The following is a 229,055-nucleotide window of genomic DNA, read 5'->3' on the forward strand; positions in this document are numbered from 1 at the left end:
TGGGTGTCCGAGAAGGCGCTGCCGGAGATGGGGTTCACGCTCGGCGGGATCGACGAGGCGCGCGACCCGGACGTCGCGCTGCTGCTCGCCGTCGGCCCGGACGGGGTGCTGCAGGGGATCACCAGCTGGCTGCCCGTGCACCGCGACGGCCGGATCGTCGGCTGGACGCTCGACTTCATGCGCCGCTCGGACGAGGCGATGCCCGGGATCATGGAGTTCCTGATCGCGTCCGCCGCCCTCCGTGCGCAGGAGCAGGGCGCGGAGTTCGTCTCGCTGTCCGGCGCACCGCTCGCGACGGCGCCCGTGCCGGAGGGGGAGCAGCCGCCGGAGCCGACCGCGCTCTCGGGTCTGCTCGAGTTCCTGGCGCGGACCCTGGAGCCGGCCTACGGCTTCACCTCGCTGTTCCGCTTCAAGGCCAAGTTCCACCCGCGCTACGAGGGACTGTGGATGGCGTACCCAGACGCGCTGCAGCTGCCGCGGATCGGCGCGGCGATCGGGCGCGCCTACCTCCCGGACGTCTCCCCGCGCGAGGCGCTCGCCTTCGCCCGGGCGCTGGGAGCGCGCCCGGAGGAGAAGGCACCGCCCGCGGAGAAGCCGGGTGCGGAGAAGCCCGCTGCCGAGAAGCCGGGTGCGGAGAAGCCCGGTGCCGAGAAGTCCGGCGGCGACACGCCGGCGCAGGGGAGGCCGACGGCGCCGGCGCCCGAGAAGGCGCCGGCGGCCGGCTGACCGGGGCTCAGAGCGGGATGTTGCCGTGCTTCTTGGCCGGCAGGTTCGCGCGCTTGGTCCGCAGCGCGCGCAGCGCCTTGATCACCGACACCCGGGTCGCCGACGGCTCGATGACCCCGTCCAGCTCGCCGCGCTCGGCCGCGAGGAACGGGCTCGCCACGTTGTAGGTGTACTCGTTCGCCAGCCGGGTGCGGACGGCGGCGACGTCCTCGCCGGCCTCCTCGGCCTTGCGGATCTCGTTGCGGTAGAGGATGTTGACGGCGCCCTGGCCGCCCATCACCGCGATCTCGGCCGTCGGCCAGGCGAGGTTGATGTCGGCGCCGAGCTGCTTGGAGCCCATCACGATGTACGCGCCGCCGTAGGCCTTGCGCAGGATGACGGTGACCAGCGGCACGGTCGCCTCCGCGTAGGCGTAGAGCAGCTTCGCGCCGCGGCGGATGACGCCGGTCCACTCCTGGTCGGTCCCAGGCAGGTAGCCGGGGACGTCGACGAGCGTGAGGATCGGCAGCGAGAACGCGTCGCAGAACCGGACGAAGCGCGAGGCCTTCTCGCCGGCCTCGATGTTCAGGGTGCCGGCCATCGCGCTGGGCTGGTTGGCGATGATGCCGACCGAGCGGCCCTCGACCCGGCCGAAGCCGATCACGATGTTCGGCGCGAAGAGCGGCTGCACCTCGAGGAAGTCGCCCTCGTCGACGATGTGCTCGATCACGGCGCGCATGTCGTACGGCTGGTTCGGGCTGTCAGGGATGACGGTGTCGAGGAAGCGGTCGGAGTCCGTGGTCTCGAGGTCGACCTCGTTGTCGAACACCGGCGCGGGCGAGAGGTTGTTGTCGGGGAGGAAGGAGAGCAGGGTGCGCGCGTAGTCGAGCGCGTCGTTCTCGTCGCTGGCGAGGTAGTGCGAGACGCCCGAGATCTTGTTGTGGGTGAGCGCGCCGCCGAGCTCCTCCATGCCGACGTCCTCGCCGGTGACGGTCTTGATCACGTCAGGGCCGGTGACGAACATCTGGCTGGTCTTGTCGACCATGATCACGAAGTCGGTGAGGGCGGGGGAGTACACCGCGCCGCCGGCCGCCGGGCCGCAGATGATCGAGATCTGCGGGATGACGCCGCTCGCCGCGGTGTTGCGGCGGAAGATCTCGCCGTACTTGCCCAGGGCGACGACGCCCTCCTGGATCCGCGCTCCGCCGGAGTCGAGGATGCCGATGATCGGGACGCCGGTCTTCAGCGCCAGATCCATCACCTTGATGATCTTCTCGCCGGCCACCTCGCCGAGCGAGCCGCCGAAGATCGTGAAGTCCTGCGAGTAGACAGCGACCTGGCGGCCGTGGATCGTGCCGGTGCCGGTCACGACGGCGTCGCCGTAGGGCCGCTTCTTCTCCATGCCGAACGCGTGGGTGCGGTGGCGGACGAACTCGTCGAGCTCGACGAACGAGCCGGGGTCGAGGAGGGTGTCGATCCGCTCGCGGGCGGTCATCTTGCCCTTGGCGTGCTGCTTCTCGATCGCGGCCTCACCGCTGGCGGTGACCGCCTCGTGGTAGCGGGCCTTCAGGTCCGCGATCTTCCCCGCGGTCGTGAAGAGATCGGGCGCGGGACGTTCGATGTTCGCGGTCACTCGCCCACCTTATCGGCGCGGATGGACCCCTCCGTTGTCGCACCCGCACAGGGAGCGGCGGGTCCGATGGGAGGGTCCGCACAAGCCGCGGCGCCGGCGACCGGCTCCGGGGCTTCTCGCGGGGCCCGCCGGTAGCGTGGCCGCATGCAGCTCCCGCTCTCCCTCTCCGTCTCGCCGCAGGTCCTCTGGCTCGAGAGCGCGGGCTCGACCAACGACGAGCTGCGCGAGCGCGCGACGGCCGAGCCCGCAGCCTGGCCGCACCTCTCCGTCGTGGCGACCGACGACCAGCGCGCGGGCCGCGGACGCCTGGGGCGGGTCTGGCAGGCGCCCGCCGGGCGGACGCTGGCGGCCTCGACGCTGGTGGACGCGGCGGCCCTCCCCGCCGCGGCGGTCGGCTGGCTGCCGCTGCTGGCCGGCGCTGCCCTCGCGCGGGCGCTCGCCCCGCTGGTCGGCGCCGCGGTCGAGGTCAAGTGGCCCAACGACGTGCTGATCGACGGGGGGAAGACGGCGGGTGTCCTCGCCGAGCGCCTCGCCGACGGCCGCGTGATCGTCGGCACCGGGATCAACCTGCTGCTGAGCGAGGAGGAGCTGCCCGTGCCGACGGCGACCTCCCTCGCCCTGGCCGGCGCGGCGACGACCGGCGCCGACGCCGTGCTCGCCGCCTTCCTCACCGAGTTCTCGGCGCTGCTCGCGCCGCTCCTCGCGCTCGGCGACGCCGACTCCGCGGGGTCGGCCGCCGTCGTGCGCGCGCACCTCGGCACCCTCGGCCGCTCCGTCCGGGTGGAGCTGCCGGACGGCTCCGTCGAGGAGGGCACCGCGGTCGCGCTCGACGACGACGGCTCGCTCGTGCTCGAGCAGGACGGCGCCCGGCGCTCGTTCTCCGCGGGCGACGTCACCCACCTGCGCCAGTGAGCGCCGGCGGCCGGGACCGGCTCGCGGAGGGGGACCGGGAGCTCGCCCGGCTCACGCCGCGCGCCCGCCGCGCCGTCGCGCCGGTCGCCGGCTTCCTCCTGCTCACCTGGGCGGGCTTCTACTTCGCCGCGCAGTTCGAGCTGGAGCTGCAGCGCTGGATCATCGCCCTCGGCACGGCCGTGCTCGTGCTGCTGCTCTGCGTGCCCGGCGTCGCCGGCTGGGCGAGCATCCGCTACCGGATCACGCAGCGAGGGCTGCACGCCCGCCGCGGCGTCCTGTCGGTGCGCCGCGCCGACCTCGACTTCGACCCGCGGATGGCGGTCGGCGTCTCGCGGACCCTGAGTCAGCGCGTCGCTCGCTGCGGGGACGTGCGGATCACCCGCGACGGCGCCGAGGCGTTCGTGCTGCGCGACGTGGAGGACCCGGAGCTCGTCGCCGAGCTGCTGCGGGACGCGATCGCGGCGGTCCCGCTGCCGCTGCCCGACTGGCCCGCGCCCGACCCGCTCTGACCGCCGCGTCCGCGACGGGGCCCTCGCCGTGTCCGCGCCCCTCGCTACCATGGAGCCGCCCCGCGCCCGCGGGCGGAACCAGGAGGATCGTCATGCGCGTCGGTGTGATCGGAGGCGGCCAGCTCGCCCGGATGATGATCCCCGCGGCGGTCGAGCTCGGCCTCGAGATCGCCGTCCTCGCCGAGACCGAGGGCGCCCCGGCGGGCCTCGCCGCGACCCGCGTCGGCGACTACCGCGACGAGGAGACGGTGCTCGGATTCGCCCGCACCGTCGACGTCGTCACCTTCGACCACGAGCACGTGCCGCAGGCGATCCTGCGCCGGCTCGTCGCCGAGGGCGTGGCCGTGCACCCCGGCCCGGACGCCCTCCTCTACGCCCAGGACAAGCTGATGATGCGGCAGCGCCTCACCGAGCTCGGCGTCCCCGTGCCCGACTGGGCGGCGGTCTCCTCCGCCGACGAGCTGGCCGCGTTCCTCGACGAGCACGGCGGACGCGCTGTCGTGAAGACCGCGCGCGGTGGCTACGACGGCAAGGGCGTCCGCGTCGTCTACGGCGCGCACGAGGCCGACGACTGGTTCGCGGCGCTCGCCGAGGACGGCCGCGGCGGCGCGCTGCTCGTCGAGGAGCTGGTCGGCTTCCGCCGCGAGCTCGCGCAGCTCGTCGCCCGGCGCCCCTCGGGGGAAAGCGTCCTCTGGCCGGTGGTGGAGTCGATCCAGCGCGACGGCGTCTGCGCCGAGGTCCTCGCTCCCGCGCCCGCCTCGGCGGGCCGCCTCGCGGACGCCGCCGCCGACATCGCCGAGACGATCGCCGAGAGCCTCGGCGTCACCGGCGTGCTGGCGGTCGAGCTGTTCGAGACGACGGACGACCGCCTGCTCGTCAACGAGCTGGCGATGCGCCCGCACAACAGCGGGCACTGGACGATGGACGGCTCCACCACCTCGCAGTTCGAGCAGCACCTGCGCGCGGTGCTCGACCTGCCGCTCGGCGCGACCGGCTGCCGCGATCCGTGGACCGTGATGGTGAACGTCCTCGGCGGTCCGGTGGGGGAGTCGCTGACCGACCGCTACCCGCTCGTGCTCGCCGCGCACCCCGCGGTGAAGGTGCACAACTACGGCAAGGAGCCGCGTCCGGGACGCAAGGTCGGGCACGTGAACGCCACCGGCGACGAGCTCGAGCTCGTCGTCTACGAGGCGCGTGCCGCGGCGGCCGTTCTCACCGACTGAGACGTACCATGGTGGCCGTGACCCGCCCCACGCCCTCCGCCACCCCCGCCGGTACCGCCCCGTGAACGCCGACGCGCTCGTCAACGGTCCCTCCCCGCTCGTCGGCGTCGTGATGGGCTCGGACTCCGACTGGTCGGTCATGCAGGCCGCGTCGACGACCCTCTCGGAGTTCGGCGTGGCGCACGAGGTCCGCGTGGTCTCGGCCCACCGCACCCCGCAGGCGATGATCGACTACGGCCGCGGGGCGCGTGCACGGGGTCTGCGCGTCGTGATCGCGGGAGCCGGCGGAGCCGCCCACCTGCCCGGGATGCTGGCCGCGGTCACGTCCCTCCCCGTCGTCGGCGTCCCCGTGCCGCTCGCGCGGCTCGACGGCCTCGACTCCCTGCTCTCGATCGTGCAGATGCCGGCCGGCGTCCCCGTCGCCACCGTCTCGATCGGCGGCGCCCGCAACGCGGGACTGCTCGCGGTGAAGATGCTCGCGATCGGCGACGACGCGCTGTCCGAGCGCCTCGACGCCTTCGCGGCGGACCTGGAGGCGCAGGTCGCCGCCAAGAACGACGCTCTGGTGGCCGGCCTGTGACGGCGATGACGCTGCCGCTGCGGCATCCGGACGTCCGCTCGAGCTCGTTCATGACCCGGCGCGCCTGGTGGCTGCTGATCGGCAACCTGCTCGTTCCCGGCTCCGCGCAGGTGCTCGCGGGCAACCGCCGCCTCGGGCGGCTCGGCCTCGGCTTCACCCTGGCGCTCTGGACGGCGCTGCTGGTCGCCGTCCTCCTCTACTTCGTCTTCCCGACGGGCCTCTACACGCTCGCGACCTTCGATCTGTCGATGCTCGCTCTGCAGGCGGCCCTGGTCGTCTACGGCGTGGTCTGGCTCGTGCTCACCCTGGACACCCTCCGGCTGATCCGGCTGGTGCGGGCGCGGCCGCGGATGCGGGCCGTGCTCGCCTTCGCGACGATCGCGCTGATGGCCGTCTCGGTCGGCTCGACCGCCTACGGCACCTACCTGATCGGGATCACCCGCGGCACGCTGTCCTCGATCTTCGGCGGCGGGGCGATGGAGGCGCCGATCGACGGCCGCTACAACATCATGCTGCTGGGCGGCGACGCCGGCGAGGACCGCGACGGCCTGCGTCCGGACAGCATCTCGGTCGTCAGCATCGACGCGTCGACCGGCGCCGCGACCACGATCGGCGTCTCCCGAGAGTTCGTGAACATCCCGTTCCCCGAGGACAGCCCGATGCACGAGCTGTACCCGGACGGCTACACGACCGACAACTGCGCCGTCGACGTCTGCAAGCTCAACTCGATCTACACCGAGGTCGAGCTGAAGCACCCCGAGCTCTACCCGGATGCGGTCGCGGAGGGCAGCGAGCCCGGCATCGAGGCGACCCGCGACGCGGTCGAGGGCATGCTCGGCATCCCGATCCAGTACTACGCGCTGATCGACATGGAGGGCTTCGCTCAGCTGATCGACTCGCTCGGCGGCATCGACGTCGACTACCAGGGCACCGAGCCCCTGCCGCTCGGCGGCCTCCCCGACTCCGACGGCGTGATGCAGGGCGTGAACCAGTGGATCGACCCCGGTCCCTGGCACTTCAACGGCGAGCAGGCGCTCGCCTACGCCCGCTCGCGCTACACGACGAGCGACTACGACCGGATGGCACGGCAGCGCCAGGTGCAGACCGCGCTGCTCGAGCAGTTCGAGCCGGCCAATGTGCTCTCGAAGTTCCAGGACGTCGCCGCCGCCGGCTCCCAGGTGATCAAGACCGACGTCCCGCAGGGGATGCTCGGCTACTTCGTGCAGCTGGGCCTGAAGACGAAGTCCCAGCCGGTCGGCGTCGTCGAGCTCGTCCCGCCCGCGGTCGATGTCGACGGCGACCCCGACTACGACGTCGTCCGCTCGCTCGTGCACGAGGGCCTCTTCCCGGACGCCACGGCGCAGTAGCGTCGGCGTCCCGAGGGCCGCTGTGCCGGCGGGCGCGGGTCTCCTTCGTGCTGATCGAGTAGCCCGCGGAGCGGGCGTATCGAGATCCACCGGTGTCCGGAGTCGGGTCTGCAGGCCCGCCCTTTCGATGACGGTGGGTCTCGATACGCTCCTGCGGAGCTACTCGACCAGCATGAGCGCGGCCCCTGCGGGGCTGCTCGACCAGCATGGTCGGGCCCCGCGGGGTTGCGCGACCGGCCGATGCGATTGCTCGCCTTCATGCTGATCGAGTAGGCCGCGGAGCGGCCGTATCGAGCGGAGAGGGCGCCTTCGGCGCCAGCGCAAGGCGGGGAAGAGACCGACGTCCTTGGGTTGGGCGGGTCTCGATACGCCCCTTCGGGGCTACTCGACCAGCATGTTCTGCAGGCGTCTCTTCCAAGTAGATCCATTGGCACCAGGAGAAGGGTCTGCAGACCCCGCATGCCTCAGAGGTCGGCGTGCAGGGCCCAGACGCGCTCGGCGGAGTCGCGCCAGCTGAAGGCGCGGGAGCGGTCGCGGCCGGCGACCGAGAGGCGCTCGCGGAGGCCGGTGTCGGAGAGCACGCTGCTCATCGCGAGCGCGAGCCGCTCCGGGTAGTGCTTGGCGTCGGCGCGCTCGACGGCGACACCCGCGTCGGCCGCGACCTCGAGCAGCGCCGGGTCGTCCGAGTGCACGACCGGCACGCCGAAGTGCATGGCCTCGAGCACCGGCAGGCCGAAGCCCTCGGCGATGCTCGGGTAGACGAACAGGGTGGCCCGGCTGAGCACGAGCGCGAGGTCGGTGTCGCTGAGGACGCCGAGCGCCCGCACCCTCTCCTCGCCGAGGCCCTGCTCGTCCGCGACGGAGGCGATGTCGAGCTCGCCCCAGCCGGTCGGCCCGACGATCAGGAGCGGGAGCTCCGGGGCCGACGCCTCGCCGAACGCCGCGATCAGCGAGACCAGGCCCTTGCGCGGCTCGAGCGTGCCGACGCTGAGGACGTACTCGGCCGGCAGCCCGAGGGCCTCCGCGCGCTCGTCGGCGTCGTCGGGAAGGACGAGCCCGGAGCCGACGGCACCGCCGATCACGCGGATCCGGTCGCCGAAGTCGAGGACCTGGGAGAGCTGCTGAGCGACCGCGTGCGTCGGAACGACGACAGCATCGGCGAACTTCTGCGCGCGCTTCGCCATCGCGCGGTGCCACTTGGCGCCGTGCGGGGTGAGCGTCTCGGGGTGCGTCCACGGCACCGTGTCGTGGATGGTGACGGCGATCTGCTCGCCCTCGCGGCCCTCGTGACTGCGCAGCGGGGCGAACAGGCTCGGAGCGTGCATCATGCCGCCGCCCGAGGGGATGCCGATGCCGTACTGCCAGGCGCGGGACAGCTCGCGGCGGCCCAGGTGCAGGCGGTGCAGGCGGGCGAGGCCGGGCAGGCGCAGCCGCAGATCCTCCTCCTTCTCCGGCGGATGCGCGGAGAAGACGGCCTCGACCTCGCAGTCGCGCGGGGCGGTGCGGATCAGCTCGCGGGTGAGCTCCTCGGTGTAGCGGCCGATGCCGCCGGGGACGCGGGCGAGCATCTGGTCGACGACCACCCGGAGCGTGGTGGTCACGGCGTGACCGCCTCGAGCGGAGCGGCGGCCAGCGCATCCTGCCAGGAGCGCATCGGCGCGAGGCCCGCGGCGGCCCAGGCGTCGTGGCTGAGGACGGAGTAGGCGGGCCGCGGGGCCGGGCGGACGAAGCTGCCGCTGTCGGTCGGCCGGATCCGCTCCGGGTCGAGCCCGGCCTTCTCGAACACGGCGCGCGCGAAGCCGAACCAGGTCGTCTCGCCGGCGTTGGTGCCGTGGTAGATCCCGGCCGGAGCCGCGGCGTCGACGAGCGCGATCAGGCGGTCGGCGAGATCGCCCGTCCAGGTGGGCTGCCCGCGCTGGTCGTCGACGACGGTGAGCGTGGGGTGCGCGCCGGCGAGTCGGACCATCGTCTTGGCGAAGTTGCCGCCGTGCGCGCCGTAGAGCCAGGCCGTCCGGACGACGTAGCCCCGTTCGGGGTTCGCGGCGAGCACGAGCTCCTCACCCTCGGCCTTCGTGCGGCCGTACGCCGAGATCGGGCCGCGGGGGTGCGACTCGGCGTAGGGGCTGGTCGCCGAGCCGTCGAAGACGTAGTCGGTCGAGACCTGGACGATCGCGGCGCCGATCTCGGCGGTGGCGATCGCGAGGTTCTGCGGGCCGAGGGCGTTGACGCGGCGGGCCTCCTCCTCGTCGCTCTCCGCGTCGTCGACCCGGGTGTACGCCGCGCAGTTCAGCACCGCGTCGTGGCCGGCGACCGCGGCGCGGACCGCGTCGAGGTCGGTCACGTCGAGGTCGGCGCGGCCGAGCGCCGTGACGGCGCGATCGCCGAGGGAGGAGCGGAGGTCGGTGCCGAGCATGCCGGAGGCGCCCGTGAGGAGGAAGGTCACCCGCTCATCATGCCGGAGGCCTCCGACGTGCGGACCCCCGGCGCACCGGCGGCGACGGTCCACCGGGGCGTCGGCGGGCCGCCGAGCGCTCAGTACACTCGTGACCGTGCAGATCAGAGAGCTCGAGATCCCCGACGCCTACGAGGTCACACCGCGGCAGTTCCCCGACGACCGGGGGGTGTTCTACGAGTTCTACCGCTTCGACCGCCTCGCGGAGAAGGTCGGGCACCCGCTGTCGCTGCAGCAGGGCAACACCTCGGTCTCCAAGCGCGGCACCGTCCGCGGCATCCACTTCGCGCAGATCCCGCCGTCGCAGGCCAAGTACGTCTCCTGCTTCTCGGGCGCGGTGCTCGACTACATCATCGACGTCCGCGTCGGCTCGCCGACCTTCGGGCAGTGGGACTCGGTCCTGCTCGACGACGTCGACCGCCGCTCGGTCTACCTCGGCGAGGGCCTCGCCCACGCGTTCGTCGCGCTGACGGAGGGGGCGGTCGTCTCCTACCTCGTCTCCTCGACCTACGACCCGGTCCGCGAGAAGGGCATCGACCCGCTCGACGAGCGGATCGGCCTGCGCTTCCCGCCGGAGGCGGGCGAGCCGCTGCTCTCGCCGAAGGACACCGACGCGCCGACTCTGGCCGAGGCCGAGGCTCAGGGCATCCTGCCGACCTGGGCCGAGGCGAAGGCGCTCTACGCCCAGCTGGACGGAGCGCACTCGTGAAGGGCATCATCCTCGCCGGCGGCTCCGGCTCGCGGCTCTGGCCGATCACCAAGGGCATCTCGAAGCAGCTGATGCCGATCTACGACAAGCCGATGGTCTACTACCCGCTGTCGACGCTGATGATGGCCGGGATCGACGAGGTCCTGATCATCACCACCCCGGAGTACAACGACCAGTTCCGCGCGCTGCTCGGCGACGGCTCGAGCCTGGGCATGACCCTCTCCTACGCGGTGCAGGAGTCGCCGGACGGCCTCGCGCAGGCGTTCCTGATCGGCGAGGACTTCATCGGCGAGGACTCCGTCGCGCTGGTGCTCGGCGACAACATCTTCCACGGCACGGCGCTCGGCACGGCGCTCGCGGCGAACACCGAGATCGAGGGCGCGGTGATCTTCGCCTACCAGGTGGCGGATCCGCGGGCCTACGGCGTCGTCGAGTTCGACGACGCGTTCCACGCGCTCTCCATCGAGGAGAAGCCGGCGAAGCCCAAGAGCAACTACGCCGTGCCGGGTCTGTACTTCTACGACAACTCCGTCGTCGGCATCGCCAAGACGATCGAGCCCTCCGCCCGCGGCGAGCTCGAGATCTCGACGGTCAACGAGCGCTACCTCGAGGCCGGCACCCTGAACGTGCAGGTGCTGGACCGCGGCACCGCCTGGCTCGACACCGGGACGTTCGACTCGATGATCGAGGCCACGGAGTTCGTCCGCGTGATCGAGCAGCGCCAGGGCTTCAAGATCGGCTGCATCGAGGAGATCGCCTGGCGTCACGGCTGGATCGACGACGCGGCGCTGGCCGACCTCGCCGCCCCGCTGGTGAAGAGCGGCTACGGCGCCTACCTGCAGCGCCTGCTCGAGCTCGGTCGCTGACGCGGCGGGCCTCGATGCGCCGCTGCGCGGCTGCTCGACCGGCATGGCTCTCATGCTGATCGAGCAGCCCGCGGAGCGGGCGTATCGAGATCCTGCCGTCAGCGGCTGGGCCGCAGGCGCATCAGCGCGACGCGCACGCCGAGGCCGAGGCGGACCGCCAGGCGGACGGGCGCCTGGTACCAGGCGTCGTACTTCTGCGCGAGGTAGAGGTAGGCGCTGCGGTGGTGCACCGCGAGCATCCGCGCCGAGGCCAGTCGCGTCGAGTGCCCGCCCAGATGCGACACGACCGCGTCGGCGAGGTAGACGTTCGACCAGCCGCGCTGCCCGAGCGAGTCGCCGAGCTGCACGTCCTCGAAGTACATGAAGTAGCGCTCGTCGAAGCCGCCGATCTGCTCGAACGCGGTGCGCCGCACCATCACGCAGGCGCCCGACAGCCAGCCGGCCGTCATGCTGCCGTGCTGCATCGTCTCGACCGCGCGCGAGCGGCGGTACCGGCGAGACCAGGGGTTGCCCGGCCAGACGTGCGCGAGCAGCGCGTGGCCGACGCCCGTGCCGAGCGAGGGCAGTGCGCGGGCCGAGGGGTAGATCGTGCCGTCCGAGTCCAGGATGCGCGGGCCGATCGAGCCGATCCCGGGGTCGGCGGTCGCCGCCGCGTAGAGGGCGTCGATCGAGCCGGGGAGGAAGACCGTGTCCGGGTTCGTGACCAGGATCCACTCGATCTCCGGGCCGAGCCGGTCGACCGCGTAGTTGATCGCCCTGCCGTAGCCGAGGTTCTCGCCGGTCTCGTGGAAGAGCACCTCGGGGCGGCGCTCGACGACGCGGCGGACGGAGTCGTCGGTGGTCGCGTTGTCGACGACGACGACGCGCACGTCGTGCTCGGTCGCCTCCGGGATCGACTCCAGGCAGGCGCGGAGGACCTCACCCGAGAAGTGGGTGACGACGACGACCGCGATGGGCAACGTCGAGCGGGCGATGAGAGCCTCCGGGGGAGCGGCGTCGACGGGCGGGGGCACCGTCGGAAGAACTCGACGAGGCTAGCACGGGCCCCGAGCGGGGCTCCGGCGCTCAGCGCGCGGCGGACTCCACCTCGTCGACGACCTCGCCCAGCTCGGGGGCGACGGCCGCGGACGGCGCGCGGAACACGACGAACTTGTAGAGGCAGAAGTTCCAGACCAGGCCGACCATCACCGCGACGGCCTTCGCGACGTTGATCGCGAGGAAGGCCTTCTCGCCCGCGCTGGGCAGGAAGAGGAGCGAGGTGCCGAACCGGGTGTCGAAGAAGACCTCGAAGCCGTAGATGATCAGCGACTGGAGCACGAGCGAGCTGAAGCCGGTGACCAGGAAGAACTGCGCGAAGGTGCGCACGGTCGGCCGGTCGGGGTGCCGGAAGACGAAGAAGTGGTTGAGGAAGTACGAGATCGAGATGCCGACGGTCACCGAGGCGACGTTCGCGACCAGGGTCGGCAGGCCGACCAGCAGCGCGAGCGCGTTGAGGATGAGGAAGTCGAGGGCGGTGTTGAGCGAGCCGGCGACGAGGAATCGCACCTTCTGCGATTCCAGCAGGCGCGCCGCTCTCCCCGCAGACGGACTCGACTGACGCGACACGGTGCTCCTCGGGGTCCTCGCGACCCGGGCGGGAGCGATGAGGGCGAGAGTACGCGGCCGATCTGTACTGGAACCCTCCATCGGGGGAACTGAACCTGAGAACCGCGACGCGACGTCCTGCTTCCTCTCACACAGGACGGCATGGTGCACGCTGATACTGTTCCACCGCCTCCGCCCCGGCGGACCGTCCACGTCCCCGCCCGAATCGGAACCAGATGCTCTCGCTCACCATCGTCACCCCCACGTACAACGAAGCGGACAACATCGCCGAGCTGCTGCGCCGGGTCGCCGCCGCTGTGGCCCGCGAGACCGACGTCGTCGTCCGCTCGGTCGTCGTCGACGACTCCTCGCCGGACGGGACGGCGGAGAAGGCGCGTGCCCTGGCGGCCGAGCTCGAGACCCCGTCGTACTCGGTGCAGGTGCTCGAGCGCGCGACCAAGGAGGGGCTCGGCGCGGCCTACCTCTGGGCGTTCGAGCGGATCCTCGAGGCCGACGACGCCCCGGACTGCATCCTGCAGATGGACGCCGACCTCTCGCACGACCCGAAGTACCTCGCCGACTTCCTCCGTGAGGTGCGCGCGGGCGCCGACCTCGTCGTCGCGTCCCGCTACATCCCCGGCGGCGGCACCCCGGACTGGACGCTCGACCGCAAGATCCTCAGCCGCGGCGGCAACATCTACGCCCGCGCGATCCTGGGCTCCCGCCTCACCGACTGGACCGGCGGCTTCAACCTCTTCAGCCGCGAGCTGCTCGAGCGGATCCACTTCGAGACCGTCGACGCCACCGGCTACGGCTTCCAGATCGCGCTCAAGCACCGCGCGCTCACCGCCGCGCGGCGGGTGCGCGAGATCCCCATCGTCTTCCTCGATCGCACGGAGGGGACCTCGAAGATCCCCGGCAACACCCTGCTCCGCAGCCTCCTGCTCGTCCTGCGCATCCGCCTCGGACGCGACGGGTCGCGATGACGGCGGTCGCCACCGCTCCCTCCCGCCGCTGGGCCGTCGTCCTCGAGGCGGCCGGCCTGCTCCTCGTCCTCGCGGCGACGCTGCTCGTGCTCGGCCGCCTGTCGTCGACGCCGTGGTGGGAGTACCTGCTGTCGGACGGCGACTCGCTGGCGCTTCCGCTCCTGGTGCGCTCGGTCGCCGAGGGCGAGCCGTTCCAGTGGGTGATGACGAGTCAGCTCCTGCTGTTCCCGGAGCTGCCGCTCTACCTGGTGAGCCTCGCGCTCGCCGGCGGATCGGTCGTCGGCGCGCTCGTGGTGAACGCCTTCGTCAACGCCGCCGCGCTCTACGGCTGCGTGCGCTGGCTGGCCGCGCGGGTGCTGGCCGGGCGCACCCGGCCGTGGCGGGTGAGCGCCGCCGCGCTGGCGACCGGGACCGTCGTCGTGCTCGCCGCCACCGAGGGCCGGGGGCTGATCAACTCGGGCGCCTTCGCGAGCGGCATCCTGCTGACCACCTACTACTCCGGGGTCGCGCTGGCCGCCGTGCTCGCCCTCGCCCTGATGGCCGAGGCGAGCGGCGGCTTCGATCCCGCGCGGCCGCCGTCGCGGGTCCGCACGACGTGGGCGCTGATCGGGGCGGTCCTGGTGTCCGCGGCGACGACGCTCTCGAATCCGCTCTTCGCCCTCCAGTTCACCGCGCCGGCCGTCGTCTCGCTGCTGGCGGTGCTCGTGCTCCGGCGGATGTCGTGGCGGCGCGCGCTGCTGATCTCCGCCGCGCTGGTCGCGGGCGCGGGGATCGGCTACGCGGCCCGGGACGCGGTCGCCCGGTTCGTCGCCGTCGACGCCGGGACGTACGTGCACCTCGAGCGCGCGGGTGCCGCGGTCGACGGCTTCCTCCTGCAGCTGCGCGACGTGGGGTCGGCTCCCACCGGGAAGCTCGAGATCCTGATCGTCGGCGTGCTGCTGCTGGCCGCGCTGGTCACCCTGGTCCTCGCCGTCGCGACCCAGGTGCGGCCCGAGACGCCGTGGGCGGTCGCGGACTCGAGCGTGGTCCTGGCGACCTTCGTGCTCGTCGCCTCCGCCTCCCTCGTCCTCGGGCAGATCGTCACCGGCAGCCTGGTCAGCCGCTATCTGCTGCCGCTCGCGGTCTTCCCCGCGCTGATGCTGCTGCCCGCCTCCCAGGACTGGATCCCGCGCCGTCTCGCCGCGCGCGTCCCGCTGCTCCGGCCGCGCAGCTTCTCCACCGGCGTGCGCGCGGCGCTCGCCGGTGCCGTGGCGCTCGTGGTCGTCGCAGCGGGCGTCGTCGCCGGGCCCGCGGTCCGGGCGGCGGCGGAGCAGGCCGGCAGCACGCCGGAGCGCGCCTGCCTCGAGCAGTGGCTCGACGGCCGCGAGCTCTCCGGCGTCGGCTCGTTCTGGAGCACGCGTCCGCTGGAGCTCTACGGGGACGCGTCGGTCGACGTGCAGCAGGTGAACTTCGACTTCACGGCGCAGCTCTGGATGAACAACGCCGCGTCCTACCGCGGCAAGGACTTCAGCTACGTCCTCGCCGACCGGGAGCCGGACTGGGCGGAGCTCGCGCTCGGCCACCTGGGCGAGCCCGCTGCCATCACCGCCTGCCCGACGTTCGACGTCTACGACTACGCGGGCACCCCCGGGGAGACCGCGCTGAACGCGATCGTCGGCGCCAGCATCGAGAAGGCGAGCGCCGAGCGTGGCTTCTGAGACGCGGGCCGCCCCCCGCCCCCGCCTGCGGCGGATCGGGCGCGAGCTCGGCTGGGCCGCCGCCGCCGCGCTGGTGAGCGTGCTGGCGGCGATGATCGCCCTCGGCGCGACCCCGGGCTCGCTCGCCGAGCGCTGGCGGGCGGGCGGCGACGACCAGATCCTGCACTACCTGCTGTTCCGCAGCGCCACCCAGGCCTTCCCGTTCGCCGAGAACGGCGCGCTCGCCTTCCCCTCGGGCTACAACTCGTTCTACACGGCGCAGTTCGACGTCGCGTCCGCGCTGACCGCCTCGGCCCTCGCGCTGGTGATCCACGACGGCTTCCTGCTGCTCAACGTCTTCTACCTGCTCACCTTCGCCTTCGTCGCGCTGACCGGCTACGCCTTCTTCCGCTGCCTGCGCGTGCCGGCCTGGTCGAGCGCGCTCGTCGCCGTCGTCTTCAGCCTCGCGCCGTACCACTTCCAGCGGATCGGGGCGGGGCACGCCTTCCTCGCCAACTACTGGGCGATCCCGCTGCTGGGCATCCTGATCCTGGTGGTGGCGGGGGAGCGCACCGATCCGTTCCGGGCCTGGCGGCTGCGCGGGGCGACCCGCCGGGCGCGGCTGCTGCGCGGCGCCGTCCCGGTGGTGGTGCTGCCGCTGCTCATCGCGACGACGGGCGGCTACTACTACGTCTTCAGCGTGCTGGTGCTCGGCGGCATCTGGCTGCTCGGCGCACTGGCCGGGCTCGCGACCCGGGTGCCGCTGCGCGCGGTGCTGGCGCGGGTCCTGCCGCTGGGCGTGCTCGGCGTCCTGGTGGCGATCGAGCTGGTGCTGCTCGGCGGCGACTGGGGGGAGCGCTACGCGCCGTACTTCGAGAGCCGCGGGGTGGGGGAGTCGGAGGACTTCGCCGGCAAGATCCTCTCGCTCTTCCTGCCGTGGCAGGGCACCGAGGTGCCCAAGATCGGCGCGCTGACGAACATCTACCAGGTGACCACGGCGGTCGCGGTCAACACCGAGCCGCCCGGGCTGCCGCTGATCGCGATCGCGGGACTGAGCCTCCTGCTGGTCAGCCTGCCGCTGCTCGGGCTGGTCGGCGGGCGAGCGCTCCGGGTCACCGCCTTCGGCCGCTTCGTCTCGGACGAGCACGTGCGGGTGCTCGCCGTGGCGGCGCTCTGGACGTTGCTGTTCTACGTGGTGACCGGCTTCGGGATGGCGGTCGCGCTGATCGCGGGGTCGACCATCCGGGCCTGGTCGCGGCTCTCGATCGTGCTGGCGCTGCTGGCGCTCGGCGTCGTGGCGATCGGACTCGCGCGGATCGGCCGGCGCTGGATCCGGATCGCGGTGGTCGCGCTCGTCGTGGTCGTCGGCGTGCTCGACCAGCTCGCCGGGGTCGCCCGGATGGTGCCGATCGCGCCGACCGAGGACGCCGAGATGACCGACTTCGTCGCGCAGGCCGATGCGGCGCTGCCGGACGGCTGCGGCGTCGTGCAGCTGCCGATCAAGAGCTTCCCCGACAGCGGCTCCGTCGGGCGGATGGCCGACTACGACGAGGCGCTGCCCTACCTCTACACGGAGGGCGCGAACCTGGAGTGGAGCTACGGCGCGGTCCGCGGCACCACCGGGTTCGACGTCTTCGGCGGGGCGAGCACGCCCGAGGACTTCGCCGCCGCGGTCGAGGCGAGCGGCGCGTGCGCCGTGTACGTCGACACAGCGGCCTACGTCGGACGCGAGGGCGCCTGGTACGGCGACGTGCTCGCGGCGAGCGGCTCGCTCACTCCGATCGCGCAGTCCTCGTCCGGACGCTGGCTGGTCTTCCCCGTCGAGGGCTGACGGGGCGGGTCTCGATACGCCGCTGCGCGGCTACTCGACCAGCATGAAAGGTCGGGCCCTGCGGGGCTGCGCTGCCTTCGGGGAGCGGGCGCGCTCCATGCTGATCGAGTAGCCCGCGGAGCGGGCGTATCGAGATCCACCGTCGTCCGGTGGGTGGGTCTCGATACGCCGCTGCGCGGCTACTCGACCAGCATGAAGGCCCTGCGAGCCTCGACCGGCATGACCTGTCGCGTCAGTACAGGCCCCAGGGCTGCGAGGTGACGGCGAACGGCTCGTCGTAGAAGTAGACGGTGTAGCCGCCGCGGACGATCCGCTCGTGCGGGGGCAGCAGGGTGGAGGTCCGCAGCTCCTGGTCGTTGTAGTCGCCGGTCGTGACGACGATCACCGGCGGGCCGTCGGCCTGCGCCAGGGCGTCGTAGCCGGGGTAGCGGCGGGTGACGAGGGCGGCGACCGTGACCTCCTCGTTCGTGGACGCGGTCATCGCGTAGCTGAGCCAGTAGTCGCCCCAGACGTGCTCGGCGCCGCGGCGCTCGAGCAGCTCGACCACCGCGCGGTAGCCGCCGTCGAAGCGGTTCGACGTGTCGCTGCGGAACCCCTCCGAGCGGTCCCACACTCCCGAGACGGTCAGCGCCGCCGCGACGAGCACCGCGACCAGGGCGACCGGTCGCCAGCGCGCGAGCAGCCACGCGCCCGCCAGGGCGAACGCGGGCATCAGGAAGACGCTGTAGCGCACCGAGTCGTAGTCGAGGTCGAGCCCGGCGCCGAGGATCAGCACGGCGCAGAGCAGCAGCGTGCCGGTGCCGGCCAGCACCGGGGCGAGACGCCGCCGGACCGCGCCGACGAGGACCAGCCCGGCCAGCAGGACGACCGCGGTCCAGCCGACGATCGAGTCGGCCGGCTCGCCCGGGGCGACGGTGAACGCGACGGGGAGCATGTCGTGGAAGAGCGCGGTGACGCTGTCGATCGTCGGCTCCCAGTCGCTGGTGCCGGCGCCGAGCGGCGCGGTCGCGCTCGAGCTGCGCAGCGCCTCCAGGAGCCACGGCGAGCCGGCGACGACCGCCGTGCCGATGCCCAGCAGCCAGTGCAGCGGGCGCCGGATGTCGCGGATCACCAGCGCGAGGACGGCCGGGGCCGCCAGCGCGACGCTCATCGGCGAGGTCCAGAGCGCGAGACCGCTGAGCGCGCCCGCGGCGATCCAGGAGAGCAGCGGTCGCCGCAGCGACGCGGTGGCGACCGCGATCACGCCGAGCGCGACCACGATGCTCGGCCCGTAGAAGCCCGGGTCCCTGGTCGACACCTGGAGCAGGACGACGCCGGGGAACCAGAACAGCAGGCCGGCCGTCGCGCCCGCCACCGGACCGGCGAGGCGCCGGGCGATCACGCGCAGGAGGACGGCCGCCCCGAGGAACCAGAGCGAGGAGACGATCGCGAGCACCTCGATGTGCGCGCCGAAGACGAGCATCGCCAGCCCGGCCGTGGTCTGCAGCAGCGTGCCGCCGTAGGACTGGCCCCAGAAGAAGGCGGGGAGCTCGCCGTCCGCGACGTGCTTGGCCATCAGGTAGACGACCGCGTGATCGGCGTCGAAGGTGTGCGCGGGACTGACGATGAAGAGGACCCGCAGAGCCAGGCCGACGGCCGCGAGGATCCAGAACACGAGACCCGCGGAGTGGGCGCCGAGCCGGCGCAGCGTGCGGGTGCCGCGACCGGGAGCCGGCGCGTCCTCGGTCGTCATCGTCAGCTCCCTGGGCGCCCGGGCCGACGGATCGCAGCCGCAGAGAATCTAGTGCATGCGGGTGACAGGCACCGTCGTCGCGCGCCGGCCTCCGGGCCCTGGATCGGCCCCGTGCTAATCTCTCCGATTGCCCGTCCGACGGGCGACCCCTCCCTCCCCTCCATCGAAAGGCAGCCGTGACCGCATCGCGTCGCTTCCTCCTGGCCGGCGGGGCGGGCTTCCTCGGCTCGAACCTCGCCGCTGAGATCCTCCGCCGGGGGGACGAGGTCGTGGTCATCGACGACCTGATCACCGGCTCCACCCGCAACATCGGTCCGCTGCTGGCCCACCCGTGCTTCAGCTTCGTCCAGGACGACGCGGCGAACGCGCTGGCGGTGCCCGGTCCGTTCGACGTCGTGCTGCACTTCGCCTCGCCGGCGTCGCCGCCGCGATACCTGGCGCACCCGATCGAGACGCTGCACGCCGGCTCGACCGTGACCGAGGCGCTGCTCGAGGTCGCCAAGCGCGACGGCGCCCGCTTCGTCGTCTCCTCCACCTCGGAGGTCTACGGCGACCCGCACGTGCACCCGCAGCACGAGGAGTACTGGGGCAACGTCAACCCGAACGGTCCGCGCAGCGTCTACGACGAGGCGAAGCGCTACGCGGAGGCGATCACCTTCGCCTACCGCCGCTACTTCGACGTCGACACCGGCGTGGTGCGCATCTTCAACACGTACGGCCCGAACATGGACATCGACGACGGCCGCGCCGTCCCGGCGTTCGTGAAGGCGGCGCTGGCCGGCACCTCGATCCCGATGCACGGCGACGGCACCCAGACCCGCTCGCTGCTCTTCGTCGACGACCTCGTCGACGGGATCCTGCGGATGGCCGACTCGAAGGACGCGGGTCCGATCAACCTGGGCAGCGTCGACGAGCTGGAGCTGGGCGAGATCGCCCGCCGCATCGTCGCGCTCGTCGGCAGCGACTCGGAGATCCACTACGAGCCGCGCCCGATCGACGACCCGGAGCGCCGCAAGCCCGACATCACGAAGGCGCGCGAGATCCTCGGCTGGCAGCCGACGATCCCGCTCGAGGACGGACTGGCGCGGACCATCGCCTGGTTCCAGGCGACCGTCGTCGCCGCGCCGTAGGCCGCCGCACCCCGCCCTCCACCGCGCCACGAACCCCTCGCGCCCCGAACCCCTCGCGCCCTGACCCCACCGCGCGCCGCAGCCCGCCCGGCGCCGTACGAGAGAGAATCCCGACGTGAAGCTTTCCATCCTCATGCCCGTCTACAACGAGCAGGCGACCCTCCAGAAGGCCGTCGACCGCGTCCTCGCGATCCGGTTCCAGGACGGCGTCGAGATCGAGTTCGTCATCGTGAACGACGGCAGCCGCGACCGCACGAAGCAGATCCTCGACGCGCTCGACGATCCCCGCATCCGCGTCTTCCACCAGCCGATGAACCAGGGCAAGGGCGCGGCGATCAGCCGGGCCGTGCAGGAGGCGACCGGCGACTACGTCATCATCTGCGACGCCGACGAGGAGTACCGGCCCAGCGAGATCCCCTCGCTCCTGCAGCCGGTCCTCGACGGCGAGGCGCAGCTGGTCTACGGCAGCCGCACCTTCGGCAGCCACACCTCGTTCTCCTACTGGTACGTCATCGGCAACAAGGGCGTGAACCTGATCACGAACGTGCTCTTCAACGCCCACGTCTCCGACGTCGAGACCTGCTTCAAGCTGATGCCCCTGAGCCTGTACCGCTCGCTGGAGATCAAGGAGAAGGGCTTCGGCATGGAGGCGGAGGTCACCGCGAAGCTGCTCGCCCGCGGCTACCGCCCCTACGAGGTCGGCATCAGCTACAAGGCCCGCACTCGCGAGGAGGGCAAGAAGATCACCGTCAAGGACGGCTTCGAGGCGCTCTGGATCCTCCTCAAGATCCGCGTCCGCGAGGGCTCGCGCACCCGTCCGCCGCAGACCGCGGGGATCTGAGCCGATGGCCAGGAGGGGTCCCGTCGCGCTCGCGAAGGCGCTGTACAGCGGCCTGATCTCGTACGTGCTGAAGTTCGGCGTCGTCGGGATCCTCGGCCTCGTCGTCGACGTCACCGTCTTCAACCTGCTGCGCGTCGGCGGAATCGGTGGCGAGCACCTCCTCTCCGGGCCCATCGGTGCGAAGGTCGTCGCGGTGGCCGCCGCGACGGTCGTGACCTGGTTCGGCAACCGCTACTGGACCTTCCGTGAGCACCGCCGCGCCAACTACCTGCTCGAGCTCGCCGAGTTCAGCGTCGTCGCGGTCGCCGGCATGCTGGTGAACCTGCTGCCGCTCTACATCTCGCACTACGTGCTCGGCTTCGACAACCTCGTCGCCGACAACATCTCCGCGAACGTGATCGGCCTCCTGCTCGCGACCGCCTTCCGGTTCGTGCTCTACCGCTTCTGGGTCTTCGGCCACCACCGCTCCGGCGGCGTCGTCGAGAAGCGCGAGGCGCAGATGGCGGCGGCGGCGCTGTTCGAGGACGACGCCGCGGCGGCGAACGACACCGCGTCGATCAAGCTCCGCTGACGTGCCCGCCTACAATGGCGGGGTGCCTGAAGAGACGACTGCCCTCACGCCCGCCGGAGACGGCCCGGACGCCACGGCTCCGGACGCCTCGGTTCCGATGACCGCGGCTCCGACCGCCACGACTCCGGACGCTCCTGCGTCCCAGTCGCGGACGCCGGAGACCGTCGAGGAGCTCCGCGCCCGCCTCGACGAGCTGCTGAACGACCCGCTCGACGAGTGGGCCGCGAACATGCACTTCGGCGGTGGCGCCCACTACGTCGCCGACTTCGAGAGCACGCTCTCGTGGCGGGTCACCCGCCCGCTCCGCGCGGCGCGCACCTTCCAGATCCGGGTCGGCCAGCTCGGCCTGCCGGGAGCGGTGCAGCACTCGATCCGCTACGCGCAGCGCCGCTTCGGCGGTCGCAGCCGGTGAACGCCGCCGACCTCGCGGGCCGTGACGCCCGCCGCGCCTTCGTGGTGCAGCGACTCGAGCAGATCGCCCCCTTCGTCCTCGACGACCCCGAGCAGGCCGCCGACCTCGCGCTCCGCGGTCCCGGCCCGTTCCTCGACGAGATCGCGCGCACCGTCCAGCGGCGCGACGCCGACGACCTGACCTGGCTGTCGCTCACCGCGTTCCTCGGCGTCTACCCGGTGCCGCACCTGTTCAGCTGGTTCAAGCGCTCGCTGCAGCTCGCGAAGCCGCACGAGGCGATGCGGGTCTTCCTCGTCGCCGGCACGCGCGCCTCGACCGGCTACCACGACCTCTCGACCACGCTCTCCGTCGTCACCGGCGCCGTCGTCGTGGACGTCGACTTCTGCGCGCGGAACTCGCACGCCACCGGCATCCAGCGCGTCGTCCGTCAGACGATGAAGCGCTGGCACCGCGACCACGACCCGATCCTCACCGCCTGGGAGCACGGCTCGATGGCCCTGCGCCGCCTCGGCGAGGGCGAGCTCGAGCGCGTGATCGACTTCGAGACGAGCAGCACCCGGGAGTGGGATCCGGGCCGCCCGGAGAGCGTCGACTTCATCGTGCCGTTCCGCTCCACCCTCGTCCTGCCCGAGGTCCCGGTGATGGGGATCTGCGCGCCGCTCGCCGCGCTCGCTGAGTTCTCCGGCAACACGGTGAGCCTGATCGGCTACGACGCGATCCCGGTCGTGAGCGCCGACACCGTTCCGCCGCAGGAGAGCCTGCGCTTCGTCAACTACCTCACCGTCGTCAAGCACTCCAGCCGGGTGGCCGGCATCAGCGAGGCCGCGACCCAGGAGTTCGCGGGCTTCAACGCCGCGCTCCCCGCGCAGGGCCTCGAGGGCCCCGAGCTCTCCACGGTCTCCCTCCCGGTCGAGGCGCCGCCGCTGGACGGCGAGCACCTCGAGGAGGAGGACGACCTCCCGCTCGTGCTCTCGGTCGGCAGCCACGAGCCGCGGAAGAACCACCTCGCGATCCTGTTCGCCGCCGAGGTGCTCTGGCGCGAGGGCAAGCGGTTCCGCCTGCGCTTCATCGGCGGCGGCAACCCGTGGGCCACGCAGGTCTTCGACGTCCGGATCCGCGAGGCCCAGCGCCGCGGTCGCACCGTGGAGGTCGTCCGCGGGGCCGGCGACGACGTGCTGCTCTCGTCCTATCGCAACGCGCGCTTCTTCGTCTTCCCCTCCACCCACGAGGGCTACGGGCTCCCGGTCGCCGAGGCGCTCGCGCTCGGCATCCCCGCGATCACCTCGGACCGCGGCTCGCTCGCCGAGATCGCGGCCGACGGCGGCTGCATCACGGTCGACCCGTACGACGACGACCAGCTCACCGCCGCGATGCGCGAGCTGCTCGACTCCGACGAGCGGGTCGCCGAGCTCACCGCCGAGGCGCACGCGCGCCCGAAGCGGACCTGGAACGACTACTCCGCCGAGCTGTGGGCGGCCCTCGTGCCCTCCGCCTCGAGCGAGCAGGAGGAGAACGATGCGTGAGTCCACCGCCCTCGAGCGCCTGACGCTGCTGCTCGAGACCCTCGAGCCCACCACCGCGCCCTCGCGGGAGGTGCCCGCGCTCGTCCAGCAGGTCGCCGACGCGGTCGGCGAGCCGAGCTTCGAGCAGACCTGGCTCATGCTCGCGGTGGTGAACGCCGAGCTGCCCGTGCGCGAGCAGGTCGTCGAGTCGCGCCGCAGCGCCCGTCTCGACGGCGTCGCCGCGCTGCTGACCGGGCTGCTCCGGCCGACCCCGGCCTCCCGCGTGCTCGACGCCGTCCGCGCGCCGAGCACCGTCGTGATCGCCCGGCACGCCGTCCTGGTCGACGTGCACCACACCGCGCGCACGGGCCTCGCGACCGGGATCCAGCGGGTCGTCCGCACCACGATCGTCGAGTGGAACAGCCGGCACGACATCGGCCTGATCGTCTGGGACGACGCGATGACGGGCTTCCGCGAGGTCGGCAACGAGCTGCGGACGAACGCGCTCTACGGCTCCGCGCCGGACGCCAAGCTCGATGCGCACGCGCCCGTGGTCGTCCCGTGGGAGTCGCTCTACGTGCTCCCCGAGCTCGCGATCGAGGACGAGCGCAGCGGACGCCTCGCCGCCTTCACCGAGTTCAGTGGCAACGCGACGACGATGATCGGCCACGACTGCGTGCCGCTGACGACCGCGGAGACCGCGCACGGCGGGATCAGCGGCCAGTTCCCGCGGACGCTCGTCGCCGTCTCGCACATGGACCGGGTGACCACGGTCTCCCGTGCCTCCGAGACCGAGTACCGCGGCTGGCGCGGCATGCTCGAGGGCGAGAAGGGGCCGGAGATCGACGCGATCCCGCTGCCCGCCTCGGCCGGCGGCGACGACGACTTCGACGAGGCCGCGACCCGGCTGACCCTCGGGGCCGTGGGCGACGAGCCGCTGGTGGTCTGCATCGGCAGCCACGAGCCGCGAAAGAACCACCTCGCGGTGCTGCACGCGGCCGAGCTGGCCTGGCGCTCCGGCGTCGAGTTCACGCTGGCCTTCATCGGCGGCAACGCCTGGAGCAGCGAGGAGTTCCAGGGGCGGATGCACGCGCTCCAGGACGAGGGCCGTCACGTCGACTCCTTCTCGGCGATCACCGACGAGCTGCTCTGGAGTGCCTACCGCAGCGCGACCTGCACGATCTTCCCCTCGCTGAACGAGGGCTTCGGGCTGCCCGTGGCCGAGTCGCTCGCGGTCGGCACGCCGGTGATCACCTCGGGCTTCGGCAGCATGAGGGACATCGCGGAGCAGGGCGGTGCGCTGCTCGTCGATCCGCGCGACGACCACTCGATCCGCGACGCGCTCGTGACGCTGCTGACCGACGACGAGGTGCACGCCCGGCTCACCGCCGAGGCGCGCGCCCGGGTCAACCGCACCTGGACCGAGTACGCCGACGAGGTCTGGACCTACGTCACGGCCGTCGCACCGGCGGGCGTCTCGACGCTCTGAGGGCGGGCTCGCGGGCGCTCGCCGTCAACGGGCTCAGCGGTCCGCGAGCTCCCGCGCGGCCCGCACGAGCGCCTCGGCGGCGTCGCTCCACGGGGCGATCCGGCCGGGCTCGACCCGCCGGGGGCGTGCGAGAGCGGTCTCGATCGCGCTCCGCAGCGCGTCCTCGTCTTCGACCGGGACGAACGTCGCCGCCGCCTCGTGCCCGCGGAGCGCGTCGTGGATCCCCGGGATGTCGGAGACGATGACGGGCGTGCCGGTGGCGACCGCCTCCAGGGCGGGCAGGCCGAAGCCCTCGTGCAGCGAGACCAGCGCGAGCGCGTCGGCACCGGTCATCAGGGCGGGCATCTCCGCGTCCTCGACGAAGACCGGCGAGAGCCGGACGTCGGCGCCCGCCGCGGCGGCCCGGGCGACGGCCTCGCGGACGTCCTCGTCGTCCCAGGCCGTCGCGCCGACGATCAGCAGGGTGCAGCCGGCCGGGCGGTCGGCGGCCGCGAAGGCGCGGACGAGCGCCGCGACGTTCTTCCGCGGCTCGACGGCGCCCACGTAGAGCAGGTAGCGCTCGACGCCGACGCGCGCGGTGACGGCGGCGACCTCGTCGGCCTGTCGGGGACGGAAGTCCGCCGCGTCGACCGTCGTCGGCAGGATCCGCAGCCGCTCGCCCGCGACGCCGAGGTGCCGCTCGATCTCGCCGGCCGCGGACGCGGTGCCGGTGGCGACCAGGTCGGAGCGGGCCAGCCAGCCCGGCATCCGGGCCTGCAGGAGGGCGCGGCGGGCCGCCGGGACGAGCTCCGGCACGACGGCGAAGCAGGCGTCGTGCACGAAGGTGATCGCCCGTGAGCGGCGGCTGAGCGCCCAGTTGCGGTAGTTGGGGAAGAAGTAGACCCCGCGGCCGACCAGCGGGTCGATCGGCAGCGGCGTCCGGGTCAGCAGGCCGACCAGACGCCGGGGGAGCGGGATGCCGCGCACGCGGAAGCCGAGCCCGTGCCGGGTGATCGCGGCGGTCTCGGACGCGGGGGCGAAGAGGACCACCTCGACCTCGCGGCGGAAGCGCTCCTCGCCGAGGGCGCGCAGCGTCTCCAGCAGCACGTGCCCGACCCCGGTGAGCCGCTCGGCCGCGAGGGGGCTCGCGTCGACGAGCAGCCGCACCGGGCGTGCGGTCACGCCCGGGTGACGCCGTCGACGGTGGCCGAGGCGGCCACGCTCACGAGGCCGACGCGCTTGTCGCTGCGCTCGACCGTGAAGCGGGCTCCGACCGGCACGCGGACGAACTCGCCGTTGCCGAGTGTGGAGGCCGACGCGTGCACGGCGTAGGTGCCGCCGCCGAAGCGGATGTCCGGGAGGGAGAACGTGATGGTCGTCTGCTCCGTGAGCGGCGGGTGCTCGAAGCCGAGGCGCATGGTGTTGGTGCCGAAGACCACCTGGCCGAGCGGGGTGTCCACGCCCATGCCGACGAACCAGTTCTCGACCGGGGCGCCGCTGAGCGGGCGCAGGGTCACCGACACCGTCAGGTCGTCGCCGGGACGCAGGGTGCGGTTGCCCTCCTCGACCGTGCCGCCCTCGAGCTCGACGCTGACGATCTCGGCGGCGGGCAGCGGCTCGGGCTCCTCGCCGGCCTCCTCCGCCTCGACGATCGCCTCGGCGGTCTCGCGCTCGACGCGCTCCTGGCGGGAGTTCTCGAAGCCGTTGCGCAGGACCTCGAGGCCGCGGGCGGTCTCGCCGTCGTAGATGACGTTGCCGTGCTGCAGGACGACCGTGCGGTCGCAGAGCTCGCCGACCTGCTCGAGCGAGTGGGTGACCAGCACGATGGTCTTGCCCGCGCGCTGGAACGCGCGGATGCGGTCCATGCACTTGCGCTGGAACGGCTCGTCGCCGACCGCGAGGACCTCGTCGACCAGCAGGAGGTCGGGGTCGGTGTGGATGGCGATCGCGAAGGCGAGCCGCACGTACATGCCGGAGGAGTAAAACTTCACCTGCGTGTCGATGAAGTCGACGATCTCGGAGAACTCGACGATCGAGTCGAACTTCTCCTCGAGCTCCCGGCGGGAGAGCCCGAGGATCGCGCCGTTGAGGAAGACGTTCTCGCGGCCGGTGAGGTCGGGGTGGAAGCCCGCGCCGAGCTCGAGCAGCGCCGCGAGGCGCCCGCGGCGCTCGACGGTCCCGGTGGTGGGCTGGATGATGCCGCCGATGAGCTTGAGCAGCGTGCTCTTGCCGGAGCCGTTCGCGCCGATCAGGCCGACCGTGGAGCCGAGCGGGATCTCGAGGTCGATGTCGCGCAGCGCCCAGAAGTCGTCGCGGTGCTGCTTGCCGCGGCCGAAGTTGACGATGCGCTCCTTGACGCTCTTGTCCTTGCGGATCACGAAGCGCTTGGAGGCGTTCTGGACGCGGATGATGGTCGGCATCTCGGTCGACTCGGGAAGGGCGACCTCGGACTCGAGCGTCATGGGATCAGATCTCCTGTGCGAAGTTGCCCTCGAGGCGGCGGAAGACGCGGTGGGCGAGCCACACGAGCACGACCCCGACCAGGAAGACGATGAAGAGGTGGAGGGCCATGTCGGCCGGCCACGGCTGACCGGCGACGGTGTTGAAGCTGCCGTCGGCCTGCTCGACCTGGGTCTCCCGCGAGCCGGGGCCCCAGATCGCCCGCTGGAAGGCGAGCATCGCGTTGGTCATCGGGTTGAGCAGGTAGATCTGCTCGAGCCAGCCCGGCACGGTCTGGACGACGAAGGACCACGCGTAGGTGATCGGCGAGAGCCAGAAGAAGATCAGCAGGCCGACCTCGACGAGGAACTGGATGTCGCGGAGGTAGACGTTGAGCGCCGAGAGCGCGAGCGCGAGGGCCAGGCCGTAGACCAGGGTGACCGCGAGCGCCGGGATGATGAAGAGCAGCTGCCAGCTGACGTTGAGCGCCCCGAGCGCGATCGCGCCCACGATCAGCACCAGGAACTGCACGGCGAAGTTGAACAGCGCGGCGCCGATGGTGGCGACCGGGAAGATCTCGCGCGGCAGGTAGACCTTCTTGATCAGTCCCGCGTTCGCGAGGATCGAGGTCGTGCCGGTGGCGACGATCTCGCTGAACAGGTTCCACAGCGTCAGGCCGCAGAAGACGAAGATCGCGAAGACCGGGATGCCGCGGGCGGCGCCGAGGAACTGGCCGATCGCCACGTAGTAGATCATCAGCATCACGAGCGGGCGGATGAGCGTCCAGACGAAGCCGAGGCTCGAGTCCTTGTAGCGCGCCTTCAGCTCGCGGTTGACGAGCAGCTTGAGCAGCTCGCGGTGCCGGAAGATGTCGATCAGCGACGAGACGAAGCCGCCCGAGCGCTGACCCGGCTGGGTCCCGCTCTGATGGAACGGCTCCTGTGCGATCGCGTCGACGCGGTCGGCCGCGCGCGTGATCGTCGTTTTCCTGCTGCTCATCGGACTCCCAGCCCTAGCACTGCCGGGGCGGCAGCCAGATCATTGTACGTAACGCCTGCGCCGCCGCACGGCGACGGGCGCTGGACGGCGGCGGGTGCTCAGCCCGCGGCGCGGGCGAGCTCGAGGTCGTGCTCGACCATCCGGGCGACGATCTCCTCGAAGGCGACGGTCGGGGCCCAGCCGAGCTCGGCCCGGGCCTTGGAGGCGTCGCCGCGCATCTCCGGGGCGTCGACCGGGCGGGCGAAGCGCGGATCGATCCGGATCCGGTCCTCCCAGGCGTCGATGCCGGCGGCAGCGAAGGCCGCGCCGACGAACTCGCGGACGGAGTGCGCGACACCGGTCGCGACGACGTAGTCGCCGGCCTGCTCGGCGCGCGAGGCGCGGACGAGCGCGTCCACGTAGTCGGGCGCCCAGCCCCAGTCGCGGCGGGCGTCGAGGTTGCCGAGCGAGAGCTCGGTCGCGGTGCCCGCGGCGATCGCGGCGACGCCGGCCGTGATCTTCCGGGTGACGAAGCTCTCGGGGCGGCGGGGCGACTCGTGGTTGTAGAGGATCGCGGAGGACGCGTGCAGGCCGCGGCCGCGGTAGACCCCGACGAGGTGGTGCGCGAAGGCCTTCGCGGCGCCGTAGGGCGAGACGGGGCGGATCGGCGTCGACTCGGTCTGCGGGTTCTCGGTCGCCGCGCCGAAGATCTCCGAGGAGGAGGCCTGCACGAAGCGCACCTCGCGGCCGGCCGACTCCTGCAGGTCCAGCGCGGCCTCGAGCAGGGCGGCGACCGCCGTGCCGGTCACCTCGGCGGTCAGCACCGGCTCCTGCCAGGACTGCGCCACCGAGGAGATCCCGGCGAGGTGGAAGACCGTGTCGGGCCGCGCCTCGGCGATCACGCGGCCGAGGCCGGCGGCGTCACGGAGGTCGCCCTGGAAGGCGCGGACGGACGCGGGCAGGGAGGCGTCCTCGTCGCGCACGAGCGCGGAGACCTCCCAGCCGTCGGCGAGCAGACGCTCGACGAGGTAGCCCCCGTCCTGTCCGCTCGCCCCGGTGACGAACGCTGCGGGCACGGCGGCTACTTGATCAGCGCGGACTGCTCGGCGAGGTCGTTCTCGACCATCATCGAGACGAGCTCCGGGAAGGAGACCTTCGGCTGCCAGTCGAGCACGTCGCGCGCCTTCGCCGGGTCTCCGATGAGCAGGTCCACCTCGGCCGGGCGCATGAACGCGGGGTTCTGCGTGACGTAGGGGGTCCAGTCCTCGATGCCGACGTGGTTGAAGGCGATGTCGAGGTACTCGCGGATCTCGTGGGTCTCGCCGGTGGCGACCACGTAGTCGTCGCCCTCGGGCTGCTGCAGCATCCGCCACATCGCGTCGACGTAGTCGCCGGCGAAGCCCCAGTCGCGCTTGGCGTCGAGGTTGCCGAGCTCCAGCGTCTCCTGGAGGCCGAGCTTGATGCGGGCCACCGCGAGGCTGATCTTGCGGGTGACGAACTCCGGGCCGCGGCGGGGCGACTCGTGGTTGAAGAGGATGCCCGACGAGGCGTGCATGCCGTAGGACTCGCGGTAGTTGATGGTCATGTAGTGACCGAAGACCTTGGCGACGCCGTAGGGCGAGCGCGGCCAGAGGAGGGTCTCCTCGCTCTGGGGGACCTGCTGGACCTTGCCGAACATCTCGGACGAGGACGCCTGGTAGAACTTCACGCGCGACATGTCGTCGCCGGCGTAGAGGCGCACGGCCTCGAGGATGTTGAGCACTCCCTTGCCGGTCACGTCGGTCGTGAGCGACGCGTTCTCCCACGAGTAGGCGACGAACGAGATCGCGCCGAGGTTGTAGACCTCGTCGGGCTGCGAGGCGGCGAGCACGCGCACGAGGCTCGACACGTCGGTCAGGTCACCGGTGAGCAGCGTCACCTCGGGGACGGTGCGGCGGACGAGCTCGTACTTGGGGTTGTTCTGCCCTCGGACGAGCCCGAAGACCTCGTAGCCCTTCTCGAGCAGCAGCTCGGCGAGGTAGAGGCCGTCCTGGCCGGTGATTCCGGTGATCAAAGCGCGGGGCACGTGGTGGTCCGTTTCGTCGGGGTCGGTGACAGCGGGCTACATACTACCCACCGGCCTCCGCCGCGCCGGGGAGCACCCGCCGGGGGCGCTCCGCGGCGCCGAGGGCGGGCGCGGGTAGTCTGACCCGGCCCTCACCAGGAGGGTGCCTCGATCCGATCGGACGCCATGCCGGAACGCCTCGCCGTCACGCTCGCCGTGCTCACCGTCGACCCGGGCGGGATGGGCGGCGGCGAGACCTACGCCCGCGCGCTGACCCGGCTGCTCGTGACGCGGCCAGGGGAGGAGGGGCTGCGCGTGCAGGCGCTCGTCCCCGAGAACGCCCGCGGCTTCAGCGAGGGCGTGCCCGAGATCGTGGCCGAGGGCGTCGTCAGCGGGGCCGGCCACCGCCGCCGCGCGACGGGCATGCTCCAGGCGCTCGCCCGCACCCGCCGGCTCCGGCGGCTGCTCGGGCCGGACGAGATCCTCTACTTCCCCTTCACCGTCCCGCTGCCCTGGCCGTCGCGCCGGCAGGGGCACGTGCAGATGGTCTTCGACCTCCAGCACCGCGATCTGCCGCAGCTCTTCCCGCGCGTCGAGCGCGTCTTCCGGCGGATCGCCTACGAGGCGACCGCGCGCCGGGCCGACGCGATCATCACCATCAGCGCCTTCACCAAGGGGAGGATCGTCGAGCTGCTCGGCATCCCGGAGGAGCGGATCCACGTGTCCCACCTCGGCGTGGACACCGAGCGCTTCCGCCCGCACCTGGGCGCGCGCGAGGACTTCGTCTTCTACCCGGCGCGCGCCTGGCCGCACAAGAACCACGCGCGGCTGTTCGAGGCGATGCGCCTGCTCCGTGCCGAGGGCCACGACCTGCGGCTGGTGCTCACCGGAGGCGACCTGGAGAAGCTCGGCCCGCTGCCCGACTTCGTCGAGTGGCGCGGGCACGTGGGCGCAGAGGAGCTGGCGGAGATCTACCGGCGCGCCGCCGTCCTCGCCTTCCCGAGCCTCTACGAGGGCTTCGGCTTCCCGCCGATCGAGGCCATGGCCTCCGGCTGCCCCGTGGCGGCCGCGGACTCCGGATCGCTGCCCGAGATCTGCGGCGACGCCGCGGTGCTCGTCGATCCGCTCGAGCCGCGCTCGATCGCCGACGGGATCCTCGAGGCGATCGAGCGCTCCGCCGAGCTCGGTGCGAAGGGCGTCGAGCGCGCGGCCCGGTTCAGCTGGGAGCGCTGCCGGGAGGAGCACCTGGCGGTGCTGCGGGCTGTCGCGGCAGCCCGCCGGGCCGGTCGCCGGGGTGCAGGAGCCGCCGCCAGCTGAGCCCCTGCGCGGCGCGCATCGCGCAGATCACCAGCAGCAGCCAGCCGGCGTCGACCAGGAGCGAGCTCTCGGCGAGCGAGGTGACGACGAGGACGCTGAGCACCAGCACCGGCCAGACGTGCACGACCGCCTTGCGCTCGGAGGCGATGAGCCACGAGCGCCAGAGGGCGAGGCCGACCAGCACGAGGAAGAGCGCGACCCCGACGACGCCCACCTGCAGCGCCAGGTCGAACACCGCGTTCAGGCTGGAGGAGTGCGGCCGGCCGGAGAGGAAGTCGATCGCGTTGAACGGGTAGAGGTCGGTGCGCCAGTAGCCCACCCAGCCCCAGCCGATGATCGGCGCCAGGTCGGTGAAGCGCCAGACCTGCTGCCAGAGGGTGACCCGGAACTCGAACTCGCTGCCCGCGTTGAGCAGGTCGACGATCCGGAAGCGGAAGAGCCCTGCGGTGAGCGCGGACGCCACGAGCACCGCGAGTGTCGTGTACTGCCGCCGCCGACGCTGCTCGCCGGTGGCGCGGCGCACCCAGCGCAGGATCAGCGCGACGACCGCGGCGACGACGAGCACGCCGGCGCTGACCGCCGAGCGGGTGAGCACCAGGGTGACCACGGCGAGCGCGAGCGAGGCGAGGGCCGGGCCGCGCGCCACGGACCGGGTCATCAGCTCGACCGAGAAGGTGACGACCGCCAGCAGGCAGACCAGCCCCAGCTGGTTGCGGGTGCCGACCAGCCCCTGGATCGGGCCGCCGACAGCCAGGAGGCCCTCGACGCCGAGGAAGCGCAGCGGCCGGTCGATCAGGGCGCCGGAGAGCACCTCGACGGCCAGCGAGCCGATCAGCACGAACCGCATCACGTCGCCGACCGCGCGGATCACCTGGATGATGTCGCGGGTCAGGCCGATCGCGATCGCGAGGAAGGCGAGGGCGAGCTGGTAGAGCACGCTCGAGGCGGTCGCCCACTGGTAGCCGCTCCAGAGCGTGCTGAGGGCGATCCAGCCGAGGAAGACCAGGATGCTGGTCGGCAGCAGCCCCTCCCAGTCGAGCAGCTCGCGCCGCAGCACGAGCATGACGGCCGCGAGGGCGGTGAGCGTCGCGATCGCCGCGATGTAGCCGGGCCAGCCGATCATCCCGCGCACCGCCGGCGCGCAGAGCACGACGACGAGGGAGGTCTGCGCGAGGGCCGCCGCGAACTGCGGGGACGCCAGGGCGTCCGCGAGGGCGGCCGGCAGAGCCGACGGCCGACCGCCCCTCATCGGACGGCGCGCTGGCCGGCGAGGGGGATCGGCTCGGCGGTGAGCGCGTCCTCCTCCTCGTTCGCGGGCTGCTTGGTCAGGACCGCCAGGGCGGCCAGCAGGAGCCAGCCGCTCTCGATCAGGAGCCGGCTCTCGAACAGCGCCTGCGCGAGGAGGGCGGCGAGCAGCAGCAGCGGTGCGAGCGACACGGCCGAGTAGGGCAGCGCCGTCGTCGCACTGCGGCGCGGGCGGTCGACGGCGCGGAACCAGGCGCGCCAGAGGGTCGAGACCACGAGGGCGGTGAAGAGCACCAGCCCGACGATGCCGAGCTGGAACCAGACGTCGAGCCAGGCGTCGTGCGCCTGCAGGTAGAGGACGCCCTTGCGCTCGGCGAGCGTGTCGAACGGGGCGGCCCAGGGCGCCCAGTAGCTGACCCAGCCCCAGCCGAGGACGGGCCGCTCGGCGGCCAGCGCCCAGACCGAGCGCCAGATGTCGAGCCGGCCGGTCGCGTCCTCGCTCTTGCCGAGGAGGCCGAGCAGGGTGCCCCAGCCCGCGATCGCGCCGCTCGCGAGCACGACGGCGGTCGCCGCGGCCGTGACGTAGACGGGCCGCCGCTCCGACTCGCCACGGCGTCGCGCCCAGAGCGCGAAGGCCGCGGCCGCCGCGACGGCGACGACGCAGAGCAGCACGGTGGCGGAGCGGGTGAGCAGGAGCGTCGCGGCGAACAGGACGACCCAGACGACGCCCCAGCGGGGACGGAGGCTGCGCGCGGCCAGCTCGATCAGCACGACGATCAGGCCGAGCAGCGCGAGGAAGCCGAGCAGGTTGCGGTTGCCGACGAGCCCCTGGATCGGCTCGCCGGTGAACAGCGCGGCCTGCGACCAGTAGAAGGCGTCCGGGATGCGGCCGGCCGGCAGGTCGATGACGAACGGCAGCACGGGCGCGCGGACGACGACCGCCACGACGAGCTCGAAGACGAGCGAGGCGCCGACGGTGATCCGGAGCGCGCGGCCGAGGGCGGTGACGAACTGCGCCGTGCTGAGCGTCAGGGCGAGGGCGACCGCCCCGAGCGAGGTGGCGAGCTGCGCGACGACGCCGATCGCGCTCGCCCCGGGGTACGCCGACCAGAGCAGCGAGAGCACGGCGAGGGCGAGGAAGGCGACGAGCGCCTTGGGCGTCCGGCTCCAGCGCAGCCGAGGCCGCACCCGGACCAGCAGCACGACGACGCCGACCAGCAGCGCCGCGACGACGACCCCCCAGCCCCACCAGCCCGCGAGGTTCCGCAGCGCCTGGCCGCCCAGCATCACCGTGAGCACGGCCACCGCGAGCGCTCGGGGAGCGGCGGGCGCGGCGCGTCGGATCATGGCGAACAGTCTAGGGAGCGGGCGGCCGGCGAGCGGGCGGGCTGCGCCTCAGACGAACGCCGCGCTGCCCGTGATCGCGCGTCCGACGATCAGCGTGTTCATCTCCCGGGTGCCCTCGTAGGAGTAGAGAGCCTCGGCATCGGCGAAGAACCGGGCGACCCCGTAGTCGAGGACGATGCCGTTGCCGCCCATCACCTCGCGGCACCAGGCGACCGTCTCGCGCATCCGCGCCGTCGTGTAGGCCTTCGCGAGTGCGGAGTGCTCGTCGCGCTGCTCGCCCGCGTCGAGCATCTCGGAGACCCGGGTGGCCAGGGCGATGCTCGCGGTGATGTTGCCGATGCTCTTCACCAGCAGGTCCTGCACCAGCTGGTGCCCGACCAGAGGCTTGCCGAACTGGACGCGCTCGCGGGCATAGCGCAGGGCGGCGTCGTAGGCGCCGATCGCGACGCCGATCGCCTGCCAGGCGACCTCGGCGCGGGTCAGCCGGAGGACCTTCGCCGTGTCGCGGAACGAGTTCGCGCCCTGCAGGCGCAGCGACTCGGGCACGCGGACGCCCTCGAGCACGATGTCGGCGTTCTGCACGGTGCGCAGGCTCTGCTTGCGGGCGATGGCCGTGGCGCGGTAGCCCGGGGTCGAGGTCGGGACGAGGAAGCCCTTCACCTGGCCGTCGGCGACGTCCTTCGCCCAGATCACGGTGACGTCGCTGAAGGTCGCGTTCCCGATCCAGCGCTTCTCGCCGTCGAGGATCCAGGTGTCGCCCTCGCGGCGGGCGGTGGTGCGCAGGCCCTGCGCGGAGTCGGAGCCGGAGTGCGGCTCCGTCAGGCCGAAGGCGCCGATCACCTCGCCCGAGGCGAGCTTCGGCAGCCACTCGGCCCGCTGCTCCTCGGAGCCGGCGACGCCGACCGTCCCCATCACCAGGCCGTTCTGCACGCCGACGTAGGTGGCGATGCTCGCGTCGACCCGGCCGAACTCGAGGGCGACCCAGCCGCGGAACACCGACGAGTTCTCGATCGTGCGCGTCTCGGGCCAGGACAGGCCGATCACACCGGTGGCGTGGATCCCGGGGATGAGCTGGCGCGGGAACTCGGCGCGCTCCCAGTACTCGTCGGCGATCGGGCGGACCTGCTCCTCGAGGAACGCGCGGACGCCCACGAGGAGCTCCTTCTCGGCGGGGGTGAGCCGCGACTCGAAGCCGTAGAAGTCGGCGTTGAGCAGTTCGAAGGTCGTGCTGTCCATGGTTCATCGCTCCATCGCTCGGGCGCGCAGCGACTCGGCCCGCAGGAGCGGCGGCGGTGCGGCTCCCCCCAGCGTACGAAGGGGGTGCCCGGGCGGCGCGGACGCTGGCGATCGGCGCCAAGCGGCGGCCGCTCCTCCGGGGCCGCTCTTGTAGATCCTGCTAGCGTCGGGCCCGGCCCGCCCCGGCAGGATCCGGACGGTGCCGTCTCGCACACCGCTCCCGGAACGGAAGGCCCTCGCCGTGTTCATCCCGATCGGCAACTCCCCCCGCGACTACGCCTGGGGCTCGCTCACCGGCATCTCGGACGCCCTCGGCACCGCGCCGTCCGGCCGACCCGAGGCGGAGCTGTGGCTGGGGGCGCACCCGGGCTCGCCGGCCCGCATCCTCGACCCCGCCTCCGTCGGCGCGTCGACCCTCGCCGAGTGGATCGCCCGCGAGCCACAGACGGCGCTCGCCGGAGTCGCAGGCTCGGTCGACCCCGTGTCCGGTGCGCCGCGGCTGCCGTTCCTGCTGAAGATCCTCGCGGCGGGCGCACCGCTCTCGCTCCAGGCCCACCCGTCGTCAGCGACGGCGCAGCGCCGGTTCGTCGAGGAGGACGAGGCCGGCGTCCCGCGCGACGCGGCCGAGCGCAACTACAAGGACCCGTTCCACAAGCCCGAGCTGATCTACGCGCTCACCGAGAGCTTCGACGCGCTCTGCGGCTTCCGCGAGCTCGACGGCACCCGGGCGCTGCTGGCCGAGCTGGCCGGCCGCGCCGCGGGGGAGGGGGCAGCGGCGATCACGCGCTTCGCCGCCGAGCTCGAGGGCGAGCCGGCGGTCGTGCTCCGCCGGGCGGTCTCCTGGCTGCTCGCCGACGGCGACCGCGCGGAGGTCGCTGCGCTGATCGCCGCGGTGGTGGGAGCGTCGGACGGTGACGACCGCCTCGAGACCGCGACGGTGCGCTCGCTCGCCGAGGCCTACCCGGGCGACCCGGGCGTCGTGCTCTCGCTGCTGCTCAACCGCGTGCGGCTCGCCCGCGGCGAGGTGCTCTACCTGCCCGCCGGCAACATCCACGCGTATCTCGCGGGCACCGGGGTCGAGCTGATGGCCGCCTCCGACAACGTGCTGCGCGGCGGGCTCACGCCCAAGCACATCGACGTGCCCGAGCTGGTCAGCGTGCTCGAGTTCTCGCCGCTGCCGGTGCCGTACCTACCGGCCGAGGAGCCCGCGCCCGGGCTGCGGGTCTACCGGCCGGACGTGCCGGACTTCCTGCTCGCCGTCGTCGAGCCGACCTCGGACGAGCCGGTGCGCGTCGAGCTCGACGGACCGGCCATCGCGATCGCCACCGACGGCGCGTTCACCGTGCACGGCGCCGAGGGCTCCGTCGAGGTCGAGCGCGGCGGCAGCGTGTACGTGACGCCGTCGGAGCGCGCCCTCTCGGTCACCGGCCGCGGCACCCTCTTCGTCGCCACCGTCTGACGGCCTGCCTGCCGATCGAGCAGCCCGCGGGGCGCACCATGCTGGTCGAGCAGCCCGCAGGGCGCACCATGCTGGTCGAGTAGCGCGCAGCGCGTATCGAGACCCACCGCCATCGGGTCGGTGGGTCCCGGCGCCGGTCAGGAGGCGGCCGCGGCCGCCGACGCGAAGGTGCGGCGGTAGGCCGCCGGCGTCGTCTGCAGCACGCGGGCGAAGTGGTGGCGGAGGACGGCGGCGGTGCCGAAGCCGACGCGGGTGGCGATCGCCTCGAGGGTCAGGTCGGACTCCTCCAGCAGCTGCTGGGCGCGGAGGAGCCGCTGGCGGTTCAGCCAGGCCAGCGGCGTGGTGCCCAGGTCGGCGCGGAAGCGGCGGGCGAAGGTGCGCGGCGACATCAGCGCTCGCCGGGCGAGCAGGTCGACGCTGAGCTCCTCGTCGAGGTGGCGCAGCATCCACTCGGTGACGTCGGCGAGCGAGTCCGCGCGCGCCTCCGGGATCGGCGTCGGGATGAACTGCGCCTGGCCGCCGTGGCGCTGCGGCGGCACCACCATGCGGCGCGCGACGACGTTCGCGGCCGCGGCGCCGAGCTCCTCGCGGACGATGTGCAGGCACGCGTCGATCCCGGCCGCGGTCCCGGCGCCCGTGACGATCCGCCCCTCCTGCACGAACAGGACGTCCGGGTCGACCTCGACCGCCGGGTGGCGCCGGGCGAGCTCGTCGGCGTGCATCCAGTGCGTCGTCGCCCGCCGCCCGTCGAGCAGTCCCGCCTCGGCCAGCACGAAGGCGCCGCTGCAGACGCTCACGATCCACGCCCCGCGCTCGTGGGCGCGGCGCAGCAGGGCGAGCACGCGATCGTCGGCGGGGCCGATCGGGTGCGCCGGCACGGCGATCAGGTCGGCGTCCTCGGCCGCCTCGAGGCCGTCGGCGATCATCAGCTCGAAGCCGAGCGAGGTGCGCACCGGCCCCGGATCCGCGGTCGCGATGCGGAAGTCGAACACCGGCCCGCCGTGGTCGCGCCGGTCGATCCCGAACACCTCGCAGACCACGCCGAACTCGAACGGGGCGACCCCGGGCAGGGCGAGGACGGCGACGGAGTGGAGCACGGCGGCAGGATATCGCGACACCGCGAGATCCCGCCACCTGGCCCGCGCCACCCCGCCGCTAGGGTTGCGTCGGTGCGCGCGCGGCGCCCGTCATCGAGGAGGATCCACATGGCATGGCTGGTCACCGGGGGAGCCGGGTACATCGGAGCGCACGTGGTGCGCGCGTTCGCCGAGCAGGGCATCGACCCCGTCGTCCTCGACGATCTGTCGTCCGGCCACGAGGGCTTCGTCCCCGAGGGCGTGCCGTTTTACCGCGGCTCGATCCTCGACGAGGCGCTGCTGGACGAGGTCTTCGCGCAGCACGACATCCAGGGCGTCGTGCACGTCGCCGGCTTCAAGTACGCGGGAGTCTCGGTGCAGCGCCCGCTGCACACCTACGAGCAGAACGTCACCGGCACGATGCGCGTGCTCGCCGCGATGGACCGCGCCGGCGTCCGCTCGATCGTCTTCTCCTCCAGCGCCGCGGTGTACGGCGCGGTCGACGTCGAGCTCGTCACCGAGAGCACCCCCAAGAGCCCCGAGTCGCCCTACGGCGAGTCGAAGCTGATCGGCGAGTGGCTGCTGGCCGACGCCGGCCGCGCGCACGGGGTGCGCCACGCCTCGCTCCGCTACTTCAACGTGGTCGGCTCCGGCTACCCGGACGTCTACGACACCAGCCCGCACAACCTCTTCCCGCTGGTGTTCGAGGCGCTGCTGGCCGGCCGGACGCCGCGCATCAACGGCGACGACTACCCCACTCCGGACGGCACCTGCGTCCGCGACTACATCCACGTCGCCGATCTCGCGCTCGCGCACGTCGCGGCGGCGCAGCGCCTGGCCGCCGGCGAGCCGATCGAGCCCGTCTACAACCTCGGCAGCGGGTCCGGCGCCTCGGTCGGCGAGATCATGACCGCGATCGCCGACAGCACCGGCATCGCCTTCACCCCGGAGGTCGCCCCGCGCCGCCCGGGCGACCCGCCCCGCATCGTCGCCTCGGGCGAGACCGCGGCCCGCGACCTCGGCTGGGAGATGCGCCACACCGTCGCCGAGATGGTGGAGAGCGCCTGGCGCGCCCGGAGCGCCGCGGGGTCCTGACGCCGGCCGGGAGCTTCGACACGGTCGCGACACGCCGGTGTGTCGTGAACCCTCCACGGCGGGTTGAGGGTTTATGGTCCGCGACTTGACCTCAGCGAATGACACCGGTGTAATTACTGAGGCGGCCCACCCTCCGGGAGGAGCCGGTCGCCGATCATGTTCGCGGGCGGGGTAGGAGACGGTATGGCGATTCCCGACAGCGTCTCTGGCAGCGACAGAGGCTTCGGAAACGACAGAGGTCGCGGAAACGACAGAGCTCCGGGCGACGAACGGACCTCCGGCATGAGCGCGGTCCCCGAGGACTGGTTCGTCGATCCCGTCCGGCTCGGCGTCCCCGGCGTCCGCCAGGGCATCGACTCGGGCAGCGAGGCGCCCGGCGGCGCCCTCTCCTGGCAGGTCGACTCACTCTGCGCGCAGACCGACCCCGAGGCGTTCTTCCCCGAGAAGGGCGGATCCACGCGCGACGCGAAGAAGATCTGCACCTCCTGCGAGGTCCGGGCGCAGTGCCTCGAGTACGCGCTCGAGAACGACGAGCGCTTCGGCATCTGGGGCGGCCTCTCCGAGCGCGAGCGCCGCAAGCTGCGCCGCCGGGCGTGACGACCGCCGCTCACCGGAGGCGGCGAGCCGCCGCGGGGCGCCCCGCGCCCATCGCTTAGGGTGGTCCGCGATGTATCCCCGAGTAACCGCCGTCCTGGTCGCCCACAACGGCGCGGCCTACCTGGAACGCACCCTCGCGGCGCTGCGGGCCCAGACCCGACAGCCCGATGCGACCGTGTTCGTCGACGGCGGATCGAAGGATGCGACCGGGCAGCTCCTCTCCGGCTGGGGTCCGACCCAGTTCGTCCAGGTCGCCGAGAACCTCCCGTTCGGCCAGGCCGTCGCCCGCGCCGTGCGCGTCATGCAGGCGCCGTCGGGGGAGGACGAGTGGCTGTGGCTGCTCGCCGCCGACTCCGCTCCTGAGCCGGGTGCGCTCGCCGCGCTCCTCGGCGCGGTCGAGGTCGCACCCTCCGTCGCGGTCGCCGGACCGAAGGTCATGGACTGGACCCGCTCCGGCTACATCCGCAGCTACGGCGAGTCGATCACCAACTACGGCACCACCGTCCACCTCGTCGAGGATGAGCTCGACCAGGGCCAGCACGACGCCACGCCCGACGTGCTCGCCGTCGCCGCCGGCGGCATGCTCGTGCGGCACGCGCTCTGGGAGGAGCTGGGCGGCTTCGACCCCGGGCTGCCCGTGGTCGACGACGCCCTCGACTTCTCGATCCGCACCCGCCTCGCCGGACACCGGGTCAGCCGCGTCCCCGACGCGCGCGTCACCACCGCGCGCATCGGCCTCCAGCGCCCCGACGGCCGCCGGATCGACAGCGGGGAGCGCCGCCGCGCCCGCCAGCACCGCACCGCGCAGCTGCACCGCCGCCTCGCCTACGCCCCGGTGGCGCTGCTCGTCGTGCACTGGCTCTCGCTCGTGCCGCTCGCCGTCGGCCGCGCGGCCGTCCGGCTCCTGCGCAAGCAGCCCGGCCTCGTCGGCGGCGAGCTGCTCGCGGCCTTCGTCGTCGCGTTCGGCGGCACCAAGGTCTTCCACGCCAGGCGCGTCCTCCGCTCGTCGAAGAACGTCGGCTGGAAGGCCATCGCGCCGCTGCGCATCCCGCTCGACGTGGTCCGCCAGCTCCGCTCGGTCCGGCACGACGCCGTCCGGGTGCAGGCCAGCCGCGAGCGGCACCCGCTGCACTTCTTCCAGGGCGGCGGAGTCTGGATCGTCCTGGTCGCCGCGATCGCCGGGCTGATCGTCTACGCGCGCCTGCTCGCCGCCACCGCCATGGGCGGCGGCGGTCTGCTCACCCTCTCGCCGTCGGTCGGCGAGCTGTGGCGGAACGCCGCGTACGGCTGGCGCGACCTCGGCTCCGGCTTCATCGGCGCGGCGGACCCGTTCGCCGCGGTGCTCGCCGTGCTCGGCTCGCTCACCTTCTGGGCGCCGAGCTTCTCGATCGTCCTCCTCTACCTCACGGCTCTGCCGCTCGCGACGATGGGCGCGTGGATGATGATCGCCCGCCTCACCGCGCGGCCGATCGCCCGCGGCGCCGGAGCCTTCGTCTACCTGCTCGCGCCGGCCTTCTTCGCCGCCCAGTCCGACGGCCGCCCGGCCGCGATCCTGGTGCACGTCCTGCTGCCCTGGCTCTTCTTCGCCGGCTTCGGCGCCTACCGCTCGTGGTCGTCCTCGGCGACCGCGTCGATCCTCGCGGCGGCGGTCGTCGCCTGTGCGCCGGTGCTCGCCGTGCCGCTCGCGCTGATCTGGATCGTCGTGCTGGCCACCTCGGGGCGCCGGATCGGGCGCTTCGCCGGACTGCCGATCCCGGCACTCGCCCTGCTCTTCCCGATCATCGTCGCGCACGCCCAGCGCGGCGACTGGTTCGCGATCCTCGCCGACCCCGGTGTGCCGCTGCCCTCCGCCCAAGCGGACTTCTTCTCGCTCCTCGCAGGGTTCCCGTCCGGCTTCACGACCGGGTGGCTCGAGTTCCTCGGCGGTCTCGGCATCCCCGCGTCGGCGGCGGGTCTCGCGACCGCGGTGCTCGTGCTGCCCCTGGTGATCTCGGCGCTCGCGGCGCTGCTGCTCCCGAACAACCTGTCCGCCCTGGGCGGGGTGGGCGTGGCCGCCGCCGGCCTGCTGACCGCGGCGCTCGCTCAGGGTATCCAGGTCGTGACCACCGGGTCCGAGGCGGTCGCCGTCTGGAGCGGCACGGGCCTCAGCCTCTACTGGCTCGGCCTGGTCGTCGGCTTCTCGCTCTCGGTGGCCGCGCTGCCGTCCTACCGGGTCGTCCCCGCGCTGGTCGTGACCGCCGCCGCCGTCGTGGCGGTCGCTCCGCTGGCGGTGCTGTTCCCGACGGGCGGCGGGACCGTGACGACCGCCGGCTCCGACCGCTCGCTGCCGGCCTACGTCGCCGCCGAGGCGCAGAACGAACCGCGGGTGGGCACGATCGTGCTCGTCCCGCAGTCGGACGGCGGGATCCTCGCGCGCCTCGAGCGCGGCGCGGGAGCGACCCTCGACCAGCAGTCGACCCTCGCCGCGACCGGCACCGAGCAGACCGACGCCATCGACGAGCTGGCCGGCAACCTCGTCTCGCGCACCGGCTACGACATCGGCGCGGCCCTGCAGGACCTCGGCGTCCGCTTCGTCGTGCTCGCCCCGCCGACCAGCACCGACGCCGGTGACGCGGCCTCGGCCGTCAGCGCCCGCGCCGCGGTCTCGCTCGACGGCAACGCCGCGTTCTCCGCCGTCGGCGACACCCAGTACGGCCTGCTCTGGACCGCGGTCGACACCGAGGGCACCCGGATCGACGCGGCGCCGCAGGGCGTCGTCGGCCCCTTCGGCGTGGCTTACACGATCGCGCTGCTGATCGTGTTCCTGGTCGCCTTCCTGCTGGCCGTCCCGACCGGCCTCTCGCTCGAGCGCTCCCGCTCGGGAGCCGCCGTCGCGGGGATCGACGACGAGCCCGGCGAGGCCACCGGCCAGTTCGACGACGGGACCGACGATGCCTGACCGGTCGAACCCCGGATCCGCGACACCTGACCCCGCCGACCAGGAGAAGCGCATGTCGCAGTCCCCGTCCCGCCCCTCCCGCGCCGACCGGCGTGCCGAGCGCGGCGGCTCGAAGCCCGCTCCGGCGAAGCCGACGGGCGCCCGCGACCGGACCGTCTCGGCCGCCCGCCACCGCCGGACCGTGCTCCGCAGTGCCGCCGGCGCCGCCGGACTGGCCCTGGCCGTCGCCGCGGTCGTGCTGCCGCAGATCCTGCCGACACCGCTGGCGACCGTCGCCGCCGACGGCGTGGTCGTCACGCCGGTGGCGGCGGACGGCACCCTCGTCTGCGCGGGCAGCCTGATCGACGCGAGCGACCCCGAGGAGCTCCGCGCCCTCGACGACTCGGGCACGTCGCTCTGGCCGCGCGACGCGACCGGCGACCAGTCGGTCCTGGACGAGGCCGACGTGGCCGCCCCGGGCAGCGGCATCACCCGGCTCGCCGTCCCCGCCGAGTCCGACCCGACGCCCGGCGGCGTGACGACGCAGTCGATCGCCACCGAGCAGCTCTCCGGCCTCTCGGCGCTCGGCTGCGCGGAGCCCTCGGCCGACAGCTGGCTCGTCGCCGGATCGACCGACGTCGGCCGGACCTCGGTGCTCGTCCTCGCCAACGCCAGCGAGGTCGCGGCCACCGTGGACCTCTCGCTCTACGGCGAGAACGGCGTCGTCCCGGCGACCGGCGCCACCGGCATCGTCGTCCCCGCCGGCACCGTCCGCGCCCTCCCGCTCGCCGGGCTCGCTCCCGACGTGGTCCAGCCGGTCGTGCGGATGACCGCGCGCGGCGGCGAGATCGCGGCGAGCATCCAGAGCAGCGCCATCTCCGGCCTGACGCCGCAGGGCGTCGAGACGACCGGCCCCGCGGCGACGCCGGCCACCCTCACCGTGATCTCCGGCTTCACCGTCGCGACGCCCCCGGCGGACACGGCGGGCGACGACGGCACGGGCGGCGAGGGCACTCCCGTCCTGCGGATCCTCGCGCCCGGCGAGGCGGACAGCACCGTCTCGATCGAGGTCGCCAACGAGGACCCGAGCGGCATCGGCACCTCGACGCAGGTGGTGGTCCCGGCCGGCCGCGTCGGCGAGGTCCCCCTCTCCGGCCTGGCGGACGGCTCCTACCGCGTCACGCTCACCTCGGACCAGCCCGTCGTGGCGGCCGGGCGCACGACGTCGACCGGCGGCGCCGGGACGGACTTCGCCTGGTTCGTCTCCGGGACCGCGACCGACGTTCCCTTCGGCGTCGGCAACACCGGCGAGGCGGGGGCCGTGCTGCACCTCGCGAACGGCAGCGACACCTCGGCGTCGGTGCAGCTCGAGTCGGAGGCCGGCAGCCGCACGCTCGACATCGGTCCGTTCGCCTCGGTGTCGGCCGAGCTCGGCGTCGACGCCGTCGTCGTCACGAGCGATCAGCCGGTGCAGGCGTCGGTCTCGATCGCGAGCGAGGGGCGGATCGCGGGCTACGCGATCGTGCCGCCCGGGCCGCTGTCCTCGCCGGTCACCGTCTACTCGCACTGAGCGGTCGGCGTCTCGGAGGCGCCGCTCGGCTCAGTGGTGCCGGAAGCTGGTACCGGACGCTCAGTGGTGCCGGACGCTGGTGCCGGAGGCTCAGTGGTGCCGGACGCTCAGTGGTGCCGGAACCGGTCCGGGGAGATGTCCCACGGGTCGCGGCCGAGGAGCTCGGCGACGGCGCGGAAGACGTAGCTCTCGATCATCATCCGCTGGTGCCACTCGTCGCGGCGGTGCAGTTTCGCCAGCCGCTCGATCGGCACGCGGTACAGCGTGATGCGCCGCGCGGCGTGGTCGACCCGCCAGCGGGCGATGCCCGTGCCCTCGAGCCGGGCCGGGTCGACGTCGGGCGTGGAGGCGAGCTCCACCCGGATCCCTGCCAGCTCGTCCGGCCAGGCGTCGCGGAGGTAGTCGAAGGCCGAGCCGATGGTCGTCTCGAAGAAGTCCGCCCGGGTCTGCAGCGGCGGGAGGTGCGGGCCGGTGACGGCGCCGCGGATTCCCCGGCCGTGCCGGTCGCGCGAGCCGCCGCGCACCGAGCTCGACTGACGAGCGGTGGAACGGCGTGCGCGGGGCATTGGACCAGCTTATGGCCCCGCGGCCTCTTGCTACTGTGGCGCGATGGACCGACGGCAGTGCTCGCGCACCGGGTGCAGCCTCCCCGCGGTCGTGACGCTCACCTACGACTACCGGGACTCGCTCGTCGCGGTCGGGCCGCTCAGCCCGCAGCCCGATCCGCACGGCTACGACCTGTGCGCCGAGCACGACCGGCGGCTGCTGGTGCCCCGGGGCTGGGAGACCGTGCGCTACCTCGAGCCGCCGTCGGCCTGAGCGTCCTGGGGAGCCTGAGCGTCCTGGGGAGCCTGAGCGTCCTGCGGAGCCCGTGGGGCCTCGCGCACCGGGAAGCCGCGCGGCGCGTCCGCGAGCACCGGTGCGAGCCGGCTCATCCGCCTGTCGACGAGCTCCAGCGCCCGCTCCTCGCGGCGGCGGCGCAGCGCGGCGACGGCGAGCAGGAAGTCCTCGGCGGGCGCGGCCGGGAGCGGTGAGACGAACGCGGCGGCCTCCTGCGCCAGCGAGCGGGCGAGCTGCGAGCGCGAGGGCTCGGTCATCCCGGAGCGCTGGCGGAGGAACTGCGCGAGCCGGCGCGCCAGGGCGTCGGGCAGCCGGGCCACGTCGGCGGTCGCCGCCCAGCCGGTGAGCGGCGCCGGGATCTCGACGACGAGCGGGGGCGCGGCCGGTACCCGCTCGAGCTGGCTGTGCGTGCCGGCGAGCACGTCGCCGAGCCGGCGAGAACGGCGCGACAGCAGGCCCACCACCGCGGCCAGCCCACCTGCTGTCATCACGATCTCGAGCACGCCGGTGAGACCCCGGACGAGGGCGTGGCGGAAGCCGATCGCGCCTCCGTCGTCGCGGACGACCCGGGCGCCGACGGCGAGCTTGCCGAGCGAGCGCCCCCGCGTCGCGGTCTCGACGGCGACGGGCACCAGCACGATCGAGACCACCAGGGCGGCGATCGCGACGGCGGCCGAGGCGGCGGCGTCGAGCCCGCCGTCGCTCGCGAGGACGGCGACGAGGTAGAACAGACCGAAGGCGAGCAGGAACTCCGCGACGAGGTCGATGATCGCGCCGGCGGCCCGCAGGACGAACGAGGTGACGGGGATCTCGAGGGCGATCGCCTCGCCGGTGACCAGGCCCGCCGTGTCGAAGCCGGCGCTGTCGAGGCGGGCGTCGTCGCGGTCGTCGGACATGCAGCAGCTCCCTCGATCGTCGGCCCCGGCTATCATCTCAGCAGATGGACATCGATGCTCTCTCGGCCGCGCGCGGCGGCCAGTGGACCCGCCTGGACGAGCTCGCGCGCAAGCGCCGGCTGACCGGCGGCGAGGCCGACGAGCTCGTGGAGCGCTACCAGTCCGCCTCCGCCGATCTCGCCGCGATCTCCTCGACCGCGGGGTCGACCGCTGTGGGCACGCGCCTGGCCGTCTCGCTCTCGCGAGCGCGGGGCCGCCTGACCGGGACGCGCGAGGATCCGCTCGCCGCGGTCGCCCGCTTCGCCGTCGTCTCGTTCCCCGCCGCGCTGTACCGGATCCGCTGGCTGACCCTGGCCGTCGCGCTGGCGACCGTGCTGGTCGCCGGCCTCTTCGCGGTCTGGATCCTCGGCGACCCGCGCCTGCTCGCCGCGCTCGGCGACGACGAGCAGCTGCGCCGCTTCGCGCAGGAGGACTTCGTCGACTACTACTCGGAGAACCCGGCCGCGTCCTTCGCCGGTCAGGTGTGGACCAACAACGCCTGGATCGCGGCGCAGTGCGTCGCCTTCGGCATCGTCGGCGTCTACGTGCCGTACATCCTGCTGCAGAACGCGCAGAACCTCGGCACCTCGGTCGCCGTGATGTTCCACGTCGGCGAGGGCGACACCTTCTTCCTCTACATCCTCCCGCACGGCCTGCTCGAGCTGACGGCGGTCTTCGTCGCCGCGGCGGCCGGGCTGCGGATCTTCTGGGCCTGGATCGCGCCCGGGCCGCGCACCCGGGGGCAGGCGCTCGCGGAGGACGCGCGGAGCCTGTTCACGGTCGCGATCGGGCTGGTCTTCGTGCTGCTCGTCTCGGGCGTGATCGAGGGCTTCGTGACGCCGGCGCCGTGGCCGTGGTGGCTGAAGATCGGCATCGGCGCGCTCGCGCTCGGCGGCTTCATCGCCTACTTCCTGGTGCTCGGCGGCCGTGCCGTGCGCGCGGGGGAGACGGGCGACCTCGGCCGCTTCGACGCCGGTTCGCGGATCATCAGCGAGGGCTGAGCGCGAGGTCCGGGCTCAGAGCCGGCCGGTGGCCTTCAGCGCGAGGTAGCGGTCGGCGAGGGCGGGCGGCAGCTTCTCCGGCGAGGCGAGCACCACGTCGCCGCCGAGCCGCCGCACGGCGGCCGCCAGCCGGTCCGCGTCGGCGAGCGAGCGCTCCGCCGCCGCGGCCGCGTAGACCGCGCCGCGGTCGCCGCGGTCCGCGGCCATCCGGGCCAGCTCGGGGTCGATCGCGCAGGCGACGACCACGGTGTGCTGCCTCGTGAGCTGCGGGAGCACCGCGAGCAGCCCCTCCGATGCGCCGACGGAGTCGAGCGCGGTGAGCAGCACGACGAGCGAGCGCTGCGAGACCAGCGTGCGCACCTGGCCCGGCACAGCCGACCAGTCGGTCTCGATCAGCTGCGGCTGCACGGGGGCGAGCGCGTCGACGACGCGGCTCAGCACCTCCGTGCCGGTCGCGCCGTGCACGCGGGCGCGCCGGGCGCGGTCGAAGGCGAGGACGTCGATGCGGTCGCCGGCCGAGGCGGCCAGCGCCGACAGCAGCAGTGACGCCTCGATTGCCGTGTCCAGGCGCGGCTCGTCGTCGATGCGGGCGGCGGAGGTGCGGCCGGTGTCGAGCACGAGCACCACCCGCCGGTCGCGCTCGGGCCGCCAGGTGCGGACGACGGGCTCGCGGCGCCGGGCGGTGGCCCGCCAGTCGAGCGAGCGGACGTCGTCGCCGCGGACGTACTCGCGCAGGCTGTCGAACTCGGTGCCCTGACCGCGGATCATCACGCTGGTGCGCCCCTCCAGCTCGCGCAGGCGGGCGAGGCGGGAGGGCAGGTGGCGGCGGGAGCGGAACGGCGGCAGCACCCGGACGACCGCGGGCGCCGCGAGGGTCGCCTGCCGGCCGGCCAGCCCGAGGACGCCGTTCGAGCGGATCGTCGCGTGCAGCGCTCGGCGCTCTCCGCGGCGGCGCGGCTCGAGGACCGTGCGGACCGCGCGGCGCTCGCCCGGCGGCAGCCGCAGCGGCGAGCGGGTCGCGAGCGCCCCGGCGGAGGGCTCCCAGGCGTCGCGGACGACGCCGGTGATCCGGCGCCGTCCCGTGTTCGTGATCAGCAGCGTCGCCTCCGCGCGCTCGCCGAGGCGCACCCGGTCAGGGGTCCGCCGCTCGAGCACGACCGCGCGCGCGGAGCCGGCCACCGCGAGGTCGACGCCCACCAGGATCAGCCAGACCAGCAGCCAGAGCCCGAGCACGGCGAAGGCGACCTCGGCCCGGCGTCCGAGCAGGACGACCGGCACGAGGCCGACGAGGAGGACGAGGACGGAGCGTCCGGTGAGGTGCACGGCTCAGACCGGGACGCGGACCTGCTGCAGGATGCCGCCGAGGACGGCCTCCGTGCGCACGCCCTCGAGCTCCGCCTCGGGCTGGAGCTGCATCCGGTGCCGCAGCACGGGCAGGACCATCGCCTGGACGTGGTCCGGGGTGATCGAGCCGTAGCCGTTCAGCCAGGCCCAGGCGCGGCTCGCCGCGAGCAGCGCCGTCGATCCGCGGGGGCTGACGCCGAGCTTCACACTCGGGCTCTCGCGGGTCGCGCGGGCGAGGTCGACGATGTAGCCGAGCACGTCCGGGCCGGCGCCGACGCGGCGGACGGAGGCCTGGGCCGCCCGCAGCCGCCCTGCGTCCAGCACCGGGTGGACGCCCGCGGCGGCGAGGTCGCGCGGGTCGAAGCCGGCCGCGTGCCGCGAGAGCACCTCGACCTCGACGTCCCGCGGCGGCACGTCCAGCACCAGCTTGAGCAGGAAGCGGTCGAGCTGCGCCTCGGGGAGCAGATACGTCCCCTCGTACTCGACCGGGTTCTGCGTCGCCGCGACGAGGAACGGGTCGGGGAGGCGGAGCGTGCGGCCGTCGACGCTGACCTGGCGCTCCTCCATCGCCTCGAGCAGGGCGGCCTGCGTCTTCGGCGGCGTGCGGTTGATCTCGTCCGCGAGCAGCAGGTTCGTGAAGACCGGGCCCTCGCGGAAGGCGAAGCCCGAGGTGGAGGCGTCGTAGACGAGCGAGCCGGTGATGTCACCGGGCATCAGATCGGGCGTGAACTGCACGCGCCGGGTGTCCAGGCCCAGCGAGACCGAGAGCGCGCGGACGAGCAGCGTCTTCGCGACGCCCGGCACGCCCTCGAGCAGCACGTGCCCGCCCGCGAGCAGGGCGATCAGCAGCCCGGAGACGGCGCCGTCCTGGCCGACGACGGCGCGGCCGACCTCGGAGCGGACGCGGTCGAGTTCGCGGCGGAGCTCGTCGTCCGCGATCGGGGGGAGGGAGGAGTCGCTCATCGGAGGGGGCCTTCCGGTCGTTCGTGGTCGGGCTGATCGTGGTCGAGGCGGTCGCGCGCGGGGCGCCCGGTGCCGGGTCCTGCGGTGCCCGGTCCTGCGGTGCCGGCCGCGGCGGTGCCCGTGCGGGGTGCGCGGGCGGCGCGGAGCGCGCTCTCGAAGCGCAGGAGCTCGTCGGAGGCGGCCACGAGAGCGGTGTCGTCGGCCGGCTCGTCGTCGACGAGGAGCCGGCGCACGGCGCGCGGGTCGCGCTCGAGCAGGGCCGCGGCCGCCGCGACGACCTCGTCCACTCCGCTCGACGGGGGCAGGCCGAGCAGGGCGGCGGAGCGGTGCAGCGTGCCGATCCGCAGGGCGTCCAGCGCGCGCACCCGGGTGGCGCCGTGGGCGTAGAGGCGGGCCCGGCCGCGCGCGGTCTCGCTCGCGTGCACGACGACGGGCAGCGGCTCGACGGCGAGCGGGCCGAAGCGCCGCCCGCGCCAGACGGCGGAGGCGACGAACACCCCGACGAGCAGCAGCAGCGCCGGCGTGACCCAGCCCGGCGCGAGATCGGCCGGGTCGACGGCGGCGGAGGTCGCGTCGGCCGCGCCGGCGCGGTACCAGACCAGGCGGTCCTCGCCGCCGAGGAGGCCCAGCGCGAGGGCGGCGCGTCCCTCCTCGGCGACGGTGCCGTTGCGCAGGAGGTCGGCGTCGCCGACGGCGATCACGTCGGGGCCGCCGGCCGGGGAGTCGGCGACGAGCGCGAACGCGTCGTCACCGGACGGGAAGCAGCCCACGGCGCCGCCCTCGAGGACGCGGAAGGTGCTGCCGCCCGCGGGGATCCCCTCGGCGCGCTCCGCGGCGGGCAGCGCGCAGGAGGCGGCGAGCACGTCGTCCTCCTGCGGAGCGCCGGCGAAGGCGACGCCGGGGAGCAGCGCGTCGAGGGCCGCGCCGGACGGCTCGACGAGGACGACCGCGGCGGGGTCCTCGGCGAGCCGGGCGTACTGCTCCTCGTCCAGGGCCGAGCCCGGATCGTCGATCAGCAGCGTGCTGCCCGGGCCGACCGCGCGCAGGGCCTCGTCGAGCGAGTCGGCGCGGACGACGTCGACGCCCTGCTCGCGCAGGACCTGGGCGACCGCGCGGGCGCCGTCCGGTGCCGCACTGTCGACGTCGAGGTCGGCGGCGGGAACGGGGGAGCCGGTCGCCACGGTCAGCAGGACCGTGCCGACGGCGACGATCGCCGCGAGGAGCGCCCAGATGCGTCCCCGGCGCAGCAGCGCGCCGAGCGTGGGGGAGGAGACGGTGTCGACGGGAGCGTCCGACGCCGGCGGAGCAGCAGGCGCGGTCATCGCAGCGCCTCGAGCGGGACCGGCGCGGCCGCGAGCGCGCGGTCGAGCTCGGCGACCCGCTCGCAGTCCTCGCGCCCGCAGGGCAGGCCGAGGTAGCGGACCCGGTCGAAGGCGTCCGCCGAGCGCCGGAGCGCGTCGGCGGAGGCGGGGAAGACGGCGGCGGCCCGGCGGGAGAAGCCGTGCGCGGTGGTGCCGGGCGAGACGGTGAGGATCGTGCGCTCGTCCAGGGCACGCACCAGGGCGCGGAACCGCTCCACCAGCGCCTCGTCCCAGTCGCCCCGGGCGGCCGCCGCCTCGGCGAGGGCGCGCAGCTCCGCGGCCGAGCGGCCGTCGTCGTCCGCGAGGACCGCCCCGGTCACGCGACTGCGCTGCCGCAGTCGCGGCCGTCCCGCGAGGACGAGGGCGACCACGACGAGCGCCACCAGCACGAGCACGCCGATCAGCGCCGCGAGCGGCACGCCGACGCCGTCGCCCGGCAGGGTGAGCGAGGTGAACCAGTCGCGCACGGCCTGCACCAGGCGGTCGAACCAGTTCGGCTCGGCGGCGCGGTAGCGCGGGTCGGCGAGCTCCTCGAGGAGCAGGCGGCGGGCCTCCTGCGCATCGGGGTCGAGCGGCGCCGTGGCGAGCGCGAGGCGGATCACGGCGCGGTCCGCTCCGGAGCGGGGAAGGGATCGGGGGACTCGCGCCCGGCCGCGCGCTCCTCGACGTGCCGCATCAGCACGAGGTCGAAGCCCTCGCGCCGGATCCGGCGATCGAGGTAGACGAGCCCGGTGACCGCCGACTGCAGCACCGTGCCGACCGCGCCGACGACGAGGCCGACGGCGACCGAGAGCAGCGCGACGACGATCGACGCGACCACCTGCGCGTTCGGGTCGGTCGGCGCGACCAGCGCCCCGCCGATCGGGATCAGCAGGCTGAACGGCGTCGAGACGACCTGCCCGGCCGCCTGGATGATGACCGCCATCAGCGCGAGCGCGCCGAACGTCCGCCAGAACCCGCCGGTGACGAGCCGCCAGGAGCGCGCGACCGCCCGGCGCAGCGGGAGCCGCTCGAGCACCAGGAGGCTCGGCACCAGCGCGAGCTTCGTCGCGAGCCAGACGCCCACCGCGGTCGCGGCGAGGCCGGCCAGCACGAGCACCAGGATCCCGCCGACGACCGCACTGGCCCCCGCGTCCTGGGCGCCGAGGAGGAAGAGCGGCACCGAGAGCGCCGCCGCGGCGAGGACCAGCACCAGGACGCCGACGCCCTGCAGCACGGTCCAGCCCACCAGCGCCCAGAAGCGGCCGCGGAGCCGCCGGAGCAGCGCGCGCAGCGTCGGCCGCTCGCCGAGGACGGCGCGCGACACCTCGAGCACGACGACGCCCTGCACGAGCGCGCCGGTGGCCAGGGTGACGGCGAGCGGGATCAGCGCCGCGAGCACGACGATCGCCAGCGACCCCGACGCGACGGCGTCCCGATCGGCGACCTCGGCCTGGGTGATCCGGCCGACCGCGAGAAGCGCGACGGCGCCGTAGAGCACGAGAGCGAGCAGCGAGCCGAGGCCCTGCACGAGCAGCGCGACGCCGAGGGTGGTCCGCGGGCTGCGGCGGAGGACCGCGAAGGGCGCGCCGAGCAGGGTGCCGAAGCCGAGCGGCCGCAGCGGGATCAGTCCGGGCTTGGGCGGGGGAGTCCAGCCCTGCGGCGGGGGCGGGCCGGCGGGACTCGCGGTCGGAGACCAGGACACGGGCGCGACCGGTGCGACAGGGGCGACGCGCGGCCGCGCGTGGTCGCCCTCCGGAGCCCCGGCGGGCGGTGGCCACTGAGCTGCGTCGGTCATCCCTCCCATGCTGTCACAGCCGCGCTCGGCCCTCGCGGTCGGGCGCGGCCGTGCTCCCACTCGCGTCGGTTAGCCTGACCCCATGAGCGCGCGAATCCTGGTGGTCGACGACGATGCGGCCCTGGCCGAGATGATCGGCATCGTCCTGCGCGCGGAGGACTGGGACGTCTCCTTCTGCGCCGACGGCACGGGCGCCCTCGAGGCCTTCCGGCGGGCCCGGCCGGACCTCGTCCTGCTCGACCTGATGCTGCCCGGGATCGACGGCATCGAGGTCTGCCGCCGGATCCGCGCCGAGTCCGGCGTCCCGATCATCATGCTGACGGCCAAGTCGGACACCTCCGACGTCGTGCAGGGCCTCGAGTCCGGCGCGGACGACTACATGGTCAAGCCGTTCGACCCGAAGGAGCTGGTCGCGCGGATCAAGACTCGCCTGCGCCCCTCCCAGGTCGCCGCCAACGCCGTCCTGCAGGTCGGCGACCTCAGCCTCGACGTCGCCGGGCACGAGGTCCGCCGCGGCGAGACCCGCATCGGCCTGACACCGCTCGAGTTCGACCTCCTCCTCGCCCTCGCCTCCAAGCCGCAGCAGGTGTTCACCCGCGAGATGCTGCTGGAGCAGGTCTGGGGCTACCACTACAAGGCCGACACCCGGCTCGTGAACGTCCACGTGCAGCGCCTGCGCGCGAAGGTCGAGAAGGACCCGGACGATCCGCGCATCGTGATGACCGTGCGCGGCGTCGGCTACCGCGCCGGCTCCGTGCTGCCGAGCTGACGTGAGCCTCGCGCGCCGCTTCCGGGCGCCGGCGCTGCGGCGCTGGCCGCGGAGGGTGCTCCGGGCCTGGCGGAGCTCGCTGCAGTTCCGCGCCGTCGCCATCACCGTGCTGCTCAGCGGCATCGCGATCGGCTCGACGGGCGCCTACCTCTCCTACAGCATCAGCGACAACCTGTTCCAGTCGCGGCTCGACCAGGTCACCGGCGACACCTCGCGCGCGACCCGCGCCGCGCAGGGCTACCTCGACGCGGCGACGGTCTCGACCCGGCAGGACATGGAGGAGGTCATGAACTCGGTGCGCACCGCGGTGCGCGACGCCTCCTCCTCCGCCCTGATCGCGGTCGTGCGCGCGCCCGATCAGGAGGCGTCCTCGCTCGCCCCGCAGGACAGCTACAACCGCGAGCTGCAGAACGGCGTCATCAGCGACGACCTGCGCGCGCGGGTGCAGGCCGGCGCCGACGGCCAGTACTGGCAGTCGGTGAGCCTCGGCGCCTCGGGCCAGCAGCTCCCGGGCATCGTCGTCGGCTCGACGATCGAGCTGCCGAGCTCCGCGGGGCGCTACGAGCTCTACATCGGCTACTCGCTCGCGGATGCGGAGCGCACGCTGCAGTTCGTGCAGCAGGTCCTCAACATCGCCGGCATCCTGCTGATCCTCCTGATCGGCGCGGTCAGCTGGGTCGTCGTCCGGATCGTGGTCGCGCCCGTGCGGGTGGCGGCGGAGACCAGCCAGCGCCTCGCCGCGGGCGACTTCGACGTGCGCATCCCGGAGAGGGGACAGGACGTGATCGCCACCCTCGCCCGCTCGTTCAACGGCATGGCCGACAGCCTCCAGGAGCAGATCAGCGAGCTCGCCACGCTCAGCCGGGTGCAGCAGCGCTTCGTCTCCGACGTCTCGCACGAGCTGCGCACCCCGCTGACCACGATGAAGCTCGCCGGCGACGTGCTCTACGACCAGCGCGAGGGCTTCCCGCCGGTCGCCGAGCGCACCGTCGAGCTGCTGCACGGCCAGATCGGCCGCTTCGAGAGCCTCCTCGCCGATCTGCTGGAGATCTCCCGCCACGACGCCGGCTCGGCCGAGCTCGAGCTGGAGCCGGTGAACCTGGTGCGCCTCGCCGGCGAGGAGATCGAGGGGATGCGCGGGATCGCCGAGGCGAACGGCTCGCGGCTCACGCTCTCCGCCCCCGGCGGCTACTTCGACGCCGAGATGGACGCCCGCCGCATCCGGCGCATCGTGCGCAACCTGCTCGGCAACGCCGTCGAGCACGGCGACGGCCGCGAGATCGTGGTCACGGTCGACAGCAACGCCACCGCGGTGGCGCTCGCCGTCCGCGACTACGGTCACGGCATGAGCTCCGAGGAGGTGGTCCGGGTCTTCGACCGCTTCTGGCGCGCCGATCCGTCCCGCCGCCGCACCCTCGGCGGCACCGGCCTCGGCCTCTCCATCGCGCAGGAGGACACCGCGCTGCACCACGGCTGGCTGCAGGTCTGGTCGATGCCCGGCCGCGGCGCGTGCTTCCGGCTCACGGTCCCGCGCCGGCGCGGCGAGCGGATCGACGCCTCCCCGCTGCCGCTGCCGCCCGTGGACGCGGGCGAGCAGGCCTACTCCGGCCCCATCGTCCTGCCGCCGCTGCCGCTCGGCGGCGTCCCCGAGCACGGGGTCGTCCAGTGAGGCGCCTGCGCTCCGCGGTCGCCGCCGTGCTGCTGCTGGCCGCGCTCGCCGGCTGCGCGGGCATCCCGCGCGGCGGCGACGTCGGCGTCGGCCGCCCGGACACGGCGCCGCAGGACCTGCAGTACGACTTCCTCCCCTCCGGCCCCGCCGACGGCGCCGACCAGTTCGAGATCCTCACCGGCTTCATCGACGCGGCGTCGAGCCCGCAGAACAACTACAAGATCGCCCGCGAGTTCCTCTCCACCGGAGCCGACTGGACGCCGGGCGAGCACGTCACCGTCGACGAGGGCCAGCGCTCCTCGACCCAGCCCGGCGCGTCGACCCTTTCGCTCACCATCACCCCCGTGGCCGAGGTCGACGCCACCGGCGTCTACTCCGAGGTCGCGACGACCACCGCGCTGGAGCTGGACTACGGCTTCGTCCAGGAGAACGGCGAATGGCGGATCAGCTCTCCGCCCAGCGGCGTCGTCATCGACCGGACCACCTTCGAGCAGGTCTTCTCCACCTACGCGCTCTACTTCTTCGACCCTAGCTACTCCTACCTGGTGCCGGACCTGCGCTGGTTCGCCTCGCGCGCGGACAGCTCGACCAGCACCACGATCGTCACCGAGCTGCTGCGCGGGCCGACGCCGTGGCTCCGCGACTCGTCCGCCGTCGTCTCGGCCTTCCCGACCGGGACGGCGCTCGCCGCCGAGACGGTGCCGGTCGAGGCGCAGCGGGCCGTCGTCGACCTGAACTCCGCGGCGCTCGAGGCCGACGAGCGGCAGTGGCGCCGGATGGCGCTGCAGCTCGGCAGGAGCCTGGCCAACGTCTCGAACGTCACCGGGGTCTCGCTCTCGGTGCAGCAGAACCCGATCGAGATCCCGACCGAGGTGACCGGGCTGCCGACCTCGCCGCGGGTGGACACCCGGCCGCTGGTGCTGACCGACGGCGACTTCGGCTTCCTCGGCTCCTCGGGGCTCGCGGAGACCGCGGTCTCCGACCGGATCGCGGCGCTCTCGCCGCGGGCCGCGGTGCTGGGCGAGCAGCGGGGCGCCGACTCGAGCGCCTCGGCGGCCGTCCTCACCTCGGCCGGCGTCTCGCTGCTCACCCCCGGCGTCGACGACGTGCTGCTCGACGCCCGGAGCGGCCTCGCGGCCCCCGGCATGGACCCCTTCGGATACGTCTGGTCGGTGCCCACGGCGGCGCCGGGCCAGCTGGTCGCCTACTCCTCCGACGGCTCCCGGTCGCTGCAGGTCGCGACCGCCTGGCCCGAGATCGAGTCGATCGCCTCGTTCGCGCTGTCCCGGGACGGCACGCGGATGCTCGCCTTCGCGCAGGACGGGCAGCAGGCGACCGTGCTCGTCGCCGGGGTCACCCGCTCGGCCAACGGCGACCCGATCGCGGTCGGCGAGCCGGTGGTGCTCCGCTCGACCCTCGGCACGGCGGTCGCCGCCGCCTGGACGGACGAGCTCGACGTCGTCTCGGTCGTCCGCGGCTCCACCGGCGAGGACACGGTGACGATGAACCAGCTCGGCGGAGGGGACACCCCGCTGGGGACGACCACCGGGACCGTGCAGATCGCGGCCGGCAACGCCTCGACGCAGATCCGCATCCTCGCCGAGGGCGGCGAGCTGCGACAGCAGCGCGGCTCGGCGTGGCAGACGGTCGCGACAGGCATCGAGCTCCTCGCGACGCAGACCGGCATGGGGTCCTGAACCCGGGCACACTCGCCCGATGCTGCGCGATCACCTCCTCGACGCCCTCGCCGTGCTGCTGCCGGTCGACTGCCCGGCCTGCGGGCTGCCGGCGACGCGGGTGCCCTGCCCGGACTGCGCCGCGGAGCTCGCCGCGCAGGCGCGACCGGACGTCCGCCGCCTGGGGTCCGCGGACGACCCGCTCGAGGTGCGCGTCGGCGCGGAGTACGCCGGAACGGTGCGGCGGCTCGTCCTCGCGCTGAAGGCGGAGGGGCGGGTGGCCGCCGCGCGACCGCTCGGCGCGCTGCTGCGACCCGTGCTGCTCCAGGCGCTCGACGGTGCTCCGGCGCTGCTGGTCGCACCGCCCGGCTCGCGCCTTCGGCACCTGCGGCGCGGCTTCGACCCCGTCGACCTGCTGGTGCGCGCGGCGGGCGGGCGCCTCGCCCGGCCGCTCACGAGGACCCGGCTCGCGCTCGACCAGGTCGGCCTCGCCCGGGCGGAGCGGCTCGCGAACCTCGACGGCGCGTTCCGCGCCAGGCGTCCGCTCGACGGCGAGCGGATCCTGCTGGTGGACGACGTGGTCACCTCGGGGGCGACCCTGCTCGAGCTGCGCCGGGCCGTCCGCGCGGGCGGGGGAGACGTGGCGGGGGCGGCCGCGCTCGCCGGGACCCCCGGCGGCCGCAGCGCGACTTCCTGATGAACTCCCGAGGACGATCCGGTGACCGCGGGTCTACGCTCGGGGGACGGCGTGAACGGTCCGCCCGGAGAAAGGCGGCACGCCGTACTCGACTGGGAGGTTGTCATGGACATCGACATCACAGGCCGCAACATGGGCATCACCGATCGCTTCCGCGCCTACGCGACGGAGAAGTCGGAGAAGATCGCCCACCTCGCCGACCGGGCGCTCGCGCTCGAGATCAAGGCGAGCCGTCACAGCGAGGGCAAGGGCGCCGCCGGCGGCGACCGGGTCGAGCTCACGCTCATCGGCAAGGGGCCCGTGGTGCGGGCCGAGGCGAGCGGAGCCGACAAGTACGCGGCCTTCGACGTCGCCCTCGGGCGACTGCTCGAACGGGTGCGTCGAGCCAAGGACCGCAAGAAGGTGCATCGCGGTCAGCATCGGCCGACCTCGCTGCGCGACGCGGCGGCCGACGACTTCAGCGTCGTCGCGATCCAGCCGGCGGACGCCGAGGTGCTCGAGCGCCTGAGCACGGGCGTGATCCCCGTGCAGGAGGAGCCGGCCCCGGAGCCGGTCGCCGCGGACGAGGACGACGCGGAGGAGCCGTACTGCCCCGTCGTCATCCGCAAGAAGGTCTTCCCCTCCGTCTCGATGAGCGTCGACGACGCCGTCGACTACATGGAGCTGGTCGGCCACGACTTCTACCTCTTCATCGACGCGGACACCGACCGACCGAGCGTCGTCTACCGCCGCAAGGGCTGGGACTACGGCGTGATCGGCCTCGGTGACGAGGCGGACGCGCAGCCCGAGGCCGCCGCGGTCTGACCCGGGAGCCCCCCGGAGGTCCGCCTCCGGGGGGTTCTTCGCGCCCTGTCGGACCGCGCACAGCCCGCCCCGGCTAGTGTGGTTCCGTCCGCGCCGTGCCGTCGGGCACCTGTCTTCTACGTTTTGGAGTACCCCGTGGCCTCAGTTCTCGAAAAGGTCCTTCGCGTCGGGGAGGGCCGGGTCCTCCGCCGCCTCGAGAACTACGCGAAAGCCGTCAACGCCCTCGAAGAGGACTTCACGCACCTCAGCGACGAGGAGCTGAAGAACGAGACCGTCGAGCTGCGCGAGCGCTACTCGAACGGCGAGTCGCTCGACGACCTGCTGCCGGAGGCCTTCGCGGCCGTCCGCGAGGCGTCGCGGCGCACCCTCGGCCTCCGCCACTTCGACGTCCAGCTGATGGGCGGCGCTGCACTGCACCTCGGCAACATCGCCGAGATGAAGACCGGAGAGGGCAAGACCCTCGTCGCGACCCTGCCGGCGTACCTCAACGCCATCGCGAGCCGCGGCGTGCACATCGTCACGGTGAACGACTTCCTCGCGAACTACCAGTCCGAGCTGATGGGGCGCGTGTTCCGCGCCCTCGGCATGACGACCGGCGTGATCCTCTCCGGCCAGACGCCCGAGCAGCGCCGCGAGCAGTACGCGGCCGACATCACCTACGGCACGAACAACGAGTTCGGCTTCGACTACCTCCGCGACAACATGGCCTGGCAGGCGCAGGACATGGTCCAGCGCGGCCACTTCTTCGCCGTGGTCGACGAGGTCGACTCGATCCTCATCGACGAGGCGCGCACCCCGCTGATCATCTCCGGCCCCGCCTCGGGCGAGGCGAACCGCTGGTTCGCCGAGTTCGCCGGTCTCGCCACGCGCCTCATCGAGGGCGAGGACTACGAGGTCGACGAGAAGAAGCGCACTGTCGGCGTGCTCGAGCCCGGCATCGAGAAGGTCGAGGACTACCTCGGCATCGACAACCTCTACGAGTCCGCGAACACCCCGCTGATCTCGTTCCTGAACAACTCGATCAAGGCCCGCGCCCTGTTCAAGAAGGACAAGGACTACGTCGTCCTCAACGGCGAGGTGATGATCGTCGACGAGCACACCGGCCGCATCCTGGCCGGCCGCCGCTACAACGAGGGCATCCACCAGGCGATCGAGGCGAAGGAGGGCGTGCAGGTCAAGGCCGAGAACCAGACCCTCGCCACCGTCACTCTGCAGAACTACTTCCGCCTCTACGGCAAGCTCTCCGGCATGACCGGAACGGCCGAGACCGAGGCCGCCGAGTTCATGTCGACCTACAAGCTCGGCGTGGTCTCCATCCCGACCAACCGCAAGATGCAGCGCATCGACAACGCCGACCTCGTCTACAAGAACGAGCAGGTCAAGTTCGAGCAGGTCGTCGAGGACATCGTGGAGCGCCACGCGGCGGGCCAGCCCGTCCTGGTCGGCACGACGAGCGTCGAGAAGAGCGAGTACCTCTCCCGCCTGCTCGCCAAGAAGGGCGTGCGGCACGAGGTGCTGAACGCCAAGAACCACGCGCGCGAGGCCGCGATCGTCGCCCAGGCGGGCCGCCTCGGCGCCGTCACCGTCGCGACCAACATGGCCGGCCGCGGCACCGACATCATGCTCGGCGGCAACGCCGAGTTCCTCGCGGTCACCGAGATGTCGACGAAGGGCCTCAGCCCCGTCGACACCCCCGAGGAGTACGAGTCCGCGTGGGACGACGTCTTCGCGGGCGTCAAGGCCAAGGTCGCCGAGGAGGCCGAGAAGGTCCAGGCCGCCGGCGGTCTCTACGTGCTCGGCACCGAGCGCCACGAGTCGCGCCGCATCGACAACCAGCTCCGCGGCCGCTCCGGCCGCCAGGGCGACCCGGGCGAGAGCCGCTTCTACCTCTCGCTCACCGACGACCTGATGCGCCTGTTCAACTCCGGAGCGGCCGAGGCCCTGATGGGCCGCGGCAACGTGCCGGACGACATGGCGATCGAGTCGAAGGTCGTCTCGCGCGCCATCCGCAGCGCGCAGTCGCAGGTCGAGGCGCGCAACGCCGAGATCCGCAAGAACGTCCTCAAGTACGACGACGTCCTCAACCGCCAGCGCGAGGCGATCTACTCCGACCGCCGCCACATCCTCGAGGGCGACGACCTGCACGAGCGCACCCAGAAGTTCCTCGTCGACGTGATCGACGAGATCCTCGAGGTGCACACCGGCGAGGGCAACGGCGACGACTGGGACTTCGACGCGCTCTGGACCGAGCTGAAGACCCTCTACCCGGTCAGCCTGTCGATCGACGAGGTCGTCCAGGAGGCCGGCAGCCGCGGCCGGATCAACAAGGAGTTCATGCGCCGCGAGATCCTCTCGGACGCGAAGCTCGCCTACCAGGGCCGCGAGGAGCAGCTCGGCTCCCCCGCCATGCGCGAGCTCGAGCGCCGCGTCGTGCTCTCGGTGATCGACCGCCGCTGGCGCGACCACCTCTACGAGATGGACTACCTCAAGGACGGCATCGGCCTGCGCGCGATGGCCCAGCGCGACCCGCTGGTCGAGTACCAGCGCGAGGGCTTCACCCTGTTCCAGCAGATGATGGGCCAGATCCGCGAGGAGACCGTCGGCTTCCTCTTCAACCTCGAGGTCGAGGTCACCCAGAAGCAGGGCGAGGTCGCCGGCGTCGCCGCGAAGGGCCTCTCCGAGCCGGTCGCTCCGGTCGAGAAGCTCAGCTACTCCGCGCCGAGCGACTCGGGCGGCGTCGAGGTCCGCGACCAGCGCGGCCGGGTGCAGCAGGCGGCGACGGCGAAGGCCAGCGCCGCGGCGGCCCGCGAGGCGCGTCCGGACGACGCGGAGGACGCCGCGACCACCGGCGCCTTCGGCCAGCAGACCGGCGGCTCCGACGAGACGCCGAACAACCGCCAGGAGCGCCGCGCGCAGACCAAGCGCCGCTGATCCCGGCCCTGCCGACCGGCACGACGAAGGCCCCGGTCCCGACTCCGCTCGAGCGGAGCGCGGGATGCGGGGCCTTCGTCGTCGACAGCGCGGGCGCGTGGTCGGCGGCGTCAGGCGCGGTGCCGCACCAGCGCCGAGACGAAGCCGCCGGCGAAGGTGTCGCCGAGGCCGATCGTGGTGGGGCGGTCGGTCTCCAGCACGAGGCCGGGCGTGCAGACGGCCTGCAGCCGAGCCGTGACCGCGGTGCAGACCGCGACTCCGCCGGGCTGCGCCGGCAGCTGCGCGACGCGGTCGTAGTCCGCGGCGGTGATGCCGTCGCCGAGCAGGTAGCGGGTGCTCGCCATCGTCACTCCGCCGAGGAGCGCCGCGCGGTAGCGCTCGGCCTCCGCTCCGACGGCCGCCGACCAGTGCCGGGTGTGCACGACGAGCACCGGGCCGGGGAGCAGCGCCGCGGCCGCGCCCAGCGCCTCGACCACGGCATCCGGGTCGAGCAGGTCGAGCCGGTGCCCGAGCAGCGCCTGCAGCTCGTCCTCGTTCATGCTGACGACGTCGACGCAGCCGAGCAGGGCGGAGCGGGCCCGGTCCTGCAGAGCGGGCAGGTGGAAGCCCGCGTCCTCGTAGATCACGTCCGCGGAGGCGGGCAGCGCCGCGAGGTGGCGCTGCAGCGTCTCCAGCCGGTCCGTCAGCACCGCCCCGTCCTGGATGCTGTTGAAGCCGGAGACCAGGAAGACGCCCGCGTCGGCCAGCACGCCGCCGAGTCCCTCCGCCAGCAGCAGCTCGCGGTTGGGCGGGTCGTTCGCGAAGATCACCCGGTTCGGGTGCGGCGCCACCAGCACGCGGTCGCCGAGGAGCACCCGGGCGCCCCGCGGGAACTGCACGATCAGGTGCGGGTCGGTGCTGTCGGCGGTCGCGCTCGAGACGTACTCGGTGCCCACGGGCAGGAGCCGGCGGACGTGGTCGTCGATGCTCACCAGGTGCTGCACCGCGGCGAGGCCGTGCACGGCGAGCGCGTAGCCCGCCCGCACTCCCGTGCCGCCGAGGGTGATTCGCCGGGGGAAGCGCTGCGCGAACTCCTCGACGATGCGGGAGGAGGAGGCGAATCTCTCCCCTCCCGCACCGTCGGCGAGGAACGCGAGGAGCGCCACGACGAGGTCGCGCTCGGTGCTGACCGGCGCCGTCCTCGTCAGCTCGTCCGCGCGGATCCCGTACTCCTCCGCGAGCGTCTGGACGACGTGGTCGTCCCAGTCGATCTCGTAGTCGACGGTCCCGCCCAGTCCGAGCACGATCCTCTCGTTCACCGCGCTGCTCTCCTGCGTCTCGCCGGGCCTAGTAGAGCTCGGCCTTGCCGGCGGAGCCGAACAGGTCGATCTTCTCGGCGGCCGTCTCCTTCATCGCGGCGATGGAGGGCGGCTGGATCGTGTTCGGCTCGCGGACGGAGGGGTCGGCCAGCACCTCGCGCATCTTCTTGTGGTACGCGGCCTTGATGTCGCTGGAGATGTTGATCTTGTTGACTCCGCGCTTCACCGACTCCGCGATCTCGGCGTCGGGGTTGTTCGAGCCGCCGTGCAGGACGAGCGGCACGGCGACGCGCTTCTTGATCTCGGCGAGCAGGTCGAGCTTGAGGGCGGGCTTCATCGACGCCGGGTAGAGGCCGTGGCTGGTGCCGATGGCGATCGCCAGGCTGTCGACCCCGGTGGAGGCGACGAAGTCGACCGCCTCGTCGGGCTCGGTGTAGATGATGTTCGCGGCGCCGTCCTCGGCCTCGTTGTCGGTCTTTCCGATCGTGCCCAGCTCGCCCTCGACCGAGACGCCGACGGCGTGCGCTGCGTCGACGACGCGCTTGGTGATCGCGACGTTCTCGTCGTAGGGGAGCATCGAGCCGTCGATCATCACCGAGGTGAAGCCGGACTTGATCGCGAGCAGGACCTGCTCGTAGGTGGCGCCGTGGTCGAGGTGGATGGTCACGGGGACGGTGGAGCGGTGGGCGCGGGCGATGATCGCGTGCAGGATGTCCACTCCGGTGTGGCTGAGCTCGTCGGGGTGGATCGCGATGAGCAGCGGGGAGGCCTTCTCCTCGCTGATCTCGAAGAGGCCGTTCATCATGGCGTAGTCGCTGACGTTGAACGCCGGGACGGCGAAGCCGTTCGCGTTGGCGACGTCCAGCAGGTCTTTTCCGGAAACAAGCATTCTCTGACTGTCCTTCTCGTGGTGGTGGTGGTGTTCCGGACGCGCGGACGCGCGCCTCAGCTCTTGACGGCCCCGGCGGTCATGCCGCCGATGAAGTACCGCTGGAAGAAGAGGAAGAGGAGGAGGACGGGAACGCATCCGAGGATGCTCATCGCCATCATCTCGTTCCACTCGTAGGAGTTCTGGCCCATCAGCAGCTGGATGCCGATCGGCACCGTGCGCATGTCGTCGGTGCGGGTCAGGGTGAGCGCGAAGAGGTACTCGTTCCACGCGATCATGAAGGTGTAGACGCCGACCGAGACGATCCCGGGGATCGCGATCGGCACCAGGATCCGCCAGAGCACCGTCATCGGGCCGGCCCCGTCCATCCGCGCCGCCTCGTCGAGATCGCGGGGGAGGGTGTTGAAGTAGCCGGTCAGCATGATGATCGCGTAGGGCAGCGTGAAGACCAGGTAGGTGAGGATCAGGCCCTGGTAGGTGTTGTAGAGCCGCAGCGTCACCATCAGCCCGAAGAACGGGATCAGCAGGGTGATCGGCGGCACCGCCTGCACGCTGACGATGATGATGTTGATCGGCCGCTTGAAGCGGAACTCGTAGCGGCTGAACGCGTAGGACGCGAGGATCGCGACGACCAGCGTCAGCGCGACGACCGCGAGCGCGACGACGTAGCTGTTGATGAAGAAGCGGACCTTCGTCGGGTCGCCCAGGATCCCGGCGTAGGCCGAGAACGAGAACGTGTCGGTGATCAGCCGGGGCGGGTACTCGAAGATCTCGGTGTTCGACTTGAACGAGCTGGCGGCCATCCAGACGATCGGCAGGCCCGCGAAGGCGGCGCCGATCAGGAGGAGGACCCAGACCCCGGCCTTCGCAGCGAGGAGCCGCGGCGTGCGGACGGCCGGGCGGGTGGCGGTGGCGGTCACGTCAGTCCCTGGCTTTCTGGTTCCGCACGTAGAAGAACGCGAGGACCATGGTGAGGAGGAGGATCAGGACGGCGCTCGCCGAGGCCACCGAGAACTCGTAGCGGCTGAACGCGAGCTTGTAGGTGTAGGTGCTGAGCATCTCGGTCGCGTCGATCGGGCCGCCGCCGGTGGTCATCCAGATCAGCGCGAACTGCTGCGAGGTCCAGATGATGTCGAGCACCGACATGCTGATGATGATCGGCTTGAGCTGCGGGATCGTGACGTTCCAGAACCGCTGCCAGGCGCTCGCCCCGTCGACCTTCGCCGCCTCGTAGAGGTCGTGCGGGATGCCCTGCAGACCCGCCAGCAGCGTGATCATGTAGAACGAGTAGCCCGCCCAGATGTTGATGAAGGTCACCGAGAGCAGCGCGGTCGCGGGGGAGGCGAGCCACTCGATGCCCTTGTCGGTCAGCCCGAGCGAGATCAGCGCGTAGTTGATCACGCCGTTCGGGTTGAGCAGCAGCCGCCAAAGCACCGCGATGATCGCGACGGTGAACAGCCACGGCAGGACGTAGACCACGCGGAAGAGCGACTTGGCGACGGTCGGCACGAGCGGCGAGTTCAGCAGCATCGCGAAGCCGAGGCCGAGCACCAGGTGGGCGGCGACGCTGACGCCGACGAAGACGATGGTGTTGCCGGTGGCCGTGCGGAACTTCGGATCGCCGAGGACCTCGAGATAGTTCGCGAGGCCCACGAAGGCGGGCTTCGGGTTCGTGATGACGTTGTCGAAGAACGAGTACCCGATCACCAGCAGCACCGGCACGAGCATCAGGACGAGCATCACGATCGCCGTGGGGGAGAGGTAGAGGTAGGGCGCGAGGTCGCGGCGCCTCCGGCGGCCCGCGGGGGCGGGGGCGGGCGTCCCGGAGGCGGGACGCTGGGGGGCGCTCAGCAGGGAGACCACGGCGCTCCTCCTTCGATCGGGGACGGGGTGAGGGGGGACCGCGCCGCGGGAGAGGACTCCCGCGGCGCGATCGGGGACGGACGCGTCACGGCTCAGAACTCGCCGAGCCAGGCTTCCTGGGACTTCTCCAGTGCCTCGTCGACGCTCTGGTCGCCGTTGAGGGCGGCCTGCAGCTGCTCGTCGAAGTCGCGCATCAGCTGCTCCGCGACGGGCAGGCCGACGAACTCGTTCGCCGGGTAGCCGGCCGAGTAGATGTCGAAGGCCTCCTGGTACAGCGGGTCGCTGTCCGAGAAGTCCGGCGTGGAGGCGGTGTTGCCGGGGAAGGCGTTGGCCAGCGTGGACAGCGTCGAGTTCGTGTCGGCGCTCATCAGGAACGACACGAGCTTCGCGGCCTCGGCCGGGTGCTCGCTGCTGGCCGAGACCCCGATGCCCCAGGAGGCGAAGGGGATGCCGCGCTCGCCGCTGAAGCCGTCCTCGGCCGGGATGGCCGAGATGCTGAACTTCAGGTCGGGGTTGGACTCGCGGATGGTGGCGATGTGCGAGAGGGAGTCGATCATCATGCCGACCCGGCCGTTGGTGAACTCCTCGACCTTGTCCTGCTCCTTCATCGTCGCGGCGCCGGGGGCGATCACGCCGTCGGCGTCGAGCTGCGCGATGTAGTCGACCGCGCTGGTGACGGCGTCGTTGGTGAGGTCCGGCTTGCCGTCGTCGAGCATGCTGCCGCCGGAGGCCCAGACCCAGGACATGACGTCGTTCTGGATCCCGTTGGGCGCGTCGCTCGAGAGCGGGAGCACCCAGCCGCTGGTGTTGTCGCCGAGCGCCGTGATCGCCTTGGCCGCGGACTCGAACTCGCTGCGGGTCGAGGGCGGAGCGCTGACGCCCGCCTCGGAGAGCAGGGCGTCGTTGGTGAAGAGCGGGTAGACGAAGTTGACGACGGGGACCATCGCGGTCTTGCCGTCGACGACGACGGTCGAGGAGAGCTGGCTCTCGTCGAAGCCCGCGTCCGAGAGCAGGGGACCGAGGTCGGCCAGCGCGCCCTGCTTGGCGAAGTCGCTGATCCAGGCGCCGTCGAGACCGACGACGTCGGACATCGTGCCGGCCGCGGCGCCGGCGAAGAGCTGCTCCTTGGTCGAGGCGTACGGGCCGCTGAGGAGGTCGACCGTGATGCCGGGGTTCGCGGCCTCGAAGTCGTCCATCAGGCCGCGGAGGGCGCCGTCCGAGAGCTCGGGCTCCCACCACTGCGCGAATTCGAGGGTGACGTCTCCGCCTGCCGCGGAGTCGCCGCCACCCTGGCTGCAGCCGGTCAGCATCGTCGCGGCGAACGCCGCGCTGACGGTGAAGACGACGGCTCTCTTGATGCGAGCACCTTTGCTCATGTCACTCCCTGCAACTCTGCAGTTATCTGCTGTTGTGTGCGCATTCTTGCGCTTGTGTTCTGCGAATGTACCTGGCGATGCGTGGTCATGCAAGAACCGGCAGGAAATTGCCGAGATGTGCGACAAACGAGGATCAGACCGCAGGATTCGCCGCGATCCGAGTGCGACAACTTGCAGGATCCGGCGCGGCGGTGTTAGACAACGCACATGCCCGACACCGACGACGCCCCCGCCGCGAACGACGTCCCGCTCCGTCTGCCGGCCGGCCGGAAGGCCGATCTGGCCGCCTACGTCGCCGAGGCGGGCGAGGTCACGGTCACCACGCTCGCCCGCCGCTTCGCCGTCTCGGCCGACACCGTGCGCCGCGATCTCGACCAGCTCGACGCGGACGGCTACCTCGTCCGCACGCACGGCGGCGCGGTGAGCCTCTCGGTGATGCCCGCGACGGAGAAGCGCCTGGACGTGCGCCTGGGCATCCAGCGCGGCGCGAAGGAGAAGATCGGCGCGCTCGCCGCCGGCCTCGTCGAGAACGGGGCGGTGGTGATGCTGAACGCGGGCACCACCTCGCTGGCGGTCGTCCGGCATCTCAACGACCACCGCGAGCTGACCATCGCGACGAACAACCTGCGCGTCCCCGCCGAGATCGGCTCGAAGACCTGCCGCGACCTCTTCGTCTTCGGCGGCGCCGTCCGCCTCGGCGGCCAGTCGACGGTCGGGCCGGTGGGCTTCGCCGCTGCGGAGCCCGGCGGCGCCGTCGACCTGCACTGCGACATCGGCCTGATCTCCGTCGGCGCCGTGTCCGCCGAGAACGGCTACTCGACCAGCAATCTGGCGGAGGGCGTGATGATGAGCGAGATGATCGCCCGCTGCGAGCGAGTGGCGATCCTGGCCGACCAGACCAAGTTCGGCCGCACCCTCTTCGCCCAGGTGGCGGAGCTCGGCCGGGCCGACTATCTCGTCACCGACGCGCCGCCGCCGCCGGAGCTCGAGGAGGCCCTGCGCGAGAAGGGCGTCCAGGTGGTGCTGCCGCCGGTGGCTCCCGTCCGCGAGCGCTGACCCGCGCGTGCCGGCGGGCGAGCGCCGAGCCGCGAGCGCTGACCGGTCTCAGAGCACGTTGATCGCGGTCGCGCGCCAGCGGGCGTCTGTGCCCTCCAGCCGGATGGCGACCGCTCGGGTGCGGACCCGGTTGTGCACGAGGACGACCGCCTCGACGATCCCGTCCCGCGGCTCCGTGACGACGACCCGGCCGACGGTGGACGGGAGGCGCTGCGTCGATCGCCCCTTGAGGCTGCGGGCGCGGGCGGCCATCACCACCCGCTTCTGCAGATGCCGGTAGACGTCGTCGCTCAGCCAGCGGGCCAGCTGGTCGATCTCGCGGGAGCCGGCCAGGACCTCGACCACCTGCAGCGTCAGGCAGGCGAGGATCGGCTCGGGATCGGGCAGCTCCGCCCGCGTCGCCGGCTGCGGGGCGAAGAACGCGGCGGCCGACGTCGCGGAGGCCGCCGCGTCCGCATCGAGCGGCAGGGTGCGGTAGTCGAACGCGTTGGTGGGGTGGATCATGCGGCGTGCTCCAAAGGCAGGACGAGCGACTCACGGTTCGGATCTCCTCTCGGCTCGGGCGGTGCGTGCCGCAGCAGGACGAGCGCGACGGGGTGCCCTCATCGAAGCAGCCGAGCGATGCTCACGTCAGGATCAGCGCCGGACTGTGGATAACCGGGCGCGGGGCACCGCAGGTGCGGTGCGCGCGATGACGGGACCTAGGCTTGTCGGGTGTCGACCCTCAGTGATCTCGTCCTCTCCCACGGCCGCTCCACGGACGCGGACGTCGAATGGCTGCACCTCCTCGTCGGCGACCTCCAGCTCCTCGCCGACCTCGCCTTCGCGGACATCGTGCTCTGGGTGCCGACCGCCGAGGGCGGCTTCGTCGCGGTCGCGCACGCCCGGCCCTCGAGTGCGGCGACGCTCTTCTACCGCGACTTCGTCGGGCAGAAGATCAAGGCGGAGTGGCGCGCCCAGGTCGCCGAGGCCTTCGAGAGCGCCCGCATCGTCGACACCTCGGCCCCGGACTGGTTCGAGGAGACGCCCACCCGCGTGCGCGCCGTGCCGGTCATCCGGCGCCTCGGCGGCTCCGACAGCGCGACCACCGATCAGCCGATCGCGGTCGTCACCCGGCACACCAACCTCAGCGAGACGCGCACGCCCAGCCGCCAGGAGCTGACCTTCAACGACTGCGCGAACGACCTCTTCTCGATGATCGCCTCGGGCGACTTCCCCGACCTGGGCGCGCCGACCGGGCCCCGGCGCGGCGCCCCGCGCGCCTCCGACGGCCTGATCCGCCTCGACGTGGACGGGATCACGACCTTCGCCAGCCCGAACGCGCTGTCGGCGTTCAACCGCATCGGCTTCGCGGACGAGCTCGAGGGCGAGTCGCTCGCCGAGGTCACCACCGGCCTGGTCGCCGGCAAGGTCGTCATCGACGAGTCGCTGCCGCTGGTCGTGACCGGCCGCGCGCCCTGGCGCACCGACATCGAGGCGCGCGGGGTCACCGTCTCGCTGCGCGCGATCCCGATCCGCGACCGCGGGGAGCGCGTCGGCGCCGTCGTGCTCTGCCGCGACGTGACCGAGCTGCGCCACCAGGAGCGGGAGCTGATCACCAAGGACGCGACGATCCGCGAGATCCACCACCGGGTGAAGAACAATCTGCAGACCGTCGCGTCGCTGCTGCGGATCCAGGCCCGGCGCACCCACTCCGATCTCGCCCGCGAGGCGCTGACGCAGGCGATGCGCCGCGTCGCGGCGATCGCGGTCGTGCACGACACCCTCTCCGAGGGGCTCGCGCAGAACGTCGACTTCGACGCGGTGTTCGACCGGGTGCTGCTGCTGATCGCCGAGGTCGCCTCGACGCACAACACCACCGTGCACCCCACCTTCACCGGCAGCTTCGGCGACCTGCCGAGCGAGTACGCCACTCCGCTCGCCCTCGCGCTGACCGAGCTGGTCACCAACGCGGTCGAGCACGGGCTCGCCGGCCGGGAGGGCGACGTCGAGATCGTCGCGACCCGTGGCGACGACGAGCTCACCGTCAAGGTGCGCGACACCGGCGTCGGGCTGCCGGAGGGCAAGGTCGGCTCGGGTCTGGGCACGCAGATCGTGCGCACCCTGATCCAGGGCGAGCTCGGCGGCACGATCGACTGGCACACGCTGGTCGGCCGCGGCACCGAGGTGACCATCGAGGTGCCGCTGCGCTGGCTGAAGGGCCCGCGGGTCTGAGCCGGACCGGTCCGCGCCGCGCGGGCCCGCTCCCGCCGGGCGTCCCCGGGGACGACGCGACCCCCGCTGCCGGAGGGCGAGCGGGGGTCGGGGTCGTGCGGTGCCGGGCGGTCCCGGTGCCGGCGCTACGAGGCGCGGCGGGCGCGGGCGGCGCGGCGCTTGAGGGCGCGGCGCTCGTCCTCGCTGAGGCCGCCCCAGACGCCCGAGTCCTGACCGGTCTCGAGGGCGTACTGCAGGCAGACCTCGGTGACGGTGCAGCGACCGCAGACGGTCTTCGCCTTCTCGATCTGGTCGACCGCGGGTCCGGTGTTGCCGACCGGGAAGAAAAGCTCGGGGTCAGCGGTGAGGCAAGCGGCCTTGTCGCGCCAGTCCATGCGGGTGCTCCTTGTGTGACAGCGTGCGTGGAGGAACCACGCAGTGTTCGGGTGGGATGATCGAGTCACACCGACGGCCTGGACCATCGGTATGCACCGGGCGCCCGAACCGGCGCACGCCACGAGACCCTGCGCAGCTGCGCAAGGCGGTTCGGGTGCGGGACCGGACGGTGCTCGGTTCTTCCCGACAGATCGCCCCGCTCGCACGCATGCCTCTCGGCACGGCAGGATCGGGGTGTTCACATCGGCGGTAACCCACGACCCTGTGAGCGGTGAAACGAACTGCACTAGCCTGTCACGGAGGCAGGCTCGAATCAAGAGTGCTGGATGGGATGCAGCTGTGATCATGGACGGGAACCGGCCTCCGACCAGGCCGGGAAGCGGCCGGCGGCCCCTCGGCCTGCTCCTCCTGGTCGCCGTTCTGGCGCTGGAGACCGCTGCCGTGGCGTGCATCACAGGGTGGCTCGTGATCGAGCTCCTCACCACCCGGGCAGGCTCGATCGGCGGCGGGATCGCGATCGTCGTGCTCTCCGTCATCGCCCTGGCCTGGGTCGCCGCGACGACAGTCGGAACCGCCCGGCGCCGCAGCTGGATCCGCGCCTCCGCCCTGACGATCCAGCTGGTGATGATGGCCGTCGCCCTCGGCGCGTTCCAGGGGCAGTACGCCGTGCCGGACATCGGCTGGGCGTTGCTGGCGCCGGCCCTGCTGGCCGTGGTGCTGCTCTTCCTGCCGAGCACGGTCGCCGCCACCCGCCGCGACCCCGGGCTGGGCTAGCGTCACCGAGCCGGCCGCCCCGCGCCGGCGTCACTGGGCTAGCGTCGGAGGATGGACTCCACCCGACTCGGCCTCAGCGGCCTCCAGGTCTCCCCGATCATCCTCGGCTGCATGAGCTTCGGCGCGCCCGACCGCGGTGCGCACGGCTGGAGCATGGGGGAGGAGGAGTCGCGGCCCTTCCTCCGCCGGGCGCTCGAGCTCGGCATCACCACGTTCGACACCGCCGACGTCTACTCCGACGGCACGAGCGAGGAGTTCGTCGGCCGCGCTCTCGCGGACTTCGCCGTGCGTGAGGAGGTCGTCATCGCGACCAAGGTGCACGGCACGATGCGCCCGGGCGCGAACGGTGGCGGGCTCTCGCGTCGGCACATCCTCAGCGCGATCGACGACAGCCTCCGCCGCCTCGGCACCGACTACGTCGACCTCTACCAGATCCACCGCTGGGACCCGCAGGTCCCGATCGAGGAGACGATGGAGACCCTGCACGACGTCGTCCGCTCCGGCAAGGCGCGCTACATCGGCGCGTCGAGCATGTGGGCGTGGCAGTTCGCGAAGGCGCAGTACACCGCCGACCTCGGCGGCTGGACCCGCTTCGTCTCGATGCAGGACCAGTACAACCTGATCCAGCGCGAGGACGAGCGCGAGCTGCACCCGTTCTGCCTCGACCAGGGCGTCGGCGTGATCCCGTGGTCGCCGCTGGCCCGCGGGCGCCTCACCCGCGACTGGGACGCGACCACGTCGCGCACCGAGACCGATCTCTACGGCAAGACGCTCTACCACCAGCAGGAGGAGGCCGACCGTCGGACGGCGGGCACTGTCGAGCGCATCGCGGCCGAGCGCGGCGTCCCGCGCGCGCAGGTCGCCCTCGCCTGGGTGCGCCAGCAGGAGGCGGTGACCGCGCCGATCGTCGGCGCGACGAAGATGCAGCACCTCGAGGACGCGGTCGCCTCCGTCGACCTCGAGCTGACGGCCGACGAGCTCGACGCGCTCGGCGCCGACTACGCCCCGCGCTTCAACGAGGGCTTCTAGCCCTCGGCGGATCTCGATACGCCCGCTGCGCGGGCTACTCGATCAGCATGTACCGCCAGGATGGCGGGCGGCCGCCTTGCATGGACCACCGAAACGGCGGGCGGGTGCCCTGCATGGATCGCCCGAAGGGGCGGGCGGCTGCAATGCATGCTGGTCGAGTAGCCGCCGGAGGCGGCGTATCGAGACCCGGCGGATCAGGCCAGCTTGAGCTTCTTGCGCAGTGCCTGCACGTGGCCGGTGGCGCGCACGTTGTACTGGGCGAACTCGAGGGCGCCCTCGGGTCCGACGACGAAGGTCGACCGGAGCACGCCGACGACCGTCTTGCCGTAGCTGTTCTTCTCGCCCCAGACGCCGTAGGCGCGGTGCACGCTCATGTCCGGGTCGCTCAGCAGCGGGTAGGCGAGGCCGTGCTCGTCGGCCCAGCGGCGCAGCGCCTCCGGGGTGTCGCGCGAGACGCCGAGCACCTCGTAGCCGGCCGCCTGCAGGGCCGCGGTGCTGTCGCGGAAGTCGCACGCCTCGGTGGTGCAGCCGGGGGTGTCGGCCTGCGGATAGAAGAAGAGGATGACGCGGCGGCCGCGCAGGCCCTCGAGGGCGACCGGGGTGCCGTCCTGGTCGGGCAGCGTGAAGTCCGGGGCGGCGTCGCCCGCGGCGAGGCGCTCGTCGGCGGGGATCGGGGGGAGGGCGGTGTCGGTCATCGTCTGCTTCCGTCGGTGGTGGCGAAGGTGGTCAGGAGGCGCTGGAGCGAGTCGAGGCGCTCCGGCCCGCTCGCGCCGAGCAGCCCGCCCTCGACGGCCTCGATGATCGCGCAGTCGGGGGAGTCGGGGAGGTGCGTGCAGCCGCGCGGGCAGTCCTCGGCGAGCACGGCGAGCGTGGTGAAGGCGCCGAGGATGTTGTCGGTGTTCACGTGGCCGAGGCCGAAGGAGCGCACGCCCGGGGTGTCGATCACCCAGCCGTGCCGGTCGCCGCGCTCGACGCGCAGCGAGACGGTGGAGGAGGAGGTGTGCCGGCCGCGCCCGGTCACCGTGTTCACCCGGCCGATCGCCCGGTGCGCGTCGGGGACGAGCTTGTTCACGAGCGTCGACTTGCCGACTCCGGAGTGGCCCACCACGACGGTCTCGTGGCCGAGCAGCGCCTCGGCGATCTCGTCGACGGGCGGCTCGTCCTGGCTGGAGAGGAAGACGCGGAGGTCGAGGCCCTCGAAGTTGCGCAGGAACGGCGCGGGGTCGGCGAGGTCGGTCTTGGTGATGCAGAGCATCGGGGTGATGCCGGCGTCGAAGGCGGCGACCAGGTAGCGGTCGACCAGCCGGGTGCGCGGCTCCGGATCGGCGGCGGCCACCACGCACACCATCTGGTCGGCGTTGGCGACGATCACCCGCTCGATCGCGTCGGTGTCGTCGGCGCTGCGGCGGAGCAGCGTCGAGCGCTCGCGGATCCGGACGATGCGGGCGAGGGTGCCCTCGTCGCCGCTGGAGTCGCCGACCACGTCGACGCGGTCACCGGGGACGATCGCCTGCTTGCGCAGCTCGCGGGCCCGCGCCGCCGTGAACTCGTGCTCCTCCGGGGTGCCGTCGCCGATCATCACCGTGTAGCGGCCGCGGTCGACGCCGAGGACCATCGCGATCTCGGCGTCCTCGTAGGCCGGCCGGTTCTTCGTCCGCGGCTTGGTGCCCTTGGGGTTCGGCCGCACTCGCGCGTCCGACTCGTCGTAGCCGTCGAAGTCGTCGAGCACTCCGTCGGCGTCGAGGCCGCTGTCCGTCCACCACGACACGGGTCAGACCCCGCCCGCGAGTGCGGTCCAGAGCTCGGGGAACTGCGGCAGGGTCTTCGAGGTCGTCGCGATGTCCTCGATCGCGACGCCGGGGACGACCAGGCCGATCAGCGCACCGGCGTGGGCCATGCGGTGATCGGAGTAGGTGCGCCAGCGGCCGCCGTGCAGCGGCGCGGGCTCGATCCGCAGACCGTCCTCCAGCTCGGTGACGGAGCCGCCGAGGCCGTTGATCTCGGCGGCGAGGGCGGCGAGGCGGTCGGTCTCGTGGTGGCGGATGTGGCCGATGCCGGTCAGCGTGCTCGGGCCGCTCGCGAGCGCGGCGAGGGCCGCGAGCGCGGGGGCGAGCTCGCCGCCCTCCGAGAGGTCGAGCTCGACGCCGAGGATCTCGTCCCCGCCGCGGACGACGAGGTCCTCGCCGTCGCGCTCGACGCTCGCGCCGAACATCGGCAGGATCCGCTCGAGGTGCGCGCCGACCTGGGTGGTCTCGGCCGGCCAGTGCCGGAGGCGGACGGTGCCGCCGGTGACGAGTGCGGCGGCCAGGAACGGCGCGGCGTTGGAGAGGTCGGGCTCGATCAGGACCTCGGCACCGGCGATCCGCTGCGGCGCGATCGTCCAGGTGCCGGGGGTCGAGGCGTCGACGCTCACGCCGCGGGCCGCGAGGGCGGCGATCGTCATGTCGATGTGCGGCTGGCTCGGCAGCGCGCCGCCCTCGTGCGTCAGGCGCAGGCCCTCGTCGAACCGGGCTCCCGCGAGGAGCAGGGCCGAGACGAACTGGCTCGAGCGGGTGGCGTCGACCACGGCGTCGCCGCCGCGGATCGAGCCGGAGCCGTGCACGGTGAAGGGGAGCGAGCCGCGCCCGTCGTCCGCCACGTCGACGCCGAGCGAGCGGAGGGAGGCGATGGTCGCGCCCATCGGCCGCTTGTAGGCGTAGGCGTCGCCGTCGAAGGTGGTGGGCCCGAGCGCCAGCCCGGCCAGGGGCGGCAGGAAGCGCATCACGGTGCCGGCCAGGCCGCAGTCGATCGTCGTGGATCCGAAGAGCTCCTCGGCCGGCTCGACGACGAGATCGGCGCCGAAGGAGCCGGTGGCGCTCTCCTCGCGGATCGTCGTGCCGAGCGAGCGCAGGCCCTCGATCATCAGGGCGCTGTCGCGCGAGTGCAGCGGCGCGCGCAGCACGGACGGAGCGTCGGCCAGAGCGGCGAGGACGAGCTCGCGGTTCGTCAGCGACTTGGAGCCGGGCAGCTCGACCACGGCGTCGAGGGCACCGGCGGCGGACGGCGCGGACCAGTCCTCCTCGCCGGGGAGCGCGCGGGCGTCGCCGTACGGATCGAACTCGGGAGCGGAATAACGCGAGAAGACCATCGGTTGTCAGAGTAGTCGGCGAACGGACCGACGGCAGGATCAGGCGGGAGGCGAGGCATGACGGCGACGATCGACCTCGTGCGACCCCGGCCGGCCCGGCAGGCCGCCTCCCGGCGCCGCGGCCTAGAATCGCGTGTGATGACTCGCGACGACAGCACACGCCCCAGCACCGCCGATGAGGCGACCGCGACGGAGGAGGCCGAGACGATCGAGGAGACCGTCGAGGAGGCTCTCGACGACGCCGCTCCCGACGCTCCGGTCGATCTCCGCGCGCTGTTCGAGCAGCAGGCGCTGCCCTTCATCGACCAGCTCTACGCGGCCGGCCTCCGGATGACCAAGAACCCCTCCGACGCTCAGGACCTCGTCCAGGAGACGTTCGCGAAGGCGTTCGGCGCGTTCAAGCAGTTCGAGCAGGGCACGAACCTCAAGGCGTGGCTCTACCGCATCCTCACCAACACGTTCATCAACTCGTACCGCAAGAAGCAGCGCGAGCCGTACCAGAGCGCGATCGACGAGCTCGAGGACTGGCAGCTGGGCGGCGCCGAGTCGACCACCGCCACCTCGAGCCGCTCGGCCGAGGCCGAGGCGATCGACCACCTCCCCGACACCGCCGTCAAGGAGGCCCTGCAGGCGATCCCGGAGGACTTCCGGCTCGCCGTCTACTTCGCCGATGTCGAAGGCTTCTCGTACCAGGAGATCGCCGACATCATGAAGACCCCCGTCGGGACCGTGATGAGCCGGCTGCACCGCGGCCGGCGCATGCTGCGCGAACGACTCACCGACTACGCACGCGAGCGCGGGATCCGCGCCGCTTTCACCACCGGGAGCACGAAATGACCGACTGCGGCTGCACGAAGGCGAAGGCCGAGCTCGAGGAGTACCTCCACAACGAGCTGTGCAAGGAGGACGCCGCCGACATCCGCGAGCACATGGCGAACTGCCCCGACTGCTCCGGTGAGGCGAAGGTCGGCGTCGTGCTGACCGTCGCCGTGCAGCGCGCGTGCAAGGAGACGGCGCCGGAGGACCTCCGCGCCCAGGTGCTCGGCATGCTGCGCGATGCGCAGGCGAGCCACGCGGCGGCTCCGGCGCGGGTCTAGCGCTCCGCACTCCCTGCTCGACGACCTCCGGCTCGTCGGAACGTGCCCGGCTCGCTGGAGCCGTCAGTTCCGGCGAGCCGGAGGTCTTTCCGCGAGCCGGACTCTCGGGAGGCGAGAGGTCGCCGAGGTCCGGCTCGTGGAACGACGTCCGGCTCGCCGGATCCGAGGATTCCGACGAGCCGAAGTCGATTCTGCGAGCCGGAGCCGCCGCCGAGGGGGCGGCTCCGGTCGGGCGGTCAGCGCTGCAGTGCGCGGCCCAGCAGGTCGGCCTGCTCGGAGGCGTGCCGCTTCGCCGAGCCCGCGGCGGGGGAGGCCGCGGCCGGGCGCGAGACGACGCGGATCGGCCGGTCCAGCTGCGGAGCGACGTTCAGTGCGATGAACGGCCAGGCGCCCTGGTTCTCGGGCTCGTCCTGCACCCAGACGAACTCCGCGTCCGGGTAGCGCGCGGCGATCGCGCGCAGCTCCTCGATCGGCGCCGGGTAGTACTGCTCGACGCGCACCAGCGCGATGGCGTCGTCCGGCTTCTTCTCCAGCTCGGCCTTGAGGTCGTAGTGCACCTTGCCGGCGTGCAGGAGCACCCGGGTCACGGCCGACGCGTCCTGGATGCGGGCGTCGTCGATCACGGGCTCGAAGCGGCCCGAGGTGAAGTCCTCGACCGGGCTCGACGCCCCGCGCAGGCGCAGCATGGCCTTCGGCGTGAAGACCACCAGCGGGCGGCGCGGCCGCGAGTACGCCTGGCGGCGCAGCAGGTGGAAGTACGACGCCGGGGTCGACGGACGCGCGACGGTCATGTTCCGCTCCGCGCACATCTGGAGGTAGCGCTCGATGCGGGCGGAGGAGTGGTCCGGGCCCTGGCCCTCGTAGCCGTGCGGGAGCAGGAGCACGAGCGACGAGCGCTGGCCCCACTTCTGCTCGGCGGAGGAGATGAACTCGTCGATGACGATCTGGGCGCCGTTCGCGAAGTCGCCGAACTGCGCCTCCCAGAGCACGAGCGAGTCGGGACGCTCGACCGAGTAGCCGTACTCGAACGCCATCGCGGCGTACTCCGAGAGCAGCGAGTCGTAGATCCACAGGCGGGCCTGCGAGTCCGACAGGTTCATCAGCGGCAGCCATTCCTGGCCGTTCTCGCGGTCGTGCAGCACCGCGTGGCGCTGGACGAACGTCCCGCGGCGGGTGTCCTGGCCGACGAGGCGCACGGGGGTGTCCTCGAGCAGCAGCGAGCCCAGCGCGAGCAGCTCGCCGAACGCCCAGTCGATCGAGCCGGAGCGGCTCATCTCCTGGCGCTTGGTGAGGAGCTGCTGCAGCTTCGGGTGCACGGTGAAGCCCTCGGGCGGCGAGGTGAACGCGTCGCCGATGCGGGTGACCACCTCGGTCTTGACGCCGGTCACCTCGGGCTCGCCGGGGTAGTCCTCGCCCTGCTGGGCGTCCGGAAGCTCGAGGTCGGCCACGGAGTCGCCGTCGGCGCTGATCACCGGGATCGCGCCGGTCTGCGCGGCGTGCGTCTCGGCGAAGGCGCGCTCGAGGCGGTCCTGGAAGTCCTGGTGCGCCCGGTCGTACTCCTCCTCGGTGATGTCGCCGCGACCGACGAGCGCCTCGGTGTACAGCTTGCGCACCGAGCGCTTGGCCTCGATCAGGCTGTACATCAGCGGCTGGGTCATCGAGGGGTCGTCGCCCTCGTTGTGGCCGCGGCGGCGGTAGCAGATCAGGTCGATGACCACGTCGCGGTTGAACCGCTGGCGGTACTCGAACGCGAGCTGGCCGACGTGCACGACGGCCTCGGGGTCGTCGCCGTTCACGTGGAAGATCGGCGCCTGGATCGTCTTCGCCATGTCGGTCGAGTAGATCGAGGTGCGCGCCTCGTGCGGCGGGGTCGTGAAGCCGACCTGGTTGTTGATGTTGATGTGGATCGTGCCGCCGGTGCGGTACGCCCGCAGCTGCGACATCTGGAGCCCCTCGACGACCACGCCCTGGCCCGCCATCGCGGCGTCGCCGTGGACGAGGATCGGCAGGGTGGTGAAGGTGCCGATCGGCTTGCGGTCCTGCTTGGCGCGGACGATGCCCTCGAGCACGCCGTTGACGGCCTCGAGGTGCGAGGGGTTCGCCGCGAGGTAGACGGGGATCTCCTCGCCGCCGGCGCCGCGGAAGGTGCCCTCGGTGCCGAGGTGGTACTTCACGTCGCCCGAGCCCTGGACCGTCTTGGGGTCCTGGGTGCCCTCGAACTCACGGAAGATCTGGCCGTAGGTCTTGCCGGCGATGTTGGTCAGCACGTTGAGCCGGCCGCGGTGGGCCATGCCGATGGCGACCTCGTCGAGGTCCGCGTCCGCCGCGCCCTGCAGGACGGCGTCCAGCAGCGCGATCAGCGACTCGCCGCCCTCGAGCGAGAAGCGCTTCTGGCCGACGTACTTGGTCTGCAGGAAGGTCTCGAACGCCTCGGCCTCGTTGAGGCGGCCGAGGATCCGCAGCTGCTCGTCGTGGCCCGGCTTCTCGTAGCCGCGCTCGAGCTTCTGCTGCATCCAGGCGCGCTGCTCCGGGTCCTGGATGTGCATGTACTCGACGCCGACGGTGCGGCAGTAGGAGTCGCGCAGGATGCCGAGGATGTCGCGGAGCTTCAGCTGGCGGGAGCCGCCGAAGCCGTCGGTGACGAACTCGCGGTCGAGGTCCCAGAAGGTGAGGCCGTGGTTCTCGATGGCGAGGTCCGGGTGCGAGCGCTGGACGTACTCCAGCGGGTCGACGTCGGCCATCAGGTGGCCGCGGACGCGGAAGGAGTTGATCAGCTCCTGCACGCGCGAGGTCTTCGAGACGCGCTCGGCGAGGTCGACGGCGATGTCGGTCGACCAGTGGATCGGGTCGTAGGGGATGCGCAGCGCGGAGAAGATGTCCTCGTAGAAGCCGCGCTTGCCGAGCAGCAGCTCGTGCACGATCTTGAGGAACTCGCCCGAGCCGGCGCCCTGGATGACGCGGTGGTCGTAGGTCGAGGTCAGCGTGATCGTCTTGCCGATGCCGAGCTCGACGAGGGTCTTCTCGGACGAGCCCTGGAACTCGGCCGGGTACTCGAGGGCGCCGGCGCCGATGATGCAGCCCTGGCCCTTCATCAGCCGGGGCACGGAGTGCACGGTGCCGATGCCGCCCGGGTTGGTCAGCGAGAGGGTGGTCCCGGCGAAGTCGCCGGCGGCGAGCTTGTTGCCGCGGGCGCGCTTGACGAGGTCCTCGTAGGCGGCGAGGTAGGCGGTGAAGCTCAGCGTGTCGGCGCGCTTGATGCTCGGGACGAGCAGGGCGCGGGTGCCGTCGGGCTTGGGCATGTCGATCGCGATGCCGAGGTTGATGTGCGCGGGGGCGACCACCGAGGGCTTGCCGTCCGGCTCGTCGTAGTAGACGTTCTGGCTCGGGAAGTCCTTGAGCGCGCGGATCAGCGCCCAGCCGATCAGGTGGGTGAACGACACCTTGCCGCCGCGGGTGCGCCGCAGGTGGTTGTTGATGACGATGCGGTTGTCGATCATCAGCTTCGCCGGGATGGTGCGGACGCTGGTGGCGGTCGGGATCGACAGGCTCGCGTCCATGTTCGTGGCGAGGCTCTTGGCCATGCCGCGCAGGGGCGAGACGACGTCCTCCTCCACGGCGGCGGCGGGCTCGGCCGGCTTGCTCACGGGCGCGTCGGCCGGGATGGGCTGCGCCTTCGGCTGCTTCGAGGTGGTCTTCGCCGTGCTGGTCGCCGAGGTGGCCGGGTGGCTCACCGCTCCGCCCGCGCTCGTCGACACGCGCTCGGCGACGGGCGCCTTCGCCGGGGCGGCGGGGGCGGCGGCCGAGGGGGCCTCCGCGCCGGCGGGGGCGTCCGCGCCGGCGGGGGCGTCCGCGCCGGCGGGGGCGGCACCGCCGAGCTGCTTGCCGTAGCGCTCGAGGATCGGCCACCAGGACTCGTCCACCGAGGCCTTGTCGGCGCTGTACTGCTCGTACAGCTCCTCCACCAGCCACTCGTTGGCCCCGAAGTCCTCCGAGCCCTGATCTGTTCCCGCTCCGGTCAACTGGCTCGACACAGCCGATCGCCCACTCTCTCCGTTGATTCGTTCTCGATCATCCGGACGGCACCGTCGCATCCGACACGCATCTGGGCGTCGTCGCCCGGTCCCGTCCCGGTCGTCAAGCCTAGCCCGGATCCTCCGGCGAAGGTCCCCAGCCGGGCCGGAGTAGCGTCGTCTCCATGCGCTTCTACGGTGGAACACCCTCCGGCGACCTCACCTACTCGGACGTCTTCCTCGTTCCCGGCCGGTCCTCCGTGACCAGCCGGCTCGACGTGTCACTCGCCCCCGGTGACGGCACCGGAGCCAGCATCCCGATCGTCTCCTCGAACATGAACTCGGTCACCGGGCCCCGGCTCGCGGCGACGCTCGCCCGGCGCGGCGGGCTCGGCGTCCTGCCCCAGGACATGCCGCTGCAGCAGCTCGACGCCGCGATCCGCTGGGTGAAGGGCCAGCCGGTCGCCTTCTCCGGGGCGCTCACCGCCTCGCCGTCGACGACCGTCGAGGAGGCGCTCGCGATCCTCCCGGCCGTCGCGGGCCACGGCTTCGTGGTGCAGGAGGAGGACGGCACGATCCTCGGCTGCGTCCCGGCCGCGCGGCTCGCCACGGCCCTGGAGGACGCCCGGCTCGGCGACCTCGTGCACGGCGCCTCCGCCTCGATCGACGCCGACGACGTCACCACCGCGCGCGCCGCCTTCGACCTGATGGTCGCGGCCGACCTCGACTTCGCCCCGGTGCTGCACCACGGCGCGCTGGTCGGCACGCTCTCGCGCACCGGCGCGCTGCGCTCGACCATCTACGACCCCGCGCTGGACGCCGACGGTCGGCTCCGCATCGCCGCGGCGGTCGGCATCAACGGCGACGTCGCGGCCAAGGCGCGCGCCCTCGTCGCCGCGGGCGTCGACGTGCTCGTGCTCGACACGGCGCACGGCCACCAGGAGGGGATGCTGCGCGCGCTGCGCACCGTCTCCGCGCTGAAGCTCGGCGTGCCGATCGCGGCCGGCAACATCGTCACCGCCGACGCGGTGCACGACCTCGTCGACGCGGGCGCGGACATCCTCAAGGTCGGCGTCGGCCCGGGCGCGATGTGCACCACGCGGATGATGACCGCTGTCGGGCGGCCGCAGTTCTCCGCGGTGCTCGAGACGGCGGAGCGGGCCCGCGAGCTCGGCGCGCACGTCTGGGCCGACGGCGGCGTGCGCTACCCGCGCGACGTGGCGCTCGCGCTCGCGGCCGGTGCGGCCTCGGTGATGATCGGCTCCTGGTTCGCCGGCACGATCGAGGCGCCGGGGGAGCTGCGCAGCGACGCGGCCGGCCGGATCTACAAGGAGAGCTGGGGCATGGCCTCGGCCAAGGCCGTGCAGGAGCGCTTCGACCGCCTCGACGCCTACGAGCTCGCCCGCAAGCGGCTCTTCGCCGAGGGCATCTCCTCGTCGATGATCTACCTCGATCCGCTGCGCCCCTCGCTCGAGGACCTGCTCGACATGATCACCTCGGGCGTGCGCTCCTCCTTCACCTACGCCGGGGCGCGCAGCGTCGCCGAGTTCCACGAGCGCGCGCTGGTCGGCCTGCAGTCGGCGGCGGGCTACGAGGAGGGCAAGGCGCTGCCGGTCAGCTGGTGACCGCTCGCTGGTGACCGTCAGCCGGAGCCCGGCGCGCGCGTGCTAGAACCGAGCCCATGACGATCGTCGACAACGCCGTGTACGTCGGCGGTCACCGCATCCGGAACCCCGACTCGCTCGAGGACACCTTCGAGCTGATGCGCGACGAGCACGGCATGGCCTGGATCGGGCTGTACCGCCCGAGCCGCGAGGAGGTCGAGGCGGTCGCCCAGGAGTTCGGGCTGCACCCGCTCGCCGTCGAGGACGCGCTGAGCGGCCACCAGCGGGCGAAGCTCGAGCGCTACGACGACGGGCTCTTCGTGGTGCTCCGTCCTGCGCGCTACGTGGACTCCGCCGAGACGGTCGTCTTCGGCGAGCTGCACGTGTTCGTGGGCCCCGACTTCGTGGTCACCATCCGGCACGCGGACTCGCCGGACCTGGCGGCGGTGCGCAAGCGGCTCGAGGGGGACTCGTCGCTGCTCTCCCGCGGACCGGAGGCGGTGCTCTACGCGATCCTCGACCAGGTCGTCGACGAGTACGCGCCGGTGGTGCAGGGCGTGCAGGGCGACGTCGACGAGATCGAGGACCAGCTCTTCGGCGACGGCTCGGACGACGGGCTCTCGGAGCGCATCTACCGGCTCTCCCGCGAGGTCATCCACTTCCAGCGCTCGGTGCAGCCGTTGACGGCGCTGCTGCGCGAGCTCGCCGAGGCGCCGGACGCGGCCCCGGGCGCCGACGCGACGCTCGACCACGTCGAGCTGCACCGCTCGCTCCGCGACGTGCTCGACCACACCATCCGGGTGACGGAGGCCGTCGACGCGCTGCGGGCGATCCTGGACAAGGCGCTGACCGTGCACTCGACGCTGGTCTCGCGGCGGCAGACCGAGACCGGGCTGGCCCAGAACGACGTGGTGCGGAAGATCTCCTCCTGGGCAGCGATCCTGTTCGCGCCGACGCTCGTCGCGGGCATCTACGGCATGAACTTCGACGACATGCCGGAGCTGCACTGGCGGCTCGGCTACCCGTGGGCGATCGGGCTGATGCTGGTCTTCGGCTTCGTGCTCTACGCCGTGTTCAAGCGCAAGAAGTGGCTCTGAGCGCGGCCCTGCCGGAGCCGGGCTGCCGCTAGACTCGACGCCACAATGGACGACCCCCCTTCTGCGCATCCGCCCTCGCACCGGCTCGTTCGGATCTCCCCGATCCCCTCGCGCTCGATCCTGCAGCCGCTCCCGCTTCCGCTGACCGGGGGTGATCCCCGTGGGCACTGAGTGGCTCCTGCTCGGCGTCGGCCTGCTGCTGACGCTCGGCACCGGCGTGTTCGTCGCCAGCGAGTTCGCGCTGGTCAACCTCGACCGCGCCGATCTCGAGGCCCGCCGCGACCGCGGCGAGACCCGCCTCGGCATGACGATCGCCGCCCTCCGCGTCACCTCGACGCACCTCTCCAGCGCGCAGCTCGGCATCACGCTGACGACGCTGCTCACCGGCTACACGATGGAGCCGGCGCTCTCGACCCTGCTGCGGGTGCCGTTCGGCGGGCTCGGGATCCCGGACGAGGTGCTGACGCCGATCATGACGGTGCTCGCGATCGTCATCGCGACGCTGCTGTCGATGATCCTCGGCGAGCTGGTGCCGAAGAACTTCGCGCTGGCGCTGCCGCGGGCGACGGCGAAGCTGGTCGTGCCGATCCAGACCGCGTTCACGACCGTCTTCCGCCCCGCCGTCGCATTGCTGAACGGCAGCGCGAACGCCCTGCTCCGCCTGGCCGGCATCGAGCCGAAGGAGGAGCTCTCGGGTGCCCGCAGCGCCGAGGAGCTCTCGAGCCTGGTGCGGCACTCCGCGAGCGCCGGACTGCTCGAGGAGGACACGGCCGACCTGCTCGGGCGCACCCTCCGCTTCTCCGCGCTCTCCGCGGGCGACGTGATGACGCCGCGGCTGCGGCTGTCCACGCTCGAGCGCTCCAGCACCGCGCAGGACGTCCTCGACCTCGCCCGGACCACCGGGCTGTCGCGCTTCCCGATCACGGACGACGACATCGACGACATCGTCGGCGTCGTGCACGTCAAGCAGGCGGTCGCGGTGCCGCGCGGCAAGCGCTCCGAGGTGCCCGTCACCGCGCTGCGCTCGGAGCCGCTCCGCGTGCCCGAGACGATGAAGCTGGACGTGCTGCTCACCGAGCTGCGCGGTCGCGGCTTCCAGCTCGCGGTCGTCGTCGACGAGTACGGCGGAACGGCGGGCGTCGCGACGCTCGAGGACCTCGTCGAGGAGCTCGTCGGCGAGGTGGCGGACGAGCACGACCGCTCCCGTCCCGACGTCGTCAAGCTGCCCGGCTCGACCACCTTCCCCGGCATGCTCCGGCCCGACGAGGTGCGCGACCGCGCCGGCGTGGTCATCCCCGAGGAGGGGCCGTACGAGACGGTCGCCGGATTCGTGATGAGCGAGCTCGGCCGTCTGCCCGCCGTCGGCGACGAGGTGCCCGTCGAGGGCGGGTCGCTCCGCGTCGAGCGGCTCGACGGCCGGCGCATCGACCGGCTCCGCTTCACCCCGGACCCCGACGCGGCGGGCGAGGGCATCCCCGACCCGCTCGCCGACGTGGGCCGGCCGCACCGAGGACGCCAGGAGGCCGACCATGAGTGACTGGGCAGGAATCGCCTGGCTCGTGGTGCTGCTCGCCGCGAACGCCTTCTTCGTCGGAGCGGAGTTCGCGGTCATCTCCGCGCGCCGCTCCCAGATCGAGCCCCTCGCCGAGAGCGGACGCCGCAGCGCGATCACCGCGCTCGCCGCGATGGAGCACGCCACCCTGATGCTGGCGACGACGCAGCTGGGCATCACCGTGTGCTCGCTGCTGATCCTCAACGTCAGCGAGCCGGCGATCCACCACCTGCTCGAGGTGCCGCTGCACGCGGTCGGCATCCCGGACGAGTTCTCGGGCACGGTCGCCTTCGTGATCACCCTGGTGATCGTCTCGTTCCTGCACGTCGTGCTCGGCGAGATGGTGCCGAAGAACATCTCGTTCTCGATGCCGGACCGCGCCGTGCTGCTGCTCGCGCCGCCGCTCGTCGCGATCGCCCGCGTGATCAGCCCGATCATCGTCGCGCTCAACGCGATCTCGAACGGGGTGCTGCGGCTCTTCCGCGTCGAGCCGAAGGACGAGGCGAACAGCACCTTCACGCTCGAGGAGGTGCAGACGATCGTCGACCAGTCGACCCGCGAGGGCACCCTGCGCAGCAACGGCACCCTCCTCGCCGCGTTCGAGTTCACCGAGAAGAAGGTGCACGACGTCGCGCTGCCGCTCGACGGCATCGTCAGCCTCCCCGCCGGAGCCTCGCCCGCCGACGTCGAGCGCGCCGTCGCGAAGCACGGCTTCTCGCGCTACGTCGTGCTCGGCGAGGACGGGCAGCCCGAGGGGTACATCCACCTCAAGGACGTCCTCGACCTCGACGGCGACACCGAGGGGCCCAAGTTCCGCCTGCCCATCCCGGCCAAGCGGATCCGCCAGCTCGCCTCGATCTTCGAGGCCACCGACCTCGAGGACGCCCTCGCGATCATGCGCCGCACCGGCGCTCACCTCGCGCGCGCCTTCGACGAGCAGGGCCGCGCGACCGGCGTCCTGTTCCTCGAGGACATCATCGAGGAGTTGGTCGGCGAAGTCGACGACGCCACCCGCCGCTGAGGCGCGGGCCGGGGAGGCGGCGCTCGCGGCGTTGTCGTCGGTCGCGATACCGCCGGTATCGCTCCCTCCTCCGCCTTGCGATCACCACCTCCCCGGCCCGCGCCTCGACTCGAGGCGGGGTGGCAGCGGCTTCGCCGACTGCGGTGGGCAGCAGCGGCTTCGCCGACTGCGGCGGGGCAGCGGCTTCGCCGACTGCGGTGGCCGGCAGCGGCTTCGCCGACTGCGGTGGGCAGCGGCTTCGCCGGCTGAGATGGGCAGCTGCTTCGCCGACTGGGCTTCACGGCGGAAGCGTCGCCGGCTGCGGGTGCGGCAGCGGCGGCCCTTCATGCTGGTCGAGTAGCCCCGCAGGGGCGTATCGAGACCCACCGTCTCCAGCAGGGCGGGACTGCAGACTCAGGTGCTGACGGTGGTGGATCTACTTGGAAGAGACGCCCGCAGACATGCTGGTCGAGTAGCCCCGCAGGGGCGTATCGAGACCCACCACCGCAGGAACGTCGGTCTCTTCCCCGCCCTGCGCTGGCGCCGAAGGCGCCCCCTCCGCTCGATACGCCCGCTCCGCGGGCTACTCGATCAGCATGGTGGGGCACCCGTGTTCGCCAGCGCGCCTCCATGCTGGTCGAGCAGCCCGCAGGGCGTATCGAGACCCGCCGTGATCGTGCGAGCACCCGCCGGAGTTCTGCTGCGGGTGGATCGCGCAGAGGGTGGCGTCGGGGGTGCGACCTAGGCTGGCGGGATGACGGATGGGCAGAGGGAGTTCGGGCTCGCGGAGGCGGCGCTGGTTGTGCGGGTGCCGCGCGCCGAGGACGACAAGTACAGCCGCGGGGTGCTCGGGATCGCGACCGGGTCCGAGCGCTACCCGGGGGCGGCGGTGCTCGGCGTCGAGGCGGCGGTGCGCACCGGGCTGGGGATGGTGCGCTACGTCGGGCCGGAGCGGCCGTCCGCCCTCGTGCTGGCGCGTCGCCCCGAGGTCGTGACCTCGGCCGGGCGGGTGCAGGCCTGGCTCCTCGGCTCCGGGACGAGCGCGGACGACCGCTCGGAGGACGAGCGCGCCGCCCTGCTCGAGCAGCTGCACTCGGGGGTCCCCGTGGTGCTCGACGCGGGCGCGCTCGACCTGATCGGCGAGGCCCGCGGGCCGGTGGTCGTCACTCCGCACTACCGCGAGCTCGCCGGCCTGCTCACACGGGCCGGGGTGGACGTCGACGCGGCCGCGATCGCCGCCGGCGCGAGCGGCTGGGCGCGGCGCACCGCCGAGCGCTTCGGGGTCTGCGTGCTGCTCAAGGGCAGCACCACGCACGTGGTCTCCGGGGGCACCGCCCACGAGGTCAGCGGCTCGACGCCCTGGCTCGCCACGGCGGGCAGCGGGGACGTCCTCGGCGGAGTGCTCGGCGCGCTGCTGGCCGGCCGGGCCGCGGATGCGGAGAGCCGGGGGACGACGCTCGGGGACGAGGATCTCGCGGCGGTCGCCGCCGCCGCGGCCGTCCTGCACGCGCAGGCCGGCGCGGCGGCGTCCGGAGGCGGGCCGATCGCGGCCCTCGACATCGCCGAGCAGCTCCCCGGCGTCGTCGCGCGGCTGCTGAACTGAAACGCCGCCATCGCCTGCCGCACTGAACCGATCGCGTCCCCGGCCCGTTGACACAGGAGAGACGGCCTTCCCCCGCGACCCGGTCATCGGAGCCGCACAGCCGTCTCATCGGAACCCCCGAGCTCCCGGCCCTAGCGTCGGAGACGACAGCCGCGTCCGACCCCCACACAGGAGAACAGACATGACCGCGAAGACCACGACTCCCGTCCGCTACGCCCTCACCCTCCTCGCCGGCGCCGGCACCCTCGCGGCCCTCGCCGCCTGCTCGAGCACCGCCACCGCCGGGACCGAAGACGCCGGCTCGAGCGCCGCCGCGACCAGCGCGCCCGCCGCGACCTCCAGCGCCGCCCCCGAGTCGACCGGTTCCGCGTCGACCGGCTCCGCCGCGACCGGCGCCTACGCCGACGGCACCTACGAGGCCGACGGCTCCTACACCTCGCCCGGCGGCAACGAGTCGGTCGGCGTCGAGCTGACCCTCGAGTCGGGCGTCGTCACCGCCGTCACGGTGACCCCCGAGTCCGAGAACCCGACCGGCCAGGAGTACCAGACCCGCTTCGCCAGCGGCATCTCGGGCGAGGTCGTCGGCAAGAGCCTCGACGAGCTCGACGTCACCAAGGTCTCCGGCTCCTCGCTCACCTCCGGCGGCTTCAACGACGCCGTCGAGACGATCAAGGCCGATGCCGCGGCCTGACCCTCTGCACCCTGACGCCGCGCCGGCCGCGACCCGGCGCGTCCTCGAGAACGCCTGGCGGTTCGAGGCGATCGGCACCACCTGGCAGATCGACACGGACGCGCCGCTGGACGCGCTCGTGCGCGAGCGGGTCCAGCGGCGCGTCGAGGCCTACGACCGCACCTGGTCGCGGTTCCGCGACGACTCCGCCGCCTCGCGCCTTCGGACCGAGCCCGGCGAGCACGTCTTCCCGGCGGAGGCGGTCGAGCTGTTCGCCCTCTACGACGAGCTCTTCGCGCTGACCGGGGGCGGCGTCACGCCGTTCGTCGGCGACGCCCTCGAGCAGCTCGGCTACGACACGGCCTACTCCCTGGTGCCGCGCGGCCCCGTCGCGCCGGCTCCGTCCTGGGCCGCGGCCCGCGTCGGCGGGGGAGCGACGCTCCGCACCGCAGCCGGAGTCGTGCTCGACGTCGGCGCGGCCGGCAAGGGTCAGCTCGTCGACCTCGTCCTGGACGAGCTCGCGAGCGCGGGCGTCGAGCGCGCCGTCGTCGACGCGAGCGGCGACCTGCGCGCCCGCGGGGTCGGCGCCTACCGCGTCGGCCTGGAGCACCCCTTCGACGCGAGCCGCGCGATCGGCGTCGCCGAGCCGGGCGAGCGCGCGCTCTGCGCCTCGGCCGGCAACCGCCGGGTCTGGGGCGACGGGCTGCACCACGTCCTCGACGGCCGCACCGGCCGCCCGGTCGACACCGTCATCGCCACCTGGGTCGTCGCCGACAGCACCCTCGTCGCCGACGGTCTCGCGACCGCCCTCTTCGTCTGCCCGCCCGAGGTGCTCGCCGAGCGCTTCGACTTCGAGTTCGTCCGCGTGCTCAGCGCCGGCGGCCTGCACTACTCGCCCCGCTTCCCCGGAGAGGTCTTCTGATGATCGGCACCCTCGATCGCGCCCTCGGTCGCATCACCATGTACCGGCTGGTCTGGCTGACGCTCGCCGCGCTGCTCGTGGTCGCGCTCGGCTACTCCGCCGCCGGGCTGATCTTCTTCACGCCGATCGAGATCGCGGCGACCGCCGTCGTGGCGATCGTCTCGACGACCGGGGCGACCTGGCTGATCGCCCGGCTGGTCGGCTCGCCCGCCCACCTCGAGTCCTCGCTGGTGACCGGACTGCTGATCGCGTTCCTGCTCTTCCCGACCTCGGAGCCGCGCGCCCTGCTGGTCGTCGCGCTGATCGGCGTGATCGCCGCGGCGTCCAAGTACGTGCTGGTCTGGCGCGGGCGCCACCTCTTCAACCCGGCCGCCGTCGCGGTGCTGATCGTCGGCATCGCGCAGGGCCTGCTGCAGGACACCCCGTTCGCGGGCTCGCTGACCGCCGCGGCCTGGGCGCTGCCCACCGGCGCGCTCTGGCCGTGGGTGCTGCTCGGCGCGCTCGTCGTCGTCGCACGGGTGCGCCGCTGGGCGATCGTCGTCGTCTTCATCGCGGTCGCCGGAACCGTCTCCGTGCTCAACTCGGTGATGAACGGCCAGGAGCCCGGAGCCGCGCTGTCGCTGGTCCTGACCGCGTACCCGTTCGTCTTCGCCGGCGCCTTCATGCTGACCGAGCCGCTGACCCTCGCCCCGCGCCGCTCCCAGCAGCTGATCGTGGCCGTCGTCGCGGCTCTGCTCACGACGGTCCCGTTCTCGCTCGGACCGCTGCACGCCAGCCCGGAGCTCGGCCTCGTCGCGGGCAACGCGATCGCGTTCTTCTTCGGCCAGCGCCGGCGGCTGTCGCTGGAGCTGCGCTCCTCGAGCGTCATCGCGCCGGGCATCATGGAGTACCGCTTCGCCCCGCGGACGCCGGTGCGCTTCGAGGCGGGCCAGTGGCTCGAGCTCGACGTGCCGCACCGCTCCGACGGCCGGGGGAGCCGCCGCACCTTCTCCATCGCCTCCGCTCCCGCCGACGGCGAGATCGCCGTGGCCATGCGGCTGCCCGAGAAGGCGAGCAGCTTCAAGCGGGCGCTCGCCGGTCTCGAGCCCGGCGCCGTGGTCCGCGCCACGAGCGTCGGCGGCGATTTCGTGCTGCCGGCCGACCCGGCGACGCCGCTGCTCCTGGTCGCGGGCGGCATCGGCATCACGCCGTTCGCGAGCCAGCTGACGGCGATCGCGGCCGGACCGGAGCGCGACGTGGTCGTCGTCTACGCGGCCGCCCGGCTGGAGGACGTGGCGTACCGCGAGCTCCTCCGCGCCTCCGGGGCCCGCGTCGTGCTGGTCTCGCCCGAGGCGCCGGATCGGCTGCCCGAGGGCTGGTCGCACGTCGCCGGACGGATCACGGCGGAGCGCCTCGCGGACGCCGTGCCCGACGCGCCGCGCCGGGTCGGCTTCGTCTCCGGCTCGCCCGCGTTCGTCGACTCCGTCCGCGGCGCCCTCCGCTCGGCCGGTGCGAAGAAGGTCCGCACCGACGCCTTCGCCGGGTACTGATGCGGCCGGTGGCCGCTCAGGGAGGAGTTCCCAGGGCTGTTCAGGGGTCCGATGAGGGCGCCGTCTACACTGACGCGGTGCCGACCCCTGCCGCCTCAGAGACCGCCGCCACCCGCGCCTCCCTCCGCCCCTCCGCCCGCCCGATCGCGTGGCTGCGCGAGAACCGCGACTCCGCCGCCGTGCTGTGGGGCGGCTTCGCCCTCGTGCACGTCCTGCTCTCCCTGCTGGCGCTCTACGCCCCGGGACTGCCGATGGGGGACGTCAGCATCGTCTACAAGGGCTGGATGCGGACCGCCGTCGAGGGCGGCGGGCTCGTCGGCTTCGACACCGGCTGGGTCTACCCGATCCTCGCCCTGGTGCCGATCAGCGCCGCCTGGCTCTTCGGAGAGGCGGGCTACGACCTGACCTGGCTCGTCGGCGTGATCGCCGTCGATGCGGCGGCCTTCGCCCTGCTCCTGCACCGCGGGATCCCCGCCCGGCTCGCTGCGGCGCGCTGGTGGCTGCTCTTCCTGGTGCTCCTCGGGCCGATCGCCGTCGGCCGGATCGACGCCTTCACCGTTCCGCTCGCCATCGCCGGACTGCTCTGGGCCTCCAGCCGACCGGTCGTCGCCGCGCTCGCGCTCACCGTCGCGACGTGGATCAAGGTCTGGCCCGCCGCCCTGCTCGGTGCCGCCGTCCTGGTGCTGCGCGGCCGCTGGCGGCTCGTCGCCGTCGGTGCCGGGCTCTCCGTCGCGATCATCGCCGGCGTGTATGCGCTCGGCGGCGGCGAGTACGTCTTCAGCTTCGTCACCGACCAGACCACGCGCGGTCTGCAGATCGAGGCGCCCGTCAGCACGCTCTGGATGTGGCTCTCGATCGGCGGCTGGGCCGGCAGCTACGTCTGGTACGCCGCCGACATCAACACCTTCGAGATGCACGGCCCGTTCACCGATGTCGCCGCGGAGCTGATGAACCCGGCGCTCGCGCTCGCGGTGGTCGGCACGGTGCTGCTCGGTCTCCGGGCGCTGCGCGCGAAGGCGTCGCCGGTGCGGCTGCTGCCGCTGCTGAGCCTCGGACTCGTCCTGGTGCTGATCGACATCAACAAGGTGCTCTCGCCGCAGTACATCGTCTGGCTGGCGCCGCCGGTGATCGTCGGGCTCGTCGTGGCCGGTCGCGACTTCGCGACGCCGGCGAAGCTGACCCTCGCGATCGCGGTGTTCACGCAGATCGTCTACCCGTACCTCTACCTCTTCCTGCTGTACTCGAACGCGGGCATGGTGCTGGCGCTGACCGTCCGCAACGTGCTGCTGCTCGTGCTGCTCGGCTGGGTGCTCCGCGAGCTGTGGCGGACGGGGAGCCGCGCTCGCGCTGCCGAGGGCGTGCGCGCTTAGGCTGGACGGCGGGTCCGGTGGTCGGATCCGCTGGGAGGTCCCTCGTGCTGGTCGCATTCTCCGTCGCTCCGTCCGGCGGTGAGGGTCCCGACGCCTCCGTCCACGACGCCGTCGCCGCCGCCGTCCGCATCGTCCGCGACTCCGGCCTGCCGAATCGCACGACCTCGATGTTCACCGAGATCGAGGGCGAGTGGGACGAGGTCTTCGACGTGATCAAGCGCGCGACCGAGGCGGTCGGCGCCTACGGGTCGCGGGTCTCGCTGGTGCTGAAGGCCGACATCCGGCCCGGCTACTCGGGCGAGATCGACGCCAAGATCGAGCGGCTCGGCCGCGCGCTCGAGGAGTGAGGCGCGCGGGAGCGCTCTCCGACTCGAATCGTTTCGATCCGCTTCCGATCCTCGCTATCGTGGTCCGGTGACCCTCTCCCCGGCCCGGACCCGCCTCGCCCTGCTCGCTCTCGCGATGGGGGGCTTCGCCATCGGCTCGACCGAGTTCGTCGCGATGGGGCTGCTGCCGCAGCTCGCCGCCGACCTGCTCCCGGACGTCTACGCCGCGAGCTCCGAGCAGGCGAACTCGCAGGCCGGACTGCTGATCTCCGCCTACGCGCTCGGCGTCGTCGTCGGTGCTCCGACGATCGCCGCGGCCGCCGCGCGCTGGCCGCGCAAGCGCCTGCTGCTGATCCTGCTGGCAGCGTTCACGATCGGGACCGTCGCCTCGGCCCTGCTGCCGACCTTCCCGCTCGTGCTGGCCGCTCGCTTCGTCGCGGCGCTGCCGCACGGCGCGTACTTCGGCATCGCCTCGCTCGTCGCCGCGGACCTGATGGGGCCGGGCAAGCGCGGCAAGGGCGTCGCCTTCGTGCTGTCGGGGCTCACCATCGCGAACGTCGTCGGGGTGCCCGCCATCACCTGGGTGGGGCAGAACGCGGGCTGGCGCAGCGCGTACCTCGTCGTCGCGGCGATCTTCGCGGCGACCGTGGTGGCCGTGTGGCTGCTCGTGCCGTTCCAGCGGGGGAACCCGGGCGCGACCGTGCGCAACGAGCTGAAGGCCTTCGGCCGGCTGCAGGTCTGGATGACCCTGCTGATCGGTGCGATCGGCTTCGGCGGACTCTTCGCGATGTACAGCTACATCACGCCGCTGTCGACCGAGGTGACCGGGTTGCCGCTGGGCGCGGTGCCGTGGATCCTGGTAGTGATCGGCCTGGGCATGACGGTCGGCAATCTGGCGGGCGGCTGGGCGGCCGACCGGAACGTGCGGCTCGCACTCGTGGTGCTGTTCCTCGGGGTGCTCGTGTCGCTGATCGGCCTGGCGCTGACCGCGACGTCGGTCGTGGGTCTGGTCGTGTTCACGTTCCTCGCGGCGGGCTTCTCGGCGGGGGCGTCGCCGGCCATCCAGACCCGGCTGATGGACGTCGCCCGTGACAGCCAGACCATCGCTGCGGCGCTCAACCACTCCGCGCTCAACATCGGCAACTCCGTCGGCGCCGCGCTCGGCGGGGTGACCATCGCCGCCGGCCTCGGCTACCTGTCGCCGATCTGGGTCGGCGTGGTCCTCACCGCGGCCGGGATCCTGCTCGCCTTCGCCAGCATCGCCATCGACCGCGCCCGCGGCACCGTCGACCCGCCGCGCGACCCGTCCCGCCCCGCCACGGGCAGCGTCCCGGTCAACGCCCTGTAGGGGCGCCGCGGCGGCGGCACATGCTGATCGAGTAGCCCGCGAAGCGGGCGTATCGAGATCCGCCAGCGCCGGACGGGGGGTCCGCAGGCCGCCCTGCTGACGCCGGTGGGTCTCGATACGCCCCTGCGGGGCTACTCGACCGACATGGGGTGGGGCACCACGCGGTACGTCGTGCCTGCAGACGAGCCGGCCACGGAGCGGTGCAGACGGAAATCCGCGTGTCAGCGGATTCTCCGCAGCCGCCGTGAGACGCTCTGCGGGACGCGCCCACTTCGCGAAGCCGACTGCGGCGCGGCGGGCGGGGACCGCCGCGCAGGAGAGCACCGCCGCGGTGCAGACGGAAATCCGCGTGTCAGCGGATTTCCGCAGCCGCCGCAGGACGCTCTACAGAACGCGCCCACTTCGTGAAGCCGACTGCGGCGGGGGCGGGCGGGGACCGCCCCCGCGAACGGATTCACTTCGTCGCGCCGCGCGGCGCGACGAATTCAATCCGTTTCGATCAAGATCCCGTCGTGGATGGCGCGCTTGCGCAGTGCGACCTTGGTGCCGACGTCGATGCCGACCACGCGGTACTTCTCGCGGATGCGCTTGAGGTAGGACTTCGCGGTCTCCTCGGAGATGCCGAGCTCGAAGGCGACGGACTTGACGGGCTCGCCGCCGCCGTAGAGCGCCATCACGCGGCGCTCCTGCGCGCTGAGCTTGGGGGCGCCGTCGGAGTCGCCGGTGGAGAGCGCCATGTCGAGCTCGTGCGAGATGTAGGAGTGGCCGTCCTTGGCCGCGCGGATCGCCTCGACGATCATGTCGGCGTCCTCCGTCTTGACGAGGTAGCCGAGCGCGCCCGAGGCGAGCGCCTCGCGGACGACGGCCGGCTCGGAGTAGGTGCTCATCAGCACCGTCTTCACGCCGGTGGTCTTCAGGGTGGAGAGCTTGACCGAGATCGGGATGTTGTCCTTGAGGTCCAGGTCGAGCAGCACGACGTCGACGGGGAACTCGGGGTGGGTGAGCAGCTCCGGCCAGGAGGCGACCGCGGCGACCAGCTGGATGTCCGACGCGGCGCCGCGGATCCACTCCGTGAGGGCACCGAGGAGCATCTTGTGATCGTCGACCACGGCGAGCGTGATCTTCGGTTCTGCGGTGGAGGTCATCGGTGTCCTTCGGCTCGGCGGGAGGGCGGGGCGGTCGTCTCTGCTCAGCGATCGGCCGGATTCTCGACGTAGCAGTCGATCTCGATCCGGAGAGCGTCATCGTGCGACGTGTCGCGGAACGCACCGACCTGTGCGATAGCCTCCCACGTCGCGGGATCGACTCCGCGCACGGGCACGCCCTCGGACTGCAGAGTGAGCGGCACCAGCAGGGAGCGCGGCGGTGCGTCGGCCTCGGGTTCGCGCGGTGCGCCCGCCTCCACGTGCAGCACGACGGTGAGCCCGGAGGCGCCGTCGAGGATGAGCCAGATGGCGGAGAGCAGGCCGTCCCGCTGCTGGTGGCCGAGGAGGCCGGCGGTGCCGTCGGGGTCGTGCAGATCGACGAGCGGGGCCAGCAGCTCGGACTCCTGGATCGCGTGGTGCAGCCAGGTCTCGCGACGCCCCTCGATGAGGTGGAGGCGGAGGCTGGTCGCGAGCGCGGCGGCGTGCGCGGCGCGGTGCGGATCGAGCGGCAGAACGGTCGTGCCGTCGCCGACCTCGGCGAGCAGGCGCTCGGCCGCGAGGTCGAGGCGGGCGAGCTCCTCCGAGGCGAGCATGCCGACCGCGTAGCGCGGCCCGAGGGTGGTGCTCTGGACGAGGGCGCGGTCGATCTCGAGCTGGACCATCCGGCGGAAGCCGCGCATCATCACGACCGCGACGACGGCGGGCGCGAGGGTCACGGCCATCGCGCTGATCCGCACCGAGAACGAGGTCTCGTCGCCCGAGCCCATGGCGCTGTAGGCGACGAGCTCGGCGACCGCGATGGCGAAGGCGACGGCGAGGACCTCGATGCTGCGGCGGTGCACGATCATCGCGGCGTGGGCGACCGCGGCGGCCACCGCGGCGGTCGGGACGGCGGCGGACGGGCCGTGACCGGCGACGGCGATCAGGTCCAGCGCCACAGCCCCGGTGATCCCGACGAGCAGGCCGACGTAGGCGGCGGTGGGCAGCCGCTGTCCGCAGACGTGGATGGCGACCACGGTCGCCGTGAAGGAGGCGACGAGGAGGATCCACGCCGTGACGACCAGCCCCGGCCGCGCGTAGTCGTCGACGGTGGCGAGGAAGACCAGGAGCTCGTAGACCATCAGCGCCGCCGCGATGCCGGTGAGGCCGCTGCCGAGGTAGCTGGTGCCCAGGGTCTCCTGCTGTCCCTTCCGCGCGCGGGCCGAGCGGGGCGAGCCGTCGGGCCGGCGTGGAGCGGCGCCGGGTCCGCCGAGGAGGGGGGAGGCCCGCTCGGTGCCGGCGCTCACTTGGGCACCTCCAGCACGACGGTGGTGCCGGAGCCGGGCGAGCTGAAGAGCCGGGTGCGGCCGCCGACGTCCGCGAGCCTCGCGACGACCGACTCCTTGAACCCGAGCTTCGTCGCGGGCACCGTGGCGATGTCGAAGCCGGCACCGGCGTCCGTCACCATCGCGCGGACGGTCTGCTCGTCCTCGGTGATGGTGACGTCGGCGGACTCGACACCGGAGTGCCGCCGCACGTTCTCGAGGCACTCGGCGAGGGCGAGCAGGAAGGAGTCGAGCGCGGCGCCCTCGAGGACGACCTCCCCGGAGCCGTGCAGGACGACCTCGAGGCCCAGGCGGCCGAACCGGTCCCGCACGTCCTCGAGCGAGGTCGCGGCGGGTGACGCCGTGACGCTGGTCAGCTGGTACGAGCCGGATGCGCTCGGCGTCGGCGTCCCACCCAGGCGCAGCTGGCGCAGGAGCTGCGCGTCCTGAGCGGCCTGGCGGCGGAGCGCGTCCTCGGAGACGCCGCGGCCGGAGTGGGCGAGCAGGGTGAGCGTCGCGAGCACCGTGTCGTGCAGGAGCCGCGCTCCCTGGCGGCGCTGCGCCTCCGTCTCGCTGGCCTGCCGCTCGACGCGGTGCGCGTTGCCGATGCTGTCGATGCGCCGGACGACCCGGGGGACGGCCGTGCTGATCCAGAGCGCGAAGCCGGCGAGCGTGCCCCAGGGCAGCAGGCTCTGCACGAGCGCGTTGGACAGCATCGCCTCCTCGGCGACCAGCACGGAGACGACCACGCTCGGCACCAGGACGGGCAGCAGCAGCAGCAGCCGGCGGACGGAGGTGGTGACGACGACGGCGACGGTGCTCGTGACGGCGTTGGCAGTGCCGACGAGCACGTAGCCCTCGAAGCCGCTGCTCACGCCGATGGCGCTCGCGAGCCCGATGCTCAGCGCCAGGCCGCCGGCGGCGAGCAGGAGCACCCAGAGCGTGCGTCCGCTGCGGCCGAGCTGCAGGTGGAGGACGGCGAGTCCGAGCAGCAGCGCCACCGCGAACGGCACGGCGTCGGGCGCCACTGCCCCGGGGCCGAGGACCAGGGCGATCGCCGTGGCGTCGATCAGGAGGCCGATGCTGCGCGCGGACTGGCGGAGGAGGCGGTCGCGCTCGCGAGCGCTGCGGACCAACGGCACGGGCACGCTCCTTCCGGTGGGCGGCGCGGGGCGGACCCCCCCGTCTCACGATAGTCACAGACCGGCGGTCGGCCCGCGGGACGGCCGGGATCGGGTCAGACCGCCAGGAGCCTCGCGAGGTGGCCGCCGACCGCGTCGTCCTCGATGAGGAAGGCGTCGTGCCCGAAGGTCGAGCTGATCACCGCGACCTCGTCGCCGTCGATGGTGCCGCGGGCGTGGGCGGCGATGATCCGCTGCCCGTCCACCGGGAACAGCCGGTCGCTGTCGATCCCGAGCACGAGCGTCGGGCTGGTGATCCGCTCGAGCGCCTCGGCCTCGCCGCCGCGCCCGCGCCCCACGTCGTGCGAGTTCATCGCCTCGACGAGGGTGATGTAGCTGTTCGCGTCGAAGCGCCGGGTGAACTTGTTGCCGTGGAAGTCGAGGTACGACTCGACCGCGAACCGGCCGCCGCCGCCCAGTGGGCTGAGGCCGGACTGCCAGCTCCGCTCGAAGCGGTCGTTGAGCTCGGACGGGCTGCGGTAGTTGAGCAGCGCCATCCGGCGGGCCAGCGCCAGGCCATGGTACGGGCCCTTGCCGTCACCGGCGTCGTAGTAGGCGCCGCCCGCGAAGGCGGCGTCGTTGCGGATCGCCTCGAGCTGGACGAAGTTGAGCGCGATCTGGTCGGAGGTGGCGCGCGGGGGAGCGGCGAGGACCGCGAGCCGGGCGACCCGCTCGGGGTGGTCGATGCCCCATTCCAGCGCCTGCATCCCGCCCATCGAGCCGCCGATGACGGTGTGCCAGCGGTCGATGCCGAGCCGGTCGGTGAAGAGCGCCTGCACGGCGACCTGGTCGCGGATCGTCGTGTACGGGAAGCGCGCGCCCCACTCGTGCCCGTCGGGGGCGAGCGAGGCGGGGCCGGTCGAGCCCTGGCAGCCGCCGAGCATGTTCGGGGCGACGACGAAGTAGCGGTCGGTGTCGATCACGAGGCCGGGGCCGACGAGTCCGGACCACCAGCCGTCGGTCGCGTGACCCGGGTCGCCGCGGCCGATCAGGTGCGAGTCGCCGGTCAGCGCGTGCAGGACGAGGATCGCGTTGTCGCGCGCGGGGGAGAGCTCGCCCCAGCTCTCGTACGCCACCCGGACGTGGGGGAGGCGGCCGCCCGCCTCGAAGGCGAACGGGCCGATCTCGACGAAGCGCCGCCCGCCTGGGTGGTCGCCCTCGCGCCAGGCCCCGGTGGCGGGCGGCTTGCCGATCACCGAGCGGAGCTGGCGCTCGGTGACGAACGCCGAAGGGACGGTGTCCTCGAGTGTCTGCTGCCAGTCCATAGCGGTGTCCATCGTGGCAGAGCGCGGCGGGCGCCCGGCCTTTGTTACGCGGGGGTGACGCTCGCCTCGCTGATCGAGTAGGCCGCGGAGCGGACCCCTGCTGATCGAGGAGGCCGCGCAACGGCCGCCCGCCCATGCTGATCGAGTAGGCCGCGGAGCGGCCGTATCGAGATCCGCCGTTGTCAGCACGGTGGGTCTCGATACGCCGCTGCGCGGCTACTCGACCAGCATGACGGGGCCGTCAGGCGTTGGCGCGGGAGGCCTCGACGACACTGCGGGCGGCCTGCAGGGCCTGGGCGAGGTCGGCGCGGAGGTCGTCGATGTTCTCGAGGCCGACGGAGAGGCGGACGAGCCCGGGGGTGACGCCGGCGGTGAGCTGCTGCTCCGGGGTGAGCTGCGAGTGCGTGGTCGACGCCGGGTGGATCACCAGCGAGCGGACGTCGCCGATGTTCGCCAGGTGCGAGAACAGCACGAGCGAGTCGACGAAGGCGCGTCCCGCGTCCACCCCGCCCTTGAGCTCGAAGGAGAGGACCGCGCCCACGCCCTTCGGCGCATAGCGGTTCGCCGCCGCGTACCAGGGCGAGGTGGGCAGCCCCGAGTAGTTGACCGTCGCGATGTCGGAGTGGTTCTCCAGGTACTCCGCGATCTCCTGCGCGTTCTGCACGTGGCGCTCGATCCGCAGCGACAGCGTCTCGATGCCCTGGATCAGCTGCCAGGCGCTCGCCGGCGCGATCGAGGCACCGAGGTCGCGCAGCAGCTGCACGCGGGCCTTGATGATGTAGGCGAGGGCGTCGCCGACCGCGTCGGTGTAGACCGCGCCGTGGTACGAGTGATCGGGCGTGGTCAGCCCGGGGAACTTCGCCGCGTTCGCGGTCCAGGAGAAGGTGCCGCCGTCGACGATCGCGCCGCCGATCACGGTGCCGTGACCACCGAGGAACTTGGTCGCCGAGTGCACGATGATGTCCGCGCCGTGCTCGAACGGGCGGATCAGGTACGGCGTCGCGATCGTGTTGTCGACGATCAGCGGGACGCCCGCCGCGTGCGCGACATCGGCCACGGCGCGGATGTCGAGGATGTTGATCTTGGGGTTGCCGATGGTCTCGGCGAAGAAGAGCTTGGTGTTCGGGCGGACCGCGCGGCGCCACTCCTCCTGGTCGTCCTGGTTCTCGACGAAAGTCGTCTCGATGCCCAGCTTGGCCAGCGTGTACTTGAACAGGTTGTAGGTGCCGCCGTAGATCGACGACGACGAGACGAGGTGGTCGCCCGCCTGCGCGATGTTGAGCACCGCCGCGGTCTCGGCCGCCTGGCCGGAGGCGAGCAGCAGTGCCCCGGAGCCGCCCTCGAGCGCGGTGAGGCGCTCCTCGACGACGGCCTGCGTCGGGTTCTGGATGCGGGTGTAGATGTTGCCGAACTCGGCGAGCGAGAAGAGGTTCTTCGCGTGCTCGGCGTTGTCGAACACGTAGGAGGTGGTCTGGTAGATCGGGGTCGCGCGCGCCTTGGTGACGGGATCGGGCGCGGCTCCGGAGTGGATCTGCTTGGTCTCGAACTGCCACTTCTCGGAGTCGGTCATGGTGCATCCCATCGCATCGTCGGTTCGGAACGGAAGGCCGTTCCCCGTCGCGACGAGCCTAGGTGCGGGTCCCCGGCGCGGCCAGGGCGCCCGACACACGGGGTAACCGCGACGGATCAGCGGCCGGTGCGGATCCCGGACGTCGGATGCGGGTCGCGCTTGGACCCGGTCGGGTCGGCCCGGTTCGGGCGCTCGGGCCGCTCGTCGACGACCGGCGCGAAGAGCCAGGCCGCCCTCGGCTCGACGATCTTGTGGAAGACGGTGCGCGTCCAGCCCAGCGAGAGCGCGATCGCGACCGCGATGCAGAAGACGATCATCAGGATCAGCGCGACCGTGCTCTCGGTCGCGGACAGCAGCCCGGACTCGCGCAGCGGGTAGAGGACGAAGCTGTGCAGCAGGTAGACGTACATCGTCGACTGCCCCCAGGCCGTCATCGCCGTGCGGCGGCGCGGGATCAGGCTGAACAGCGCGAGCGAGAGCACGACCGCCGTCGCCATCAGCGCAAGCCGGACGAGCCCGGCCCACCAGGCGGTCTCGCCGAGCGCGTCGTACGGCCGGTCGTAGAAGAACCAGTAGCGCAGATCCGCCGCGCGGAAGGCGTCGATGTTGACGGTCATCACCACGACCGTCGCTGCGAAGAGCGCGACGGCGATCACCCGGGAGAGCAGGATCTGCCGCGGCGTCAGGTCGAGCCAGCGGTCCACCAGCAGCCGCGAGCCGGCCTTCCAGCCGCGCAGCCGCCAGCCGAAGACGAAGAACGGCAGGATCCCGATCGCCCGCGCGAGCGAGAAGGTCGAGTCGATGTTGTCGTAGTAGCTGACGCCGACGGCGAGGACCACGCTGATCAGCAGCGGCCAGCGCAGCAGCGCGAGGTAGGGGAGGACCAGCCGGAAGATCCCGAGCGCGAGCAGGAACCACAGCGTCCAGCTCGGCTTGGTCGGGTTGAACTCCTGCTTGCCCTCGACCGCGAACTGCACCAGCGTCCAGATCGTCTCCATGATCAGGTAGGGCAGCAGGATGTCGGTGAGCACCCGGCGCATCGCGCGGGCGTTCGGCGCTCCGCCCTTGGAGAAGTAGCCGGAGATGATCGCGAAGGCCGGCATGTGGAAGGCGTAGATCGTCAGGTAGACGACGAGCGACGTGTCCGAGTTGGCGGTCAGCCGCTGGATGCCGTGGCCGATCACCACGAGCGCGACGCAGACGAAGCGGGCGTTGTCCCAGAGGGGAACGCGGCGCTTGGGGGCGGTGGGCGACCCGGCGGTGGCGGGAGCCGGGTCGGCGGGCTGCATGCGGCCAGGCTAGCGTTGGCTCCGACGACGGAGTCGATGGTGTCCGAGGCTTGACGGAAAGAGGACGAGCGTGGTTCGACGCGTCGTGGTGACAGGAGCGAGTTCGGGGATCGGTGCGGCGACGGTCCGCCTGTTCCGCGAGCACGGCTGGGACGTGGTGGCGGTCGCCCGCCGCCGGGAGCGGCTGGAGGCGCTCGCCGCGGAGACCGGGGCGAGCCTGTTCGTCGCCGATCTCACCGACGCGGCGCAGGTCGACGCGCTGCGCGACCACCTCGCGGAGACCGGCCCCGTGCACGCCCTCGTCAACAACGCCGGCGGCGCGCTCGGCCTCGACTCGGTCGAGGCGTCCGACCCCGCCGACTGGACCCGGATGTTCGAGATCAACGTGCTCTCGGTCAAGCTCGTCACGAGCGCGCTGCTCCCGCTGCTGCGTTCGGGCATCGCCGACGAGGGCTCCGAGGGCTCGGCCGACATCGTCACCGTCACCTCCATCGCCGGCCACGTCGCCTACGAGGGCGGCGGCGGCTACAACGCCGCGAAGTTCGCCGCGCACGCGCTCGTCGCGGTCCTCCGCCTCGAGCTCGCCGGTGAGCCGATCCGCGTGATCGAGATCGCGCCCGGGATGGTGCACACCGAGGAGTTCTCCCTGGTCCGCTTCGGCGGCGACAAGGAGCGCGCCGACAAGGTCTACGCCGAGGTCCCCGCCCCGCTGATGGCCGAGGACGTCGCCGCGGCGATCGTCTCCTCCGTCGAGCTGCCGCCGCACGTCAACCTCGATCTGGTGACGATCAAGCCGGTGGCGCAGGCCGCCCCGCACAAGGTGATCAAGGGCGCGCTCACCCCGAAGGCGTGACAGGCGCCGTTCGCGAGGCCCCGTGATGTGACGCGGGGCCTCGCGACGCTCTAGCCTGTCCCTCATGGTTTCCGACGCCGACGACTCCGCCGCCCTCCTCGCCGCCACGGAGAAGGAGGTCCTCGGCTGGCTCGAGTTCGGTGACGCCGCTCGCCATCTCGCCGACGACGTCGTCGCCTCCGGCTACCGCCCGGAGCTGGTCGTGGCCATTGCGCGCGGCGGTCTGCTGCTCGCGGGCGCGGTCGCCTACGCGCTGGGCATCAAGAGCTGCGGTGCGCTGAACGTCGAGTTCTACACCGGCGTCGAGGCGCGACTGGCCGCTCCCGTCGTCCTGCCGCCCCTGCTGGACGAGGCGTCGGTGCGCGGGAAGCGCATCCTCCTGGTCGACGACGTCTCCGACTCCGGCCACACCCTCGCCCTCTCGGTCGACCTGATCCGCGCGATGGGCGCCGAGGTGCAGACCGTCACCCTCTACACGAAGCCCCGCACGGTGCTCGAGCCCGACTTCTTCTGGCGGCGCACCCCGCGCTGGATCGTCTTCCCCTGGTCGGCGCTGCCCCCGGTGGCGGGCGCCCTCGCGGAGGACGACGAGTGAGCGTCCACCTGATCGGCGGCGGCGGCGGAGCCGAGTACGACCAGCAGCTCTACGGAGCCTTCCTGGCGGAGGCGCACGACCGCGCCGTCGACGCCGGCCGCATCGAGGGCCCGCGGATCGCGATCGTCGTCGTGCACGACGGCCTCGGCCCCGAGGTCTACGCGGGCTGGGCCGCCACGCTCGCCACGGTCGGCAAGCTCCTCCCGTTCGCGGTGATGAAGCCCGAGGGCGGCCGGATCGACCCCGCGGTCTTCGACGATGTCGACGGGATCTTCGTCGCCGGCGGCCTGACGCCCGCCTACCGCGACGCGCTCGAGGCGTCCTTCGCGCGCCTGCGCGACCTCGTCTCCTCCGGAGTGCCGTACGCCGGCTACTCCGCGGGCGCCGCGGTCGCCGCCGACCGCGCGATCGTCGGCGGCGACCGCATCGGCGGCGTCGCCGTCGCGCCCGAGCACGCGGCCGAGGAGCTGGACGAGGTGACGGTGCTCGAGGGCATCGGCCTGGTCGACGTCTCGATCGACGTGCACGCCGCGCAGTGGGGCACGCTCGGCCGCCTGGTCGCGGCCGTCGAGGCCGGACTGGTCGACGGCGGCGTCGCGATCGACGAGTCGACGGTCCTCACCGTCGGCACGGGGGCCCTGCGCGTCCGCGGCGCCGGCTCGGTCTGGCGCGCGAGCGCGGGCGAGGCCGGAGTGTCGGTCGCCACCCTCGCCGCGAGCTGAGCGTGGACCTGCAGGAGCTGGCAGGTGCCGGCCTGATCGACCGCGGCTGGGCCGAGGCGCTCGCCCCGGTCGCCGGCGACATCGCGGCGATGGGCGACTTCCTCCGCGCGGAGACCGCGGCCGGGCGCCCCTACCTCCCGGCAGGCGCGCAGGTGCTCCGCGCGTTCGCCGCGCCGCTGGAGGACGTCCGCGTCCTGATCGTCGGGCAGGACCCGTATCCGACGCCCGGGCATCCGATCGGGCTGTCCTTCGCCGTGGACCGGCACGTCCGGCCGCTGCCGCGCAGTCTGCAGAACATCTACCGCGAGCTCCGCGACGACCTCGGTGTCTCCCCGCCCGAGCACGGCGACCTCAGCGGCTGGACGCGCAGCGGCGTGCTGCTGCTCAACCGCGTCCTCACCGTCGCGCCGGGCGCGCCCGCCTCGCACCGCGGCAAGGGCTGGGAACGGGTCACCGAGCACGCGATCCGCACACTCGTCGCCCGCGAGCAGCCGCTCGTCGCGATCCTCTGGGGACGCGACGCGGCGAACCTCCGGCCGCTGCTGGGCGACTCCGGGATCATCGAGAGCGTCCACCCCAGCCCGCTGTCCGCCTCCCGCGGCTTCTTCGGCTCGCGCCCGTTCAGCCGCGCGAACGAGCTGCTCGCCGAGCGCGGGGCCGAGCCCGTCGACTGGGCGCTCCTGCCCTGAGCCTCGGGGCCCGACAGCGCGGCCCGCCGCGCGTGCGGTGCTCCGCCACCCCGGCTACGCTGGCCCGGATCGCGGCCGCCGCCCGGGATCAGCGACGCCGACCACCACCGCCGAGAAGGAGCGAGATGCTCGAGGAAGAGTACGAGCAGCGCCGGGTCCTACCGCCGCACCTGCGCCGGGCGCCCGCCCCCGAGCCGGAGTTCTCCTTCGAGATCCGCGAGGCGCGCAGCGCGGACCTGCCGGACATCCAGGAGATCTACAACCACTACGTCCGGAACACCGTGGTGACCTTCGACGAGGACGACTCGACGCTGAAGGAGTGGCGCTCGAAGTTCGCGCGCAACCAGAAGCTGGGGCTGCCGTTCATCGTGGCCGTGTCGCCGTCAGGGCAGATCCTGGGCTACGCGATGGTGTCGCCGTGGTCGTCCAAGCGCGCCTACCGCTTCACCGTCGAGAACTCGATCTACCTGCGCGCCGCCTCGACCGGCAAGGGCCTCGGCAAGGCGCTGATGACCGAGCTGCTCGAGCGCGCGAAGGCCGTCGGCATCCGCCAGGTCATGGCCGTCATCGCGGACAAGGGGGCCGAGGCGTCGCTGACGATGCACGCGAAGTACGGCTTCGTCGAGGTCGGCCGGATGGGCCGCGTCGGCTTCAAGTTCGAGCGCTGGCTGAGCACCGTGCTGATGCAGAAGACGCTGAAGTAGCGCCACCCGCGTCTCTGCGAATGCGCCGGACTGCGGGGAACGGCGCGGGGTCCTTCCCTACACTTGTCGGCATGGAATGGCTCGTCCCGCTCATCGTCGTCGTCGTGCTCGTCGTGATCCTCGGGATCTACCTCTGGGCCACCTACAACTCCCTCGTCACGCTGAACGTCCGCGTGGACGAGGCCTGGAGCGACATCACCGTCCAGCTGAAGCGGCGGGCGGATCTGATCCCGAACGTCATCGACTCCGTGAAGGGCTACGCCTCGCACGAGCGGCAGGTGTTCGACTCGGTGACCCGTGCCCGCGCCGAGACGCTCTCCGCGCAGGGGCCGGCCGAGGCGTCGGCCGCCGAGGACCACATGCAGAAGGCGCTGAAGTCGATCTTCGCCGTCGCGGAGGCGTACCCGCAGCTGCAGGCGAGCCAGAACTTCCTGCAGCTGCAGGGCGAGCTGGTCGACTCGGAGGACAAGATCCAGTCGGCCCGCCGCTTCTACAACGGCGGCGTCCGCGAGATGAACACCAAGGTCACCGTCTTCCCCAACACGCTCTTCTCCCGCCGCCTCGGCTTCTCCGAGCGCGAGTTCTTCGAGGTCGGCGACCTCGCCGCCATCTCGGAGCCGCCCCGCGTCCAGTTCTGACGCCACGGAGGAAGCGGCCCCGGCGGCGCCCCCCTCATGCCGGTCGAGTAGCCCCGCAGCGGCGCCCCTCATGCCGGTCGAGTAGCCCCGCAGGGGCGTATCGAGACCCACCGTCATCGACACGCCGGGTCTGCAGACTCGACTTCCGACGGTGGTGGATCTCGATACGCCCGCTGCGCGGGCTACTCGATCAGCATGTGCCTTTCGACCCGCCGTCAGCGCGCTGCCGGGGCTGCCGCCGCGAGCGGGCCGCCGTCGAGCGTCGTGAGGTACTCGTCGAAGACGGGGGCCGGGTCGGTGCCCGTCGCGACGGCGTCCACGAGGGCCCGCCGCACCAGCGCCAGCACGACCGTGGCGAGCACGGCCGCGCGCGGCTCGTCCGCCGCGGGCAGGCCCATCCGCTGAGCGATGCTCGGGGTGAGCGCACCCTCGCCGTCGTGCAGCGACTGCACCCAGACCGCGCGCATGCCGGGCGTCTCGGTGAGCAGCGGCATCAGCCGCAGCGTCCGCTCGAGCTGCGGGCCGGACGCGGCCGCGGCGAACGCGGCGCCCAGCGCGGTGTTCAGCGACTCCGACTCCGGCCGCGCGACGAGCTCCCGCGCCATCGCCGCGATGGCAGCGTAGAGCACGGGCCGCACGCAGTCCTCCTTGCCGCCGAGGTAGCGGTGGAAGGTGCGCAGCGAGATGCCGGCGGCGTGCGCCAGATCGATCGAGCTGACGCCCTTGGTGGTCCCGCGCTCGAGCAGCAGGGCGACGCACTTCTCGGACAGGGCGAGCGCGATGGTGCCCTGCCGCTCCTGCGGACCGCTCATGCGAGGACCTCCCGGTGGCCGGTGGTGAGGGCGACGAGGAGCTCGGGCGCGAGGGTGCCCCGCCCGACGACGTCGACCGTGTCGAGCCCCTGCCAGTGCGCGGCGGTGACGAGCAGCGCGGCGAGGCGCTCGGCCGTGTCCGGCGGCGCTCCGGGCTCGCGCCAGGCCGCCTGCACCCGCAGCACGCCGTTCTGCCGGTCGCTCTTGAGGTCGACGCGCGCCGCGATCACGTCGTCGAGCAGCACGGGCAGCACGTAGTAGCCGTGCACGCGCTGGGCCGCCGGGGTGTAGATCTCGATCCGGTAGTGGAAGTCGAAGAACAGCTCGGCGCGCGGGCGGTGCCAGACCACGGGGTCGAAGGGGGAGAGCAGTGCGTCGGCCCGCAGCTCGCGCGGCCGCCGCGCCGCCGTGTGCCGCCAGAGCGGCAGCGGGCGTCCCGAGCGCTCCCAGCCGCGGACCTCGACCGGCACCAGCTCGCCCGCGTCGACCAGGTCGTGCACGGCCGCGAGCGTCGGCGCCTTCAGCAGCCGGTGGTAGTCGGCCAGATCGCCGAGCGTCCCGACGCCGAGCGCGAGGGCGGAGCGGCGCACCAGCTCGCGGACCGCGTCCTCGGTGGAGACCTCCGCCTCGAGCACCTCGCGGGGCAGCACCTGCTCGGCGAGCGCGTAGGAGCGCTCGAAGCGCGTGCGCCCGGCGGTCACCACCTCGCCCCAGCGGAAGAGCACCTCGAGCCCGCGCTTCATGTCGGACCAGCCCCACCACGGTCCGGTCCGGGTGTTGGCCTCGTGCTCGATCTCCGACGCGCGCAGCGGGCCGTCGGCGAGGGCCGCCCGCAGCCAGTCGAGCGTCGACCGGTTCTCGGCCGCCCAGCCCTCGTGCTCCGGCAGGCGGACGCGGCGGTAGTGCTCCATCCGCCAGCGGTAGAGCGGGAGGTCGGCGCGACGGATCAGCGCCGCCTCGTGTGCCCAGTACTCGAGGTAGTGGCCCTTCGGCGAGAACGCGACCGCGTCGAGGAGGGCGCGGTCGTAGGGGCCGAGCCGGGCGAGGACGGGGAGGTAGTGGCTCCGCTCGAAGACGTTGACCGAGTCGAGCTGCAGCGGCCGGATCCGGTCGATCACGCCGAGGATCTGCCGCGTGCCGACCCGCGGCGGCGGCGCGGCACCGAAGCCCTGGGCGGCCAGGGCGATGCGGCGCGCGAGCGCGGGGCTGAGCTGCTCGGTCATGGTGCCCCACGCTAGCGAAGGCCGCCGACATCGGCCGATCCCGCCCCGGCGCCGAGTGTTCCCGTCCGGTTCATCCGGGCGGCCCCGGGATGTCGGGAGCCGCCCCTACGTTTCCCGAGGCGCCCGCAGGGGCCCACCCACCCGACTCCTGGAGGACTCTTGACGACCCAGCGCTTCCCCCGCGCCGGCGTGCTCGCCGCCGCGGCCGCCGCTCTCGCTCTCACCCTGACCGCCTGCTCCGGCGACGCCGGCGCCTCGTCCGGCGACGCGTCGGTCGACGCCTCGACCGCGACCTCCGCCGCCGACCTCGGCGGGCTCGACGCCCTGGTCGAGGCCGCGAAGGCCGAGGGCGAGCTCAACGTGATCGCGCTGCCCGACAACTGGGCCAACTACGGCGAGCTCATCTCGGGCTTCGAGGACGAGTACGGCATCACCGTCAACTCGGCCGACCCCGACGTCTCCTCCGCCGAGGAGATCAGCACCGCGCAGAACCTGGCCGGCCAGGACACCGCTCCGGACGTCTTCGACCTCGGTGCCGCCGTGGCGCTCGCGAACACCGACCTGTTCGCGCCGTACAAGGTCGAGACCTGGGACGACATCCCGGAGGGCAACCGCGAGGAGACCGGCCTTTGGGTGAACGACTACACCGGCCTGATGTCGATCGGCTACGACGCCGACGCCGTGCCCGCGCCCGAGTCGCTCGACGACCTGCTCGGCGCCGACTACCGCGGCTCCGTCGCGATCAACGGCGACCCGACCCAGGCCGGCGCCGCGGCGGCCGCCGTGCAGCTCGCCGCCCTGCAGTCGGGCGGCTCGGCCGACGACGTCCAGTCCGGCATCGACTTCTTCGAGAAGCTCAACGACGCGGGCAACTTCCTGCCGCTGGACCCGACCGACGCGACCATCGCCTCCGGCGAGACCCCCGTCGTCTTCGACTGGAGCTACAACAACCTCGCCGCCGCGAAGGCGAACGAGGGCACCCGCGAGTGGACGACGACGGTGCTGCCCGGCACCGCGGTCGGCAGCTACTACAACCAGGCGATCAACGCCGACGCGCCGCACCCGGCCGCCGCGCGCCTCTGGCAGGAGTACCTCTACTCCGACGCCGCGCAGAACCTCTACCTCGCGGCCGGCGCCTACCCGGTGCGCCTGGCGGCCATGGTCGACGCCGGCACGGTGGACACGGAGGCCCTCGACGCCGTCGGCGCCGCTCCGGAGGACCTCGTCCAGTTCACCTCCGAGCAGACCGAGGCCGCCTCGGCCCTGCTGGCCGAGAAGTGGGGCGCGGCGATCCAGTGACGACCGCCGCCGTCCGCGCCGTCCCCGGGGCCCGCGCGCCCCGGGGACGGCGCGGTCTTCCCGCAGCGCTCGGCGTCGCTCCGTTCGCGGTCTACGTCCTGCTCTTCCTCGCCGTGCCGACCGTCCTCGCGGTCGGCACGGGCTTCGTGGACGGCGACGGGCGGCCGACGCTCGCGAACGTCGCAGCGCTGGGCGACCCGGTCGTCCTGTCCGCCTTCGGCGCCTCGCTCGGACTGTCGGCGCTCACCGCCGTCGTCGGCGCGGTCCTCGGCGGCATCGTCTGCCTCGCTCTGCTCGGCGCCGATCCGCGCGGTCCGCTGCGCACGATCGTCGACGCCGCCGCGAGCGTCCTCGCCCAGTTCGGCGGCGTGATGCTCGCCTTCGCCTTCATCGCGACGATCGGCGTGCAGGGCCTGGTCACGACCCTCCTGGCCGGCGCCGGCGTCGACCTCTACGCCGACGGCGTCTGGCTGTACCAGCTGCCCGGGCTGATCCTGCCCTACCTCTACTTCCAGGTTCCGCTGATGGTGCTGACCTTCCTGCCCGCCCTCGAGGGGCTGCGCCCCGAATGGGCGGAGGCGAACGCCGTGCTCGGCGGGGGAGCGGTGAGCTACTGGTGGCGGGTCGCGGTCCCCGTGCTCGCCCCCTCCTTCCTCGGCTCGGTGCTGCTGCTGTTCGCCAACGCGTTCTCCTCGTTCGCCACGGCCGCGGCGCTGATCAGCCAGGGCGCGCAGATCGTGCCGCTGCAGATCCGCGCCGCGCTCGTCAGCGAGACGGTCCTCGGCCGGGAGAACCTGGCCGGTGCGCTCGCGCTCGGGATGCTCCTCGTGATGATCGTGCTGATGTCCGGCTACGCGCTGCTGCAGCGCCGGGCCCGGCGGTGGCAGCGGTGACCCGCGCCCTCTCCCGCATCGTCCTCGTCGTCACCGGCCTCGCCTTCGCGGTGCCGCTGATCGCGATGGCGGAGTTCACCCTCCGCGGCGCCGGCGGCTACGACCTCTCGCACTGGACCGCGATCCTCGACTCGGAGAACGAGCGCGGCTACCGCGCGCTCTTCCAGGGCATCGGCAACTCGCTGATCCTCGCGGTCGTCACCGCCCTGATCGTGCTCGTGCTGCTGGTGCCGACGATGCTCCTCGTCGAGATCCGCCTGCCGCGCCTGCGCCGGGCGCTCGAGCTGGTCTGCCTGCTGCCGTTGACCGTCCCCGCGATCGTGCTGGTCGTCGGGCTCGCGCCGGTCTACTCGGTGATCACCCGCCTCGTCGGCTCGGCGCCCTGGACGCTCGCGCTCGCCTACGGCGTGCTCGTGCTGCCCTACGCCTACCGCGCGATCGCCGCGGACCTCGCAGGGCTCGACGCGATCACGCTCTCGGAGGCCGCCCGCTCGCTGGGCGCCGGCCCGTTCGGCGTGCTCGTCCGGGTGCTGCTGCCGAACCTGCGCCGCGGCCTCGTCGCCGCCGCGCTGATCACCGTCGCCGTGGTCCTCGGCGAGTACACCATCGCCTCGCTGCTCAGCCGCACGACGCTGCAGACCGGTCTCGTGCAGGTGTCGAAGCAGGACGCCTACGTGGCCGTGATCTTCTCCCTCCTCTCCCTCCTGTTCGCCTTCGCCCTGCTGCTCGGGATCGGCCGCCTCGCGCGGATCGGACTCGTCGCGACCGGGCGCCGCGCCTCGAAAGGCACGCCGTGACCGCTCCTTCCTCCCCGGGCGCTCGCGTCCGCTTCCTCGACGTCGCGCGGCACTACGGCGCCGCCAAGGCCCTCGACGGCGTCTCGTTCGACGTGGCGCCGGGGGAGTTCATCGCCCTGCTCGGCCCGTCCGGCTGCGGCAAGACCACGGCGCTGCGCGCGCTGAGCGGGCTCGAGCGGATCGACTCCGGTCGCATCCTGGTCGACGAGCGCGACGTCGCCGATCTGCCGGTCGCTCGCCGCGACATGGGCATGGTCTTCCAGTCGTACTCGCTCTTCCCGCACCTGCGCGCCCGCGAGAACGTCGAGTTCGGCCTGCGTACCCGCGGCGTCGCGGCCAAGGAGCGGCGGACGGCCGCCCAGGACGCGCTCGACCTCGTCGGCCTCGGTGCCCTGGGCGACCGCTACGCGCACCAGCTCTCCGGCGGGCAGCAGCAGCGGGTCGCCCTGGCGCGGGCGCTCGTCACCCGCCCCCGGGTGCTGCTCCTGGACGAGCCGCTCTCCGCGCTGGACGCGAAGGTCCGCGTGCAGCTGCGCGACGAGATCAAGCGGCTGCAGTCCGAGATCGGCATCACCACCTTCTTCGTCACCCACGATCAGGAGGAGGCGCTCGCCGTCGCCGACCGGGTCGCGGTGATGAACGCGGGGCGGATCGAGCAGCTCGGCGCGCCGGAGAACCTCTACGCCCGGCCGTCGTCGCCGTTCGTCGCCCACTTCGTCGGGCTCTCGAACGTCGTGCCGGGGGTCGTCTCGGGTGGGGCCGTCTCCGTGCTCGGCGCGCGCCTGCCCCTGGTGGACGGCGCGGCCGTCGACGGCGCCGTCTCGGCGTTCCTCCGGCCCGAGGACATCGAGATCGTGCCGGGCGGTGCTCCGGGCGATCTGCCTGCCGTGGTCCTCGCGACCAGCTTCCTCGGACCGGTGCGCCGCTCCACGGTCCGCACCGAGCAGGGGGACGAGCTCGTCGTCCAGCACGCGGCCGGGATCCGGCTCGAGCCGGGGGAGCGGGTCGGCCTCGCGCTCGCGCGGCGGCCGGTGGCCGTCCGCGCGGCCTCGTGAGCTGTCGCGGATTCCGCCCGCGGAATGCGGCGGGGATTAGTCTGGGCGGATGAGACTCGGCCGGTCCCGCCGCACGTCCGGCGCCCGCGACGCCGTCCGCGCCGCCGCGGCTCCCGAGCGGGCTCCGCAGCCCCGCCCGCTCGACCCGGACGCCGCCTTCGTCAGCACCGGGATGCGCATCGCCGGGGCCTGGGCCTGGCGGATCCTCGTGGTCGCCGGCGCCCTCGCCGTGATCGGCCTGCTGGTGATCGAGCTGCGGCTGATCGTCATCCCGCTGCTGCTCGCGATCGTCATCGCGGCGCTCCTCGTGCCGTTCTCGACGTTCCTGCAGCGGCACCACTGGCCCAAGTGGCTCGCGATCGTGGTGGCCGAACTCGGCATCGTCCTCGTGATCGGCGGCCTGCTCTTCCTCGTCGTCACCCAGGTCACCTCCGGCTTCGACGACCTCAGCCGCCAGACCGTGCAGTCCTACGACGCCCTGAAGTCGTGGCTGCTCGAGGGGCCGCTGCACCTGACCGAGACCGACATCAACCAGTACGCGCAGCAGGCGCTCGCCGCCGTGCAGCAGGACTCGGGGATGCTCGTCAGCGGCGCGCTGAGCGTCGGCTCGACGGTGGGGCACGTGCTCACCGGGGTGCTGCTGACGCTGTTCTCGACCCTCTTCATCCTGATCGACGGTCCGAACATCTGGCGCTGGGTCGTGCGGCTCTTCCCGCACCGCGCCCGGAGGGCCGTCGACGGGGCCGGCCGCGCGGGCTGGATCACGCTGACCAACTTCGTGAAGGTGCAGATCCTGGTCGCCTTCGTCGACGCGGTGGGCATCGGGCTCGGCTCGTTCCTGCTCGGCGTCCCGCTCGCGATCCCGATCGGCGTGCTGGTCTTCCTCGGCTCCTTCGTGCCCGTGATCGGCGCGGTCGTCACCGGCGCGCTGGCCGTCTTCATCGCCCTGGTCTACAACGGGCCGGTCATCGCGCTGATCCTGCTGATCGTTGTCCTCGGCGTGCAGCAGCTGGAGGGGCACATCCTCCAGCCCCTGATCATGGGCTCCGCCGTCAAGGTGCACCCGCTCGCCGTCGTCCTCGCGGTCGCCGGCGGCTCGATCGTCGCGGGCATCGCGGGCGCGTTCTTCGCGGTCCCCGTGGTCGCGACCCTCAACGTCATGGTCAACTACGTCGCGAGCGGAGCCTGGCGCTCGCCGACCCGAACCCCCGAGAGAGTTGCCGAAGAGCATGCAGACTAGCCGCGTCGTCGGACCGACCCTGAGCGAGTTCGAGGCGGCCCGAACCGTCCTCGCCCCCGTCATCGCGAACACCCCGATGGAGACGAGCACGTTCCTCGCCGAGGTGCTCGGCTCGCCCGTCTTCCTCAAGTGCGAGAACCTGCAGCGCACCGGCTCGTACAAGATCCGCGGCGCCGTGTTCCGGCTCTCGCACCTCACCCCCGAGGAGCGGGAGCGCGGCGTCGTCGCCGCCTCGGCCGGCAACCACGCCCAGGGTGTCGCCTTCGCCGCGCGCGAGCTCGGCATCAAGGCGACCATCTTCATGCCGATCGGCGTCGCGCTGCCCAAGCTCGCGGCGACCCGCGACTACGGCGCGGAGGTGGTGCTCAGCGGGCACATCTTCAACGAGGCGCTCGCCGCGGCGGCCGAGTTCGCCGAGAGCACCGGCGCGGTCTTCATCCCGCCCTACGACCACCCCGACGTGATCACGGGCCAGGGCACCATCGGCCTGGAGATCCTCGAGCAGGCGCCCGGCGTCGAGACGCTCGTCGTGCCCATCGGCGGCGGCGGGCTCATCGCGGGCGTCGCGTCGGCCGCGAAGCAGAAGGCCGCCCAGGAGGGCCGCACGCTGCGCGTCATCGGCGTCCAGGCCGCGAACGCCGCGCCCTACCCGCTCTCGCTCGCGGCCGGAGAGCCGATCGCCATCACGATCTCGCCCACCATCGCCGACGGCATCGCGGTCGCGAAGCCCGGCCAGCTGAACTTCGAGATCATCCGCGAGGTCGTCGACGAGGTCGTCACCGTCGAGGACGACGACACCGCCCGGGCGCTGCTGGTGCTGCTCGAGCGCGCGAAGCTCGTCGTCGAGCCGGCCGGAGCCGTCGGCATCGCCGCGATCCTCACCGGCAAGATCCGCAACGCGGGCCGCACCGCCGTCATCCTCTCCGGCGGCAACATCGATCCGCTGATGATGGAGCGGGTGATCAGCCGGGGCCTCGCCGCCTCCGAGCGCTACCTGAAGATGAGCATCGGCCTGCCGGACCGGCCGGGTCAGCTCGCGCGGATCGCCGACCTGATCTCGGAGGCCAACGCCAACGTCGTCGAGGTGCTGCACACCCGGCACGGCCGCGGCCTGCAGATCAGCGAGGTCGAGCTCGAGATCAGCGTCGAGACCCGCGGCCCCGAGCACGCCGACCGCGTCCTCCAGGTCCTCCGCGACGCCGGCTACCAGCCCCGCCTCTCCCGCGGCTAGTCCGCCGGATACGCGAGATGCCACTTGTGACGCTTTGACACGGCGTGTCGAGCGCACAAGCGGCATCTCGCGGAGTGACTCACGACTGAGCGCGTCACGGTGGCCCGTCCGCAAGGCGGAGGAGGAAGCGATAGCGGCGCTATCGCGACCGACGACAACGCCGCGGACGGGTCACCGGGACGTGCTCAGTGGCCGTTCCAGGTCTCGACGTCGACGACCTTCACGGTGATGTTGCGGCCGTTGGGGGCCTCGAAGGTGGTGGAGTCGCCGACCTTCAGGCCCATGATCGCGCCGCCGAGCGGGCTCTGCGGGCTGTAGACGTCGAGGTCGCTCTCGCCCGCCATCTCGCGGTTGCCGAGGAGGAAGCGCGACTCGTCGCCGGCGATCTCGGCGGTGATGATCGTGCCGGCCTCGACGACCCCGTGGCTCTCGGGCGGCGTGCCGATCTCGGCCTCGCGCAGCAGGGCGGTCAGCTGGCGGATGCGCGCCTCGATCTTGCCCTGCTCGTCCTTGGCGGCGTGGTAGCCGCCGTTCTCCTTGAGGTCGCCCTCCTCGCGCGCGACCTCGATGCGCTTGGCGATCTCGAGGCGTCCGTTGGTGGACAGCTCGGTGTGCTCCGCCTGGAGGCGGTCGTACGACTCCTGGGTCATCCAGGTGACCTGAGGCTGGTCGGCCATGGTGGGCTCCTCACATGACGGCCGCGCGCGACCGACGGTGCTGTCGGGCGCCTGGCCCGTCGAGCGGATCGACCGAGGGCGTGCGGCGGGGGAAAAGACAAGGCCCCGACGAGTCCGTCAGGGCACCCCGACACCCTACGGGAGCCAGCAGGAGGAGATCAAACCTGTCGTCGCGAGCTCCGTGGTGCGCACCGTCTCGCTGTAGGAGCGGAAGCGATCGGTGGACGCGGGGTACTCGACGACGAGCCAGCCGACCACGGCGGACTGCTCGTTGAGCGCCTGGACGGCGCAGGCCGCGTCGCGCCCGGTCGGGACGGTGAGGTCGAACGACACCTGGACGGTGCGGTCGTCGACGACCACGTGCGCGGTGTCCTGCACGTCGACGCCGTCGCGGGCGCCGTCGAGGCCGGCCCAGATCACCCAGGCGGCGAACACCGCGACGAAGGCGACGGCGACGAGGGCGAAGAGCCGGCGGTCTCCGCGGCGGCTGCGCGGCGTCCGCCCGTAGCGGGAGGCGAGGGGTCCGGCGGCGCGGACGGCGTCCGGGTCGAGGGCGGGGTCGCTCGCGCGCTCGTCGCTCTCGGACGTTCGGGCGGCCACGGAACTCCCTGGGTGAAGCGACTATTCTGGCGGATGACGTGCGCGGGTGAGAACCGAGCGACGCCCCCCATTAAACCCCGAGGAATCGAGCGATCGTGTCCCAGGCCGTCCAGGTCTCCGCAGATTCAGAGGCGCGTGCAGCTGTGGCGCCGCGCGAGGTCCCGCGCCTGCTCGCCGTGCACGCCCACCCGGACGACGAGTCCAGCAAGGGCGCCGCGACCCTCGCCTCCTACGCCGATCGCGGCGCCGAGGTCATGGTCGTCTCCTGCACCGGCGGCGAGGCCGGCTCCGTTCTGAACGAGGCGCTCGGCGCCCGCGCGCACGCCGAGCGCGACATGGGCGGCCTGCGCCGCTACGAGATGGCCGCCGCGCAGCGCGCGCTCGGCATCGAGCACGCCTGGCTGGGCTTCGTCGACTCCGGGATGCCCGAGGACGGCGCCGTCGCCGCGGACTCCTTCGCCGGCCTGCCGCTGCCGACCGCCTCGGCACCGCTGGTGCGCCTCGTCCGCCGGTTCCGCCCGCACGTGATCATCAGCTACGACGAGAACGGCGGCTACCCGCACCCCGACCACATCCGCGCGCACCAGGTCGCGGTCGAGGCGTTCCGCGCCGCGGGCGAGGCCGACGAGTACCCCGGCACCGGCGCCGCCTGGTCCGTCTCGAAGCTCTACTACGACCGCGTGTTCTCCTCGCAGAAGCTGCGGGCCATCGCCGAGCACATCCGCTCGATCGACCCGGAGGACCCGCTGCTCGCCTCCTTCGAGGAGATGAAGCGCTGGAACGAGGAGACGCCCTACCTCGCCACCACGAAGATCGTCGTCTCCGGCTTCCACGACCGCCGCGACGCGGCCCTGCTCGCGCACGCGAGCCAGGTCGCTCCCGACAACAAGTTCTTCTTCCTCCCGCACTCGGCGATCGACGCCGCGTGGCCGACCGACGACTTCCAGCTCGTGCAGAGCCGGGTCGACGCGCCGACGCCGGAGACCGACCTCTTCGCCGGGATCGACGTCGCGCTGCCGGATGACGCCGCCCTCGCCGCCCCCACCTCCGAGGAGCAGTCCGCATGATCGCCGCGACCGTGCTCGAGGCCGCCCACGTCGCCCTGATCCGCGCCGCCGAGGCCACGCCGGTGCCGACGACCGCGCCGGAGTTCAACGAGGACACGGTGACGCCCGGCCTGTTCGGCTTCATCACGATGTTCGTGATCGCGCTCGCCGCCGTGTTCCTCGCGCTCGACATGGTCCGCCGGGTCCGCCGGACGACCTACCGCGCCCAGGTCAACGAGCAGCTCGACTCCGAGGAGCGCGAGCGCGCGGAGGACGCCCCGTCCGGACGCTGACGCCCGGACGCCGAGCGCGGTGCGCCGACGCGCCCGGCGCTCAACCGACGTTGTAGGTCGGGTGCAGGCAGACGATCAGCGCCGCCGTCCAGTGGCAGAGGAACGCCACCGCGGTCAGCGCGTGGAAGATCTCGTGGAAGCCGAAGACCCCGGGCACCGGGTTCGGCCGCTTGATCCCGTAGACGACCGCGCCGACGGAGTAGCAGAGGCCGCCGACCAGCACGAGCACCATCATCGCCGCGCTCGCCTCGAACAGCGGGCCGAGGTACATCACCGCCGCCCAGCCCAGCAGCAGGTAGAGCGGCACGTAGAGCCAGCGCGGCGCGGAGATCCAGAACACCCGGAAGCCGATCCCGAGCAGCGCCCCCGCCCAGACCAGGACCAGCAGCAGCGAGCCCTGCGCGGGCGGCAGGGCGAGCGCGGCGAGCGGCGTGTAGGTGCCGGCGATCAGCAGGAAGATGTTCGCGTGGTCGATCCGCTTGAGGATCATCTTGGTCCGCGGCGACCAGTCGAAGCGGTGGTAGAGCGCCGAGTTGCCGAAGAGCAGCAGCGACGAGACAGCGAACACGGTCGCCGCCCACTTCGCCGGTGCGCCATCGGCGACGCTGACCAGGACGATGCCCGCGACGATCGCGACCGGGAACAGTCCGGCGTGGATCCAGCCGCGCCAGGTCGGTCGCGCCTCCGTCGCCGGGCCGTGCTCGATCTCGTCCTCGACGAGCGGGAGGGCGGGGAGCGAGGGGCCGGCCGCGTCGTCCTCCGGCACGGCGCGCGCATCCGGATCGGGCGTGGGGGAGGTCGGCCGGTGGCTCATACCGACGAGGATACGACCCGCCGCGGCAGGGCGACCGGGAGAGCCTGCTCGAACGGGGGAACAGCCGTGGTCCGGTACCGGGCCGCGGTTTCGACTACCGTGGCACCGTGCCGAAGCCGAGACTGCCCGTGGGGAGCGACCTGCTCTACGGCGTCTACAAGAAGCGGCTGCGCTCGAGTCTCGAGGGCGCCGCGCTGCCGAACCACGTCGCGATGATCATCGACGGCAACCGCCGCTGGGCCCGCCAGCGTGCGCTCGAGACGGCCGCCCACGGCCACCGGGCGGGCGCCGCGAAGGTGCACGAGTTCCTGCAGTGGTGCGACGACCTCGGTGTCCGGCACGTCACCCTCTACCTGCTCTCGCAGGACAACCTGGTCGGCCGGGACAGCTCCGAGCTGACCGAGCTGATCGCGATCATCGCCGACCTCGCCGAGGAGGTCTCGCAGCAGCCCGAGTGGCGCGTGCAGCACGTGGGCTCCGACGACGGGCTGCCGGAGTCGCTCGTCTCGGCGCTCGACTGCGCGGAGGAGCGCACCGCCTCGCACACCGGTCTGCACGTGAACCTCGCGGTCGGCTACGGCGGGCGGCACGAGATCGCGCAGGCGGTCCGCAGCATCCTCGACGAGCACGGCAAGCGCGGCTCGTCGATCGAGGACGTCGCGGGGCTGCTCACGCCCGAGCTGATCGGCGAGCACCTCTACACGAGCGGCCAGCCCGACCCGGACCTGGTGATCCGCACCTCGGGCGAGCAGCGCCTCTCCGACTTCATGCTCTGGCAGAGCGCGCACAGCGAGTTCTACTTCATGGAGGCGCTCGGACCCGACATCCGCGAGGTCGACTTCCTCCGGGCGCTGCGCGACTACGCCGGTCGGCACCGCCGCTTCGGCAGCTGAGCTGCCCTCCCGCGCGCGCTGTTCACATAGCCGTTACACGTTCGTCTCGGCAAGAACCACACGGCTGTCATTTCCGGGATTAGGTTCGGATCATCAGGTGACGCACCTGGTCGAGTCGGCCACACAAGTACGACTCGATGACTGCCAGTGAAGGAACTGCGCGGTGCCGAGACGCACCACCGGCCGACTCGAATCCTCTGAAGTGAGTCGGGGGCTCCGGCCCCCGGAATGTGGAGAGTCGACGTGACAGTTCCCCAGGGTACGGATCCGCAGAACGGCACGCAGGGCGCGGTCCACCGCCGCGCGCAGCACGGCTCCTCGGATCGCACCGAGCAGCTCCAGCGCACCTACGTCCTCGACACCTCGGTGCTGCTGTCGGATCCCTCCTCGATGTTCCGCTTCGCGGAGCACGCCGTCGTCCTGCCGATCGTCGTGATCAGCGAGCTCGAGGGCAAGCGCAACGACCCCGAGATCGGCTACTTCGCCCGCCAGGCGCTGCGGAACCTCGACGAGCTGCGGGTCAAGCACGAGCGGCTGGACTTCCCGATCCGGGTCGGCCGCGGCGGCACCCTCCGCGTCGAGCTGAACCACTCGAACATGTCGGTGCTGCCCAGCGGGCTGCAGCTCGGCGACAACGACTCCCGGATCCTCGCCGTGGCGATGAACCTGCAGAGCGAGGGCGCCCTCGTCACCGTCGTGTCGAAGGACATGCCGATGCGCGTGAAGGCCGCCTCGATCGGCCTCGCCGCGGAGGAGTACCTCGCCGAGCTCGCCCCCGAGTCGGGCTGGACGGGCATGGACGACGTCACCCTGAGCGGCGACCAGATGAGCGAGCTCTACGACCGCGAGCGGCTCTTCACGGACGAGGTCGCCGACATCCCGATCAACACCGGGCTGGTCGTGCACTCGGACCGCGGCTCCGCGCTCGCCCGCGTGACCGGCAAGCGCCAGATCGCTCTGGTGCGCGGCGACAAGGACGTCTTCGGACTGCACGGGCGCTCGGCCGAGCAGCGGCTCGCGATCGACCTGCTGCTCGACCAGGAGGTCGGCATCGTGTCGCTCGGCGGCCGGGCCGGCACCGGCAAGTCGGCGCTCGCGCTCTGCGCGGGGCTCGAGGCGGTGCTGGAAAAGCGCCAGCACAAGAAGATCATGGTCTTCCGGCCGCTCTACGCGGTCGGCGGCCAGGACCTCGGCTTCCTGCCCGGCGACGCCGCCGAGAAGATGAACCCCTGGGCGCAGGCGGTCTTCGACACCCTCGGCGCGCTGGTCTCACAGAACGTGCTCGACGAGGTGATCGAGCGCGGGATGCTCGAGGTGCTGCCGCTGACGCACATCCGCGGGCGCTCGCTGCACGACGCCTTCGTGATCGTGGACGAGGCGCAGTCGCTCGAACGCAACGTGCTGCTGACCGTGCTGTCCCGGGTCGGCCAGAACTCGCGGGTGGTGCTCACCCACGACGTCGCGCAGCGCGACAACCTGCGGGTCGGCCGCTACGACGGCGTCGCCTCGGTGATCGAGACGCTGAAGGGGCACCCGCTGTTCGCGCACGTGACGCTGACCCGCTCCGAGCGCTCGGCGATCGCGGCGCTCGTGACCGAGATGCTGGAGTCGAACGAGTCGGCCTAGGTCCTGAGCGACCTTCGGTCATCTCCGGCTCGCAGAATCACGTCCGGCTCGCCGGAATCACTGGTTCCCGCGAGCCGGAGGTCGTTCCGCGTGCCGGAGGTGCTCCACGGCTCGAGTGATCCGGGGCTGCGGCGCGTAGCGTGGGGCGGGTGAGCATCCTCGACGACGCGCTCCTCGACCGCTTCCGCCTCCGTGCGGCCGACTACGACGCGCGCAACGTCTTCTTCACCGAGGATCTCGAGGAGCTGAAGGCCGCCGGGTATCTGACGATGCTCGTCCCGGCGGAGCTCGGCGGCGGCGGCCTCGGACTCGAGCAGGCCACGGCCGAGCACAGCCGGCTGGCGACGGCCGCTCCCGCGACCGCGCTCGCGACCACGATGCACCTGGTCTGGACCGGGATCGCGAAGGCCCTGCTCGCCCGCGGCGACGCCTCGCTCGAGCACGTCCTCGTCGACGCGGCGGCCGGGCACGTCTTCGCCTTCGGCAACAGCGAGCCCGGCAACGACCTCGTGCTCTCCGACTCGCTCACCCGCGCGGAGCCGCTCGGCGACGGCGGCTACCGCTTCACCGGAACCAAGATCTTCACCTCGCTCTCGCAGGCCTGGACCCGGCTCGGCGTCTTCGGCCGCGACGACAGCGGGCCGGAGCCGCGGCTCGTGCACGGCTTCGTCGACCGGTCTTCGCCGGACGCGCCGGTGCCGGGGCTCACCGTGCACGACGACTGGGACACCCTCGGCATGCGTGCGACGCAGAGCCGGACCACGGTGCTCGACGGCGTCGAGGTGCCGGCCGCGCGGATGTTCCGCTCGCTGCCCGTCGGCCCGACCGCCGATCCGCTGGTCTTCGCGATCTTCGCCGACTTCGAGCTGCTGATCGCCTCGGTCTACCTCGGGGTGGCCCAGCGCGCCCTCGAGCTCGGCGTGGCGTCGGCGCGGAAGCGGACGTCGCTCCGGGCCGGCGGGCGGCCGTTCTCCGAGGACCCGGACATCCGCTGGCGTCTCGCCGATGCGGCGATCCTGCTCGACGGACTCCGGGCACCGCTCGCGAGCGCGGCGGCCGACGTCGACGCCCTGGTCGATCGCGGAGCCGCCTGGTTCCCGTCGCTCGTCGGCGTGAAGATCCGCACCACCGAGGCGGCACTGCGCATCGTCGAGAGCGCCGTCCGCGTCGCGGGCGGCTCGTCCTACCGCCGCGACTCCGAGCTCTCCCGGCTCTACCGCGACGTGCTCGCCGGGCTCTTCCATCCGTCCGACGACGAGTCCGCGCACGGGCTCTTCGCGAACGCGCTGCTCGGGCCGGTACCGCCGCGGGAGTGAAGGGCGGACGTCCGGCATCGCCTGTGGACAACTCCGGCGGGCGCGGGGCGATCCGCTCTAGGGTCTCCGGATGCACCGGCTCCAGGACCTCTCGGCGGCGCTCGTCGGCGCGCTTCTGCTCGGCGCGATCGGGCTTGCGCGGGTCGAGGGGCGCGCGGCGATCGTCGTCCTCGTGGTCGCCGCGGCGACCGTGCCGCTCGTGGTCGCGGACGTGCGCGAGCGGCGGCTGCCGAACGCGCTGACGGTGCCGATCCTGCTGGCGGGGCTCGCGTCGACGGTCGGCGGGGTGCTCGCGGGGCGGGTGCCGGTGGAGCTGCCGGCCGCGCTGGTGACCGCGCTCGCGCTCGGGGTGCTGCACGCCGCGGGCGGGCTCGGCCGTGGCGACGTGAAGCTCGGGACGGGGCTCGCGCTTCCGCTCGCGGCGGTTGATCCGTTACCGGCCCTGGCCGCGCCGGTGCTCGCGTTCGTCCTGGCCGGCGCGTGGAGTCTGCCGTCGGCGCTGCGGGGCGGGGGCGAGCGGATCCCGTTCGGGCCGTTCCAGCTCGCCGCGTTCTGGCTCGTCATCGCGTGGACGTGACGTGCGAGCGTCCGACGCTGGTCCGCACGGCCGCGGAGGTGTAGACCGGGTGCCGAGCGAGGAGGCCGACGTGGCGGACGGCGACGGAGACGACGGGGTGGTCCGTGGGAGCGCGGCCCTGGAGCGGCGGACGACCTGCGCGATCGTGGGCGGCGGCCCCGCGGGCCTGGTGCTCGGTCTGCTCCTGGCGCGGGCCGGCGTCGAAGTGACGGTGCTGGAGAAGCACGCCGACTTCCTCCGCGACTTCCGCGGCGACACGGTGCATCCGACGACGCTGGGGCTGCTTGAGGACCTCGGGCTCCTCGGCCGCTTCGAGGCGGTCCGGCACTCGCGGGTGGAGCGCGTGACGATCCCGGGCCGCGACGGGCGCGACGTGGTGATCGCGGACTTCGCGCGGCTGCCGGTGCGCCACCCGTACGTCGCGATGGTGCCGCAGTGGGACCTGCTGGCCCTGGTCGCCGAGGCGGCGCAGGCCGAGCGCTGCTTCACCCTGCTCACCGAGCACGAGGTGACCGGCGTCGTCCGCGAGGGCGGGCGGGTCGTCGGTGTCGAGTACCGGTCGCCGGCCGGGGAGGGGCGCCTGCTCGCCGATCTGACGGTTGCCTGCGACGGGCGCTGGTCGGCCGTGCGCCGCTCGGCCGGGCTGCCCGTGCGGTCGCTGCCGGTCGGTTTCGACGTCTGGTGGTACCGCCTGCCGACCGCGCGGGCCGTGGGCGAGTCGCTCCTGCCGCGGATCGGGCGCGGGCGGGTGTCGATCGCGATCCCGCGCGACGGCTACCTGCAGATCGCGCGGCTGGGGCCCAAGGGCACCGACGCGGCGGTGCGGGAGCGGGGGATCGAGGCGTTCCGGGCGGAGGCGGCCGAGCTGCTCCCCGAGGTCGCCGAGGACGTGGAGGGGATCGCGTCGATGGACGACGTGAAGCACCTCGACGTCCGGCTCGAGCGACTGCCGCGCTGGCATGCTCCGGGGGTGCTCTGCCTCGGCGATGCGGCGCACGCGATGTCGCCGGTGGGCGGCGTCGGCATCAACCTGGCCGTGCAGGACGCCGTGGCGGCCGCGCGGCTGCTGGCCGGGCCGCTGCGCCGCGGTGTGCTGCGGACGGCATCCGGTGAGCGCGTGCTCGCGCGGGTGCAGCGCCGGCGCGCGCTGCCCGCCGTGCTGATCCAGTCGCTGCAGCGGGTCCTGCACGCACGCCTGATCCTCCCCGCGCTGAACGGGCGGCTCTCGGGGCCGCCGCGCGCGCTGGCGGTGCTGCTCCGGCTGCTGCCCGGGCTCGCGGTCGTGCCGGCGGCGCTGGTCGGCATCGGTCCCCGACCCGAGCGCGCGCCGTCGTGGTCGCGGCGGCCGGCCGCGCGCTGACGGCGGCGGGTCTCGATACGCCCCTGCGGGGCTACTCGACCAGCATGCGCGGGCGCCCGTCGCGCGACGGCCGACCCTTCATGTTGATCGAGTAGCCCGCGGAGCGGGCGTATCGAGATCCGCCGATGTCCGGAGGGTGGGTCTCGATACGCGCCTGCGGCGCTACTCGACCAGCATGGAGGCGGGCCTCAGCCCGGGTGGGTCATCGACATGACGTCGAGGGCGCTGTCGAGCTGCTCCTCCGTCACCTCGCCGCGCTCGACGAAGCCGAGGTCGACGACGGACTCGCGGACGGTGATGCCCTTCGCGACCGAGTTCTTCGCGACCTTGGCGGCGGCCTCGTAGCCGATCACCTTGTTCAGCGGCGTGACGATCGAGGGCGAGGACTCGGCGAGGGCGCGCGCGTGCTCGACGTTCGCCTCGAGGCCGTCGATGGTCTTGTCGGCGAGCAGCGTGGCCGAGGCGGTGAGCAGGCGGATCGACTCCAGCAGCGCGGTGCCCATCACAGGGATGGCGACGTTCAGCTCGAAGGCTCCGGAGGCGCCGGCCCAGGCGATCGTCGCGTCGTTGCCGATCACGCGGGCGCAGACCATCAGGACCGCCTCCGGGATCACCGGGTTCACCTTGCCCGGCATGATCGACGAGCCGGGCTGGAGGTCCGGGATGCTGAGCTCGCCGAGACCGGTGTTCGGGCCGGAGCCCATCCAGCGCAGGTCGTTGTTGATCTTGGTGAGGCTGACGGCGAGCACGCGGAGCGCGCCGGACGCCTCGACGAGCGAGTCGCGGGCGCCCTGCGCCTCGAAGTGGTTGCGCGCCTCGGTGACGGGCAGGCCGGTCTCCTCCGCGAGGCGGGCGATGACCTTCGCCGGGAAGCCGGCGGGCGTGTTGATGCCGGTGCCGACGGCGGTGCCGCCGAGCGGGACCTCCGCGACCCGGGGGAGGGCGGACTGCACGCGCTCGATGCCGAGGCGGATCTGCGCCGCGTAGCCGCCGAACTCCTGGCCGAGGGTGACGGGCGTCGCGTCCATCAGGTGGGTGCGGCCGGCCTTGACGACCTCGGCCCACAGCTCGGCCTTGGTCTCGAGGGCCTCGGCCAGGTGCTCGAGGGAGGGCACCAGGTCCTGGATCAGCGCGCCGGTCACGGCGACGTGCACCGAGGTGGGGAAGACGTCGTTCGAGGACTGCGAGGCGTTGACGTGGTCGTTCGGGTGCACCGGGCGGCCGAGCGCGGTGGTCGCCAGGGTGGCGAGCACCTCGTTCATGTTCATGTTCGACGACGTGCCGGAGCCGGTCTGGTAGACGTCGATGGGGAAGTGCTCGCCGTAGCCGCCGCCGACGACGAGGTCGGCCGCGTCGGCGATGGAGCGGGCGATCTCGCCGTCGAGCACGCCGAGGTCGGCGTTGACGAGGGCCGCGGCCTTCTTGATCCGGGCGAGGGCAGCGATCTGGGCGGGCTCGAGGCCGGCGCCGGAGATCGGGAAGTTCTCGACCGCGCGCTGCGTCTGCGCGGCGTAGAGCGCGTCGCGCGGGACGCGGACCTCGCCCATCGTGTCGTGCTCGATGCGGAAGGCGTCGTCGGCGCCGGAGTCGGTCGGGGAGGTGTCCACCACGCTGTGTTCGTCCTGTTCTGTTCGGTTCATCGGTTCGGTGAGAGGAGGTCGGTGCTCGGCTGCTCGGCGGCCGGAGCGGTCGCGTCGGGGCCCGACACGCTCTGCAGGGGGCTGGAGGTGCGCTCCTGCTCCGAGCGGTACGGGCTCATCTGCGGCGGGTCGATGCCGAGGACCACGTCGGAGTCGACGGTGCCGTCGGCGAGGCGGTAGTTGGCGCCGACGACCGCGAGCTCTCCCGCGGCGACCGCGTCGGCGATGAGCGGGGAGCGCTGCAGCAGCTCGGCGACGGTGTCGCGGAGGTGCTCGCGGCCGACGGCGAGGGCGTCGGTCGTCGACGGGTCGACGAGGACGCGGCCGTCGGGCTGCGGGCCGACGATGCGGCGGACGGCCGGGATGATCGGCTCGATCAGGTGCTCGATGTGCGGCGGGAGGCGCTCGGCGTCCGGCGCCTGCGACTGGATCGCGGCCTTGACCGCTCCGCACTCGTCGTGCCCGAGAACGAGGATCAGCTTCACGCCGAGCACGGCGACGCCGTACTCGAGGGAGCCGATGATCGAATCGGCGATGACCTGGCCGGCGTTGCGGACGACGAAGAGGTCGCCCAGGCCGAGGTCGAAGATGATCTCGGCGGCGAGGCGCGAGTCGCTGCAGCCGAACAGCGCGGCGAGCGGCTTCTGCTCGGCGGCGAGTTCGTTGCGGCGCTCGACGTCCTGGCGGGGGTGGCGGGGCTCACCGGCGACGAAGCGCTGGTTTCCGCGCAGCATCTCCTTCCAGACCCACGACGGCGGGCGCGATTCGCGCGCGACGGCGATGCTCTGCGGGACCTCGTGCTGGGGACTCGACGGATCGAAGCTCAACGGGACTCCTCCTGGCCGATCTGCGGGGTGATGGCGTCGACGACCTGGCGGATCTCGTCCGTCGGCGCCGTGCCGTAGACGAGGTAGGTGCTGCCACCGGCCGTCGTCTCGAGAGCGTAGGGGCTGTTGCCGGTCTCGCCGGCACCGTCGCGGTGGTCGTAGACCGTCCACTCGCGGCCGTCGATCTGCTCGACGCCGGTCGCGGCGGCGCTGTCGAGCTGGCCGGAGACCCAGCGGTCGTCGGCGTCGAAGCCCTGGCTGACGCCGATGTAGCCGCTCTTGGGCGTGATGAGGCCGACGTACCAGTACTCGATCCCGCCGTCCTCGCGCAGCTCGGCCGCGTTCGCGGACCAGGAGTCGGGCATGTCGGGCGTGGCGAGGGTCTCGCTCTCGCCGAGCTGGAACTGGGCGGCGACCGCCGGCACGTCGACGGGATCGCGGACTGTGCCCTCGCCGCGGGGGACGATCAGGACGATGAGCGCGACCGCACCGACGGTGGCGAGCAGCGAGAAGACGAGGTTGTTGACGGTCTTGCGCTGGCGGTAGAGCCGCGAGTTCTCGGCCTTGCGGGCCGCGGTCTCGGCGGCCGTCTCGGGACGGCCGAGCTCGGCGACGACGCGCGGCGGCTTCTCGCGGCTCATCCGGCGCTCGATCCGCCCGAGCGGGCGGCGTCGAGCCGCGCGCGGGCACCGATCAGCCACTCCTCGCAGCGGGCCGCGAGCGCCTCGCCGCGCTCCCACAGAGCGAGCGAGCGCTCGAGGGTGGAGCTGCCCTGCTCGAGCTCGGAGACGACGCGGACGAGCTCGTCGCGCGCCTGCTCGTAGCTGAAGCCGGAGACGTCGGACTCGCGGGTCGGGACGGGGTCGCTCGACGGCACGGCGGGGGAGTCGGTGCGGGCGTCGGCCATGGGGGTGATCCTATCGATCGGGGCTGCGAGGAGGGCGCGGGCGGGTGGGAGCGGGACGGGTCAGCCGCGGCCGGCGGGATCGGCCGCGGGGCCGGTCGAGCGGGCGGCGACGGCGCCCTCGGCGAGGGTGAGCACGAGCGCCTCGCCCTCGGCCGCGTCCTGCGGCGTGCGGACCACGTGACCGCTGCCGTTCTGCACGATCGCGTAGCCGCGGTCGAGGGTGTGCTGCGGCGACAGCGCGCGGAGCTGCCCGTGCAGGCGCTCGACCTCGAGGTGGGCGCGCTCGATCCGCCGCTCGACCAGCTCCGCGCCGCGGGCGACCCAGCGGGTCAGCTCCTCGGAGCGCTGGTCGACGAGGACCCGGGGCTGTGCGAGGACCGGCCGGGAGCGCAGCTGCGACAGGCGGTCGATCTCGTGCGAGACGAGCCCGCTGACGCGGGTGGTCATCCGCAGCCGCGCCTGCTGCACCCGGAGCAGCTCGTCGGAGACGTCCGGGACGACCCGCTTCGCCGCGTCGGTCGGGGTGGAGGCGCGGAGGTCCGCGACGTCGTCGAGCAGCGGGCGGTCCGCCTCGTGCCCGATCGCGCTGACGACGGGGGTGGTGCAGGCCGCGACCGCCCGGACGAGGGACTCGTCGCTGAAGCCGAGCAGGTTCTGGAAGTCGCCGCCGCCGCGGGCGATCACGATCACGTCGATGCTCGCGTCGGAGTCGAGGGTGCGCAGGGCGGAGGTCACCTCGGACACCGTGCGCTCGCCCTGCACGGCGGCGTGCACGACGCGGAAGCGGACGGCCGGCCAGCGCAGCTGCGCGTTGCGGAGGACGTCCTTCTCGGCGTCGGAGTCCTTGCCGGTGATCAGGCCGATCCCGTGCGGGAGGAAGGGCAGCCGCTGCTTGCGCGCCGGCTCGAACAGCCCCTCCGAGGCGAGCTGCCGGCGCAGCCGCTCGAGCTTCTCGAGCAGATCGCCGAGCCCGACGTGCCGCATCTCGAAGACCTGCATCGAGAGCGTGCCGCCCTTGACCCAGTAGTTCGGCTTGACCAGCGCGATCACCCGGTCGCCCTGCTTGAGGTCCGCCGGGAGGCGGGCCCGGACCGAGGACCAGACCGTGAAGCCGACGGTGGCGTCGCCGGAGAGGTCCTTCAGCTTGCCGTAGACGTTGCCGCCGGAGACGCCCCACTGCGTGATCTCACCCTCGACCCACGCGGTGCCGAGACGCTCGATCCAGCCCTTGATCTTGCTCGCGAGCAGACCGACCGGCCAGGGAGCATCGGCGGTGGGAGGGGCGTCTGTCATCGGTGCCTTCGCTGGAGCGGGCGGGCGGGGGAGCGGGCGGCGGACCCGCGACGACCACGGTACGGGATGCCTCCGACACCTCGGCGGCCGCGGCGCCGGGCCGGGCGCGAGGCCGCCCGTCCGGCCGCCGGTCAGCGGATCCGGGCCTTCCGCGGGGAGCACAGGCTGCACCGCGTAGAATCGCGGGGTGAGTGAAGCCCCGATCAGCCTGCCCATGCCGCGCATGCCCCGCGCAACCGGGCGCCTGCGCGACGAGCCCGTCGACGGTGCCAAGCGAGTCCTCCTCGCCGCCCCGCGCGGCTACTGCGCCGGCGTCGACCGCGCGGTCGTCGCCGTCGAGAAGGCCATCGAGCACTACGGCGCCCCCGTCTACGTCCGCAAGCAGATCGTGCACAACGTGCACGTCGTCTCCACGCTCGAGAGCCAGGGCGCGATCTTCGTCGAGGAGGTCGACGAGGTCCCCGAGGGCTCGCACATCGTCTTCAGCGCGCACGGCGTCTCGCCGGCGGTCGTGCAGGGTGCGGCCGACCGCAACCTCCAGGCGATCGACGCGACCTGCCCGCTCGTCACGAAGGTGCACCGCGAGGCCGTCCGCTTCGCGCGCGACGACTTCGAGATCCTCCTGATCGGCCACGAGGGGCACGAGGAGGTCGAGGGCACCGCGGGCGAGGCTCCCGATCACGTGACCCTGGTCGGCAGCCCCGACGACGTCCCGAACATCGTGGTGAAGGACCCGGACAAGGTCGTCTGGCTCTCGCAGACCACGCTCTCGGTCGACGAGACGATGGAGACGGTGCGCCGCCTCCGCGAGCGCTTCCCCAACCTGCAGAACCCGCCGAGCGACGACATCTGCTACGCCACCCAGAACCGCCAGGTCGCGATCAAGAAGGTCGCCGAGCACGCCGAGCTGGTCATCGTGGTCGGCTCCGCCAACTCCTCGAACTCGGTCCGCCTCGTCGAGGTCGCGCTCGAGTACGGCGCGAAGGCCGCGTACCGGATCGACTACGCCAGCGAGATCAAGCAGGAGTGGCTCGACGGCATCCGCACCGTCGGCGTCACCAGCGGCGCCTCGGTGCCCGAGGTCCTCGTCCGCGAGGTGCTCGACGACCTCGCCGCCGCCGGTTACGGCGACGTCGAGGAGGTCAAGACGGCCGAGGAGGACCTGATGTTCTCGCTCCCCAAGGAGCTGCGCAAGGACGTCGCCGGCAAGCGCGACGCCCGCGGGGCCGGCGGACGCGTGAGCGCCTCCGTCAGCGCCTGAGGCACCGTTCGTACCACGCCGAGAAGGCCGCCGCTCCCGAGGGAGGGCGGCCTTCTTCGCGTCAGCCGGTCGGGCGCTAGACGTCCGTGCCGGTCCCGGCGGACATCCGCGAGACGTAGTCGGCGAAGGTCGGATCGCCGAGGATCGCGATGGCGGCGACCGTCAGCGAGAGCACGACCGTCGCGACGATCCCCAGGATCGGCACCAGCACGGCGCGCTTGCCGGCCCGCAGCCGGCGGATCGAGATCCAGACCGCGAACGCGACGATCAGCGCCTGCGCGAGCGCGACGACCAGCCCGAGGGTGCGGGCGAGATCGGGGGAGGCGTAGGTGCCGATGCCCTGGCTCGTGTAGAGCTCGGAGAGCGTGGTGGCGAAGCTCGACGGGTCGAGCAGCGTCGGCACCGCGAAGAAGACGCCGAGCGCGAGCAGGATGATCGTGATCAGCCGGTCGACGGGGTGCGCGACGGTCTTCGCGGAGGGCGCGGTCGCGGGCCGCGGATCGGTCTCGGACCCTCGCGGGTCGGGGACGACGACGGCGTCCTCCGGAGGCGTCCACGACCAGCCGGGCGGCGCGTACTCGCCGTACTGCGGTTCCGGGCGCTCGGTGCGGCCCGGCTGGTCGTGTGCGTTTGTCACGGAGCGGTGCCCTACTTCCCGGAGTGGCCGGCGGAGCCGAGCTGGCGGGTCGCCTCGGCGACGCGGACGGCCATGGCGGACTCGGCGATCTTGCCCCACGAGCGCGGGTCGTAGACCTTCTTGTTGCCGACCTCGCCGTCGACCTTGAGGAAGCCGTCGTAGTTCTTCAGCACGGTGTCGGCGACCGAGCGGCTGAAGGCGTACTGGGTGTCGGTGTCGATGTTCATCTTCACGACGCCGTTGCGGACCGCCTCGGCGATCTCCTCGTCCGTCGAGCCGGAGCCGCCGTGGAAGACGAGGTCGAGCGGGAGCGCCTCGGTGCCGTACTTCTTCTGCAGGCCGTCCTGGATCTCGCGGAGCAGCTCGGGACGCAGGCGCACGTTGCCGGGCTTGTAGACGCCGTGGACGTTGCCGAAGGTCAGCGCGGCCATGTAGCGGCCCTGCTCGCCGAAGCCGAGGGCCTCGACGGTCGCGATCGCGTCGTCGAGCGTGGTGTAGAGGTGCTCGTTGATGTCGTGCGAGACGCCGTCCTCCTCGCCGCCGACGACGCCGATCTCGACCTCGAGGATCGCGTTGATCGCTTTGACGCGCGGCAGGATCTCCTGGGCGATCTTCAGGTTCTCGTCGAGGGGCACGGCCGAGCCGTCCCACATGTGCGACTGGAAGAGCGGCTCGCGACCGGCCTTGACCTCCTCCTCGGAGGCGGCGATCAGCGGGTAGACGAAGCCCTCGAGCGCGTTCTGCGGGCAGTGGTCGGTGTGCAGCGCGACCGTGACCGGGTAGTTCTTGGCGACCTCGGTGGCGAACTTCGCGAAGGCGATCGCTCCGGCGGCGCGGTTCTTGACCGTGTGGCCGGCGAAGTAGTCGGCGCCTCCGGTCGTGACCTGGATGATGCCGTCCGAGCCGGCCTCGGACAGGCCCTGCAGCACCGAGTTGATGGTCTGCGAGGAGGAGACGTTGAACGCGGGGTACGCGAAGCCGCCCTTCTTCGCCTTGTCGAGCATCTCTGCGTACTGGTCCGGGGTAGCGACGGGCATGGCATCTCCTTTGACGGATGAACGGGAGGGGGTCGGGCGAGGCCCGCGTCGGCGTCGAGTCTAGCGAGGCGGCTGCGGGGCGTCCCCCGGGCGCGGGGCGGGCCTCGGATAGACTCCGCTCCGGGATGGGGATCCGCTCCGCGGGTCCTGCGACGACGCCGTCTGCACGAACTCGAACGCGAAGGACTCCGCGCTGTGACCGATATCGACCACGACTCGCTCTACCTCCACCCGGACCGCAACCTCGGCATGGAGCTCGTCCGAGCCACCGAGGCGGCGGCGATCCGCGCCGTCCCCTTCATCGGCAAGGGCGACAAGAACGCCGCCGACGGTGCCGCCGTCGACGCGATGCGCACCTTCCTCGGCACCGTCAACTTCGACGGGGTCGTCGTCATCGGCGAGGGCGAGAAGGACAACGCGCCGATGCTCTACAACGGCGAGCACGTCGGCAACGGCTCCGGGCCGGCCGCCGACATCGCCGTCGATCCGATCGACGGGACCTCGCTGACCGCCGCGGGCCGGCAGAACGCGCTGTCGATGATCGCCGTCGCGGACCGCGGGGCGATGTTCGACCCCTCCGCCGTCTTCTACATGGAGAAGATCGTCACCGGGCCCGAGGGCGTGGGGATCATCGACATCGAGCGCCCGATCGGCGAGAACATCCGCGCGCTGGCGCGGGCCAAGCGCAAGCCCGTCGACGAGATGCGCATCGCGGTGCTCGACCGCCCGCGGCACGCGCAGCTGATCGACGACATCCGCGCGGCGGGCGCCGGGACGCGGCTGCTGCTCGACGGCGATGTCGCGGGCGGCATCAACGCCGCTCGGCACGACTCGCGGGTCGACATGTGCGTGGGGACCGGAGGGACGCCCGAGGGCATCATCACCGCGTGCGCCATCCGCGCGCTCGGCGGCGTGATCCAGGGCATCCTCCGCCCCAAGGACGACGACGAGCGCCAGCGCGCGATCGACGCCGGCCACGACCTCGACCGCGTCCTGCACGCGAACGACCTGGTCCGCAGCGACAACACCTACTTCGTCGCCACCGGCGTGACCAACGGCGGGCTGGTGAAGGGCGTCCGCAAGGAGGGCCACATCATCACCACCGAGTCGATCGTCCTGCGCTCGCGCTCGGGCACGATCCGCCGCGTGACGGCCCAGCACCTCGCGGAGAAGTGGGTCTAGGCCGCCGCTGCATGCTGGTCGAGCAGCCGCGGAGCGGCGTATCGAGACCCCGCCTCCGTCGGACGGTGGATCTCGATACGCGCCCTGCGGGCGCTACTCGATCAGCATGAATCTGACAGGCGCACATCCATGCTGGTCGAGTAGCCGCGGAGCGGCGTATCGAGACCCGGCGGCTCAGGCCGTGCGCTCGTCCGGGGCGAGGAGCTCGACGGCCGTCAGTCGGCGCGGGGACGCCGTGACGCCGCCGGCCGGCGCGATCACGCGGGACTCGTCGAGGGTGTCGAACTGGCGCGCGGTGACGAGGACGCGGGTCTCGAGCGAGCCGGCGAAGGCGTTGTAGGAGTCGACCGTCTTCTCGATCGAGCGGCGCAGCCCCTCCGCGTGGTCGGCGAGGGTCGCCAGCCGCGCGTAGAGCGTCTTGCCGAGGTCGAGCAGGCGCTTCGCGTCGTCGGTCAGCACGTCCTGCTGCCAGGTGTAGGCGACGGTCTTCAGCACGGACCAGAGCGTCACCGGCGAGGCGAGGGCGACCCGCTTGCGGAACGCGTACTCCAGCAGCGTCGGGTCGGCGTCGAGCGCGCTCGCCAGCAGCGGCTCGCTGGGGATGAAGGCGATGACGAACTCCGGGCTCGCCGGCAGCCCCGTCCAGTAGGCGCGGCCGGCGAGGGCGTCGATGTGCCCGCGGAGGGCCCGCACGTGCGCTCGCAGCAGACCGGCGCGCCGGGCCTCCTCCTCGGCCCCCGCGCCGGCGGGGATCGCGCTCGCCTCGAGGTAGGCGTCGAACGGCACCTTCGCGTCGACGGCGATCGCCTTGCCGCCGGGGAGGCGGACGACCATGTCGGCGCGGCCCTTCCCGCCCTCGCCCTCCAGGCCGAACTGCACGTCGAAGTCGACCCGCTGCGTCAGCCCGGCCGCCTCGACGACGTTGCGCAGCTGCGTCTCGCCCCACGCACCCCGGCTGGCGCTCGACCGCAGCGCGGAGGCGAGCGTCTCGGTGGTCGAGCGGAGCCTCTCCCCGGCGAGCCGCTGCCCCTCCAGCTGCTCGGTGATGGCGCCGAACTGCGCGGCGCGCTCGCTCTCGAGGCGGCGCACCGACTCCTGCATCCCGCGCAGGCTCTCGGCGACGGGGGAGAGCGTCTGCAGGATCCGCGCGTCGTGCCGCTCGCGCTCGGCGACGACCCGCAGCTGCTCCTGCAGCTCGCGGATCTGGTCGCGGGCGGAGCCGAGGTGCTCGCGGTGCTGCTCCACGACCGACTCGTGCCGCTCCTCGAGCCCCTCGGCCCGCGCCTGCGCCGTGGCCAGCTCGAGCGCGAGCGCGGTGTCGGGAGTGCGGGCACGGGCGAGCAGCACGGCGACGACGGCGGCGAGGAGCGCGCCGACCGCGAGGCCGAGGACGAAGCTGAGTTCCATGCGCCGAGGAGACCACGGACCTCCGACATCCGCGCTGCGGCGCTCCGACGATGTCCGTCTGACCCTCGGACGGGTGTCCGGAGCGGGAGGAGGCGGAGTCGGAGGTTGCCCCTAGGCTTCGGGACCATGGGGAATCACCGCCGTCCTTCGCGCCTGCTCACCGCCGCACTCGCCCTCGCCGTCGGACTCGGGACCGCTCTCGTCCCGGTCGCCGCCGCCTCCGCCGCCGACGAGACGCTGCCGCCCGCGTCCGTCCTGGTCGATCCGGGAGCGGGGGAGGCGCAGGTCACCGCCGCCGACGGCTCCGTCCTGCCCGACGTGAAGGTCCAGTACGAGGCGGAGAGCACCAAGAGCTTCCGCGCCGGCTACATCTTCAGCGACGCGAACTTCTTCGACAGCGACGCCCGCTCGGCGCAGCAGATGCAGGCGCTCCTGGACGACAAGGGCCGCAACTGCTCCGGCACGCCCAACGGCGTGCCCTGCCTCAAGGCCTTCAGCCAGGTCACGCCGTCGAAGGCGGCCGATGCGATGTGCAAGGCGTACCGCGGCGGCGTCCTCGAGTCCGCGGCGTCGATCTTCGCCGGCGTCGGCGAGGCCTGCGGCATCAGCCCGCTCGTGCTCGCCGTCCTCGTGCAGAAGGAGACGAGCCTCGTCTCGACGACGAGCCCCACCGAGCGCCTCTACAACCGCGCGACCGGCTTCAACTGCCCCGACAGCACCGGCTGCGACAACGGCTCCGCCGGCTTCTTCACCCAGGTCTACGGCGCGGCCCGGCAGTTCAAGAAGTACGCGAACCCGCCCGGCTCCGGCTCGAACTTCACCGCCTACGCCGCGGGCACGACGCCGAGCATCCTCTTCAACCCGGACACGTCCTGCGGCTCGTCGCCGGTCGCGATCCGCAACCAGGCCACGGCGAACCTGTACTACTACACGCCGTACCAGCCCAACAGCTACGCGCTGACGAACACCGGCAACCAGGCCTGCGCCACCTACGGCAACATCAACTTCTGGTACATCTTCAGCGACTGGAACGGCTCGCTCGCCAACGCCGGCGTCGCCCCGGCCGGCCGCGTCGACGCCCCGAGGATCTCGGGCGGCACGCTGACCGCCTCCGGCTGGGCCGTCGACCCGACGACGCAGCGCGCGCAGCTCGCCACCACCGTCACCATCACCGCGCCCGACGGCTCCAAGACCGTCCGCACCCAGACCGCGAACGCATCGCGCGGCGACATCCCGGGGGAGTACCCGGCCGCCGGCGGCAACCACGGCTTCGCCGCGACCGCCCCCGCCTCGGCCGCCGGCACCTACACGGTCTGCGCCAGCGCCGCCTCGGTGGACTGGAACCTCTGGACCGGCTCGGGCGACGCGAAGGCGCCCGGCACCAAGGACCTCGGCTGCACGAGCGTGTCCAACGGAACGACCGTTCCCGTCGAGCGGATCGCCGGCACCGACCGCCAGGACACGGCCGTCCGCGTCTCGAAGGCGACCTTCACGGCGAACGTCCCCGTCGTCTACGTCGCGACCGGCTCCGCCTTCCCGGACGCGCTGAGCGCCGCTCCCGCCGCGGCCAAGCAGGGCGGCCCGCTCCTGCTCGTCGACCGCGACTCGATGTCGCAGCCGGTCCGCACCGAGCTGACCCGCCTCAAGCCCGCGAAGATCGTCGTGGTCGGCTCCACGCTGAGCGTCAGCGACGCCGTGCTGCAGGACCTCAAGCAGTACGTCCGCGGCGGAGCGACCCCCACCCGCCTCGGCGGTGTCGACCGCTACGACACCGCGAAGAAGGTCGTCCAGTACGCCTTCTCCGACGGGTCGAGCCGGGCGTGGCTCGCGACGGGCGAGAAGTTCCCCGACGCCCTGGGCGCCAGCGCGGCGGCCGGCTCGGTGGACGCTCCGGTGCTCCTGGTCAACGGGACGCTGGCGACCGCGGACGCCACGACGAAGAGCCTCGTCTCGCAGCTCGGAGTCCGCTCGCTCACGATCGCGGGCAACGCCCTCTCGGTGAGCGACGGCATCGAGCGCTCGCTCACCGTCGCCTCGAAGACGCGGATCGCGGGCTCTGACCGCTACGACACCTCGGAGAAGCTGAACAGGGCCGCCTTCCAGCGGGCGAACACGGTCTACCTCGCGACCGGGGAGAACTTCCCGGACGCGCTCGCCGGAGCGACCGCCGCCGGCTACACCTCGAGCCCGCTCTTCGCGGTCCCGCGGGACTGCGTGCCGCAGGCGGTGCTGAACGACATCACTGCGTTCGGCGCCAAGAAGGTCGTCCTGCTCGGCGGCCCGAACACGCTGTCGGACGCGGTCGCGCGGCTCACGCCCTGCGGCTGATGCTCCGGCGCACGGCCGCTAGCGTGGAGGGATGAGCGCGGCCGATCCCTCCCCGGCCGTCCCCTCCCCGTCCGTCATCCGACGTCGACGGGGAGGGGCGGCGGCTCTCGCCGCCCTCGCGGTGGTGCTGCTGCTCCCCGGAGCGACGGACCTCGGCGCGGCGGCCGCTCCCGCGACCGAGGTGCCGAGCATCCGGATGTGGACCGACCTGGCCGGCGGCGTCGACGGCTCGGGCTTCGACCCGGGCGACATCGTGTCGGACGAGGTCTTCTTCGACGGCGACGCCCTCGGCCCGCTGACGATCCAGGCCTTCCTCAACGCGCGGGTGCCCTCCTGCGCGGGGACCGATGTCCCGTGCCTGCGGGACTACGCCGAGGACACCGGCGACGTCGCCGCCGACGAGCAGTGCGCCGCCGTCACGGGTGGGCAGGACGTCTCGGCCGCCGAGATCATCGCCTTCGTCGCCGGCGCCTGCGACGTCAGCCCCGCCGTGCTGCTGACGCTGCTGCAGAAGGAGCAGTCACTGGTGACCGACAGCGCGCCGAGCGAGCGCCAGTTCCGCAGCGCCACCGGCTACGGCTGCCCGGACACGGCGGACTGCGACAGCGACTACTTCGGCTTCTTCGGCCAGGTCTACGGCGCGGCCTGGCAGTTCCAGCGCTACCGCAACCCCGACAGCAGCTTCGACTGGTACCCGGTCGGCGAGACCAGCGAGATCCAGTACTCGCCCGACGCCGCCTGCGGGACGGCCCCGGTGCGGATCGAGAACGCGGCGACCGCGGGGCTCTACTACTACACGCCGTACCAGCCGAACGCGGCCGCCATGGACGACCTCTACGGCTCGGGCGACGCGTGCTCGGCCTACGGCAACCGCAACTTCTGGCGCATCTTCAGCAACTGGTTCGGCGACCCGCGCGCGGGGGAGTGAGGGCGCCGGCTCTCGGATCGCCGCCCCGGGCCTCAGGCGGCGATCGGCGCTTTCGGCCGCAGCCGCTTGACCGACACTCCGGCCAGCTCGCCGAGCTCGGCCAGGCTGCCGGCCCCGTGCCGGCGGGCCGCGTGCACCACGATCGCGGCGCAGGCCTCGGCGTCGGCCGACGCGTCGTGGTGGCGGAAGTCGTCGTAACCGGCGGCGAACGCGACGGACGGCAGGCGGTAGGACTCGAGCTGGTAGGTCCTGCGGGCGAGCTGGAGCGAGCAGAGGTAGTCGTAGGCGGGGAGCTCGAGCGCCGTCGCGGCGCAGGCGGCGCGGATGACGCTCATGTCGAAGCCGGCGTTGTGGGCGACGAAGACGTCCTCGCCGGCGAAGGCGACGAGGTCGGCGAACTGCTCGACCCAGGAGGCGGCCGCGTGCACGTCGTGCTTGCGGATGCCGTGGATGCGGGTGTTCCACTCGAGGAAGTCGTCGTAGCCGTAGGGCGGGCGGATGAGCCAGCCGGCACGGTCGACGACGCGGCCGTCGCGGACCTTGACGAGCCCGACGGAGCAGGCGGACGCTCCGTGCGAATTGGCGGTCTCGAAGTCGATGGCGGTGAAGTCGATGGGCACGCTTCACCCTCTCACGCACCTCCGACGCCGCCCGGACCGGCACGCGGCACCCCCGCGACCACGCCGTAGGATGGATGCCCGTGGCTCTCACTATCGCAATCGTCGGACTCCCCAACGTCGGCAAGTCGACGCTCTTCAACGCGCTGACCAAGAACACGGTGCTCGCCGCGAACTACCCGTTCGCGACGATCGAGCCCAACGTCGGAGTCGTGAACCTGCCCGACTCCCGCCTCGAGGTCCTCGCCGGCATCTTCGGCTCCGAGCGCATCCTCCCCGCGCCCGTGTCCTTCGTCGACATCGCCGGCATCGTCCGCGGCGCCTCGGAGGGCGAGGGCCTGGGCAACAAGTTCCTCGCCAACATCCGTGAGGCCGACGCGATCGCGCAGGTCATCCGCGGCTTCGAGGACGCCGATGTCGTGCACGTCGACGGCAAGGTCGACGCCGCGAGCGACATGGAGACGATCAACACCGAGCTCGTCCTCGCCGATCTGCAGACCCTCGAGAAGGCCGAGGCGCGCTACGAGAAGGAGCTCAAGGGGAAGAAGATCGAGCCGATCGTGCTCGAGACCGCGAAGAAGGCGCGCGAGTTCCTCGACTCCGGCAAGCCGCTCTCGGCGTCCTCGATCGAGCTCGAGCCGATCCGCGAGCTCGGCCTGCTGACCGCGAAGCCCTTCATCTACGTCTTCAACGTCGACGAGGCCGTGCTGACCGACGACGCGCGCAAGGCCGAGCTGGCCGCGCTGGTCGCCCCGGCGCACGCGATCTTCCTCGACGCCAAGATCGAGTCCGAGCTGATCGACCTCGACGAGGCCGACGCGGCCGAGATGCTCGAGTCCACCGGCCAGACCGAGTCGGGCCTCAACCAGCTCGCCTCCATCGGCTTCGACACCCTCGGCCTGCAGACCTACCTCACGGCGGGCCCGAAGGAGACGCGCGCCTGGACGATCGGCAAGGGCTGGACCGCCCCGCAGGCGGCCGGCGTGATCCACACCGACTTCCAGAAGGGCTTCATCAAGGCCGAGATCATCTCGTTCGAGGACCTCGTCGAGACCGGCTCGATCGCCGAGGCCCGCGCCAAGGGCAAGGCCCGCATCGAGGGCAAGGACTACGTGATGCAGGACGGCGACGTGGTGGAGTTCCGCTTCAACGTGTAGCTCGGTTCGGCTCTGCGAGCCGGGCGGCGGGGGAGACCGCGCAGCGCAGGTGCCTGGAAGTACGGGTCTGCTCGGCGCGGCTCGCTGCTCGTCGCAGGTGCCGAGGTCGGATGGCGCGCCAGCGTCGGTGCCGGACATTCCTCCACGAGCCGGCTTTGACATACTCGGGCAACGCCGTGCGACGCGAGGGGAAGACGTGCCGGGGAGACCACCGCATCCGGATGCCCGTGCCGAGCAGTCCCTTCAGTGGTTGGAGAGCATCGGGTGGTCGGTCGTACTCGGCGACGCTCACTTCCTCGGTCGGTGCGGTGGGACCTGCGGGCACCGTGAACTCGTGCAGAACGTGGCCGAGATCCGACCGATGATTGAGATCCGACGACGGTCGGTGGAAAAGTACTCGTGTACGACCGAGGAGGAAGACCGATGATGCAGGGCTACGTGGAAGTGAGCTGCATCGTCATCGGAGCAGCTGAGGAGTCTCAGTTCGATGACGCGATCTGCGGCGTGGCCACCGAGATGTCCCGCCTTGAAGGCGGCCTCGGAGTCGCGATCTCGGGCTCGGCGTCGACACGCTCCCTCGTCTTCGAGATCCCTGTCGATGACGAGGACGACACGAATGATCCGCTCACCTGGGCCCTGGCTCTCGTCCGCGCCGCATCGCACGCCGCGTCGCTGGGGACGCCGGGCTGGCCGACAGTGCGTGTCGAGGAGATGCGCCGTGACAGCGTCGAAGCGCCCGCGGTGGTTTGAAGCCTCCGCCGAGTTCTCCTGAACACGGCGACCACTCGTCGTCCGAGACGCGCAACCGCCCGCGCGCACCTGCCGGGGTGGAAACGGTCTGTCGTCGTCGGTGCGGGGTGGTTCTGACGCGACGGGCATCCGAAGCTGCGATTCAGGGGGACGCGTGCGATGAGCAGCGGTGAAGAACGACAGCGAGTCCTGCGTTTCTGGTGGCTCCTCGAGCTGTTCAGTCCGCAGAGCGTGCCGCGGCCGACACCTCGTGCAGCGGGGGCCGCCGACAGGCAGGTGATCGAGTGGCGGCCGGGAGATCCGCTGCCGTGGAAGGTGCTGCCGACTCCGCGGCGAGTGGGCGGGTCCGAGCGAGCGTGGCGACACACGGTGTACCTGGGTGTCTACGACCTCGAATCGACCTACGACAGCCTTCAGCGCGCGTTCGGGGAGGACACGGACGCGTACGACGAACGGTCGGCGGGCCGTAGCGCTGCAGCCGGCCTTCTCGTGGGTGCCGACGGCGTTCTGGCGGTCGACTCCGCGGTCCTCTCGTCCGCGCTGTGGGCGGTCGGGCGGATCGGGACGCACGGCATCGATGATCCGGAGTGGTCGGCGGGCTTCCCGGAGGCGGTGAAGGCGTTCCGAGAGGCGGTGGACGAGCACGAGGGCAGGCGCCCGGGCGGTCGTGGCGACGCCGCCCCCGCACAGGACTCCGAATCGCTGACCGCGCTGACACGGCTCGCTCATGAGGTGCAGGGGGTGAGCGGAAGGCCGGAGCTCGCCATGCCCGTCGCGGTCATCCAGTCCGTCGCCGTCTCCGTCCGGCGCCAGGACGAGCCGGCTGACATCGACTTCCTCAACAGCCTCTTCCTCGACGACCTCGCGGCCGTCCGCGCCGCGGTCGCGAAGGGGCACGGCGGCGAGGCGCTGACCGGATATCTGACCAGCGGGGGCCGGCTCGACGAGAGCTCCCGCGTCGATGTCATGCTCGACGACGCGGCGACCGAGGACGGCGTCGTCGTCGAACGGCTTCCGCTCGGGCGCTGGCCGTCCACGCCCGAGCACGGTCTCTCCCTGCGTCAGCAGTTCGCGGTGAACCGGGCACTGGTCGACCTCGGGCCCGGGCGCGGACTGATGGGCGTGAACGGACCGCCCGGCACGGGCAAGACGACGATGCTCCGCGACATACTCGCGGGCAACGTCGTCGAGCGGGCCCGCCGCCTCGCCGCCCTGGAGCGAGCGGAGGACGCGTTCGGCCCGAAGACCCACGGCTGGAAGGCCGGTGACGGCCGCACGCACACCGTGCGGGAGGTGCGGCCGGAGTTGACCGGCTACGAGATGGTCGTCGCCTCCGCGAACAACGCGGCCGTGGAGAACGTGACGGCGGAGATCCCGGCGCGAACGGCGATCGACCCATTGTGGAGCGAAGAGGCGGACTACTTCGCCGACATCGCTCGAGAGGTGCTCGCTGCTTCCGCGTCCCGGAGCGCCGGTGATGAGGCTGTCGATGCGTGGGGCCTGGTGGCGGCGCGACTCGGCAACAAGCGCAATCGCAGCGCGTTCCAGTCGGCCTTCTGGTTCGGCGGACGGGGCTCGGCGAGCGGTGCCTCCGAACCGGACCCGGCCGGCGGCATGCTGGCGTTGCTCAAGGAGTGGCGCGACGGTGCCGGCCCGCCTCGCTCGTGGAAGGCTGCGCGGGACGCTTTCGCGGAGGCGGAGCGGCGCGTCGAGGCGCTGCTCGGACAACGGCGGGAGCAGCAGGCACGCCACTCGACGCTTCCCCGAGCGGTGGAGGAGCAGAACCGGATCGCGGAGGTCGTCACGTCGCTCCGGTCCCGCCTCGACGCTGCGAAAGAGGAGCGGATCGCCTGCGAAGCCGCTGTCGACGGTGCGAGCGCTCTCCTCGCGAGCATCGAGGTCGCCCGGGAGCGCATCCGATCCCGGAGGCCCGGCGTGCTCGCGACGATCATGTCCCTCGGTCGCTCACGTCGCGACTGGCGACGAGAACTGGCTCCTGTCGAGGCCTCGGCCCGTGCGGCGAGCGCCGCCCGCGACAGGGAACGGTCTCGGCTCGCCGGGATCGACGACCGCGGAGAGCGGCTCGACCGCGACCTGGCGAGCGCTCGGCGTGAGAGAGCGCAGGCGACGGAGTCCCTCGCCCGGCTGAGGCAGCAGCTCGCCGCCGACGAGGAGCAGGTCGGTGCCGGGTACCCGGGCGAGGCGTGGACCGGGACCGCCCGCGAGATGATCGCCCCCTGGCTCGACCCGGTGCTGGACGAAGCCCGATCCGATCTCTTCCTCGCTGCACTGGACCTCCACAGGGATCTCCTCGCGAACACGGCGGCCGAGATGATCCCTGGGCTGCGGGCGGCGCTCGACATCGTCGTGGGCGGAGGGCCGCGCGGGCTCGAGCCGGCCAAGCGGCGGGCGGCCTGGCAGCTCTTCTTCCTCGTCGTCCCGCTGGTCTCGACGACGTTCGCCTCGCTCGGGCGGATGTTCGGCGACGTCGGTCAGGAGAGCATCGGCTGGCTCCTCATCGACGAGGCAGGCCAGGCCTGCCCGCAGTACGCCGCAGGAGCGATCTGGCGGGCGCGCCGAGTCGTCGCGGTCGGTGATCCCCTCCAGCTCCAGCCCGTCGTGACGATGCCGCGGAAGGCTCAGCGCGACATCGCCTCCGCGTTCGGCTTGGACGACACCTGGATTCCCCCGCAGGCGTCGGTGCAGACCCTGGCCGACAGGGTCTCCTTGTACGGCACGACGCTCACGCAGGCGGATCGTCAGGTGTGGGTGAGTGCACCGCTCACCGTGCACCGCCGCTGCGACGACCCGATGTTCAGCCTCTGCAACGCGATCGCCTACGACGGCATCATGGTGAACGGCGTGAAGCGCGACCTCACTCATCCTGAAGCGCCCGATCTCTTCGACAGTGAAGCCGGCCCGCGCGTCGTCACGAGCCGGTGGATCGACGAAGCGGCTCCGACACCGGGAACGCATCTCCAGGAGAACCAGATCGCGCGCCTCGAGAGCGGTCTGTCGTATCTCAAGGGGCTCGGGATCCCTCCGAGCCAGGTGATCGCGATCTCGCCGTTCCGCGCTGTCGCCGATCGGCTCTCTGCGCTGTCCACGCAGTATCCGGGTCTCACGGCGGGCACGATCCACACGGCGCAGGGGAAGGAGGCGCCCGTGGTGTTCCTGGTCCTGGGTGGGGATCCGAGCTCACCGGGGGCTCGCGCGTGGGCCGCCTCCTCCGTCAACCTCGTGAACGTCGCGGCCAGTCGAGCCAGCCGTCGACTGTTCGTCATCGGCGACCTCGACGCGTGGCGAGGGCACGACTACTTCCGCGAGGTCGCTGGATATCTGTCTGTCGACACCAATCCCCAGAGCTGACGTCTCTTCTTCTCGGGTTCGGGTGATCTCGGATCCTCGCGGATCGCGCACTTCCCTGCGCGCGCGATCCCACCTCGGTATTATCAGGTCATGGCCAGGACTCCTCGGCCGACCGACGCGCAGGACAGTTCTCCGACCGGGCCGACGGAGGCGCAGGGGATCGGCAAGCAGGAGGCGGCGGTGCGCGCCACCCTCGAGGCAGCGGATCGACGCGCGCACCGCGACAACGTCGCTGCGCTGTCCGCCCATGGGCGAGCGCGGTATGCGGCTCTGCTCGATCGGCTCGCTGAGTAGTTCGGTGAGGGACTCGCGACAGGTGCGATGTCTGCGGCTCGAAGACCTGCTCGCCCCGGCCCTGCGATCCGGGGTGCCGCCCACCCGCGATCGTGGTCTCCTCGGCTCGACCGGATGTCCGTCGTCGTCTTCCTCGGGCTCGACGGACTCGAACTGGACGCCCCTGAGGACGACGCATACGACCTCGTCATCTGCGTCGCCACCGGTTCCGACACTGCGGAGGGCACGGCGAGGCTGCTCGAATCGTGGACGCGGGCCGTCGAGTAGCCCGTGTTCCGTCGGGTCAGTTGAGGACGTCGCCTATTATCCAGCTGGAGAGGCCGACCAGCGTGCAGACGCCGACGACCACCCAGGCGACGGTCTTCCGGACCGAGCGGGCCCTCGCCTCCGAGGTGAGCGGGGTCGGGCGCAGCGGCGCGACGTAGGCGGGCGGGGCCTCCGAGGCGCCGGGGATCAGGCGGGGGAGGGTCGCCGGGCGGCCGTCGACCCAGTCCGCGGGCAGCTCTGCGGCGCGGGCCGCCTGCAGCGTCAACTCGGCTTTCAGCGGCGAGCCCTGCAGAGAGCAGTAGGCGACGGCGGTGAGGCCGAGGCCGGCGAGGTGGCGGAGGGTGGGCGCGAACTGCTCGGACATCGCCGCGGTCAGCTCGCCCACGCGGTCGCCGTCGAGGCGGATCTCCACGAGGCCGCCGACGGGGTGGAGCGTCACGAGGAGGAGCCCGCGGCCGCCCTCGGGGACCACGCCGGCCAGACGGACGAAGTGCTCGTCCTCGCGCTGCACCTGCAGGGCGCGGCCCCAGGGCAGGATCGAGTAGCGCTCCTGGGGCGGCGCGTTGAGCGGCACGAGGAGTTCGGGGGCGACAAGGGCGACCTTCACCGAGGCGCGCAGGCCCTCCTCCGTCCGCTCGGCGCGGAGCCGGGCGGTGGTGGTGGGGGCGGCGCGACTCGCGACCACGCGGGAGAGCCCGGGAAGCGCGGGAGCGCGGCGGTAGGCGTCGGGGAGGTAGCCGATCACGCGGCCGCCGGCGCGGACCGAGACGGCGGGAGTGCCGGTGGGGTGGTCCGGCTCGGGCACGAGGACGACGTCGAGGATCTGATCCGAGATCTCGCCCACGCGCAGCGGGCGGCCGATGACGGACGCGATCTCCTCGATCCGCTCCGCCTCGTCGACGGCGTCGACGGTGGGGGTGCCTGCGGAGTGGGGGAGGCGGTACTCGACGTGCTCGGAGGCGGTCTCCGGCAGCCTGCGCTGCTCGTGCTCGTCCGGGTCGCCGGGTGCCGAGTCCTCCGCGGAGCGGCGGGCGTCGGTCCAGGCGGTGCCGTCCCACCAGCGCATCGACCCCGGGTGGGCGTCATCGCGGTACCAGCCCGCAGGTGCGGCGCGTTCGTCGTCCACCGGGTCCCCGTTCTCTCGGCCCGTCGAGTCTACGAGGGGCCCGCGGCATCCCTCCGCTCGGCGGGGGAGGCCCCGACTCCGCGGAAGTCGCGGTACTCGCGCTCGACTACCGCGACTTCTGAGGAGTGGAGCGAGGCCGTGAAGTGCCGGGTGACGCGGTGGCGGTCGGTGCGCTCAGAGGGCCGGGTTCTCGTCCGCCGGGTCCTCCGTCGCGAAGGCGACGAGCTGGGCCGGGGCGCCGGCGCAGTCGCGGAGGGCCGGGGCGGAGTCGAGGGCGCCGGCGAGCAGTCCGCTCACGTGCCTGGCGTGCCCCGGGTTGATCGGCGCGGGGTCCTCGAGGACCTCCACCAGTCGGTGGAGCACGGCGCAGGTGTCCGGACGCGACATGCGATCCACCGTATTGACGGCCCTCGCCTCCCGGTAGAGGCGATTCGCGCCAGACCCCCCGTCTACGCTTCGGACATGACTCGATTCGAAGGCTCCGTCGTCCTCGTCCTCGGTGCCTCCGGCGGGCTCGGGCGGCTGATCGCGGACGAGCTGGAGCAGCGCGGCGCGACCGTGGTCCGCTCCGGGCGCCGCGCCGCCGACCTCGGCGACGCGCCGCTCGTCGCCGATCTCCTCGGCGAGGACGCCCCGCAGCGCCTGGTGGACGAGGTCTTCCGCCGTCACGGGCGCCTCGACGGCCTCGTCGTCGCGGCCGGCGTCGTCGCCTTCGGCCCCTCGGCCGAGCTCGATCCGGCGGTGCTCGAGGAGCTCGTCGACGTGAACGCTCTGGCGCCGATCCGCGTGCTCACGGCGTCGTTCGCCGCCCTGTCCGCCTCGGGGAATCGGCCCTTCGCGGTCACGATCAGCGGGGTGGTCGCCGAGGCGCCGACCGCCGGTCTCGCGGCGTACTCCGCGTCCAAGGCGGCCCTGTCCTCGTTCGTCCGGGCATCGGCCCGGGAGTACAGGAAGGCGGGCGTCCTCCTGCTCGACGCGCGGCCCGGCCACACGGAGACCGCGCTGTCGCAGCACCCGCTGGCGGGCACGGCTCCGCGCTTCGGCGCGGGGCACTCGCCGCAGACGGTCGCGGCGCGCATCGTCCGCGCCGTCGAGGACGGCGAGACGGACCTGCCGCCGGCGGCCTTCGACGCCTGAACGAGTCCGGGAAAAGAAGCGGTCGCTCGTCCCTCCACAGCCGCGTGATCGCTCGGCCCTCCCCAGATCTCGGGATCCGACGCCGGAGCGAGCGCGGCGCTCGCCACCATCGACGCATGGGAATCCGTTATTACGCTTACGCCTTCGATGCCGATCTGACCGAGCGCGCGCTCGCCGACCCGCGGAGCGTGATCGGCGAGACCGCCCTGGCGGGCGCCTGGGGGATGCCGCACGGCGCCGAGATCGACGCCGCCGATCTGCCGCAGCCGGTGCCGGAGGACGACATGCTCTTCCTCGACCGGGCGTGGTCCGGGTTGCAGGCGCTGACCGCTCCGCGCTCGCCGGAGCAGCCGCCGCGGCCGGCGCACCGGATGCTGGAGGGCCGGGTGTCGCTGCGGAGGATGTGCTGGGATCCGTGGGTGCGCGCCGTTCCGCCGGGAGAGGTCGCCGAGATCGCCGACGATCTGCTCGCGTTCCGGCAGGAGCTCGAGGAGGGCCTGCCGCAGCACCCCGAGGGGGAGCAGCTCGGGCAGTACCTGGACCGCGCCGTGGAGTTCGCGTCCCGGATCGCGCGGTCGGGTCGCGGCTTCGTCTACCTGATCGGCTAGCGCGTGCCTCTCCCGGATCGGCCGGCGCGTGCGTCGCACCTCACGCCGTCGCGAAGCGCTGGGCCGAGCGCTCGCGGGCCTTCGCCGCCTCGACCTCGCGGTCCTTCGGCGGGGCGGCCGTCACCAGGTCCTCGAGGAGGTGGCCCGTGATGTGGGCGATCTCCGCCACGGCGCGGTCGAACGCCTCCTGGTTCGCCTTCGACGGGCGGGTGGCGCCGCTGATCTTGCGGACGTACTGGAGGGCGGCGGCGTGCACCTCCTCGTCGGAGGCGGCGGGCTCGAAGTTGTGGAGGGTGTGGATGTTCCGGCACATGCGACGAGGGTACGTCCGGGTGCGCGCGGGCGCGAGAGGGCGGACACCCGCCGTTCACCCCGGCGTCGCTCGGGGCCCCTAGCGTCGCTCCGTGCCCTCCGTCTCCGATCGCTCCCTCAGCCCCGACGCCGCTCCCGACGCCGCTCCCGACGCCACTCCCGGTGCCGCTCCCCGCGGCGCCCTCGTGCCGACGCCCGAGCTGCTCCGCTCGCTCACGCCCGAGGACGCCCGCGACCTCGTCGTGCTCGACGAGGACGACGACGATCCGGTGCTGCTGCGCCGCGACGGCACGCAGGTCGACACCTGGCGCGAGGGCTACCCCTACGACGAGCGGATGTCGCGCGAGGAGTACGAGGCCGGCAAGCGGCTGCTGCAGATCGAGCTGCTCAAGCTCCAGAACTGGATCAAGAAGCACGGCCGGCGCTTGGTCGTCGTCTTCGAGGGGCGCGACGCCGCGGGCAAGGGCGGCACCATCAAGCGCTTCACCGAGCACCTCAACCCGCGCGGCGCCCGGGTCGTCGCGCTCGAGAAGCCGACCGAGCGGGAGGGCACGCAGTGGTACTTCCAGCGGTACGTCTCGCACCTGCCCGCCGCGGGCGAGATCGTGCTGTTCGACCGCTCCTGGTACAACCGGGCGGGGGTCGAGCGCGTGATGGGCTTCTGCACTCCGGAGCAGTACGACGAGTTCGTCCGGCAGACGCCGCTGTTCGAGAGCATGCTCGTCGGCGAGGGCATCGACCTGGTCAAGCTCTGGTTCTCGGTCTCGGCCGAGGAGCAGCGCACCCGGTTCACCATCCGGATGATCGACCCGGTGCGGCAGTGGAAGCTCTCGCCGATGGACCTCGCCTCGCTGGACAAGTGGGACGACTACACCGCGGCCAAGGAGGCGATGATGGCGGCGACCGACACCGCCGACGCGCCGTGGACCATCGTCAAGAGCAACGACAAGAAGCGCGCCCGGCTCGAGGCGATGCGCTACGTGCTGAGCCTGTACGACTACGACGGCCGGGACGACGAGGTCGTGTCGCCGCTCGGGCCGGACCCGCTGATCGTCGGCTCGGCGGCGGACGTCTACGAGCGCGGCGAGCACGCGGCGACCGCTCGGGCCGCCGAGTAGCGCCGGACCGGGGGACGGGATCATGGGGGACACGACCGTGGGGGACGGGATGAGGAACGACGACGGCGTGCGCGATCTGCCGGGGGTGCACCTGCGCTGGCTCGCGCTCGACGAGCAGCGCCTCGACGCCGAGCGGCTGCTGCCGCTGCTCGGCACAGCGGAGCGGGAGCGCTACCGCGCGACGGGGTCGGCGGCGGTGGCGGAGCGCTTCGTCTTCGGCCGCGTCCTGCTGCGCATGCTCGCGGGCGAGCTCCTGGGGCTGTCCGCCTCGATGGTCCGGGTCACCGCGCGCTGCTCCCGCTGCGGCGGTCCGCACGGGCGCCCCTGGATCGAGGGTGCCGAGCACCTCTCCGTCAGCATCGCGCACTGCCCGGGCGCGGTCGTCGTCGCGGCCAGCAGCGCGGGCGTGGTCGGGGTCGACGTCGAGCCGGTCGCGGGTCCGCCCGAGCGCGGCGTCGCGATCACGCGGATCGCCGGCGCTCCCTTCGCGACGGGCGGGTTCCGCGCCGCCGACCCGATCCTGCACTGGACCCGCATCGAGGCCGCGCTGAAGGCCGACGGCCGCGGGCTGGACGTCGATCCGCGGCGCGTCCGGATCCACGAGTCGCGCTTCACCGCGGAGGCACGGATCGACACCTCGCGCTTCCGGCTCGCCGAGCCGCACCTCGACCCGTCGCTCCGGGTCAGCGTCGCGCTGGGCGACTCCGTCGGCGGTGCCGGTCCGATCATCGGCTGGCGCCGCGAGGACGGCGACGCGCTCGAGGACTCGCTGGTCTCAGCGGGCGGCCGGTAGCGGCGGCAGCCGCACGTCGACGAGCCAGGCGTCGAGCAGCGCTTCGACAGCCGAGACGGCCGTGCCGCCCGCGATCTCCGAGCCGCCGGCGACCTCGGCGCAGAGCGCGCGGAAGTCGTCCTCGCTCGCGGTGCCGGACGCGTGCCGCGCGGTCCAGGTGCGCAGGAGCTGGAAGAACACCTCGTCGCCGAGCCGGAGCCGCAGCGCGTGCAGCGTCAGCGCGCCCCGCTTGTAGACCCGGTCGTCGAAGAGGTCCATCGGTCCCGGGTCGCCCAGCACGAGGTCCTGCCGCTCGAACCGCAGGAGTGCGTGGTGCCGGCGGGCCTGGGCGTCGGCGCTGAGCCCGCCCGACTCCTCCGACCAGAGCCACTCGGCGTAGCAGGCGAAGCCCTCGTTCAGCCAGATGTGCCGCCAGCGGGCGAGGCCGACGCTGTTGCCGAACCACTGGTGAGCGAGCTCGTGGGCGATCAGCCGCTCCGAGCCGCCGCGGCCGTCGACGTGGTTCGCGCCGAACACGGCCATGCCCTGCGCCTCCAGCGGGATCTCCAGCTCGTCCGCGGTGACCACGACGGTGTACTGACGGAACGGGTACGGGCCGAAGACCCGGGAGAAGAACGCGAGCATGGCGCTGAGCGGTGCGAAGTCGCGCGCGACCCGCGCGGCCAGCGCGGCCGGGCGCGCGAGCGTGACGGCCACTCCGGCGAGCAGGCGGTCCTCGAGCACGTAGCGGCCGATCTGCACCGACGCGAGGTAGCTCGCGGTCGGCTCCAGCTGCTCGTAGAGCCAGGTGCGCCGGCCCGAGCGCTCGCTCGTCTCGAGCAGCACGCCGTTCGCGAGCACGGAGTAGCCCTCCTCCGCGCTCACCCGGATCCGGTAGGTCGCCTTGTCGGCGACGTCGTCGTTGCAGGGGTACCAGGTCGACGCGCCGGAGGGCTGCGACGCGACGAGCACGCCGTCGGTCAGCTCCTCCCAGCCGAGCTCGCCCCAGTGGCTGGCGCGCGGTCCGGGGTGCCCGCCGTACTCGATCTCGACGACGGCGCTCGCGCCGGCCTCGAGCGGCTCGGCGGGGGTGATCCGGAGCTTGTGCGCCACCTGGTCGCTGCGCGCCTTGCGTCCGGCGACCCGCACCCGCGTCGCCCGGAGGCGGCTGAGATCGAGCGAGAAGCGGCGCAGCGGCTGCAGCGCGACGATCCGCAGGGTCGCGCGGCCGGCGAGCCGGTTGCTCGAGACCCGGTAGTCCAGGTCGAGCTCGTAGGACTCGACGCGGTAGCCGGTGTTGCCGATGCCGGGGAGGTACGGGTCGCCCGCCGTCTCCAGCCCGGCCTGCGCGTCGCTCACGCGACGGGCGCGTGGTAGTCGCCGACACGGACCTCGCGCCACGGGCCGATCGGGTTGCCGCTCCAGCGGCTGCCCGCGGGCACGAGCTCGCCGCGCATGACGAGGGAGGCGGGGCCGACCGTGCCGTGCGCCGCGATGGTCGCGGCGGGGAGGATCACGCTGTGCGGGCCGAGGGTCGCGCCGGCGTCGAGACTCACGAGATCCATGCTCATGATTCGATCATGGAACAGGTGGGTCTGCACGACGCAGCCCCGGTTGACGGTCGCTCCGTCGCCCAGATCGACCAGATCGGCCTCCGGGAGCCAGTAGCTGTCGCACCAGACTCCGCGGCCGATCCGCGCGCCGAGGCTCCGCAGCCACCAGACGAGGGCGGGCGTTCCGGCCGCGGCGTGCGCGAACCACGGCGCCGCCACCATCTCGGTGAAGGTGTCGGCGAGCTCGCTGCGCCAGACGAAGGAGGACCAGAGCGGGTGCTCGCTCGGGCGGACGCGCTGGATGAGGAGCCACTTCGCCGCGGTCGAGACACCTGCGGCGACCGCACCGGCGGCGAGCAGGACGACGCCGCCGACGACCGCCGTCGCCGGTGCCCCGATCACCGGTATCAGCGCCAGCAGGGCCGCGACGACGCCGAGGCCGATCGCCATCGAGACGACGACCGGCACGAAGCGCAGCAGCTCCCAGACGATCCGGGCGGCGCGAAGGCGCGCGGCCGGCCGGAACGTGCGCGCCGACTCCGCCTCGACCACGGTGCGCCGCAGCCGCACCGGCGGCGAGCCCAGCCAGGACGAGCCCGCCTTCGACTTCCGCGGGGCGGAGGAGAGCACCGCGACCAGCCCGCCGGCCGGCACCGTGTGGCCGGGCGCCGCCATTCCGGAGTTGCCGAGGAACGCGCGCTCGCCGATCTCCGCGCGGGCCAGCCGCATCCAGCCGCCGCCGAGGGCGTAGGAGGCGACGAGGGTGTCGTCGGCGAGGAAGGCGCCGTCGCGGATGGTCGTCATCGCGGGCAGCAGCAGCACGGTCGAGGCCTCGACGTCGCGGCCGACCTTCGCGCCGAGCAGCCGCAGCCAGACCGGCGTGAAGAGGCCGGAGTAGAGCGGGAAGAGGAGCGCGCGCGCGTGGTCGAGCAGGCGCTCCGTCGACCAGACCTGCCAGCCGATCCGGCCGCGGACGGGATGCGTGCCGGCCTCGACGCCGCGGCCGAGCAGGCGCACGAGCACGACGACCAGGCCCGCCAGCACGACGCCGGTGACGGCGACCGCGGGGACGAGGGCGGCGACGGCGCGGGGGAGAGCCTCCGCGAGATCCGCTGCGCCCTGCACGGCGAGGGCGAGCACGCCGAGGCCCGCCGCGAAGGAGACGACCGGCACAGCGGCGAGTCCCACCGCCGAGACGGCGTAGGCCCAGACCCACGGCGTCGCGCGCGGCGGGCGCTCGGCGGGGAAGCCCGCGCTCGCCTTGCCGAGGCGCTGCGCGGGCGAGCCGCCCCAGCGCTGGCCGGCCGGCACCCGGCCGAAGACCGCGGAGCCGGGCTCGATCTGCGCGTTCTTGCCGATGCGGGTGCCGGGCAGGAGGGTGCTGCGGGCGCCGACCGTGCTGCCGGCGCCGACGCGGACCGCGCCGACCCGCAGGACGTCGCCGTCGATCCAGTAGCCGGAGAGGTCCACCTCCGGCTCGATGGCGGCGCCGCGGCCGAGAGTGAGCATCCCGGTGAGCGGCGGGAGCGAGTGCAGGTCGACGTCATCGGCGATCCGAGCGCCGAGCGCGCGGGCGTAGTGCGCGACCCAGGGTGCTCCGGCGAGGCTGACGGCGCCGAGCTGGTGGGCGATCCGCTCGGCGAGCCACAGCCGCAGGTGCACCCCGCCGCCGCGCGGGTGGTCGCCGGCGCGCACCCCGCGCAGCAGTGCGCGGGCGGCGAGGACGGTGAGGCCCATCCGGCCGAACGGGGTGCAGAAGAGCGCGAACGCGACGACGAGCCCGGGCAGCGGCACGGTCGGCAGCCAGCCGAAGCCGGGCAGCAGGTCGAGCAGGGCGCAGACCGTGAGCACGACCGTCGTCCAGCGGGCGCCGCTCAGCACCAGGAGCGGCGCGCCCAGGAGGGTCTGCAGCACCTGCATCCGGCGCGGAACCGGGGCGATCCGGTGACTCGAGACCTCGCCGGCGCCGGTCGCGCGACTCGCGATCTCGGCCGACATCGCCGCGAGCCGGGGGTGCGCGTAGACGTCGGCGACGGTGAACTCGGGGTCCTGCTCGCGGATCCGGGCGACGAGCTGGGCGGCGGCGAGCGACCCGCCGCCGAGGTCGAAGAAGTTCGCCCTCTCGTCGACCGGGACGCCGAGGACCTCGCGCCAGAGTCCGGCGAGCCAGGCGGTTCCGGCGTCGAGCCCGGGGTCGGCCGCGGTGCTCTCGGGCAGCGGCCAGGGCAGAGCGGCTCGGTCGACCTTGCCCGACACGCGCGTCGGCAGCTCGTCGACCACCGCGAGCAGCGGCACGAGGGCGGCCGGCAGCTCCTCGCGCAGCCGCGTCAGCGCGGCGTCGCGGTCGAGCGCGCGACCGCCGGCGAGGGCGAGGTAGCCGACGAGCACCTGGATCCCCGCGCCGGTGGTGCGGACGGCGGCCGCGGCGCCCGAGACCCCGGGCAGCCCCTGCAGCGCCGCCTCGACCTCGCCGAGCTCGATGCGCCGGCCGCCGAGCTTGACCTGGTCGTCGGCGCGGCCCTGGAAGACGAGTCCGGCGCTCTCGAAGCGCACGAGGTCGCCGGAGCGGTAGGCGCGCTCCCAGCCCAGCGTCGGCGCGGGAGCGTACTTCTCGGCGTCCTTCGCGGGATCGAGGTAGCGGGCCAGCCCGACGCCGCCGATGATCAGCTCGCCGACCTCGCCCTCGCCGACGCGACGGCCCTCGGGATCGACGACGGCCAGCCGCCAGCCGTCCAGTGGCAGACCGATCCGCACCGGGCCGGACCCGCCGAGGGGCGCGGCGCAGGCGACGACGGTCGCCTCGGTGGGGCCGTAGGTGTTCCAGACCTCGCGGCCGTCGACGGCCAGGCGCTGGCCGAGTTCGGGCGGGCAGGCCTCGCCGCCGAAGATGAGCAGGCGGACGTTCTCGAGCGACTCCGCCGGCCAGAGCGCCGCGAGGGTCGGCACGGTCGAGACGACCGTGATGCCGTGCGTGGTCAGCCAGGGACCGAGGTCCATCCCGCTGCGCACGAGCGAGCGCGGCGCAGGCACGAGGCAGGCGCCGTGCCGCCAGGCCAGCCACATCTCCTCGCAGGAGGCGTCGAAGGCGACCGAGAGGCCCGCGAGCACCCGGTCGCCGGGCCCGAGGGGCTCGGCCTGGAGGAAGACGCGCGCCTCGGCGTCGACGAAGGCCGCGGCCGAGCGGTGGCTGACGGCCACGCCCTTCGGTGTGCCGGTCGAGCCCGAGGTGAAGATGATCCAGGCGTCGTCCTCGAGGGTCGGCGGCTGCAGCAGCGGGATCGAGGCGGTGCTGGGGTGCGGCGCCGACCCGGTGAACAGCCGCGCGGGCTCCGCGTCGGCGCGCTCGAAGCGTCCGGAGCCGGTGATGACACCGCGGACGGCGGCCTCGCCGAAGACGAGTCGCGCCCGCTCCTCGGGGTCGTCGGCGTCGACCGGGACGTATGCGGCACCGGCGGCGAGGATGCTGAGGATCGCGAGGTAGAGCTCGCGCGAGCCGCTGGCCATCCGCACGCCCACTCGGTCGCCGCGACGCACCCCGGCGGCGGTCAGCTCGGCGGCGGCGGAGACGACGCGGGCGAGCAGCTCGCGGTAGCTGAGGGCGCCGGCGGGATCCTCGAGTGCGGAGGCGTCGGGGTGGCGCTCGGCGGTGTCGCGGAGCACGTCGATCAGGGTCCGCGGTGCCGGGGCGAGGGCGCCGGCGTCGAGGAGGTCCTGGGGATGCGCGTCCGTGCTCACGAGTGCTCTCCGTTCCGGCCGCGCGTCCGGGAGCGGATCGGCCGGGGCGCCACGGTAGGGGCACCCGGTGTCGCGGAGGTGAACAGCCGGTGCCCCGCGCGGACGCGGAGCACCGACGGTCGGCCTAGTGCGCGACCATCGGCCGCGGGCCGTCCGTCTCGGCGGGGCGCTTCACGAAGAAGGCGGCGACGATCGCGGCGGTCGCGATCGAGGCTCCCCAGACGAACGCGGAGTGGATGCCGCCCGCCGTGGCGACGACCTCGTCGACGCCCTCGCGGGCGAGCGCGGCCGACTGCACCGAGAGCACCGTGACGAACAGCGCCGTGCCGGCTGCGCCGCCGAGCTGCTGGACCGTGCCGATGATCGCGCTGCCGTGCGAGTAGAGCGCGGGGCGCACCGAGCCGAGGCCCGCGGTGAACAGCGGCGTGAAGACCAGCGCGAGGCCGAGGCTCAGCACCACGTGCAGGGAGAGGATGAACCAGGAGACCGAGTTCTCGTCGAGCGTCGTGTAGCCCCAGAGCGCACCGGCCACGATGATCGAGCCGGGCACCAGCAGCACCCGCGGGCCGAAGCGGTCGTAGCCGCGGCCGACGAACGGCGCGAGCAGACCCATCAGCAGCCCGCCCGGCAGCAGCAGCAGACCGGTCTCGAGCGGGGTGAGGCCGAGCACGTTCTGCGTGTAGAGCGGGAGCAGGATCAGCGTGCCGAAGAGCGCCGACATGCTCACCGCCATCATCACGATGACCACGGTGAAGTTGCCCGAGGAGAAGGTGCGCAGGTCCAGCAGGGCGCGGTCGGTCTTCTGCAGCAGCAGCTGGCGGACGATGAAGGCGGCGAGCGCGACACCGGCGACGACGAAGGGCACCCAGGGAGCGACGATCGCCTCGCCGCCCTCGCCGAGGCTGCTCAGGCCGTAGACCAGGCCGCCGAAGCCGAAGACCGAGAGGACGACGGAGAGCGAGTCGATCGGGATCTTGCGCGGCTCGGTGACGTTCTCGACCTTGCGGAGGCCCAGGATCAGGGCGCCGACGGCGATCGGCAGCACGATCCAGAACATCCAGCGCCAGCTGAGGAAGTTGAGGATGACGCCCGAGATCGTCGGCCCGACGGCGGGTGCGACCGAGATGACGATGGAGATGTTGCCCATCATCCGGCCGCGGATCGCCGGCGGCACGAGGGTCATCACGGTGGTCATCAGCAGCGGCATCATGATCGCCGTGCCGCCGGCCTGCACGACGCGCGCCGCCAGCAGGACCTCGAAGGTCGGCGCGAGCGCGGCGCTGAGCGTGCCGAGGCTGAAGAGGGTCATCGCGGCGGCGAAGAGCGTGCGGGTGTGCAGCCGCTGGATCAGGTAGCCGGTGATCGGGATGACGACCGCCATCGTCAGCATGAACGCCGTGGACAGCCACTGGCCCACGTGAGCTTCGACACCGAAGTCGCGCATGAGGTCGGGCAGCGCCACGCTCATGATCGTCTCGTTGAGGATGACGACGAAGGCCGAGACCAGCAGCAGGCTGATCACCAGGCGGCTGCGCGGATCGAGGGCCGTCGAGGGCGTGTCGGTCGCGGCGGCGGGCCGCGTCTCGGGAAGGGTGCGCTCGGTCACTGGTGCGTCTCCGGTCGTGAAGGGGATCGTCGTGAGGGGGCGCATCGCCAGGGTGACGTCGATGCGACGGGTGGTACGAGACTCAGAACACTGCCAGGCGCCTCCGACATTCCCGATCGGCCGACATCCGTCGCGCATCCGGCGTGTCGGCCGCGAGGCGAGTGGTGGCGCGACGGCGCACCGCCGCCGCGACTGCATGCTGGTCGAGCAGCCCTGCAGGGGCCTGCCGCGACTGCATGCTGGTCGAGCTGCCCTGCAGGGGCATGTCGCGACTGCATGCTGGTCGAGTAGCCCCGAAGGGGCGTATCGAGACCCACCGTCCCCAGCACGGCGAGTCTGCAGTCGTCTCGTCTGCCGTCGGTGGATCTCGATACGCCCGCTCTGCGGGCTACTCGATCATCATGAAGGGCGCAGCGACGTCTTCGAGGAGTGCCCGTCACTCGACGGGAACCGGCTCCCCGATCAGACACCGACCGGTCGAGAGCGGCGCGACGACCGCCCCGAGGTACCTCGGGTCGCCGTCCTCGCCCGAGGCCTTGTGCCGGTATTGACCCACGAGGCAGGAGTCGCCGACCCTCACCGCGACGAAGACCGCATCGGCCCTCTTGTCGGCGGTCGTGATGTCGGCCGTGACCTCCAGACCGGCCCGGTCCACGCCACCGGCGATCAGCGCCCGCGTCAGATCCGCGCCGCTCGGGTCGCTGATCGACGCGACCGTCGCGCTGTTGATCGCGTCGAACGCGTCGAGATCGAGAGGCACGGCCTGACCGGGTCCGTCGACGCTCGGGACGGCGCTCGGAGCGGGCGACGGTGGTGCGGATCCCTCGATCGGCGGCAGTCCGAGTGCGCAGCCGCTGAGGACGGCGGTCACGACCGCGAGGACGGTCGCCGCCCTGGCGCCGGATCGGGAGGGCGACGGCGTCCGCTCGCGAATCCTCATCTGCACACCGACCGCTCGTCCTTCTGCAGGATCGTCGTCGTCCTGGTCCGTAGAGGACCCTAGGCACGATCGACAGCCAGAGCCTTCCCGGCGCAGGAACTCGAGGACATCGGCGCGCGACGTCTGGTCAGTGGGTCGGGCCGCACGCACATGCTGGTCGAGCAGCCCCGCAGGGGCGTCTCGAGACCTGCCCCGTCGGTACGTGAGCGCTGAGGGCCCTGCTCCTGACGGTGGTGGATCTCGATACGCCCGCTGCGCGGGCTACTCGATCAGCAGGGAGGAGGTGCGCCTGCTCCACTCCTCACCAGCAGGGAGGGGGTGCACTCGCGCCGCGCCCTACGCCGGCGCGAGCACCGCCGCGAACGCGTCCGCCGCCGCGTCCGCGTCCGCGGGCGTCGACTCCGCGCCGAAGCTGAAGCGCACCGCCGTCTGGGCGACGGACGGTTCGAGCCCGAGCGCCAGCAGCGTCGGCGACGGCTCGTCACGGCCGGCCGCGCAGGCCGAGCCGCTGGACACCACGACGCCGCGCTCCTCCAGCGCGAGCAGGATCGACTCGCCGCTGCGTCCCGGCACGACGAACGACGCGATCGAGGGGAGCCGGTGCTCCGCCGCCCCGAGCGGCACGGCCCGCGGCACCTCCGCCGCCACCCGCGCCGCGAACGCGTCGCGCACCGCCGAGACGCGGGTGCCCCGCGCGGGATCCACGAGCTGCACCGCCGCCCCGAGGGCCACCGCGAATGCGACGTTCTCGGTCCCCGAGCGCCGCGCCCACTCCTGCCCGCCGCCGTGCACGAGCGGCTCGAACGGCACGCGACTGCGCAGCAGCAGCGCCCCCACGCCCTTCGGCGCCCCGAGCTTGTGCCCCGAGATCGACACCGCGTCCGCGCCCAGGCCGACCAGGTCGATCCACCCCGCCGCCTGCACCGCGTCCACGTGCAGCGGGATCCGGTGCGGCCGGCAGAGCGCCGCGATCGCCGGCACGTCCTGCAGCGTGCCGATCTCGTTGCTCGCCGCCAGCACCGAGACCAGCGCCGTGTCCGGCCGCAGCAGTGCGGCGAGCGCCGCCACGTCCAGCCGACCCTCGCCGTCCACCGGCGCGACCGACACCTCGAAGCCGTGCAGCCGTCGCAGATGATCGGCCGACTCCACCGTCGCCTCGTGCTCGATCGCCGAGATCACGACGTGCCGGCCGCGCCCCGCGGCGAGACCGCCGAGCGCGATGCCCTTGACCGCCGTGTTGATCGACTCCGTCCCGCCCGAGGTGAAGAGGACCTCCGAGCCGCGCCCGCCGAGGAAGCGCGCCACGTGCCGCCGCGCCTCCTCCAGCGCGCGCGCCGCCGACGCGCCCAGCGCATGACTGCTCGACGGGTTGCCGTACTCGCCGGTGAGGTACGGCCACATCGCCTCGAGCACCTCGCGGCGCACGGGCGAGGTCGCCGCGTGGTCGAGGTAGATCACGCGGCCGGAGCCTCGATCGCGATGTCGAGGCCGAGATCCAGCGAGCGGACGCTGTGCGTCAGCGCGCCGACGGAGATCACGTCGACGCCCGCCTCGGCGATCGCGCGGACCGTCTCGAGGTTCACCCCGCCGCTCGCCTCGACCACGGCCCGGCCGCCGATCAGCGCGACGCCCTGCGCCAGCTGCTCGGGGGTGAAGTTGTCGAGCATGATCGTGTCGGCGCCGCCGGCGAGGGCCGCGCCGATCTGCTCCAGCCGGTCGACCTCGACCTCGATGTGCGTCGTGTGCGAGACGGCCGCGCGCGCCGCGAGCAGCGCCTCCGTCAGATCGAGTCCGCGCTGGGCGAGGATCGCGAGGTGGTTGTCCTTCGCCAGGATCGCGTCCGAGAGCGAGAAGCGGTGGTTGTGCCCGCCGCCGCTGCGCACCGCGTGCCGCTCGAGGGCGCGCAGTCCCGGCGTGGTCTTCCGGGTGTCGACGATGCGCGCGCGCGTGCCCGCCACGGCCTCGACGTAGCGCGCGGTCAGCGTCGCGATGCCGCTCATCCGCTGCACGAGGTTGAGCGCCACGCGCTCGCCGCGCAGGACTCCGCCGGCCGGTCCGTCGATCCGGGCGAGGACGTCACCGGCCGCGAAGACCGTGCCCTCGGGGACGACGTCCTGCACGCGGATCCGCGAGTCGGCCTGCAGGAACGTGCCGAGCAGCACCGCCCCGCCGCTGAAGACGCCGGGCTCGCGGGCGACGAGGGCCGCGGAGGCCGTCGCGTCGGCGGGCAGGAGGGTGTCGGAGGTGAGGTCGCCCCAGGGGGCGTCCTCCTCCAGGGCCAGGGTGACGATGCGCTCGATGCTCTGACGGGTCAGCACGGGACGGCGACCTTTCTCGTACCGGCGACGCGGTAGGCGCTCGCCGAGGGGTGGGGGTGGTCGGTGCGGTGGTGGGCGCCGCGCGACTCGGCGCGGGCCAGGGCGGCGTCGATCAGGGCGAGACCGCAGGCGCGGAGGTTCGCGTCCTCCAGCGTCGCTCTGGTCAGCGGCGCGGGGGAGTCGGCGGCGGCGAGGGCGGCCCGGGCGGCCTCGAGACCGGCGGAGTCGCGGGAGAGACCAGCCCCCGTCCAGAGCGTCTCCTGCAGGAGCGCGCGGTCGAGCGCGAGCGGCACGAGGGCGGAGGGCTCCGGCGCCTCGGACGAGGGCACCGCAGGCGGGCCGTCGAGCGCCGCCGCGACCCGCCGCGCGAACACGACGCCCTCGAGCAGGCTGTTCGACGCCAGCCGGTTCGCGCCGTGGACGCCGGTGCAGGCGACCTCGCCCACGGCGAAGAGCCCGGGGAGGCTGGTCCGCCCGTCGAGATCGGTGGCGATCCCGCCCATCCAGTAGTGCGCGGCCGGCGTCACGGGGATGAGGTCGTCGGCGAGCGAGAGCCCGCCCGCGCGGCAGGCGGCGGAGATGGTGGGGAAGCGGTGCGCGAGCACGTCCGCGGGGATCGCCCGCGCGTCGAGGTGCACCGGCAGTCCGCCCTGGAGCAGCATCCGGTCGGCGATCGCACGGGCCACCACGTCGCGGGGCGCCAGCTCGGCGTCCGGGTGCACCCCGACGAGGAAGCGCTCGCCCGCGGCGTCGCGCAGCACCGCGCCCTCGCCGCGGACCGCCTCCGACACCAGGAACCCGCCGGCCAGCGCGAGCCAGGTGGGGTGGAACTGGTAGAACTCCAGGTCGGCCGTCTGGGCACCGGCCCGGAGCGCCGCGGCGAGCCCGTCGCCGGTCGCGACCGCGGGATTGGTGGTGTGCCGGTAGAGCTGCCCGGCGCCGCCGGTCGCGAGGACGATCCCGTCGGCGTCGATCCGCTCGACCCGTCCGTCCCGCAGCACGTCCACGCCGGTCACGGCGGCTCCCGGCCGCACCAGGTCGATCAGCACCGTCTCCTCGAGCACCGTGACGGCGGCGGCGCGCAGCGCGGCGACGAGCGCCTCCTCGATCGCGGAGCCGGTCGCGTCGCCGCCGGCGTGCAGGATCCGCGGCCGCGAGTGCGCCCCCTCCAGCCCGCGGGCGAGGTCGTCGCCGTCGCGGTCGAAGCCGACGCCCCAGGCCTGCAGCGCGGCGACGGCCGCCGGGCCCTCGGCGCAGAGCACCTCGACGGCCGAGCGCGAGCAGAGCCCGGCGCCCGCGGTCAGGGTGTCCTCGACGTGCAGCGCGACGGAGTCTCCCGCCGCCGTGACGGCGGCGATCCCGCCCTGCGCGGCACGCGTGCTCGACTCCGCGAGCGCGCCCTTGGTGACGAGGACGACCTCGTGCCGGCGCGAGGCCAGCAGGGCGACGACCAGGCCGGCGATCCCGCTGCCGACCACGACGACGCGCGACACGTCACACCCCCGCGACGGGAGCAGGAGCGGGAGCGGGAGCGGCCGGACCGGCCGGCGGCACCGCGGCGAGCATCCGCTCGAGCGCCACGCGCGCCTGGTCCTGAACCGACTCGTCGACCGAGATCCGGTTGTGCACCGTCCCCGCGACCAGCCCCTCCAGCACCCACGCGAGGTACCCCGGGTGGATCCGGTACATCGTCGAGCACGGGCAGACCACGTCGTCGAGGCAGAAGATCGTGTGCTGCGGGTACTGCACGGCGAGGCGCTGCACGAGGTTGATCTCGGTGCCGATCGCGAAGGTGCTGCCGGCCGGCGCCGCCTGGATCGCCTTGACGATGTAGTCGGTCGAGCCGTACTCGTCCGCCGCGTCGACGACCGCCATCGGGCACTCCGGGTGCACGATCACACGGACGTCCGGGTGCTGGAGCCGCGCGCGCTCGATCTGCGCGACCGTGAAGCGCTTGTGCACCGAGCAGAAGCCGTGCCAGAGGATGACCTGCGCGTCGAGCAGCGTCGCCTCGTCCGAGCCGCCGCCCGGCTTCCGCGGGTTCCACATCGGCATCCGCTCGAGCGGCACGCCCATCGCCTTCGCGGTGTTGCGGCCGAGGTGCTGGTCCGGGAAGAAGAGGACCCGCTGCCCGCGAGCGAATGCGTCCTCGAGCACGGTGGTCGCGTTCGACGAGGTGCAGACCACGCCGCCGTTGCGCCCGCAGAAGGCCTTCAGCGCCGCGGACGAGTTCATGTAGGTCACCGGGATCAGCGGCACCCGGCCGTCGGCATCCGGCTCGGTGCCGTAGAGCTCGGTCAGCTCGGCCCAGGCGTCCTCGACCGAGTCGATGTCGGCCATGTCCGCCATCGAGCAGCCCGCGGCGAGGTTCGGCAGGATGACCGCCTGGTCCGGCCGGGAGAGGATGTCCGCCGTCTCGGCCATGAAGTGCACGCCGCAGAAGACGATCGCCTCGGCGTCGGGCCGGTTCGCCACCGCCTTCGCGAGCTGGAAGGAGTCGCCGACGAAGTCCGCGTACTGCACCACCTCGTCGCGCTGGTAGAAGTGGCCGAGCACGACGACGCGCTCGCCCAGCGTCTCCTTCGCCGCGAGGATGCGGCGGTGCAGCTCGTCGGCGCTCGCCGCGGTGTACTCGTCGGGGAGGCGGCCCTGCACGGGCGACGCCGCCGGGATCGGGTCGGCCTGCGAGGCTCCGGGGCCGTAGGCCGGGAGGCCGAGGTCGAACGACCAGGGCGCCTCGGCGAGCTCGGGCGCGCAGGTCGCGCCGGGGGCGGCTCCCCGCTCGATGAGCTGGATGGTGCTGTCGACCGATGTCACGGTGTCTCCTCGATGGTGCGGTTCGGACGGCGGCGGCGGCCGGTGCGGGGCCGGCGGCGGCCTGGTGCGGGCGGCGGCCGGTGCTAGACCGGCAGGGGCCCGTTGTCGACGAGTGCCACGGACCCGTCGTAGCGGTACAGCCGGGGCGGGCGGTGACGGGTGCCCGTCAGCCGCTGCTCGGTCGGCACCACGGTCTTGGAGGCCTCGATCGTCCGGCGGAAGTTCGCCGGGTCGAGGGGCTTCTGGAGGACGGCCTCGTGCACCTCGCGCAGCTGGGCGAGCGTGAAGGTCTCGCCGAGGAAGGCCTGCGCGATCCGGGAGTACTCCATCTTGTTGCGCAGGCGCCAGAGGGCGTAGTCGACGATCAGCCCGTGATCGAAGGCCAGCTCGGGGAGCAGATCGGTGCAGAGCCAGGCGACGTTCTCGTCCACGATCGCCGCGTCGGCCTCGGAGGTGCGCACCAGCGCCCAGTAGACGATCGAGACCACGCGGCGCTCGCCGCGTGAGCGCTCGGTGCCGCCGACGGCGTAGAGCTGCTCGAGGTAGCGCGGAGCGAGGCCCGTCGTCTCGCGGAGGGTGCGGCGCGCCGCCTCGGCGAGGTCCTCGTCCGGCCGGAGCGGGCCGCCGGGCAGCGCCCAGAGCCCCTGATAGGGATCGCGCAGGCGACGGACGACGGGGATCCAGACGGCAGCGGCCCCGGTCTCCGGATGCGGGCGCAGCGCGAAGATCACGGTCGACACCGCGAGCTGCGGCACTGCTGCCTCCACGAGCCCCCCTAAAGGTCACCCTGACCCTAACGACTTCCCCGAGCTTAGTGTCACCCCGACCCGAACACCACCCCGGCACACGCCGTCCTCCCCGCCGCGAGATGCCACTTGCGTTCGCGACACGCCGTGAGAAGCGTGCACAAGTGGCATCTCGCGGCGGGGGGACAGGACGCGCACCCGCCCGCTAGGGTGAGCGGACAACCGAATACCGGGCCGCATACGCGACGCGGGAGAGCCGACTCCGGTCGGCACCGAAGGAGCAAGCCTCCCCGCCAATCTCTCAGGTCTTGTACCGCGTCGAACTGGCCACTCTGGAAAGCGATCCGCAGAGGATCCGCCGATGGTGAAAGCGACCGCCCCGCGAGGGACGGCGTGAATCTCTCAGGCACCACGACAGAGGGGGAGTTCCCACGGCACTGCTGTGCCACGCATCACCGACCTGTGCGGGCGCGTGCGCAGCACTGCGACGAAATGGAGAACTCCCATGTCCGAAGAAAACCCCGTCGACGAGAACGCTGTCGAAGGCACCTCCGTCCCGACGACCCCGGCCGAGTCCGGTACCCCCGAGACCGGCGGCATCGAGATCGACTCGCCCGACGCCACCGCGCCGAGCACCGAGCCCCGCCGCTCGCCGCTGCACGACGTGCACGTGGCCGCCGGCGCCTCCTTCACCGACTTCGCCGGCTGGTGGATGCCCGTCCGCTATTCCGGCGACCTCGCCGAGCACCACGCGGTCCGCACCGCGGCGGGCCTCTTCGACCTCTCCCACATGGGCGAGATCCTCGTCGTCGGACCCGAGGCGGTGGACGCCCTCGACTACGCGCTCGCGAGCGACCTCTCCGCCGTCGCGGTCGGCCGCGCGAAGTACACCCTCCTGCTCGACCGCACCGGAGGCGTGATCGACGACCTCGTCGTCTACCGCACCGGCGAGGACCGCTTCATGGTCGTCGCCAACGCGGCCAACCGCCACGTGGTCGCCGAGCAGCTGCGCGACCGCACCGCGATGTTCGAGTGCGAGCTCTACGACGAGAGCGACGACGTCGCCTTGATCGCGATCCAGGGCCCGCGCTCGCTGGAGATCCTGCAGAACGTGCAGGGCCTCGCGATCGAGGTCGACCGCGGCGAGGAGTCGGTGCTCGACACCGACGACGCCGCCCGCCTGCTCGAGGAGCTGCGCTACTACCGCGCCGTCCCCGCCACCTTCGAGGCGCACCCGATCCTGATCGCCCGCACCGGCTACACCGGCGAGGACGGCTTCGAGATCTACGTCGCACCCGACACCGCCCCGGAGCTCTGGGAGGCGCTCGCCGAGACCGGTGCCGGCGCGGGCCTCGTCCCCGCCGGGCTCGCCGCGCGCGACACCCTGCGCCTCGAGGCGGGGATGCCGCTCTACGGCCACGAGCTCTCCCGCGACGTCTTCCCCGCGCAAGCCGGCCTCGGCCGCGTCGTCGCCCTCGGCAAGCCGATCGACTTCGTCGGCCGCGCGGCCAGCGAGGAGGGCCCCTCAGGCGACGCCCCCGTGCTGGTCGGCCTGATCGGCGAGGGCCGCCGCGCCGCCCGCGCCGACTACGGCGTGCACGGCCCCGACGACGACGTCATCGGCGTCGTCACCAGCGGCATCCTCTCGCCCACCCTCGGCGTGCCGATCGCGATGGCCTACGTCGCGCCGGCCTCCGCGCAGCCCGGCAGCGTCGTCTCCGTCGACATCCGCGGCAGCCGGCTCCCGATGACCGTCACCGAGCTCCCCTTCTACTCCAGAAAGAAGAACTGACCATGACCGTTCCCACCGAGCTCCAGTACACCTCCGACCACGAGTGGATCCTGGTCGAGGGCGAGACCGCGACCGTCGGCATCACCGCCTACGCCGCCGACAAGCTCGGCGACGTCGTCTTCGTCGAGCTGCCCGAGGCGGGCACGCGGGTCGAGGGCGGCTCCGTCGTCGGCGAGATCGAGTCGACCAAGTCGGTCGGCGAGCTGTTCGCGCCGGTCGACGGCGAGGTCCTCGAGACCAACACCGCGGTCGTCGACAGCCCCGAGCTGGTCAACGCCGATCCCTTCGGCGACGGCTGGCTGATCAAGGTGCGCTTCGACGCGCTGCCCGACGGCCTGCTCGACGCGGCCGCCTACGACGAGCTGGTGGGCGAGTAGATGGCGGCCCGCACCCCCGGAGAGTTCGAGTCCCGCCACATCGGGACCGACGCCGACGCCCAGCGCACCATGCTCGCCGCCCTCGGCTACGACTCCGTCGACGCGCTGGTCGAGGCCGCCGTCCCCGAGTCGATCCACGTCCGCGATCTCGCACCGGTGCTCCCCGCGCCGGCCACCGAGGCCGAGGCGCTGGCCGAGCTGCGCGCCCTCGCCGCGCGCAACACCGTGCGCCGTCCGCTGATCGGCCTGGGCTACCACGGCACGCTCACCCCGGCCGTGATCAAGCGCAACGTCCTCGAGAACCCGAGCTGGTACACGGCCTACACGCCGTACCAGCCCGAGATCTCGCAGGGCCGCCTCGAGGCGCTGATCAACTTCCAGACGATGGTCGCCGACCTCACCGGCCTCGACACCGCCGGCGCCTCGATGCTCGACGAGGGCACCGCCGTCGTCGAGGCGATGCTGCTGGCCCGCCGCGCCTCCAAGGCGAAGACCGACGTCTTCGTCGTCGACTCCGACGCGCTGCCGCAGACCCTCGCGCTGCTGCGCGGCCGGGCGGAGGCGGTCGGCATCCGCATCGTCGAGCTGCCGCTCTCGCGCACCGACGCGGACGAGCTGCCCGAGTCCTTCGGCGCCCTCGTCCAGTACCCCGGTGCCTCCGGTCACCTCTGGGACCCGTCCGCCGTCCTCGGCGCGGTCAAGGCGCACGGCGGTCTCGCGATCGTCGCGGCCGACCTCCTCGCGCTCACCCTCGTCCGCTCGCCGGGCGAGCTCGGTGCCGACGTCGCCGTGGGCACCACCCAGCGCTTCGGCGTCCCGATGGGCTTCGGCGGGCCGCACGCCGGCTACCTCGCCGTCCGCAAGGGCCTCGAGCGCCAGCTCCCCGGCCGTCTCGTCGGCGTCAGCCAGGACGCGGCCGGCAACCCCGCCTACCGGCTCTCGCTGCAGGCGCGCGAGCAGCACATCCGCCGCGAGAAGGCGACCTCGAACATCTGCACCGCGCAGGTCCTGCTCGCCGTGATGGCCGCGATGTACGCGGTCTACCACGGTCCGGACGGCCTCGCCCGGATCGCCGAGCAGGTGCACTCCCGTGCCGCGCTGCTGGCGCGGCTCCTGCTCGACCGCGGGCACGCGCTCCGGCACGCCGACTTCTTCGACACCGTCGCGGTCGTCGTCCCGCAGGGTGCTGAGGCGGCCGTCGCCCGCGCCCGTGAGGCCGGCTTCGACCTGCGCCTCGTCGACGCGGACACCGTCGCGGTCGCCCTCGACGAGACGGTGACCCCGGAGGAGGTCGTGGCGGTCGCCGTCGCGATCGGCGACCTCGACGCCCGGCACGGCGTCCTCGCCGGCGCCGCGCGCAGCATCCCCGGCGCGCTGGAGCGGACCACTCCGTTCCTGGTGCACCCCGTCTTCAACACGCACCGCAGCGAGACCTCGATGATGCGCTACCTCAAGCGCCTCGCCGACGCCGACTACGCGCTGGACCGCGGCATGATCCCCCTGGGCTCCTGCACGATGAAGCTCAACGCCGCGGCCGAGATGGAAGCGATCAGCTGGCCCGAGTTCGCCGGCCTGCACCCCTTCGCCCCCGAGGCCGACGTCGAGGGCTCGCTCGCCCTGGTCGACCAGCTCGAGCGCTGGCTCGCGCACCTCACCGGCTACGACTCCGTCTCGCTGCAGCCGAACGCCGGCTCGCAGGGCGAGCTCGCCGGGCTCCTCGCCATCCGCGGCTACCACCGCTCGCGCGGTGATGAGGAGCGCACGGTCTGCCTCATCCCCTCGAGCGCCCACGGGACGAACGCGGCCAGCGCCGTCCTCGCCGGGATGCGCGTCGTGGTCGTCGCCTGCGACGAGCTCGGCAACGTCGACCTCGACGACCTCCGCGCGAAGATCGCCGAGCACGCCGAGGGCCTCGCCGCCCTGATGATCACCTATCCGTCCACCCACGGCGTCTACGAGCACGAGGTCGCCGAGATCTGCCGGCTCGTGCACGAGGCCGGCGGCCAGGTCTACGTCGACGGCGCGAACCTCAACGCGCTGCTCGGCTTCGCCCGCTTCGGCGACTTCGGCGGCGACGTCTCGCACCTCAACCTGCACAAGACGTTCTGCATCCCGCACGGCGGCGGCGGCCCCGGCGTCGGCCCCGTCGCCGCGAAGGCGCACCTCGCGCCGTTCCTGCCGGGCCACCCGCTCGCGCAGCGGCTCGAGCACTCCGTCGGCCAGCACGGCGAGACCGTCGTCCACGGCGGTGCTCCCGTCTCGGCGGCCCCGTACGGCAGCCCCGGCATCCTGCCGATCTCCTGGGCCTACGCCCGGATGATGGGCGAGGAGGGACTGCGCGCCGCCACCGGCGCGGCGGTCCTCTCGGCCAACTACGTCGCCGCCCGCCTGCGCGAGCACTACCCGGTGCTCTACACCGGCGGCAGCGGACTCGTCGCGCACGAGTGCATCCTCGACATCCGCCCGCTCACCGCGGCCACCGGAGTAACCGTGGACGACGTCGCCAAGCGCCTCGTCGACTACGGCTTCCACGCGCCGACGATGAGCTTCCCCGTCGCGGGCACGCTGATGGTCGAGCCGACCGAGAGCGAGGACCTCGCCGAGATCGACCGCTTCATCGACGCGATGATCGGCATCAAGGCCGAGGCCGACCGCGTCGGCGCGGGGGAGTGGCCGGTGGACGACAACCCGCTGCGGGGCGCCCCGCACACCGCGGAGTGCCTCGTCGACGCGGAGTGGTCGCACCCGTACAGCCGCGAGGAGGCCGTCTACCCGGTCCGCTCGCTGGTCCGCGGCAAGTACTGGCCGCCGGTCCGCCGCGTCGACCAGGCCTACGGCGACCGCAACCTCGTCTGCGCCTGCCCGCCGATCGAGGCCTTCGCCTGATCAGACTGCTCAGCGGTGCACAACTAAGGCTGGATGGCCCGAAACTCTCGAAAAAGTCGAGTTTCGGGCCATTCAGCCTTAGTTGTGTACGCGGCGCCGCTCCACCTCCATCACCTGCCCGCGCGCGTTCTCCACATCTTTCGCGAGAGTGCCGCACCAGGAGTGTCCGCCGCGCCACCCTCGACGTATGGATCGCCTTCTCACCGCCCTCGCCGAGCAGGGAGGCGTGGCGTCCGCCGCGCAGCTCGCCGCCGCGCGGTGTAGTCGACGCGACCTCGACCGGTCGCTGAGGGACGGGCTGGTTCTCCGCCTGCGGCGGGGCTGGTTCGCGCTTCCGTCCGTTGCGCCCGAGGAACGCGCCGCGGTCGCGGCGGGCGGAGTCCTCTCGTGTGTCTCCGCGCTGGCCGCTCGCGACCTGTGGGTCCTCTCGGAGGGCGCGCTTCACGTAGCTGTTCCGTCGAACGCCGTTCGAACGATTCGACGCGGTGTCGTTCTGCATTGGCGGCAGTGGCCGGGGTGCGGACCCGATTCCAACTCCCGCGACGGCGTCCGTTCCGCGATCCTGCACGCTGTCCTCTGCCTGCCGGAGGAGGAGGCGGTCATGGCCTTGGACTCTGCTGCGTACAACGGAGTGCTGCCGTACGACGACCTGATGGATCTCCGAGCGATGGTCCCTGTCGAGAAGCGTCGAGTCTTCGATCTGGTCGAGCCTCTCTGCCAATCGGGTCTCGAGACGCGCATCAGACTCGCGGCCGTCCGGCTCGGAGCTCGAGTGCGTGCGCAGGTCCCCGTCGAGGGGGTGGGGCACGTGGACAACGTCCTCGGAGACTGCCTCGCCGTCGAGACCGACGGGCGGAGGTTCCACACCGGTTCGACTCAGTTGGAAGAGGACTACCGGAGGAGCCTGGCGTTGCAGGCGCTCGGGTTCGTCGTCGTGCGGCTCTCTTCGAGGCAGGTGCTGCACTCCTGGCCGCAGACGGAGGCCGTTCTGAGACTTCTCGTGCAAAGGCGGAAGCATCTGTGGACCAGCACCGAGCGCAATCGGCTCGCCGAGGAGCGCTGATCGTCGACTGCGGTGGCGCGCTCGACAGCAGTGTCGGGGCGTCAGCAGAGTCAGGGCGTCGGAGTGACCGTCGGCGTCGCGGTCGGCGTCGGCGCCGCGAACAGCTCCGGCCAGAGGGCGACCGCCAGCGGGTAGCCCACGAACGACACGATGTCGATGACCGAGTGCGCGATGACCAGCGGCAGCGTGCGCCCGAAGCGCTGGTAGAACAGGCCGAAGACCACGCCCATGATCACGTTGCCGATGAACGGCCCGATGCCCTGGTAGAGGTGGTAGCTGCCCCGGAGCAGGGCGCTCGCGAACAGGATCCTCCACCGCCCCCAGCCGAGGTCGCCGAGGCGCGCGAAGAGGTAGCCGATCATGATCACCTCCTCCTGCACCCCCGCCCGGATCGCCGAGAGCACCAGCACGGGCACCGTCCACCAGTAGGCGTCCAGCGGTGACGCGACCACCGCGACCGTGATCCCGAGCGCCCGGCCGAGCGCGTACAGACCGATGCCGGGTGCGCCGATCGCCACCGCGAGCACGACTCCCGTGCCGAGGTCGGGGAGCGGCCGGCGCAGGTCGAGCCCGAGCCGACCGAGCGGACGCCGGCCGCCCTGCCAGAGCAGGAAGACGCAGAGCAGCACCGGCACGAGGTCGAAGAACAGCGCGAGCAGCTGGTAGATCAGGTCGAAGGCCGGGCGGTCGCTGAGCGCTCCGTTGATCGTCGTCGACTGCTGCCCGAGCGAGACCGAGCGGGTGAGCTTGTTGGCGATCGAGACGACGGAGTAGACCGCCGACGCCCCCAGGGAGAGCCCGAGGACCAGGAGGATCTCCGCCCCGATCCGGCCCCGGGACTGTGCGGACGCTGGGGGAGCGGTGGACACGCGGGCCCCTTCCTCGGATTCGCTGGTGTGCGCGGAACGACGCGCAGACGCACGTTTCGTGCGAATCCGCGCAAGGATTCCACCTCCTGGTTACCGCTGTGTAACGGTTTCCTCATCGTTTTGTGGCGATAGGCAGTCGATACATAGTCTCGACAGAGGCATTCGCGCGGTGGCCACCAGTCTCGCGCGCCGACGTCGTCGCCACGCGCACGGCACTCCACGCGTCAGGGAAACCACTTCTCGCGCGCCCCCACACCACTGGAGGAATTGTGAAAATCAGACGTTACGGCCTCGGAGCTCTGGCGCTCGTCGCCGCGAGCACGCTGGTCCTGGCCGGCTGCAGCAGCTCGAACGACTCGGGCGGCGGAGACGCGAGCGGCGACACCGCCGCAATCATCTCCACCAACGGCTCGGAGCCGCAGAACCCGCTGGTCCCGACCAACACCAACGAGGTGGGCGGCGGCAAGATCCTCGACGAGATCTTCGCGGGCCTGGTCTACTACGACGCCGAGGGGGCGCCGAACAACGACGTCGCCGAATCGATCGAGTCGGACGACGCGCAGAACTACACCATCACCATCAAGGACGGCCTGACGTTCACGAACGGCGACCCGGTGACCTCGAGCTCCTTCATCGACGCCTGGAACTACGGCGCGAAGCTCTCGAACAACCAGCTCAGCTCGTCGTTCTTCGCGAACTTCGAGGGCTACAGCGACACCGAGGACAGCGAGCTCACCGGCCTCAAGGCCGTGGACGACACCACCTTCACCGTGGCGCTCAAGTCCCCGCAGTCGGACTTCCCGATCAGCCTCGGCTACTCGGCGTACTACCCGCTGCCCGCCGTCGCGTTCGACGACATGGCCGCGTTCGGCGAGAACCCGATCGGCAACGGCCCGTACAAGCTGGCCGGCGACGACGCGTGGCAGCACGACGTCCAGATCGACCTGGTCAAGAACGAGGACTACTCCGGTCCCCGCGAGGCGCAGAACGGCGGCCTGAAGATCGTCTTCTACGCCACCCAGGACGCGTCCTACGCCGACCTCCTCGGCGGCAACGTCGACGTGGTCGACCAGATCCCGGACTCCGCCTTCGGCACCTTCGAGAGCGACCTCGGCGACCGCGCCGTGAACCAGCCCGCCGCGATCTTCCAGTCCTTCACCATCCCGGAGCGCCTCGCGCACTTCGGCGGCGAGGAGGGCCAGCTGCGCCGTCAGGCCATCTCGATGGCCTTCGACCGCAAGGAGATCACCGACGTGATCTTCGAGGGCACCCGCACTCCCGCCTCCGACTTCACCTCCCCGGTGATCGACGGCTACAGCGACTCCCTCGAGGGCGCCGACGTGCTCGAGTACAACCCCGACGAGGCCAAGGCGCTGTGGGCTCAGGCCGACGCGATCAGCCCCTGGGACGGCACCTTCAAAATCGCCTACAACGCGGACGGCGGCCACCAGGGCTGGGTCGACGCGGTGACCAACTCGATCAAGAACACGCTGGGCATCGAGGCCGAGGGCGACGCCTACCCGACCTTCGCCGAGGCGCGCACCAAGATCGTCGACCGCTCGATCGAGACGGCGTTCCGCACCGGTTGGCAGGCCGACTACCCGAGCCTCTACAACTTCCTCGGACCGCTCTACGTGACCGGCGCCTCGTCGAACGACGGCGACTACACGAACCCCGAGTTCGACGCTCTCGTCGCCTCGGGCCTCTCCGACGCCGACACCGACGCTGCGAACACCACGTTCCAGCAGGCGCAGGAGACCCTCCTCACCGACCTCCCGGCGCTGCCGCTCTGGTACGCGAACGTGACCGGCGGCTACGGCGAGGGCGTGTCGAACGTCGAGTTCGGCTGGAACTCGGTGCCGCTCTACTACGAGATCACCAAGAACTAAGCTCGAACCACTGGGGCGCTTCGCCCGTGCCGCCGGCCACCAGGTCACGGCACGGGCGGAGCGCCCTGTTTCGGTCACAATCGAATGAGGTCCCCATCCATGCGACTCCGGAACCGGCTGGGCTGACATGCTCGCCTACATCGTCCGACGCATCCTGCAAGCCGTCCCCGTGCTCATCGGCACCACGTTCCTCATCTACTTCATGGTCTTCTCCATGCCGGGGAACCCGCTCCTGTCGCTCTTCGGCGACAAGACGCCGAGCCCCGCGCTCCTCGCCCGCCTCGAGGAGCAGTACCACCTGAACGAGCCGTTCATCGTCCAGTACCTGTACTACCTGGGAGGCGTCGTCCGCGGCGACTTCGGCATCTCGTTCTCGGGCCAGTCGGTCAACGAGATCCTCGCCCGCACCTTCCCGGTGACCCTGACCCTCGCGATGATGGCGATCATCATCGAGATCGTCGTGGCGCTGACCATCGGCCTCATCAGCGGACTGCGCAAGGGCAGCTTCTTCGACGCGAGCGCCCTGGTCGTCAGCCTCCTGCTCGTCTCGGTGCCGATCTTCGTGCTCTGCTTCATCGCGCAGTCGTTCTTCGCGATCCAGCTGGGCTGGTTCCCTCCGACGGTCGGTGCCGACGCGTCGTTCCAGAGGCTCCTGCTCCCGGCGATCGTGCTCGCGCTGTTCGTGGTCGCCTCGGCGATCCGCCTGACCCGCGGCTCGGTCATCGAGACCGCGGGCTCGGACTTCGTGCGCACCGCGTACAGCAAGGGACTCTCGCGTCGTCGCGTCATCCCGGTGCACGTCCTGCGCAACTCGCTGATCCCGGTCACCACGCAGTTCGGAGCCGACTTCGGCCTCCTGATCGTCGGTGCCACCGTGACCGAGGGCATCTTCAACGTTCCCGGCGTCGGGAACACGCTCTACCAGGCGATCATCCGAGGGGAGCGACCGACCGTCGTCTCCTTCGTCACGGTCATGGTGCTGTTCTACCTCGTGGTGAACATCCTCGTCGACCTGCTCTACGCCGTACTCGACCCGAGGATCCGCTATGCCAAATGAGTTCTCCGGCGGCGCGCAGAAGGCCCGCCGCATCGACCACTTCGTCGCCCCGCTCGAGGAGACGCCGATCGCGTCCGTCGACGCGGTCAGCCTCGACGAGAAGCCCAGCAACCTCTGGACCGACGCCTGGCGCGACCTGCGCAAGCGCCCGATGTTCTGGATCTCCGGCGTGATGATCGTCGTGATCATCGCGGTCGCCCTGCTCCCCGGCCTGTTCACCTCGGTGGACCCGCGGCAGTGCGCGCTCTCGTTCAGCAACCAGGGCCCGGGCGGCGGCAGCCTGCTCGGCTACACCAAGCAGGGCTGCGACGTCTTCTCCCGCATCATCCACGGCACGTCCACGTCGCTGACCGTCGGTCTGATCGTGATCGTCATCACGACCGTCTCCGGCGTCATCGGCGGCGCGCTGGCCGGCTTCTTCGGCGGCTGGGTCGACACCGTGATCATGCGCCTCGGCGACATCTTCTTCTCGATCCCCTACATCCTCGCCGCGGTCGTCATCATGTCGGTCTTCTCGGCCTACCGGAACGTCTTCGTCATCGCCCTGGCGATCGGAGCGTTCGCATGGCCCACGACGGCGCGCGTGCTGCGCTCCGAGGTCCTCCGCGTCAAGCAGTCCGACTTCGTCGGCGCCGCCACAGCGACGGGCCTGTCCAAGATGGCGATCCTGTTCCGGCACGTGCTGCCGAACTCGATCGCCCCCGTCATCGTCGTCACGACCATCTCGCTCGGCGCGGCCATCACCGCGGAGGCGACGCTGTCGTTCCTCGGCGTCGGCCTGCCCGGCTCGGTGATGTCCTGGGGCAACGACATCAGCCAGGCGCAGCGCGACCTGCGCACCAACCCGCAGACGCTGATCTACCCGTCGATCGCGCTGACGGTGACGGTGCTGAGCTTCATCCTCCTGGGCGAGTCGCTCCGCGACGCGCTCGACCCGAAGGCGAGGGCCCTCCGATGACGTCCACGACACCGAGCACCCCGCAGGGGCCGCTGCTCCAGGTCACCGACCTCGAGGTCGGCTTCCAGACCGGCAGCGGACTGGTCCCCGCACTCCGCGGCGTCAGCCTGACGATCGAGCACGGCCAGACCGTCGCGATCGTCGGCGAGTCCGGCTCCGGCAAGTCGACGACCGCCGCGGCGATCATCGGCCTGCTCCCCGGCACCGGCACGGTCACCGGCGGCTCCGTCCTGTTCGACGGCAAGGACCTGGCCAAGGCGACCAGGACCGAGCTCGAGGACATCCGCGGCCGCCGGATCGGCTACGTGCCGCAGGACCCGATGTCCAACCTCAACCCGGTCTGGTCGGTCGGCTTCCAGGTCGAGGAGACGATCAAGGCCAACGGCCTCGCCTCCGGCCGCAAGGAGGTCCGGGCCAAGGCGATCGAGGTCCTGCAGAACGCCGGGCTCGCGGACGCCGAGAAGCGGCTCAAGCAGTTCCCGCACCAGTTCTCCGGCGGCATGCGCCAGCGGGTGCTGATCGGCATCGGCCTGGCCGCGTCGCCGCAGCTGCTGATCGCGGACGAGCCCACCTCGGCGCTCGACGTGACCGTGCAGCGGCGCATCCTCGACCACCTCGAGACCCTGACGAGGACCGACGGCACCGCGCTGCTCTTCATCACGCACGACCTGGGCCTCGCCGCCGAGCGCGCCGAGAAGCTCATCGTGATGTACAAGGGCCGGATCGTGGAGTCGGGCGCCTCGGTGGAGGTGCTGCAGAACCCGCAGCACCCCTACACGCAGCGCCTGATCGCCGCGGCGCCGAGCCTCGCCTCGCGCCGCATCCAGTCGACCGCCGGCAAGGCGACCGAGGCGGTGCCCGGCGAGTCCGCGGCCGTCCGCGAGGTCGACCTGGTCGGCGCGGCCGGCGCCCACCACGGCGCGGCGACCACCACCGCGCGGCCGATGATCGAGCTCGACGGGCTCACCAAGGTCTTCAAGATCCGCCGCGGCGGGCTGAAGGCCGAGGACTTCACGGCGGTCGACGACGTGTCGTTCTCAATCCCCAAGGGCACCACCACGGCGCTCGTGGGGGAGTCGGGCTCGGGCAAGTCGACGATCGCCCGCCTCGTGCTCGGCCTCGAGACGGCGACGTCCGGCGCGATCTCGATCGACGGCCGTCGCACCGAGAAGCTCCGCGGCAAGGAGATGCTGGCGCTGCGGCGCTCGATGCAGCCGGTGTTCCAGGACCCGTACGGCTCGCTCGACCCGCTGCACAACATCGGCAACACCATCTCGGAGCCGCTGCGGGTGCACAAGGTCGGCGACCGCACCTCGCAGCGCGAGCGCGTGCTCGAGCTGCTCGACCAGGTGTCCCTCCCGCGGGTCATCGCGAGCCGCTACCCGAACGAGCTCTCCGGCGGCCAGCGCCAGCGCGTGGCGATCGCCCGCGCGCTCGCGCTCAAGCCCGAGATCGTGGTGCTCGACGAGGCGGTGTCGGCCCTGGACGTGCTCGTCCAGGCGCAGATCCTCCGCCTCCTGGCCGACCTGCAGGCCGAGCTCGGGCTCACCTATCTGTTCATCACGCACGACCTCGCCGTGGTCCGCGTGATCGCCGACGACGTCTGCGTGATGCAGAAGGGCCGGATCGTCGAGCACGCCTCGACCGACACCGTGTTCGAGTCGCCGCAGCAGGAGTACACCCGCGAGCTGCTCGCCGCCATCCCGGGCGCCGGGATCGAGTTCGCGGTCTAGTCCGCCTGATCCACTCCGCGAGGGCCCCGTTCCGGGCCCGGCGACACCCGATGTTCATCGGGTCGCCGGCCCGGAACGGGGCTCTCCGCCGTCTCGGCGCGAGCCTGCGGTACGATGGAGGGTCCCCCTTACTGCACGAGAACACGAGACGAGTCCGTTCACATGGCAAGTGCCACCCGCTCCGACCTGCGCAACGTCGCGATCGTCGCCCACGTCGACCATGGCAAGACCACCCTGGTGGACGCCATGCTCAAGCAGACGAACTCCTTCGACGCGCACGCCCACGTGGACGAGCGCGCGATGGACTCGAACGAGCTCGAGCGCGAGAAGGGCATCACGATCCTCGCGAAGAACACCGCTGTGTCCTACAGCGGCAAGCACGCGGTCGACGGCCCCATCACCATCAACGTGATCGACACCCCCGGCCACGCCGACTTCGGCGGCGAGGTCGAGCGCGGCCTGTCGATGGTCGACGGCGTCTGCCTCCTCGTCGACGCGTCGGAGGGCCCCCTCCCGCAGACCCGCTTCGTGCTGCGCAAGGCGCTCGAGGCGAAGCTCCCCGTCATCCTGCTGGTCAACAAGACCGACCGCCCCGATGCCCGCATCGACGAGGTCGTCGCCGAGAGCCAAGACCTCCTCCTCGGCCTCGCCTCCGACATGGCGGACGACGTCCCCGACCTCGACCTCGACGCCATCCTCGACGTCCCCGTCGTCTACGCGTCCGGCAAGGCCGGCCGGGCCTCCGCGAACAAGCCGGAGGACGGCACGCTGCCCGACGCCGAGGACCTCGAGCCGCTGTTCGAGGCGATCCTCAAGCACATCCCGGCGCCGACCTTCGACGACGAGGCGCCCCTCCAGGCCCACGTCACCAACCTCGACGCGTCGCCGTTCCTCGGCCGCCTCGCCCTCCTCCGCGTCTTCAACGGCACGATCAAGAAGGGCCAGACCGTCGCCTGGGTCCACCACGACGGCTCGCACACCAACGCGCGCATCACCGAGCTGCTGATCACGAAGGCGCTCGACCGCTACCCGGCCGAGACCGCCGGCCCCGGCGACATCGTCGCGATCGCGGGCTTCCCCGAGATCACCATCGGCGAGACCATCGCCGACCCGGAGGACATCCGCCCGCTGCCGGCCATCACGGTCGACGACCCGGCGATCTCGATGACCATCGGCACCAACACCTCGCCGCTGGTCGGCAAGGTCAAGGGCCACAAGCTCACCGCGCGCATGGTCAAGGACCGCCTCGACCGCGAGCTCATCGGAAACGTGTCGCTCAAGGTCCTCGACATCGGCCGCCCCGACTCGTGGGAGGTCCAGGGCCGCGGCGAGCTCGCGCTGGCCATCCTCGTCGAGCAGATGCGCCGCGAGGGCTTCGAGCTCACCGTCGGCAAGCCGCAGGTGGTCACCCGCCAGGTCGACGGCAAGGTGCACGAGCCCTTCGAGCACCTCACCATCGACGCTCCGGAGGAGTACCTCGGCGCGATCACCCAGCTCCTCGCCGCTCGCAAGGGCCGCATGGAGAACATGGCGAACCACGGCACCGGCTGGGTCCGCATGGAGTTCATCGTCCCCTCGCGCGGCCTGATCGGCTTCCGCACCGAGTTCCTCACCACGACCCGCGGCACCGGCATCGCGAACGCGATCCTGCACGGCTACGAGCCGTGGGCCGGCGCCATCGTCACCCGCAACAACGGTTCGATCGTCGCCGACCGCACCGGCGTCGTGACGCCGTTCGCGATCATCGCGCTCCAGGAGCGGATGACCTTCTTCGTGAACCCCACCGAGGAGGTCTACGAGGGCATGGTCATCGGCGAGAACTCGCGCAACGACGACATGGACGTGAACATCACGAAGGAGAAGAAGCTGACCAACATGCGTCAGTCCACCTCCGACACGTTCGAGTCGATGACGCCCTCGCGCCAGCTGACGCTCGAGGAGTGCCTCGAGTTCGCCCGCGAGGACGAGTGCGTCGAGGTCACCCCCGAGATCGTCCGCATCCGCAAGGTCGAGCTGGACGCGAACGCCCGCGCCCGCGCGACCAGCCGCCTCAAGAAGCAGGCCTGATCCCCGGGCGCCCCTGAGGCGCCCGCCACGACGAACGACCGGCCGGAGCCCCGCTCCGCCGGTTGTTCGTCGTTCCGGCCCTTCATGCTGGTCGAGTAGCCGCGGAACGCGGCGTATCGAGACCCGGGTCCTGCAGAGCGTTGGTCTCGATACGCCCTCTCCGAGGGCTACTCGACCAGCATGCAGCGCGGCGCCGTCGCAGACGGCTCGGCCGGCGTGGAGTGCACCGCCGTCGTCTGCTGCTCGGCCGGCCTCCCGCGGGGCCCGCTCCATGCTGGTCGAGTAGCCGCGCAGCGGCGTATCGAGACCGAGGTCCGGCAGAGGGTGGGTCTCGATACACCCTCTCCGAGGGCTGCTCGACCAGCATGGGCTGCAGCATGCTGGTCGAGTAGCCGCGCAGCGGCGTATCGAGACCCGGCCGTCAGCCCGCCGGCGCCGGCGCCGGCGTCGGCGACGCGGTCGCGCCCTCCGCCTCGAGCGTGGCCGTGATGAAGGCGACGAACGCGTCGGCGTCGTCCGGCTTCCCGGTGTACTGCTCGCCGTTGACGAGCACGGTCGGCGTCGAGCTCAGCTTCGCGACCGAGGAGTTCGCCAGGGTCCCGCTCGTCGCCCGCTTCGTGGCCGCCGCGACCCACGGCCGGAACTCGCCACCCGTGATGCAGGCCAGCACGTCGTCGTCCGTCACGCCCGCCCCGGTCACCAGCGCCCGCAGCTCGTCGTCGCTCAGCCCGGTCGTCCCCTCCGCCGGCTGCTTCGCGAACAGCGCCTCGTGCACGGCGAGGAAGCGGTCCGGGTCCTCGTCCGCCACGCAGGCCGCCGCGTTCGCGGCCCGGCTCGAGTACTCCGACCCCGCCGAGGAGGAGTCGAGGATCGCGACCGGATGGATCTCGAGCGTGATCGCCCCCTGCGTCAGCCACGACTGCAGGTTCGCCATGTTGGCGGTCTCGAACTGCCCGCAGTACGGGCAGAGGTAGTCCACGTACAGGTCGACGGTGACGACGCCGCCCGCACGCGTGGCGGCCTCGTCGGTCGGCACCGGCTCCTCTCCCGCCTCGAGGGGGGCGGTCGTCACCGGCGTGACCGCCGACTCCGCCCCCGCGAGCACGATCCCGTCGCTCAGCATGTTCGCCGGCCCGGTGCTCGCGATCTCCTGCTGCGACCAGACGTTCCACGCGACGAGCGCCACGACGGCGAGCACTCCGACGGCCGCTCCGCTCTGCCCGAGCACCCGGTTCCGCCGCTTCCGGCGCCGCTCCTGCTCGCGCCGCTCCTTCGCCTCGAGGCGGGCGAGCTCCTGGCGCTCGCGCTTGGTCGGCTGGTTCTTCGCACTGTTCCCGGACATCGTCGTCGACGCTAGGGAGCTGACCTTGCCGCACTCGGAGAGGCAGCCGCCGACGACCTGTGCCGGCATGGAGATTCCCTCAGGAAAGCGGACGGCTCAGGCGAAGAGCCCCGACCCCACGTAGTCGCCCTCGTCGCGGACGCCCGGCGGGACGGCGAAGACCGCCGAGCCCACGTGCTTGATGTACTCGTTGAGCGCATCGGTCGCGAGGTTCCTCTGCACGGTGATGAACTGCTCCGGCGACCGCTGGAACGAGAGGAAGAACAGCCCCGCGTTCAGTCGTCCGAGCTCGTCGTTGCCGTCGACGAAGTTGTAGCCGCGGCGCAGCAGCCGGACGCCGTTGTTCACGGTCGGGTGCGCGAGCCGGACGTGCGACTCCTTGTCGACCAGCGGCACGCCGGTCGCGCCGGCCGCCTCGAAGTCGGGCTCGGTGAACTCGCCGCCGCCGGAGAGCGGGGCGCCGGAGCCCTTGCTCCGGCCGATCACGCGCTCCTGCTCGCCGAGCTGGCTGCGGTCCCAGGTCTCGATGATCATCCGGATCTTGCGCGCGACGAGGTAGCTGCCGCCCGCGAGCCAGGCCGGGCCGTCCGCGTCCTGCACCCAGACGTGCTCCTGCACGGCGTCCGGCTCCTCGGACTTGATGTTGGCCGTGCCGTCCTTGAAGCCGAAGAGGTTCCGCGGAGTCGCCTGCGCGGTCGAGGTGGAGGAGGTGCGGCCGAAGCCGAGCTGCGACCAGCGCAGCGAGGCGCGACCGAAGGCGATGCGGCTGAGGTTGCGGATCGCATGCACCGCGACCTGCGGGTCGTCGGCGCAGGCCTGGATGCAGAGGTCGCCGCCGCCCGCGGTCGGCACCAGCGCGTCGCCGCGGAACCGGGGGAGCGCCGCGAGCTCGGCCGGCCGGCGGTCGGCGAGGCCGAAGCGGTCGGCACCCGACTCGTCGGTGAAGAGCGTCGGTCCGAAGCCGAAGGTCAGCGTGAGCGAGGACGCGTCGAGGCCGAGCGCCTCGCCGGTGTCGTCCGGCGGCGCCGTGTCCGGGCCGCCGACGGCGCCCTCCTCGCTGACGTCGAGGCCCCGGGTGAGGCGGGCGGCCGCGAGGGTCCAGTCCTGCAGCAGCTCGATCAGGTCGTCGCGGGTCGCGGTGGAGGACAGGTCGAACGCCGCGAAGTGCAGCCGGTCCTGCGCGGCCGTGGTGATGCCGGCCTGGTTCGCGCCGTGGAACGGCACGACGCGCGTCGCGGCGGAGGAGGCGCTCGCGCTGGTCGCCGAGGTGACGGCGACGGTGCCGCCGATCCCCGCGGCGAGGCCCGCGGTCCCCGCCGAGACGAGGCCGAGCAGCCCGCGCCGCGAGAGGCGGCGGGGCTGCTCGTCGGGTCGGCCCGACTCGTCGGCGGGGCCGGCGGCGTTCTGCTCGGGCTCCACTACTCCGCGGGCTCCTCGACGCCGAGCACCGTGTGGGTCAGCTGCGAGAGCGGCTCGGACAGGGCGTTGACCTGGTCCGAGAGCTCCTTCTTCTGCTCGGCGGTGACGCTCGAGTAGGCGACGAAGCCGGAGTCGAGCGAGCCGTACTGGGCGAGCATCGCGTCGAGCTCGGCGAAGCGCTGGCCGATCTCGGCGGTGAGCGCGGCGCCGTCGTCACCGGTGGCGGTCGCGATCGGCTCGACGTTGCCGAAGGCCACTTCCGCGCCCTGCACGTTCGCGGCGAAGTCGGTCAGGTCGGTGCCCGACCACCAGTCCTCCTCGCCGGTGATCTTGCCCGCGGCGACCTCGTCCAGCAGGCCGATCGCGCCGTTCGAGATGTCGCCGACCGAGACGGTGAAGTCGGGCGCGGCGACGAGGTCGTAGAGGTCCTGCACGTCGGAGACGAGCCCGTCGGCGAAGGCCGTCCGCTGCTCGGGAGTGGAGGGCGCCCAGTCGAGCCAGGCGCTCGTGCCGTCGGAGTTCAGTGCGTCGGCGGCGGGGACCCAGAGGTCCTTCTCGATGCGGTGGAAGCCGGTCCAGTCCAGTCCCTCGGCGACGGCGTCCACCTCGCGGTAGTCGATCTTCGGGTCGAGGTCGCCGAACGCCTCGGCGGTCGGCTCGATGCGCTCGTAGAAGACGCGGGTCGCGGCGAAGAGGCTGCGCGCCTTCTCGTCGTCGCCGGCCGCGTACGCGTCGGCGAAGGCCGTCACGGCGGGCAGCAGCTCGCCCGACTGCGACTGCACGTAGGAGACGTAGTTGGTGACGGCGGCCTCGGTCGCGGCCTGCTCGTCGGCCGACTGCTCGGTCGCCTCGCCGGTCACGGTGAACTCGGCGAGCCCGACGGGAGCGCCGACCTGCTGGAACTTGCAGGCCGTGTAGTAGGTGCCGGGCTCGAGCTGGGCGACGTAGGAGACGCTCTGACCGGGGGTGACGTTCTCCTTCTCGCCCACGATGCGCAGCTTGTCCTCGGCGAGGATCTCGAACTCGTTGACGTCCGATCCGGTGTTCTCGAGCGCGAAGGTGACCGCACCCGCCTCGGCCGTGGCGGCGGACACCGCGCAGGCGCCGTCGTCGATCGCGACGTCGAGGGCCGCGGCGGAGGAGGCGGCCGGGGTGTTCGGCACGCAGCCGGTGAGGAGCAGGGCGAGAGCGCCGGCGCCGGCGAGGCCGGAGGCGACGCGGGGGAGGCGGGGTCGAGTGCGCGGGGGCATGGTTCTCCTGGTGGTGGGAGGTCGTTCCGGCGGTGCCGGGGCGGGATCAGACGGAGGTGGCGACGGGAGCGGCGACCGGGGCCGCGCTGCCCCGTCGCGGCCGGCGGGAGCGGACCTGGCGGACGAAGAGGGACCCGACGACGACGAGGTAGAGCAGCCAGGCGGAGAACTGCAGGGCCGTCGGCTCGGGCGTGTAGTTGAAGAGCCCGCCGAGGATCGCGGCGACCGGCGTCGGCAGGATCGGACCCAGGTCGAACAGCGGGGTGCCCGAGCCGGGCAGCAGCGCCGCCTCCTGCAGGTCGCCGACGCCGTAGAGCAGCACGCCGGCCGCGACGACGATGAGGAAGCCGCCCGTCCAGGTGAAGAAGCGGCCGAGGTCTATCCGGACGAAGCCGCGGAAGATCAGGTAGGAGGCGACGACCGCGCTGAGGATGCCGAGGAACGCGCCGACCGTGCCGACCCAGGCGTCCGAGTCGGAGGAGGCGCTGCTCGAGGAGACGCTCGCCCAGACGAACAGCGCGGTCTCGATCCCCTCGCGACCGACGCTGACGAAGCCGAGCACGACGATCCCGAGGGCGGAGCCGCTGACCGCGGCGTCCAGCTTGGACTCGAGCTCGCCCTTGAGGCTGCGGGCGTTGGCGCCCATCCAGAAGATCATCCAGGTGACGAGGCCGACGGCGAGCAGCGAGAGGCCGCCGCCGAGGAGCTCCTGCGCGGTGAAGCTGAGGCCGTAGGGGCCCCAGGTGAGGATCGCGCCGGTGACGAGGGAGAGGACGACCGCGGCGGCGATGCCCGTCCAGAGGCGGGGGAGCACGTCGCGCCGCTGCAGCTTGGTCAGGTAGGCGACGAGGATGCCGACGACGAGCCCGGCTTCGAGGCCTTCACGGAGGCCGATGAGGTAGTTTGCGAGCACGTGTGTTCTCTTCGTCGTCTGCACGGGAGGACGGTGCGAAGCCCACCCCCGGGCCGCATCCTCAGGTAAGCCTTGCCTAACCCGTGGATGACTGTAGTGGCCATCCGGTCGCGTGTCCACACAGGACGCCGGGCGCGCGATGTGCGGCGCCGAGCAGCCGGTCGGAGGCGCTTCGGGCGAGGCCGCGCGGCGGAACGAGAGCACGGGACGGACGAGAGGCGGAGAGTGGACGCGAGTCGAGACGGCGCAGGCGAGCGGGTCGTGGCGGTGCACGCCCATCCCGACGACGAGACCATCACGATGGGCGGGACCCTCGCGCGACTCGTCGCGGACGGCGCCGCGGTCACCGTCGTCACCGCGACGCGCGGCGAGTGCGGCGAGGTCATCCCGCCCGATCTCGCGCACCTCGAGGGCTCGGACGAGCTCGCCTCGCACCGCACCACCGAGCTGGTCGTCGCCCTGACCGCCCTCGGCGTCGCCGATCACCGCTTCCTCGGCGACCCGGCCGCCCGCGCCGCAGGCCTCGCCCCGCGGATCTACCGCGACTCCGGCATGCAGTGGGGCCCGGGCCGAGTGCCCGTCCCGCTCGAGCCGGTCGACCCGCGCTCCTTCACCTCCGCGCCGGAGGAGGAGGCGATCGCCGACCTCGTCGCCGTCCTCCTGCAGACCGGCGCGACCCTCGTGCTCTCCTACGACGTCGGCGGCGGCTACGGCCATCCCGACCACATCCGCGCCGCCCTGATCGCCTCGACGGCCGCCGAGCGGCTCGGACTGCGCTACCTGGCCGTCCTGCCCGACGCCGTCCCCGAGCAGCCCGGCGACGTCGCGATCGAGCTCGACGACACCGACTACGCCCGCAAGCGCGCGGCGCTCGAGGCGCACCGCACGCAGCTCGTCGTCGACGGCGACGAGCTGCGGCTCTCGAGCGGCCCGCCGTTCCCGATCGGCCGCCTCGAGCGCTTCCGCCCCGAGGGTGCGCCGAGGCCGCCGGAGCCGGTCGCCGAGGAGCGGCCCGATCTCGGCACCCGCATCGTCTCGGGCCTGCTCTCTGTGCTGACCGGCGCGGTGGTCGGCGCGATCACGACCGTCGCGCACCAGAGCACCGTGACCGTCGGCGACGCGGAGCTCCCGGTCGGCCTCGCCGTGTCGCTGGCCGCCGTGCTGCTCCTGCTGCTCGGACTCCGTCTCGTGATGGTGGACCGCTTCGTCGCCTTCTGCACCGCGATGGGCCTGCTCGGCGCGATCGGGCTGCTGGCGCTGCGCAGCACCGGCGGCTCGGTCCTCGTGCCGGCCAACGGCCTCGGCGTGGTCTGGACCTTCGCCCCCGCGCTGATCGCCCTCGTGGTGATCGCCTGGCCGCGGGTCCGTCCGCCGTCCCGCCCCGCTCCGGCGGAACCGGCGGCCGACAGCACCGCCCCGCCGCTCCCCGTACGATAGAGAACACTGTTCGAAGGGACGTCCACGACCGTGACCTACGTGATCGCACTTCCGTGCGTCGATGTCAAAGACCGCGCCTGCATCGACGAATGCCCGGTCGACTGCATCTACGAAGGCGAGCGCTCGCTCTACATCCACCCCGACGAGTGCGTCGACTGCGGGGCGTGCGAGCCGGTGTGCCCCGTCGAGGCCATCTACTACGAGGACGACCTCCCCGAGGAGTGGTCCGACTACTACAAGGCCAACGTCGAGTTCTTCGACGAGATCGGCTCGCCCGGCGGTGCCGCGAAGGTCGGAGTGATCGCGAAGGACCACCCGGTCATCGCCGTCCTCCCGCCGCAGAGCCACTGAGCGCGCGTCCGTGGCACTCGGACCGCTGCCGGACTACCCCTGGGACCTGATGGGTCCCGCCACCCGGGTCGCCTCCGCGCACCCCGGCGGCCTCGTCGACCTCTCGATCGGCTCGCCGGTCGACCCGACGCCCGAGCCGATCCGCGAGGCCCTCGCCCGGGCGACCGACGCGCACGCCTACCCGACCACGGTCGGCACTCCCGCCCTGCGCGAGGCGATCGCCGCCTGGTACGCCCGGCGCCGGGGCGTCCCGGGGCTCGGCCTCGACGAGGTGCTGCCGACGATCGGCTCGAAGGAGCTCGTCGCCTGGCTGCCGTTCCTGCTCGGTCTCGGTGAGGGCGACGTCGTCGTCCACCCGCGCGCCGCGTACCCCACCTATGCGATGGGCGCCGCGATCGCCGGAGCCTCGGTGCTCGCCTCCGACGACCCCGACGAGTGGCCGGCCGAGACGCGCCTCGTCTGGCTGAACTCGCCCGGCAACCCCGACGGCGCCGTGCTCGACGTCGACGCGCTGAGGCGCGCGATCGAGCGCGCGCGCGAGCTGGGCGCCGTCGTCGCGGGCGACGAGTGCTACGCCGAGCTCGGCTGGGACGGCCGCTGGGCCGACGAGCCGATCCCGAGCGTCCTCGATCCCCGCGTGGCGGGCGAGGACCGCCGCGGCGTGCTCGGCGTCTACTCCCTCAGCAAGCAGTCCAACCTGGCCGGCTACCGCGCCGCCTTCGTCGCGGGCGACCGCGAGCTGATCGCTCGGCTCGTCACCGTCCGCAAGCACGCCGGGATGATCGTCCCCGCCCCGCTGCAGGAGGCGATGGTCGTCGCGCTCGCCGACGACGGCCACGTGGCGGAGCAGAAGGAGCGCTACCGCTCCCGTCGCGATCTCCTGCGCCCGGCGCTCGAAGCCGCGGGCTTCCGCGTCGACCGCAGCGAGGCCGGCCTCTACCTCTGGGCGACCGAGGGGCGACCCGCCTGGGAGTCGATCGACCGGCTCGCGCGCCTGGGGATCCTCGCCGGCCCCGGCGTCTTCTACGGCGACCACTTCACCGAGCACGTCCGCCTCTCGCTGACGGCCACCGACGAGCGGATCGCGGCCGCCGCCGAGCGGCTGGCGGGCGGTCTCTGACCCTCGGCTCACCGCGATCCTGAAGGATCCCCACAACGGACGGGGGCGAGCACTGGGCGGTGTCACAGTGCCGCCGCTTTGCCCATAGGCTGTATGGGGTTCGGTCAGCGTCGCCACAAACGGCCCTGGTTCCGGACAGTTCCAGCCCCCGGCGCCGCCCGCTCCGCGCGAGCGCACCCGGGTGCGACCGATGACCTGGGAGGCGTTGTGACCGAATCCGGCACGCAGAGCGACGGAACCGCGACGGTGGAGACACCCGAGCCCGCCACGGAGAGTGCGCCGGCCGCGGCCGAGGTCCTGCCCGAGAAGGTGACGCTCACGTTCGGTGATCGCACCGCGGAGTTCCCGGTCCTGCGCAGCGTCGACGGCTCCTCGAGCATCGACTTCTCGACCCTGTCGAAGCAGACCGGTCTGATGTCGCTCGACTACGGCTTCGTCAACACGGCCGCCACCAAGTCGAGCATCACCTACATCGACGGCGACGAGGGGATCCTGCGCTACCGCGGCTACCCGATCGAGGAGGTCGCGACGAACGCGACGTACCTCGAGGTGGCCTGGCTGCTGATCTACGGCGAGCTGCCCACCGCGGACGAGCTCGCCGGCTTCGACGACCGCATCCGCCGGCACACGCTGCTGCACGAGGACCTCAAGCGCTTCTTCGACGCGCTGCCGCACAGCGCGCACCCGATGTCGGTCCTCTCGGCCGGTGTCTCGGCGCTGTCGACCTACTACGAGGACAGCTCGAACCCGAAGGACCCGGAGGCGGTCGAGCTGACCACCATCCGCCTGCTCGCGAAGCTGCCGGTGATGGCGGCGTACGCGCACAAGAAGGCGATCGGCCAGGCGTTCCTCTACCCGGACAACTCGCTGAGCTTCGTCGACAACTTCCTCCGCCTGAACTTCGGCACCATGGCCGAGCCGTTCGAGGTGGACCCGGTGCTCTCGAAGGCGCTCGACCGCCTGCTGATCCTGCACGAGGACCACGAGCAGAACGCGTCGACCTCCACCGTCCGCCTGGTCGGCTCGACCGAGGCGAACCTCTACGCGTCGGTCTCGGCCGGCATCAACGCCCTGTTCGGCCCGCTGCACGGCGGCGCGAACGAGGCCGTGCTGACGATGCTCGGCCGCATTCGCGAGTCCGGCGAAAGCGTCCAGACCTTCGTCGAGCGGGTGAAGAACAAGGAGGAGGGCGTCCGCCTGATGGGCTTCGGCCACCGGGTCTACAAGAACTACGACCCGCGCGCGAAGCTCGTCAAGGAGAGCGCGTCCGAGGTGCTGCAGGCGCTCGGCGTCAAGGACCCGCTTCTCGACATCGCGATGGAGCTCGAGGCCCTCGCCCTGGAGGACGACTACTTCAAGGAGCGCCGCCTCTACCCGAACGTCGACTTCTACACCGGCGTCATCTACAAGGCGATGGGCTTCCCGACCCGGATGTTCACCGTCCTGTTCGCCATCGGCCGCCTGCCCGGCTGGATCGCGCACTGGCGCGAGATGAACACCGACAAGCAGACCAAGATCGGCCGCCCCCAGCAGCTCTACACGGGAGCCCCCGAGCGCCACTGGCCCACCGGCCGCTGACCCGGCCCGAGGAGCCCGTCGGCGGGTGGGTCTCGATACGCCGCGTGCCGCGGCTACTCGACCAGCATGTTTCGCCCTGCTGGTCGAGCAGGCCGCGCAGCTGGCCCACCATGCTGGTCGAGTGGCCCGCGCGCGGGCCGCTCATGCTGGTCGAGTGGCCCGCGCGCGGGCCCCTCATGCTGGTCGAGTAGCCCGCGCAGCGGGCGTATCGAGACCCGACGTCTGCAGAGGGGTGGGTCTCGCTATGCCGCGTTCCGCGGCTACTCGACGAGCAGGCGCCTCGCCCCCGTGTCAGGCGTGCAGGGCCGTGTTCAGCTCGATGCCGGCTCCGGTGCGGGGGAGCACCTCGACCGCGCCCGTGAGCGAGTTGCGGCGGAAGAGCAGGTTCGGCACGCCCGACAGCTCGACGGCCTTGACCGTCTGCGGCCGCCCGTCGGCGCGCGGGGCGCCGCCCACCACGACGACCTTCGTGCCCGCCGTGACGTAGAGCCCGGCCTCGACGACGGTGTCGTCGCCGATCGAGATGCCGATGCCGGAGTTCGCGCCGAGCAGCGCCCGCGCGCCGATCGACACCCGCTGCACGCCACCGCCGGAGAGCGTCCCCATGATCGAGGCGCCGCCGCCGATGTCCGAGCCGTCGCCGACGACGACGCCCTGCGAGATGCGGCCCTCGACCATCGAGCTGCCGAGCGTCCCGGCGTTGAAGTTGACGAACCCCTCGTGCATGACCGTCGTCCCGGGAGCGAGGTGCGCGCCCAGGCGCACCCGCGACGTGTCCGCGATGCGCACCTTCGCCGGCGTGACGTAGTCCGTCAGTCGCGGGAACTTGTCGATCCCCGCGGCCTGGATCCCGTGGCGCCGCAGCGACGGTCGCAGCCGGGTGAACGAGTCCGGGGCGACCGGCCCGGCGTTCGTCCACACGACGTTCGGCAGGTGCGCGAAGATCCCGTCGAGGTTCACGGTGTTCGGCTGGACGAGCAGGTGCGAGAGCAGGTGCAGCCGGAGGTACGCGTCCGAGGTCGACGCCGGCGCGCTCTGCAGGTCGATCTGCAGCGTCACCACGTCGATCCGCACCTCGCGCCGCGGGTCCTCACCGGCGAGGGCCTCGAACTCCGCCGGCACGATCCACGGGTCGCGGCCCGCGGGGATCGTGCCCAGCCGCGGCTCCGGGAACCAGGTGTCGAGGACGGTGCCGTCCGAGGCGATCGTCGCCAGCCCGTAGCCCCAGGCGGAGGCGGGCGCGGGCACGGCGGAGTCAGCGGTGTTCTGGAGGCTCATGTCGCCCAGGGTAGCGCGCACGATCCGGCCGGTACCCTGGGGCGCATGGCCGTACCGACCTCCGCCCCGGCGCCCGTCGCGCCCCTCGATCTGAGCTCCGATCCGATCGCGCTGACCCGCGTGCTCTGCGACATCCCCTCCGTCTCCGGCGATGAGCTGGCGCTGGCTGACGCGGTGCAGCTCGCCCTCGAGCAGTACCCGCACCTCGAGGTGCTCCGCGACGGCCACACCGTGGTCGCCCGGACGAACCTCGGGCGCGAGCAGCGCGTCGTCATCGCCGGCCACCTCGACACGGTCCCGATCAACGACAACCTCCCGGTGCGCGCCGAGACGATCGACGGCGTCGAGCACCTCGTCGGCCGCGGCACCACCGACATGAAGGCGGGCGTCGCCGTCCAGCTGGTCCTCGCCGCGGAGCTGACCGATCCGGTCGTCGACGTCACCTGGATCTGGTACGACAACGAGGAGGTCGCCTCCGACCTCAACGGCCTCGGCCGCCTCTCCCGCCACCGCCCGGACGTCTTCGCCGCCGACTTCGCCGTGCTCGGCGAGCCGACCAGGGGCGAGGTCGAGGGCGGCTGCAACGGCACCCTCCGCGTCGACGTGACGGCGCACGGCCGCCGCGCGCACTCCGCCCGGAGCTGGGTCGGCGAGAACGCGATCCACGCCGCCGCCCCGATCCTGGACCGCCTCGCCGCCTACGAGCCGCGCGAGGTCGAGGTCGAGGGCCTCGTCTACCGCGAGGGCGTCAACGCGGTCCGCATCAGCGGGGGAGTGGCGGGCAACGTGATCCCCGACCTCTGCACGGTGCACGTCAACTACCGCTTCGCGCCGAACCGCACCGGCGAGGAGGCGGTCGCCCACCTCCGGGAGCTGTTCGAGGGCTTCGAGGTCGATGTCGTCGATCTGGCCGAGGGCGCGCGCCCCGGGCTCGACGCTCCGCTCGCGCAGGCCTTCATCGCCGCGGTCGGCGCCGAGGCGAAGCCCAAGTACGGCTGGACCGACGTCGCCCGCTTCTCCGCGATGGGCATTCCCGCGGTGAACTACGGCCCCGGCGACCCGCTCAAGGCGCACGCCGACGACGAGCACGTCGCCGTGCACGAGATCACCGCCTGCACCGAGGGCCTCCGCCGCTGGCTGCGCGGCTCCGCGTGAGCGCCGTCCTCACCGGGCTCCCGGTCCGCCGTCGCGCGCAGCTGCGCCTCGTCCCCTGGTGGGCGCGCGTCCTCGCGGTCTTCGTCCTCACCCGCATCGTGACGACCGTGATCATGCTGCAGTTCGCCGCGAATCAGCAGGCGAACTCGTGGACCGGCCCGTCGCCGGCCTACGTCGACTTCGCGACGATGTGGGACGGCCGCTGGTACGAGATCATCGCGACCGCCGGCTATCCGACCGAGCTGCCCGTGACCGACGCGGGTGAGATCGGCGAGAACGCGTGGGCGTTCATGCCGCTCTACCCGGTCGTCGTGCGCCTGCTGATGGTGCTGACCGGCCTTGGCTGGGCCACCGCCGGTGTCGCCGTCTCGGTGATCTGCGCGGCCGTCGCCTGCCTGGTGCTCTACCGGCTGATGCGGCACTCGCTGAGCGAGTCGCAGTCCCTCGTCGCCGTCCTCTTCTTCTGCGTCGCGCCGACCTCGCCGATGCTGCAGATCGCCTACGCCGAGTCGATGGCGATGATGCTGACCGCGATCGTGCTGCTGCTGCTCGTCCGGCGCCGGTACGCCTGGGTCTTCCCGGTCGTGCTCGCGCTCGGGCTGACGCGCCCGAGCGGGCTGGCCTTCGCCGCGGCGATGGGCCTCTACGTCGTCTACCGGTTCGTCCGGCGCGCGAAGGAGCCGTTCCCGCGGGCCGACGCCGTCCCCGCCGTCGCGCTGACGGTCTGGGGCCTCGTCGTCGGCTTCCTCTGGCCCGCGGTGGCATGGGCGGTCACCGGGTCGCCGACGGCCTACACCGACACCGAGCTGGCCTGGCGAGCCTCCTACATCGGCTACCAGGAGCTGTTCCCCTTCACCTCCTGGTTCCAGGGCGGCGCGTGGTGGGGCGGCTGGTGGTTCGGCGCGCCGATGGTCGGCATCGCGCTGGTCGTCGTCCTCGTGCTGCTGTTCGTCGGCATCCTCGCGTCGCCCTGGACGCGGCGGCTGGACCTCTTCAGCCGCGCGTGGATCGCGGGCTACGGCGTCTACCTCTTCGCCTTCTTCTTCCCCCAGTCGAGCACGTTCCGCCTGCTGGGCCCGATGTTCCCGCTGGTCGGAGCGCTCGCGGTGCCGCGCTCGCCCCTGTTCCGGAGCGCGCTGGTGCTCGTCTCGATCGCCGGCCAGATCGGCTGGATCACCATCGGCTGGGCCGTCGACGGCTACGACTGGACACCGCCGTGATCGACGCCGCGTTTCCGCGGAAGGCCGCCGATTTCGTCCCTGGCGCGGATGCACGATAATAGACGGATACGTCACGAAAGGGGAACTCTATGGCGGCCATGAAGCCGAGGACCGGAGACGGACCGATGGAGGCTGTTAAGGAGGGGCGACTCATCGTCGTGCGCGTTCCGCTCGAAGGCGGCGGACGCCTCGTCGTCTCAGTCAACGATGCAGAGGCGAAAGAACTGCACGACGCTCTCGCGTCGGTGGTGACTCCAGCCTGACCCACCAGCACCGTCGAGAACGCCCGCCGCATCCGATGCGACGGGCGTTCCCTCGTTCCCGGGGTCGGGCCCGTGCTACGCGCGGCGCTTGTTCGCCTGCAGCAGCCCGTCGCCGATCGGCGACAGCACGCTGACCACGGCCGGCGAGCCGCAGACCTCGGCGACCAGCGTGCGGAAGGCGGAGGCGATCTCGTCGCGCTGCGCGGGGTTCGAGACGCGGCCGCGCCAGAGCGCGTGCGGCACGAGCACGGTGCCGCCGACGCGGACGAGGCGCAGCGCGTGCTCGACGTTCTCGATGACCTGCAGCGGATCGCCGTCGACGAAGACGATGTCGTAGGAGTTCTCGTTCATCCGCGGGAGCACCTCGAGGGCGCGTCCCGGGATCAGGCGCAGGCGGTTCGGCGAGATGCCGGCCTCGTGGAACTGCGCGCGGGCGTGCTGCTGGTGCACCGCCTCCGAGTCGATCGAGGTCAGCATGGCCTCCGGGGCGCCGTCGAGCAGCCAGAGTCCGCTCACGCCGGTGCCGGTTCCGATCTCGATGATCGACGTCGCCCGGGCCGCCGCAGCGACGAGGGCGGACTGCGCGCCGATCGAGGGCGCGATCGCGTCGATGCCCAGCTCGACGGCGAGCCGGCGGGCGGAGGCGATGGCCTCGGGCTCGACGACGGCGTCCTCGGCGTACTTCCAGTTGGCATCCTTGTCGGACACGGGCGGGCTCCTCTGGTGGGGGTCGCGGCGGGCGGATCGCGCCTGCGCATCGCCAGGGTACGGGGGTCCGTGCGGTCGTCGGCGCAGGCGCGGCGGACTAGGGTGGTCCCGTGTTCGGTTTGACGTTCGACAAGCTCCTCATCATCGGAGTCATCGCCGTCTTCGTGCTGGGCCCTGACCGCCTCCCCTACTACGCCTCGCAGCTCGCTGCGCTGGTGCGGAAGGTCCGCGGATTCGCCACGCAGGCGCGCGAGCGCGTGAAGGACGAGATGGGCGACGAGTTCGACGAGGTCGACTGGCGCAAGCTCGATCCGCGGCAGTACGACCCGCGGCGCATCATCCGCGACGCCCTGCTCGAGGACGAGCCGGCCCCCACGGTCAAGCCGCCCTCCGCGGTCTCCGCGCCCGTCACCGCGGGCGGCGGCGCCTCGACGGCGGACAGCTACTACACGACGATGAAGCGGTCGGCCGGAGCCGGCGAGCTCTCGACGGTGGCGCCCCCGCCCATCGACCTCGAAGCCACCTGACGCGCGCCGTCGGCCGAAGTGCTGACGACAGTGGGTCTCGATACGCCCCTGCGGGGCTACTCGACCAACATGGTTGCGGCACTTCCCTCGGATGCGGCCGGTCGAGCACCCCGCAGTGCGGCCCTTGCCTGCTGGTCGAGCAGCCCGCAGTGCGGCCCTTGCATGCTGGTCGAGTAGGCCGCGCAGCGGCCGTATCGAGACCCGCTCAGGCCGGGGCCTGCGGCGAAGGTCTCAGCCGACCGACATCGGGAGGCGGCGACCCGTCAGACCGCGTGGCCGCGAGGCGAGCGTCCGGGCCAGTTCCGTGATCGCGACGGCGGCCGGGTCCTCCGGGTCGCCGATGACGACCGGAAGCCCGTCGTCGCCGCCCGCGCGCAGCGCCACGCTGATCGGCAGCGAGGCGAGCAGCGGCACGTCCTCACCGCTCGCGCTGAGCCGGCGGGCCACCTCGGCCCCGCCGCCGCTGCCGAAGAGCTCGAGCACCGACCCGTCGGGCTGCGGCAGCCCGGACATGTTCTCGACCACGCCGACGATGCGCTGCCCCGACTGCCGGGCGAGCGCACCGCTGCGCTCCGCCACGTCGGCGGCGGCCGGCTGCGGAGTCGTCACGATCAGCACCTCCGCGTGCGGCAGGAGCTGCCCGATCGAGATGGCGACGTCGCCCGTGCCCGGGGGCAGGTCGAGCAGCAGCACGTCCAGGTCGCCGAAGTACACGTCGGTGAGGAACTGCGAGATGGTGCGGTGCAGCATCGGTCCCCGCCAGGAGACGGCCGCGCCGCGGGTGTCGCCCTCGAGGAACATCCCGATCGAGATCACCTTCACGCCGTGCGCGACCGGGGGGAGCATCAGCTCGCCGACGCGCGTCGGCCCGGCGACGCGGCCGTCGTGCATCAGGCCGAGCAGCCCCGGGATGGAGAAGCCGTGCACGTCGGCGTCGACCAGCCCGACCGCGAGCCCGCGCCGGGCCAGGGCCACCGCCAGATTCGCGGTGACGGTCGACTTGCCGACCCCGCCCTTGCCGCTGGTCACCGCGTAGACCCGCGTCAGCGAGTCCGGGCCGAACGGCATCTCGCGCCGCCCGCCGCGCAGCCGCTCGGTCAGAGCCGTGCGCTGCGCCGGCGTCATCACGCCGACCTCGACCCGCACCGCGGCGGAGCCCGCCGCAGACTCCGCCGCCGCGCGGACATCGCGCTCGATCGCGGACGCGGCCGGGCAGCCGACGATCGTCAGCCGGATGGCGACGGTCACCGCGCCGTCCTCGCCCACCGTCACCGCGTCGACCATGTCGAGCTCGGTGATGGGCTTCCGGATCTCCGGATCGATGACCCGGGCGAGTGCCGCGAGCACCGCGCTCTCGAGAGCGGCGGGATCCGCCGGACCCGTCACGGCGACGTCAGGCATCGCGCCGCTCGCTCGCGATCGACTCCGCCCGGTCCTTCTCGAGCTCCTCGACGAGGCTGCGCAGCTCGGAGCGGATGAAGTCCTTGCTCGCCATGTCGCGGATCGCCAGCCGGAGCGCGACGACCTCGCGGGCCAGGTACTCCGTGTCGGCGAGGTTGCGCTCGGCGCGCTGGCGGTCCTGCTCGATCTGCACGCGGTCGCGGTCGTCCTGGCGGTTCTGCGCGAGCAGCAGCAGGGGCGCCGCGTAGGAGGCCTGCAGGGACAGGATCAGCGTGAGCACCGTGAAGCCCAGGGCCTGGGAGTCGAACCGCGACTCCTCCGGACCGTAGGTGTTGAACAGCAGCCAGAACACGCAGAAGATCGTCATGCCGACGAGGAACCACGGCGTGCCCATGCCGCGGGCGAAGGATTCGGTCAGGCGGCCGAAGCGGTCGCTGCTCTGCCGGTTGCGCCGGGGGAGCACCCGCGTGCGCAGGCCCTTCGGGGCGTCGAGCCGTCGATCCTGCTTGGTGTCCCTAGCCACGCGCACCCCTCCGTCCTCGTCGTCCTGCCCTGAACCTGCTGGTCGCCGCCGCGGGCGGCGCGATCGGTATGCCCTGGGTCGTCGTGCTCACCGGCACGCGCGGTTCGTCGTCGCCGTCGTGGCTGCGCCAGTCGTCGGGGAGGAGGTAGTCGAGCACGTCGTCGATCGTGACGACGCCGACCAGGCGGTGCGACTCGTCCACCACGGGCACCGAGACGAGGTTGTAGCTCGCGAGGATGCGGGCGACCTCGGCCGCGGAGGTGTCCGGGGTGATCGGGTCCAGGCTCTGGTCGAGCAGGGTGCCGAGGCGCTCGTGCGGCGGGTAGCGGAGCATCCGCTGGAAGTGCACCATGCCGAGGAAGCGGCCGGTCGGCGGCTCGTACGGCGGCAGGGTGACGCAGACCGCGGCGCCGAGCGCCGGGGCCAGCTCGTGTCGGCGGATCATCGCGAGGCCCTCGGCGACGGTCGCCTCGGACGAGACGATGATCGGCTCGGTCGTCATCAGTCCACCGGCCGACTCGGGCGCGTAGGAGAGGAGCATGCGGACGTCGTCCGCCTCCTCCGGCTCCATCAGCTCGAGGAGCGCCTCGCCGCGCTCGTCCGAGAGCTGCGCGATCAGGTCGGCCGCGTCGTCCGGCTGCATCTGGTCGAGGACGTCGGCCGCGCGGTCGTCGTCGAGCCGGCCGAGGATCTCGACCTGCTCGCTCTCGGGCATCTCCTCGAGGACGTCGGCGAGCCGGTCGTCGGAGAGCTCGCCGGCGACCTCGAGCATCCGCTGCTGCGGCAGGTCGAGGAGCGTGCTGGCGAGGTCGGCGGGCTTGAGCTCGGAGAGGCTCGCCACGTACTGCTCGGCCGACTGCGCCTCGGTGGACACGCTCTCGCGGACCTCGCGCCAGCCGGCGAAGGTCGTGGCGCCCTTGGCGAAGGGGGAGGGGCTGGTCTTCGGGCGGCGGACGAAGAGCTGCGCGAGCTCCCACTCGCCCGGACCGACCTCCTCGATCGCGACGTCCTCGACGATCGCGTCGCCCGAGCCGTCGACGAAGGTCATCCTCCGGCCGAGCAGCTCGGCGATGACGCGGACCTCGCCGCCGCGCTGCTCGAAGCGGCGCACGTTGATCAGACCGGTCGTGATGATCTGGCCGCTGCCGATGCTGGTGACCCGCCCGATCGAGACGAACACCCGACGGCGGCCGGGAATCTCGACGACCAGACCGACCACGCGCGGCGCGTCGTTCTGACGGTGGACGAGCAGCACGTCTCGGACCTTGCCGACGCGATCGCCCGCCGGGTCGAAGACGCTGCAGCCGGCCAAGCGCGCTACGAAGACTCTGGCGGAACTCACGGCTACCAACCTAGACCCGGGCGCCCCTGCGGAAGCCGAGCGCGGGGTCCCGCCGCTCCCACCGCGCGCTCGGGAAGCTCACGATCCGTGTCCAGAATGCTCCAAGTCCTCTGTGACAGTCTGAGCAGGTGACTCAGCAGATGCCCATGAACAACCGCCGGGGCGCCGCCTCCCCGACGATCCCGCGCGGCGAGATCCTCGCCACCTTCGACACCTACGAGAAGGCGCAGCAGGCCGTCGACGTCCTCGCCCGGGCCGACTTCCCGGTCAAGCAGCTGGCCATCCTCGGCAACGACCTCAAGAGCGTCGAGCGCGTCACCGGCAAGCTCACCTGGGGCCGCGTCGCCCTGGCCGGCGCCGCCTCGGGCGCCTGGCTCGGTGTCTTCCTCGGCCTGCTGCTGATCATCTTCTCGCCGGCCACCGAGTTCTCCTTCCTGATCGCGGCCGTGCTGCTCGGCGCCGGCTTCGGCATGCTCTTCGGCCTCGCCTCCTACGCGGTGAACCGCCGCCGCCGCGACTTCACCTCGACGATGCAGGTCATCGCCACCAGCTACTCGGTGATCGTCGACCCCGAGGTGGTGAACCGCGCGCGCAACCTGCTCGACGGCACCCCCGCCGAGTCGGAGGCGCCGGTCTGGTCGCCGCCGCCCGCGGACGCGGAGCCGGTGCCGATCCGTCCGGAGGACGAACGGCGCTGACCCCCCTCGAAGGCCCCCGGAGCGATCCGGGGGCCTTCGTCGCGTCCGGGCCGTAGCGACCGGGCGGGTCCGTCTGCCGGGCCGTCGCCTCAGCGGGCGGCGGACCCCACGGGTGGCAGCACGATGTCGACCGCGAGACCGTGCGGCTCCCGGTTGGAGAGCGCCACGGTCCCGCCGCCGGAGAGCACCGTGGTGTGCACGAGGGCGAGGCCCAGGCCGCTGCCGCCGGAGGCGATCGTGCGCGAGTCGTCGGGGCGGGAGAAGCGGTCGAAGGCGACCGGGATGAACTCGGCCGGCATGCCCGGTCCGTCGTCGGAGACCGTCAGCAGCAGCCGGCCGTCCTTCTGCGCGAGAGCCGCGACGATCGTCCCGCCGTGGCCGATCGCCTGGATCGCGTTGCGGACGAGGTTGTCGATCACCCGGCCGAAGTCCTGGGTGGCGACGGCGTAGAGCCGAGCGGGCTCGCGCTCGTCGATCTCGTAGTCGATCTCGACGTCCGACTCGGCCGCGAGCAGCCGGGTGCGGTCGACCGCGCCGACCAGCTCGTCGACCAGCTCGGCGAAGGGCGACGCGGGTCGGGCCGACCGGCTCTCGATCCGGGAGATGTCCAGCAGTGCGGAGGCGAGGCGGACCAGACGGTCGACGCTCTTCTGCGCGTCGAGGATCACGCGGTCGACGGCGACCGGGTCCTCGACGCGGTGGTGCGCGATCTCGAGCTGGGCCGAGAGCGCGGCGAGCGGCGTCCGCAGCTCGTGGCTGGCGTCCGAGACCATCTGCTTCTCCCGCGCCAGGGAGGCCGTCTGCTTGGCGAGGAACGCGTTGAGCGTCTCGGCGAGCTCGTCGATCTCGTCGCGGGTGCCGACGACCGGCAGCTGATCGCCGGGAGTGGGGTCGGCGGCGATCTGGTCGGCGCGCGCGCGCATCCGGCGCACCGGCGCCAGAGCCGCTCCGGTGAGGATCCAGGAGGCGAGCCCGAAGGTGACGACGAGGAAGATCGCCGCGTAGACCAGCACGTGCGCGAAGTCGTCGAGCACCAGCTGCGAGGCGGCCTGGTCGCGGGCCGTGGCGACGCTCCAGGTGCCGTCCTCGCCCTCCACCGCGGTGATGCGCACCAGGTAGCGCGTGGTGGCGGTGGCGACCTCGGTGTAGCGCGGCACCGCGTCGGCCGCGCGGTCGCGCAGCTCCGCCTGCACCGAGCGGCGCACCTCGGTCGGCATGGTGGTCGCGTCGATCGCGCCTTCCGGGGTGATCGCGAGGTAGAGCTGTCCCGTGGAGGAGTCCCGGACCCGGGGGACGTCGCCTGCCGCGATATCGCGCCGGATCTCGTCCTCGATCGAGACGAGGATCGTCCGCTCGCTGCGTTCGACGATGCCGGTGACGACCTGGTAGAAGAGCATCGCCGCGAGGGCGAAGAGCACGGTCGCGACGGCGACGGAGCCGACGGTGATCCTGGCGCGGATCGACAGGGCTCCCGAGCGCCGCCTCGCGGCACGCGCCGCGGCGAGCGGGCTCGGGGCGGCCATGCGGCTACTCGACCGGGCGGAGGAAGTAGCCCTTGCCGCGCACCGTCACGATGCTGACCCCGGTGTCCTCGGCGGGCAGCTTCTTGCGCAGGTAGCTGACGTACTGGTCGACGATGTTGTTGTCGACGATCTCGCCGCCGCCCCAGATCTCGGACAGGATGCGCTGGCGGGTGACGACCGAGCCGACCGGCGAGATCAGCAGCTTCAGCAGCTCGAGCTCCTTCGGGCTGACGTGGATGCGCGTGTTGTCCGCGGTGCGGCGGATGCTCGACCCGTCCACCGTGATGCGGCCGACCTCGATGGAGGTGGACATCAGCGAGGGGCTCCGCCGCAGCAGCGCCCGCAGCCGCGCGTTCAGCTCGGTGAACGCGAACGGCTTCGTCAGGTAGTCGTCGGCGCCGGCGTCCAGGCCGAAGACGCGGTCCTCGACGGAGTCGCGAGCGGTGAGCAAGAGGATCGGCGTGGAGCGGCCCAGCTCGCGGATGCGCCGGCAGATCTCGAAGCCCGACATCGCGGGGAGCATCACGTCGACGATGGCGGCCGAGAACTCGGCGTTGCTGAACGCGACGAGCGCGTCGATGCCGTTCGTCGTCAGCTCCGCTTCGTAGCCGGCGTCTTCTAGGCCGCCCACGAGTGCTTCGCCCATGGCTGGATCGTCTTCGACGACAAGGATCTTCACGGGCTCACCCTACGACGCCGCTCTCAGGAACCGCGTGTGCGCCGAGCGTGTCTCGGCGGCGCGAGGGAGAGGAACGGTCCCCGTGCTCCCGCTCGGGCCTGCCTCCGCGAGGGCTGAGGAGCAGCCCGGACGTGCCCGCGTGTGTGACACAGATCGTGGTCTCTGTCAGGAGTTGCACGGGATTTCACCCGTCCTGGACCCCTACGGGGGTCGTATAATTCGTCAATATGCGACGACCCGAAAGTCGCATGGATACGGTGCGCTGATGCTCATGAAGATCTCTCGACCGCCCTCGTTCCTGGCCAGGATCGTCGGCGCTCTCGTCCAACGTCCCTGCGAGTACTGCGGGGAGACGACCCCCGCGGCGGAGCCGTACTGCTCCTCCACGTGCGCTCGCCGAGCGCAGAGGTTCGATCTGAACCCCTGACACCGGCGTCGCGCAGAGCGTCGGACGCGCGTCCCGCGCCAGTTCCGCCGCCGGATGCGACTTGCGGACGAGGGCTGCCGCCGATACGGCAGCCTGCTGACGTCCCCCGCCTTCATCGCTGCGAGTTCCGCCGCGTCCGGGTGACCGGTCGGAGTGGCAGCGATGACCTACCGAGCCCTCGACTCCGTCCGGGCCTGCGCTGCCCTGCTCGTCCTCGTCGCCCACGTTCGGCAGGCCTTCCTGGTCCCGGCTGCTGAGACGCGACTCGGCCCGGTCGACAGCGCGCTCTACGCGCTGACGTCCCTCGGTCACGGCGCGGTCATCGTCTTCTTCGTCCTGAGCGGCTTCTTCGTCGGCGGCTCCGTCCTCAGCGCTCTGTCCCGCGACGCCTTCAGCTGGACGAGGTATTTCACCTCCCGCCTGACCCGGCTGTGGCTCGTCCTGATCCCGGCCCTCGTGCTCACGGCCGTCCTCGACGCCGTCGGCGTCGCCTTCCTCGCGGACCGGCCGCAGTACGCGCCGGGCGGTTCCGCGCAGGTGAACGGCGGTGTTCTCGGGGCACTGGGCAACGTGGTCTTCCTCCAGCCGCACCTGGTCCGCCCCTTCGGCACCGACCAGCCGCTCTGGTCGATCGGTTACGAGGCCTCCTACTACCTGCTGTTCCCGCTGCTCGTCGTCGGGCTCACGGGCGGCTCCTGGCCGCGGCGAGTGCTGTGCGCCGCAGCCGGCGTCGTGATCGTCTGCGTTCTCGGGCCAGCCGGAACGGGCCTCTTCCTGGCCTGGCTCGCCGGCGCGGCGGTCGCCTGGAAGGGAGCGGCGGCCACGCGGTTCCTCTCCCGACTCGGGCCGAAGGGCACCGCCGCCTCGATCGGCGCGGTACTCCTGCTCGTGATCTCGGCGATGTCGGTCGACCGGCTCGCGAAAGCCGGCCCGGATGATCTCGGCTGGACGACCTGGGCGACGACGATCACGGCGGCGGCGCTCATCGTCGTGCTGTGCCACTCCGAGGGGACTCCAGGGAAGGGTCTCGACCGTCTGCTCCGCGGCGGCACCTGGGTCTCGGGGTTCTCGTTCTCGCTCTATGCGACGCACATGCCCGTGCTGATGCTGCTCCACGCGCTGCTGTTCCCGCCGGCATCGGCCTGGTGGCAGCCGTCCGCGGCGAGCTGGGCAGGCGTCCTCGCCCTCGCGCTCCTCGCCTGCGCCGTGGGCTGGGCCTTCGGCGCGCTCACGGAGCGGAGGACCGAGGCCGTGCGCGCCCGGGTGCTCGGCGCCGTCGAGCGTCTCCGGCGACCGCGGCGCACGGCCGTCGGCGGAGGCTGATCAGCCGAGGACCCCGACCTGGTCGAGGCGGCCGTCGGAGAAGGCGAGCGGGAGTGAAGAAGGCCCGGCTCGCGCTGCTTACCGCGTGATTCCGGGCCTTCGAGAGTGGTGCCCCCAGTAGGATTCGAACCTACGCCCCTGCCTCCGGAGGGCAGTGCTCTATCCCCTGAGCTATGGGGGCCAGGAGTGCCTGTCAACATTAGCACCCGGGGTGGGCGCCGCCGGACGCCCTGGCGGGCCGTGCGGTCGTGCCACGATGGGGGCATGCTGCGCACCGTCTCCGCCTCGCTGGGCCTGCGACTGAACGGGCCGACCGACCTGATCTTCTTGATGGCGGCGACGCCGACGGGAGACGGGTTCGAGGACTCGTTCACCGTCACGCTGGACGGCGAGCCCGTCCCGGTGCGGGAGTTCCCGGCGCGGCACGGCGCGCGGGTGCACCGCGTCGCGGCGAACGCCGGGGCGATGCAGGTGGAGTACCGCGGCCGCGTCTCCGGGCGCGGCGTGCCGGACGAGCCGAGCGAGCTCGAGCTGGTCGAGTACCTGCGGCCGAGCCGCTACGCGGAGACCGACGCGCTCGGCGGCATCGCCCGGCGCGAGTTCGGCCGGGCGCGGGGCTTCGAGGCGCTCGCCGCAGTCGAGGAGTGGGTGCACGCGCACCTCTCCTACGTCTACGGCTCGACGGTCGCGACCGGGGGAGCCGCGCAGGTGATCGAGAGCGGGCAGGGCGTCTGCCGCGACTTCGCGCACACCGTCGTGGGGCTGCTCCGCGCGCTCGACATCCCGGCGCGGGTGACCGCCGTCTACGCTCCCGGCCTCGAGCCGCGCGACTTCCACGCGGTGTCGGAGGCCTGGGTCGACGGGGCCTGGCACGTGGTCGACGCGACCCGGCTCGCTCCGCGGCCGTCGATGCTCCGGATCTCCTCCGGCCGGGACACCGCCGACACGGCCTTCCTCAGCAGCTACCTCACCGACCTGCGGCTCGAGACGATGAACGTCGAGGCGACTTGCGACGAGGTCGTCGAGGACGACCACGTCTCGCCGGTGCGCCTGGGCTGAGCGGCCCCACCGACCGGGGCGGTCAGCCGGCGAGGGCGTCCAGCGCCGCGCGCACGAGCGGCTCCGGGTCGCCCGGCTCGACGAACGACGCGCTCGACGCCTCGAGCCAGTAGTCGCCGATGAAGGCGTCCGCGATGCCGCGGCTGTCGGCCACCTCGTAGTAGCCCTCGATCTCCGGGGGCCGGCCGTAGGTGGGGACGGCCTCGCTCGTGGTGAAGAACTCGTTCTTGAGGGCCTCGATGACGGCCGGGTCGAGCCGGGTGACCGCGAGCTGGAAGTCGGCGCCCTCGGAGTCGGCCCAGCCGCAGACCAGGCCGTCGTAGCCGGCGATCTCGGCGGAGACCGCGGTCGGCTCCACCGCGTCGTTGGGGGAGAAGCCCGCCCAGAGGCCGGTCAGGGCGGAGGCGGGCACGAGCTGCTCGCAGGCGACGGGAACCGGAGTGCCGGTGACCGCGTCGCTCGCGCTCGGCGCCGGATCCGCGGCCGGCGCGCAGCCGGCGAGAGCCGCGACGGCGACGATCAGGGCGAGGGCGGCGGGTCGGCGCATGCGCTGCACCCTAGCAATCGCGGCAGGCGGGCGCCGGGGCGCGGGCGGGCGGGGTCTGGCGGGTGGGCTCTCGACGACGGTGGATCTCGATACGCCGGCTGCGCCGTCTACTCGATCAGCATGAATCGGTGGATATCGATACGCCGGTTGCTCGATCAGCAGGAAGACGGCGGCCCGATCAGCAGGAAGAAGGCCCGTGAGGACCGGCCGGTAGAATCGTGCCCCGTGACTCCCGAACAGCTCGCCGCCTCCCTGCACGCCCTCGTCCTCGACGCCGTGCAGCGACGAGGGAGCGACGCCGAGGTCGCGCTCGGCGACGTCGTGCTCGAGCGGCCGAAGAACCGCGACCACGGCGACTGGGCCTCGAACATCGCGATGAAGATCGCGAAGAAGGCCGGGGCGAACCCGCGCGAGCTCGCGACCGAGCTCGCCGAGGGCCTCGGCGCGATCGACGGGGTCGCCTCGGTCGAGGTCGCCGGCCCCGGGTTCCTCAACGTGCGGCTCGACGCCGCCGCGGCGGGCGCGCTCGCCGGCGCGATCGTCGACGCGGGCGAGGCCTACGGCACCGGCTCCGCCTACTCCGGTCTGAAGATGAACCTCGAGTTCGTCTCGGCCAACCCCACCGGCCCCATCCACATCGGCGGGACCCGCTGGGCGGCCGTCGGCGACAGCCTGGCCCGCGTGCTGATCGCGCAGGGCGCCGAGGTGACCCGCGAGTACTACTTCAACGACCACGGCGCGCAGATCGACCGCTTCACCCGGAGCGTCCTCGCCGCCTACCGCGGCGAGCCGACGCCCGAGGACGGCTACGGCGGCGCGTACATCGCCGACATCGCCGATCGCGTCGTCGCCGCCTACCCGGGAGACCTCTCGGTCCTGCCCGAGGCCGAGCTGAACGAGACCTTCCGCTCGATCGGCGTCGACCTGATGTTCGGCGAGATCAAGCAGAGCCTGCACGAGTTCGGCGTCGACTTCGACGTCTACTTCCACGAGAACTCGCTGCACGAGTCGCGCGCCGTCGAGCGGGCGATCGAGCGCCTCCGCGAGCTCGGCCACATCTTCGAGGCCGACGGAGCGACCTGGCTGCGCACCACGGACTTCGGCGACGACCGCGACCGCGTCATCATCAAGAGCGACGGGGAGGCGGCCTACATCGCCGGCGACCTCGCCTACTACCTCGACAAGCGCGAGCGCGGCTTCGACCGGGCGATCATCATGCTCGGCGCCGACCACCACGGCTACATCGGCCGGATGATGGCGATGTGCGCGGCCTTCGGCGACACCCCGGGCGTCAACCTCGAGATCCTGATCGGCCAGCTCGTCAACCTGCTCCGCGACGGACAGGCGGTCCGGATGTCCAAGCGCGCGGGCACCGTGGTGACGATGGAGGACCTGGTCGAGGCCGTGGGCGTCGACGCCGCGCGCTACTCGCTCGTGCGCTCCTCGGCCGACTCCTCGCTCGACATCGACCTCGACCTGCTCACCAAGCGCAGCAACGACAACCCCGTCTACTACGTGCAGTACGCGCACGCCCGCACCCGTCAGGTCGCGGCCAAGGCGGAGGCGTCGGGCGTGCCGCGCGAGCCGTTCGCCCCCGAGACGCTGGTGCACCCGAGCGAGTCGGCGCTGCTCGGCGGACTGCAGGAGTTCCCGCGGATCGTGGCCCTCGCGGCCGAGCTGCGCGAGCCGCACCGCGTGGCCCGCTACCTCGAGGAGATCGCCGGTCTGTACCACCGCTGGTACGACAACTGCCGCGTGGTCCCGCAGGGCGACGACCCGATCGAGGCCGTGCACTCGACCCGCCTGCGCCTGAACGACGCGACCGCGCAGGTCCTGCGCAACGGGCTCTCGCTGCTCGGCGTGACCGCTCCGGACCGGATGTGACCGCCGCCGACGCCGGTGCGCCGCGCCGCGGCCGCCGGATCGCGATCGTCGCCGTGATCGTGATCGTGCTGCTGGCGGTGGCCGCCGTCGTCGGCGACGTGCTCGCCCGCCGCGCCGTCGCCGACACCGCGGCGTCCAGCATCCGGGAGGCGCTCTCGCTCCCCGCCGACCACCCCGTCGAGGTCGAGGTCGCCGGCTGGGCGGTGCTGCCGCAGCTGATCGCCGGCTCGCTCGACCGGCTCGACATCCGCAGCGAGGACGTCGCGTTCGGCGACCTGAACGGCGATGTCGACGCGACTCTCGAGGGCGTCCCCGCGAGCGGCGACGGTCCGCTCGAGGCGGGACGCGCGACCGTGGCTCTCGACCCCGACTCGGTGAGCACGCTCGTCGCCGCGCGGAGCCAGGTGCCGATCGACGGTGTGACGCTCGATCCGCCGCTGGTGCGCGTGAACACCTCGGTCGACGTGCTCGGGCTCACCCTCGCCGCGGGCGTCGGCATCGAGCTCGGCGCGGCCGACGGCGCGATCGAGCTGACGCCGTCCGAGGTGACGGCGGGCGGCACCACGATCAGTGCCGCCGACGTCGAGGACCGCTTCGGCGCCGTGGCCGAGGGGCTGCTCGCCGCGCGCTCCGTCTGCATCGCCGACGCCGTGCCGCAGGGGCTCGCGCTCACCGACGTCGTCGTGACGGCCGACTCGCTCGACGCCTCCTTCGACCTCTCCCCGACGTTCCTCAGCGACCCGGCGCAGCAGGAGACCGGCGTCTGCTCCTGACCCGGGACGGACGCGCAGCGCCCGACCGGTAGGATCGGAGCCCTGTGCCCGCGTGTCCCGCGGGCCGAACGCCGGCAGTGCGCGCACCGAGAGCACTGCCACCGACAGCACTCTCAAGGATCTTGCTGGCTTCAGGGGTCAATCCGGACTCGCTCGCCACGCAGTGACGCTCCCACTCTCTCCTGTGAGGTCTCACCCGTGGCACACGCCGACGCACCCGTCCGCGCCCCCCGTCATCCCCTCGCTCCGGACTGGCTGCACCGCCCCGAGGACGCGAACGCGCTCGCCGACGGCGTCTGGTCCGGCGGCACGCTCCGCTCCGCGGACGGCGTTCTCGAGATCGCCGGTGTCGCGGCCACCGAGCTGGCCGCCCGCTTCGGCACCCCGCTCTACGTCGTGGACGAGGACGACGCCCGCCGCCGCGCCGTCGCGACGCGGGAGGCCTTCGAGCGCGAGCTCGGCCGGATCGGCACCGGCGTCACCGTCTACTACGCCGGCAAGGCGTTCCTCTCCACCGAGGTCGCGCGCTGGATGCGCGCCGAGGGCCTGAACATCGACACCTGCAGCGGGGGAGAGCTCGCGGTCGCGCTCGCCGCCGGCGTCGAGCCCGAGCACATGGGCCTGCACGGCAACAACAAGTCGCTCGCCGAGATCGACCGGGCGGTCGAGGCCGGTGTCGGCGCGATCGTCCTGGACAGCGTGCTCGAGATCGAGCGGGTCGCCGCGGCGGCCGAGCGCCACGGCCGCGTCCAGCCGGTGCGGCTGCGGGTGAACAGCGGCGTGCACGCGCACACCCACAGCTTCCTGGCCACCGCGCACGAGGACCAGAAGTTCGGCATCACCCTCGAGGACTGCCCGGACGCCGTCGCGCGGATCCGCTCGCACGGGAGCCTGCGCTTCCTCGGCCTGCACTGCCACATCGGCTCGCAGATCTTCGGCTCGGCCGGCTTCGCCGAGTCGGCCTCGCGCCTGCTCGCGGTGCATGCGGGGCTCCTCGCCGACGGCCCGGTCCCGCAGCTCAACCTCGGCGGCGGCTTCGGCATCGCCTACACGAGCGCCGACGACCCGACCCCGATCGGCGAGATCGCCGCGGCGATCGCGGACGCGGTCGGCGAGCAGTGCGCGACCCGCGGGATCCCGGTGCCGCACATCGCCATCGAGCCGGGCCGCTCGCTGATCGGGCCCGCCGGGCTGACCCTCTACGAGGTCGGCACCATCAAGGACGTCGCGGTCGGCACGGACGGCGTGCGCCGCTACGTCAGCGTCGACGGCGGGATGAGCGACAACGCGCGGCCCGCCCTCTACGGCGCGGACTACACGGCGCGGATCGCCGACCGCGTCTCCGACGCCGAGCCCGCCCTCGTGCGCGTGGCCGGGAAGCACTGCGAGTCGGGCGACATCGTCGTCCACGACGACTTCCTCCCCGCCGACGTGCAGCCGGGCGACCTGCTCGCCGTCGCCGCGACCGGCGCCTACTGCTGGTCGCTCTCGAGCAACTACAACCACCTCGGCCGCCCCCCGGTCGTCGCCGTCCGGGACGGAGTCGCGCGCGTCATCGTGCACGGCGAGACCGAGGACGACCTCCTCCGCCGCGATGCCGGCATCGAACGAAAGGCCATCCTCCGATGATCGAGTACCGCAGCCTCCGCGTCGCCCTGCTGGGCGCCGGGTCCGTCGGTGCCCAGGTGGCGCGCCTCCTGCTCGACCACGGCGACGAGCTCGCCCAGCGCGTGGGGGCGCCGCTGGAGCTCGCCGGCGTGGCAGTCCGGGACCTCGACGCACCGCGCACCGCGGACATCCCGAGGGAGTACCTCACCACGGACGCCGAGGCGCTGATCCTCGGCGCCGACATCGTCGTCGAGCTGATCGGCGGCCTCGAGCCGGCGCGCAGCTACATCCTCAAGGCGATCTCCTCGGGCGCCGACGTGATCACCGCCAACAAGGCGCTGCTCGCCGCGCACGGCAACGAGCTGTTCGAGGCCGCCGACCAGGTGGGCGCGCAGCTCAACTACGAGGCCGCGGTGGCCGGGGCGATCCCGATCATCCGCCCGCTGCGCGACAGCCTCGCCGGCGACCGGGTGCACCGGATCCTCGGCATCGTGAACGGCACCACCAACTTCATCCTCGACCGGATGGACACCGAGCACGCCACGCTCGAGGAGGCGCTCGCGCTCGCCACCGAGCTCGGCTACGCCGAGGCCGACCCGACCGCCGACATCGAGGGCTACGACGCCGCGCAGAAGGCGGCGATCCTCGCCCGGCTCGCCTTCCACACCGACGTCCCGGTCTCGCTGGTGCACCGCGAGGGGATCACCGGCGTCACGCAGCAGCAGGTCGAGCAGGCCCGCGCCTCGGGCTACGTGATCAAGCTGCTCGCGATCTGCGAGCGCCTCGTCGACGCGAAGACGGGGGAGGAGGGCGTCTCGGCGCGGGTCTACCCCGCGCTCGTGCACCGCACGCACCCGCTCGCCGCCGTCCACGGCGCGAACAACGCCGTCTTCGTCGAGGCGGAGGCCGCCGGCAGCCTGATGTTCTACGGCGCCGGAGCCGGTGGCGTCGAGACCGCCTCGGCCGTGCTCGGCGACGTCGTCTCGGCCGCGCGCCGCCACGTCGTCGGAGGTCCGGGCCTCGTCACCAGCGCCAGCTCCGGACTCCCGGTGCTGCCGATCGGGCACGTCACCACCCGCTACCAGGTGACGCTCGAGGTGCTCGACCGCCCCGGCGTGCTCGCCCAGATCGCCGGCGTCTTCGCCGAGCACGGGGTCTCCGTCGAGACGCTCGTGCAGACGCCGCCCGTGCTCGACCCCCTCGCCGACACCGGTGCGGAGCTGCGCGAGCCGACCGCTACCCTGGTCATCGGCACGCACGCCGCGGCAGAGTCCGATCTGGCGGCCACCGTCACCGCTCTCCAATCCCACGGGTTCGTCGGCGCCGTGACGTCCGTTCTACGAGTTGAAGGAGCCTGAGATGGCCAAGCAGTGGCGCGGAGTCCTGCACGAGTACGCGGACCGCCTCGATGTCACCGAGGCGACCCCCGTCATCACGCTCGGCGAGGGCGGCACCCCGCTCATCCCGGCGGCGGCTCTCTCGGCCCGCACGGGCGCGAAGGTCTGGGTCAAGTACGAGGGTATGAACCCCACCGGCTCCTTCAAGGACCGCGGCATGACCATGGCGATCTCGAAGGCCGTCGAGCACGGCGCGAAGGCCGTCATCTGCGCCTCGACCGGCAACACCTCCGCTTCGGCCGCGGCCTACGCGACGCACGCCGGCATCACCGCCGCGGTGCTCGTCCCCGAGGGCAAGATCGCGCTCGGCAAGCTGAGCCAGGCGATCGCGCACAACGCGCAGCTGCTGCAGGTCCAGGGCAACTTCGACGACTGCCTCGACATCGCCCGCGACCTCGCGAAGAACTACCCGGTGCACCTGGTCAACTCGGTGAACCCCGACCGCATCGCCGGTCAGAAGACCGCCGCCTTCGAGGTCGTCGAGGTCCTGGGCGACGCGCCGGACTTCCACATCGTCCCGGTCGGCAACGCCGGCAACTACACCGCCTACTTCCGCGGCTACTCCGAGGAGCTCGAGCGCGGCGGGTCGACGAAGCTGCCCCGGATGTTCGGCTTCCAGGCCGAGGGCTCCGCGCCGATCGTGCACGGCGCGGTCGTCCGCCACCCCGAGACCATCGCCAGTGCGATCCGGATCGGCAATCCGGCCTCCTGGGAGCTCGCGCTCAACGCCCGCAGCGTCAGCGACGGCTACTTCGGCGCGATCAGCGACGAGAAGATCCTCGAGGCGTACCGCATCCTCGCGGGCGAGGTCGGCGTCTTCGTCGAGCCCGCCTCCGCGATCAGCGTCGCCGGTCTGCTGGAGCGCGCCGAGGCGGGGGCGATCCCCAAGGACGCCACCGTCGTGCTGACCGTCACCGGCCACGGCCTGAAGGACCCGCAGTGGGCGCTGCGCACCGCGGACGGCGAGGACATCACGCCGACCGTCGTGCCCGTGGACACCGCGGCGATCGCCGACGTGCTGGGGCTGGCCGGCGCATGACCTCGGCGGTTCCCGTCGGCCGCTCCGTGCACGTCAAGGTCCCCGCGACCTCGGCGAACCTCGGCCCCGGGTTCGACACGCTCGGCCTCGCGCTCTCGGCGTACGACGAGCTCGAGGTCACGGCCGTCACGGCGACGGGCGCCCGGGTCTCGGTGCACGGCGTGGGCGAGGGCGAGGTGCCGACCGACGAGACGAACCTCGTCGTCCAGGCCATCGCCTACACCTTCGCCGACCAGCGGCAGGAGATGCCCGGCATCGACGTGACCGCGCGCAACATCATCCCGCACGGCCGCGGCATGGGCTCCTCGGGGGCGGCGATCGTCTCCGGGATCATGGCCGCGAAGGGTCTGCTCGACGGCATCGTCGAGCTCGACTCCGACGACCTGCTCCGGATCGCGACCGAGATGGAGGGGCACCCCGACAACGTCGCGCCGGCGCTCTTCGGCGGTCTCACCATCGCCTGGGTCGAGCCGGGTGCCGAGGGCGGACCGGAGGCGCCGCTGCGGCCGCGCTCCAAGAAGCTGATGGTGCACCGCGGCGTCTCGCCGGTCGTCTTCGTGCCCGAGCACACCATGTCGACCCGGCTGGCGCGCTCGCTGCAGCCGATCAGCGTCCCGCACGAGGACGCCGTCTTCAACGTGTCGCGCTCGTCGCTGCTGATCGCGGCCCTCATCCAGAGCCCCGAGCTGCTGTTCGCGGCGACCGAGGACAAGCTGCACCAGAACTACCGCGCGGCCGCGATGCCGCAGACCTCCGAGCTGATCGCGCTGCTGCGCTCGCACGGCTACGCGGCCGTCGTCTCCGGCGCCGGACCGAGCGTTCTCGTGCTCTGCAGCGACCCCGCGCAGCGCCTCGCCGCCGCGGATCTGGTGGCGGAGCAGGCGCACACGCCGTGGCGGGCGCACATGCTGGCCGTCGACTTCAAGGGTGCTACAGTGGGGATCGCATCCCGAGGAGCCGCGTAACGAGCGGAATCTGTCCGACGGATCGTCCCGATAATCACGGCCATCACATCGTGTGAAGGGCGCCCCTGCTTCTCGTGCAGATCAGCGCCTGGTCGCTCGTGCCCTCTCTGCGCTTCCGAGGCAGGTCGAGCCGGCGACCGAGAGCATCGCGTGGATCAGAACTCGCGATGGACCCGCACGGCTGATGTGCTCTCCCGGTGAGCGATCGCTCCCGGGGGGAAGGAACCCCTCTCCAGTGACAGATGTGAACACCCGCGGTACCGCCGCGGACACCAACGCCGATCTCATCGGCCTCCGCGTCGCGGAGCTCCAGGCCCTCGCGACGAGCCTCGGCATCGGCGGAGCCTCCAAGCTCCGCAAGGGCGAGCTCGTCTCGGCCATCTCGGACCTCCGCGCCGGTGCGGACTCCGAGGGCGCCGAGCCCGCCGCTCCCGCCGAGGAGCAGGCGCCCGCCGAGCCCTCGGTCGCCGAGCAGTCCTTCGCCGAGCCGGCCGAGGCCGAGCCCGTCGTCGACGGCACGAGCGTCGAGGCCGAGCCCGCCGACGTGGCGGAGCAGAGCGCCCCGGTGCTCGAGGCCCCTGCCGAGGCGCCCGCGCCCGCCGAGAGCACGGAGGCGGACACCGCCGACGTCCTCGAGCAGGCCGCCACCACGGTCGAGGAGCCGGCTCCCGTCGCCGCCGAGGCCGCTCCGGTCGAGCTCGAGCTCCCCGTCGTCGCCGAGCCGGTGGCCGAGCCCGCCGCCGAGCGCGCGCCCCGTCGCCGCGGCTCGCGTCGCGCCTCCAGCGGCACCGTCGCCGCCGGCGAGCACCTGAACGTGCCGGCCGGCAGCGGTGTCGAGTCGCTCATCCCCGAGCTCCCGCCCGTCCTCGAGCAGGTCCCCGACGCCGAGCAGGCGCCGCGGCCGGTCATCGAGATCGAGCTTCCCAACGGGCCGGAGTCGGACGACTCCTCCCGCGAGGGCGGCCAGCGCGAGCGTCGCGGACGCCGTCGCAGCCGCGGCGGCAGCGCCGAGCAGAGCGAGCAGCCCGAGACCACCGACGCCGTCGAGTCCTCCGCGCAGGACGCCGGCGACGAGCCGGACACCGGCGACCGCCAGGACGACCAGCAGAACTCCGGCGAGCAGCAGGGCAACGGCGAGCAGCAGAACGGCGGCGACCAGCAGGGCACCGGCCGCGGCCGCAACCGCCGCAACCGCAACCGCCGCGGCGAGGACCGCCAGGCGAACGACGGCCAGCAGAACGGCCAGGGCGGCAGCGCCCAGAACAACGGTGGCCAGAGCAACGGCCAGAACGGCGGCGGCCAGAACGGCGCCGCGCAGAACGGCAACGGCCAGGCGCCGTCGAACCAGGGCGGCAACCAGGGCAACCAGGGTGGCCAGCCGCAGGGCGGCAGCGGCCAGAACGCCCAGGGCTCCGCGCAGAACGGCCAGCAGGCCGACGGCGAGGACGGCCGCCGCAGCCGCTACCGCGACCGCAAGCGCCGCGGGGGAGCGGTCGGCGACGACTTCGAGCCCGAGATCAGCGAGGACGACGTCCTCATCCCGGTCGCCGGCATCCTCGACGTCCTCGACAACTACGCCTTCGTGCGCACCACGGGCTACCTGCCCGGTGTCAGCGACGTCTACGTCTCGCTCGGCCAGGTCAAGAAGTACAACCTGCGCAAGGGCGACGCCGTCGTCGGCGCGATCCGCCAGCCCCGCGAGGGCGAGGGCGGCGGCCGCCAGAAGTACAACGCCATCGTCCGCGTCGACTCGATCAACGGCCAGACCGTCGACGAGGCCGCCGCGCGCGTCGAGTTCCACGACCTCACGCCGCTCTACCCGACCGAGCGCCTGCGCCTCGAGACGGAGCCGGGCAAGCTGACCCAGCGGATCATCGACCTGGTCGCCCCGATCGGCAAGGGCCAGCGCGGCCTCATCGTCGCGCCGCCCAAGGCCGGCAAGACGATCGTCCTGCAGCAGATCGCGAACGCGATCGTGCAGAACAACCCCGAGGTCCACCTCATGGTCGTGCTCGTCGACGAGCGTCCCGAGGAGGTCACCGACATGCAGCGCACCGTGCGCGGCGAGGTCGTCGCCTCCACGTTCGACCGCCCGGCCGAGGACCACACCACGGTCGCCGAGCTGGCCATCGAGCGCGCCAAGCGCCTCGTCGAGCTGGGCCACGACGTCGTCGTGCTGCTCGACTCGATCACCCGCCTCGGCCGCGCCTACAACGTGACCGCCGCCCCCTCGGGCCGCGTGCTCTCGGGTGGCGTCGACGCGTCGGCGCTGTACCCGCCGAAGAAGTTCTTCGGAGCGGCGCGCAACATCGAGAACGGCGGCTCGCTCACCATCCTCGCGACGGCGCTCATCGAGACCGGTTCGAAGATGGACGAGGTGATCTTCGAGGAGTTCAAGGGCACCGGCAACATGGAGCTCCGTCTCTCGCGCCACCTCGCCGACAAGCGGATCTTCCCCGCCGTCGACGTCAACGCGTCGGGCACCCGCCGCGAGGAGATGCTCCTCAGCTCGGACGAGGTCAAGATCACCTGGAAGCTGCGCCGCGCCCTCGCCGGGCTCGACCAGCAGCAGGCGCTCGAGATCATCCTGTCCCGCCTTAAGGAGACGTCCTCGAACGTCGAGTTCCTGATGCAGGTCTCGAAGTCCGCCGTCGGCCCGACCACCGCGAACCACGGCAACGGCCACCACTAGCTGCCCCGACGTCCGCGGTCGCCCCTTCGGGGGCGGCCGCGGGCGTTTTCGCGTCCGTCGGCACCTTCGGTGCGATCATGCTGGTCGGCCAGCCCGCGCAGCGGGTCGCTCCTGCTGGTCGAGCAGCCCGCGCAGCGGGCCGCTCATGCTGGTCGAGTAGCCCGCGCAGCGGGCGTATCGAGACCCACCCCGTTGAGCACGTCGGTCTCGATACGGCGCCTGCGGCACCTACTCGACCAGCATGTGCTGCCCACCCCTCCACCACCACCCGGAAACCAGGAACCCCATGTTCGAATCCGTCAGCGTCCTCCTCGCCGAGCACGAGGACCTCCAGACGCAGCTGTCCGACCCCGCCCTGCACGCGGACGCCGCGCGCGCGAAGAAGGTCAACCGCCGCTACGCCGAGCTGAACCAGATCAAGTCGGCGCACGCCGCCTGGATCCAGGCCGGCGAGGACCTCGAGGCCGCGCGCGAGCTCGCCCGCGAGGACGACGCCTTCGCCGAGGAGGTGCCGGAGCTGGAGGAGTCCCTGCGCGTCGCGCAGGAGAAGCTGCGCCGCCTGCTCATCCCGCGCGACCCCGACGACGGCCGCGACGTGATCATGGAGATCAAGGGCGGCGAGGGCGGCGCCGAGAGCGCGCTGTTCGCGGCGGACCTGCTCCGCATGTACCTGCACTACGCCGAGGCGAAGGGCTGGAAGACCGAGATCCTCGATCGCGACGAGTCCGACCTCGGCGGCTACAAGAACGTCCAGGTCGCCATCAAGAGCAACGCGACCGACCCGTCGCAGGGCGTCTGGGCGCACCTGAAGTACGAGGGCGGCGTGCACCGCGTGCAGCGCGTCCCCGTGACGGAGTCGCAGGGCCGCATCCACACCTCGACGACCGGCGTGCTGGTCTTTCCCGAGGTCGACGCCCCGGAGGAGGTCGCGATCAACCAGAACGACCTCAAGATCGACGTCTACCGCTCCTCGGGCCCCGGCGGACAGTCGGTCAACACCACCGACTCCGCGGTGCGGATCACCCACCTCCCGACCGGCATCGTCGTCTCGATGCAGAACGAGAAGAGCCAGCTGCAGAACCGCGAGGCCGGCATGCGCGTCCTGCGCGCCCGCATCCTCGCCCGCCAGCAGGAGGAGATCGCCGCCGCCGCCTCGGACGCGCGCAAGACGCAGATCCGCACGATGGACCGCTCCGAGCGGATCCGCACCTACAACTTCCCCGAGAACCGCATCGCGGACCACCGCACCGGCTACAAAGCCTACAACCTCGACGGCGTGATGAACGGAGCGCTCGACCCCGTGGTCGAGAGCGCGATCCAGTTCGACGAGGAGGCCCGCCTGGCCGACATCGGCTCCGACGAGTCGTGAGCGCGGTGACGATGGACCTCGACGCGCGTGCGCTCCTCGCGGACGCCGTCGCCCGGCTGACCGCGGCGCGCGTGCCCACCCCGGACGTCGACGCCGAGCTGCTGCTCGGCCACCTGCTCGGCCTCGGCCGCGGGTCGCTCCAGGCGCGGCTGATCACCGGTCTCGCGCTCGACGAGACGACCCGCGACGCCTACGATCACGCGATCGAGCGCCGGGCCTCGCGGGAGCCGCTCCAGCACATCACCGGTGTCGCGCCGTTCCGCTCGCTCGAGCTCGCGGTCGGCCCCGGAGTCTTCGTGCCGCGTCCCGAGACGGAGGGAGTGGCGCAGCTCGCCATCGACGCCCTCCGTGCCGTCGCGGACGAGTCGCCGATCGCGGTCGACCTCGGCACCGGCAGCGGTGCGCTGGCGCTCGCGCTCGCCCACGAGGTCCCGCACGCGCGGGTGATCGGAGTCGAGAACTCCGTCGACGCCTTCCTCTGGGCGCGCGGCAACCGGGACCGCCTGGGCCTGGAGAACGCCCGCATCGTCTTCGTCGACCTCGCGGACGCGCTGCCCGAGCTCGACGGCACGGTCTCCGTCGTCGTCTCCAACCCGCCGTACATCCCGTCGGCCGCCATCCCGCGCGACGTCGAGGTGCAGCGCTACGACCCGCCGGCCGCGCTCTACGGCGGCGAGGACGGGCTCGACGTCGTGCGCTCGCTCTCGCGGACGGCGCTCCGGCTGCTGCGGGCCGGGGGAGTGCTCGTGATCGAGCACGGCGAGCTGCAGGGGGCGGAGATCCGCGCGCTGCTGACGGCCGACGGCTGGCGCGGGGCGACGACGCAGCGGGATCTGACCGGGCGCGATCGGTCGACGGTGGCGGTGCGCTGAAGGGCCGAGGTTCGCCCAGTCACAGCGCTGTGACAACGAACTCGCTGAACGTCGTCTGCCCAGCGCTGACCGAGCTGAAATTGAGTCTCAGCCGGTAATGCGTCGCCCAAGCTGGTGCGACTCGGCTCCACGGCATCGGACCGTTTCGGCGAACGTACGGAAGCGAGGAGCGGATGGTGCTCATCGCCACGTTCGTCGGTCCCCGAGCCTCGCTCCTCGACACGACAGGCATGTTCCGGGTATCAAGGGAAGACACTGCGATCCAGGACTCGATGATCGCCATCGTCCCTGTGGATGTCGAGCTCTCGATGGTGAATAGACTCGCGTAAGTGAGCCCATGTGTTACTGGAACATCGACTGCAAGCATGACGGACTTCGTTCCGATACGCGTTACGACCAATTTCTCATCGGCTATGGTGAGCGTCATGAGAGGGCCATTAGTTCGGCTCGTCGCATCGCTCGCATTGACGAACTGATCGATGACAGCGGGGAGAGTGAAGTCCCCGTTCACCAGGAGATTGGCGCTCCGGTAAGGCATGATCGCACCGTTGCTAGCTCCGGTCGAGTTGCCATCGTATTGAATCAGATCCGTGAAGTGAGCCTTCTCTGTTCCGCCGCAGAGGTATCCGGTCGAGGTCGCCGAATTGTACATCGTGAGCTGACTCACGAAGATTCCGCCGCCCCAGCCTACGTGCCTGGTCTCGAAGATGTAGGGCGCGATCGGCGTCACGGTGTAGAGGAGTATTCCTCCGTTGATAGTGATCTTCGCGCTCTGATTGGCACCGGTCACGAATTGCGGATTGAGGGAGGCAGCGCCGGTCTCATGAAGTTCGATGTGCGGCTGCGAAAGAAAGATACCGCCGTACTCCGCGAAAGCTGCTTGTAAACAAAGATCGATCGACACGGCTGTGAGGTGCAGATTGCCATTCGGATTGGCGTTGTAGATCGCCAGATCGCATGTGCCGATTCCGCCACCCATGAACTTTATGTTCTCGCCGTAGTTGCTCTTGCCGGCAGGCATCGACACGCCTGTCTTGCATCTCGAGACGTGAAAGTTGTAGAACGATAGGAGGTACGCGTTGTTCTCGAAGGAGAGACCGGTCTCGAAGGCAGCGACTTCCAGACCATAGAACCCCACTCCGCGTATACTGCCGCCGGTGGTGTCGAAGAGGAGTCCAACAGAATTGGATGATGATGCGCCGGGTCCGAGAAGGCGTAGGCCTCGAACCGAGGACCGGTTGTAGGCGTAGCCCGATGTGCTCGAACTCCTGAACTGAAAAGCCGGTTTACCGCTGAGTGCTGTTGCGTCGACGTTTCCAGTCGTGAAGTCCAACGAGATGTAGGACGTGTCGACTACGAGTGTGTCCGTGATGACGAAACTACGCGAAATCGTGAGCGTCACCTCCTGGCGGGCGGTGACGAAGTAGTCGACAGCCATTCGGAACCGGTTCTCGTCGCTGATGCTCGGGTCACCGAACTCGAGGATGTTGTGAATCCCGTGAACGGTGAGAGGATTCACAACGGAATCCGCGGCCTGAGCCTGCGGAGCCATCGCGGTCGAGGCGGCGATTCCTCCCAGCGCACTCAGGCCCGATAGCGCGATGAAGCCTCTGCGGCTATTAGGCTCGAATTCGCGAGAAGTTGTCATGGGGATATGGTAAAAGTATTGCTCGGTTTTATCGCCAGTCACTCGTGCCCCGAACGGGTGTCTCGAGAGCTAAGGGAACGTCATGTCTGCGCCGGTGTGCTCATGATGGGTACATCGTTCGGCACCGAACGCGGGCGATACATGCGCGGAGTTGACCGGACGCTACGTCGTCGATCAACGAGCCCGCTGCGGCCGCCGATGCGATGTCTTGGAAAGCTCGCGTGGAGTGCGGGCGCGAGGGCAGCAGTGACGGCGCTACGCTGTGTCGATTGACCAGTCGGGGGAGGCTCGTGGTTCAGCGTTCAGTTCAAGCTCGGAAGTCGGATTCACGATCGTCCCAACTGGCGGGGCTCGCGAAGATGAAAGTCGCCGACTCGGCACTGCTTGGATCGGTAGTGCTTCTTCCGTTTCAGCAGGCGGCCACGTTAAGCGTTGGATTTCCGTTGAAGTTGTCGGAGATCTTCGCCGTTCTCGGAATCGGCTTGCTTGCATTGGAGGGACGGTCGCGGCAACGTCGCAACCCCGCCGCCCCTCTGATGGTCGTCATCGGCCTTATCGTACTGTTGTCGCTGCTGCGGGCCGAGGTGTCGTCCTCGAACGACAGCGCTCAGGGCTACCCGCTTGGCTTGGCACTCGACGCGATCGTCTACTCGGCGTATGCCGTCCTTGCTCTGGTCCTGGCGTATTCACTCTCCACGTTCATCGACGTGAAGCGAGTGGTGCGTGCTTATCTCATCGCCGTGCGCTTGGGCGCCATTTATGCGGTACTTCAAGCGATGTTGTGGTTCGCGGGTTCAACGTTGCTTTCCACGTTCAACGGCACAACTCAGACCGGAACGCTTTATGGAGTGGCTCTTCCGCGTAATGGGCCGTTTCTCGAGGGAAACTACTTCGGATTCTTCGCGGCGGCTGGTATCTTCATCGCGATGTACGCGAAGGATAAGATCGGGTTGGTTCTCTCCATCGTACTCGTTCTGTACTCGCAGTCCTCGGGTGCGACGCTCGGTGCAGTGGTGGGGCTACTTGTACTCGTCGCGCTTCGCCCTCAGATCAAGACGACCTCGATCATCTCCTTCTTCGCTGTCGTCGCCGTCGTCGCGGCGACCGCAATTCCTGCTGTCGGTCTCTACGCGCAACGTCAACTGATCAAGGTCGGACTTTCGCAGAACACTCTGAACGAGTCACTCGGGTACTCGATTCGTTCCCGCTCCGCGAATGCGGATACGGGCTTTGCGATGGGAATAGGAAATCCGTTGCTAGGAGTGGGTCCTGGGCGGTACGGTGCGAATTACTTCGATTATCTCGACCGAACGGGTCTGCCCGCCGGGTTCGGTCAACGCGCGATTCGTCCGATCGCCAACAACGTATATGCGCACATCGCTTCCGAACTTGGCCTGATCGCTCTGGCTCTCTTCGGCGTCATGCTGGCTGTTCTTCTCGTGCGGGCTTTCCGTAGGAGTGGCCCGGTCTTTGGGCTCGTGACGTTCGTGGTGGTTTCGATGGTCGCGGCACCCGCCTGGACGGGTCTGCCAATTTGGATCGTTCTGGCAATAGCGATGGCCGTTGTCAGTGATGAGCGGAGTGCCGCGGCGGTCTCGCCCCGTGGTGTTCGGGTCAGGAATACGCCTGGGCAAGCTCTTTCGTCCGGACGCCTGCGCCCGATCCCGCCGGCTTAGCTGCCCGCTCGCTTCTCGCGCCGCGATTCCAGAACAAGCGATTTCGATGCTTGGTTCGCCTGATGCGTCGCGGCTCACGACCAGCAGTTTTTCCGGCGGCATGGGGTTCCTGCGGGAGTGTCCGCCGGACACCATCCATGACGAGGCGAGCCTACGAGGATCGCGTGAGTAGGCCTCCGCGCCCGTCAGGGGACAGGATCTGCGCTTCGGTGTCTACTTTGATGAAGGACTCCCTCCGCAAGGAGGCGTTCGAGAAACTTTTCGCAATCTGACCGGATCAATTGCGGGGGCATATCGTAGAGCGCCGCGACGGCTGCGACCAAATCTTCGAAGCTCGGGGCCGTCAGTGCTTCTCGCCATATTGAAAGAGCGGAGTCTGTGAACTCAGAGATTGCTTCTTCTTTCGCCACATCCAAGACCAGTACTCTATCCTCGACATCGACAAAAGCTATCGTTTCGCCCAACTCCAAGTAGGGCGCGGGTGGCACTTGCTCTGCACCGATCGCCTCTGACACGTCTTCTCGATTCTGGGGTGGTCCCCCGTCTGTGGGACATCGATGTCCACGATCCATCATGACGCAGGCGCCCTGAGGCCCGAGTTCAACGACTGTGTCATGCTTCCGGCTCCACGCCACCCGGACTGGGGCGGGACACTCCGCTGAGCGAATTGTCTGCCGCGGTCAGTTCCTGTAGGCGGTAGTGCGAGGTGACGCTACGCAGTCCCGGCGCCTCCGGCAAGCGACTGGCCGTGGGTTATTCTTGTCCCTTGGAAGCCCCATGAGGCGCCGGCCCCGGACGGGGTGCGGCGAGGTGAAAGCGGATCGTGGGATCGCGGAGTCGCGCCGGTTCGTCGGTCGCCTGTCCCGCCTCTGAACCGTGGCGGTGAAATCAGATGTTGGAGCTCACGTGACCGCTAGTCGTATGCGCCGTGGCGCGAGCCCGGTGATCGGCGGTGAGACGGTCGTGCACGTGGCGGAGAGCTTCGCGGGAGGGGTGTCCGCGGCAGTGCGGGACTATGTGGGCAGCACCCCGCAGTATCGCCACGAGCTGGTCTACGCTCCTCGGGACGACGCGCCTCTGAACATCGACGACCTCGAGGGGTTCGAGCGCGTCACTGAACTTCCGGGCGGCACGCTGGCGCGCGTGAAGACCGTGCGATCGGTCGTACGTCGCCATGAGTCGGTGGTTGTTCACGCCCATTCGAGCTTCGCCGGCGTCTATGCCCGTCTCGCAGTGCGCAAGGGTCGACCGGCCGCCATCGTCTACACGCCCCACTGCTACGGGTTCGAGCGCCGCGACGTATCGGCTGGTGCCCGCTCGATCTACCGGGTCATCGAGGGTGTCCTCGCGCTCAACACGTCGGGTTACGCCGCGTGCTCGCCGCGTGAGGCCAAGCTCTCCCACTGGCCGTTCGCCCGAGCGACGAGCAGTTTCGTGCCGAACGTGGCGCCGCTGAACCTGCCGGGTCCGATCGAGTCCGTCTCCGCTGACGGGGCGCTGCGCGTGGTGGGCGCCGGCCGACTCGCACCTCAGAAGGACCCGGATTTCTTCGTCGAATGCGTCGGCGCGCTGCGCGCGGCAGGTCTCGAGATCGACGCTGTGTGGATCGGCGGCGGCAATCCCGTCATCGAGGATCGTCTGCGGCGCGGCGGCGTCACTCCCACCGGCTGGCTCGCGCGGACCGCTGCACTGGAAGAGCTCCGAGCGGCGGACCTCTACATCCACTCGGCCGCCTGGGAGGGGTTCCCCATCGCCGTGCTCGAGGCAGCGGCGCTCGGAGTCCCCACCATTGCTCGACGCATCCCTGCCTTCGAGGGCGTGGACATGCCCGAGCTGTTCGACTCGCCCCAGGAGCTCGGTCGCTTGCGGCCGGTTCTCGAATCCGAGCGGGGACGGAGGCGGCTCCTCGAGGATCTGCGGATCGCTGTGGCCTCCTTCAGCCGACCTGAGCAGGCCCGTGTTCTGACCGAACTCTACGAACGAAGCTTCCAGCGCATGCGGGTCGCTTCCTGATGGGGAAGGCCCTCCACTGCCGATGACGAAGGTTCTTGTTTCGGGTCGTGTCCTCGACGCCCAGACCGGTGGCAACACCCGGTACGCGCGCACTGTCTACGCAGGGCTCGGCTCCTTCGGTGTGGAGCACAAGGTCGCCCGGGTGTCCGGACTGCGCGGTGCAGCCCGCTCGGCCGCTTACGGCGCGCTCGAAGGGTTCGTCTGGCCGATGGCACCGGGGCGGGACGTCGATGTAATCCACTTCCCCGCGGATACCGGAGCGCAGATCCCCTCCTCGCGACCGATCGTGTCGACCGTGCACGGACTCGCCACCCTGCACATCGACGGCGTCCGCAAGCCCAGTGCGGACCGGCTCTGGCTGCAGCGCGTGACGCGCTTGGTCGAGCTGAGTAAAACGGTGATCACCGTGTCGGAGTCGTCCGCCCGGGACATCGCCACCCTCGTACCAGCGGCAGCATCGAAGATCGTCCCGATCCTGCACGGCATCGACCACTCGGTCTTCAACACTGACGGGGCCGAGCACGATTCGGCGGTCCTCGCAGCGGAAGGCATCGATGGCGAGTACTTCCTCTACCTCGGCAACCTGGACCCGCGCAAGAACGTGATCGAACTAAGCCGTGCCGCCTCGGCCGTCTTCGATCAGACCGGCATCCCGCTTCTCATCGCCGGCGCTCCTGCCTGGGAGAGCGACGAGATCGTCCAGGCGGTGAAGGGCACGAGAGGTGTGCGCTATCTGGGGCGAGTGAGTGACCAACTCATGGTCCCGCTGATGCGGAGTGCTCTCGCGTTCTGCTTCCCCTCGCGCTACGAGGGATTCGGTCTGCCCGTCGTCGAGGCGATGGCGTGCGGTACTCCCGTCATCTGCAGCGACCGAGGCTCCCTCGGTGAAGTCGCGGGTGGCGCCGCGATGATCGTGACCGACCTGAGCGCGGCGTCGATCGAAGCCCGGATGTTGGAGATCGCTCGGGACTCCTCGTTGAGGATGGAGCTCCGCGGCCTCGGCCTCGCCAACGCTCAGCGCTTCCACTGGAGCGAGTCGATCGCGAAGCATGTCGAAGTCTTCGAGAGGGCCGCGCGGTGAGGATCGTTCTCGTTCATGCCTACAGTCGAACCAATTCAGGTGACGGTCTTCTCGTCGACGAGGCCGCAGAGCTGGCTCGCCAGGCCTTCCCGTCCGCTGATTTCTCCTTGATCGCACTCGATCCCGATTCGTTCTCGGAGGATGGATTCACGAGGGTCATCCATCCGCTGACCGGCACCGCGCAGAGTGCCGGCACCGTCCGGTCGCTGAGCGCCGGGGTTCGCCACCTGGTTCTGCAGTCCCGGCCGAGCGCCGTCCAGCAGCTGATCGATTCCGCTGACCTCGTCATCGCTGTGGGCGGCGGGTATCTCCGGGCGAAGCACACGGTCGAGGCAGTGAAGACACTGCTGGCGCACCGACTGCAGCTGCCCAGCCCTACCGACAAGACTCGCTACGTCTATCTGTCGCAGAGCATCGGCCCGTTCACCGCGGGCACCCGCGCCCTTTTCCTGAGTCGGCTCCGCCATGCGGCGAAGGTGGTCGTGCGTGACGACCGTTCGATGCAGCTTCTTCGCGGCCGTTCGAACGTGCTTCGTGCTCCCGACATGGCGCTTCTCGGTCTGCCGGATGAGTGGCGCGGCGATGCGATCGTGGACCCGCGCGGCGGTGGTCCGGTCGGATTGGTCGCCCGCGCGCTCAGCGGCTCCTCGGCTCGCCGCAAGCGATACCGCGACGCGATCAGCGAACTCCACGATTCCGGCATGGAGTACCTGGTCCAGGCGAACGCCCGCGGCAACAACGACACCGATTTCTACAGGTCACTGGGATTCACCGGCAGCGCGCGACTCTTGCGTGACAGCGTCCGCGCTGGTGCCTCTGAACGACCGAGCGTCGTAGTCTCGGTGCGTCTGCACGGATCCCTGCAGACGATTCGCTCCGGTGTTCCGAGTGTCCACCTGAGCTATGAGCGGAAGGGGTGGGGTGCCTACGACGATCTGGGAATCGCCCGGTACGTCCACAATGCGTTCGACTTCGATGCTCAGCTGGTGAAGGACCAGGTCGAGGAGTTGCGAGAGGATCCGAGCGGCTACTGGGGAGCGGTCTCCTCCTCCATCGGCTCGCTCCGCGCCCGTCGCGCTGACCTCGTCGCGCTACTTCGCTCCGCAGGCGAGACTGGAGACGCTCAGTGAGAATCGCCTTCGCGAGCCACACCGCCGAAGTCGGTGTCTTCAAGGTGGGCAGCCACCATCTGGCTCGGGAGTTCGCCAAGGCAGGTCATGAGGTTCTGCATGTCTCCTCTCCGACCAGCTTCCTTCACCTCGCCCGCTTACGTGATCGGACCGTTCGAGAGCGCCTGCGATTGGCTCTCACCTCACCTCGGCGCGACGAGTACGGTGTGACGCACGTCGAGCCGTTCGTCGTCGTCCCGCCGGGCAGGCTGTCACCCGCACTGCGCGATCTCGAGCTTCGGCATCCACTTCGCCCCTGGTCCAGGACCCTTCGCGAGTGGGGTCGGAAGCCGGTCGATGTCCTCTTCATCGACCAGCCGCTTCTGGGTACGGCGATGATCGACGTCCTCACACCGCGGAAGATCGTCTATCGGCCGACCGATGCCCACTACGACACCGTTCTCCGCCAAGCCGAGCTGTCCGTGCTCGAGGCGGCCGATGCCGTCGTGGCGACGTCCCGACCGGTGCTCGATGATGTCTTGTCGGAGTCGTCCCGCTCGCTCCCCGAACTCGTCATCGAGAACGGGGTCGAGTACGACCGATTCCACCAGTCCGACGCGAGAAACCGATCGCGCTCCGGAGTCGTCTACCTGGGTGCACTCGATCGCCGGTTCGACTGGGCGACACTCGCCGGACTGGCTGCTTCGAACCCGGAGACACCGTTCGAGATCGCCGGTCCCGTGGCCGTCCAGCCATCGATGCAGCTGCCGCCGAACGTCCGCCTTCGAGGCGGCATCCCCTATTCAGCCGCTCCCGATCTGCTGAGATCCTGCAGTGTCGGATTGCTCCCTCTCTCGGACGACCCCGGCAATCAGGGGCGAAGCCCGATGAAGTACTACGAGTACCTCGCCGCTGGGCTCTTCGTGGTGGCCAGCACCTCGCCCGCTCTCGCTACTCGCTCCGCGCCCGGAGTGTGGCTCTACTCGAGCCTGCCCGAGGCGAAGGCCGCTCTCCGCGCCGCGCTGGCGGAGGCCGGCCGATCGAACGAGGACGGCGCTGCCTACGCCGCTCAGTACAGCTGGGCGAGTCGAGCAGCTGCTCTCGCTCACTTCGTCGGAGGGCTCGAGTGATCGCGGTGCTCGACGGATGCAGAACCACCACCGATCCGGGAGGGAATCGATGAAGGCCGACGTCGCAGACGCCGAGTTCTCGCGTCGCCGCTCCCTGGGAAGCGCGGCTTGGGCGACCATCCAGCAGTTCGTGACTCTCGGATCGACTGCGCTCAGCGGGATCATCCTCGCGCGCTTGCTCTCCGTCTCGGACTTCGGCATCTTCAGCTACGCGACCAGCCTGGCTTCGATGGGCATGGTCGTCGTCACGGCGGGACTGTCCGGGCTGGCGTTGAAGCTGCTCGTGAGCGAGCGGTCGAACGAGCGTGCCCTGATGACGGGCCTGATCCTGACCCGGGAGTTCTTCGCCCTCATCGCCTACCTGGTGCTCCTGGCGGTCGCGCTGCTCTCGGGGAGCGGTGCCAACGTCGCAGCGACGGCGATAGCGCTCCTGGTCATGTTCGCCCGGGCTTTCGATGCGAGCGAGTACTGGTTCCAGTCACGTGCTGAGAGCAGCAGGACCGCTCCGATCCGCATCTCCGTCGTTCTTCTCTTCCTCGCGGTCCGCATCGCGCTCGCTCTGCTGGGTGCAGAACTGATCGTCTTCCTGTTGCTCTACGTCGCCGAATCGGTCGTCGTCTCGATCGGGCTGGTCGTGCGCTATCTCCGCGACCCGCGTTCTCCGGGATTCGGTCGGCCAGAGGCGGCGACGCCCAGGCGGATGCTGCACAGCTCGTGGCTGCTCCTCCTCTCCGGCATCGCCGGACAGATCAACTCCCGCGGTGACGTCATCATCGTGCAGGCACTTCTCGGCAACGCCGCTGTCGGCCTCTACTCGGCCGCCGCGCGTTTGTCGGAGCTGTTCTACTTCCTCCCCGTGGTGTTCATGACGGCGACGTTCCCGCGCCTCATCAACATCCGGAACAAGTTCGGGAAGGACTCCGCTCAGTACCGAGTCGAGCTTCAGCGCTCGTACGACCAATCGTGCTGGGTGGGGATCGGGATCGCTGTCCTGGTGTTCCTCGGTGGCCCCTGGGCCTTGGCCCTTCTCTACGGAGAGCGCTACGCGGACGCGGGAGCGATCCTGCAGGTGCACGTCCTCGCGCTCCCGTTCGTCTTCATGGCGGCCGTGTTCAGCAAGTGGATCATCGCGGAGAACCTGCTGATCGCGTCTCTGATCCGACACGCCTTCGGCGCGGCGCTCAATGTCGGACTGAACCTGTTCCTGGTCCCCTCGGTCGGCCTGATCGGTGCGGCCTACGCGACCGTCGTGTCCTACGTCGTCTCCTCCTACCTCGCGTGCTTCGCCACGCGTTCAACGCGTCCCGCAGGCATCCAGATGTCGCTCGCCCTCGTGTGGCCCATCCGTCTCGCCTTCGGCGTCATGAGGAATGCCCTCAAGAAAGGATCTGCTCATGAGTAGCCTCCGTTCCACTGCAGGAAGGGTCAAGCGAGGCCTGACCGTGCGTCTCCGCCAGGGAACTCCTCTCGAACGCGCCCTGTACTACACCTTCATCAGCGACGCCTTCAGTCGAGAGCGCAAGCTGGTCGCCAAGGGCCATCAGGAGTACTCGAAGCGCGTAGAAGGCGGTCGGCAGGAATTCCTCCTCCGTCGCAACATCCACATGCTCGAGAAGGGCCTCACGATGAGACCTCGTCGTGAGACCTATGGCATCGCCTACGTCGAGGAGACGGTCCGGCTCTTCCGCCAGATCCTGGCTGCGCCGACTCCGATCATCTCTGTGAACGTGGAGCACTGGGCGCGTGAGGTGCTCGACCGGTACTTCGACGCGACGGCGACGAGCGCTGCGCCGGAGATCCAGCGGGCGCGCGCATCGTACGAGTCGTTCCTCTGGGAAGCCGAAGGCAACAAGCTGAGCGGTCCCCACGCTCCCTTCGTCGACCAGGCTCCCGTCGACATCGACTCGATCACCGCGCTCGCCGTGCGGCGCAAGTCGGTGCGGTGGTTCAAGCCGGACAAGGTCGAGCGCGAGAAGGTGGACCGCGCGATGCTCGTTGCGGCGGAAGCGCCGTCGGCCTGCAACCGTCAGCCGTTCAGCTTCAGGATCTTCGACGATCCGGAGATGGTCGCCGCGGTGACGAAGATCCCGATGGGTACCGCCGGCTACGGCCACAACCTTCCGTCGGTCGCAGTGATCGTCGGCAACCAGTCCGCCTTCATCGACGAGCGCGACCGCCACCTCATCTACATCGACGGCTGCCTCGCTGCGATGTCGTTCATCCTCGGACTGGAGTCTCAGGGTGTCGCTTCCGTCTGCATCAACTGGCCCGACATCGCGGCGCGCGACAAGAAGATGAGCGACCTGCTGCATCTCGAGTCGTACGAACGTGTAGTGATGCTCGTCGGATACGGATATGCGGATGAGACCGGCGACACCCCGTTCTCCGCGAAGCGCGCGCTCAAGGACCTGAGGAGCTACAACCAGCTATGACCATCGATATCCGCGGAGTCAACACGCATAACAAGGGCGCGCAGCTCATGATGATCGCGATCGCCGAGCGGATCGGAGATCGCTTCGATCTATCGGTCTCGCCCAACGGCTCCGAGTACGACATCCGCGCGCGGCTGGGCATGAAGCAGACTCTGCTGCTCAATCAAGCCAGGGGAGCTGCGGCGCCGTTGAGCGACCTCGTGCCCCGAGGTGTCAAACGCGCCTTCGGCTTGGTCAGCGATTCGGATCTCACCGGCGTGCTCGATGCCGCGGGCTTCGCCTACAGCGACAGCTTCGGACCGCAGCGAGCTCGGCGGGAGTCAGCGCACGCTGCTCGGTGGAAGAAGCGAGGTGTGCCACTCGTCCTGCTTCCTCAGGCATTCGGCCCCTTCGACAAGCCGGAGCAGCGCGAGTGGTGCGGCAAGCTCCTCACCAACGCATCCCTCGTGTTCGCGCGGGACAGGGTGAGCCTCGACTACGTGAAGAAGCTCGGACTCCCGATCGACGTCAGGCTTTCCCCCGACTTCACTGTCGGCCTCGCTCCGCACGCTGTCGAGCGCCAGATCGAGGGAGAGTACGCGGCGATCGTTCCGAATCAGAAGATGGTCAGCCACACCGCCATCGACGAGCGGGCCTATGTCGAGATCCTCGTCGCTGCTGGCCGGGAGCTCCGAGCCAGGGGCTTGGAGCCGGTCGTCGTCATTCACGAGTTCAACGACATCCCGATCGGGAAGCGAGTGGCGGATGCGCTCGCCTGCCGCACGTTCTCGCATCCCGACCCCCTCGTGCTCAAGCGCGTTCTCGGTGACGCCTCGGCGGCTGTCGCCAGCCGCTTCCACGCGATCGTCGGCGCCCTCTCCCAGGGGACGCCCGTGCTCGCCTTCGGCTGGTCTCACAAGTACAAGGAGCTGCTCGCTGACTTCGGCGTCCCGCAGTGGCTCTTCGACGAGAAGTCGGACCCCGCGTCGAGCATCGACACCCTCTTCGCCGACGGATCGAGCCGCACTCTGGCCGACCACGGCACGGAGCTTCGAGGGAAGAACGATCACATGTGGGATGAAGTGGTCGGGCTTCTCGAGTCCGCCGACCGCTGACTCGGCGAGGATGCTGATGGTGAGTGCCCGGCGGACTTCCGGAGCGCGAGCAGGTCGCGGCTCACGCGCACGGTCCAGAGACTGCCACTTTTGCGAAAGCGAGCGACTGGTAGAGGTAGGCGAGCGCCCAATCGGTGATCGAACGGGGACCGTCGACCGCGCGAACGGCCGCGTGCACCGTCAGGCATCGGTCCGCGAGGAAGGTCGCGCGCGCCACGTGCGGGGTGGCTGTCAGCAGAATCACCTCGGTCCATCCGTGCCTCTGCGAGAGAGCATCGATCGCTTTCATCTCGCCAGCGGTCGAGAACGGCTTCGGTGCGAAGCAGTCGACCTCCACGGACGCCGGCCCGGTGCATTGCGGGGCCGCGAAGGATCCGTCCGGTCGGCGGGCGGACGATACGGCGACCGTCTGTGCTCCACTCTCTTTAGCGGTATTGATTCCTGCTGCGATCCTCTCGGCAGTGGCGGGTCCGAGCACGACGACCGCGCTCGGGTCTGCCGCGCTACGAGAGGTGTCGGGAAAGACGAAGAGCGGCGCGCCAACGGCACCGATCACCGCGATCGATGCGGTCACCGCGAGAAGCGCTCTCCGATGACGGAGGAAGCGCCTCTGCCATTGCTGCGTATCGGACATGGACGAAGCGGCGAAGACATTCTCCGTCGCAGCGAGGCAGGCTCCCACGACGCTTCCCGACACCGTGGCAGCGACGACCATGAGCAGTTCGTCGGTGCTCGAGTCCGCAGCACGCCATCCGGCGAGGGCGAGTGCGATGGCAGAGACCGCGGGGATCATCGCAGCTCTCCATGGGCGCGCGCTGGCCAAGGCGCCGGAGAACCACCCGCATGCCGCGACGAACCAGAAGACCACCAGCGCGGCGATTACTTCCGGGGTGAGGAGGTCGGCGAAGGGGTGCGGGAGCTGGCGAGCGACAGCAGTGACGATCCGAAAGGTGCGCTCCGAATCCGAGGGATTCGCGACCAGGTAGAGAAGCACCAGCGACACGGAATGGCCGACCAGGAGACCGGCGATCTCGCGACGAGAAGTGAGCACCGCTCCATCCTGCCTCACCGCTCGGGACCGCCGTCTCATCTCGGCGCACCAGAGGGGCGCTTGAGCCAGCCCTACAATGAAATGGGCTCCGGCCGCAGGGATGAGCGATGCTGCTCCGTCCGCCGCTCGGCTGGGAGTCGAGCAGTACAGGAGAGTGAGAAATGACCCCCTCCTCTTCTCTTGCCGGCGGGATAGCAGTGCCTCTCGTCTACGCCTACGTCGATCATCTTGCGAAGACCGCCGGTGCGCGTGTTCTTGCGATCAAGGGCTCGGTCGCCATCGCACACGGCTACCGGGACGCCAGCAGCTTCTCGAGTGACGCCGATGTGATCGTCGAGCCCGGCCGGTTCGGCGATCTCATCGCGCTTCTCGAAGCGCGCGGCTGGAAGAGACGTCGGGAGGCTCGGGCGCCGCGGTACTTCGGAACGCATTCGGCGTCGCTCTACCGGGAGGACTGGCCGTGCGACATCGATGTCCATTTTCGATATCCGGGGTTCTTCGCTGACGCGGGCGAGGCGTTCGACGTCATGTGGGCGCGACGAGTCTCGATCTCGGTCGCTCACCGCTCGATCAGCGCGGTGGATCCGGTCGTGGGCGGTATCGTTCTCGCCGTCCACGCGCTTCGAGATCCCGAGCGCTCCCGCAGCAGAAGTGATCTGGACTCCGTCGCGAGAAAGTTCAGTGAGTCGCGATCGGACTCGTTCGATGAGGAGCTCGTCCTCCTCGCGGAGCGACTCCGAGCCCGATTCGTCCTCGGGCCGCTCTTCGAGCAGATCGGGCTGGACGCTGGACCCTCAGATCTGACGGAGTCGGAGATGGAATCCTGGCGGTTCGTCGTGGCAGGAGTCGGGTCGACAGCCTTCCACTGGTGGGTCGCTTTCCGTCGAGCGAGTCTCGCGCAGCGCTTTCGCCTGGTTCCGGACCTTCTCGCGGCCGTGGCGGTAGCATCGCTTCCGCGAAGCCGAACGGCACCGGACGGTTCGATGGTTCCTCCGCCCTGGCGTCGTCTTCGCCAGTTGCGTCGGGAGATCCGAGAGGGCCGGTCTCACCTCGATCGCTGAGCGCGGCCGGCTCCTTCACGCGTGCTGCGGAAGGGTGTTGCCGCGGATCAGCTCGCAGCCGCCGAGTACTTCGCCTCGGTCGCCGCCTTCTGCGGACGCCACCAGTCCTCGTTCTCGCGGTACCACTGCACCGTCGCGGCGAGGCCCGACTCGAAGTCCGTGTAGCGCGGCTCCCAGCCCAGCTCCGTGCGCAGGCGCGTGGAGTCGATCGCGTAGCGGAGGTCGTGGCCGGGCCGGTCGGTGACGTGGTCGAAGGCGTCGGCGCCCTGGCCGAACTCCTCCAGGATCAGGGTCACGACCTCCAGATTGTTCTTCTCGCCGTCCGCGCCGATCAGGTACGTCTCGCCGATGGCACCGCGCTCGATGATCGCCCACACGCCGCTGTTGTGGTCGTCGACGTGGATCCAGTCGCGGACGTTCTCGCCGGCGCCGTAGAGCTTGGGCCGAACGCCGTCGATCACGTTCGTGATCTGCCGGGGGATGAACTTCTCGACGTGCTGGTACGGCCCGTAGTTGTTCGAGCAGTTCGAGATAGTCGCCTTCACGCCGAAGGAGCGGACCCACGCGCGCACGAGCAGGTCGCTGCCGGCCTTCGTCGAGGAGTACGGGCTGGAGGGGTTGTACGGCGTCTGCTCCGTGAACTTCGCCGGGTCGTCGAGCTCGAGGTCGCCGTAGACCTCGTCGGTCGAGATGTGGTGGTAGCGGACGTCGTGCTTCCGCACGGCCTGCAGCAGGGTGAAGGTGCCGATGATGTTGGTCTCGAGGAACGGCGTCGGATCGTTCAGCGAGTTGTCGTTGTGCGACTCCGCGGCGAAGTGCACGACCATGTCGGTGTCGGCGACCAGCCGGTCGACCAGCTCGGCGTCGGCGATGTCGCCCTCGACGAACGTGATCCGGTCGGCGACCGGGGCGAGGGAGGCGCGGTTGCCCGCATAGGTGAGCTTGTCCAGCACGGTGATCCGCGCGTCGGGTCGCTCGCGGAGGGTCAGGTGGACGAAGTTGCTGCCGATGAAGCCGGCTCCGCCGGTGACGAGGATTCGCACGAGTGCTCCTGCTGTGAGTGGGAGGGACGGGGGCCGGGGCTTCCAGCAGGGACGTTACCGCACCACGAGCGGACGCCCGGACGGCACCGCGGCGCCCACCGGCCGGGAGAGGTCCACCTGGCGCGGGCGACGTCCCGCGCACGCGGACCCGTGATGCCGCGCCCCGGGGCCGTTCTCCGGGCGACGGCTCCTACGGTTCTCTGCGGCGCGCATCCGCGTCCCGGAGAACGGAGGAGGGCAGCCATCATGCGACCCACCGTCGACCTCCCGCTCGCCGCCGCCGTCGGCCTCGTCCACGCCCTCGTGGACGACCTCGTCCGCGGCGCGGGGATCCGGGCCCTGTTCCTCAAGGGCCCGATCGCCGATGCGCACCGGATCCGCCGTCCCCATCCCTCCAGCGACGCGGACGTCCTGGTCGCCCCGGGCGATGCGGACCGCCTCCTCACCCTGCTCGGCGAGCGCGGCTGGTCGGTCCGGCCGGGGTCCGCCGCGCACCGGGCGTTCGTGGCCCACTCGATCACCCTCCTCCACCCCTCCTGGCCCTGCGACATCGACGTGCACACCAGCTGGCCCGGCTTCTTCGTCGATCCGCAGCTCGCCTTCGAGGTGCTCTGGCGGACCCGCTGCGAGGTGGTCGTCGCCGGAGTGCCGGTGCGGGCGATCGGCTTCGACACGTCCGTCGTCGTCTCCGCCCTGCACAGCCTGCGCTCGCCGTATCAGCAGCGCAGCGAGGAGGAGTTCGAGGAGCTCGTCGCGGTGGTGGCGGCCCGGGGCAGGGAGGAGGCGGTGGTCGCTCGAGCCGCGGAGCTGGGTTGCCTGGAGCCGATCGCCCCCTTCCTCGCGCGGATCGGCGCGACCGTCGCGCTGCCCGCCCGGCCGAGTCGGCAGTACGCGCTCTGGCAGCTGCGCACCCGTCGACCGAGCAGGACGGCCGACTGGCTGCTGGCGATCGACCAGGCGCCGACACTCGCGGAGCGCCTCGTCCTGCTCCGGCGAGCGCTCCACCCCGCCGGCCGGGACCTGGTGATCGACCACCCTCTGCT

At 72.0% G+C, this 229,055-nt stretch carries 199 protein-coding genes, 1 tRNA gene, 1 pseudogene and 1 riboswitch (2 of these 202 cut by a window edge); of the genes and pseudogenes, 118 read left to right on the top strand and 83 right to left on the bottom strand.

The window, feature by feature from the left end:
• A protein-coding gene (locus EDF45_RS05355; protein ID WP_123735216.1) for a bifunctional lysylphosphatidylglycerol flippase/synthetase MprF crosses the window boundary here: on the top strand, positions 1-726 show its final stretch. 1,938 nt of this gene lie to the left of the window's left edge; 726 of the gene's 2,664 nt are visible here — the last part of the coding sequence; its start codon lies off the left edge, out of view; the stop codon is at positions 724-726.
• Between the two features lie 7 nt (positions 727-733).
• On the opposite strand, the gene EDF45_RS05360 is transcribed toward EDF45_RS05355, so the two are convergent.
• On the bottom strand, positions 734-2,338 hold the full coding sequence (locus tag EDF45_RS05360; protein ID WP_243582397.1) for an acyl-CoA carboxylase subunit beta: 1,605 nt from the start codon (positions 2,336-2,338) through the stop codon (positions 734-736).
• Between the two features lie 144 nt (positions 2,339-2,482).
• Here EDF45_RS05360 and EDF45_RS05365 point away from each other — a divergent pair, with 144 nt between their 5' ends.
• The 5 genes from EDF45_RS05365 to EDF45_RS05385 all read left to right on the top strand — a co-directional run bounded on the left by EDF45_RS05365 (position 2,483) and on the right by EDF45_RS05385 (position 6,929).
• The gene (locus EDF45_RS05365; RefSeq protein ID WP_123735217.1) at positions 2,483-3,250 is read left to right on the top strand and encodes a biotin--[acetyl-CoA-carboxylase] ligase; all 768 of its coding nucleotides are present in this window, start codon (positions 2,483-2,485) and stop codon (positions 3,248-3,250) included.
• Positions 3,247-3,759: a PH domain-containing protein gene (locus EDF45_RS05370; protein ID WP_123735218.1), complete on the top strand. Its 513-nt coding sequence runs from the start codon at positions 3,247-3,249 to the stop codon at positions 3,757-3,759. Before EDF45_RS05365 ends, EDF45_RS05370 begins: the two co-directional genes overlap by 4 nt.
• Positions 3,760-3,851: 92 nt before the next feature.
• Positions 3,852-4,982, top strand: coding sequence for a 5-(carboxyamino)imidazole ribonucleotide synthase (locus EDF45_RS05375; protein WP_397459998.1), 1,131 nt, complete (start codon positions 3,852-3,854; stop codon positions 4,980-4,982).
• 112 nt (positions 4,983-5,094) lie between these two features.
• Positions 5,095-5,562, top strand: a complete 468-nt coding sequence (gene purE, locus EDF45_RS05380; RefSeq protein WP_123445392.1) for a 5-(carboxyamino)imidazole ribonucleotide mutase — start codon at positions 5,095-5,097, stop codon at positions 5,560-5,562.
• A 5-nt stretch (positions 5,563-5,567) separates the two neighbouring features.
• Positions 5,568-6,929, top strand: a complete 1,362-nt coding sequence (locus tag EDF45_RS05385) for an LCP family protein (protein ID WP_123735595.1) — start codon at positions 5,568-5,570, stop codon at positions 6,927-6,929.
• Between the two features lie 464 nt (positions 6,930-7,393).
• On the opposite strand, the gene EDF45_RS05390 is transcribed toward EDF45_RS05385, so the two are convergent.
• A complete protein-coding gene (locus tag EDF45_RS05390) occupies positions 7,394-8,530 on the bottom strand; it encodes a glycosyltransferase family 1 protein (protein WP_243582398.1) in 1,137 nt (378 codons plus the stop codon).
• Positions 8,527-9,372 (bottom strand): dTDP-4-dehydrorhamnose reductase, encoded by an 846-nt coding sequence (rfbD, locus tag EDF45_RS05395; RefSeq protein WP_123735220.1) that lies wholly within the window; start codon positions 9,370-9,372, stop codon positions 8,527-8,529. The genes EDF45_RS05390 and rfbD overlap by 4 nt, the downstream gene beginning before the upstream one ends.
• Before the next feature lie 106 nt (positions 9,373-9,478).
• On the opposite strand from rfbD, the gene EDF45_RS05400 reads away from it, so the two are divergent.
• Entirely contained in the window at positions 9,479-10,090 is a 612-nt protein-coding gene (locus EDF45_RS05400) for a dTDP-4-dehydrorhamnose 3,5-epimerase family protein (RefSeq protein ID WP_123735597.1), read from the top strand.
• Positions 10,087-10,956, top strand: a complete 870-nt coding sequence (rfbA, locus tag EDF45_RS05405) for a glucose-1-phosphate thymidylyltransferase RfbA (protein ID WP_123735221.1) — start codon at positions 10,087-10,089, stop codon at positions 10,954-10,956. Before EDF45_RS05400 ends, rfbA begins: the two co-directional genes overlap by 4 nt.
• Positions 10,957-11,054: 98 nt before the next feature.
• Here rfbA and EDF45_RS05410 read toward each other — a convergent pair whose 3' ends face one another.
• Positions 11,055-11,969: a glycosyltransferase family 2 protein gene (locus EDF45_RS05410; RefSeq protein WP_243582400.1), complete on the bottom strand. Its 915-nt coding sequence runs from the start codon at positions 11,967-11,969 to the stop codon at positions 11,055-11,057.
• A 52-nt stretch (positions 11,970-12,021) separates the two neighbouring features.
• Complete coding sequence (locus EDF45_RS05415) at positions 12,022-12,501, bottom strand: GtrA family protein (protein WP_243582402.1); 480 nt, start codon at positions 12,499-12,501, stop codon at positions 12,022-12,024.
• A 275-nt stretch (positions 12,502-12,776) separates the two neighbouring features.
• Here EDF45_RS05415 and EDF45_RS05420 point away from each other — a divergent pair, with 275 nt between their 5' ends.
• From EDF45_RS05420 to EDF45_RS05430, 3 genes are read left to right on the top strand one after another with little or no spacing between them, the layout of a single operon-like run.
• On the top strand, positions 12,777-13,526 hold the full coding sequence (locus tag EDF45_RS05420) for a polyprenol monophosphomannose synthase (protein ID WP_123735223.1): 750 nt from the start codon (positions 12,777-12,779) through the stop codon (positions 13,524-13,526).
• On the top strand, positions 13,523-15,223 hold the full coding sequence (locus EDF45_RS05425) for a hypothetical protein (RefSeq protein ID WP_123735224.1): 1,701 nt from the start codon (positions 13,523-13,525) through the stop codon (positions 15,221-15,223). Before EDF45_RS05420 ends, EDF45_RS05425 begins: the two co-directional genes overlap by 4 nt.
• Positions 15,213-17,033, top strand: coding sequence for a hypothetical protein (locus tag EDF45_RS05430; protein WP_123735225.1), 1,821 nt, complete (start codon positions 15,213-15,215; stop codon positions 17,031-17,033). The genes EDF45_RS05425 and EDF45_RS05430 overlap by 11 nt, the downstream gene beginning before the upstream one ends.
• 232 nt (positions 17,034-17,265) lie before the next feature.
• Here the strand turns inward: EDF45_RS05430 and EDF45_RS05435 are convergent, their stop codons facing one another.
• Positions 17,266-18,765 carry a glycosyltransferase family 39 protein gene (locus EDF45_RS05435; RefSeq protein ID WP_123735226.1) on the bottom strand — a complete coding sequence of 500 codons (1,500 nt, stop codon included), beginning with the start codon at positions 18,763-18,765 and terminating at the stop codon, positions 17,266-17,268.
• A gap of 176 nt (positions 18,766-18,941) precedes the next feature.
• Here EDF45_RS05435 and EDF45_RS05440 point away from each other — a divergent pair, with 176 nt between their 5' ends.
• The 6 genes from EDF45_RS05440 to EDF45_RS05465 all read left to right on the top strand — a co-directional run bounded on the left by EDF45_RS05440 (position 18,942) and on the right by EDF45_RS05465 (position 24,710).
• Positions 18,942-19,895 (top strand): NAD-dependent epimerase/dehydratase family protein, encoded by a 954-nt coding sequence (locus EDF45_RS05440; protein WP_123735227.1) that lies wholly within the window; start codon positions 18,942-18,944, stop codon positions 19,893-19,895.
• Positions 19,896-20,010: 115 nt separating this feature from the next.
• Positions 20,011-20,736, top strand: a complete 726-nt coding sequence (locus EDF45_RS05445) for a glycosyltransferase family 2 protein (protein WP_123735228.1) — start codon at positions 20,011-20,013, stop codon at positions 20,734-20,736.
• Positions 20,737-20,740: 4 nt separating this feature from the next.
• Positions 20,741-21,307, top strand: coding sequence for a GtrA family protein (locus EDF45_RS05450; RefSeq protein WP_123735229.1), 567 nt, complete (start codon positions 20,741-20,743; stop codon positions 21,305-21,307).
• Between the two features lie 22 nt (positions 21,308-21,329).
• Positions 21,330-21,719, top strand: a complete 390-nt coding sequence (locus EDF45_RS05455) for a hypothetical protein (protein WP_148060223.1) — start codon at positions 21,330-21,332, stop codon at positions 21,717-21,719.
• Positions 21,716-23,242, top strand: a complete 1,527-nt coding sequence (locus EDF45_RS05460; protein WP_123735231.1) for a glycosyltransferase family 1 protein — start codon at positions 21,716-21,718, stop codon at positions 23,240-23,242. Before EDF45_RS05455 ends, EDF45_RS05460 begins: the two co-directional genes overlap by 4 nt.
• Positions 23,235-24,710: a glycosyltransferase family 1 protein gene (locus EDF45_RS05465; RefSeq protein WP_123735232.1), complete on the top strand. Its 1,476-nt coding sequence runs from the start codon at positions 23,235-23,237 to the stop codon at positions 24,708-24,710. The genes EDF45_RS05460 and EDF45_RS05465 overlap by 8 nt, the downstream gene beginning before the upstream one ends.
• A 33-nt stretch (positions 24,711-24,743) precedes the next feature.
• Here the strand turns inward: EDF45_RS05465 and EDF45_RS05470 are convergent, their stop codons facing one another.
• From EDF45_RS05470 to EDF45_RS05490, 5 genes are all read right to left on the bottom strand, one after another.
• Positions 24,744-25,871: a glycosyltransferase family 1 protein gene (locus EDF45_RS05470; protein WP_123735233.1), complete on the bottom strand. Its 1,128-nt coding sequence runs from the start codon at positions 25,869-25,871 to the stop codon at positions 24,744-24,746.
• A complete protein-coding gene (locus EDF45_RS05475; RefSeq protein ID WP_243598852.1) occupies positions 25,868-27,151 on the bottom strand; it encodes an ABC transporter ATP-binding protein in 1,284 nt (427 codons plus the stop codon). The genes EDF45_RS05470 and EDF45_RS05475 overlap by 4 nt, the downstream gene beginning before the upstream one ends.
• A 4-nt stretch (positions 27,152-27,155) precedes the next feature.
• Positions 27,156-28,127: an ABC transporter permease gene (locus tag EDF45_RS05480; RefSeq protein ID WP_123735234.1), complete on the bottom strand. Its 972-nt coding sequence runs from the start codon at positions 28,125-28,127 to the stop codon at positions 27,156-27,158.
• Between the two features lie 98 nt (positions 28,128-28,225).
• Positions 28,226-29,182, bottom strand: coding sequence for a GDP-mannose 4,6-dehydratase (locus tag EDF45_RS05485; protein ID WP_123735235.1), 957 nt, complete (start codon positions 29,180-29,182; stop codon positions 28,226-28,228).
• A 5-nt stretch (positions 29,183-29,187) separates the two neighbouring features.
• The gene (locus EDF45_RS05490) at positions 29,188-30,171 is read right to left on the bottom strand and encodes a GDP-mannose 4,6-dehydratase (protein WP_123444375.1); all 984 of its coding nucleotides are present in this window, start codon (positions 30,169-30,171) and stop codon (positions 29,188-29,190) included.
• Between the two features lie 165 nt (positions 30,172-30,336).
• Here EDF45_RS05490 and EDF45_RS05495 point away from each other — a divergent pair, with 165 nt between their 5' ends.
• A complete protein-coding gene (locus tag EDF45_RS05495) occupies positions 30,337-31,467 on the top strand; it encodes a glycosyltransferase family 1 protein (RefSeq protein ID WP_123735236.1) in 1,131 nt (376 codons plus the stop codon).
• Here EDF45_RS05495 and EDF45_RS05500 read toward each other — a convergent pair.
• The 3 genes from EDF45_RS05500 to EDF45_RS05510 are packed head-to-tail and all read right to left on the bottom strand — an operon-like array spanning position 31,367 to position 35,295.
• Positions 31,367-32,716 (bottom strand): O-antigen ligase, encoded by a 1,350-nt coding sequence (locus EDF45_RS05500; protein WP_123735237.1) that lies wholly within the window; start codon positions 32,714-32,716, stop codon positions 31,367-31,369. The genes EDF45_RS05495 and EDF45_RS05500 overlap by 101 nt on opposite strands.
• On the bottom strand, positions 32,713-34,059 hold the full coding sequence (locus tag EDF45_RS05505) for an O-antigen ligase (protein WP_148060224.1): 1,347 nt from the start codon (positions 34,057-34,059) through the stop codon (positions 32,713-32,715). The genes EDF45_RS05500 and EDF45_RS05505 overlap by 4 nt, the downstream gene beginning before the upstream one ends.
• A 48-nt stretch (positions 34,060-34,107) precedes the next feature.
• Positions 34,108-35,295, bottom strand: a complete 1,188-nt coding sequence (locus tag EDF45_RS05510; RefSeq protein WP_123735239.1) for an acyl-CoA dehydrogenase family protein — start codon at positions 35,293-35,295, stop codon at positions 34,108-34,110.
• A 199-nt stretch (positions 35,296-35,494) separates the two neighbouring features.
• On the opposite strand from EDF45_RS05510, the gene manA reads away from it, so the two are divergent.
• Positions 35,495-36,754, top strand: a complete 1,260-nt coding sequence (gene manA, locus EDF45_RS05515) for a mannose-6-phosphate isomerase, class I (protein WP_260311842.1) — start codon at positions 35,495-35,497, stop codon at positions 36,752-36,754.
• Between the two features lie 137 nt (positions 36,755-36,891).
• Here the strand turns inward: manA and EDF45_RS05520 are convergent, their stop codons facing one another.
• Positions 36,892-37,851 (bottom strand): GlxA family transcriptional regulator, encoded by a 960-nt coding sequence (locus tag EDF45_RS05520; RefSeq protein WP_123735241.1) that lies wholly within the window; start codon positions 37,849-37,851, stop codon positions 36,892-36,894.
• Positions 37,852-37,959: 108 nt separating this feature from the next.
• Between EDF45_RS05520 and galE the strand changes: the two genes are divergently transcribed.
• From galE to EDF45_RS05540, 4 genes are all read left to right on the top strand, one after another.
• Complete coding sequence (gene galE, locus EDF45_RS05525) at positions 37,960-38,925, top strand: UDP-glucose 4-epimerase GalE (RefSeq protein ID WP_123735242.1); 966 nt, start codon at positions 37,960-37,962, stop codon at positions 38,923-38,925.
• A gap of 282 nt (positions 38,926-39,207) precedes the next feature.
• The gene (locus EDF45_RS05530; protein ID WP_123444423.1) at positions 39,208-39,522 is read left to right on the top strand and encodes a WhiB family transcriptional regulator; all 315 of its coding nucleotides are present in this window, start codon (positions 39,208-39,210) and stop codon (positions 39,520-39,522) included.
• A gap of 70 nt (positions 39,523-39,592) precedes the next feature.
• Entirely contained in the window at positions 39,593-42,460 is a 2,868-nt protein-coding gene (locus tag EDF45_RS05535; protein WP_123735243.1) for a glycosyltransferase family 2 protein, read from the top strand.
• A gap of 52 nt (positions 42,461-42,512) precedes the next feature.
• Positions 42,513-44,009: a DUF5719 family protein gene (locus tag EDF45_RS05540; protein ID WP_123735244.1), complete on the top strand. Its 1,497-nt coding sequence runs from the start codon at positions 42,513-42,515 to the stop codon at positions 44,007-44,009.
• A gap of 107 nt (positions 44,010-44,116) precedes the next feature.
• On the opposite strand, the gene EDF45_RS05545 is transcribed toward EDF45_RS05540, so the two are convergent.
• Entirely contained in the window at positions 44,117-44,575 is a 459-nt protein-coding gene (locus EDF45_RS05545) for a metallopeptidase family protein (protein WP_123734335.1), read from the bottom strand.
• A 43-nt stretch (positions 44,576-44,618) separates the two neighbouring features.
• Between EDF45_RS05545 and EDF45_RS05550 the strand changes: the two genes are divergently transcribed.
• Positions 44,619-44,828 (top strand): DUF3499 family protein, encoded by a 210-nt coding sequence (locus tag EDF45_RS05550; RefSeq protein WP_123444386.1) that lies wholly within the window; start codon positions 44,619-44,621, stop codon positions 44,826-44,828.
• Here EDF45_RS05550 and EDF45_RS05555 read toward each other — a convergent pair.
• Entirely contained in the window at positions 44,804-45,745 is a 942-nt protein-coding gene (locus tag EDF45_RS05555; RefSeq protein WP_123735245.1) for an RDD family protein, read from the bottom strand. The two genes, EDF45_RS05550 and EDF45_RS05555, sit on opposite strands and share 25 nt — an antisense overlap.
• A gap of 44 nt (positions 45,746-45,789) precedes the next feature.
• Here EDF45_RS05555 and EDF45_RS05560 point away from each other — a divergent pair, with 44 nt between their 5' ends.
• Positions 45,790-46,785, top strand: coding sequence for a stage II sporulation protein M (locus EDF45_RS05560; protein WP_123735246.1), 996 nt, complete (start codon positions 45,790-45,792; stop codon positions 46,783-46,785).
• Between the two features lie 15 nt (positions 46,786-46,800).
• Here EDF45_RS05560 and EDF45_RS05565 read toward each other — a convergent pair whose 3' ends face one another.
• Genes EDF45_RS05565 through EDF45_RS05585 form a run of 5 tightly spaced genes read right to left on the bottom strand, consistent with a single transcriptional unit; the run spans position 46,801 to position 52,230 of the window.
• On the bottom strand, positions 46,801-48,108 hold the full coding sequence (locus tag EDF45_RS05565; RefSeq protein ID WP_123735247.1) for a DUF58 domain-containing protein: 1,308 nt from the start codon (positions 48,106-48,108) through the stop codon (positions 46,801-46,803).
• A gap of 3 nt (positions 48,109-48,111) precedes the next feature.
• Positions 48,112-49,092 (bottom strand): MoxR family ATPase, encoded by a 981-nt coding sequence (locus EDF45_RS05570; RefSeq protein ID WP_123735248.1) that lies wholly within the window; start codon positions 49,090-49,092, stop codon positions 48,112-48,114.
• Positions 49,089-50,414 (bottom strand): DUF4350 domain-containing protein, encoded by a 1,326-nt coding sequence (locus EDF45_RS05575; protein ID WP_123735249.1) that lies wholly within the window; start codon positions 50,412-50,414, stop codon positions 49,089-49,091. Before EDF45_RS05575 ends, EDF45_RS05570 begins: the two co-directional genes overlap by 4 nt.
• Positions 50,411-51,055 (bottom strand): DUF4129 domain-containing protein, encoded by a 645-nt coding sequence (locus EDF45_RS05580; protein ID WP_123735250.1) that lies wholly within the window; start codon positions 51,053-51,055, stop codon positions 50,411-50,413. The genes EDF45_RS05575 and EDF45_RS05580 overlap by 4 nt, the downstream gene beginning before the upstream one ends.
• The gene (locus EDF45_RS05585; protein WP_123735251.1) at positions 51,052-52,230 is read right to left on the bottom strand and encodes a hypothetical protein; all 1,179 of its coding nucleotides are present in this window, start codon (positions 52,228-52,230) and stop codon (positions 51,052-51,054) included. The genes EDF45_RS05580 and EDF45_RS05585 overlap by 4 nt, the downstream gene beginning before the upstream one ends.
• 82 nt (positions 52,231-52,312) lie before the next feature.
• Here EDF45_RS05585 and mtrA point away from each other — a divergent pair, with 82 nt between their 5' ends.
• The 6 genes from mtrA (at position 52,313) to secA (ending at position 60,776) form a co-directional block, all read left to right on the top strand.
• A complete protein-coding gene (gene mtrA / locus EDF45_RS05590) occupies positions 52,313-52,999 on the top strand; it encodes an MtrAB system response regulator MtrA (RefSeq protein WP_123444394.1) in 687 nt (228 codons plus the stop codon).
• A 1-nt stretch (position 53,000) separates the two neighbouring features.
• Positions 53,001-54,668: an MtrAB system histidine kinase MtrB gene (gene mtrB / locus EDF45_RS05595; RefSeq protein WP_132435837.1), complete on the top strand. Its 1,668-nt coding sequence runs from the start codon at positions 53,001-53,003 to the stop codon at positions 54,666-54,668.
• Positions 54,665-56,365, top strand: a complete 1,701-nt coding sequence (locus EDF45_RS05600; protein ID WP_123735252.1) for a GerMN domain-containing protein — start codon at positions 54,665-54,667, stop codon at positions 56,363-56,365. The genes mtrB and EDF45_RS05600 overlap by 4 nt, the downstream gene beginning before the upstream one ends.
• A gap of 19 nt (positions 56,366-56,384) precedes the next feature.
• On the top strand, positions 56,385-57,041 hold the full coding sequence (locus EDF45_RS05605) for a ComF family protein (RefSeq protein WP_123735253.1): 657 nt from the start codon (positions 56,385-56,387) through the stop codon (positions 57,039-57,041).
• A 105-nt stretch (positions 57,042-57,146) separates the two neighbouring features.
• Positions 57,147-57,845 (top strand): ribosome hibernation-promoting factor, HPF/YfiA family, encoded by a 699-nt coding sequence (gene hpf, locus EDF45_RS05610; RefSeq protein WP_123444397.1) that lies wholly within the window; start codon positions 57,147-57,149, stop codon positions 57,843-57,845.
• A 135-nt stretch (positions 57,846-57,980) separates the two neighbouring features.
• Positions 57,981-60,776, top strand: a complete 2,796-nt coding sequence (secA, locus tag EDF45_RS05615; protein ID WP_123702673.1) for a preprotein translocase subunit SecA — start codon at positions 57,981-57,983, stop codon at positions 60,774-60,776.
• 110 nt (positions 60,777-60,886) lie between these two features.
• Here secA and EDF45_RS05620 read toward each other — a convergent pair whose 3' ends face one another.
• The 5 genes from EDF45_RS05620 to EDF45_RS05640 all read right to left on the bottom strand — a co-directional run bounded on the left by EDF45_RS05620 (position 60,887) and on the right by EDF45_RS05640 (position 66,202).
• Complete coding sequence (locus EDF45_RS05620; protein ID WP_123735254.1) at positions 60,887-62,074, bottom strand: ADP-dependent glucokinase/phosphofructokinase; 1,188 nt, start codon at positions 62,072-62,074, stop codon at positions 60,887-60,889.
• Between the two features lie 28 nt (positions 62,075-62,102).
• Positions 62,103-62,963 (bottom strand): ketose-bisphosphate aldolase, encoded by an 861-nt coding sequence (locus EDF45_RS05625; protein ID WP_123735255.1) that lies wholly within the window; start codon positions 62,961-62,963, stop codon positions 62,103-62,105.
• 56 nt (positions 62,964-63,019) lie between these two features.
• Positions 63,020-63,883: a carbohydrate ABC transporter permease gene (locus EDF45_RS05630; RefSeq protein WP_207901631.1), complete on the bottom strand. Its 864-nt coding sequence runs from the start codon at positions 63,881-63,883 to the stop codon at positions 63,020-63,022.
• A gap of 1 nt (position 63,884) precedes the next feature.
• Positions 63,885-64,826: a carbohydrate ABC transporter permease gene (locus EDF45_RS05635; RefSeq protein WP_243586430.1), complete on the bottom strand. Its 942-nt coding sequence runs from the start codon at positions 64,824-64,826 to the stop codon at positions 63,885-63,887.
• A gap of 92 nt (positions 64,827-64,918) precedes the next feature.
• A complete protein-coding gene (locus EDF45_RS05640) occupies positions 64,919-66,202 on the bottom strand; it encodes a sugar ABC transporter substrate-binding protein (RefSeq protein WP_123735256.1) in 1,284 nt (427 codons plus the stop codon).
• A 207-nt stretch (positions 66,203-66,409) separates the two neighbouring features.
• Between EDF45_RS05640 and EDF45_RS05645 the strand changes: the two genes are divergently transcribed.
• Positions 66,410-67,258, top strand: coding sequence for a DeoR/GlpR family DNA-binding transcription regulator (locus tag EDF45_RS05645; RefSeq protein WP_123444402.1), 849 nt, complete (start codon positions 66,410-66,412; stop codon positions 67,256-67,258).
• Positions 67,259-67,306: 48 nt separating this feature from the next.
• On the opposite strand, the gene EDF45_RS05650 is transcribed toward EDF45_RS05645, so the two are convergent.
• Entirely contained in the window at positions 67,307-67,762 is a 456-nt protein-coding gene (locus tag EDF45_RS05650; protein WP_221181084.1) for an Rv3235 family protein, read from the bottom strand.
• A 210-nt stretch (positions 67,763-67,972) separates the two neighbouring features.
• Here EDF45_RS05650 and EDF45_RS05655 point away from each other — a divergent pair, with 210 nt between their 5' ends.
• A complete protein-coding gene (locus EDF45_RS05655; protein WP_123702681.1) occupies positions 67,973-69,472 on the top strand; it encodes a sensor histidine kinase in 1,500 nt (499 codons plus the stop codon).
• 125 nt (positions 69,473-69,597) lie between these two features.
• Here EDF45_RS05655 and EDF45_RS05660 read toward each other — a convergent pair whose 3' ends face one another.
• A complete protein-coding gene (locus EDF45_RS05660; protein WP_056045195.1) occupies positions 69,598-69,846 on the bottom strand; it encodes a WhiB family transcriptional regulator in 249 nt (82 codons plus the stop codon).
• 466 nt (positions 69,847-70,312) lie between these two features.
• On the opposite strand from EDF45_RS05660, the gene EDF45_RS05665 reads away from it, so the two are divergent.
• Positions 70,313-70,621, top strand: coding sequence for a hypothetical protein (locus tag EDF45_RS05665; protein ID WP_260311845.1), 309 nt, complete (start codon positions 70,313-70,315; stop codon positions 70,619-70,621).
• A gap of 51 nt (positions 70,622-70,672) precedes the next feature.
• On the top strand, positions 70,673-71,650 hold the full coding sequence (locus tag EDF45_RS05670) for an aldo/keto reductase (protein ID WP_123735257.1): 978 nt from the start codon (positions 70,673-70,675) through the stop codon (positions 71,648-71,650).
• Positions 71,651-71,844: 194 nt separating this feature from the next.
• Here EDF45_RS05670 and bcp read toward each other — a convergent pair whose 3' ends face one another.
• Genes bcp through aroA form a run of 3 tightly spaced genes read right to left on the bottom strand, consistent with a single transcriptional unit; the run spans position 71,845 to position 74,777 of the window.
• On the bottom strand, positions 71,845-72,345 hold the full coding sequence (gene bcp / locus EDF45_RS05675) for a thioredoxin-dependent thiol peroxidase (protein ID WP_123735258.1): 501 nt from the start codon (positions 72,343-72,345) through the stop codon (positions 71,845-71,847).
• Positions 72,342-73,418 carry a ribosome small subunit-dependent GTPase A gene (rsgA, locus tag EDF45_RS05680; protein ID WP_173250401.1) on the bottom strand — a complete coding sequence of 359 codons (1,077 nt, stop codon included), beginning with the start codon at positions 73,416-73,418 and terminating at the stop codon, positions 72,342-72,344. The genes bcp and rsgA overlap by 4 nt, the downstream gene beginning before the upstream one ends.
• Before the next feature lie 3 nt (positions 73,419-73,421).
• The gene (gene aroA, locus EDF45_RS05685; protein ID WP_123735259.1) at positions 73,422-74,777 is read right to left on the bottom strand and encodes a 3-phosphoshikimate 1-carboxyvinyltransferase; all 1,356 of its coding nucleotides are present in this window, start codon (positions 74,775-74,777) and stop codon (positions 73,422-73,424) included.
• Between the two features lie 138 nt (positions 74,778-74,915).
• Between aroA and EDF45_RS05690 the strand changes: the two genes are divergently transcribed.
• Positions 74,916-75,614: a sigma-70 family RNA polymerase sigma factor gene (locus tag EDF45_RS05690; protein WP_123735602.1), complete on the top strand. Its 699-nt coding sequence runs from the start codon at positions 74,916-74,918 to the stop codon at positions 75,612-75,614.
• Positions 75,611-75,874 carry a zf-HC2 domain-containing protein gene (locus EDF45_RS05695; protein ID WP_123444408.1) on the top strand — a complete coding sequence of 88 codons (264 nt, stop codon included), beginning with the start codon at positions 75,611-75,613 and terminating at the stop codon, positions 75,872-75,874. Before EDF45_RS05690 ends, EDF45_RS05695 begins: the two co-directional genes overlap by 4 nt.
• A gap of 236 nt (positions 75,875-76,110) precedes the next feature.
• Here the strand turns inward: EDF45_RS05695 and EDF45_RS05700 are convergent, their stop codons facing one another.
• On the bottom strand, positions 76,111-79,905 hold the full coding sequence (locus EDF45_RS05700; protein WP_185020087.1) for a multifunctional oxoglutarate decarboxylase/oxoglutarate dehydrogenase thiamine pyrophosphate-binding subunit/dihydrolipoyllysine-residue succinyltransferase subunit: 3,795 nt from the start codon (positions 79,903-79,905) through the stop codon (positions 76,111-76,113).
• A 164-nt stretch (positions 79,906-80,069) separates the two neighbouring features.
• Between EDF45_RS05700 and EDF45_RS05705 the strand changes: the two genes are divergently transcribed.
• From EDF45_RS05705 to EDF45_RS05755, 11 genes are all read left to right on the top strand, one after another.
• Positions 80,070-81,509 (top strand): GuaB1 family IMP dehydrogenase-related protein, encoded by a 1,440-nt coding sequence (locus tag EDF45_RS05705; protein ID WP_123735261.1) that lies wholly within the window; start codon positions 80,070-80,072, stop codon positions 81,507-81,509.
• Between the two features lie 56 nt (positions 81,510-81,565).
• Positions 81,566-82,585, top strand: coding sequence for a magnesium/cobalt transporter CorA (gene corA / locus EDF45_RS05710; protein WP_123735262.1), 1,020 nt, complete (start codon positions 81,566-81,568; stop codon positions 82,583-82,585).
• Positions 82,586-82,745: 160 nt separating this feature from the next.
• On the top strand, positions 82,746-84,122 hold the full coding sequence (locus EDF45_RS05715) for a hemolysin family protein (protein WP_243582421.1): 1,377 nt from the start codon (positions 82,746-82,748) through the stop codon (positions 84,120-84,122).
• Positions 84,115-85,158, top strand: coding sequence for a hemolysin family protein (locus EDF45_RS05720; protein WP_123444413.1), 1,044 nt, complete (start codon positions 84,115-84,117; stop codon positions 85,156-85,158). The genes EDF45_RS05715 and EDF45_RS05720 overlap by 8 nt, the downstream gene beginning before the upstream one ends.
• A gap of 733 nt (positions 85,159-85,891) precedes the next feature.
• Positions 85,892-86,740: an ADP/ATP-dependent (S)-NAD(P)H-hydrate dehydratase gene (locus tag EDF45_RS05725; RefSeq protein WP_123735263.1), complete on the top strand. Its 849-nt coding sequence runs from the start codon at positions 85,892-85,894 to the stop codon at positions 86,738-86,740.
• 181 nt (positions 86,741-86,921) lie between these two features.
• On the top strand, positions 86,922-87,431 hold the full coding sequence (locus EDF45_RS05730; RefSeq protein WP_123735264.1) for an FMN-binding protein: 510 nt from the start codon (positions 86,922-86,924) through the stop codon (positions 87,429-87,431).
• On the top strand, positions 87,418-88,332 hold the full coding sequence (locus EDF45_RS05735; RefSeq protein WP_123735265.1) for an FAD:protein FMN transferase: 915 nt from the start codon (positions 87,418-87,420) through the stop codon (positions 88,330-88,332). Before EDF45_RS05730 ends, EDF45_RS05735 begins: the two co-directional genes overlap by 14 nt.
• Complete coding sequence (locus EDF45_RS05740) at positions 88,332-89,861, top strand: RnfABCDGE type electron transport complex subunit D (RefSeq protein ID WP_123735266.1); 1,530 nt, start codon at positions 88,332-88,334, stop codon at positions 89,859-89,861. The genes EDF45_RS05735 and EDF45_RS05740 overlap by 1 nt, the downstream gene beginning before the upstream one ends.
• Positions 89,862-89,938: 77 nt before the next feature.
• Positions 89,939-91,231, top strand: coding sequence for a glycosyltransferase family 87 protein (locus tag EDF45_RS05745; RefSeq protein WP_185020088.1), 1,293 nt, complete (start codon positions 89,939-89,941; stop codon positions 91,229-91,231).
• A 44-nt stretch (positions 91,232-91,275) separates the two neighbouring features.
• Positions 91,276-91,578 carry a thiamine-binding protein gene (locus EDF45_RS05750; RefSeq protein ID WP_123702710.1) on the top strand — a complete coding sequence of 101 codons (303 nt, stop codon included), beginning with the start codon at positions 91,276-91,278 and terminating at the stop codon, positions 91,576-91,578.
• A gap of 115 nt (positions 91,579-91,693) precedes the next feature.
• Entirely contained in the window at positions 91,694-92,905 is a 1,212-nt protein-coding gene (locus tag EDF45_RS05755; RefSeq protein ID WP_123735604.1) for an MFS transporter, read from the top strand.
• Between the two features lie 485 nt (positions 92,906-93,390).
• Here the strand turns inward: EDF45_RS05755 and EDF45_RS05760 are convergent, their stop codons facing one another.
• The 6 genes from EDF45_RS05760 to EDF45_RS05785 all read right to left on the bottom strand — a co-directional run bounded on the left by EDF45_RS05760 (position 93,391) and on the right by EDF45_RS05785 (position 100,659).
• The gene (locus EDF45_RS05760; protein WP_123445394.1) at positions 93,391-94,050 is read right to left on the bottom strand and encodes a response regulator; all 660 of its coding nucleotides are present in this window, start codon (positions 94,048-94,050) and stop codon (positions 93,391-93,393) included.
• A 44-nt stretch (positions 94,051-94,094) separates the two neighbouring features.
• The gene (locus EDF45_RS05765) at positions 94,095-95,336 is read right to left on the bottom strand and encodes a hypothetical protein (RefSeq protein ID WP_123735268.1); all 1,242 of its coding nucleotides are present in this window, start codon (positions 95,334-95,336) and stop codon (positions 94,095-94,097) included.
• Complete coding sequence (locus EDF45_RS05770; protein WP_260311849.1) at positions 95,333-96,496, bottom strand: sensor histidine kinase; 1,164 nt, start codon at positions 96,494-96,496, stop codon at positions 95,333-95,335. Before EDF45_RS05770 ends, EDF45_RS05765 begins: the two co-directional genes overlap by 4 nt.
• A gap of 95 nt (positions 96,497-96,591) precedes the next feature.
• Positions 96,592-97,800, bottom strand: coding sequence for a homoserine O-acetyltransferase (locus tag EDF45_RS05775; RefSeq protein ID WP_123735270.1), 1,209 nt, complete (start codon positions 97,798-97,800; stop codon positions 96,592-96,594).
• A 241-nt stretch (positions 97,801-98,041) separates the two neighbouring features.
• Positions 98,042-99,370 carry a bifunctional o-acetylhomoserine/o-acetylserine sulfhydrylase gene (locus EDF45_RS05780; RefSeq protein ID WP_123735271.1) on the bottom strand — a complete coding sequence of 443 codons (1,329 nt, stop codon included), beginning with the start codon at positions 99,368-99,370 and terminating at the stop codon, positions 98,042-98,044.
• Between the two features lie 116 nt (positions 99,371-99,486).
• The gene (locus tag EDF45_RS05785; protein WP_123735272.1) at positions 99,487-100,659 is read right to left on the bottom strand and encodes an acyltransferase family protein; all 1,173 of its coding nucleotides are present in this window, start codon (positions 100,657-100,659) and stop codon (positions 99,487-99,489) included.
• Positions 100,660-100,729: 70 nt separating this feature from the next.
• Between EDF45_RS05785 and EDF45_RS05790 the strand changes: the two genes are divergently transcribed.
• From EDF45_RS05790 to EDF45_RS05815, 6 genes are all read left to right on the top strand, one after another.
• Complete coding sequence (locus EDF45_RS05790; RefSeq protein WP_260311851.1) at positions 100,730-101,512, top strand: SDR family NAD(P)-dependent oxidoreductase; 783 nt, start codon at positions 100,730-100,732, stop codon at positions 101,510-101,512.
• Between the two features lie 64 nt (positions 101,513-101,576).
• Entirely contained in the window at positions 101,577-102,107 is a 531-nt protein-coding gene (locus EDF45_RS05795; RefSeq protein WP_123445400.1) for a phosphoribosyltransferase, read from the top strand.
• Complete coding sequence (locus tag EDF45_RS05800) at positions 102,104-102,829, top strand: Type 1 glutamine amidotransferase-like domain-containing protein (RefSeq protein ID WP_123735273.1); 726 nt, start codon at positions 102,104-102,106, stop codon at positions 102,827-102,829. The genes EDF45_RS05795 and EDF45_RS05800 overlap by 4 nt, the downstream gene beginning before the upstream one ends.
• A 2-nt stretch (positions 102,830-102,831) precedes the next feature.
• Positions 102,832-103,518, top strand: a complete 687-nt coding sequence (locus EDF45_RS05805) for a uracil-DNA glycosylase (protein WP_397460001.1) — start codon at positions 102,832-102,834, stop codon at positions 103,516-103,518.
• A gap of 125 nt (positions 103,519-103,643) precedes the next feature.
• Positions 103,644-104,222, top strand: coding sequence for a GNAT family N-acetyltransferase (locus tag EDF45_RS05810; protein WP_123702722.1), 579 nt, complete (start codon positions 103,644-103,646; stop codon positions 104,220-104,222).
• Between the two features lie 71 nt (positions 104,223-104,293).
• Positions 104,294-104,860 (top strand): LemA family protein, encoded by a 567-nt coding sequence (locus EDF45_RS05815; RefSeq protein ID WP_123702724.1) that lies wholly within the window; start codon positions 104,294-104,296, stop codon positions 104,858-104,860.
• A 215-nt stretch (positions 104,861-105,075) separates the two neighbouring features.
• Here the strand turns inward: EDF45_RS05815 and EDF45_RS05820 are convergent, their stop codons facing one another.
• Positions 105,076-105,672, bottom strand: coding sequence for a TetR/AcrR family transcriptional regulator (locus tag EDF45_RS05820; protein ID WP_123735274.1), 597 nt, complete (start codon positions 105,670-105,672; stop codon positions 105,076-105,078).
• Positions 105,669-106,895, bottom strand: coding sequence for a winged helix-turn-helix domain-containing protein (locus EDF45_RS05825; RefSeq protein ID WP_123735275.1), 1,227 nt, complete (start codon positions 106,893-106,895; stop codon positions 105,669-105,671). Before EDF45_RS05825 ends, EDF45_RS05820 begins: the two co-directional genes overlap by 4 nt.
• Positions 106,896-107,054: 159 nt before the next feature.
• Between EDF45_RS05825 and EDF45_RS05830 the strand changes: the two genes are divergently transcribed.
• Genes EDF45_RS05830 through ilvA form a run of 6 tightly spaced genes read left to right on the top strand, consistent with a single transcriptional unit; the run spans position 107,055 to position 113,410 of the window.
• Positions 107,055-108,194 (top strand): ABC transporter substrate-binding protein, encoded by a 1,140-nt coding sequence (locus EDF45_RS05830; protein ID WP_185020089.1) that lies wholly within the window; start codon positions 107,055-107,057, stop codon positions 108,192-108,194.
• Positions 108,191-109,087, top strand: coding sequence for an ABC transporter permease subunit (locus EDF45_RS05835; protein ID WP_123445406.1), 897 nt, complete (start codon positions 108,191-108,193; stop codon positions 109,085-109,087). The genes EDF45_RS05830 and EDF45_RS05835 overlap by 4 nt, the downstream gene beginning before the upstream one ends.
• A complete protein-coding gene (locus tag EDF45_RS05840) occupies positions 109,084-109,884 on the top strand; it encodes an ABC transporter permease (protein WP_260311852.1) in 801 nt (266 codons plus the stop codon). Before EDF45_RS05835 ends, EDF45_RS05840 begins: the two co-directional genes overlap by 4 nt.
• Positions 109,881-110,939 carry an ABC transporter ATP-binding protein gene (locus tag EDF45_RS05845; RefSeq protein ID WP_123735276.1) on the top strand — a complete coding sequence of 353 codons (1,059 nt, stop codon included), beginning with the start codon at positions 109,881-109,883 and terminating at the stop codon, positions 110,937-110,939. The genes EDF45_RS05840 and EDF45_RS05845 overlap by 4 nt, the downstream gene beginning before the upstream one ends.
• Positions 110,940-110,988: 49 nt before the next feature.
• The gene (locus tag EDF45_RS05850; RefSeq protein WP_123735277.1) at positions 110,989-112,179 is read left to right on the top strand and encodes an AI-2E family transporter; all 1,191 of its coding nucleotides are present in this window, start codon (positions 110,989-110,991) and stop codon (positions 112,177-112,179) included.
• Complete coding sequence (ilvA, locus tag EDF45_RS05855; protein WP_123735278.1) at positions 112,169-113,410, top strand: threonine ammonia-lyase; 1,242 nt, start codon at positions 112,169-112,171, stop codon at positions 113,408-113,410. Before EDF45_RS05850 ends, ilvA begins: the two co-directional genes overlap by 11 nt.
• Positions 113,411-113,595: 185 nt before the next feature.
• Here ilvA and greA read toward each other — a convergent pair whose 3' ends face one another.
• Both greA and EDF45_RS05865 read right to left on the bottom strand, forming a co-directional pair.
• A complete protein-coding gene (greA, locus tag EDF45_RS05860; RefSeq protein WP_123445411.1) occupies positions 113,596-114,087 on the bottom strand; it encodes a transcription elongation factor GreA in 492 nt (163 codons plus the stop codon).
• A gap of 135 nt (positions 114,088-114,222) precedes the next feature.
• On the bottom strand, positions 114,223-114,687 hold the full coding sequence (locus EDF45_RS05865) for a DUF4307 domain-containing protein (RefSeq protein ID WP_123735279.1): 465 nt from the start codon (positions 114,685-114,687) through the stop codon (positions 114,223-114,225).
• Between the two features lie 143 nt (positions 114,688-114,830).
• Here EDF45_RS05865 and mca point away from each other — a divergent pair, with 143 nt between their 5' ends.
• Together mca and EDF45_RS05875 are read left to right on the top strand one after the other, a co-directional pair.
• A complete protein-coding gene (gene mca / locus EDF45_RS05870) occupies positions 114,831-115,754 on the top strand; it encodes a mycothiol conjugate amidase Mca (RefSeq protein ID WP_185020090.1) in 924 nt (307 codons plus the stop codon).
• Positions 115,751-116,026, top strand: a complete 276-nt coding sequence (locus EDF45_RS05875; protein WP_123735280.1) for a hypothetical protein — start codon at positions 115,751-115,753, stop codon at positions 116,024-116,026. Before mca ends, EDF45_RS05875 begins: the two co-directional genes overlap by 4 nt.
• 40 nt (positions 116,027-116,066) lie before the next feature.
• Here EDF45_RS05875 and EDF45_RS05880 read toward each other — a convergent pair whose 3' ends face one another.
• The gene (locus tag EDF45_RS05880) at positions 116,067-116,840 is read right to left on the bottom strand and encodes a hemolysin III family protein (RefSeq protein WP_123735281.1); all 774 of its coding nucleotides are present in this window, start codon (positions 116,838-116,840) and stop codon (positions 116,067-116,069) included.
• A gap of 107 nt (positions 116,841-116,947) precedes the next feature.
• Here EDF45_RS05880 and EDF45_RS05885 point away from each other — a divergent pair, with 107 nt between their 5' ends.
• The 5 genes from EDF45_RS05885 to EDF45_RS05905 all read left to right on the top strand — a co-directional run bounded on the left by EDF45_RS05885 (position 116,948) and on the right by EDF45_RS05905 (position 122,612).
• Positions 116,948-117,733: an isoprenyl transferase gene (locus EDF45_RS05885; protein ID WP_123735282.1), complete on the top strand. Its 786-nt coding sequence runs from the start codon at positions 116,948-116,950 to the stop codon at positions 117,731-117,733.
• 228 nt (positions 117,734-117,961) lie between these two features.
• The gene (locus tag EDF45_RS05890) at positions 117,962-119,359 is read left to right on the top strand and encodes a PhoH family protein (RefSeq protein WP_123735283.1); all 1,398 of its coding nucleotides are present in this window, start codon (positions 117,962-117,964) and stop codon (positions 119,357-119,359) included.
• A 140-nt stretch (positions 119,360-119,499) separates the two neighbouring features.
• Positions 119,500-120,675: an acyl-CoA dehydrogenase family protein gene (locus tag EDF45_RS05895; protein ID WP_123735284.1), complete on the top strand. Its 1,176-nt coding sequence runs from the start codon at positions 119,500-119,502 to the stop codon at positions 120,673-120,675.
• 70 nt (positions 120,676-120,745) lie between these two features.
• Positions 120,746-121,252, top strand: a complete 507-nt coding sequence (locus EDF45_RS05900; RefSeq protein ID WP_123735285.1) for a prepilin peptidase — start codon at positions 120,746-120,748, stop codon at positions 121,250-121,252.
• 70 nt (positions 121,253-121,322) lie between these two features.
• A complete protein-coding gene (locus EDF45_RS05905) occupies positions 121,323-122,612 on the top strand; it encodes an FAD-dependent oxidoreductase (RefSeq protein ID WP_260311857.1) in 1,290 nt (429 codons plus the stop codon).
• A gap of 188 nt (positions 122,613-122,800) precedes the next feature.
• Here the strand turns inward: EDF45_RS05905 and EDF45_RS05910 are convergent, their stop codons facing one another.
• From EDF45_RS05910 to xseA, 5 genes and pseudogenes are all read right to left on the bottom strand, one after another.
• The gene (locus EDF45_RS05910; protein WP_260311858.1) at positions 122,801-124,222 is read right to left on the bottom strand and encodes an aspartate ammonia-lyase; all 1,422 of its coding nucleotides are present in this window, start codon (positions 124,220-124,222) and stop codon (positions 122,801-122,803) included.
• Between the two features lie 158 nt (positions 124,223-124,380).
• Positions 124,381-124,986: pseudogene (locus EDF45_RS05915) on the bottom strand (carbonic anhydrase); the annotation flags it as partial.
• Positions 124,987-125,075: 89 nt separating this feature from the next.
• On the bottom strand, positions 125,076-125,720 hold the full coding sequence (locus EDF45_RS05920; RefSeq protein WP_123735287.1) for a DUF4245 domain-containing protein: 645 nt from the start codon (positions 125,718-125,720) through the stop codon (positions 125,076-125,078).
• Positions 125,717-125,986: an exodeoxyribonuclease VII small subunit gene (locus EDF45_RS05925; protein WP_260311859.1), complete on the bottom strand. Its 270-nt coding sequence runs from the start codon at positions 125,984-125,986 to the stop codon at positions 125,717-125,719. Before EDF45_RS05925 ends, EDF45_RS05920 begins: the two co-directional genes overlap by 4 nt.
• 60 nt (positions 125,987-126,046) lie before the next feature.
• Positions 126,047-127,279: an exodeoxyribonuclease VII large subunit gene (gene xseA, locus EDF45_RS05930; protein WP_123735288.1), complete on the bottom strand. Its 1,233-nt coding sequence runs from the start codon at positions 127,277-127,279 to the stop codon at positions 126,047-126,049.
• A gap of 214 nt (positions 127,280-127,493) precedes the next feature.
• Here xseA and EDF45_RS05935 point away from each other — a divergent pair, with 214 nt between their 5' ends.
• Entirely contained in the window at positions 127,494-128,540 is a 1,047-nt protein-coding gene (locus tag EDF45_RS05935) for a 4-hydroxy-3-methylbut-2-enyl diphosphate reductase (protein ID WP_123735289.1), read from the top strand.
• 76 nt (positions 128,541-128,616) lie between these two features.
• Here EDF45_RS05935 and EDF45_RS05940 read toward each other — a convergent pair whose 3' ends face one another.
• A complete protein-coding gene (locus tag EDF45_RS05940) occupies positions 128,617-129,177 on the bottom strand; it encodes a DUF6264 family protein (RefSeq protein WP_123735290.1) in 561 nt (186 codons plus the stop codon).
• A gap of 11 nt (positions 129,178-129,188) precedes the next feature.
• Positions 129,189-130,214 (bottom strand): class II fructose-bisphosphate aldolase, encoded by a 1,026-nt coding sequence (gene fbaA / locus EDF45_RS05945; RefSeq protein ID WP_123445424.1) that lies wholly within the window; start codon positions 130,212-130,214, stop codon positions 129,189-129,191.
• Between the two features lie 249 nt (positions 130,215-130,463).
• Between fbaA and glpX the strand changes: the two genes are divergently transcribed.
• The gene (gene glpX, locus EDF45_RS05950; protein ID WP_123445977.1) at positions 130,464-131,396 is read left to right on the top strand and encodes a class II fructose-bisphosphatase; all 933 of its coding nucleotides are present in this window, start codon (positions 130,464-130,466) and stop codon (positions 131,394-131,396) included.
• A gap of 174 nt (positions 131,397-131,570) precedes the next feature.
• Here glpX and EDF45_RS05955 read toward each other — a convergent pair whose 3' ends face one another.
• On the bottom strand, positions 131,571-132,803 hold the full coding sequence (locus EDF45_RS05955) for a DNA recombination protein RmuC (RefSeq protein WP_123735291.1): 1,233 nt from the start codon (positions 132,801-132,803) through the stop codon (positions 131,571-131,573).
• A 126-nt stretch (positions 132,804-132,929) separates the two neighbouring features.
• Here EDF45_RS05955 and EDF45_RS05960 point away from each other — a divergent pair, with 126 nt between their 5' ends.
• Both EDF45_RS05960 and EDF45_RS05965 read left to right on the top strand, forming a co-directional pair.
• Complete coding sequence (locus EDF45_RS05960) at positions 132,930-135,131, top strand: cell wall-binding repeat-containing protein (protein ID WP_123735292.1); 2,202 nt, start codon at positions 132,930-132,932, stop codon at positions 135,129-135,131.
• 31 nt (positions 135,132-135,162) lie between these two features.
• Positions 135,163-136,059, top strand: coding sequence for a hemagglutinin (locus tag EDF45_RS05965; protein WP_123735293.1), 897 nt, complete (start codon positions 135,163-135,165; stop codon positions 136,057-136,059).
• A 32-nt stretch (positions 136,060-136,091) separates the two neighbouring features.
• On the opposite strand, the gene EDF45_RS05970 is transcribed toward EDF45_RS05965, so the two are convergent.
• Positions 136,092-136,679, bottom strand: coding sequence for an exonuclease domain-containing protein (locus EDF45_RS05970; protein ID WP_123735294.1), 588 nt, complete (start codon positions 136,677-136,679; stop codon positions 136,092-136,094).
• An 80-nt stretch (positions 136,680-136,759) separates the two neighbouring features.
• On the opposite strand from EDF45_RS05970, the gene ychF reads away from it, so the two are divergent.
• The 4 genes from ychF to EDF45_RS05995 all read left to right on the top strand — a co-directional run bounded on the left by ychF (position 136,760) and on the right by EDF45_RS05995 (position 142,513).
• Positions 136,760-137,833: a redox-regulated ATPase YchF gene (gene ychF / locus EDF45_RS05975; protein WP_123735295.1), complete on the top strand. Its 1,074-nt coding sequence runs from the start codon at positions 136,760-136,762 to the stop codon at positions 137,831-137,833.
• A gap of 423 nt (positions 137,834-138,256) precedes the next feature.
• Positions 138,257-138,583, top strand: a complete 327-nt coding sequence (locus EDF45_RS05980) for a hypothetical protein (RefSeq protein WP_123735296.1) — start codon at positions 138,257-138,259, stop codon at positions 138,581-138,583.
• 489 nt (positions 138,584-139,072) lie between these two features.
• Positions 139,073-141,952: a DEAD/DEAH box helicase gene (locus EDF45_RS05985; protein ID WP_260311862.1), complete on the top strand. Its 2,880-nt coding sequence runs from the start codon at positions 139,073-139,075 to the stop codon at positions 141,950-141,952.
• A gap of 408 nt (positions 141,953-142,360) precedes the next feature.
• Positions 142,361-142,513 (top strand): hypothetical protein, encoded by a 153-nt coding sequence (locus EDF45_RS05995; RefSeq protein WP_207901628.1) that lies wholly within the window; start codon positions 142,361-142,363, stop codon positions 142,511-142,513.
• Between the two features lie 16 nt (positions 142,514-142,529).
• Here EDF45_RS05995 and EDF45_RS21555 read toward each other — a convergent pair whose 3' ends face one another.
• Together EDF45_RS21555 and EDF45_RS06005 are read right to left on the bottom strand one after the other, a co-directional pair.
• Positions 142,530-143,639, bottom strand: a complete 1,110-nt coding sequence (locus tag EDF45_RS21555) for a DUF2510 domain-containing protein (protein ID WP_221181085.1) — start codon at positions 143,637-143,639, stop codon at positions 142,530-142,532.
• 174 nt (positions 143,640-143,813) lie between these two features.
• Positions 143,814-144,026 (bottom strand): hypothetical protein, encoded by a 213-nt coding sequence (locus tag EDF45_RS06005; protein ID WP_123445428.1) that lies wholly within the window; start codon positions 144,024-144,026, stop codon positions 143,814-143,816.
• A gap of 75 nt (positions 144,027-144,101) precedes the next feature.
• Between EDF45_RS06005 and EDF45_RS06010 the strand changes: the two genes are divergently transcribed.
• Both EDF45_RS06010 and EDF45_RS06015 read left to right on the top strand, forming a co-directional pair.
• Entirely contained in the window at positions 144,102-144,776 is a 675-nt protein-coding gene (locus EDF45_RS06010) for an SDR family oxidoreductase (RefSeq protein ID WP_123735299.1), read from the top strand.
• Positions 144,777-144,892: 116 nt separating this feature from the next.
• Positions 144,893-145,384 carry a DUF1877 domain-containing protein gene (locus EDF45_RS06015; protein ID WP_123735300.1) on the top strand — a complete coding sequence of 164 codons (492 nt, stop codon included), beginning with the start codon at positions 144,893-144,895 and terminating at the stop codon, positions 145,382-145,384.
• Positions 145,385-145,424: 40 nt separating this feature from the next.
• On the opposite strand, the gene EDF45_RS06020 is transcribed toward EDF45_RS06015, so the two are convergent.
• A complete protein-coding gene (locus EDF45_RS06020; protein WP_123735301.1) occupies positions 145,425-145,697 on the bottom strand; it encodes a DUF2277 domain-containing protein in 273 nt (90 codons plus the stop codon).
• A 199-nt stretch (positions 145,698-145,896) separates the two neighbouring features.
• Between EDF45_RS06020 and ppk2 the strand changes: the two genes are divergently transcribed.
• Complete coding sequence (gene ppk2, locus EDF45_RS06025) at positions 145,897-146,814, top strand: polyphosphate kinase 2 (RefSeq protein WP_279398358.1); 918 nt, start codon at positions 145,897-145,899, stop codon at positions 146,812-146,814.
• Between the two features lie 49 nt (positions 146,815-146,863).
• Positions 146,864-147,607, top strand: coding sequence for a 4'-phosphopantetheinyl transferase superfamily protein (locus EDF45_RS06030; RefSeq protein WP_123735302.1), 744 nt, complete (start codon positions 146,864-146,866; stop codon positions 147,605-147,607).
• Here EDF45_RS06030 and EDF45_RS06035 read toward each other — a convergent pair.
• The 9 genes from EDF45_RS06035 to EDF45_RS06075 form a co-directional block, all read right to left on the bottom strand.
• The gene (locus EDF45_RS06035; RefSeq protein ID WP_185020091.1) at positions 147,590-148,945 is read right to left on the bottom strand and encodes a M1 family metallopeptidase; all 1,356 of its coding nucleotides are present in this window, start codon (positions 148,943-148,945) and stop codon (positions 147,590-147,592) included. The genes EDF45_RS06030 and EDF45_RS06035 overlap by 18 nt on opposite strands.
• The gene (locus tag EDF45_RS06040) at positions 148,942-152,874 is read right to left on the bottom strand and encodes a Pls/PosA family non-ribosomal peptide synthetase (RefSeq protein WP_123735303.1); all 3,933 of its coding nucleotides are present in this window, start codon (positions 152,872-152,874) and stop codon (positions 148,942-148,944) included. Before EDF45_RS06040 ends, EDF45_RS06035 begins: the two co-directional genes overlap by 4 nt.
• A gap of 124 nt (positions 152,875-152,998) precedes the next feature.
• Complete coding sequence (locus EDF45_RS06045; protein ID WP_123735304.1) at positions 152,999-154,525, bottom strand: DHA2 family efflux MFS transporter permease subunit; 1,527 nt, start codon at positions 154,523-154,525, stop codon at positions 152,999-153,001.
• Positions 154,526-154,916: 391 nt separating this feature from the next.
• Positions 154,917-155,420, bottom strand: a complete 504-nt coding sequence (locus EDF45_RS06050) for a DUF6993 domain-containing protein (RefSeq protein ID WP_148070810.1) — start codon at positions 155,418-155,420, stop codon at positions 154,917-154,919.
• Positions 155,421-155,756: 336 nt separating this feature from the next.
• Positions 155,757-156,878 (bottom strand): cysteine desulfurase family protein, encoded by a 1,122-nt coding sequence (locus EDF45_RS06055; RefSeq protein WP_123735306.1) that lies wholly within the window; start codon positions 156,876-156,878, stop codon positions 155,757-155,759.
• The gene (gene nadC / locus EDF45_RS06060; RefSeq protein ID WP_123735307.1) at positions 156,875-157,738 is read right to left on the bottom strand and encodes a carboxylating nicotinate-nucleotide diphosphorylase; all 864 of its coding nucleotides are present in this window, start codon (positions 157,736-157,738) and stop codon (positions 156,875-156,877) included. The genes EDF45_RS06055 and nadC overlap by 4 nt, the downstream gene beginning before the upstream one ends.
• The gene (gene nadB, locus EDF45_RS06065) at positions 157,732-159,231 is read right to left on the bottom strand and encodes an L-aspartate oxidase (RefSeq protein WP_123735308.1); all 1,500 of its coding nucleotides are present in this window, start codon (positions 159,229-159,231) and stop codon (positions 157,732-157,734) included. Before nadB ends, nadC begins: the two co-directional genes overlap by 7 nt.
• A gap of 1 nt (position 159,232) precedes the next feature.
• Positions 159,233-160,555 (bottom strand): quinolinate synthase NadA, encoded by a 1,323-nt coding sequence (gene nadA / locus EDF45_RS06070; RefSeq protein WP_123735309.1) that lies wholly within the window; start codon positions 160,553-160,555, stop codon positions 159,233-159,235.
• An 83-nt stretch (positions 160,556-160,638) separates the two neighbouring features.
• A complete protein-coding gene (locus EDF45_RS06075; protein ID WP_123445439.1) occupies positions 160,639-161,322 on the bottom strand; it encodes an NrtR DNA-binding winged helix domain-containing protein in 684 nt (227 codons plus the stop codon).
• Between the two features lie 217 nt (positions 161,323-161,539).
• A riboswitch (glycine riboswitch) is annotated at positions 161,540-161,627 on the top strand.
• A 179-nt stretch (positions 161,628-161,806) separates the two neighbouring features.
• Between EDF45_RS06075 and gcvT the strand changes: the two genes are divergently transcribed.
• The 4 genes from gcvT (at position 161,807) to EDF45_RS06095 (ending at position 167,419) form a co-directional block, all read left to right on the top strand.
• On the top strand, positions 161,807-163,093 hold the full coding sequence (gene gcvT, locus EDF45_RS06080) for a glycine cleavage system aminomethyltransferase GcvT (RefSeq protein WP_123735310.1): 1,287 nt from the start codon (positions 161,807-161,809) through the stop codon (positions 163,091-163,093).
• A gap of 2 nt (positions 163,094-163,095) precedes the next feature.
• A complete protein-coding gene (gcvH, locus tag EDF45_RS06085) occupies positions 163,096-163,470 on the top strand; it encodes a glycine cleavage system protein GcvH (RefSeq protein ID WP_123735311.1) in 375 nt (124 codons plus the stop codon).
• Positions 163,471-166,356, top strand: a complete 2,886-nt coding sequence (gene gcvP / locus EDF45_RS06090) for an aminomethyl-transferring glycine dehydrogenase (protein WP_123735312.1) — start codon at positions 163,471-163,473, stop codon at positions 166,354-166,356.
• A gap of 187 nt (positions 166,357-166,543) precedes the next feature.
• Positions 166,544-167,419 (top strand): type IV toxin-antitoxin system AbiEi family antitoxin domain-containing protein, encoded by an 876-nt coding sequence (locus EDF45_RS06095; RefSeq protein WP_123735313.1) that lies wholly within the window; start codon positions 166,544-166,546, stop codon positions 167,417-167,419.
• Positions 167,420-167,469: 50 nt separating this feature from the next.
• On the opposite strand, the gene EDF45_RS06100 is transcribed toward EDF45_RS06095, so the two are convergent.
• A complete protein-coding gene (locus EDF45_RS06100; protein WP_123735314.1) occupies positions 167,470-168,288 on the bottom strand; it encodes a CPBP family intramembrane glutamic endopeptidase in 819 nt (272 codons plus the stop codon).
• A 269-nt stretch (positions 168,289-168,557) separates the two neighbouring features.
• Here EDF45_RS06100 and EDF45_RS06105 point away from each other — a divergent pair, with 269 nt between their 5' ends.
• The 5 genes from EDF45_RS06105 to typA all read left to right on the top strand — a co-directional run bounded on the left by EDF45_RS06105 (position 168,558) and on the right by typA (position 175,992).
• Positions 168,558-170,177, top strand: a complete 1,620-nt coding sequence (locus EDF45_RS06105; protein ID WP_123735315.1) for an ABC transporter substrate-binding protein — start codon at positions 168,558-168,560, stop codon at positions 170,175-170,177.
• 127 nt (positions 170,178-170,304) lie between these two features.
• Positions 170,305-171,234, top strand: a complete 930-nt coding sequence (locus EDF45_RS06110) for an ABC transporter permease (RefSeq protein WP_123445445.1) — start codon at positions 170,305-170,307, stop codon at positions 171,232-171,234.
• Entirely contained in the window at positions 171,224-172,192 is a 969-nt protein-coding gene (locus EDF45_RS06115; protein ID WP_123445446.1) for an ABC transporter permease, read from the top strand. The genes EDF45_RS06110 and EDF45_RS06115 overlap by 11 nt, the downstream gene beginning before the upstream one ends.
• Positions 172,189-173,925: an ABC transporter ATP-binding protein gene (locus EDF45_RS06120; RefSeq protein ID WP_123735316.1), complete on the top strand. Its 1,737-nt coding sequence runs from the start codon at positions 172,189-172,191 to the stop codon at positions 173,923-173,925. The genes EDF45_RS06115 and EDF45_RS06120 overlap by 4 nt, the downstream gene beginning before the upstream one ends.
• Positions 173,926-174,087: 162 nt before the next feature.
• Positions 174,088-175,992: a translational GTPase TypA gene (gene typA, locus EDF45_RS06125; RefSeq protein WP_123445448.1), complete on the top strand. Its 1,905-nt coding sequence runs from the start codon at positions 174,088-174,090 to the stop codon at positions 175,990-175,992.
• Positions 175,993-176,413: 421 nt separating this feature from the next.
• On the opposite strand, the gene EDF45_RS06130 is transcribed toward typA, so the two are convergent.
• From EDF45_RS06130 to efeU, 4 genes are read right to left on the bottom strand one after another with little or no spacing between them, the layout of a single operon-like run.
• The gene (locus tag EDF45_RS06130) at positions 176,414-177,403 is read right to left on the bottom strand and encodes a thioredoxin domain-containing protein (RefSeq protein WP_123735317.1); all 990 of its coding nucleotides are present in this window, start codon (positions 177,401-177,403) and stop codon (positions 176,414-176,416) included.
• A gap of 27 nt (positions 177,404-177,430) precedes the next feature.
• A complete protein-coding gene (gene efeB / locus EDF45_RS06135; RefSeq protein WP_123735318.1) occupies positions 177,431-178,753 on the bottom strand; it encodes an iron uptake transporter deferrochelatase/peroxidase subunit in 1,323 nt (440 codons plus the stop codon).
• Positions 178,753-180,003 (bottom strand): iron uptake system protein EfeO, encoded by a 1,251-nt coding sequence (gene efeO / locus EDF45_RS06140; RefSeq protein ID WP_123735319.1) that lies wholly within the window; start codon positions 180,001-180,003, stop codon positions 178,753-178,755. The genes efeB and efeO overlap by 1 nt, the downstream gene beginning before the upstream one ends.
• 46 nt (positions 180,004-180,049) lie before the next feature.
• A complete protein-coding gene (efeU, locus tag EDF45_RS06145) occupies positions 180,050-180,916 on the bottom strand; it encodes an iron uptake transporter permease EfeU (protein ID WP_123735320.1) in 867 nt (288 codons plus the stop codon).
• A 225-nt stretch (positions 180,917-181,141) separates the two neighbouring features.
• On the opposite strand from efeU, the gene EDF45_RS06150 reads away from it, so the two are divergent.
• The 4 genes from EDF45_RS06150 (at position 181,142) to EDF45_RS06165 (ending at position 185,402) form a co-directional block, all read left to right on the top strand.
• Positions 181,142-182,353, top strand: a complete 1,212-nt coding sequence (locus tag EDF45_RS06150; protein WP_185020092.1) for a PIG-L family deacetylase — start codon at positions 181,142-181,144, stop codon at positions 182,351-182,353.
• Positions 182,354-182,383: 30 nt separating this feature from the next.
• Positions 182,384-182,704: a ferredoxin gene (gene fdxA / locus EDF45_RS06155; protein ID WP_085475430.1), complete on the top strand. Its 321-nt coding sequence runs from the start codon at positions 182,384-182,386 to the stop codon at positions 182,702-182,704.
• A 10-nt stretch (positions 182,705-182,714) separates the two neighbouring features.
• Positions 182,715-183,824: a succinyldiaminopimelate transaminase gene (dapC, locus tag EDF45_RS06160; protein ID WP_123735322.1), complete on the top strand. Its 1,110-nt coding sequence runs from the start codon at positions 182,715-182,717 to the stop codon at positions 183,822-183,824.
• A 297-nt stretch (positions 183,825-184,121) separates the two neighbouring features.
• Positions 184,122-185,402 (top strand): citrate synthase, encoded by a 1,281-nt coding sequence (locus tag EDF45_RS06165; RefSeq protein ID WP_123735615.1) that lies wholly within the window; start codon positions 184,122-184,124, stop codon positions 185,400-185,402.
• Between the two features lie 291 nt (positions 185,403-185,693).
• Here EDF45_RS06165 and dapD read toward each other — a convergent pair whose 3' ends face one another.
• Positions 185,694-186,680 carry a 2,3,4,5-tetrahydropyridine-2,6-dicarboxylate N-succinyltransferase gene (dapD, locus tag EDF45_RS06170; protein ID WP_123735323.1) on the bottom strand — a complete coding sequence of 329 codons (987 nt, stop codon included), beginning with the start codon at positions 186,678-186,680 and terminating at the stop codon, positions 185,694-185,696.
• A gap of 45 nt (positions 186,681-186,725) precedes the next feature.
• Here dapD and dapE point away from each other — a divergent pair, with 45 nt between their 5' ends.
• The 3 genes from dapE to EDF45_RS06185 all read left to right on the top strand — a co-directional run bounded on the left by dapE (position 186,726) and on the right by EDF45_RS06185 (position 189,318).
• Positions 186,726-187,835, top strand: a complete 1,110-nt coding sequence (gene dapE / locus EDF45_RS06175) for a succinyl-diaminopimelate desuccinylase (RefSeq protein ID WP_123735324.1) — start codon at positions 186,726-186,728, stop codon at positions 187,833-187,835.
• The gene (locus EDF45_RS06180; RefSeq protein ID WP_123735325.1) at positions 187,832-189,055 is read left to right on the top strand and encodes a hypothetical protein; all 1,224 of its coding nucleotides are present in this window, start codon (positions 187,832-187,834) and stop codon (positions 189,053-189,055) included. The genes dapE and EDF45_RS06180 overlap by 4 nt, the downstream gene beginning before the upstream one ends.
• 89 nt (positions 189,056-189,144) lie before the next feature.
• The gene (locus tag EDF45_RS06185) at positions 189,145-189,318 is read left to right on the top strand and encodes a DUF3117 domain-containing protein (protein WP_077221916.1); all 174 of its coding nucleotides are present in this window, start codon (positions 189,145-189,147) and stop codon (positions 189,316-189,318) included.
• A 75-nt stretch (positions 189,319-189,393) separates the two neighbouring features.
• Here the strand turns inward: EDF45_RS06185 and EDF45_RS06190 are convergent, their stop codons facing one another.
• Positions 189,394-190,026 carry an O-methyltransferase gene (locus EDF45_RS06190; protein WP_123702830.1) on the bottom strand — a complete coding sequence of 211 codons (633 nt, stop codon included), beginning with the start codon at positions 190,024-190,026 and terminating at the stop codon, positions 189,394-189,396.
• A gap of 110 nt (positions 190,027-190,136) precedes the next feature.
• On the opposite strand from EDF45_RS06190, the gene EDF45_RS06195 reads away from it, so the two are divergent.
• Complete coding sequence (locus EDF45_RS06195) at positions 190,137-190,553, top strand: Sec-independent protein translocase TatB (RefSeq protein WP_123445460.1); 417 nt, start codon at positions 190,137-190,139, stop codon at positions 190,551-190,553.
• 231 nt (positions 190,554-190,784) lie between these two features.
• Here EDF45_RS06195 and EDF45_RS06200 read toward each other — a convergent pair whose 3' ends face one another.
• Genes EDF45_RS06200 through EDF45_RS06210 form a run of 3 tightly spaced genes read right to left on the bottom strand, consistent with a single transcriptional unit; the run spans position 190,785 to position 193,819 of the window.
• Entirely contained in the window at positions 190,785-191,954 is a 1,170-nt protein-coding gene (locus EDF45_RS06200; protein ID WP_123735326.1) for an Mrp/NBP35 family ATP-binding protein, read from the bottom strand.
• Positions 191,947-192,477, bottom strand: a complete 531-nt coding sequence (locus EDF45_RS06205; RefSeq protein WP_123445981.1) for a DUF1003 domain-containing protein — start codon at positions 192,475-192,477, stop codon at positions 191,947-191,949. The genes EDF45_RS06200 and EDF45_RS06205 overlap by 8 nt, the downstream gene beginning before the upstream one ends.
• Positions 192,470-193,819, bottom strand: a complete 1,350-nt coding sequence (locus EDF45_RS06210) for a magnesium transporter MgtE N-terminal domain-containing protein (protein WP_123735327.1) — start codon at positions 193,817-193,819, stop codon at positions 192,470-192,472. The genes EDF45_RS06205 and EDF45_RS06210 overlap by 8 nt, the downstream gene beginning before the upstream one ends.
• A 146-nt stretch (positions 193,820-193,965) precedes the next feature.
• Here EDF45_RS06210 and EDF45_RS06215 point away from each other — a divergent pair, with 146 nt between their 5' ends.
• Positions 193,966-194,517 carry a general stress protein gene (locus EDF45_RS06215; protein ID WP_185020093.1) on the top strand — a complete coding sequence of 184 codons (552 nt, stop codon included), beginning with the start codon at positions 193,966-193,968 and terminating at the stop codon, positions 194,515-194,517.
• An 89-nt stretch (positions 194,518-194,606) separates the two neighbouring features.
• Here EDF45_RS06215 and EDF45_RS06220 read toward each other — a convergent pair whose 3' ends face one another.
• Positions 194,607-196,040: a cell wall metabolism sensor histidine kinase WalK gene (locus EDF45_RS06220; protein ID WP_123735329.1), complete on the bottom strand. Its 1,434-nt coding sequence runs from the start codon at positions 196,038-196,040 to the stop codon at positions 194,607-194,609.
• 4 nt (positions 196,041-196,044) lie between these two features.
• The gene (locus EDF45_RS06225; protein WP_260300519.1) at positions 196,045-196,719 is read right to left on the bottom strand and encodes a response regulator transcription factor; all 675 of its coding nucleotides are present in this window, start codon (positions 196,717-196,719) and stop codon (positions 196,045-196,047) included.
• Positions 196,720-197,308: 589 nt separating this feature from the next.
• Here EDF45_RS06225 and EDF45_RS06230 point away from each other — a divergent pair.
• Positions 197,309-198,469 (top strand): acyltransferase, encoded by a 1,161-nt coding sequence (locus tag EDF45_RS06230; RefSeq protein WP_123735330.1) that lies wholly within the window; start codon positions 197,309-197,311, stop codon positions 198,467-198,469.
• Positions 198,470-198,575: 106 nt separating this feature from the next.
• Here EDF45_RS06230 and EDF45_RS06235 read toward each other — a convergent pair.
• Positions 198,576-198,650 (bottom strand) — tRNA-Arg (locus tag EDF45_RS06235).
• Between the two features lie 83 nt (positions 198,651-198,733).
• On the opposite strand from EDF45_RS06235, the gene EDF45_RS06240 reads away from it, so the two are divergent.
• On the top strand, positions 198,734-199,528 hold the full coding sequence (locus EDF45_RS06240) for a transglutaminase family protein (RefSeq protein WP_123732006.1): 795 nt from the start codon (positions 198,734-198,736) through the stop codon (positions 199,526-199,528).
• 22 nt (positions 199,529-199,550) lie between these two features.
• Here the strand turns inward: EDF45_RS06240 and EDF45_RS06245 are convergent, their stop codons facing one another.
• Positions 199,551-200,075: a hypothetical protein gene (locus tag EDF45_RS06245; protein ID WP_148060226.1), complete on the bottom strand. Its 525-nt coding sequence runs from the start codon at positions 200,073-200,075 to the stop codon at positions 199,551-199,553.
• A 225-nt stretch (positions 200,076-200,300) separates the two neighbouring features.
• Here EDF45_RS06245 and argS point away from each other — a divergent pair, with 225 nt between their 5' ends.
• The 9 genes from argS (at position 200,301) to prmC (ending at position 212,674) form a co-directional block, all read left to right on the top strand.
• Positions 200,301-201,959 carry an arginine--tRNA ligase gene (argS, locus tag EDF45_RS06250; protein ID WP_132435770.1) on the top strand — a complete coding sequence of 553 codons (1,659 nt, stop codon included), beginning with the start codon at positions 200,301-200,303 and terminating at the stop codon, positions 201,957-201,959.
• Complete coding sequence (locus EDF45_RS06255; protein WP_123735333.1) at positions 201,956-202,732, top strand: DUF2993 domain-containing protein; 777 nt, start codon at positions 201,956-201,958, stop codon at positions 202,730-202,732. The genes argS and EDF45_RS06255 overlap by 4 nt, the downstream gene beginning before the upstream one ends.
• A gap of 198 nt (positions 202,733-202,930) precedes the next feature.
• On the top strand, positions 202,931-204,361 hold the full coding sequence (gene lysA, locus EDF45_RS06260; RefSeq protein WP_123735334.1) for a diaminopimelate decarboxylase: 1,431 nt from the start codon (positions 202,931-202,933) through the stop codon (positions 204,359-204,361).
• Positions 204,358-205,698, top strand: a complete 1,341-nt coding sequence (locus tag EDF45_RS06265) for a homoserine dehydrogenase (RefSeq protein WP_123735335.1) — start codon at positions 204,358-204,360, stop codon at positions 205,696-205,698. The genes lysA and EDF45_RS06265 overlap by 4 nt, the downstream gene beginning before the upstream one ends.
• A gap of 1 nt (position 205,699) precedes the next feature.
• Positions 205,700-206,776 carry a threonine synthase gene (thrC, locus tag EDF45_RS06270; RefSeq protein WP_123735336.1) on the top strand — a complete coding sequence of 359 codons (1,077 nt, stop codon included), beginning with the start codon at positions 205,700-205,702 and terminating at the stop codon, positions 206,774-206,776.
• Positions 206,773-207,741, top strand: a complete 969-nt coding sequence (gene thrB / locus EDF45_RS06275) for a homoserine kinase (RefSeq protein WP_123735337.1) — start codon at positions 206,773-206,775, stop codon at positions 207,739-207,741. Before thrC ends, thrB begins: the two co-directional genes overlap by 4 nt.
• 235 nt (positions 207,742-207,976) lie before the next feature.
• Positions 207,977-210,433, top strand: a complete 2,457-nt coding sequence (gene rho / locus EDF45_RS06280; protein WP_260311871.1) for a transcription termination factor Rho — start codon at positions 207,977-207,979, stop codon at positions 210,431-210,433.
• Positions 210,434-210,719: 286 nt separating this feature from the next.
• A complete protein-coding gene (prfA, locus tag EDF45_RS06285; RefSeq protein ID WP_123445476.1) occupies positions 210,720-211,802 on the top strand; it encodes a peptide chain release factor 1 in 1,083 nt (360 codons plus the stop codon).
• A gap of 11 nt (positions 211,803-211,813) precedes the next feature.
• Positions 211,814-212,674 carry a peptide chain release factor N(5)-glutamine methyltransferase gene (gene prmC / locus EDF45_RS06290; protein ID WP_123735616.1) on the top strand — a complete coding sequence of 287 codons (861 nt, stop codon included), beginning with the start codon at positions 211,814-211,816 and terminating at the stop codon, positions 212,672-212,674.
• Positions 212,675-212,693: 19 nt separating this feature from the next.
• On the opposite strand, the gene EDF45_RS06295 is transcribed toward prmC, so the two are convergent.
• On the bottom strand, positions 212,694-214,322 hold the full coding sequence (locus EDF45_RS06295; protein ID WP_148060227.1) for a hypothetical protein: 1,629 nt from the start codon (positions 214,320-214,322) through the stop codon (positions 212,694-212,696).
• 359 nt (positions 214,323-214,681) lie between these two features.
• On the opposite strand from EDF45_RS06295, the gene EDF45_RS06300 reads away from it, so the two are divergent.
• The gene (locus EDF45_RS06300; protein ID WP_185020094.1) at positions 214,682-215,998 is read left to right on the top strand and encodes an O-antigen ligase; all 1,317 of its coding nucleotides are present in this window, start codon (positions 214,682-214,684) and stop codon (positions 215,996-215,998) included.
• A 185-nt stretch (positions 215,999-216,183) separates the two neighbouring features.
• Here the strand turns inward: EDF45_RS06300 and EDF45_RS21945 are convergent, their stop codons facing one another.
• The gene (locus tag EDF45_RS21945; protein WP_148060228.1) at positions 216,184-216,573 is read right to left on the bottom strand and encodes a PqqD family protein; all 390 of its coding nucleotides are present in this window, start codon (positions 216,571-216,573) and stop codon (positions 216,184-216,186) included.
• A gap of 394 nt (positions 216,574-216,967) precedes the next feature.
• Between EDF45_RS21945 and EDF45_RS06310 the strand changes: the two genes are divergently transcribed.
• From EDF45_RS06310 to EDF45_RS06345, 7 genes are all read left to right on the top strand, one after another.
• On the top strand, positions 216,968-218,011 hold the full coding sequence (locus EDF45_RS06310) for a glycosyltransferase (RefSeq protein ID WP_185020096.1): 1,044 nt from the start codon (positions 216,968-216,970) through the stop codon (positions 218,009-218,011).
• A gap of 142 nt (positions 218,012-218,153) precedes the next feature.
• Entirely contained in the window at positions 218,154-219,092 is a 939-nt protein-coding gene (locus EDF45_RS06315; protein ID WP_185020097.1) for a glycosyltransferase family 1 protein, read from the top strand.
• Positions 219,089-220,222, top strand: a complete 1,134-nt coding sequence (locus EDF45_RS06320; RefSeq protein WP_185020098.1) for a polysaccharide pyruvyl transferase family protein — start codon at positions 219,089-219,091, stop codon at positions 220,220-220,222. Before EDF45_RS06315 ends, EDF45_RS06320 begins: the two co-directional genes overlap by 4 nt.
• Positions 220,219-221,331 carry a glycosyltransferase gene (locus tag EDF45_RS06325; protein WP_148060230.1) on the top strand — a complete coding sequence of 371 codons (1,113 nt, stop codon included), beginning with the start codon at positions 220,219-220,221 and terminating at the stop codon, positions 221,329-221,331. Before EDF45_RS06320 ends, EDF45_RS06325 begins: the two co-directional genes overlap by 4 nt.
• A 49-nt stretch (positions 221,332-221,380) precedes the next feature.
• The gene (locus EDF45_RS06330) at positions 221,381-222,733 is read left to right on the top strand and encodes a flippase (RefSeq protein ID WP_185020099.1); all 1,353 of its coding nucleotides are present in this window, start codon (positions 221,381-221,383) and stop codon (positions 222,731-222,733) included.
• Positions 222,726-223,763, top strand: coding sequence for a nitroreductase family protein (locus tag EDF45_RS20995; protein ID WP_185020100.1), 1,038 nt, complete (start codon positions 222,726-222,728; stop codon positions 223,761-223,763). Before EDF45_RS06330 ends, EDF45_RS20995 begins: the two co-directional genes overlap by 8 nt.
• Complete coding sequence (locus EDF45_RS06345; RefSeq protein ID WP_123735348.1) at positions 223,760-224,857, top strand: polysaccharide pyruvyl transferase family protein; 1,098 nt, start codon at positions 223,760-223,762, stop codon at positions 224,855-224,857. The genes EDF45_RS20995 and EDF45_RS06345 overlap by 4 nt, the downstream gene beginning before the upstream one ends.
• 61 nt (positions 224,858-224,918) lie before the next feature.
• Here EDF45_RS06345 and EDF45_RS06350 read toward each other — a convergent pair whose 3' ends face one another.
• Complete coding sequence (locus EDF45_RS06350; RefSeq protein ID WP_123735349.1) at positions 224,919-225,908, bottom strand: hypothetical protein; 990 nt, start codon at positions 225,906-225,908, stop codon at positions 224,919-224,921.
• Positions 225,909-226,069: 161 nt separating this feature from the next.
• Between EDF45_RS06350 and EDF45_RS06355 the strand changes: the two genes are divergently transcribed.
• On the top strand, positions 226,070-226,969 hold the full coding sequence (locus tag EDF45_RS06355) for a nucleotidyltransferase family protein (RefSeq protein WP_123735350.1): 900 nt from the start codon (positions 226,070-226,072) through the stop codon (positions 226,967-226,969).
• Positions 226,970-227,016: 47 nt separating this feature from the next.
• On the opposite strand, the gene rfbB is transcribed toward EDF45_RS06355, so the two are convergent.
• A complete protein-coding gene (gene rfbB / locus EDF45_RS06360) occupies positions 227,017-228,012 on the bottom strand; it encodes a dTDP-glucose 4,6-dehydratase (protein ID WP_123735351.1) in 996 nt (331 codons plus the stop codon).
• 246 nt (positions 228,013-228,258) lie between these two features.
• Here rfbB and EDF45_RS06365 point away from each other — a divergent pair, with 246 nt between their 5' ends.
• A protein-coding gene (locus EDF45_RS06365) for a nucleotidyltransferase family protein (RefSeq protein ID WP_185020101.1) crosses the window boundary here: on the top strand, positions 228,259-229,055 show its 5' portion. Its footprint extends 535 nt past the window's final position; the window shows 797 of its 1,332 coding nt (coding positions 1-797); its start codon is at positions 228,259-228,261; its stop codon lies beyond the right edge, outside the window.

Source organism: Rathayibacter sp. PhB186 (genome assembly GCF_003751825.1).
Taxonomy (GTDB): domain Bacteria; phylum Actinomycetota; class Actinomycetes; order Actinomycetales; family Microbacteriaceae; genus Rathayibacter; species Rathayibacter festucae.

Coding starts and splice junctions, on each gene's coding strand:
- xseA (WP_123735288.1), bottom strand. CDS start 127,279: ATGACAGACGCCCCTCCCACCGCCGATGCTCCCTGGCCGGTCGGTCTG.
- purE (WP_123445392.1), top strand. CDS start 5,095: ATGGGCTCGGACTCCGACTGGTCGGTCATGCAGGCCGCGTCGACGACC.
- gcvP (WP_123735312.1), top strand. CDS start 163,471: ATGGCGGCCCGCACCCCCGGAGAGTTCGAGTCCCGCCACATCGGGACC.
- EDF45_RS05560 (WP_123735246.1), top strand. CDS start 45,790: ATGGACATCGATGCTCTCTCGGCCGCGCGCGGCGGCCAGTGGACCCGC.
- EDF45_RS06050 (WP_148070810.1), bottom strand. CDS start 155,420: ATGAGGATTCGCGAGCGGACGCCGTCGCCCTCCCGATCCGGCGCCAGG.
- EDF45_RS05495 (WP_123735236.1), top strand. CDS start 30,337: ATGCCGGAACGCCTCGCCGTCACGCTCGCCGTGCTCACCGTCGACCCG.
- EDF45_RS05425 (WP_123735224.1), top strand. CDS start 13,523: ATGACGGCGGTCGCCACCGCTCCCTCCCGCCGCTGGGCCGTCGTCCTC.
- EDF45_RS05740 (WP_123735266.1), top strand. CDS start 88,332: ATGATCGGCACCCTCGATCGCGCCCTCGGTCGCATCACCATGTACCGG.
- EDF45_RS05705 (WP_123735261.1), top strand. CDS start 80,070: ATGCGCTTCTACGGTGGAACACCCTCCGGCGACCTCACCTACTCGGAC.
- EDF45_RS05755 (WP_123735604.1), top strand. CDS start 91,694: ATGGGGGGCTTCGCCATCGGCTCGACCGAGTTCGTCGCGATGGGGCTG.
- EDF45_RS05900 (WP_123735285.1), top strand. CDS start 120,746: ATGCACCGGCTCCAGGACCTCTCGGCGGCGCTCGTCGGCGCGCTTCTG.
- dapD (WP_123735323.1), bottom strand. CDS start 186,680: ATGAGCCTCCAGAACACCGCTGACTCCGCCGTGCCCGCGCCCGCCTCC.
- EDF45_RS05365 (WP_123735217.1), top strand. CDS start 2,483: ATGCAGCTCCCGCTCTCCCTCTCCGTCTCGCCGCAGGTCCTCTGGCTC.
- galE (WP_123735242.1), top strand. CDS start 37,960: ATGGCATGGCTGGTCACCGGGGGAGCCGGGTACATCGGAGCGCACGTG.
- EDF45_RS05775 (WP_123735270.1), bottom strand. CDS start 97,800: ATGGACTGGCAGCAGACACTCGAGGACACCGTCCCTTCGGCGTTCGTC.
- EDF45_RS05760 (WP_123445394.1), bottom strand. CDS start 94,050: ATGACCTCCACCGCAGAACCGAAGATCACGCTCGCCGTGGTCGACGAT.
- bcp (WP_123735258.1), bottom strand. CDS start 72,345: ATGACCGACACCGCCCTCCCCCCGATCCCCGCCGACGAGCGCCTCGCC.
- typA (WP_123445448.1), top strand. CDS start 174,088: ATGGCAAGTGCCACCCGCTCCGACCTGCGCAACGTCGCGATCGTCGCC.
- EDF45_RS05850 (WP_123735277.1), top strand. CDS start 110,989: ATGAGACTCGGCCGGTCCCGCCGCACGTCCGGCGCCCGCGACGCCGTC.
- greA (WP_123445411.1), bottom strand. CDS start 114,087: ATGGCCGACCAGCCTCAGGTCACCTGGATGACCCAGGAGTCGTACGAC.
- EDF45_RS06330 (WP_185020099.1), top strand. CDS start 221,381: ATGAAGGCCGACGTCGCAGACGCCGAGTTCTCGCGTCGCCGCTCCCTG.
- EDF45_RS05935 (WP_123735289.1), top strand. CDS start 127,494: ATGCCGCGCATGCCCCGCGCAACCGGGCGCCTGCGCGACGAGCCCGTC.
- EDF45_RS05555 (WP_123735245.1), bottom strand. CDS start 45,745: ATGTCCGACGACCGCGACGACGCCCGCCTCGACAGCGCCGGCTTCGAC.
- aroA (WP_123735259.1), bottom strand. CDS start 74,777: ATGGTCTTCTCGCGTTATTCCGCTCCCGAGTTCGATCCGTACGGCGAC.
- EDF45_RS06010 (WP_123735299.1), top strand. CDS start 144,102: ATGACTCGATTCGAAGGCTCCGTCGTCCTCGTCCTCGGTGCCTCCGGC.
- EDF45_RS05670 (WP_123735257.1), top strand. CDS start 70,673: ATGGACTCCACCCGACTCGGCCTCAGCGGCCTCCAGGTCTCCCCGATC.
- EDF45_RS06295 (WP_148060227.1), bottom strand. CDS start 214,322: ATGACAACTTCTCGCGAATTCGAGCCTAATAGCCGCAGAGGCTTCATC.
- EDF45_RS05625 (WP_123735255.1), bottom strand. CDS start 62,963: ATGCTTGTTTCCGGAAAAGACCTGCTGGACGTCGCCAACGCGAACGGC.
- EDF45_RS06300 (WP_185020094.1), top strand. CDS start 214,682: ATGAAAGTCGCCGACTCGGCACTGCTTGGATCGGTAGTGCTTCTTCCG.
- EDF45_RS05955 (WP_123735291.1), bottom strand. CDS start 132,803: ATGGAACTCAGCTTCGTCCTCGGCCTCGCGGTCGGCGCGCTCCTCGCC.
- EDF45_RS05825 (WP_123735275.1), bottom strand. CDS start 106,895: ATGACCGAGCAGCTCAGCCCCGCGCTCGCGCGCCGCATCGCCCTGGCC.
- EDF45_RS05960 (WP_123735292.1), top strand. CDS start 132,930: ATGGGGAATCACCGCCGTCCTTCGCGCCTGCTCACCGCCGCACTCGCC.
- EDF45_RS06115 (WP_123445446.1), top strand. CDS start 171,224: ATGCCAAATGAGTTCTCCGGCGGCGCGCAGAAGGCCCGCCGCATCGAC.
- EDF45_RS05995 (WP_207901628.1), top strand. CDS start 142,361: ATGTCCGTCGTCGTCTTCCTCGGGCTCGACGGACTCGAACTGGACGCC.
- EDF45_RS05480 (WP_123735234.1), bottom strand. CDS start 28,127: ATGAGCAGCAGGAAAACGACGATCACGCGCGCGGCCGACCGCGTCGAC.
- EDF45_RS06230 (WP_123735330.1), top strand. CDS start 197,309: ATGACCTACCGAGCCCTCGACTCCGTCCGGGCCTGCGCTGCCCTGCTC.
- EDF45_RS05810 (WP_123702722.1), top strand. CDS start 103,644: ATGCTCGAGGAAGAGTACGAGCAGCGCCGGGTCCTACCGCCGCACCTG.
- EDF45_RS05570 (WP_123735248.1), bottom strand. CDS start 49,092: ATGAGCGACTCCTCCCTCCCCCCGATCGCGGACGACGAGCTCCGCCGC.
- thrB (WP_123735337.1), top strand. CDS start 206,773: ATGACCTCGGCGGTTCCCGTCGGCCGCTCCGTGCACGTCAAGGTCCCC.
- EDF45_RS05575 (WP_123735249.1), bottom strand. CDS start 50,414: ATGACCGCGCCTGCTGCTCCGCCGGCGTCGGACGCTCCCGTCGACACC.
- EDF45_RS21945 (WP_148060228.1), bottom strand. CDS start 216,573: ATGATGGATCGTGGACATCGATGTCCCACAGACGGGGGACCACCCCAG.
- EDF45_RS05530 (WP_123444423.1), top strand. CDS start 39,208: ATGAGCGCGGTCCCCGAGGACTGGTTCGTCGATCCCGTCCGGCTCGGC.
- EDF45_RS06200 (WP_123735326.1), bottom strand. CDS start 191,954: ATGCCTGACGTCGCCGTGACGGGTCCGGCGGATCCCGCCGCTCTCGAG.
- EDF45_RS05385 (WP_123735595.1), top strand. CDS start 5,568: ATGACGCTGCCGCTGCGGCATCCGGACGTCCGCTCGAGCTCGTTCATG.
- EDF45_RS06265 (WP_123735335.1), top strand. CDS start 204,358: ATGATCGAGTACCGCAGCCTCCGCGTCGCCCTGCTGGGCGCCGGGTCC.
- gcvT (WP_123735310.1), top strand. CDS start 161,807: ATGTCCGAAGAAAACCCCGTCGACGAGAACGCTGTCGAAGGCACCTCC.
- EDF45_RS06130 (WP_123735317.1), bottom strand. CDS start 177,403: ATGCCGGCACAGGTCGTCGGCGGCTGCCTCTCCGAGTGCGGCAAGGTC.
- EDF45_RS06110 (WP_123445445.1), top strand. CDS start 170,305: ATGCTCGCCTACATCGTCCGACGCATCCTGCAAGCCGTCCCCGTGCTC.
- EDF45_RS05980 (WP_123735296.1), top strand. CDS start 138,257: ATGATGCAGGGCTACGTGGAAGTGAGCTGCATCGTCATCGGAGCAGCT.
- EDF45_RS06005 (WP_123445428.1), bottom strand. CDS start 144,026: ATGTCGCGTCCGGACACCTGCGCCGTGCTCCACCGACTGGTGGAGGTC.
- EDF45_RS05725 (WP_123735263.1), top strand. CDS start 85,892: ATGACGGATGGGCAGAGGGAGTTCGGGCTCGCGGAGGCGGCGCTGGTT.
- EDF45_RS05720 (WP_123444413.1), top strand. CDS start 84,115: ATGAGTGACTGGGCAGGAATCGCCTGGCTCGTGGTGCTGCTCGCCGCG.
- EDF45_RS06045 (WP_123735304.1), bottom strand. CDS start 154,525: ATGCGCCCCCTCACGACGATCCCCTTCACGACCGGAGACGCACCAGTG.
- EDF45_RS06215 (WP_185020093.1), top strand. CDS start 193,966: ATGAACAACCGCCGGGGCGCCGCCTCCCCGACGATCCCGCGCGGCGAG.
- EDF45_RS06015 (WP_123735300.1), top strand. CDS start 144,893: ATGGGAATCCGTTATTACGCTTACGCCTTCGATGCCGATCTGACCGAG.
- EDF45_RS05880 (WP_123735281.1), bottom strand. CDS start 116,840: ATGAGCCACCGGCCGACCTCCCCCACGCCCGATCCGGATGCGCGCGCC.
- EDF45_RS06240 (WP_123732006.1), top strand. CDS start 198,734: ATGCTGCGCACCGTCTCCGCCTCGCTGGGCCTGCGACTGAACGGGCCG.
- EDF45_RS05690 (WP_123735602.1), top strand. CDS start 74,916: ATGACTCGCGACGACAGCACACGCCCCAGCACCGCCGATGAGGCGACC.
- EDF45_RS05435 (WP_123735226.1), bottom strand. CDS start 18,765: ATGACGACCGAGGACGCGCCGGCTCCCGGTCGCGGCACCCGCACGCTG.
- EDF45_RS05585 (WP_123735251.1), bottom strand. CDS start 52,230: ATGACCGACGCAGCTCAGTGGCCACCGCCCGCCGGGGCTCCGGAGGGC.
- EDF45_RS06220 (WP_123735329.1), bottom strand. CDS start 196,040: ATGGCCGCCCCGAGCCCGCTCGCCGCGGCGCGTGCCGCGAGGCGGCGC.
- EDF45_RS06345 (WP_123735348.1), top strand. CDS start 223,760: ATGACCATCGATATCCGCGGAGTCAACACGCATAACAAGGGCGCGCAG.
- EDF45_RS05695 (WP_123444408.1), top strand. CDS start 75,611: ATGACCGACTGCGGCTGCACGAAGGCGAAGGCCGAGCTCGAGGAGTAC.
- EDF45_RS05890 (WP_123735283.1), top strand. CDS start 117,962: ATGTGGAGAGTCGACGTGACAGTTCCCCAGGGTACGGATCCGCAGAAC.
- EDF45_RS05505 (WP_148060224.1), bottom strand. CDS start 34,059: ATGATCCGACGCGCCGCGCCCGCCGCTCCCCGAGCGCTCGCGGTGGCC.
- EDF45_RS05795 (WP_123445400.1), top strand. CDS start 101,577: ATGGTTTCCGACGCCGACGACTCCGCCGCCCTCCTCGCCGCCACGGAG.
- EDF45_RS05465 (WP_123735232.1), top strand. CDS start 23,235: ATGCGTGAGTCCACCGCCCTCGAGCGCCTGACGCTGCTGCTCGAGACC.
- EDF45_RS05965 (WP_123735293.1), top strand. CDS start 135,163: ATGAGCGCGGCCGATCCCTCCCCGGCCGTCCCCTCCCCGTCCGTCATC.
- EDF45_RS05735 (WP_123735265.1), top strand. CDS start 87,418: ATGCCGCGGCCTGACCCTCTGCACCCTGACGCCGCGCCGGCCGCGACC.
- EDF45_RS05645 (WP_123444402.1), top strand. CDS start 66,410: ATGCCCGACACCGACGACGCCCCCGCCGCGAACGACGTCCCGCTCCGT.
- prmC (WP_123735616.1), top strand. CDS start 211,814: ATGGACCTCGACGCGCGTGCGCTCCTCGCGGACGCCGTCGCCCGGCTG.
- EDF45_RS05540 (WP_123735244.1), top strand. CDS start 42,513: ATGTCGCAGTCCCCGTCCCGCCCCTCCCGCGCCGACCGGCGTGCCGAG.
- EDF45_RS05420 (WP_123735223.1), top strand. CDS start 12,777: ATGCTCTCGCTCACCATCGTCACCCCCACGTACAACGAAGCGGACAAC.
- EDF45_RS06185 (WP_077221916.1), top strand. CDS start 189,145: ATGGCGGCCATGAAGCCGAGGACCGGAGACGGACCGATGGAGGCTGTT.
- EDF45_RS05450 (WP_123735229.1), top strand. CDS start 20,741: ATGGCCAGGAGGGGTCCCGTCGCGCTCGCGAAGGCGCTGTACAGCGGC.
- EDF45_RS05375 (WP_397459998.1), top strand. CDS start 3,852: ATGCGCGTCGGTGTGATCGGAGGCGGCCAGCTCGCCCGGATGATGATC.
- EDF45_RS06355 (WP_123735350.1), top strand. CDS start 226,070: ATGACCCCCTCCTCTTCTCTTGCCGGCGGGATAGCAGTGCCTCTCGTC.
- corA (WP_123735262.1), top strand. CDS start 81,566: ATGACGATCGTCGACAACGCCGTGTACGTCGGCGGTCACCGCATCCGG.
- EDF45_RS05660 (WP_056045195.1), bottom strand. CDS start 69,846: ATGGACTGGCGCGACAAGGCCGCTTGCCTCACCGCTGACCCCGAGCTT.
- EDF45_RS05510 (WP_123735239.1), bottom strand. CDS start 35,295: ATGGACAGCACGACCTTCGAACTGCTCAACGCCGACTTCTACGGCTTC.
- efeO (WP_123735319.1), bottom strand. CDS start 180,003: ATGCCCCCGCGCACTCGACCCCGCCTCCCCCGCGTCGCCTCCGGCCTC.
- EDF45_RS06030 (WP_123735302.1), top strand. CDS start 146,864: ATGAGGAACGACGACGGCGTGCGCGATCTGCCGGGGGTGCACCTGCGC.
- gcvH (WP_123735311.1), top strand. CDS start 163,096: ATGACCGTTCCCACCGAGCTCCAGTACACCTCCGACCACGAGTGGATC.
- EDF45_RS06245 (WP_148060226.1), bottom strand. CDS start 200,075: ATGCGCCGACCCGCCGCCCTCGCCCTGATCGTCGCCGTCGCGGCTCTC.
- EDF45_RS20995 (WP_185020100.1), top strand. CDS start 222,726: ATGAGTAGCCTCCGTTCCACTGCAGGAAGGGTCAAGCGAGGCCTGACC.
- EDF45_RS05815 (WP_123702724.1), top strand. CDS start 104,294: ATGGAATGGCTCGTCCCGCTCATCGTCGTCGTCGTGCTCGTCGTGATC.
- EDF45_RS05535 (WP_123735243.1), top strand. CDS start 39,593: ATGTATCCCCGAGTAACCGCCGTCCTGGTCGCCCACAACGGCGCGGCC.
- EDF45_RS05785 (WP_123735272.1), bottom strand. CDS start 100,659: ATGCAGCCCGCCGACCCGGCTCCCGCCACCGCCGGGTCGCCCACCGCC.
- mtrA (WP_123444394.1), top strand. CDS start 52,313: ATGAGCGCGCGAATCCTGGTGGTCGACGACGATGCGGCCCTGGCCGAG.
- glpX (WP_123445977.1), top strand. CDS start 130,464: ATGGAGCTCGTCCGAGCCACCGAGGCGGCGGCGATCCGCGCCGTCCCC.
- EDF45_RS05780 (WP_123735271.1), bottom strand. CDS start 99,370: ATGACCGACTCCGAGAAGTGGCAGTTCGAGACCAAGCAGATCCACTCC.
- EDF45_RS06120 (WP_123735316.1), top strand. CDS start 172,189: ATGACGTCCACGACACCGAGCACCCCGCAGGGGCCGCTGCTCCAGGTC.
- EDF45_RS05650 (WP_221181084.1), bottom strand. CDS start 67,762: ATGATCCACCCCACCAACGCGTTCGACTACCGCACCCTGCCGCTCGAT.
- EDF45_RS05920 (WP_123735287.1), bottom strand. CDS start 125,720: ATGAGCCGCGAGAAGCCGCCGCGCGTCGTCGCCGAGCTCGGCCGTCCC.
- ilvA (WP_123735278.1), top strand. CDS start 112,169: ATGCAGACTAGCCGCGTCGTCGGACCGACCCTGAGCGAGTTCGAGGCG.
- EDF45_RS05730 (WP_123735264.1), top strand. CDS start 86,922: ATGACCGCGAAGACCACGACTCCCGTCCGCTACGCCCTCACCCTCCTC.
- thrC (WP_123735336.1), top strand. CDS start 205,700: ATGGCCAAGCAGTGGCGCGGAGTCCTGCACGAGTACGCGGACCGCCTC.
- EDF45_RS05820 (WP_123735274.1), bottom strand. CDS start 105,672: ATGAGCGGTCCGCAGGAGCGGCAGGGCACCATCGCGCTCGCCCTGTCC.
- EDF45_RS05925 (WP_260311859.1), bottom strand. CDS start 125,986: ATGGCCGACGCCCGCACCGACTCCCCCGCCGTGCCGTCGAGCGACCCC.
- EDF45_RS05550 (WP_123444386.1), top strand. CDS start 44,619: ATGGACCGACGGCAGTGCTCGCGCACCGGGTGCAGCCTCCCCGCGGTC.
- EDF45_RS05545 (WP_123734335.1), bottom strand. CDS start 44,575: ATGCCCCGCGCACGCCGTTCCACCGCTCGTCAGTCGAGCTCGGTGCGC.
- EDF45_RS05605 (WP_123735253.1), top strand. CDS start 56,385: ATGCTGCGCGATCACCTCCTCGACGCCCTCGCCGTGCTGCTGCCGGTC.
- EDF45_RS05475 (WP_243598852.1), bottom strand. CDS start 27,151: ATGACGCTCGAGTCCGAGGTCGCCCTTCCCGAGTCGACCGAGATGCCG.
- EDF45_RS06095 (WP_123735313.1), top strand. CDS start 166,544: ATGGATCGCCTTCTCACCGCCCTCGCCGAGCAGGGAGGCGTGGCGTCC.
- fbaA (WP_123445424.1), bottom strand. CDS start 130,214: ATGCCCGTCGCTACCCCGGACCAGTACGCAGAGATGCTCGACAAGGCG.
- EDF45_RS06020 (WP_123735301.1), bottom strand. CDS start 145,697: ATGTGCCGGAACATCCACACCCTCCACAACTTCGAGCCCGCCGCCTCC.
- EDF45_RS05640 (WP_123735256.1), bottom strand. CDS start 66,202: ATGAGCAAAGGTGCTCGCATCAAGAGAGCCGTCGTCTTCACCGTCAGC.
- prfA (WP_123445476.1), top strand. CDS start 210,720: ATGTTCGAATCCGTCAGCGTCCTCCTCGCCGAGCACGAGGACCTCCAG.
- dapE (WP_123735324.1), top strand. CDS start 186,726: ATGGCCGTACCGACCTCCGCCCCGGCGCCCGTCGCGCCCCTCGATCTG.
- EDF45_RS05500 (WP_123735237.1), bottom strand. CDS start 32,716: ATGAGGGGCGGTCGGCCGTCGGCTCTGCCGGCCGCCCTCGCGGACGCC.
- EDF45_RS05875 (WP_123735280.1), top strand. CDS start 115,751: ATGATCGCCGCGACCGTGCTCGAGGCCGCCCACGTCGCCCTGATCCGC.
- hpf (WP_123444397.1), top strand. CDS start 57,147: ATGGACATCGACATCACAGGCCGCAACATGGGCATCACCGATCGCTTC.